Origin of the sequence: Streptomyces sp. NPDC057900, assembly GCF_042887885.1 — a bacterium.
Classification (GTDB): Bacteria; Actinomycetota; Actinomycetes; order Streptomycetales; family Streptomycetaceae; genus Streptomyces.
On the sequence record NZ_JBHVOI010000011.1, the window covers coordinates 1 to 211,706 of the forward strand.

General features: G+C 71.4%; 181 protein-coding genes, 5 tRNA genes and 1 pseudogene. 119 read left to right on the forward strand and 68 right to left on the reverse strand.

From position 1 onward, the window contains the following. Window positions 1-69 precede the first annotated feature (69 nt). Window positions 70-2,301, reverse strand: a complete 2,232-nt coding sequence (locus ACFVQ0_RS29630; protein ID WP_390092268.1) for a CDP-glycerol glycerophosphotransferase family protein — start codon at window positions 2,299-2,301, stop codon at window positions 70-72. Between the two features lie 206 nt (window positions 2,302-2,507). Between ACFVQ0_RS29630 and galE the strand changes: the two genes are divergently transcribed. Continuing rightward, window positions 2,508-3,479, forward strand: coding sequence for a UDP-glucose 4-epimerase GalE (gene galE / locus ACFVQ0_RS29635; protein WP_390092269.1), 972 nt, complete (start codon window positions 2,508-2,510; stop codon window positions 3,477-3,479). A gap of 19 nt (window positions 3,480-3,498) precedes the next feature. On the opposite strand, the gene ACFVQ0_RS29640 is transcribed toward galE, so the two are convergent. Next, window positions 3,499-5,676 (reverse strand): hypothetical protein, encoded by a 2,178-nt coding sequence (locus tag ACFVQ0_RS29640; RefSeq protein ID WP_390092270.1) that lies wholly within the window; start codon window positions 5,674-5,676, stop codon window positions 3,499-3,501. Window positions 5,677-6,093: 417 nt separating this feature from the next. Between ACFVQ0_RS29640 and ACFVQ0_RS29645 the strand changes: the two genes are divergently transcribed. From ACFVQ0_RS29645 to rfbD, 3 genes are read left to right on the forward strand one after another with little or no spacing between them, the layout of a single operon-like run. Beyond that, entirely contained in the window at window positions 6,094-7,164 is a 1,071-nt protein-coding gene (locus ACFVQ0_RS29645; RefSeq protein ID WP_390092423.1) for a glucose-1-phosphate thymidylyltransferase, read from the forward strand. After that, window positions 7,161-8,147: a dTDP-glucose 4,6-dehydratase gene (gene rfbB / locus ACFVQ0_RS29650; RefSeq protein ID WP_390092271.1), complete on the forward strand. Its 987-nt coding sequence runs from the start codon at window positions 7,161-7,163 to the stop codon at window positions 8,145-8,147. The genes ACFVQ0_RS29645 and rfbB overlap by 4 nt, the downstream gene beginning before the upstream one ends. Window positions 8,148-8,179: 32 nt before the next feature. Next, window positions 8,180-9,028, forward strand: a complete 849-nt coding sequence (gene rfbD / locus ACFVQ0_RS29655) for a dTDP-4-dehydrorhamnose reductase (protein ID WP_390092424.1) — start codon at window positions 8,180-8,182, stop codon at window positions 9,026-9,028. A 24-nt stretch (window positions 9,029-9,052) separates the two neighbouring features. Here rfbD and rfbC read toward each other — a convergent pair whose 3' ends face one another. Continuing rightward, window positions 9,053-9,709, reverse strand: coding sequence for a dTDP-4-dehydrorhamnose 3,5-epimerase (gene rfbC, locus ACFVQ0_RS29660; protein ID WP_390092272.1), 657 nt, complete (start codon window positions 9,707-9,709; stop codon window positions 9,053-9,055). 243 nt (window positions 9,710-9,952) lie between these two features. Here rfbC and proB point away from each other — a divergent pair, with 243 nt between their 5' ends. The 5 genes from proB to ACFVQ0_RS29685 all read left to right on the forward strand — a co-directional run bounded on the left by proB (window position 9,953) and on the right by ACFVQ0_RS29685 (window position 15,251). Beyond that, window positions 9,953-11,080 (forward strand): glutamate 5-kinase, encoded by a 1,128-nt coding sequence (gene proB, locus ACFVQ0_RS29665; protein WP_390092273.1) that lies wholly within the window; start codon window positions 9,953-9,955, stop codon window positions 11,078-11,080. Window positions 11,081-11,224: 144 nt separating this feature from the next. Further along, window positions 11,225-11,725, forward strand: coding sequence for a hypothetical protein (locus ACFVQ0_RS29670; protein WP_390092274.1), 501 nt, complete (start codon window positions 11,225-11,227; stop codon window positions 11,723-11,725). An 83-nt stretch (window positions 11,726-11,808) separates the two neighbouring features. Next, window positions 11,809-13,092, forward strand: a complete 1,284-nt coding sequence (locus ACFVQ0_RS29675; RefSeq protein WP_390092275.1) for a glutamate-5-semialdehyde dehydrogenase — start codon at window positions 11,809-11,811, stop codon at window positions 13,090-13,092. 65 nt (window positions 13,093-13,157) lie between these two features. Continuing rightward, window positions 13,158-13,769, forward strand: coding sequence for a hypothetical protein (locus tag ACFVQ0_RS29680; RefSeq protein ID WP_390092276.1), 612 nt, complete (start codon window positions 13,158-13,160; stop codon window positions 13,767-13,769). A 351-nt stretch (window positions 13,770-14,120) separates the two neighbouring features. Continuing rightward, window positions 14,121-15,251, forward strand: a complete 1,131-nt coding sequence (locus ACFVQ0_RS29685) for a hypothetical protein (protein ID WP_390092277.1) — start codon at window positions 14,121-14,123, stop codon at window positions 15,249-15,251. On the opposite strand, the gene ACFVQ0_RS29690 is transcribed toward ACFVQ0_RS29685, so the two are convergent. Then, the gene (locus tag ACFVQ0_RS29690; RefSeq protein ID WP_390092278.1) at window positions 15,172-16,314 is read right to left on the reverse strand and encodes a M48 family metallopeptidase; all 1,143 of its coding nucleotides are present in this window, start codon (window positions 16,312-16,314) and stop codon (window positions 15,172-15,174) included. The genes ACFVQ0_RS29685 and ACFVQ0_RS29690 overlap by 80 nt on opposite strands. Window positions 16,315-16,424: 110 nt before the next feature. Here ACFVQ0_RS29690 and ACFVQ0_RS29695 point away from each other — a divergent pair, with 110 nt between their 5' ends. The 7 genes from ACFVQ0_RS29695 to ACFVQ0_RS29725 all read left to right on the forward strand — a co-directional run bounded on the left by ACFVQ0_RS29695 (window position 16,425) and on the right by ACFVQ0_RS29725 (window position 20,734). Next, window positions 16,425-16,586 carry a hypothetical protein gene (locus ACFVQ0_RS29695; protein ID WP_037778850.1) on the forward strand — a complete coding sequence of 54 codons (162 nt, stop codon included), beginning with the start codon at window positions 16,425-16,427 and terminating at the stop codon, window positions 16,584-16,586. 84 nt (window positions 16,587-16,670) lie between these two features. Further along, a complete protein-coding gene (locus ACFVQ0_RS29700) occupies window positions 16,671-16,835 on the forward strand; it encodes a hypothetical protein (protein WP_024494263.1) in 165 nt (54 codons plus the stop codon). A gap of 38 nt (window positions 16,836-16,873) precedes the next feature. Then, complete coding sequence (gene nadD, locus ACFVQ0_RS29705; RefSeq protein WP_073739060.1) at window positions 16,874-17,491, forward strand: nicotinate-nucleotide adenylyltransferase; 618 nt, start codon at window positions 16,874-16,876, stop codon at window positions 17,489-17,491. Between the two features lie 19 nt (window positions 17,492-17,510). After that, a complete protein-coding gene (locus tag ACFVQ0_RS29710; protein WP_390092279.1) occupies window positions 17,511-19,253 on the forward strand; it encodes an LCP family protein in 1,743 nt (580 codons plus the stop codon). A 198-nt stretch (window positions 19,254-19,451) separates the two neighbouring features. Beyond that, entirely contained in the window at window positions 19,452-19,883 is a 432-nt protein-coding gene (gene rsfS, locus ACFVQ0_RS29715; RefSeq protein ID WP_311305738.1) for a ribosome silencing factor, read from the forward strand. Continuing rightward, entirely contained in the window at window positions 19,880-20,533 is a 654-nt protein-coding gene (locus tag ACFVQ0_RS29720) for a histidine phosphatase family protein (protein ID WP_390092425.1), read from the forward strand. Before rsfS ends, ACFVQ0_RS29720 begins: the two co-directional genes overlap by 4 nt. A 128-nt stretch (window positions 20,534-20,661) precedes the next feature. Next, window positions 20,662-20,734 (forward strand) — tRNA-Ala (locus ACFVQ0_RS29725). 33 nt (window positions 20,735-20,767) lie between these two features. Here ACFVQ0_RS29725 and ACFVQ0_RS29730 read toward each other — a convergent pair. Next, on the reverse strand, window positions 20,768-21,652 hold the full coding sequence (locus tag ACFVQ0_RS29730) for a helix-turn-helix transcriptional regulator (protein WP_390092280.1): 885 nt from the start codon (window positions 21,650-21,652) through the stop codon (window positions 20,768-20,770). A 102-nt stretch (window positions 21,653-21,754) separates the two neighbouring features. On the opposite strand from ACFVQ0_RS29730, the gene ACFVQ0_RS29735 reads away from it, so the two are divergent. The 8 genes from ACFVQ0_RS29735 to ACFVQ0_RS29770 all read left to right on the forward strand — a co-directional run bounded on the left by ACFVQ0_RS29735 (window position 21,755) and on the right by ACFVQ0_RS29770 (window position 33,046). Next, on the forward strand, window positions 21,755-23,248 hold the full coding sequence (locus tag ACFVQ0_RS29735) for an MFS transporter (RefSeq protein WP_390092281.1): 1,494 nt from the start codon (window positions 21,755-21,757) through the stop codon (window positions 23,246-23,248). A gap of 178 nt (window positions 23,249-23,426) precedes the next feature. Continuing rightward, the gene (locus tag ACFVQ0_RS29740; RefSeq protein WP_024494568.1) at window positions 23,427-23,660 is read left to right on the forward strand and encodes a hypothetical protein; all 234 of its coding nucleotides are present in this window, start codon (window positions 23,427-23,429) and stop codon (window positions 23,658-23,660) included. Between the two features lie 111 nt (window positions 23,661-23,771). Continuing rightward, window positions 23,772-23,844, forward strand: a tRNA-Ala gene (locus ACFVQ0_RS29745). Window positions 23,845-24,149: 305 nt separating this feature from the next. Continuing rightward, window positions 24,150-27,023, forward strand: coding sequence for a leucine--tRNA ligase (leuS, locus tag ACFVQ0_RS29750; protein ID WP_390092282.1), 2,874 nt, complete (start codon window positions 24,150-24,152; stop codon window positions 27,021-27,023). A gap of 334 nt (window positions 27,024-27,357) precedes the next feature. Further along, a complete protein-coding gene (locus ACFVQ0_RS29755; RefSeq protein WP_390092283.1) occupies window positions 27,358-28,110 on the forward strand; it encodes a collagen-like protein in 753 nt (250 codons plus the stop codon). Between the two features lie 173 nt (window positions 28,111-28,283). After that, a complete protein-coding gene (locus ACFVQ0_RS29760; RefSeq protein ID WP_390092284.1) occupies window positions 28,284-29,129 on the forward strand; it encodes a DegV family protein in 846 nt (281 codons plus the stop codon). Between the two features lie 510 nt (window positions 29,130-29,639). Continuing rightward, on the forward strand, window positions 29,640-30,482 hold the full coding sequence (locus ACFVQ0_RS29765; RefSeq protein WP_390092285.1) for a helix-hairpin-helix domain-containing protein: 843 nt from the start codon (window positions 29,640-29,642) through the stop codon (window positions 30,480-30,482). Further along, window positions 30,479-33,046, forward strand: a complete 2,568-nt coding sequence (locus ACFVQ0_RS29770; protein WP_390092286.1) for a ComEC/Rec2 family competence protein — start codon at window positions 30,479-30,481, stop codon at window positions 33,044-33,046. Before ACFVQ0_RS29765 ends, ACFVQ0_RS29770 begins: the two co-directional genes overlap by 4 nt. Window positions 33,047-33,054: 8 nt before the next feature. On the opposite strand, the gene ACFVQ0_RS29775 is transcribed toward ACFVQ0_RS29770, so the two are convergent. Then, window positions 33,055-33,510, reverse strand: a complete 456-nt coding sequence (locus ACFVQ0_RS29775) for a pyridoxamine 5'-phosphate oxidase family protein (RefSeq protein ID WP_390092287.1) — start codon at window positions 33,508-33,510, stop codon at window positions 33,055-33,057. A 101-nt stretch (window positions 33,511-33,611) separates the two neighbouring features. Here ACFVQ0_RS29775 and ACFVQ0_RS29780 point away from each other — a divergent pair, with 101 nt between their 5' ends. After that, window positions 33,612-34,460, forward strand: a complete 849-nt coding sequence (locus ACFVQ0_RS29780; RefSeq protein ID WP_390092288.1) for an arylamine N-acetyltransferase — start codon at window positions 33,612-33,614, stop codon at window positions 34,458-34,460. A 169-nt stretch (window positions 34,461-34,629) separates the two neighbouring features. Continuing rightward, a complete protein-coding gene (locus ACFVQ0_RS29785; RefSeq protein WP_390092426.1) occupies window positions 34,630-35,514 on the forward strand; it encodes a YceI family protein in 885 nt (294 codons plus the stop codon). Window positions 35,515-35,531: 17 nt separating this feature from the next. On the opposite strand, the gene ACFVQ0_RS29790 is transcribed toward ACFVQ0_RS29785, so the two are convergent. Further along, window positions 35,532-35,777: a hypothetical protein gene (locus ACFVQ0_RS29790; protein ID WP_024490121.1), complete on the reverse strand. Its 246-nt coding sequence runs from the start codon at window positions 35,775-35,777 to the stop codon at window positions 35,532-35,534. Window positions 35,778-35,875: 98 nt separating this feature from the next. On the opposite strand from ACFVQ0_RS29790, the gene holA reads away from it, so the two are divergent. Further along, window positions 35,876-36,862 carry a DNA polymerase III subunit delta gene (gene holA / locus ACFVQ0_RS29795; RefSeq protein WP_390092289.1) on the forward strand — a complete coding sequence of 329 codons (987 nt, stop codon included), beginning with the start codon at window positions 35,876-35,878 and terminating at the stop codon, window positions 36,860-36,862. Window positions 36,863-37,270: 408 nt separating this feature from the next. On the opposite strand, the gene rpsT is transcribed toward holA, so the two are convergent. Then, on the reverse strand, window positions 37,271-37,537 hold the full coding sequence (gene rpsT, locus ACFVQ0_RS29800) for a 30S ribosomal protein S20 (protein WP_266778644.1): 267 nt from the start codon (window positions 37,535-37,537) through the stop codon (window positions 37,271-37,273). Between the two features lie 225 nt (window positions 37,538-37,762). On the opposite strand from rpsT, the gene lepA reads away from it, so the two are divergent. From lepA to hemW, 4 genes are all read left to right on the forward strand, one after another. After that, window positions 37,763-39,637 (forward strand): translation elongation factor 4, encoded by a 1,875-nt coding sequence (gene lepA, locus ACFVQ0_RS29805; RefSeq protein ID WP_390092290.1) that lies wholly within the window; start codon window positions 37,763-37,765, stop codon window positions 39,635-39,637. A 319-nt stretch (window positions 39,638-39,956) separates the two neighbouring features. Then, complete coding sequence (locus ACFVQ0_RS29810; RefSeq protein ID WP_390092291.1) at window positions 39,957-41,846, forward strand: AMP-dependent synthetase/ligase; 1,890 nt, start codon at window positions 39,957-39,959, stop codon at window positions 41,844-41,846. Between the two features lie 342 nt (window positions 41,847-42,188). Continuing rightward, window positions 42,189-44,096 (forward strand): SpoIIE family protein phosphatase, encoded by a 1,908-nt coding sequence (locus ACFVQ0_RS29815; RefSeq protein ID WP_390092427.1) that lies wholly within the window; start codon window positions 42,189-42,191, stop codon window positions 44,094-44,096. A gap of 49 nt (window positions 44,097-44,145) precedes the next feature. After that, the gene (gene hemW, locus ACFVQ0_RS29820; RefSeq protein ID WP_390092292.1) at window positions 44,146-45,378 is read left to right on the forward strand and encodes a radical SAM family heme chaperone HemW; all 1,233 of its coding nucleotides are present in this window, start codon (window positions 44,146-44,148) and stop codon (window positions 45,376-45,378) included. Window positions 45,379-45,409: 31 nt separating this feature from the next. On the opposite strand, the gene ACFVQ0_RS29825 is transcribed toward hemW, so the two are convergent. The 3 genes from ACFVQ0_RS29825 to ACFVQ0_RS29835 form a co-directional block, all read right to left on the reverse strand. After that, window positions 45,410-48,274 carry a hypothetical protein gene (locus tag ACFVQ0_RS29825; protein ID WP_390092293.1) on the reverse strand — a complete coding sequence of 955 codons (2,865 nt, stop codon included), beginning with the start codon at window positions 48,272-48,274 and terminating at the stop codon, window positions 45,410-45,412. A gap of 117 nt (window positions 48,275-48,391) precedes the next feature. Then, complete coding sequence (locus tag ACFVQ0_RS29830) at window positions 48,392-49,210, reverse strand: DUF3097 domain-containing protein (protein ID WP_390092294.1); 819 nt, start codon at window positions 49,208-49,210, stop codon at window positions 48,392-48,394. Between the two features lie 25 nt (window positions 49,211-49,235). Continuing rightward, window positions 49,236-49,958, reverse strand: a complete 723-nt coding sequence (locus ACFVQ0_RS29835; RefSeq protein WP_390092295.1) for an MBL fold metallo-hydrolase — start codon at window positions 49,956-49,958, stop codon at window positions 49,236-49,238. A 186-nt stretch (window positions 49,959-50,144) separates the two neighbouring features. Between ACFVQ0_RS29835 and hrcA the strand changes: the two genes are divergently transcribed. The 9 genes from hrcA (at window position 50,145) to ACFVQ0_RS29880 (ending at window position 60,579) form a co-directional block, all read left to right on the forward strand. After that, entirely contained in the window at window positions 50,145-51,161 is a 1,017-nt protein-coding gene (hrcA, locus tag ACFVQ0_RS29840; protein ID WP_073735980.1) for a heat-inducible transcriptional repressor HrcA, read from the forward strand. After that, window positions 51,162-52,298, forward strand: a complete 1,137-nt coding sequence (gene dnaJ / locus ACFVQ0_RS29845) for a molecular chaperone DnaJ (RefSeq protein ID WP_311305754.1) — start codon at window positions 51,162-51,164, stop codon at window positions 52,296-52,298. Window positions 52,299-52,412: 114 nt separating this feature from the next. Then, window positions 52,413-53,486, forward strand: coding sequence for a nitronate monooxygenase (locus ACFVQ0_RS29850; protein WP_390092296.1), 1,074 nt, complete (start codon window positions 52,413-52,415; stop codon window positions 53,484-53,486). Beyond that, the gene (locus ACFVQ0_RS29855; protein ID WP_390092297.1) at window positions 53,483-54,229 is read left to right on the forward strand and encodes a 16S rRNA (uracil(1498)-N(3))-methyltransferase; all 747 of its coding nucleotides are present in this window, start codon (window positions 53,483-53,485) and stop codon (window positions 54,227-54,229) included. Before ACFVQ0_RS29850 ends, ACFVQ0_RS29855 begins: the two co-directional genes overlap by 4 nt. Before the next feature lie 133 nt (window positions 54,230-54,362). Continuing rightward, on the forward strand, window positions 54,363-54,869 hold the full coding sequence (locus tag ACFVQ0_RS29860; RefSeq protein WP_390092298.1) for a hypothetical protein: 507 nt from the start codon (window positions 54,363-54,365) through the stop codon (window positions 54,867-54,869). Between the two features lie 76 nt (window positions 54,870-54,945). Further along, window positions 54,946-58,158: a S41 family peptidase gene (locus ACFVQ0_RS29865; RefSeq protein WP_390092299.1), complete on the forward strand. Its 3,213-nt coding sequence runs from the start codon at window positions 54,946-54,948 to the stop codon at window positions 58,156-58,158. 108 nt (window positions 58,159-58,266) lie between these two features. Further along, complete coding sequence (locus ACFVQ0_RS29870) at window positions 58,267-58,626, forward strand: histidine triad nucleotide-binding protein (RefSeq protein ID WP_390092300.1); 360 nt, start codon at window positions 58,267-58,269, stop codon at window positions 58,624-58,626. Between the two features lie 18 nt (window positions 58,627-58,644). Continuing rightward, the gene (locus ACFVQ0_RS29875; RefSeq protein ID WP_390092301.1) at window positions 58,645-59,553 is read left to right on the forward strand and encodes a ribonuclease Z; all 909 of its coding nucleotides are present in this window, start codon (window positions 58,645-58,647) and stop codon (window positions 59,551-59,553) included. A 33-nt stretch (window positions 59,554-59,586) separates the two neighbouring features. Then, window positions 59,587-60,579 (forward strand): adenosine deaminase, encoded by a 993-nt coding sequence (locus ACFVQ0_RS29880; protein WP_390092302.1) that lies wholly within the window; start codon window positions 59,587-59,589, stop codon window positions 60,577-60,579. Here the strand turns inward: ACFVQ0_RS29880 and ACFVQ0_RS29885 are convergent. Further along, complete coding sequence (locus ACFVQ0_RS29885; RefSeq protein WP_390092303.1) at window positions 60,543-61,898, reverse strand: MFS transporter; 1,356 nt, start codon at window positions 61,896-61,898, stop codon at window positions 60,543-60,545. The genes ACFVQ0_RS29880 and ACFVQ0_RS29885 overlap by 37 nt on opposite strands. Window positions 61,899-62,232: 334 nt before the next feature. Here ACFVQ0_RS29885 and ACFVQ0_RS29890 point away from each other — a divergent pair, with 334 nt between their 5' ends. The 5 genes from ACFVQ0_RS29890 (at window position 62,233) to ACFVQ0_RS29910 (ending at window position 66,668) form a co-directional block, all read left to right on the forward strand. Then, the gene (locus tag ACFVQ0_RS29890; RefSeq protein WP_390092304.1) at window positions 62,233-63,336 is read left to right on the forward strand and encodes a PfkB family carbohydrate kinase; all 1,104 of its coding nucleotides are present in this window, start codon (window positions 62,233-62,235) and stop codon (window positions 63,334-63,336) included. A 133-nt stretch (window positions 63,337-63,469) separates the two neighbouring features. After that, window positions 63,470-64,519 carry a PhoH family protein gene (locus ACFVQ0_RS29895; RefSeq protein ID WP_390092305.1) on the forward strand — a complete coding sequence of 350 codons (1,050 nt, stop codon included), beginning with the start codon at window positions 63,470-63,472 and terminating at the stop codon, window positions 64,517-64,519. A gap of 9 nt (window positions 64,520-64,528) precedes the next feature. Continuing rightward, the gene (gene ybeY, locus ACFVQ0_RS29900; protein ID WP_390092306.1) at window positions 64,529-65,026 is read left to right on the forward strand and encodes an rRNA maturation RNase YbeY; all 498 of its coding nucleotides are present in this window, start codon (window positions 64,529-64,531) and stop codon (window positions 65,024-65,026) included. Then, window positions 65,023-66,318, forward strand: a complete 1,296-nt coding sequence (locus tag ACFVQ0_RS29905) for a hemolysin family protein (RefSeq protein ID WP_390092307.1) — start codon at window positions 65,023-65,025, stop codon at window positions 66,316-66,318. Before ybeY ends, ACFVQ0_RS29905 begins: the two co-directional genes overlap by 4 nt. Then, window positions 66,315-66,668 (forward strand): MmcQ/YjbR family DNA-binding protein, encoded by a 354-nt coding sequence (locus ACFVQ0_RS29910; RefSeq protein WP_389209084.1) that lies wholly within the window; start codon window positions 66,315-66,317, stop codon window positions 66,666-66,668. The genes ACFVQ0_RS29905 and ACFVQ0_RS29910 overlap by 4 nt, the downstream gene beginning before the upstream one ends. A 40-nt stretch (window positions 66,669-66,708) precedes the next feature. On the opposite strand, the gene ACFVQ0_RS29915 is transcribed toward ACFVQ0_RS29910, so the two are convergent. After that, a complete protein-coding gene (locus ACFVQ0_RS29915) occupies window positions 66,709-68,154 on the reverse strand; it encodes an MFS transporter (protein WP_390092308.1) in 1,446 nt (481 codons plus the stop codon). Window positions 68,155-68,255: 101 nt separating this feature from the next. Between ACFVQ0_RS29915 and ACFVQ0_RS29920 the strand changes: the two genes are divergently transcribed. From ACFVQ0_RS29920 to era, 5 genes are all read left to right on the forward strand, one after another. Then, window positions 68,256-69,146 carry a helix-turn-helix transcriptional regulator gene (locus ACFVQ0_RS29920; protein ID WP_390092309.1) on the forward strand — a complete coding sequence of 297 codons (891 nt, stop codon included), beginning with the start codon at window positions 68,256-68,258 and terminating at the stop codon, window positions 69,144-69,146. 58 nt (window positions 69,147-69,204) lie between these two features. Beyond that, complete coding sequence (locus ACFVQ0_RS29925) at window positions 69,205-69,558, forward strand: cytidine deaminase (RefSeq protein WP_390092310.1); 354 nt, start codon at window positions 69,205-69,207, stop codon at window positions 69,556-69,558. Between the two features lie 217 nt (window positions 69,559-69,775). Further along, complete coding sequence (locus ACFVQ0_RS29930; RefSeq protein ID WP_390092311.1) at window positions 69,776-71,143, forward strand: beta-xylosidase; 1,368 nt, start codon at window positions 69,776-69,778, stop codon at window positions 71,141-71,143. Between the two features lie 88 nt (window positions 71,144-71,231). Beyond that, window positions 71,232-72,185 carry a WxL protein peptidoglycan domain-containing protein gene (locus tag ACFVQ0_RS29935; protein ID WP_390092312.1) on the forward strand — a complete coding sequence of 318 codons (954 nt, stop codon included), beginning with the start codon at window positions 71,232-71,234 and terminating at the stop codon, window positions 72,183-72,185. Between the two features lie 63 nt (window positions 72,186-72,248). After that, a complete protein-coding gene (gene era / locus ACFVQ0_RS29940; RefSeq protein WP_199884410.1) occupies window positions 72,249-73,223 on the forward strand; it encodes a GTPase Era in 975 nt (324 codons plus the stop codon). Between the two features lie 201 nt (window positions 73,224-73,424). On the opposite strand, the gene ACFVQ0_RS29945 is transcribed toward era, so the two are convergent. Together ACFVQ0_RS29945 and ACFVQ0_RS29950 are read right to left on the reverse strand one after the other, a co-directional pair. Continuing rightward, window positions 73,425-73,691 (reverse strand): protealysin inhibitor emfourin, encoded by a 267-nt coding sequence (locus ACFVQ0_RS29945; RefSeq protein WP_390092313.1) that lies wholly within the window; start codon window positions 73,689-73,691, stop codon window positions 73,425-73,427. 38 nt (window positions 73,692-73,729) lie between these two features. After that, window positions 73,730-74,806 (reverse strand): M4 family metallopeptidase, encoded by a 1,077-nt coding sequence (locus ACFVQ0_RS29950; protein WP_390092314.1) that lies wholly within the window; start codon window positions 74,804-74,806, stop codon window positions 73,730-73,732. A gap of 321 nt (window positions 74,807-75,127) precedes the next feature. Between ACFVQ0_RS29950 and leuA the strand changes: the two genes are divergently transcribed. From leuA to ACFVQ0_RS29985, 7 genes are all read left to right on the forward strand, one after another. Beyond that, window positions 75,128-76,915, forward strand: coding sequence for a 2-isopropylmalate synthase (leuA, locus tag ACFVQ0_RS29955; RefSeq protein ID WP_390092315.1), 1,788 nt, complete (start codon window positions 75,128-75,130; stop codon window positions 76,913-76,915). A 241-nt stretch (window positions 76,916-77,156) separates the two neighbouring features. Continuing rightward, window positions 77,157-77,834 (forward strand): TerB family tellurite resistance protein, encoded by a 678-nt coding sequence (locus ACFVQ0_RS29960; protein ID WP_390092316.1) that lies wholly within the window; start codon window positions 77,157-77,159, stop codon window positions 77,832-77,834. A gap of 160 nt (window positions 77,835-77,994) precedes the next feature. After that, window positions 77,995-80,100, forward strand: coding sequence for an MMPL family transporter (locus tag ACFVQ0_RS29965; protein WP_390092317.1), 2,106 nt, complete (start codon window positions 77,995-77,997; stop codon window positions 80,098-80,100). 89 nt (window positions 80,101-80,189) lie between these two features. Then, window positions 80,190-81,365, forward strand: a complete 1,176-nt coding sequence (locus ACFVQ0_RS29970; RefSeq protein ID WP_390092428.1) for a sensor histidine kinase — start codon at window positions 80,190-80,192, stop codon at window positions 81,363-81,365. Then, entirely contained in the window at window positions 81,362-82,045 is a 684-nt protein-coding gene (locus tag ACFVQ0_RS29975; RefSeq protein WP_390092318.1) for a response regulator, read from the forward strand. Before ACFVQ0_RS29970 ends, ACFVQ0_RS29975 begins: the two co-directional genes overlap by 4 nt. 58 nt (window positions 82,046-82,103) lie before the next feature. Then, on the forward strand, window positions 82,104-82,850 hold the full coding sequence (gene recO / locus ACFVQ0_RS29980) for a DNA repair protein RecO (protein ID WP_390092319.1): 747 nt from the start codon (window positions 82,104-82,106) through the stop codon (window positions 82,848-82,850). 21 nt (window positions 82,851-82,871) lie between these two features. Next, the gene (locus ACFVQ0_RS29985; protein ID WP_390092320.1) at window positions 82,872-83,690 is read left to right on the forward strand and encodes an isoprenyl transferase; all 819 of its coding nucleotides are present in this window, start codon (window positions 82,872-82,874) and stop codon (window positions 83,688-83,690) included. A gap of 39 nt (window positions 83,691-83,729) precedes the next feature. Here the strand turns inward: ACFVQ0_RS29985 and ACFVQ0_RS29990 are convergent, their stop codons facing one another. The 4 genes from ACFVQ0_RS29990 to ACFVQ0_RS30005 all read right to left on the reverse strand — a co-directional run bounded on the left by ACFVQ0_RS29990 (window position 83,730) and on the right by ACFVQ0_RS30005 (window position 86,924). Then, window positions 83,730-84,164, reverse strand: coding sequence for a Fur family transcriptional regulator (locus tag ACFVQ0_RS29990; RefSeq protein ID WP_390092321.1), 435 nt, complete (start codon window positions 84,162-84,164; stop codon window positions 83,730-83,732). Window positions 84,165-84,229: 65 nt separating this feature from the next. Then, a complete protein-coding gene (locus ACFVQ0_RS29995) occupies window positions 84,230-85,123 on the reverse strand; it encodes a metal ABC transporter permease (RefSeq protein ID WP_390092322.1) in 894 nt (297 codons plus the stop codon). 2 nt (window positions 85,124-85,125) lie between these two features. Then, window positions 85,126-85,908, reverse strand: coding sequence for a metal ABC transporter ATP-binding protein (locus ACFVQ0_RS30000; protein WP_390092323.1), 783 nt, complete (start codon window positions 85,906-85,908; stop codon window positions 85,126-85,128). 56 nt (window positions 85,909-85,964) lie between these two features. Next, window positions 85,965-86,924 (reverse strand): metal ABC transporter substrate-binding protein, encoded by a 960-nt coding sequence (locus ACFVQ0_RS30005; RefSeq protein WP_390092324.1) that lies wholly within the window; start codon window positions 86,922-86,924, stop codon window positions 85,965-85,967. Between the two features lie 188 nt (window positions 86,925-87,112). Between ACFVQ0_RS30005 and ACFVQ0_RS30010 the strand changes: the two genes are divergently transcribed. The 3 genes from ACFVQ0_RS30010 to ACFVQ0_RS30020 all read left to right on the forward strand — a co-directional run bounded on the left by ACFVQ0_RS30010 (window position 87,113) and on the right by ACFVQ0_RS30020 (window position 89,204). Beyond that, window positions 87,113-88,495 carry a glycine--tRNA ligase gene (locus tag ACFVQ0_RS30010; RefSeq protein WP_390092325.1) on the forward strand — a complete coding sequence of 461 codons (1,383 nt, stop codon included), beginning with the start codon at window positions 87,113-87,115 and terminating at the stop codon, window positions 88,493-88,495. A 91-nt stretch (window positions 88,496-88,586) separates the two neighbouring features. After that, entirely contained in the window at window positions 88,587-88,793 is a 207-nt protein-coding gene (locus ACFVQ0_RS30015) for a hypothetical protein (protein WP_390092326.1), read from the forward strand. Window positions 88,794-88,958: 165 nt separating this feature from the next. Then, on the forward strand, window positions 88,959-89,204 hold the full coding sequence (locus tag ACFVQ0_RS30020) for a DUF6243 family protein (protein WP_390092327.1): 246 nt from the start codon (window positions 88,959-88,961) through the stop codon (window positions 89,202-89,204). A gap of 99 nt (window positions 89,205-89,303) precedes the next feature. Here the strand turns inward: ACFVQ0_RS30020 and ACFVQ0_RS30025 are convergent, their stop codons facing one another. Further along, window positions 89,304-90,725, reverse strand: coding sequence for an MFS transporter (locus ACFVQ0_RS30025; protein WP_390092429.1), 1,422 nt, complete (start codon window positions 90,723-90,725; stop codon window positions 89,304-89,306). Between the two features lie 164 nt (window positions 90,726-90,889). Between ACFVQ0_RS30025 and ACFVQ0_RS30030 the strand changes: the two genes are divergently transcribed. Then, window positions 90,890-91,768, forward strand: a complete 879-nt coding sequence (locus tag ACFVQ0_RS30030; protein WP_390092328.1) for a helix-turn-helix domain-containing protein — start codon at window positions 90,890-90,892, stop codon at window positions 91,766-91,768. Here ACFVQ0_RS30030 and ACFVQ0_RS30035 read toward each other — a convergent pair. After that, entirely contained in the window at window positions 91,738-93,285 is a 1,548-nt protein-coding gene (locus ACFVQ0_RS30035; RefSeq protein WP_390092329.1) for an MFS transporter, read from the reverse strand. The genes ACFVQ0_RS30030 and ACFVQ0_RS30035 overlap by 31 nt on opposite strands. A gap of 83 nt (window positions 93,286-93,368) precedes the next feature. On the opposite strand from ACFVQ0_RS30035, the gene dusB reads away from it, so the two are divergent. Further along, the gene (gene dusB / locus ACFVQ0_RS30040) at window positions 93,369-94,517 is read left to right on the forward strand and encodes a tRNA dihydrouridine synthase DusB (protein ID WP_390092330.1); all 1,149 of its coding nucleotides are present in this window, start codon (window positions 93,369-93,371) and stop codon (window positions 94,515-94,517) included. A gap of 35 nt (window positions 94,518-94,552) precedes the next feature. Here dusB and ACFVQ0_RS30045 read toward each other — a convergent pair whose 3' ends face one another. Then, complete coding sequence (locus tag ACFVQ0_RS30045; RefSeq protein ID WP_390092331.1) at window positions 94,553-95,308, reverse strand: GntR family transcriptional regulator; 756 nt, start codon at window positions 95,306-95,308, stop codon at window positions 94,553-94,555. Window positions 95,309-95,565: 257 nt separating this feature from the next. On the opposite strand from ACFVQ0_RS30045, the gene ACFVQ0_RS30050 reads away from it, so the two are divergent. From ACFVQ0_RS30050 to ACFVQ0_RS30085, 8 genes are all read left to right on the forward strand, one after another. Then, the gene (locus ACFVQ0_RS30050; RefSeq protein WP_390092332.1) at window positions 95,566-96,744 is read left to right on the forward strand and encodes an ABC transporter substrate-binding protein; all 1,179 of its coding nucleotides are present in this window, start codon (window positions 95,566-95,568) and stop codon (window positions 96,742-96,744) included. Continuing rightward, window positions 96,744-97,661 carry an ABC transporter permease gene (locus tag ACFVQ0_RS30055; protein WP_390092333.1) on the forward strand — a complete coding sequence of 306 codons (918 nt, stop codon included), beginning with the start codon at window positions 96,744-96,746 and terminating at the stop codon, window positions 97,659-97,661. The genes ACFVQ0_RS30050 and ACFVQ0_RS30055 overlap by 1 nt, the downstream gene beginning before the upstream one ends. Further along, on the forward strand, window positions 97,649-98,572 hold the full coding sequence (locus ACFVQ0_RS30060) for an ABC transporter permease (protein WP_390092334.1): 924 nt from the start codon (window positions 97,649-97,651) through the stop codon (window positions 98,570-98,572). Before ACFVQ0_RS30055 ends, ACFVQ0_RS30060 begins: the two co-directional genes overlap by 13 nt. A 6-nt stretch (window positions 98,573-98,578) precedes the next feature. Further along, the gene (locus tag ACFVQ0_RS30065; RefSeq protein WP_390092335.1) at window positions 98,579-99,745 is read left to right on the forward strand and encodes an ABC transporter ATP-binding protein; all 1,167 of its coding nucleotides are present in this window, start codon (window positions 98,579-98,581) and stop codon (window positions 99,743-99,745) included. Then, window positions 99,742-100,434, forward strand: a complete 693-nt coding sequence (locus tag ACFVQ0_RS30070) for an HAD family hydrolase (protein WP_390092336.1) — start codon at window positions 99,742-99,744, stop codon at window positions 100,432-100,434. The genes ACFVQ0_RS30065 and ACFVQ0_RS30070 overlap by 4 nt, the downstream gene beginning before the upstream one ends. A 341-nt stretch (window positions 100,435-100,775) precedes the next feature. Then, entirely contained in the window at window positions 100,776-103,487 is a 2,712-nt protein-coding gene (gene ppdK / locus ACFVQ0_RS30075) for a pyruvate, phosphate dikinase (RefSeq protein ID WP_390092337.1), read from the forward strand. A gap of 469 nt (window positions 103,488-103,956) precedes the next feature. Beyond that, window positions 103,957-104,976, forward strand: coding sequence for an ArsR/SmtB family transcription factor (locus ACFVQ0_RS30080; protein ID WP_390092338.1), 1,020 nt, complete (start codon window positions 103,957-103,959; stop codon window positions 104,974-104,976). 137 nt (window positions 104,977-105,113) lie between these two features. Continuing rightward, window positions 105,114-105,524, forward strand: a complete 411-nt coding sequence (locus ACFVQ0_RS30085) for a VOC family protein (protein WP_390092339.1) — start codon at window positions 105,114-105,116, stop codon at window positions 105,522-105,524. Window positions 105,525-105,551: 27 nt separating this feature from the next. On the opposite strand, the gene ACFVQ0_RS30090 is transcribed toward ACFVQ0_RS30085, so the two are convergent. The 3 genes from ACFVQ0_RS30090 to nirB all read right to left on the reverse strand — a co-directional run bounded on the left by ACFVQ0_RS30090 (window position 105,552) and on the right by nirB (window position 109,532). After that, a complete protein-coding gene (locus tag ACFVQ0_RS30090) occupies window positions 105,552-106,490 on the reverse strand; it encodes an oxidoreductase (RefSeq protein ID WP_390092340.1) in 939 nt (312 codons plus the stop codon). Between the two features lie 79 nt (window positions 106,491-106,569). Further along, entirely contained in the window at window positions 106,570-106,941 is a 372-nt protein-coding gene (nirD, locus tag ACFVQ0_RS30095) for a nitrite reductase small subunit NirD (RefSeq protein WP_390092341.1), read from the reverse strand. Continuing rightward, complete coding sequence (gene nirB, locus ACFVQ0_RS30100) at window positions 106,938-109,532, reverse strand: nitrite reductase large subunit NirB (protein ID WP_390092342.1); 2,595 nt, start codon at window positions 109,530-109,532, stop codon at window positions 106,938-106,940. The genes nirD and nirB overlap by 4 nt, the downstream gene beginning before the upstream one ends. A 225-nt stretch (window positions 109,533-109,757) precedes the next feature. On the opposite strand from nirB, the gene ACFVQ0_RS30105 reads away from it, so the two are divergent. Continuing rightward, window positions 109,758-110,546 (forward strand): sulfite exporter TauE/SafE family protein, encoded by a 789-nt coding sequence (locus tag ACFVQ0_RS30105; RefSeq protein ID WP_390092343.1) that lies wholly within the window; start codon window positions 109,758-109,760, stop codon window positions 110,544-110,546. A 22-nt stretch (window positions 110,547-110,568) separates the two neighbouring features. Here the strand turns inward: ACFVQ0_RS30105 and ACFVQ0_RS30110 are convergent, their stop codons facing one another. Beyond that, window positions 110,569-111,192 (reverse strand): class F sortase, encoded by a 624-nt coding sequence (locus tag ACFVQ0_RS30110; protein ID WP_390092344.1) that lies wholly within the window; start codon window positions 111,190-111,192, stop codon window positions 110,569-110,571. A 99-nt stretch (window positions 111,193-111,291) separates the two neighbouring features. After that, window positions 111,292-112,236, reverse strand: coding sequence for a hypothetical protein (locus ACFVQ0_RS30115; protein WP_390092345.1), 945 nt, complete (start codon window positions 112,234-112,236; stop codon window positions 111,292-111,294). 465 nt (window positions 112,237-112,701) lie between these two features. On the opposite strand from ACFVQ0_RS30115, the gene ACFVQ0_RS30120 reads away from it, so the two are divergent. After that, window positions 112,702-113,772 (forward strand): protein-glutamine glutaminase family protein, encoded by a 1,071-nt coding sequence (locus ACFVQ0_RS30120; RefSeq protein WP_390092346.1) that lies wholly within the window; start codon window positions 112,702-112,704, stop codon window positions 113,770-113,772. Window positions 113,773-113,788: 16 nt separating this feature from the next. Here ACFVQ0_RS30120 and ACFVQ0_RS30125 read toward each other — a convergent pair whose 3' ends face one another. Continuing rightward, on the reverse strand, window positions 113,789-114,283 hold the full coding sequence (locus ACFVQ0_RS30125; RefSeq protein WP_390092347.1) for a DUF5990 family protein: 495 nt from the start codon (window positions 114,281-114,283) through the stop codon (window positions 113,789-113,791). 58 nt (window positions 114,284-114,341) lie between these two features. Continuing rightward, window positions 114,342-115,142, reverse strand: coding sequence for an aminotransferase class IV family protein (locus ACFVQ0_RS30130; RefSeq protein WP_390092348.1), 801 nt, complete (start codon window positions 115,140-115,142; stop codon window positions 114,342-114,344). 88 nt (window positions 115,143-115,230) lie between these two features. On the opposite strand from ACFVQ0_RS30130, the gene ACFVQ0_RS30135 reads away from it, so the two are divergent. Next, window positions 115,231-115,887: an NADPH-dependent FMN reductase gene (locus ACFVQ0_RS30135; RefSeq protein ID WP_390092349.1), complete on the forward strand. Its 657-nt coding sequence runs from the start codon at window positions 115,231-115,233 to the stop codon at window positions 115,885-115,887. Window positions 115,888-115,955: 68 nt separating this feature from the next. Beyond that, window positions 115,956-116,318, forward strand: a complete 363-nt coding sequence (cutA, locus tag ACFVQ0_RS30140) for a divalent-cation tolerance protein CutA (protein WP_390092350.1) — start codon at window positions 115,956-115,958, stop codon at window positions 116,316-116,318. Between the two features lie 30 nt (window positions 116,319-116,348). Here the strand turns inward: cutA and ACFVQ0_RS30145 are convergent, their stop codons facing one another. Further along, entirely contained in the window at window positions 116,349-117,086 is a 738-nt protein-coding gene (locus tag ACFVQ0_RS30145) for a vancomycin high temperature exclusion protein (RefSeq protein ID WP_390092351.1), read from the reverse strand. Window positions 117,087-117,224: 138 nt separating this feature from the next. Here ACFVQ0_RS30145 and ACFVQ0_RS30150 point away from each other — a divergent pair, with 138 nt between their 5' ends. The 6 genes from ACFVQ0_RS30150 to ACFVQ0_RS30175 all read left to right on the forward strand — a co-directional run bounded on the left by ACFVQ0_RS30150 (window position 117,225) and on the right by ACFVQ0_RS30175 (window position 125,326). Continuing rightward, complete coding sequence (locus tag ACFVQ0_RS30150; protein ID WP_390092430.1) at window positions 117,225-118,061, forward strand: Cof-type HAD-IIB family hydrolase; 837 nt, start codon at window positions 117,225-117,227, stop codon at window positions 118,059-118,061. A 90-nt stretch (window positions 118,062-118,151) separates the two neighbouring features. Then, entirely contained in the window at window positions 118,152-119,132 is a 981-nt protein-coding gene (locus ACFVQ0_RS30155) for a sirohydrochlorin chelatase (protein ID WP_390092352.1), read from the forward strand. Between the two features lie 36 nt (window positions 119,133-119,168). Then, on the forward strand, window positions 119,169-120,506 hold the full coding sequence (locus ACFVQ0_RS30160; RefSeq protein WP_390092353.1) for a deoxyguanosinetriphosphate triphosphohydrolase: 1,338 nt from the start codon (window positions 119,169-119,171) through the stop codon (window positions 120,504-120,506). Between the two features lie 172 nt (window positions 120,507-120,678). Then, window positions 120,679-121,938 carry an NAD(P)/FAD-dependent oxidoreductase gene (locus ACFVQ0_RS30165; protein ID WP_390092354.1) on the forward strand — a complete coding sequence of 420 codons (1,260 nt, stop codon included), beginning with the start codon at window positions 120,679-120,681 and terminating at the stop codon, window positions 121,936-121,938. Between the two features lie 120 nt (window positions 121,939-122,058). Further along, the gene (dnaG, locus tag ACFVQ0_RS30170) at window positions 122,059-123,987 is read left to right on the forward strand and encodes a DNA primase (protein ID WP_390092355.1); all 1,929 of its coding nucleotides are present in this window, start codon (window positions 122,059-122,061) and stop codon (window positions 123,985-123,987) included. 193 nt (window positions 123,988-124,180) lie between these two features. Beyond that, window positions 124,181-125,326 (forward strand): RNA polymerase sigma factor, encoded by a 1,146-nt coding sequence (locus tag ACFVQ0_RS30175; protein ID WP_390092356.1) that lies wholly within the window; start codon window positions 124,181-124,183, stop codon window positions 125,324-125,326. A 48-nt stretch (window positions 125,327-125,374) separates the two neighbouring features. Here the strand turns inward: ACFVQ0_RS30175 and ACFVQ0_RS30180 are convergent, their stop codons facing one another. From ACFVQ0_RS30180 to ACFVQ0_RS30195, 4 genes are all read right to left on the reverse strand, one after another. After that, the gene (locus ACFVQ0_RS30180; RefSeq protein WP_390092357.1) at window positions 125,375-127,306 is read right to left on the reverse strand and encodes an ABC transporter ATP-binding protein; all 1,932 of its coding nucleotides are present in this window, start codon (window positions 127,304-127,306) and stop codon (window positions 125,375-125,377) included. Then, window positions 127,306-129,039, reverse strand: a complete 1,734-nt coding sequence (locus ACFVQ0_RS30185; RefSeq protein ID WP_390092358.1) for an ABC transporter ATP-binding protein — start codon at window positions 129,037-129,039, stop codon at window positions 127,306-127,308. The genes ACFVQ0_RS30180 and ACFVQ0_RS30185 overlap by 1 nt, the downstream gene beginning before the upstream one ends. Before the next feature lie 168 nt (window positions 129,040-129,207). Beyond that, complete coding sequence (locus tag ACFVQ0_RS30190; RefSeq protein ID WP_390092359.1) at window positions 129,208-130,653, reverse strand: FGGY family carbohydrate kinase; 1,446 nt, start codon at window positions 130,651-130,653, stop codon at window positions 129,208-129,210. Window positions 130,654-130,745: 92 nt separating this feature from the next. Continuing rightward, window positions 130,746-131,045 (reverse strand): YtxH domain-containing protein, encoded by a 300-nt coding sequence (locus ACFVQ0_RS30195; RefSeq protein WP_390092431.1) that lies wholly within the window; start codon window positions 131,043-131,045, stop codon window positions 130,746-130,748. 181 nt (window positions 131,046-131,226) lie between these two features. Between ACFVQ0_RS30195 and ACFVQ0_RS30200 the strand changes: the two genes are divergently transcribed. The 3 genes from ACFVQ0_RS30200 (at window position 131,227) to ACFVQ0_RS30210 (ending at window position 131,699) form a co-directional block, all read left to right on the forward strand. Continuing rightward, window positions 131,227-131,299 (forward strand) — tRNA-Asn (locus tag ACFVQ0_RS30200). Between the two features lie 5 nt (window positions 131,300-131,304). After that, window positions 131,305-131,377: transfer RNA gene (locus ACFVQ0_RS30205), tRNA-Asn, on the forward strand. A 245-nt stretch (window positions 131,378-131,622) separates the two neighbouring features. Beyond that, window positions 131,623-131,699: transfer RNA gene (locus tag ACFVQ0_RS30210), tRNA-Ile, on the forward strand. A gap of 102 nt (window positions 131,700-131,801) precedes the next feature. Here ACFVQ0_RS30210 and ACFVQ0_RS30215 read toward each other — a convergent pair. From ACFVQ0_RS30215 to ACFVQ0_RS30235, 5 genes are all read right to left on the reverse strand, one after another. Then, window positions 131,802-132,557 (reverse strand): FadR/GntR family transcriptional regulator, encoded by a 756-nt coding sequence (locus tag ACFVQ0_RS30215; RefSeq protein ID WP_390092360.1) that lies wholly within the window; start codon window positions 132,555-132,557, stop codon window positions 131,802-131,804. A gap of 61 nt (window positions 132,558-132,618) precedes the next feature. Next, window positions 132,619-133,239, reverse strand: a complete 621-nt coding sequence (locus tag ACFVQ0_RS30220; RefSeq protein WP_390092361.1) for a bifunctional 4-hydroxy-2-oxoglutarate aldolase/2-dehydro-3-deoxy-phosphogluconate aldolase — start codon at window positions 133,237-133,239, stop codon at window positions 132,619-132,621. Window positions 133,240-133,305: 66 nt separating this feature from the next. After that, on the reverse strand, window positions 133,306-134,265 hold the full coding sequence (locus ACFVQ0_RS30225) for a sugar kinase (protein WP_390092362.1): 960 nt from the start codon (window positions 134,263-134,265) through the stop codon (window positions 133,306-133,308). After that, the gene (locus ACFVQ0_RS30230) at window positions 134,262-135,206 is read right to left on the reverse strand and encodes a dihydrodipicolinate synthase family protein (RefSeq protein ID WP_390092363.1); all 945 of its coding nucleotides are present in this window, start codon (window positions 135,204-135,206) and stop codon (window positions 134,262-134,264) included. Before ACFVQ0_RS30230 ends, ACFVQ0_RS30225 begins: the two co-directional genes overlap by 4 nt. A 9-nt stretch (window positions 135,207-135,215) precedes the next feature. Further along, a complete protein-coding gene (locus ACFVQ0_RS30235) occupies window positions 135,216-136,976 on the reverse strand; it encodes an IlvD/Edd family dehydratase (RefSeq protein WP_390092364.1) in 1,761 nt (586 codons plus the stop codon). Between the two features lie 250 nt (window positions 136,977-137,226). On the opposite strand from ACFVQ0_RS30235, the gene ACFVQ0_RS30240 reads away from it, so the two are divergent. The 5 genes from ACFVQ0_RS30240 (at window position 137,227) to ACFVQ0_RS30260 (ending at window position 145,621) form a co-directional block, all read left to right on the forward strand. After that, complete coding sequence (locus ACFVQ0_RS30240) at window positions 137,227-138,267, forward strand: substrate-binding domain-containing protein (RefSeq protein WP_390092365.1); 1,041 nt, start codon at window positions 137,227-137,229, stop codon at window positions 138,265-138,267. Window positions 138,268-138,381: 114 nt separating this feature from the next. Further along, window positions 138,382-139,977, forward strand: coding sequence for a sugar ABC transporter ATP-binding protein (locus ACFVQ0_RS30245; RefSeq protein ID WP_390092366.1), 1,596 nt, complete (start codon window positions 138,382-138,384; stop codon window positions 139,975-139,977). Next, window positions 139,974-141,011, forward strand: coding sequence for an ABC transporter permease (locus ACFVQ0_RS30250; protein WP_390092367.1), 1,038 nt, complete (start codon window positions 139,974-139,976; stop codon window positions 141,009-141,011). Before ACFVQ0_RS30245 ends, ACFVQ0_RS30250 begins: the two co-directional genes overlap by 4 nt. Window positions 141,012-141,079: 68 nt before the next feature. After that, a complete protein-coding gene (locus ACFVQ0_RS30255) occupies window positions 141,080-144,805 on the forward strand; it encodes a glycoside hydrolase family 2 TIM barrel-domain containing protein (protein ID WP_390092368.1) in 3,726 nt (1,241 codons plus the stop codon). Between the two features lie 60 nt (window positions 144,806-144,865). Further along, window positions 144,866-145,621: an SDR family NAD(P)-dependent oxidoreductase gene (locus tag ACFVQ0_RS30260; protein ID WP_390092369.1), complete on the forward strand. Its 756-nt coding sequence runs from the start codon at window positions 144,866-144,868 to the stop codon at window positions 145,619-145,621. A gap of 15 nt (window positions 145,622-145,636) precedes the next feature. Here ACFVQ0_RS30260 and ACFVQ0_RS30265 read toward each other — a convergent pair whose 3' ends face one another. Beyond that, window positions 145,637-146,548, reverse strand: coding sequence for a LysR substrate-binding domain-containing protein (locus ACFVQ0_RS30265; RefSeq protein ID WP_390092370.1), 912 nt, complete (start codon window positions 146,546-146,548; stop codon window positions 145,637-145,639). A 79-nt stretch (window positions 146,549-146,627) separates the two neighbouring features. Between ACFVQ0_RS30265 and ACFVQ0_RS30270 the strand changes: the two genes are divergently transcribed. Together ACFVQ0_RS30270 and ACFVQ0_RS30275 are read left to right on the forward strand one after the other, a co-directional pair. Then, complete coding sequence (locus ACFVQ0_RS30270; protein ID WP_390092371.1) at window positions 146,628-147,596, forward strand: EamA family transporter; 969 nt, start codon at window positions 146,628-146,630, stop codon at window positions 147,594-147,596. Further along, on the forward strand, window positions 147,593-148,315 hold the full coding sequence (locus ACFVQ0_RS30275; protein WP_390092372.1) for an NAD(P)-dependent oxidoreductase: 723 nt from the start codon (window positions 147,593-147,595) through the stop codon (window positions 148,313-148,315). Before ACFVQ0_RS30270 ends, ACFVQ0_RS30275 begins: the two co-directional genes overlap by 4 nt. Here the strand turns inward: ACFVQ0_RS30275 and ACFVQ0_RS30280 are convergent. Then, window positions 148,306-149,307, reverse strand: a complete 1,002-nt coding sequence (locus tag ACFVQ0_RS30280) for a glycoside hydrolase family 16 protein (protein ID WP_390092373.1) — start codon at window positions 149,305-149,307, stop codon at window positions 148,306-148,308. The genes ACFVQ0_RS30275 and ACFVQ0_RS30280 overlap by 10 nt on opposite strands. A 317-nt stretch (window positions 149,308-149,624) precedes the next feature. Here ACFVQ0_RS30280 and ACFVQ0_RS30285 point away from each other — a divergent pair, with 317 nt between their 5' ends. Continuing rightward, window positions 149,625-150,896: an MFS transporter gene (locus ACFVQ0_RS30285; protein ID WP_390092374.1), complete on the forward strand. Its 1,272-nt coding sequence runs from the start codon at window positions 149,625-149,627 to the stop codon at window positions 150,894-150,896. A 24-nt stretch (window positions 150,897-150,920) separates the two neighbouring features. On the opposite strand, the gene ACFVQ0_RS30290 is transcribed toward ACFVQ0_RS30285, so the two are convergent. The 3 genes from ACFVQ0_RS30290 to ACFVQ0_RS30300 form a co-directional block, all read right to left on the reverse strand. Next, window positions 150,921-151,718, reverse strand: a complete 798-nt coding sequence (locus ACFVQ0_RS30290; protein WP_390092375.1) for a VOC family protein — start codon at window positions 151,716-151,718, stop codon at window positions 150,921-150,923. A 75-nt stretch (window positions 151,719-151,793) separates the two neighbouring features. Next, window positions 151,794-153,143: a carboxyl transferase domain-containing protein gene (locus tag ACFVQ0_RS30295; protein ID WP_390092376.1), complete on the reverse strand. Its 1,350-nt coding sequence runs from the start codon at window positions 153,141-153,143 to the stop codon at window positions 151,794-151,796. Further along, window positions 153,136-154,596, reverse strand: coding sequence for an acyl-CoA synthetase (locus ACFVQ0_RS30300; RefSeq protein WP_390092377.1), 1,461 nt, complete (start codon window positions 154,594-154,596; stop codon window positions 153,136-153,138). The genes ACFVQ0_RS30295 and ACFVQ0_RS30300 overlap by 8 nt, the downstream gene beginning before the upstream one ends. 286 nt (window positions 154,597-154,882) lie before the next feature. Between ACFVQ0_RS30300 and ACFVQ0_RS30305 the strand changes: the two genes are divergently transcribed. Together ACFVQ0_RS30305 and ACFVQ0_RS30310 are read left to right on the forward strand one after the other, a co-directional pair. After that, a complete protein-coding gene (locus ACFVQ0_RS30305; protein WP_390092378.1) occupies window positions 154,883-157,345 on the forward strand; it encodes a PQQ-dependent sugar dehydrogenase in 2,463 nt (820 codons plus the stop codon). Between the two features lie 6 nt (window positions 157,346-157,351). Beyond that, window positions 157,352-159,535: a ThuA domain-containing protein gene (locus tag ACFVQ0_RS30310; protein ID WP_390092379.1), complete on the forward strand. Its 2,184-nt coding sequence runs from the start codon at window positions 157,352-157,354 to the stop codon at window positions 159,533-159,535. Between the two features lie 63 nt (window positions 159,536-159,598). Here the strand turns inward: ACFVQ0_RS30310 and ACFVQ0_RS30315 are convergent, their stop codons facing one another. Beyond that, window positions 159,599-160,807 carry a nitrate/nitrite transporter gene (locus ACFVQ0_RS30315; RefSeq protein ID WP_390092380.1) on the reverse strand — a complete coding sequence of 403 codons (1,209 nt, stop codon included), beginning with the start codon at window positions 160,805-160,807 and terminating at the stop codon, window positions 159,599-159,601. A 111-nt stretch (window positions 160,808-160,918) separates the two neighbouring features. On the opposite strand from ACFVQ0_RS30315, the gene ACFVQ0_RS30320 reads away from it, so the two are divergent. Further along, complete coding sequence (locus ACFVQ0_RS30320; protein ID WP_390092381.1) at window positions 160,919-161,350, forward strand: Lrp/AsnC family transcriptional regulator; 432 nt, start codon at window positions 160,919-160,921, stop codon at window positions 161,348-161,350. Here the strand turns inward: ACFVQ0_RS30320 and ACFVQ0_RS30325 are convergent. The 4 genes from ACFVQ0_RS30325 to ACFVQ0_RS30340 form a co-directional block, all read right to left on the reverse strand. Then, entirely contained in the window at window positions 161,328-162,911 is a 1,584-nt protein-coding gene (locus ACFVQ0_RS30325) for a GAF domain-containing protein (RefSeq protein ID WP_390092382.1), read from the reverse strand. The two genes, ACFVQ0_RS30320 and ACFVQ0_RS30325, sit on opposite strands and share 23 nt — an antisense overlap. Before the next feature lie 21 nt (window positions 162,912-162,932). Continuing rightward, window positions 162,933-163,970 (reverse strand): rod shape-determining protein, encoded by a 1,038-nt coding sequence (locus ACFVQ0_RS30330; RefSeq protein ID WP_390092383.1) that lies wholly within the window; start codon window positions 163,968-163,970, stop codon window positions 162,933-162,935. Window positions 163,971-164,117: 147 nt separating this feature from the next. Further along, the gene (locus tag ACFVQ0_RS30335) at window positions 164,118-164,699 is read right to left on the reverse strand and encodes a hypothetical protein (protein ID WP_390092384.1); all 582 of its coding nucleotides are present in this window, start codon (window positions 164,697-164,699) and stop codon (window positions 164,118-164,120) included. Between the two features lie 37 nt (window positions 164,700-164,736). Further along, on the reverse strand, window positions 164,737-165,171 hold the full coding sequence (locus ACFVQ0_RS30340; protein WP_390092385.1) for a MarR family winged helix-turn-helix transcriptional regulator: 435 nt from the start codon (window positions 165,169-165,171) through the stop codon (window positions 164,737-164,739). 107 nt (window positions 165,172-165,278) lie between these two features. Here ACFVQ0_RS30340 and ACFVQ0_RS30345 point away from each other — a divergent pair, with 107 nt between their 5' ends. The 3 genes from ACFVQ0_RS30345 (at window position 165,279) to ACFVQ0_RS30355 (ending at window position 167,752) form a co-directional block, all read left to right on the forward strand. Then, window positions 165,279-166,298 carry an NADP-dependent oxidoreductase gene (locus tag ACFVQ0_RS30345; RefSeq protein ID WP_390092386.1) on the forward strand — a complete coding sequence of 340 codons (1,020 nt, stop codon included), beginning with the start codon at window positions 165,279-165,281 and terminating at the stop codon, window positions 166,296-166,298. Window positions 166,299-166,387: 89 nt separating this feature from the next. Further along, on the forward strand, window positions 166,388-166,816 hold the full coding sequence (locus ACFVQ0_RS30350; RefSeq protein WP_123526140.1) for an organic hydroperoxide resistance protein: 429 nt from the start codon (window positions 166,388-166,390) through the stop codon (window positions 166,814-166,816). Window positions 166,817-166,912: 96 nt separating this feature from the next. Beyond that, on the forward strand, window positions 166,913-167,752 hold the full coding sequence (locus ACFVQ0_RS30355; protein WP_390092387.1) for an EI24 domain-containing protein: 840 nt from the start codon (window positions 166,913-166,915) through the stop codon (window positions 167,750-167,752). Between the two features lie 8 nt (window positions 167,753-167,760). On the opposite strand, the gene ACFVQ0_RS30360 is transcribed toward ACFVQ0_RS30355, so the two are convergent. Both ACFVQ0_RS30360 and ACFVQ0_RS30365 read right to left on the reverse strand, forming a co-directional pair. Further along, a complete protein-coding gene (locus ACFVQ0_RS30360; protein WP_390092388.1) occupies window positions 167,761-168,759 on the reverse strand; it encodes an aldose epimerase family protein in 999 nt (332 codons plus the stop codon). 27 nt (window positions 168,760-168,786) lie between these two features. Continuing rightward, a complete protein-coding gene (locus ACFVQ0_RS30365; RefSeq protein ID WP_390092389.1) occupies window positions 168,787-169,698 on the reverse strand; it encodes an SGNH/GDSL hydrolase family protein in 912 nt (303 codons plus the stop codon). A gap of 351 nt (window positions 169,699-170,049) precedes the next feature. Here ACFVQ0_RS30365 and ACFVQ0_RS30370 point away from each other — a divergent pair, with 351 nt between their 5' ends. Continuing rightward, a complete protein-coding gene (locus ACFVQ0_RS30370; protein ID WP_311305840.1) occupies window positions 170,050-170,544 on the forward strand; it encodes a DUF3145 domain-containing protein in 495 nt (164 codons plus the stop codon). A 130-nt stretch (window positions 170,545-170,674) separates the two neighbouring features. On the opposite strand, the gene fabF is transcribed toward ACFVQ0_RS30370, so the two are convergent. The 5 genes from fabF to ACFVQ0_RS30395 all read right to left on the reverse strand — a co-directional run bounded on the left by fabF (window position 170,675) and on the right by ACFVQ0_RS30395 (window position 175,546). Next, window positions 170,675-171,937 (reverse strand): beta-ketoacyl-ACP synthase II, encoded by a 1,263-nt coding sequence (gene fabF, locus ACFVQ0_RS30375; RefSeq protein WP_390092390.1) that lies wholly within the window; start codon window positions 171,935-171,937, stop codon window positions 170,675-170,677. A gap of 77 nt (window positions 171,938-172,014) precedes the next feature. Beyond that, a complete protein-coding gene (locus ACFVQ0_RS30380; RefSeq protein WP_390092391.1) occupies window positions 172,015-172,263 on the reverse strand; it encodes an acyl carrier protein in 249 nt (82 codons plus the stop codon). Window positions 172,264-172,327: 64 nt separating this feature from the next. After that, window positions 172,328-173,329, reverse strand: coding sequence for a ketoacyl-ACP synthase III (locus tag ACFVQ0_RS30385; RefSeq protein ID WP_390092392.1), 1,002 nt, complete (start codon window positions 173,327-173,329; stop codon window positions 172,328-172,330). A 13-nt stretch (window positions 173,330-173,342) separates the two neighbouring features. Beyond that, entirely contained in the window at window positions 173,343-174,257 is a 915-nt protein-coding gene (locus ACFVQ0_RS30390) for an ACP S-malonyltransferase (RefSeq protein ID WP_390092393.1), read from the reverse strand. Window positions 174,258-174,346: 89 nt separating this feature from the next. Next, window positions 174,347-175,546 carry a PucR family transcriptional regulator gene (locus ACFVQ0_RS30395; RefSeq protein WP_390092394.1) on the reverse strand — a complete coding sequence of 400 codons (1,200 nt, stop codon included), beginning with the start codon at window positions 175,544-175,546 and terminating at the stop codon, window positions 174,347-174,349. 122 nt (window positions 175,547-175,668) lie between these two features. On the opposite strand from ACFVQ0_RS30395, the gene ACFVQ0_RS30400 reads away from it, so the two are divergent. Continuing rightward, window positions 175,669-176,325: a pirin family protein gene (locus tag ACFVQ0_RS30400; protein ID WP_390092395.1), complete on the forward strand. Its 657-nt coding sequence runs from the start codon at window positions 175,669-175,671 to the stop codon at window positions 176,323-176,325. Window positions 176,326-176,482: 157 nt separating this feature from the next. On the opposite strand, the gene ACFVQ0_RS30405 is transcribed toward ACFVQ0_RS30400, so the two are convergent. Beyond that, window positions 176,483-177,106: a GNAT family N-acetyltransferase gene (locus tag ACFVQ0_RS30405; RefSeq protein WP_390092396.1), complete on the reverse strand. Its 624-nt coding sequence runs from the start codon at window positions 177,104-177,106 to the stop codon at window positions 176,483-176,485. A 234-nt stretch (window positions 177,107-177,340) separates the two neighbouring features. Here ACFVQ0_RS30405 and ACFVQ0_RS30410 point away from each other — a divergent pair, with 234 nt between their 5' ends. Next, the gene (locus ACFVQ0_RS30410) at window positions 177,341-179,380 is read left to right on the forward strand and encodes an alkaline phosphatase family protein (protein WP_390092397.1); all 2,040 of its coding nucleotides are present in this window, start codon (window positions 177,341-177,343) and stop codon (window positions 179,378-179,380) included. Window positions 179,381-179,450: 70 nt separating this feature from the next. Here ACFVQ0_RS30410 and ACFVQ0_RS30415 read toward each other — a convergent pair whose 3' ends face one another. After that, the gene (locus ACFVQ0_RS30415) at window positions 179,451-180,266 is read right to left on the reverse strand and encodes a serine hydrolase domain-containing protein (protein ID WP_390092398.1); all 816 of its coding nucleotides are present in this window, start codon (window positions 180,264-180,266) and stop codon (window positions 179,451-179,453) included. 169 nt (window positions 180,267-180,435) lie between these two features. Here ACFVQ0_RS30415 and ACFVQ0_RS30420 point away from each other — a divergent pair, with 169 nt between their 5' ends. From ACFVQ0_RS30420 to ACFVQ0_RS30450, 7 genes are all read left to right on the forward strand, one after another. Beyond that, window positions 180,436-181,620, forward strand: a complete 1,185-nt coding sequence (locus ACFVQ0_RS30420; RefSeq protein WP_390092399.1) for a PP2C family protein-serine/threonine phosphatase — start codon at window positions 180,436-180,438, stop codon at window positions 181,618-181,620. A gap of 288 nt (window positions 181,621-181,908) precedes the next feature. Next, on the forward strand, window positions 181,909-183,462 hold the full coding sequence (locus ACFVQ0_RS30425) for a PP2C family protein-serine/threonine phosphatase (protein WP_390092432.1): 1,554 nt from the start codon (window positions 181,909-181,911) through the stop codon (window positions 183,460-183,462). Then, complete coding sequence (locus ACFVQ0_RS30430) at window positions 183,459-184,541, forward strand: B12-binding domain-containing protein (RefSeq protein ID WP_390092400.1); 1,083 nt, start codon at window positions 183,459-183,461, stop codon at window positions 184,539-184,541. The genes ACFVQ0_RS30425 and ACFVQ0_RS30430 overlap by 4 nt, the downstream gene beginning before the upstream one ends. Beyond that, window positions 184,538-184,948 (forward strand): STAS domain-containing protein, encoded by a 411-nt coding sequence (locus tag ACFVQ0_RS30435; protein WP_390092401.1) that lies wholly within the window; start codon window positions 184,538-184,540, stop codon window positions 184,946-184,948. Before ACFVQ0_RS30430 ends, ACFVQ0_RS30435 begins: the two co-directional genes overlap by 4 nt. Before the next feature lie 49 nt (window positions 184,949-184,997). Continuing rightward, window positions 184,998-185,516 carry a MarR family winged helix-turn-helix transcriptional regulator gene (locus tag ACFVQ0_RS30440; RefSeq protein ID WP_390092402.1) on the forward strand — a complete coding sequence of 173 codons (519 nt, stop codon included), beginning with the start codon at window positions 184,998-185,000 and terminating at the stop codon, window positions 185,514-185,516. 71 nt (window positions 185,517-185,587) lie between these two features. Beyond that, window positions 185,588-186,055, forward strand: a complete 468-nt coding sequence (locus ACFVQ0_RS30445; RefSeq protein ID WP_390092403.1) for a MerR family transcriptional regulator — start codon at window positions 185,588-185,590, stop codon at window positions 186,053-186,055. Continuing rightward, on the forward strand, window positions 186,055-187,071 hold the full coding sequence (locus ACFVQ0_RS30450) for an aldo/keto reductase (RefSeq protein ID WP_390092404.1): 1,017 nt from the start codon (window positions 186,055-186,057) through the stop codon (window positions 187,069-187,071). The genes ACFVQ0_RS30445 and ACFVQ0_RS30450 overlap by 1 nt, the downstream gene beginning before the upstream one ends. A 43-nt stretch (window positions 187,072-187,114) precedes the next feature. Here ACFVQ0_RS30450 and ACFVQ0_RS30455 read toward each other — a convergent pair whose 3' ends face one another. The 7 genes and pseudogenes from ACFVQ0_RS30455 to ACFVQ0_RS30485 all read right to left on the reverse strand — a co-directional run. Beyond that, entirely contained in the window at window positions 187,115-187,690 is a 576-nt protein-coding gene (locus tag ACFVQ0_RS30455; RefSeq protein WP_390092405.1) for an RDD family protein, read from the reverse strand. Window positions 187,691-187,793: 103 nt separating this feature from the next. Next, entirely contained in the window at window positions 187,794-188,873 is a 1,080-nt protein-coding gene (locus ACFVQ0_RS30460) for an alpha/beta hydrolase (RefSeq protein ID WP_390092406.1), read from the reverse strand. A gap of 156 nt (window positions 188,874-189,029) precedes the next feature. After that, window positions 189,030-189,716: a response regulator gene (locus tag ACFVQ0_RS30465; protein ID WP_390092407.1), complete on the reverse strand. Its 687-nt coding sequence runs from the start codon at window positions 189,714-189,716 to the stop codon at window positions 189,030-189,032. 55 nt (window positions 189,717-189,771) lie between these two features. Continuing rightward, window positions 189,772-191,118, reverse strand: coding sequence for a sensor histidine kinase (locus ACFVQ0_RS30470; RefSeq protein ID WP_390092408.1), 1,347 nt, complete (start codon window positions 191,116-191,118; stop codon window positions 189,772-189,774). Between the two features lie 159 nt (window positions 191,119-191,277). Further along, window positions 191,278-192,237: a DUF4429 domain-containing protein gene (locus ACFVQ0_RS30475; RefSeq protein WP_390092409.1), complete on the reverse strand. Its 960-nt coding sequence runs from the start codon at window positions 192,235-192,237 to the stop codon at window positions 191,278-191,280. Window positions 192,238-192,321: 84 nt separating this feature from the next. Continuing rightward, window positions 192,322-193,533, reverse strand: a complete 1,212-nt coding sequence (locus ACFVQ0_RS30480) for an alpha/beta hydrolase (RefSeq protein ID WP_390092410.1) — start codon at window positions 193,531-193,533, stop codon at window positions 192,322-192,324. 222 nt (window positions 193,534-193,755) lie between these two features. Continuing rightward, window positions 193,756-194,409: pseudogene (locus tag ACFVQ0_RS30485) on the reverse strand (TetR family transcriptional regulator); the annotation flags it as partial. A 239-nt stretch (window positions 194,410-194,648) separates the two neighbouring features. On the opposite strand from ACFVQ0_RS30485, the gene ACFVQ0_RS30490 reads away from it, so the two are divergent. Together ACFVQ0_RS30490 and ACFVQ0_RS30495 are read left to right on the forward strand one after the other, a co-directional pair. Beyond that, a complete protein-coding gene (locus ACFVQ0_RS30490) occupies window positions 194,649-196,136 on the forward strand; it encodes a DHA2 family efflux MFS transporter permease subunit (protein WP_390092433.1) in 1,488 nt (495 codons plus the stop codon). Window positions 196,137-196,330: 194 nt separating this feature from the next. Further along, window positions 196,331-196,714 (forward strand): peptidase inhibitor family I36 protein, encoded by a 384-nt coding sequence (locus tag ACFVQ0_RS30495; protein WP_390092411.1) that lies wholly within the window; start codon window positions 196,331-196,333, stop codon window positions 196,712-196,714. A gap of 67 nt (window positions 196,715-196,781) precedes the next feature. On the opposite strand, the gene aceE is transcribed toward ACFVQ0_RS30495, so the two are convergent. Next, complete coding sequence (aceE, locus tag ACFVQ0_RS30500; RefSeq protein WP_390092412.1) at window positions 196,782-199,523, reverse strand: pyruvate dehydrogenase (acetyl-transferring), homodimeric type; 2,742 nt, start codon at window positions 199,521-199,523, stop codon at window positions 196,782-196,784. 549 nt (window positions 199,524-200,072) lie between these two features. Here aceE and ACFVQ0_RS30505 point away from each other — a divergent pair. The 6 genes from ACFVQ0_RS30505 (at window position 200,073) to ACFVQ0_RS30530 (ending at window position 204,725) form a co-directional block, all read left to right on the forward strand. After that, a complete protein-coding gene (locus ACFVQ0_RS30505) occupies window positions 200,073-200,513 on the forward strand; it encodes a DUF3052 domain-containing protein (protein ID WP_073735865.1) in 441 nt (146 codons plus the stop codon). 189 nt (window positions 200,514-200,702) lie between these two features. Beyond that, window positions 200,703-201,161 carry a peroxiredoxin gene (locus ACFVQ0_RS30510; RefSeq protein ID WP_390092413.1) on the forward strand — a complete coding sequence of 153 codons (459 nt, stop codon included), beginning with the start codon at window positions 200,703-200,705 and terminating at the stop codon, window positions 201,159-201,161. 150 nt (window positions 201,162-201,311) lie between these two features. Further along, window positions 201,312-201,887 carry a TerD family protein gene (locus tag ACFVQ0_RS30515; RefSeq protein WP_024491201.1) on the forward strand — a complete coding sequence of 192 codons (576 nt, stop codon included), beginning with the start codon at window positions 201,312-201,314 and terminating at the stop codon, window positions 201,885-201,887. A 129-nt stretch (window positions 201,888-202,016) separates the two neighbouring features. After that, window positions 202,017-202,592, forward strand: a complete 576-nt coding sequence (locus ACFVQ0_RS30520; protein ID WP_390092414.1) for a TerD family protein — start codon at window positions 202,017-202,019, stop codon at window positions 202,590-202,592. Window positions 202,593-202,662: 70 nt separating this feature from the next. Continuing rightward, entirely contained in the window at window positions 202,663-203,817 is a 1,155-nt protein-coding gene (locus ACFVQ0_RS30525; RefSeq protein WP_390092415.1) for a DUF475 domain-containing protein, read from the forward strand. 173 nt (window positions 203,818-203,990) lie between these two features. Further along, window positions 203,991-204,725 (forward strand): Tellurium resistance, encoded by a 735-nt coding sequence (locus tag ACFVQ0_RS30530; RefSeq protein ID WP_390092416.1) that lies wholly within the window; start codon window positions 203,991-203,993, stop codon window positions 204,723-204,725. A gap of 16 nt (window positions 204,726-204,741) precedes the next feature. Here ACFVQ0_RS30530 and ACFVQ0_RS30535 read toward each other — a convergent pair whose 3' ends face one another. After that, window positions 204,742-205,635, reverse strand: a complete 894-nt coding sequence (locus ACFVQ0_RS30535) for a TerD family protein (protein ID WP_390092417.1) — start codon at window positions 205,633-205,635, stop codon at window positions 204,742-204,744. A 221-nt stretch (window positions 205,636-205,856) separates the two neighbouring features. Between ACFVQ0_RS30535 and ACFVQ0_RS30540 the strand changes: the two genes are divergently transcribed. From ACFVQ0_RS30540 to ACFVQ0_RS30555, 4 genes are all read left to right on the forward strand, one after another. Beyond that, the gene (locus tag ACFVQ0_RS30540; RefSeq protein WP_390092418.1) at window positions 205,857-207,020 is read left to right on the forward strand and encodes an HpcH/HpaI aldolase/citrate lyase family protein; all 1,164 of its coding nucleotides are present in this window, start codon (window positions 205,857-205,859) and stop codon (window positions 207,018-207,020) included. A gap of 137 nt (window positions 207,021-207,157) precedes the next feature. After that, on the forward strand, window positions 207,158-209,785 hold the full coding sequence (locus ACFVQ0_RS30545) for a phosphoribosyltransferase (protein ID WP_390092419.1): 2,628 nt from the start codon (window positions 207,158-207,160) through the stop codon (window positions 209,783-209,785). After that, entirely contained in the window at window positions 209,782-210,609 is an 828-nt protein-coding gene (locus ACFVQ0_RS30550; RefSeq protein WP_390092420.1) for an HAD family hydrolase, read from the forward strand. The genes ACFVQ0_RS30545 and ACFVQ0_RS30550 overlap by 4 nt, the downstream gene beginning before the upstream one ends. Then, complete coding sequence (locus tag ACFVQ0_RS30555) at window positions 210,606-211,265, forward strand: O-methyltransferase (protein ID WP_390092421.1); 660 nt, start codon at window positions 210,606-210,608, stop codon at window positions 211,263-211,265. Before ACFVQ0_RS30550 ends, ACFVQ0_RS30555 begins: the two co-directional genes overlap by 4 nt. A 36-nt stretch (window positions 211,266-211,301) precedes the next feature. On the opposite strand, the gene ACFVQ0_RS30560 is transcribed toward ACFVQ0_RS30555, so the two are convergent. Then, window positions 211,302-211,532, reverse strand: coding sequence for a zinc ribbon domain-containing protein (locus ACFVQ0_RS30560; RefSeq protein ID WP_390092422.1), 231 nt, complete (start codon window positions 211,530-211,532; stop codon window positions 211,302-211,304). Window positions 211,533-211,706 lie beyond the last annotated feature (174 nt).

Below are 211,706 nucleotides of genomic sequence, written 5' to 3' on the forward strand. Positions count from 1 at the left end.
GTAAGCCGGGGGGGCCGGGCCCCCCCGCGGGGGAGCCGGGACCGCGTGCTTTCCGGGGGACCGGGACCGTCAGGACCGGGCGGCCTGCTCCAGGGCCTCGGCGGGGGAGGGCGCCGGGGTGCGCTCGTCGAGCGGGAGATACGGGAGCATCGTCTCCTCGCCCAGGAACACCCGGCGCACGACGCGTTCGGCGGCGCGGCCGTCGTCGTAGTCGCAGAAGCGCTCCCGGAACGCCTTGCGCAGCCCGGCCGACCGCTCGCTCCGCCACTCCCCGGAGCCCAGCACGGAGGCGAGCTGCGCCTGGCTGGTCGCCACAGCGCCCGGGGGCTCGGCCATCAGATCGAAGTAGGTGCCGCGCACGGCCCGGTAGGTGTCCCAGTCGTCGGCGTAGATCACGATCGGCCGGTCCAGGTTGGCGTAGTCGAACATCGCGGAGGAGTAGTCCGTGATCAGGGCGTCCGCCGCGAGGTAGAGCTGCTCGACGTTCCCGTGTGCCGAGACGTCGACGATCCGGCCGCTGGCCTGGAGGTCGGCGAGCCGGCCGGTCGGCTTGTAGAAGTAGTGGCCGCGCACCAGCAGGGTGACGTCGGGGCCCAGCTCCTCCGCCAGCCCCGGCAGGTCGAGCCGCGGGGCGAAGGACTTCTCGTACTCGCGGTGGGTCGGCGCGTAGAGGAAGGCCGTCGAGCCGTCCGCCAGGCCGAGTTCGCTCCGGGCCCGTGAGACGTCCGCCGCGGTGGAGTTGAGGAGCACGTCGTTGCGCGGGTAGCCGGTCTCCAGGGAGGTGTACCGGCAGGGGTACACCCGCTCCCACACCGTGGTGGAGAAGCGGTTGGAGGACAGGCTGTAGTCCCAGCGGTCGCACCGGCGGAGCAGCTTCTCCATGTCCATGCTGGTGGACGCGGGGTACTGGGCCTGGTCGAGGCCCATCGTCTTCAGCGGGGTGCCGTGGTGGGTCTGCAGATGGATCTGGCCGTCGCGCTTGACGACGGTGTCGCCGAAGTTCACGTTGTTCGTGAGGTACTTCGCGCGGGCCATCACCGACCAGTACTCGCGGGAGCCGACCACGACCGCCTCGACGCCCTTGGGCACCCGGTCGCGGTGCTCGGACCTGACCGCCCAGACCCGGCGCATGTCCGGGGCCAGCCGGCCCAGCTCCGCCTCGATGGCCGCGGGGTTGCAGGCGTAGCCGCGGCCCCAGTACGCGGAGAACACCGCGAGTTTTTCGTCCAGCGGCATGCGCAGCTGGGACTTGTAGAACAGGCCGAGCGCGGCGCGCTTGGCCCGGCCGACGCGGGCCCGCCCGCCCAGCCTGGCCCGGTTGCGCACGTTGTTGACCCGGGTGACGCCGACCAGCGCCGGGTACGAGCCGAGGCCGAGCAGGGCGTACTTGTAGCCCTTGCCGCCCGGTGGCCGCTGGAAGCCCTCCGGGAGGCGGCGGCGGTAGTCCTTGGCCGCACGGTGGAAGAACTCGGCGCGGGCGTTCTGCGGCAGCCGGCCCGGCTTCTCCAGGACGGTCAGGAAGTGGTCGGTCATCTTCCTGAAGAGCGCCGGGCGCCAGGACTCCAGCTCCGGCCGTGCGTCCAGATAGGCGAAGACGCGGTCGTACTGGTCGAATACGTCGAAGTGCTTGCGGCTGACCGTGCGGAGGATGTTCCCGCCCTCGCGCCGCTGCCGGTACAGCACGCAGGACCGGTCCAGGACGGCGATGGTCTCCGCCGAGATCAGCGAGGAGAACGTCCACGGCGCGTCCTCGTAGTAGCCGGGCGGGAAGCGGAAACCGTGCTCGGTGACGAATGCGCGGCGGTAGGCCTTGTTCCACACGATCTGCAGCAGATCCAGCAGCTGCGGCCGGTCCGCCAGCGCGAAGACGGCGGGACCGCTCTCGTCCAGCAGCTCCGCGCGCTTGTTGCGCAGCAGCCGCCCGTCCCAGTAGGTGCGGGTGTAGTCGAAGACCAGGACGTCGGGGTCGTCCGTCGCGTCGAGGCGTGCCGCGATGGCCGCCAGCGAACCCGGGGCCAGGGTGTCGTCGCTGTCGAGGAAGAGCAGATAGTCACCGGTCGCCTCGTCCATCCCCGCGTTGCGGGCGTGTCCCAGCCCCACGTTCTCGGTGAGGTGGAGCACACGGACGCGGGCGTCGCGCTCCGCGTAGGTGTCGAGGATCGCGCCGGATCCGTCCGGCGAGCAGTCGTCGACGCCGATGATCTCGAAGTCGGTGAAGTCCTGCTGGAGCACGGAGTCGAGACACTCCCCGATGTACCCCTGCACGTTGTACGCAGGCACGATGAGTGTCAGTCGAGGCATCGTCCACCAGTCCAGAGAGCCGTCCGAGGGTGTGTGCGAGATGCGCGGTGCGCACCGCCGAACAGTGCGGCGGAGTCCAGCACCCGGACAGCGTAATTGATTGCCGTCATCCATTTCCGAGCGGCAAGGGCGGGCCCGGGGGTCCGACTTTCCGGGCACGTAGGGTGAACGGGACGGGTATGGCCTCGGACAGGGAGACGCACGACATGACCTGGATGGTTACGGGCGGAGCGGGATACATCGGGGCACACGTCGTGCGTGCGATGCTCGCGGGCGGCCAGCGGGTCGTCGTGTACGACGATCTGTCGACCGGGAGCGCCGACAAGGTGCCCGGCGGGGTGCCCCTGGTGACCGGCAGCGTCCTGGACCGTCCGGCCCTGGACGCGGCGATCCGCGACCACGGGGTGACCGGTGTGGTGCACATCGCGGGCAAGAAGCAGGTCGGCGAGTCCGTCGAGCGGCCCCTGTACTACTACCGGGAGAACGTGACGGGCCTGGAGGTGCTGCTGGAGAGCATGGTCGACGCGGGCGTCGACCGGCTGGTGTTCTCCTCCTCCGCCGCCGTCTACGGCATGCCCGACGTCACCCTCGTCACCGAGGAGACCCCGTGCGCGCCGATGAGCCCGTACGGCGAGACCAAGCTCGTCGGGGAGTGGCTGATCCACGCGGCCGCCCGCGCCCACGGGCTGCGCTGCGCCTCGCTCCGGTACTTCAACGTGGCCGGTGCGGCGTCGCCTGAGCTGGCCGACGCCGGGGTGTTCAACCTGATCCCGATGGTCTTCGAGCGCCTGGAGGCCGGTGCGGGCCCGCGGATCTTCGGCGACGACTACGCGACGCCGGACGGCACCTGCGTCCGCGACTACATCCACGTCGAGGACATCGCCTCCGCCCACCTCGCGGCCGCGCGCCGGCTCGAAGAGGCCGAGCGCGGTACGGACCTCACGCTCAACATCGGACGCGGTGAGGGCAGTTCCGTACGGGAGATGGTCGACCGGATCCTCAAGGTGACGGACAACGGTGACATCGCCCCCGAGGTGACCGCGCGCCGGCCCGGCGACCCGGCCCGGGTGGTCGCGGCCGCAGACCGGATCAGGGCGGAGCTGGGCTGGTCGGCCCGGTACGGGGTGGACGAGATGATCGACTCCGCCTGGCAGGGCTGGCGGCTGCGCCACCCGTAGGCTCCGGGGCGGACACGCCCTATCCCTCCGGTGCGGGCTCCAGCGCTTCCTCGCCCGCCGCGTCGGCCTCCTCCAGCGCGCCCCGCTGTGCCGGTATCCCCGGGAGCAGCCGGCGCGCCATCCGTACGCGGTGCTCGTCCGCGACCTCGCACAGCCCGAGGGCGGCGTCGTTGAAGCGTGCCTGCGAGGGCGGCTCGGAGGGGCCGAGGAGGTGGAGCTTCAGACCGGCGCGGGCAGCGGCCGGGCCGTCGTCGGCGGGGTGGCGCACCGATTCGAGGAGGGCGGCGACACCGGCCGCGTCCGGCGTCAGGATCGTCGCCGCCCGGACCGTCGGGAACGCCTCGCGGAACTGCTCCTGAGACAGCTCGCCGGTGTTCGCGACGGCGTACGGCTTCTCGGCCGCCAGGTAGTCCGTGACCACGCTCGACACGTCGCTGATCAGCAGGTCCGCCTCGTTGAAGCAGGAGTACAGGGCGGGCTGCGGGGCCGTGATGACCTGGTGCTCCGCGGGCGGGAACGACGCCCAGTGGGCCGCTTCCCAGGCCGCCGTCGCCGCGGCGACCGCCTCGGCCCGGCCGGGCTCCGGTGCGCTCTGCACCAGCATGCGTTCCGCGTCGTCCGCGCCGTCCCGGAACGAGGCGGTGGTCAGCGCGTCCAGCTCCGCGGTCCGGCGGGCCAGCTCGGCGGCGGCGCGGGGGCCGGGGCGCTGCTCACCTGGGAACGTTCCTACCTGGTCCCGACCGCCGGCGGCCCGCGGGCCGGTGCGGGCGCGGTTGGCCTCGTGGATCAGGGCCTGGACGCGGGCGTCGGCGGCGGCGGCCCGGGGATCGACGGAGCCGGTCATCGGGTGCGGCTTGTAGAGGAGCCGGACGGCCGGGTCGCGCAGCAGCGCCCGGACGATGTTCTCGCCGGCCAGCACGACCGAGGTGTTTCCCGGGTTGCCGTCCCAGCCCTCCCAGGTGGGGGCGTAGAGCACGGTCGTGTACGGACCGGTGGGCGGGCCCGCGTACGGGGCGATCGGGGCGAGCTGGGGGCGGCCGATCTCCACCACGTCGCGGTCCTCGATGCCGACGTCGGCCAGCGCGTAGCGTTCGCGCGCCGCGGGTCCGGCGACCCACACCTCGTCGTACGCCTTCGCGTACGGGTTGCAGCTGGAGAGCTTGTCGCTCTCGCCGTGGTTGACGAAGGCGTGTTTGATCGACGGGATCCGCAGGACCTGTGAGGTCTTGCCGGAGTTCGCGGGGTGGATCAGCAGCTTCAGGGCCGAGTGCTCCAGCCGGAGCAGGTGGGCGACCTTGGGGATGCAGACGATGGGGATGTCCGTGGCACCGATGCGCTGCATCATGAAGCGCTCGCGCAGCACGATCACCGGGCGGCCGTCGAGTCCGGCCAGCGCGTCGAGCCACATGTTGGCCTGGTAAGCGGACGAGACGCCGCCGGAGAAGTACATGCCGACGGTCGGCCGGTACTCCGCGAGCCAGCCGTCGAACCAGTCCAGCACCTCCTGGGGCGACGCGGGGCGGCGCCGGACGAGGCACCGCACCAGTTCGGCCAGCGAGAGGGCGGCGAGGACGGCCGAAAGCGCGATGCCCGCGGCGGCGAACCCCGGCTCGTCGCTCGCCGCCGTGACCAGCAGCCCCGCGGTCGCGGGCAGCCCGAACAGCAGCAGCCGCGGCCCGTGCCGGCGCATCAGCAGGGCCGGGGGCGCCGGGGTGATGCCCAGGGCGGAGGCGTCGATATTGCGGGTGAGCAGCGGCAGGGTCCGCGCACCGCGTACCCGGATCGCCGCCGCGTGACCGGCGAAGTGGAGCGCGTAGAAGAGGAGCAGGCCGAGGACGAGCGGGAGGTAGACCGTTTCGCGGTGGTCGCCGCCCAGTCGGAGCAGCCCCACGAGCAGCAGGAAATCGCAGGTCAGCCGCCGGACCAGGACATCGGCCCTGACCTTGGCGAGCAGCGAGACCAGGCCGGGCCGCCAGCGGTGCAGGGCGGCCTCTGCCAGCAGGTTGGCGGCCGTCGCGGTGACCAGCAGCGCGAGGTGCGGGACGGCGGCCGCGGCTGCCTGGGCGGCGAAGGACGCGGCCAGTACGGCGAGGGGGAGGGCGTGCGCGGCGTACCGCAGGAGCGGGGGGAGTGGTTGCACTGGGGGACTCCAAAGAGCGCGAGCGCTCGCGTGCCCGGAGGGCAGGGGGCGGGGCATGGGGGTTGGAGGGGCCCACGATATGGAGGGCGGCTCGTCCGTTCATGAGACGAGCGTGAAGGGTTGGTGAGAGTCGCGCGGGCGGATACAACCCTTTGCCGGGGTTGTGAATTGGTGCGATGTGTCCTCGGAAAGCGCGGATTGCGCCCCGTCGGCCGCCGGGGCGCCGCAGTCGATCCGGGGAACCGATGAATTCGCCATTCAGTTCGACGTGGTGAAACACGTTTCCGCGCCACGGGGTGGGGCGGACGTGGAAAAGTGACCCGCGGTTACGGGTTTCCACTGCTTTTCGTCCGGATGTGTCGGTAATGGGCCGCGAGGGATGTTTTGCCGTAGATAGGACAGCGAATCTAAGTAAGGTCGCCCGACAGGTCGCAGCCGCGACAGGACCGCCATCTCATCGTGGGGGCAGAAACAGTGAAGGCTCTCGTACTTTCCGGTGGGGCAGGCACCCGGCTCCGTCCCATCACCCACACCTCGGCCAAACAGCTGGTCCCGGTGGCGAACAAACCTGTGCTGTTCTACGGCCTGGAGGCCATCGCGGAAGCGGGCATCACCGAGGTCGGCATCATCGTGGGAGACACCGAGGAGGAGATCCGCGCGGCGGTCGGGGACGGCTCCCGGTTCGGTATCGACGTCACCTACATCCCGCAGTCGGAGCCGCTCGGCCTCGCCCACGCGGTCCTGATCGCGCAGCGTTTCCTCGGTGACGAGGACTTCGTCATGTACCTCGGGGACAACTTCATCATCGGCGGGATCACCGGCCTGGTCGAGGGGTTCCGGGCGGACCGGCCCGATGCCCAGATCCTGCTGACCCAGGTGCCCGACCCGACCTCGTTCGGCGTCGCGGAGCTGGACGGGGACGGCAGGGTGGTGGCCCTGGAGGAGAAGCCCAGGGAGCCCAAGAGCGATCTGGCGCTCGTCGGCGTCTACCTCTTCACCCGGGCCATCCACGAGGCGGTCCGCTCGATCCGCCCGTCCTGGCGCGGCGAACTGGAGATCACCCACGCCATCCAGTGGCTGATCGACCAGGAACGCGACGTCCGCTCCACCATGATCCGCGGGTACTGGAAGGACACCGGGAACGTCACCGACATGCTGGAGGTCAACCGGACCGTCCTGGAGCGCGTCGAGCCGTCCACGGAGGGCGCCCACGTGGACGACGAGAGCGAGATCATCGGCCGGGTGCGGATCGAGCCGGGCGCCCGGGTCACCCGCAGCCGGATCGTCGGGCCCGCCATCATCGGCGCCCGCTCGGTGATCAGCGACGCCTACGTCGGACCGTTCACCTCGGTCGCCCAGGAGTGCCGGATCGAGGACAGCGAGATCGAGTACTCCATCGTCCTGCGGGGCGCCTCGATCGACGGCGTCCGCCGCGTGGAGGCCTCCCTCATCGGCCACGAGGTCGAGGTGACCCCCGCCCCCCGGAGCCCCTCCGCCCACCGTCTCGTGCTCGGCGACCACAGCAAGGTGCAGATCTCCTCATGACGACCCACATCCTGGTGACCGGCGGCGCCGGCTTCATCGGCTCGCACTACGTCCGCACACTCCTGGGCCCGGACGGCCTCGGCGACGTGGCCGTCACGGTGCTCGACAAGCTCACCTACGCGGGCAACCCGGCCAATCTCGACGACGTCCGCGACCACCCCGGCTTCTCGTTCGTGCGGGGCGACATCTGCGACGCGGAGCTGGTCGGCGGCCTGATGGCCGGTCACGACCAGGTGGTGCACTTCGCCGCCGAATCGCATGTGGACCGCTCCATCGACGGCGGCGCCGCCTTCGTCCGCACCAACGTCGTGGGGACCCACACCCTCGTCCACGCCGCGCATCTGGCGGGCGTATCGACCTTCGTGCACATCTCCACCGACGAGGTCTACGGATCGATCGACGAGGGCTCCTGGACCGAGAGCCAGCCCCTCGCCCCCAACTCCCCGTACTCCGCCTCCAAGGCGTCGAGCGATCTGATCGCGCTCTCGTACCACCGCACCCACGGGCTCGACGTGCGGGTGACCCGCTGTTCCAACAACTACGGGCACCACCACTTCCCCGAGAAGGTCATCCCGCTCTTCGTCACCAACCTCCTGGAGGGCCGTCCGGTACCGCTGTACGGCGACGGCGCCCACGTCCGCGACTGGCTGCACATCGACGACCACGTCCAGGGCATCGAACTCGTCCGCACCCGGGGCCGGGCGGGCGAGGTCTACAACATCGGCGGCGGCACCGAGCTGTCCAACAAGGAGCTCACCGGGCTGCTGCTGGAGGCCTGCGGCGCCGACTGGGACACGGACGTCACCTACGTCGAGGACCGCAAGGGCCACGACCGGCGCTACTCGGTGGACTGCGCCAAGATCCGCGAGGAGCTGGGATACGAACCGGGCAAGGACTTCCGCAGAGGCCTCGCCGAGACCGTGCGCTGGTACCGCGAGAACAGCGCCTGGTGGGAGCCGCTCAAGGAGAGGGCGGCGCTGTGAGCCCGGTCTGGCTGGTCACCGGGGCGGCCGGAATGCTGGCGCGGGACCTGCTGGCGGCCCTCGCCGGCGAGGACGTCACCGTCGTCGCGACGGACCGCGAGGCCCTGGACATCGCGGACCCCGACCGCGTCCGCGAGACGTTCGCCGCCCACCGCCCCTCCGTCGTGGTGAACTGCGCCGCCTGGACCGCCGTCGACGACGCCGAGAGCCAGGAGGACGCCGCGCTGCGGGTCAACGGCACGGGGCCCGCGGTCCTCGCGCGGGCCTGTCTGGAGCACGGCGCCGTCCTGCTCCACGTCTCCACGGACTACGTGTTCGCCGGGGACGGCGCCCGGCCGTACGGGGAGGACGCCCCCACCGGCCCGCGCAGCGCCTACGGACGCACCAAACTCGCGGGCGAACGCGCCGTCCTGGAGACCCTCCCCGAGACCGGTTACGTGATCCGCACCGCCTGGCTCTACGGGGCCGGCGGCGGCAACTTCGTCCGGACGATGATCAGGCTGGAGGGTGCCAGGGAGACCCTCGACGTGGTGGACGACCAGCGCGGCCAGCCCACCTGGACCGTCGACCTGGCGGCCCGGCTGGTCCGGCTCGGCCGGGCCGCGCTGGCGGGCACCGCCCCGGCCGGCGTCTACCACGGCACCAGCGGCGGCGAGACGACCTGGTTCGGCTTCACCCAGGAGATCTTCCGGCTGCTCGGCGCCGACCCGGCCCGGGTCCGCCCGGCCACCAGCGAGGCCTTCGTCCGCCCCGCCCCCCGCCCCGCGTTCAGCGTCCTCGCGCAGAGCCGCTTCGAGGCGGCGGGCATCGAGCCGATCCGGGACTGGCGCACCGCCCTGGGCGAGGCGTTCCCGGCGCTGCTCGCCGCGGAACGCCCGTGACGCCGGTCAGCCCCCGGCCCTGCTTCAGCCCCCGGCCCTGCTGAGGACCGGTCCGGCCCCCGCCCGCAGTCCGGCGGGCGGCGGACCGGCCGTCCGCAGCCGCGCGTAGTACGCCTCGCACTCCGCGTACGAGGGAAGCAGGCCCCGCTCCTCGGCCTCCGCCAGCGAAGGGGCCGCCGCGTCCTTCCCGGACAGCAGCGGGGCGACGTCCAGCGGCCAGTCGATGGCCAGCTCCGGATCGAGCGGATCGATGCCGTGCTCACGCGCGGGCGCGTAACCCTCCGAGCAGAGGTACAGGACGCACGCGTCGTCCGTCAGCGCCATGAAGGCGTGGCCGAGCCCCTCCGCGAGGTAGACGGCCCGGTGACCGATGTCGTCGAGCCGCACCCCCTCCCACCGCTTGTACGTGGGTGAGCCGGCCCGGATGTCCACGATCACGTCGAGCACCGCGCCGCGCACGCACTTCACGTACTTCGCCTGGCCCGGCGGCACATCGGCGAAGTGGATCCCGCGCAGCGTGCCCCGGGCGGAACTGGAGAAGTTGGCCTGCGCGAGCCCCAGCGTGTGTCCCTGCGCCGCATCGAGATCCGAGGCCCTGAACCACTCGTGGAAGCTGCCTCGGCCGTCCGTGAGGACCTCGGGCTCGTGCACCCAGGCCCCTGGAATGGAGAGCTGGCGCATGCGATCACGTCCTTGTCCTGAAGTTGTGGGAGTCGCGGGAGCTACGGGAGTCGCCGGGGTTTCCCGAATCCGTCGGCAGCGCGGTACCGCCGCCAACCGCTCCAACGAGAAAAGGGGCATTACGGACACGGAGTGGCGCGGACCGGGATGAACCGGGGTCCACGGGGCGGAACTCCCGGGCACCGATTCCGGCGCTCGCGTAGATTGCGGATTCCGATCGAGGGCGAACCACGGGGGATACGCGTGTCAGGGGCAAGGCAGGGCGTCACGGAGGCCCGCAGGATCGTCGTCAAGGTCGGCTCCTCCTCCCTCACCACCGCCGCCGGCGGTCTCGACGCGGACCGCGTCGACGCGCTCGTCGATGTGCTCGCCAAGGTGCGTGACGGCGGGGAGCGGGAGGTCGTCCTGGTCTCCAGCGGCGCCATCGCGGCCGGACTCGCCCCGCTCGGCCTGCACCGCAGGCCCAAGGACCTGGCCAGGCAGCAGGCCGCCGCCAGCGTCGGCCAGGGACTGCTCGTCGCCCGCTACACCGCCTCCTTCGCCCGTTACGGCGTGCGCGTCGGCCAGGTCCTGCTCACCAGCAACGACACCAGCCGCCGCGCCCACTACCGCAATGCCTATCGCACCCTGGACCAGCTCCTGGACATGGGCGCGCTGCCGATCGTCAACGAGAACGACACCGTCGCCACCGACGAGATCCGGTTCGGCGACAACGACCGGCTCGCGGCGCTCGTCGCCCATCTGGTCCGCGCCGATCTGCTGATCCTCCTCTCGGACGTGGACGGCCTCTACGACGGCGACCCGAGCATCCCCGGCACCACCCGCATCGCGGAGATCACCGGCCCCGCCGACCTGGCCGGGGTCAGCATCGGCAGCGCGGGCCGGGCGGGCGTCGGTACCGGCGGCATGGTCACCAAGGTCGAAGCGGCCAGGATCGCCACCGCCGCGGGCATCCCGGTCGTGCTGACCTCGGCCAGCCACGCCGCGGACGCGCTGGCCGGCCGCGACACCGGTACGTACTTCCACCGCACCGGACGCCGCAGCGCGGACCGGCTGCTGTGGCTGGCCCACGCCTCCACCCCGCAGGGGGCGCTGACCCTGGACGACGGTGCCGTGCAGGCGGTCGTCGAGCGCCACAGCTCGCTGCTGCCCGCCGGGATCGCCTCGGTCGAGGGCGAGTTCGCCGCCGGCGACCCGGTGGAGCTGCGCGATCTGCGCGGCCGGCCGGTGGCCCGGGGACTCGTCAACTTCGACGCGAAGGAGATCCCGCAGCTCCTCGGCCGCTCCACCCGCGATCTGGCACGCGAACTGGGGCCCGCGTACGAGCGCGAGGTCGTACACAGGGACGATCTTGTAGTCCTGCACGGTTGACGAGCCCCTGAAACGGCTGAAAGTCCAGCCTTCGGGCAGAGACCTTCACGAAAACCGCCCCACGCCGGGCCGAGGACTGGTCCACTTTGTAGCAGGGACACTGCGGGGTACACCGCTCAGCAACACATTCACAGGAGGCCGCCGGTGAGACGAGCGCGCCCGGGGGCGCCGCCCCGAGGAACGGGTGGCCGCGCCCTGACCAGCGTCGGAACAGGTGCCGACTTCGACGGGAGAAGGTCTGCGGAGCGGAGGGAGGAGCGGCCGGCCGGGGCCGAGAAGACGGCGGTGGGCCAGGAGCTCATCCAGTCCAAGCTGTGGCACATCACGCTCTGCGTCTCAGGTACTGAGATTCCACTGAAGGAGGTCAGACGCGGCCTCGAACAACTCGCGCACGACCACCCCTTCCTGCTGACGAGCAGATACGCCAACGACCACGCGGAGATCCGGTACTGGGAAGAGGCGCGCGATCTGCACGACGCGGCGGCGGTCGCCCTGCGGCTGTGGGGTGAGCACCGCTCCAGCGCCGGACTGCCTCCGTGGGAGATCGTCGGCCTGGAGGTCATCGACCGCGAGACGTACCACCAGCGCATCGCCGAGGGATACGGGCCGCCCCCGGCGGCCCCGGTCGGTGTGCACCCCTACTGACCCGGCGGCCGCGGCGGGCGGCGGCCGTCTCGCATCACGGGATACGTGACAGATGCCCGCAGTGTGCGCACTACTCTGCGGGCATGACCACGCTTTCGCCGTACGACAACATGTCCCCGGTCGCCCAGGCCGCCTACCGCGCACGCGCCGCGGCCGCCGATATCGCGCCGCTTCCGCGCGCGGCGAAGGACGACGCGCTGCTGGCGATCGCGGACGCGCTTGAGGTACGGACGAGCGACATCATCGCGGCCAACGCCGAGGACGTGGCGCGCGCCCGTGAGGCGGGCACCAGTGAGTCGGTCGTCGACCGGCTCACCCTCACCCCCGAGCGGATCCGCGCCATCGCCGCCGACGTGCGGGACGTGGCGGCGCTGCCCGATCCGGTCGGTGAGGTGGTGCGCGGCTCGACGCTGCCCAACGGCATCGACCTGCGCCAGGTCCGGGTGCCGCTCGGCGTCGTCGGGATCATCTACGAGGCCCGGCCCAATGTGACGGTGGACGCGGCGGCGCTCTGCCTGAAGTCGGGCAACGCGGTCCTGCTGCGCGGCTCGTCCTCCGCCCAGGCGTCGAACAAGGCGCTGGTCCGGGTCCTGCGTGACGCGGTCGGCGGTTCCGGACTGCCGGCCGACGCCATCCAGCTGGTGCCGGGCGAGAACCGCGATTCGGTGCGCGAGCTGATGCGGGCGCGCGGCCTGGTCGACGTCCTCATCCCGCGCGGCGGCGCCTCCCTGATCCGCACCGTCGTCGAGGAGTCCACCGTCCCGGTCATCGAGACCGGAACCGGCAACTGCCATGTGTACGTGGACGCGCGGACCGACCTCGACATGGCCGTCGACATCCTGGTCAACTCCAAGGCGCAGCGCCCGAGTGTCTGCAACGCCGCCGAGACGCTCCTGGTCCACAAGGACATCGCGGAGGCCTTCCTGCCGAGGGCCCTGGACGCCCTGGCCGAGGCCGGTGTGACCGTGCACGGTGACGAGCGGGTCATGGAGTACGCCGAGGGGTCCAAGGCGACCGTGGTGGCGGCGACGCCGGAGGACTGGGAGACCGAATACCTCTCGTACGACATCGCGGCCGCCGTCGTGGAGTCGCTGGACGCGGCCGTGGCGCACATCCGGCTCTGGTCGTCCGGCCACACGGAGGCGATCGTGACCACCTCGCAGGCCGCGGCCCGCCGTTTCACCCAGTTGGTGGATTCGACGACGGTGACCGTGAACGCCTCGACGCGTTTCACCGACGGCGGCCAGTTCGGCTTCGGCGCCGAGATCGGAATCTCCACCCAGAAGCTGCACGCCAGGGGCCCGATGGGGCTCCCGGAGCTGACCTCCACCAAGTACATCGTGACCGGCGACGGCCATGTGAGGTGAGCTCGGGATGTGCCGGATGCGCCGTCTCCCTGCACAGAACGACCCTCCGGGGCTACGCTGAAGCTGTGCCGGACGACGTGGGGGGCAGGCCGTTCCCGAACGGCTGGGAGCCCGACGACGACCGCGGGGGCGCGGACGAGAACTTCGCCTCCGTGGTGTTCGACGAGGACTTCGTCCAGGCCGCGGCCTTCCACGAACCGACCGCTGTCGAGCGGCTCTCCGCGGCCGCGGAGGCACGCGCGGACGCGGAGGCCTTCCGGGCCCGCTCCGGCGGCGGACCGCTGGACGACGAGCTGTACGACGACGGCTACGGGCCGGGCGCCGGTTACGGCCGGGGCAGCGCCTACGACGACCGTCCCGGCGTGGACGGCGACGACTACTACGACAGCGGCCCCTACGGCCGCCACGGTGGTGCCCTGCGTCCCTACCGGGGCGCGGCCCGCTGGCACCGGCCGGTGGCCTGGCTGCTCGCCCTGGTGATGGGCATCGGCATGGTGGCGCTGGCCTTCAGCGCCGTCTACCGCAACACCTCGGGCGACCGGCAGGACCAGGTCCCGCCACCGGCCACCACCGGGGTGGACAGCGCCCCGGCGCCCTCGGCGGTCCCCTCGATGGTTCCGCCGGCCTCGGGCGGCTACCTCCGCCCGGTGGTCTCCCTGGCCCCGCGCACGCCCTGACCGCCCTCCTGGCGAAGCCCCTGGCGGAGCCGGTGGGGGAAGCTCCCGGGGAGAAGCCTCTGGCGGAGCTGTGCCCCGTCGGCCCCGCGACCCCGGTCCGTCCCGTCCTGTCCTGTCCCGAGTGCCCGCGTGCCCGGGTGTTCCCGCGGCGGTTCTCCGCCCGCCTCCGCGTTTACGTTCGCCGGAATCGACCTACTCTCAAGGTATGACCCCTCACCTGCTCGAAGAGGGGGCTCCTCACCTGCCCGCGCATGCTCCCGCATCACGGGCAGGACCCGCCCAGGCCGTCCGGCCGGGGCGGGGGCGCACCGCACCGGCCTCCGGTCGGTGACGTGGGAGTCGGGAGACGGCATGGCAGACCACGGAGATCCCCCCGAAGGCCCGGCGGAGAACAGCGCGAGCGGCGGCGAGGACGAGTACCGGTCGCTCGTCTTCGACGAGTCCTTCGTCCGGGCCGCCCGGCTCCAGGAGTTCTCCGCGCAGGAGCGGATGGGGGAGCACGCCCGCGCCGTACGGAGCCTGCCCGGCCGGGCCGTGCGCACCGGCTCCCGGGCGGCGCTCGCCCTGGTCATCCTGATCGCCCTGGCCTTCGGCACGGCCGTCTTCATGGGCTTCCGCCACCCCTACCAGGCCCCCCTCGGCAGACGGGCGGAGCCGCTACGGATGATCTTCGTCCCGCTGGCGCCGCGCGGTGTCGTGCCCTCGGATACACCGGCCGGCCTGTTCGAGAGCAGCCCCGCCGCCGACTACCCGAAGGGTGCCCAGGGCATCAGTCCGCCGGTGGCCCGGCGGACGGACAACTTCTCGGAGAGCCAGGTGGTCGCCGCCCTGGCCACCGTCAAGAACTACCTGGTCGCCTCCTCGCTCGACCCGGACGTCCTCGGCGGGAACACGGTCCGGCCGGTGGAATCACTGCTCGACCCGGACCAGATGGCCCAGTTCGAGCGGAGCATGACCGAGCCGTACGACGACGGGCAGCACGCCGCGACGGGCTGGCTGGTGCGGTTCGACCCGGCCGAGGTCACCCCCGCCCCCGAGGTCCGCGTCCGGGGCACGCTGCGGTACGCCGAGGTGGGGACCGACGCACTGGAGGTGGCGTCCGACCACACCTTCACGTACGCGCTCCGCCCGACCGTGTCGGGGCCCCAACAGGACGCCGGCGCGTCGCTGTTCACCGTGCGGCGGGAGCTGCGCTTCCGGCTCGACCGGGAGGACCTGCGGCTGGGCCGGCTGGAGGTGCGGACCAGCTACGTCCAGGCCGGACCGCAGTCCTGCACGGCCGACTCCAGCGGTGCGCTGCGGCCGCTGCTGGCCGGCCGGCGAGCGGCCCCCCGGGGCCCGGCGGGCACCGACCCGTACGACACGGGCCGGCCCACCGCGGGGCTGTGCGGGACGCTGGTGGTCAGCTCCCCGCAGAGCCGGGCTCCCGGGGCCCCTGCTCAGGGTCCTCGGGGCTCGTCGACCCCTGCGAGCCGTCCGTAGCGCCGCCCTTGCCGGTGCCGCCCGCACCGCCTCCCTGGCCGGTGAACTTGTCACGCAGCTTGCCGCCCAGATCGCCGGCACCGCCCGCTATGTCGCCGACCAGCTTCATCAGCGGATCCTTGCTGCCGCGCACCGAATCGGCGTAGTGCGAGGCGGATTCCTTGAAGGCGTCAGAGACCGAGGTGTCCTTGTCCTCGTCCCGGCGCGGGTAGTGCCCGTCCATGATCCGCTGGTAGTCGCGGGTCTCCGACCACTTCTTCAGCTCGGCCGCCCGGACCGTGGTGAACGGGTGCGAACGGGGCAGCACATTGAGGATCTTGAGCACGGAATCGCGCAGGTCGCCGCCCTTCTCGTACTCGTCGGCCTGGGCGAGGAACGCGTCCACGTTCATCTCGTGGAGGTGGTTGCCCCCGGCGATCTTCATGAGCCCGCGCATCGAGGCCCGCAGATCCTGGCCGACCAGCAGCCCGGCCCGGTCGGCGGAGAGCTCCGACTTGCGGAACCACTCGCGCAGCGCCGTCACGATCGCCATGATCGCGACGTTGCCGAGCGGGATCCAGGCGACCTTCAGGGCGAGATTGGTGAGGAAGAGCAGGATCGTGCGGTACACGGCGTGACCGGAGAGGGCGTGCCCCACCTCGTGGCCGACGACCGCCCGCATCTCCTCCTCGTCGAGGAGCTCCACCAGACCCGTCGTCACCACGATGATCGGCTCGTCGAGACCGATGCACATGGCGTTGGGCTGGGGGTCCTGGTTCACATACATCGGCGGGACCTTCTCCAGGTCCAGGATGTAACACGCGTCCCGAAGCATGCTGTTGAGATGGGTGAACTGGGCGTCGCTCACCCGGACGGAGTCCGACAGGAAGAGCAGTCGCAGACTGCGCTCCGGCAGCAGCCCGCTCAGGGCCTTGAAGACGGTGTCGAAACCGGTCAGCTTGCGCAGGGCGACCAGGGCCGAACGGTCCGCCGGGTGCTCGTACGCCCGGGACGAGATTCCCGGGAAACGCCTGCGCTGCCTGCTCGGCACGTTCTCGTGACTCTCGTGACTGCTTTCGGTCATGAATAGGCCCCCTGTTCGTACGAGACGTTGCTCGCCCCCTGACAAATCCCAGCCTAGGTGCTGGCGCTACGGTGTGCGGGGGGCTGTGGATAACTGAGGAGACGCCCGACATGCCGCAAACCGTTGCTCTGCTCGCCGCCGCATCCGAAGAGCAGGGACCGGGCAACACACTCCGCATCGTGCTGCTCGTCTCGCTGGTCGGAGCCGCGCTGCTGGCCTGGTTCCTGCTGCGCGGATACCGCAACGACGACAACAAAGACAACAACGACTGAGTCGGCGTGAGCGTGCCCAGGCCTGCCGCATACGATGTCCGCGACGTCTTCCCTCCGACTCCCGATCGATAGGTCCTGCCGAAGATGAGCCTCACGAGCACCGCACACCAGCTGGTCACCGTCGCCGCCGAGGGCGCCGAGCACGGCGGCAATCACGAAAGCCTCAGCCCGTACCTCACCGGTGGCGGCGCGTTTGTCGCGCTTCTCCTCCTTCTGTGGATCACCACGCGCTTCAACCGCGACCGCTGAGGCCGAGGCGTACAGCTGTGCCAGTAGGCTCTGCACGCATGGGAGAGCAGGAAGTGCCTACCGGCCCCGGAAAGCGCCGAATCGGCGTGATGGGCGGGACGTTTGACCCGATTCATCATGGACACCTGGTGGCGGCCAGTGAAGTGGCCGCCCAGTTCCACCTCGACGAGGTGGTCTTCGTCCCGACCGGGCAGCCGTGGCAGAAGAGCCACAAGCATGTGTCCGCGGCCGAGGACCGGTATCTGATGACGGTCATCGCGACGGCATCGAACCCGCAGTTCTCGGTCAGCCGCAGCGATATCGACCGCAAGGGCCCCACGTACACGATCGACACCCTGCGGGACCTGCGGGCGGTCCACGGGGACGCGGACCTCTTCTTCATCACCGGCGCCGACGCGCTGTCCCAGATCCTCACTTGGCGGGACGCCGACGAGCTGTTCTCGCTGTCCCACTTCATCGGTGTGACACGGCCGGGGCACGTCCTCACGGACGACGGTCTGCCGGAGGGCGGTGTCTCTCTCGTGGAGGTTCCAGCCCTGGCCATCTCCTCCACAGACTGCCGTGGGAGAGTCGCCGCGGGCGATCCGGTCTGGTACCTGGTGCCGGACGGCGTGGTCCGCTACATCGACAAGCGCCAGCTTTACCGCGGCGAGTGAGCCACGGAGAGGGGCACCGGTGAACGACCGACAGAACCCGTACGACCCGTACTACCAGCAGCCGCAGATCGTCGGCTACGACGAGTACGGGCAGCCGGTGTATCAGCAGCCCGTGCAGCAGCAGTACGACCCGTACGGCCAGCAACAGCAGCAACAGCAGGCTCAACAGCCCCAGCAGCAGGCGCCCCAGGCGGATCAGGGCTACGGCTACGACCCGTATGCCCAGCAACAGCAGCAACAGCAGCAGCCGGGTCCGCCGCAGCAGCAGTACGACCCGTACGCCGCCCAGCAGCCCCAGTCCCACCCGCAGCAGGGGTACGGCTACGACGGTTACGGCTACGACACCGGGCAGCAGCCCGCCGCGGTCGACACCACCCAGTGGAACGTCCCGCAGCAGAGCGCGCCGCCCGCTCCCGCCGCCACGCCTGTTCCACCGCCCCGGGAACCCGCCCCGGCACCGGACCCCGAGCCGGAAGCGGCCGTTCCGGGACAGCGCCGCGGCGACCGCGACTACCGCACCGAGCAGTTCTCCTTCATCGAGGAGCCCGACGAGGACTCCGAAGACGTCATCGACTGGCTCAAGTTCACCGAGAGCCGCAGCGAGCGCCGGGAGGAAGCGCGGCGGCGCGGCCACAACAGGATGGTCGCGCTGATAGTCGTGGTGGCCCTGGTCGTGGTCGGCGGCGTCGGCTACCTGTGGGCCGAGGGCAAGCTGCCCGGTCTCTCCGGTTCGGAGAAGGAGGACACGGCGGCGACCGGCCCGCAGCGGCGCGACGTCATCGTGGTCCATCTCCACAACACCAAGGGCGGTGGTACGTCCACGGCGCTGCTCGTCGACAACGTCACCACCAAGCAGGGAGCCACGGTCCTGCTCCCCAACTCCCTCGCCGTCTCCGACGAGGACGGCAACACGAGCACGCTCGGCAAGTCGGTCGAGGACGACGGCACCACCGGCACCCGTGAGTCCATCGACACGCTGCTCGGCACCGAGATCAGCGGCACCTGGCGGCTCGACACCCCGTATCTGGAGAACCTCGTCGACCTGGTCGGGAACATCGACATCGACACCGACACCGATGTGCCCGACGCCAAGAAGGGGGCCTCGCCCCTGGTGAAGAAGGGCACGGCGCAGACGCTCAGCGGCCCGATGGCCGTCGCGTACGCCACCTACCGCGGCCCCGACGAGGCAGAGGCCAAGCAGCTGATGCGGTTCGGGCAGGTCATGCGCGGAGTGCTGCGGAAGATCTCGGACGATCCGAAGGCCGCCACCGTCACCGTGCAGACCCTGGCCCAGATCCTCGACCCCTCGCTCCCCGAGAAGGACCTCGGAGCCTCCCTGGCCAAGCTCGCGGAGCACGCCAAGGTCGGGGACTACAAGACGGCGCTGCTGCCGGTCCAGGAAGACGGCAGCCTCACCGACTCGGCCACGAACAGCGTCGTCAAGGACATCCTGGGCGGCACGGTGAAGGCCCCGTCGGCGGACGCGGCGGTCCGGGTCGCGATCAAGAACGCCACCGGCAGCGACCGGGGCACGGAGTCCGCCCGGATCAAGCTGGTCAACGGCGGCTACGTCTTCGTCAACGGAGGCAAGTCCGGCGCAGAGGCCTCCTCCGAGGTCGTCTACAAGGACGCCGCGGCCAAGGAGAAGGCGGCCCAGGTCGCCAAGACCCTCGATCTGCCGGCGAGCGCGGTGAAGCAGGGCAAGCCGACCGGGAACGCGGACGTGTCCGTGGTCCTCGGACAGGACTACAAGGTCGACTAGAAGGCCGGCTGGAAGGCTGCCCGCCCGGCCTGGTCCCAGCCCGGCCGGGCGCCTTCGGCACCGGTCCCGGAACCGCCATGCGGTGGTTCCGGGACCGGCTCCGCGGGCCGGGGACGATCTTCGGAAAAATGGCTGCGTGGGCTGTCGGCGGTCCGTGAGACCCTAGAGGTTGATCTGCCCGCCGACGAAAGCCTGCTTGTGACCGCCACGGACCGCTCCATCGAGCTCATCAACGCTGCCGCTCAGGCGGCCGCCGACCGGCTCGCGCACGACATCATTGCGTACGACGTCAGCGATGTGCTGTCGATCACGGACGCATTCCTGCTGGCCTCGGCCCCCAACGACCGCCAGGTCAAGTCGATCGTCGACGAGATCGAGGAGCAGCTCCAGAAGAAGCTGGGCGCCAAGCCGGTCCGCCGCGAGGGTGACCGCGACGCCCGCTGGATCCTCCTCGACTACGTCGACATCGTCATCCACGTCCAGCACAGCGAGGAGCGCGTCTTCTACGCGCTGGAGCGCCTCTGGAAGGACTGCCCCGAGATCGCTCTGCCCGAGGACGCCGTCAAGACCCGCGGCAAGGCCGAGGAGCACGCACAGCTCACCGGCGGCACGGAAGGTGACCAGAGCTGAACGGCAGCGGAAGCGGCAGGGGCCGCAGGATCGTCCTCTGGCGACACGGTCAGACGGCGTGGAACCTGGAGCGCAGGTTCCAGGGCTCCACGGACATCGAGCTGACCGAGACGGGCGTCGGGCAGGCCCGTCGGGCCGCCCGGCTGCTCGCCTCGCTGAAGCCGGACGCGATCGTCGCCTCCGATCTGCGCAGGGCGGCGGCCACGGCCGCCGAACTGGCCGCGATCACCGGTCTCGGTATCGCGCACGACCCCGGTCTGCGCGAGACCTACGCGGGTGAGTGGCAGGGCCTCACCCACGAGGAGATCGTGGGGCGGTTCGGCGAGCAGTACGCGGCCTGGAAGCGCGGTGAGCCGGTGCGGCGCGGCGGCGGTGAGCTGGAGACCGAGGTCGCCGACCGGGCCGCTCCCGTGGTGCTCGCGCACGCCGACAAGCTGCCGGACGACGGCACGCTCGTCGTCGTCAGCCACGGTGGCACCATCCGGACCACCATCGGCCGGCTGCTGGGTCTGGAGTCGCACCACTGGGAAGGGCTCGGCGGGCTGACCAACTGCTGTTGGTCGGTGCTGGGCGAGGGCGCGCGCGGCTGGCGTCTGCTGGAGCACAACGCGGGCACGCTGCCCGAGCCGGTGCTCGGCGACGACGACTGACCGGGCGCCCACGCGGTGCCCGGACGGCGCCCTCGGGCGGCATCGGCCGGATTTCACTTTCCGGCTGGTCACAGGCTAAAGTTCTTCTTGTTCGCAGCGCGGAAACGCAGGGAAACACAGCGGACAGCGGGGCTATAGCTCAGTTGGTAGAGCGCCTGCATGGCATGCAGGAGGTCAGGAGTTCAATTCTCCTTAGCTCCACAATCAAGATCCACGATGAAGATCCCGTCCCCGTCAGGGGGCGGGATCTTCTTTTCGTCGGCCGCGCAGCACCGTCATCTGCTGTTCGCTCTCCCGGTCGGCCGGGGTGTAGGCGACGATCCGGCACTCCGGCAGCCCGTTGATGGAGAACGACACCGACGTCATCCGTATCTCGGCGGACGCCGCGTGGTGCCGGAAGGTCTTCACCCGAGGGCCGGGCGGGGCGACGTCCCCACTGCGCCACAGCTCGGCGAAGTACGGGCTCGCCGCCGAGAGGGCCGCGACGAGCGACTCCCAGGCGGGCTCGCCCGCATGGCGTCCGTAGCCGCTCCGCAGGGTCGCCACCATGAGCGGCAGCTCCTGGGTGCGGTGGACGATAGGGCAGTCCTTCGCGGGCACGGTGAACAGCGCCCACAGCACGTTGCGGATCCCGGTGTCCATCATTTCGGGTACGCCGAAGAGATCCCGGTAGGCGGGGTTGGTGGCCAGCACGTCGTACCGCGTGTTGTAGACGACCGCCGGGTGCGGGTCGAGCGCGTCGATGATGCCCTGGATCTCTTGGCCGACCTCAAGCGTGTCGCCCTGTCTGCCCGGTATGCACGCGACCTCTGCCAGCTGGTAGAGGTGCTCGCGCTCCGGCGCGTCCAGCCGGAGGGTGCGCGCCACCGCGTCCAGGACCTGCGCGGAGGCGTTGATCGGGCGGCCCTGCTCCAGCCAGGTGTACCAGGTGACGCCGACGCCGGAGAGCTGGGCGACCTCCTCGCGGCGCAGGCCCGGGGTGCGGCGCCGGAACCCCGGCGCCATCCCCACGTCGGCCGGGGTCACCCTGGCCCGGCGGCTGCGCAGGAACTCGGCGAGCTCGGGCCGCCGCCTCTGCCGTTCCCGTGCTGCCCGATATTGTGCCGTCACCGTCGTCACACCCCCATCGTCGGTGTTCCTGCCAGGTGTTGCCAGGTGCTGTCAGTACCAGCATCAGTGGGCTCTCGTTACCCGTATGCGACTGGGACCAGCCTTGAGGTCATGACCACGACCGCGACCACGGACACGACTTCCGAGGCAACTCCCCGTTCCCTGCCCAGTAAAGCCCCCACCACTGACAGCCACCCCGGACGGCTGCTCGCCCTGGTGCTGGCGGCCCAGTTCATGGCGCTGCTCGACGTCTTCATCGTCAACGTCGCCGCCCCGACGATCCGCACCGAACTCGGCTCGTCCGGGGCCGGGTTGCAGCTCGTGGTGGCCGGATACACCATCTCCTACGCCGTCCTGCTCATCACCGGTGCCCGGCTCGGCAGCGTCCTCGGGCACGGCCGCGCGCATCTGGCGGGGCTCGCCGTGTTCACCGCCGCCTCGCTGGCCTGCGGACTCGCCGCCGGGACAGGTCAGTTGATCGCCTTCAGGGTGCTCCAGGGGGTCGGTGCGGCGGTGATGATCCCGCAAGTACTCAGCCTGATCCAGCGGCACTTCAGCGGTGAGGCCCGGGTGCGCGCGCTGGGCGCCTACGCGGCGGTGCTGGCCGTCGGAGCCGCCGCCGGACAGGTGCTTGGCGGAGTGCTGGTCAGCGCCGATCTGTTCGGCCTGGGCTGGCGGCCGGTCTTCCTGGTCAATGTGCCGATCGGGCTGGTTCTGCTGGTGCTCGGCGTCCGGGTGCTGCCGGGCGAGCCGCGTGCCGGGCGGGCCCGGCGTGCCGCACGGGCCCGTGGACTCGACCTGGCGGGGCTGCTGATGCTCGCCTCCGCCGTCGTGCTGCTGACCGTCCCGCTGGTGCTCGGGCAGGAGCTCGGCTGGCCCGCCTGGACCTGGAGCTGCCTGCTCGCCTCCACGGTGTTCTTCGCCGGGTTCGCGGCGTACGAGACGCGGCTGGCCGCACGCGGCGGCGCCCCGCTCATCGCACCCGGGGTGCTCCGTATCCCCGGCATAGCGCGGGCGGCGCTGCGCGTCCTGTTGGTGATGGGCGTCAACGCGGGCTTCCTCTTCGTGATGACGCTCCACGTCCAGGGGGGTCTGGGGTATTCGGCGCTGCGCAGCGGACTGATGTTCGTGCCCACGGCCGTGACCTTCGGTGCGGTCGGACTGACCTGGAGGCGCTGGCCGGCCCGGCTCCAGGGGGCCCTGGCCCCGGCCGGATTCGTGCTCGTGGCCGTCGCTTCGGTGCTGCTCGGCTCCCTGCTGCGCGACGGCGGCGACGGTGGTGCGGGGCTGTATGCGGCCTTCGTCGTCTTCGGCGTGGGCCTGGCGCTGGGCTTCAGTCCCACTCTTACGGGTGCCCTGGCGAACGTACGGCCGGAGGATGCCGCCGATGCGAGCGGTGTACTCGTCACCGTCACCCAGCTCGGCCAGCTGATCGGTGTCGCCGGGTTCGGCACGCTCTACCTCAACCGCCTTGATACGCCGGGGGCGCAGGGTTCGGGAGAGGCACTGTGGGTATGCGCTCTCGGACTGTCGGCGGCCGCCGTCGCGGGTGTGCTCGCGGGCCTCGTACGACGTCGGCGGACGAGCGGATCCCGGCAGGGCTGACCCCCTTGCGGGGTCATGGCAGAATCGGACCGCCGGAGGGGGCGACGGACCGAACGGGAGGGAGTGCGCGATGTCTGCGAGTCGCCACGAGGTCCCGGACCTGCCCCCTGTTCCCGAGGCCCGCGTACGCGCCGTCCGTCCCGCCGGCGGTTCGCCCCCCACGGTCCGGAGCTGACCCATGGGTGCCCACAGGCGGAAGTGCGACTGGTGCGGCAGCGGTACGCCCATCGTCAGGGACATGGACCCGGTCAACCCGGACTACCAGTACTGGTGCGAGGAGTGCGCGCGGGCACTGGTCATAAAGGGCGACCCCATCGAGACCTACCGGGAGCTGGAGGGCGAGCCGATCTACGGCCGTCTGCTGGAGGAGCACTGCACGCTCAAGCGCTTCTACTCCTTCGCCACCGCCTGACCGGGCCCCGCGGACGGGCCGGAACCGGGCGGACCGGAAACGATTTGGTGGACGGCCGGGGTGACCGGTAATGTTCTCGATGTCGCCACGGGAGACCGGGCGGCGCAGCACGGGGCTATAGCTCAGTTGGTAGAGCGCCTGCATGGCATGCAGGAGGTCAGGAGTTCAATTCTCCTTAGCTCCACAGTGAAGATCGAGCAGCGGGCCATCCGAATCGGAAGATTCGGATGGCCCGCTGCTCGTATGTGCCGGGTCAGGGCGGGCAGGTGGGCCCGGGCCCACCACGGCCGGGTCATTGCGGTACCCTGACGCCATGCGTGCCGTACGCCTTCTGCTTAGCGAGCCGCGCTGATCACTCCCGACCGGTGAGAATGCCTGGTCGGCATCGGCGCGGCGTCCCCTCCTGTGCGAGGGGATTTTTCGTTTCCGTAGACGCGTGTCCGTAGACGTGGGCGCCGGCAGATGACGATCGATGGAGCTTTGAGGATCATGAGCGAGACGAATTCCGCAGCCGACGTTGCTGCGCCGCACCGCTACACGGCAGCGATGGCCGCCGACATCGAGGCACGCTGGCAGGACTTCTGGGACGCCGAGGGCACGTACGAGGCGCCCAACCCGTCCGGCGACCTGGCGGACAATCCGGAGCTGGCCGCCAAGCCGAAGAAATTCATCATGGACATGTTCCCGTACCCCTCGGGTGCGGGCCTGCACGTGGGCCACCCGCTGGGCTACATCGCCACCGATGTCTTCGCCCGCCACCAGCGGATGACCGGCCACAACGTCCTGCACACCCTGGGCTTCGACGCCTTCGGCCTGCCCGCGGAGCAGTACGCCGTACAGACCGGTACGCACCCGCGGCTGTCCACCGAATCCAATATCGAGAACATGACGGCGCAGCTGCGCCGGCTGGGCCTGGGCCACGACAAGCGCCGCTCGTTCGCCACGATCGAGTCCGAGTACTACAAGTGGACCCAGTGGATCTTCCTGCAGATCTTCAACTCCTGGTACGACGCCGAGGCCGACCGCGCCCGGCCGATCGCCGAGCTGGTCGCCCAGTTCGAGAGCGGTGAGCGCCCGACCCCGGACGGCCGCGACTGGAGCGCGCTGAGCGCGGCCGAGCGTGCCGACGTGCTGAGCGGCCACCGGCTGGCCTACGCCTCCGACGCTCCCGTCAACTGGTCCCCGGGCCTGGGCACCGTCCTGGCCAACGAGGAGGTCACCGCGGACGGCCGCTCCGAGCGCGGTAACTTCCCCGTCTTCAAGGCCAAGCTGCGCCAGTGGAACATGCGCATCACCGCCTACGCCGACCGGCTGCTGAACGACCTGGACGGGCTGGACTGGCCCGAGGCCATCAAGCTGCAGCAGCGCAACTGGATCGGCCGTTCAGAGGGTGCGCGCGTCGACTTCCCGGTCGACGGCGCAGGCAGCATCACCGTCTTCACCACCCGCCAGGACACCCTGTTCGGTGCCACCTACATGGTGCTGGCGCCCGAGCACGAGCTGGTCGAGCGGATCATCCCGGCCGCCTGGCCCGAGGGCACCCACCCGGTCTGGACCGGCGGGCACGCCTCCCCGGCCGAGGCCGTCACCGCGTACCGCAAGCAGGCCGCCGCCAAGTCCGACGTGGAGCGGCAGGCCGAGGCCAAGGACAAGACCGGCGTCTTCACCGGCGCGTACGCGACCAACCCGGTCAGCGGCGAGCAGGTCCCCGTCTTCATCGCCGACTACGTGCTGATGGGCTACGGCACCGGCGCGATCATGGCCGTACCGGCGCACGACGCACGCGACTTCGCCTTCGCGCGCGCCTTCGAGCTGCCGATGCGCTGTGTCGTCGAGCCCTCGGACGACCGCGGCACGGACGCCTCCACGTGGGAGGACGCCTTCGGCTCGTACGACGCGAAGCTGGTCAACTCCGCGAACGACGACATCTCGCTGGACGGCCTGGGCGTCGTCGACGCCAAGATCCGGATCACCGAGTGGCTGAAGGAGCACGGCGTCGGTGAGGGCACCGTCAACTTCCGGCTGCGCGACTGGCTGTTCAGCCGCCAGCGCTACTGGGGCGAGCCCTTCCCGATCGTGTACGACGAGGACGGCATCGCCCACCCGCTGCCCGAGTCGATGCTGCCGCTGGAGCTGCCGGAGGTCGACGACTACTCGCCGCGCACCTTCGACCCGGACGACGCCGACACCCAGCCCGAGACCCCGCTGTCCCGCAACGCCGACTGGGTCAACGTCACGCTGGACCTGGGCGACGGCGCCGGCCCGAAGAAGTACCGCCGCGAGACCAACACCATGCCCAACTGGGCCGGTTCCTGCTGGTACGAGCTGCGCTACCTGGACCCGAACAACAGCGACAAGCTGGTCGACCCGGCGATCGAGCAGTACTGGATGGGCCCGCGCGAGGGGCAGCCGACCGGTGGTGTCGACCTGTACGTGGGCGGCGCGGAGCACGCCGTACTGCACCTGCTGTACGCCCGCTTCTGGTCCAAGGTGCTGCACGACCTGGGACACATCTCCTCCGCCGAGCCGTTCCACAAGCTGTACAACCAGGGCATGATCCAGGCGTTCGTCTACCGGGACAGCCGCGGCATCGCCGTCCCGGCGGCCGAGGTCGAGGAGCGCGACGGGGCGTACTACTACGAGGGCGAGAAGGTCTCCCGCGTCCTGGGCAAGATGGGCAAGTCCCTGAAGAACGCCGTGACGCCCGACGAGATCTGCGGCGAGTACGGCGCGGACACCCTGCGCCTGTACGAGATGGCGATGGGCCCGCTGGACGTCTCGCGCCCCTGGGACACGCGCGCGGTCGTCGGCCAGTACCGGCTGCTGCAGCGCCTGTGGCGCAACATCGTGGACGAGGACAGCGGCGAGGTCACCGTCGTCGACAGCGAGCCCGGCGAGGACACGCTGCGCGCCCTGCACAAGGCGATCGACGGCGTCGGCGGTGACATGGCCGGGATGCGCTTCAACACGGCCATTGCCAAGGTCACCGAGCTGAACAATCACCTGACGAAGGCGGGCGGCCCGCTGCCGCGCTCCGTCGCGGAGCCGCTGGTGCTGCTGGTGGCGCCGCTGGCGCCGCACATCGCCGAGGAGCTGTGGCGCAGGCTGGGCCACACCGACTCGGTCGTGCACCAGGACTTCCCGGTGGCCGACCCGGCGTACGTCATCGACGAGACCGTCACCTGCGTGGTGCAGATCAAGGGCAAGGTCAAGGCGCGCCTGGAGATCTCGCCGTCGATCACGGACGCGGAGCTGGAGACCCTGGCGCTGGCCGACCCGGCCGTCGTCGCCGCGCTGGGCGGGGCGGGGATCCGCAAGGTGATCGTCCGGGCCCCGAAGCTGGTGAACATCGTCCCGGCCTAGGGCGTGTTTTGAAAGTAGCGTCGTCCGCCCGAAGGGCGGGCCCGGCGGCGCCTGGTGCGTGCGATCGCAAGGCGCGGAAATGGTCTCGTAGCGGAGCTACTAGGGCATTTTCGCAACGCCGCGAGCGTGCGTGCCAGGCGCCGCCGGGCAGACGGGACTTTCAAAACACGCCCTAGTTCCGCACCGGTCGTTCTGCCTCTCGCTCACGGTGTGAGGGCTTTCCCCTACGGGCAGGTTGGGGGTTCCGATGGAACCCTCCGCCTGCCCGTTCCGTTTACGGTGGAAGGGCCGGTAAACACGTGTCGGCAGCCGTCACACCATCCGAGGGGCGCTCATGGAAGCCGTGATCCTGATCCTGGGGCTGCTCGTCGTCGCGTTCGTGGCCCTGGGCATCTATGTGAGTGTCAAGATCATCCGGGCGGCCACTCGTGGGGTGGACCGCACGATCACGCAGGCACGCCGCGCCGTGGAGGACACCACGCTGCGGGCGAAGAGCTACGGGCAGGTGGGCGTCGTCGGCGAGCTGGCCCAACTGCGCCTCTCGCTGCGCACCTCTATGCGGGCCACCCAGGAGGCCCTGCAGACGGGCGTGACCGAGGACGCCTCGCTTTCCGAGTCGCTGGGTCTCTTCCAGCGGCTGAGCGTGCACGGCCGTGAGCTGGACGACGAGCTGAAGAGGCTGGAGCGGGAGCCCGACAAGAAGACGGTGGCCTCGTTGCTGCCCGGCCTCAAGAAGCGCACCGGTGAGATCACGCGCTCCGCGGATTCGCTGCGCTGGGCCGCGCGTGACCGGGCCCGCCAGTTCGCCGACGACGACCTGGCCACGCTGAACGAGCAGATCGGCGTGGAGGCCGGTGCGCTGCGGCACTGGACGACGGAGGAGCCGGTTACGGGCGAGCAGGGGCCGACGGGAGCGCCCGGAACCCCCGGAGCCCCCGGGAGTGCCCCTTGGCAGGGGCAGGGGCAGGGGCAGGGCAACGGGCTGCCGGGAGACGCCGGGACCGCGGAGGCCATCACGGCTGCGGACCCGAGGCGGCGGACCACGTATCCGTGGGAGAAGTCGGCGCGGCCCGAGACCACGAACTGAAGCACCGAACGTCACGTGCGGCGGCACACGGGCGCGGTGCCGGGGCCATGGTGTGCTGACCAGCGCACCGAACGGTACGGAGCATGGCAGGATGCGGCTCGAAGCGACCGGAACTGATCATTCGGGCAGGGTCGGACTGCCGAGCCACCACGCCGGAAGGTAACCTCCCGCTCATGTCCCGCCATGTCGCGATCGTCACCGATTCAACGGCCTACCTGCCGCCCGAGGCGATGGAACGGCATGGCATCACCGCGGTGCCGCTGACCGTCGTCCTCGGTGACCAGGCGCTGCAGGAGGGCACCGAGATCTCGGCCCGCTCCCTCGCGCTGGCGCTCCAGAAGCGCCGCCCCGTGACGACCTCCCGGCCCAGCCCCGAGGTGTTCGCGGCCACCTACCGCGCGGCCGCGGAGGCCGGTGCGAGCGGCGTCGTCTCGCTGCACCTGTCCGGGGAGTTCTCCGGGACGTACGACGCCGCCGTGCTCGCGGCGAAGGACGCGCCGGTTCCGGTGCGGGTGGTGGACACCGGGATGGTCGCCATGGCCCTCGGCTTCTGTGCCCTGGCGGCGGCGGAGGCCGTGGACGGGGGCGGCAGCCTGGACGATGCGGTGGCGGCGGCCGAGAAGCGTGCGGCGGGCACGTCCGCGTACTTCTACGTCGACACCCTGGACTACCTGCGCCGCGGCGGCAGGATCGGTGCCGCACAGGCGCTGCTCGGCTCGGCCCTGGCCGTGAAGCCGCTGCTCCAGCTGGACGGCGGACGCATCGAACTGCTGGAGAAGGTGCGAACCGCCTCGAAGGCCATCGCCCGGCTGGAGGAGATCGTCGCCGAGCGGGCGGGCAGCGGGCGGGTGGACATCGCGGTGCATCACCTGGCGGCGCCGGACCGGGCCGAGCGGCTGGCCGAGCGGCTGGCCGAGCGCGTTCCCGGGCTGGTCGACCTCCACGTCAGCGAGGTGGGCGCGGTGATCGGCGCGCACACCGGTCCGGGGCTGCTGGGAGCCGTGATCTCGCCGCGCTGATGTCACCGTCCGGAGTGGTGGAGTTATCCACAACGGGCGGGTTTTCCACCGTAATTGGGTGGGCTCGGCGGGTTCCGGCGGAAGTGCCTAACGTCGTGAGGCATGGCTTCCCGATCACATCGTGCAACCAGTGGACCCGGCGGCGGAATGCGCCGTGCGGGCTCCTTCGGCAGGACTGGCCCTCTCGGTAGGGCCGGCCCCTTCGCCAGGGTCGGCGGACCCGGCAGCGGGCCCGGCCGCGCTCCCGGCTCGGACGGGCGCGCAGCCCGGAGCGGGGCGGGCTACGGACCCGGCCGGCGGCGCACAACGGACCGCGCCGCCGCCGCTGCGGCCTCGCGCTCCCGTGCGGACGCGCTCATGGCGGGCGGGTACGAGCGGCGGGTGGCCCGGCCTGCGGTGGGCGCGGACCCGGGGCCGGTCCCGGTCCCGGCGGTGGATGAGGCGCACACGGCTTCTGCGGCTTCCGCGGGGAACGTGGCGGGCATGGTGGGCGTGGCTTCTGCGGCGAAAGTGGAAGTGGAGGAAGCGGCGGCCCCGGAGCCGCCGGTCGGGGCGGTGCCGCGGGCGGAACGGGAGGGGTGGTGGGCGCGGGCAGCTCCCGCGCTGCGGGACCGGCTGCCGATGTGGGTGCAGGTCAGATGCGGTCTGGAGCCAAGGGCCCTTGCCGCGCTCACCGTTGTCCTGGTGGCGGCGGCCGTCTTCGCCGGGATGCGCTTCTGGTCCGCGCGCCCCGAAGGCGTACGTGCCCCGGATTCCGTCAGCGAGGCCGGGCGCACCGCTGTGCCGCGCGCCGACGTGGACTCGGCGGCCGGCGAGGCGGGTGCGCCCGAGCCGTCCCCCGGTCCACCACCCGCCGTCGGCGGGACCGGCGGGACCGGCGGGACCGGGGGCACCGGCGGGCGGATCGTGGTGGACGTGAGCGGGAAGGTGCGGCGGCCCGGGATTCACCGGCTGCCGTCCGGCGCCCGGGTCACCGACGCGCTGGAGGCGGCGGGCGGCGTCCGGCCCGGCGTGGACCTCGACGGCCTCAACCGGGCTCGCGTGCTCGTGGACGGGGAACAGATCCTGGTGGGCGCGCCGCCCGGCACGGGTGCTGCGGGTGCTGCGGGTGGTGTGGGCGGTGGCGGCGGTACGGGTCCGGCGGCAACGGGGCCCGCGACCGGACCGGTGAGCCTCAGCGGCGCGACCGCCGAACAGCTCGAAACCCTGCCCGGAGTGGGGCCCGTCCTCGCCCAGCACATTGTCGACTACCGCACCCAGCACGGTGGTTTCCGGTCCGTCGACGAACTCCACGAGGTCACGGGGATCGGCGACCGCAGGTTCGCCGACCTCCAGCCACTGGTGCGACCGTGAGCTCCGGGGACGTCCACACGGCGTCGGGCCGGCGGCTGGGGGACGCCGATCCCCGGCAGGAGGGGCCGGCGGATCTGCGACTGGTCGCCCCGGCGCTGGCGGTCTGGGCCTCGGCAGCGCTGACGGTGGGAGCGCCGGGCCGGTGGGCGGCGGCGGGGGTGGTGCTCTGCCTGGGAGCGGCCATGGTCCTCCTGGCCGTGCCGGGGTTCCGGCGCATGAACGACAGGCGGTGGCGTCCGCACGCGACGACGGCCGCGGCCGTGCTCCTCTGTGCGGGCGCCGGGGCGGCGTCGGCCGGGCTGCACCGCGCAGACGTCCGGCAGGGGCCGGTGCCCGCGCTGGCCCGGCAATTCGCGAGGATCGAGGCGGAGATCACCCTCACCTCCGATGCCCGCCAGACCTTCCCCCGGGTACGCGGTGACCACAGCACCCCCGCCGCCCTGCTCCTGGACGCCGAGGTCACCCGGCTGCGGACGGGGCCCGGAGACGCGGTGACCCGGCTGCGCACGCCGGTGCTGGTCATCGTCACGCCCGGCGGTACGGCGGAGCAGTGGCAGCGGCTGCTGCCCTCCACCCGGTTACGGATCAGCGGCCGACTGGCGCCACCGCTGCACGGCGGGGAGCGGGCCGTCGCGGTTCTTCGCCCCGACGGCAAGGGCCCACCCCGCGTCACCGGCCCGCCCACGCCAATCCAGCGCACGGCGGGCAGCCTGCGCGCCGGGCTGCGCACCGCGACCGAGGGGCTCCGCCCCGATGCGCGGGCGCTCCTGCCCGGACTGGTCGTCGGTGACACCACCCGGATCACGCCAGAACTGCACGACGCGTTCAGGGCGACCGACCTCACCCATCTGATGGCGGTCTCGGGTGCCAACCTGGCGATCCTGCTGGTCCTGCTCATCGGGCCGCCCGGCGGCGCCCTGCGGGCCGAACGCCGGGGACTGGCGCCCGTGCTGGGGATCTCGTTGCGGATGACCGCCCTGCTCGGCGGTGGACTGACGCTCGCGTTCGTCCTCGTCTGCCGGCCCGAACCCAGTGTGCTGCGGGCCGCGGCCTGCGGTCTGATCACACTGCTCGCCATCGGTACCGGGCGGCGCAGGACCCTGATCCCCGCGCTGGCCGCCGCCGTTCTGCTGCTGGTGCTCTACGACCCCTGGCTGGCGCGCGGTTACGGATTCGTGCTGTCGGTCCTGGCCACCGGCGCGCTTCTGACGATCGCCCCACGGTGGAGCGGCGCGCTGCAACGGCGCCGGGTGCCGCCCCGGTTGGCCGAGGCGCTGGCTGCCGCGGCGGCGGCGCAGGCGGTGTGCTCGCCCGTTGTGGTGCTGCTCGCCTCCCGGGTGAGCCTGGTCGCGATCCCGTGCAACCTGCTGGCCGAGTTCGCGGTGGCGCCGGCCACGGTGCTCGGGTTCGCGGCGCTGGCCCTGGCCCCGGTGGCCATGCCGGTGGCCGAGCTCCTCGCCCGGGTGGCGGGGTGGCCGGCCGGGTGGATCGCCTCTGTGGCCCGGACCGGTGCGGCGCTGCCCGGTGCGGAGATCGACTGGCCCGACGGGCGGACGGGCGCGCTGTTGCTGGCCGCGCTGACCGGGCTGGTGGTGCTGTGCGCCCGGCGCGTCGGACGGCATCCCTGGGTGTGCTGCGCCGCGGCGCTGCTCCTGGTGCTCGCGGTGGTCCGCCCGGTGCCGCTGACCCGGGCGCTGACCGGGTGGCCGCCGCCCGGCTGGGCGTTCGCGATGTGCGACGTGGGCCAGGGCGATGCCCTGGTGCTCGCGGCGGGGCCCGGCTCGGGTGTGGTCGTCGACACCGGACCGGATCCCCGGCTCGCGGACCGGTGCCTGCGTGACCTGGGGATCACCCGCGTCCCGTTGTTGCTGCTGACCCACTTCCACGCGGACCACGTCCGGGGTCTGCCCGGTGTTCTGCGGGGCAGGGCGGTGGGCGCGATCCAGACGACGAGCCTGGACGAACCGCCGGAGCAGGCCGCCTTCGTGACGAGAACGGCAGCGGCGGCCCGGGTCTCCGTGGTGCGCGCCGTCCCCGGTGAGCGCCGCCGGATCGGTGCGCTCGACTGGCAGGTGCTGTGGCCGGTGGGCGGTGCGGCTGCGGGTCCGGCGGGGCCGGTGGGCCGGAAAGGGCCGGAGGGTCGGGCAGGTCGGGCAGGTCAGGCGGTGCCGGTGGGTCAGGCGGCGGGGCCCATGCCGGCGGGGCCGAACGATGCCAGTGTCACCCTGTTCGTCCGGGCCGGCGGGCTCACCCTGCTGCTCCCCGGTGACCTCGAACCACCTGCCCAGCAAAGGCTGTTGCGGAGCTACCCGGCTCTTCCCCGGGTGGATGTGCTCAAGGTCGCCCACCACGGCTCCGCATACCAGGACGCCGCCCTGCTCCGGGCCGTGCGTCCGAGGTTCGCCCTGGTCAGCGTGGGTCGGGACAATCCGTACGGGCATCCGGCCGCTGGCACGGTCGAGACGCTCAGGGCCGGGGGAGCGGTGGTGCTCCGCACCGACAGGGACGGTGCGATCGCGGTGACGGACGCCGGGCCGGGGCTGCGGGCGGTGGGCCGGTCATGACCCAACCCTCAGTCCAGCCACCGGCCGTCGGCCATCAGCACACGGCCGGCCTGCTCGTTCGCCTCGCGCCACGCCCTGATCGCGGTCGGAGTGAAGCGCAGGTACACCCAGGCGGGGCTGTTCCGCGGGTCCCAGTCGAACTTGGCGGCGAAGGCGTCGCCCGACTCCGGAGCGAGGTCCGCCCCTTCGATCACCTCGGCCGTCGCCTCGATGAGCACCACGTCGCGGGTGTGGCCCACCGCGATCCGGGCCTGCCCGGCCGGTGTCACGTTGACCGCGGTGGGGTTGGTGCGCCGGGTGGCCATCAGCAGCGTCCCCCGGTCCCACACGAACCACAGCGGCACCAGGGTCGGTACGCCGTCCGGCGAGGCGGTGGACACCCACGCGTCCTCGTCCTGCTCCAGGCGATCGAGCGCATCCCGCTTGCGCTGTTCCCGGCCGCGGGCCGGCTCGTGCTTCGTCATGTCCCGCACGCTAGCCAGCGCACCCCGCACCGCGCCTCCGCCGCCGGTCCTAGGACCACCGCCTCATGGCGGGCCACCGCGGACCCGGACAGACTGCCGGAATGGACCCGCATCTGCCGTACACCGTCGACTCCTACCTGGCACGCATCGGTGCCACCCGGCCCGCCCGCGCCGACGCGGCAGCCCTGCGCGAGCTGCAACTGCGCCACCTCACCGCCGTGCCCTTCGAGAACCTCTCGATCCATCTCGGCGAGGACATCGTGCTGGAGGAGCGGGCGCTCCTCGACAAGATCGTGGCCGGCCGCCGCGGCGGGTTCTGCTACGAACTCAACGGAGCCTTCGCCGCGCTGCTGCGGGAGCTGGGCTTCGACGTCACGCTGCTCCAGGCCCGGGTCCACGGCAAGGACGGGAAGCCCGGCATTCCGTACGACCACCTGGCGCTCCGCGTGGGGACGGACGACGGCACCGGCCCGTGGCTGGCGGACGTCGGCTTCGGTGACCACGCCGAGCAGCCGCTCGTACTCGACGACGGCACCGATCAGGAGGACCCGCGCGGCACCTTCCGGATCAGGCGGGCCGCCGGGGAGGGCGGCGAGCGCTACGGGGACGTCGAGGTGCTGCGTGACGGTGCGCCGCAGTTCCTGCTGGACCTGCGGCCCCGGGTGCTGGCGGACTTCCGTGCCGGTGCCTGGTACCACCGCACCTCGCCCGACTCCGGCTTCACCCGGTCCACGGTCTGCTCCCGTTTCACCGCCACCGGCCGGATCACGCTCACCGGCCGCAAGCTCGTCACGACGGTCGGCGGTGAGCGGCACGAGACCCCGCTGGCGGGCGATGAGGAGGTGCTCGCCGCGTACCGGGAGCACTTCGGACTCGATCTCGACCGGCTGCCCACCGTCAGTGGGGACGGTCCGTCTGCCCCGAATGGGCGACACACACAACCGGAGTGACAAATTCGGACCTTCGGTAACACCTCCGCCCAAGCGCCGTCGAGATGCTCTGTTTGCCTCGAACGCCACAAGAGTGATCGAATGCATGCTCGTCGGCGGGCCGCTGCTCCGACAACGACGTCCAGCCATCCGGCCCCATGGTGAAGATGCCCCCGGGGAGTACGTGAAGATGTTCGGCCGCTGGCTCGGAAACAAGGGAGCGACGGGTGCCGTGCGCGGCAGTGCCCTCGCGGGACTCGCCGTACCGGACTCGGCGGGAGTCCTCAGCTGCCGCGTGCTCGACCCGGTCAACGAGGCCGTCCGGCAGGCCGACTTCGTGGTCACGGACGCCACGGGACGCAAGGTCGTCGCCGGTGAGACGGACCCGTACGGCAATGTCCTCGCCACCGTTCCGGCGGGGGAGTACCGGCTGGCCGTCACGGCTGAGGGTTTCACCCCCTTCCACGGCTCGGCCTCGGTCACCGAGGGCGAGCACGCGGGGCTGGGCGATGTGACCCTTCAGATGTCCCAGCCCCCGCAGCTGCCCGACCCGGGTGAGTGGGAGATCGAGCCGATGCACTCGCAGATCGGCTTCACGGCCCGGCACATCGGGATGGCTCGCATCCACGGCCGGTTCAACACCTTCGCGGGGGCGGTCCGGATCGCCGACCGCATGGAGAACTCGGCCATGCACGTGATCATCGACGCCGCCTCGATCGACACGAACGTCCAGATGCGCGACGACCATCTGCGGTCCGGCGACTTCCTCGACGTCGGCCACTATCCGACGCTGGAGTTCTACAGCGACCGGTTCGTCCACCGCGGCGGCACCCGCTGGGGTGTGAGCGGTGCGCTCACCCTGCACGGCGTGAGCCGTACGGTCACGCTGGACACCCACTACCTCGGCCTCGGCAACGGGCTGGAGGGCGAGACGCGGGCCGCCTGCCGGGCCACCACCGAGCTGCACCGCGAGGACTTCACCCTCACCTGGCAGACGATGCTGGCCCGTGGGATCGCCGCTGTCGGCTCCAGCATCTCCATAGACATGGACATCCAGATCGTCCCGAAGGGCTGAACCCGCCCGGACGCTCCCTAAGGGGTCTCCAGCCAGCCCTCGTACTCAGCGGCGAACCCGTCGAGAGCGGCGGCGTCCAGCCGTCGGTCCGGGTCCTCCACGACCACCAGCCACTGGGCGTCCTCCGCGTCGTCCTCGCCGGCCAGGGCGTCACGTACGAGCTGCGGCTCCTCGGTGACCCCGAACCGGTCGGACAGCTCGTCCGCCACCTCCTGCGCGGTATCGCGGTCGGGCAGCACCAGTACATGTCTCACATCGCTCACCCGCCCATTCTCCGGTACGGGTGGGAGCGGCCCCGACCGGCGGTGGCCCCGGCAGTGGCCGGCCGGGCTGTCAGTGGCGCGTGGGATGCTGGACGGCGATGGCCACCAGAAGGAATTCCACCGACGACCCGCTCGCCCCGCTCACGCTCGCCGTGGGCCAGGAGGACCTGCTCCTGGACCGCGCCGTGCAGCAGGTGGTGGCGGCGGCCCGTGCGTCCGACGCCGATACGGACGTCCGGGACCTCACCTCCGACCAGCTCCAGCCGGGCACGCTCGCCGAGCTGACGAGCCCGTCGCTCTTCGCGGAGCGCAAGGTGGTGATCGTGCGCAACGCGCAGGATCTCGCCGCCGACACGGTCAAGGACGTCAAGAGGTACCTGGACGATCCGGTCGAGGAGATCACGCTCGTGCTGTTGCACGCGGGTGGTGCCAAGGGCAAGGGGCTGCTGGAGGCGGCACGCAAGGCGGGTGCGAGGGAGGTCGCCTGCCCGAAGACCACCAAGCCGGCCGAGCGGCTCTCCTTCGTACGGGGTGAGTTCCGGGCGCTGGGGCGCTCGGCTACGCCGGAGGCGTGCCAGTCGCTGGTCGATTCGATCGGCAGCGATCTGAGGGAGCTGGCGAGTGCGGTGTCGCAGCTCGTCGCGGACGTCGAGGGCACGATCGACGAGGAGGTCGTCGCGCGCTACTACACGGGGCGTGCGGAGGCGTCGAGCTTCACGGTCGCCGACCGGGCGGTCGAGGGGCGGGCGGCGGAGGCGCTGGAGGCGCTGCGCTGGTCGCTGTCCACGGGGGTGGCGGCCGTCCTGATCACCAGCGCGCTGGCTCAGGGTGTGCGGGCGATCGGCAAGCTGTCGTCGGCGCGCGGGGGGCGGCCGGCGGATCTCGCCCGTGAGCTGGGCATGCCGCCGTGGAAGATCGACCGGGTACGGCAGCAGATGCGCGGGTGGACGCCCGACGGGGTCGCGGTGGCGCTGCGGGCGGTCGCGGACGCGGATGCGGGGGTCAAGGGGGGCGGGGACGATCCGGCGTACGCGCTGGAGAAGGCGGTCGTGGCTGTGGCGCGGGCGGCTCGGGCGGGGCGGTAGCGGGGGCGGCGCCGTTCGGTGGGCCGGCTGCGGTGTCCTCAAGCGCCGGACGGGCTTGAACTTGCCGTTCGGGCGTCCTCAAACGCCGGACGGGCTGGGTTTGCCGGGGTGGGCTTTGGTCTGCGGGGCGGTGCGTGTCCTCAATCGCCGGACGGGCTGGGATTGCCGGCGTCGGCCTTGAGGTGCGGGTCGGTGCGTGTCCTCAAGCGCTGGGCCTGGTCGGACGGGCGCGCGCATGACGAAGGCCCCGGTTGTTTCCCTGGGGAGGGGAACGTACGGGGCCTTCGGTCTGTGCTTGGTGCGCCGCACCCGCGTGGCGAACGCAGGTTCGGTGTGCGGCGCGGGGTGCCGGTCAGGAGCGGGAGAGAGGGCCCGCTGGGTCCGTTCCGGCGATCACATCGGGAATGCTCAGCCCTGGAGGGTGGCAACCTTGGTGGCCAGCGCCGACTTCTTGTTGGCGGCGGCGTTCTTGTGGATGACACCCTTCGAGACAGCCTTGTCGAGCGCACGGGAGGCGTCGCGGACGGCCACAGTGGCCTTCTCGACGTCACCCGCGACGACGGCCTCGCGGGCCTTGCGGATCGCGGTCTTGAGCGACGACTTGACGGCCTTGTTGCGCAGGCGCGCCTTCTCGTTGGTCTTGTTCCGCTTGATCTGGGACTTGATGTTCGCCACGAAAGAGCCTTTTCAGGTTCGTTGGATCTTCGATGTGCGCCCTGCGGCAGGAATGCCACGAGGCACAGCTGTCCACGGTAGCAGCCGCGCTCCGACCGGCCCAAACCGGTCTCCGCTCCGCGGGCGTGGGACGATGGGAGCTACGTACAGATCCGAGTACAGATCCGACCGACCCGACATCGACCCGAGACACGGCGTTCGGCGTCTCAAGAATCAGGACCCTGCGTGCCCGCGACTCCTCTCCACGTGCCCGAGCCGAGCCGTACCGACCCGGCGCTGATCCGCAATTTCTGCATCATCGCGCACATCGACCACGGCAAGTCGACCCTTGCCGACCGGATGCTCCAGCTGACCGGTGTGGTCGACCAGCGGCAGATGCGCGCTCAGTACCTCGACCGGATGGACATCGAGCGCGAGCGTGGCATCACCATCAAGTCCCAGGCGGTACGGCTGCCCTGGGCGCCCACCGTCGGCGAGGACCAGGGCCGCACCCACGTCCTCAACATGATCGACACCCCGGGGCACGTCGACTTCACCTACGAGGTCTCCCGCTCGCTCGCGGCCTGTGAGGGCACGGTCCTGCTGGTCGACGCCGCGCAGGGGATCGAGGCCCAGACCCTCGCCAACCTCTACCTGGCGATGGAGAACGACCTCACCATCGTCCCGGTGCTCAACAAGATCGACCTTCCGGCCGCCCAGCCCGAGAAGTTCTCCGAGGAGCTGGCCAACCTCATCGGCTGCCAGCCGGAGGATGTGCTGAAGGTCTCCGCCAAGACCGGTATCGGGGTCGACGCGCTGCTGGACAGGGTGGTCAGGGACGTCCCGGCGCCGGTCGGCAAGGCCGACGCCCCGGCCCGCGCGATGATCTTCGACTCGGTCTACGACTCGTACCGCGGCGTCGTGACGTACGTCCGTGTCGTCGACGGCTCGCTCAACAAGCGCGAGCGCATCCGGATGATGTCCACCGGCGCCACCCACGAGCTGCTGGAGATCGGCGTCTCCTCCCCGGAGATGACGCCGTCCGACGGCATCGGCGTGGGTGAGGTCGGCTACATCATCACCGGCGTGAAGGACGTCCGGCAGTCCAAGGTCGGTGACACGATCACCTCCCTGAACAAGGGGGCGACCGAGGCGCTGGGCGGCTACAAGGACCCCAAGCCGATGGTGTTCTCCGGTCTGTACCCGCTGGACGGATCGGACTACCCGGATCTGCGCGAGGCCCTCGACAAGCTCCAGCTCAACGACGCCGCCCTGGTGTACGAGCCGGAGACCTCCGCGGCGCTCGGCTTCGGCTTCCGCGTCGGCTTCCTCGGTCTCCTCCACCTCGACGTGGTCCGCGAGCGGCTGGAGCGCGAGTTCGGCCTCGACCTCATCGCCACCGCCCCCAACGTGGTCTACCGGGTCGAGATGGAGGACGGCAGCGAGCACACCGTCACCAACCCGAGTGAATTCCCCGAGGGCAAGATCGACAAGGTGCACGAGCCGGTCGTCCGGGCCACGGTCCTGGCGCCCAGCGAGTTCATCGGCGCGATCATGGAGCTGTGCCAGCAGCGCCGCGGCACCCTCCTCGGCATGGACTACCTCTCCGAGGACCGGGTCGAGATCCGCTACACCCTGCCGCTCGCGGAGATCGTCTTCGACTTCTTCGACCAGCTGAAGTCCAAGACCCGCGGCTACGCCTCGCTCGACTACGAGCCCACCGGCGAGCAGTCCGCGGACCTCGTCAAGGTCGACATCCTGCTGCACGGCGACAAGGTCGACGCGTTCTCCGCGGTCACGCACAAGGACAAGGCGTACGCCTACGGGGTCCGGCTCGTCGCCAAGCTGCAGAAGCTCATCCCCCGGCAGAACTTCGAGGTGCCGATTCAGGCGGCCATCGGCTCCCGGGTCATCGCCCGTGAGACCGTCCGCGCCATCCGCAAGGACGTTCTCGCCAAGTGCTACGGCGGTGACATCTCCCGTAAGCGGAAGCTGCTGGAGAAGCAGAAGGAAGGCAAGAAGCGGATGAAGATGGTCGGCAACGTGGAGGTGCCGCAGGACGCGTTCATCTCCGTACTGTCGACCGACGAGTCCGCCGGGGACGGCAAGGCCAAGAAGTGACCCTTGTGCCCGCCCGCAGAACCTACTGATCGGTAGACCCATGGGCCCCCGCATCGCAGAACGCTGCGGCGCGGGGGCCCGTTCGTTATGAAGCGGGGTTCGATTGCCCCTTACGCGGCGGACGCGGGCGCTCTACCCTGATCACGACTTCGTAGTTACTCATGAGTTAAACAAGCGGATCAGCGAGCAGGATCAAGCACAAGCAAGACCAAGCACAGCAGGATCAAGCACCAGTAGGACCAAGCACCAGACACGCGCGGAGAGCAACCCGCGAACCAGCAGCCGGTCGTGAAGCACTGCCGTAGGCCCGGAGGATGTCGTGAGCGACGCACAGACCATGATCGAGAACCGTCCGCCGTCCGTGGCGACCCTCTTCATCGACCGGGTGGCCGCCACCCCGGACGCCGAGGCGTACCGCTACCCCGTCCCCCCGGCCGACGGCCGGGGCACCGACGAGTGGAAGTCACTCAGCTGGGCGCAGGCCGCCGAGCGGGTGTACGCCATCGGGGCCGGGCTGATCTCGCTGGGGGTGCTGCCCGAGGAGCGGGTCGCGCTCGCCGCGTCCACCCGGGTCGAGTGGATCCTCGTCGACCTCGGCGTCATGTGCGCGGGCGCCGCGACCACCACGATCTACCCCTCCACCAACACCGAGGAGTCGGCGTTCATCCTCTCCGACTCCCAGAGCCGGGTACTGATCGCGGAGGACGCCGTACAGCTGGCCAAGGCCCGGGAGCGCCGTGCCGAGCTGCCGGACCTCGCCCATGTCGTCGTCATCGACGCCGAGGGCGCCGGACCGGCCGAGGGCGACCCGGAGGGCTGGGTGCTCACGCTGGCCGATCTGGAGGCGCGGGGCGCCGAGCACCTGGCGAAGAACCCCGCCGCGATCACCGAGCGGGTCGACGCGATCACCCCCGAGCAGCTCGCGACCCTCATCTACACCTCCGGCACCACCGGCCGTCCCAAGGGCGTACGGCTCCCGCACGACAACTGGTCGTACATGGCCAAGGCCACCGTCTCCACCGGCCTGATCACCAAGGACGACGTCCAGTACCTCTGGCTGCCGCTCGCGCACGTCTTCGGCAAGGTCCTCACCTCCGGTCAGATCGAGGTGGGGCACGTCACCGCCGTCGACGGCCGGGTCGACAAGATCATCGAGAATCTGCCGGTCGTCCAGCCGACGTACATGGCCGCCGTCCCCCGGATCTTCGAGAAGGTCTACAACGGCGTCGCGGCCAAGGCCCGTGCCGGTGGCCCCGCCAAGTACAAGATCTTCCAGTGGGCGGCCGGGGTCGCCCGCGAGTACGCGAAGGTCTCCCAGGACAACTTCCGGCGCACCGGCACCGCCTCCGTGCCCTTCGCGCTCGGCGCCAAGCACAAGGTCGCGGACACCCTGGTCTTCGCGAAGATCCGCGAGGCCTTCGGCGGCCGGCTCCGCGCCTGCGTCTCCGGTTCCGCGGCCCTCGCACCCGACATCGGCTTCTTCTTCGCGGGCGCCGGGATCCACATCCTGGAGGGCTACGGCCTCACCGAGTCCAGCGCCGCCTCCTTCGTCAACCCGGGCGAGGCCTACCGCACCGGCACGGTCGGCAAGCCGCTCCCCGGCACCGAGGTGCGGATCGCGGACGACGGCGAGATCATGCTGCGCGGCCCCGGTCTGATGCAGGGCTACCAGGGGCTGCCGGACAAGACCGCGGAGGTGCTGGAGGCCGACGGCTGGTTCCACACCGGGGACATCGGCGAGCTGTCCGTGGACGGCTACCTCCGGATCACCGACCGCAAGAAGGACCTGATCAAGACGTCGGGCGGCAAGTACATCGCCCCGGCCGAGGTCGAGGGCCAGTTCAAGGCGGTGTGCCCGTTCGTCTCCAACATCCTGGTGCACGGCGCGGACCGTAACTTCTGCACCGCGCTGATCGCCCTCGACGAGCCGACCATCCTCGGCTGGGCCGCGGAGAACGGCATGGAGGGCAAGTCGTACGCGGACGTCGTGGCGGCCCCGCAGACCGTCGAGCTGATCGACGGCTATGTGAAGCGCCTCAACGAGGGTCTCCAGCGCTGGCAGACCATCAAGAAGTTCCGGCTGCTCCCGCGTGACCTGGACATCGAGCACGGTGAGGTGACGCCCAGCCTCAAGCTGAAGCGGCCCGTCGTGGAGCGCGCCTACAAGAATCTGATCGAGGACATGTACGCGGGCTCCCGCGAGGCGTGAGGGCGGCCCCACTCCTCGGGCCCACCCCTCGGGCCCGCCACCCGGGCCCGCCACCCGGTTCCGGCCGCCGACCGCCCGGTTCCGGCCGTCCCGGCACTCCTGTTTCGGCCGCCCCGCCACTCCCGTTCCGGCTGTCCGGCCCCCGCGCTCCGGCGTGGGGGCCGGATGCGCCCCCCACGCCCGCCCCGGCGTGCGCTCCGGCGCTCGCTTCTTCGCTCACTTCGGTAACTCGGCGCGTGCGGGGTGGGCCGATCTGTCACTCTGTCCCTGTCGTCAGCGGCGCAAGAGCGAGAACAGGCAGAGCCAGAACAGGTCAGGAGCCGCCCGGTGGGGTCCATTCCCTTGCAGCGGGACATCGTGCAACGTCCCGGAACCAGCGCCGAGTCCACGGGCACCCAGCCGGTCGCCCGTACGAGTCTGCCCGGGAACCTGCTCGCGCCCGCCGCGGCCCGGCGGTTCGTCGCGGCGGCGCTCGCAGAATGGAGCGGGCTCGGCCTGCCGGCGGCGGTGGGGTTCAGCGACCGGCTGTCCGACGACGCGGCGGTGATCGTCAGCGAACTGGTCACCAACGCCGTCGTGCACGCCGGGACCAACGTAGAACTGCTCTTCCGGCTGGAGGAGGCGACGGAGGAAGAGGCGTCCGCGCTGGTGCTGGAGGTCTCCGACCACCACCCGGCCCGCGCCGTGCGCAGCGACGGCAGCGCCGGTTTTGAGGGCGCGGCCGGACCGGGGGAGCCCGCCGAGTACGGGCGCGGGCTGGAACTCGTCGCCACCCTCTCCGAGCGCTGGGGCATCACCTACCGCACCGGCCTCAAGACCGTCTGGGCCCGGCTCCCCGTCGACGACTGGAACCCCTTCGCGGACGCCCGCGCCGAGCCGGGCTTCCAGCAGGGCCTGCGCGCCGCCGAACTCCTCGCCCCCACCGCCCGGCGCGCCCTGCGGGACGACGCGGACTGGGCCGGACGCGGCGCGCTCTCGTTCCTCGCGGAGGCCTCCGACCTGCTGGCCGGGCAGCTCGACGAGGACATCGTGGCCGCGCTCGCCGGACAGTTACTGGTTCCCAGGCTCGCCGACTGGTGCGCGATCTGGCTGGAGCCGGAGAGCGGCGGCCGGGCGGCCGTCCCCCGGCTCGCCAAGGTCTGGCACATCGACGAGAACCGCACCGACCCGTTGCGCGAGGTGCTGGAGGGCGACCCGCTGCGGCTCCCCGAGCGGGTCGGCACCGGCCCCGTCTCGATCCCGTGGCCCGGCAGCGCGGAGGACGCGGACCCGGCCGACGGGAGCGACGGCGTCGCCCTGGCCTACCGGATCACCTCCGGCGGCCGCACCCTGGGCGCCGTGCTCGTCGGCCGCGAGGGCATCGCCCGCGTCCCCGACGAGGTGACCGCCCTGATAGAGGACTTCGTCCGCCGGGTCGGCCTCGCCGTGGGCGCCGCCCGCGCGTACACCCGGCAGGCCACCATCAGCCGCATCCTCCAGCGCGGGCTGCTGCCCAGCAAGGTCGCCGACATACCGGGCGTGGCCAGTTCACTGGTGTACGAACCCAGCGACGACGGGGTGGTCGGCGGTGACTTCTACGACATCTTCCCGTGCCCCGGCGACCGCTGGTGCTTCGTCCTGGGCGACGTCCAGGGCAGTGGTCCCGAGGCCGCCGTCGTCACCGGCCTCGCCCGCCCCTGGCTGCGGCTGCTGGCCCGCGAGGGCTTCCAGGTCGGTGAGGTGCTGGTCCGGCTCAACCGGCTGCTCCTCGACGACGCCATGGAGGCCGCGGAGGCGGCCGCGCTGATGGTGGCCGCCGCGGGCGGCCAGCAGTCGGCGGAGAGCGGGCCCCGGTTCCTGTCCCTGCTGTACGGGGAGCTCGTTCCGCTGCCGGACGGGGGCGCGCGCTGCACCCTGGCGAGCGCCGGCCACCCGCTGCCGCTGCTGCTGCGCCCGGACGGCACGGTGCGGATCGCCGCGGAGCCCCAGCTGCTGCTCGGTGTCGTCGACGACGCGACGTACGAGAGCCAGAGCTTCGACCTGGCGCCCGGCGACAGCCTGCTGTGCGTCACCGACGGGGTGACGGAGCGGCGCTCCGGGCCGGTGATGTTCGACGACGGCGACGGGCTGGCGCAGGCGCTGGCGGACTGCGCCGGGCTCAGTGCCGAGGGGATCGCGGACCACATCAACCAGGCGGTGCACTCCTTCGCGGAGCGCCCGCCGGACGACGACCTGGCGCTCCTGGTCCTCCAGGCCCTCCGGACGGAGTGACGTGACGGCGTGGCGTCCGGTCGCCGGGCGGCGCGCGACAATGGACGGTATGCCTTCCGTACTGCCCGATGGTGAGCCCGTGCCCGACGACGGGGCGCTGCCCCGCCATGCCCTGGAAGGCGCCGCGGACCGGCCGCTCGGCTTCTACCTGCATGTGCCGTACTGCGCGACCCGCTGCGGCTACTGCGACTTCAACACCTACACCGCCACCGAGCTGCGCGGTTCCGGGGGCGCCCTGGCCTCCCGGGACAACTACGCCTCCCATCTGATCGGTGAGGTCCGCCAGGCCCGCAAGGTCCTCGGCGACGACCCCCGGCCGGTCCGTACGGTCTTCGTCGGCGGCGGTACGCCGACCCTGCTGGCCGCCGCAGATCTCGTCTCCATGCTGGGCGCGATCCGGGAGGAGTTCGGCCTCGCGGACGACGCCGAGATCACCACGGAGGCCAACCCGGAGTCGGTCGGCCCGGCCTACCTGGCGGAGCTGCGCGAGGGCGGCTTCAACCGGATCTCGTTCGGGATGCAGAGCGCCCGGCAGCACGTACTGAAGATCCTCGACCGCACGCACACCCCGGGCCGCCCTGAGGCCTGTGTCGCCGAGGCGCGGGCGGCCGGCTTCGAGCACGTCAACCTCGACCTGATCTACGGCACCCCCGGCGAGTCCGACGACGACTGGCGGGCCTCGCTGGACGCGGCGATCGGCGCCGGGCCCGACCACGTCTCCGCGTACGCCCTGATCGTCGAGGAGGGCACCCAGCTGGCCCGCCGGATCAAGCGGGGCGAGATCCCGATGACGGACGACGACGCGCACGCCGACCGCTATCTCATCGCGGACGAGGCGATGGCCGCGGCGGGCTTCTCCTGGTACGAGGTGTCGAACTGGTCCCGGACGCCTGAGGGCCGCTGCCTGCACAACGAGCTGTACTGGCGCGGCGCCGACTGGTGGGGCGCCGGACCCGGGGCGCACAGCCACGTCGGCGGCGTGCGCTGGTGGAACGTGAAGCACCCGGGGGCGTACGCGCAGGCGCTGGCCGAGGGCCGGTCGCCCGGGGCGGGCCGCGAGATCCTCTCCGCGGAGGACCGCCGCGTCGAGCGCATCCTGCTGGAGCTGCGGCTCTCCGACGGCTGCCCGCTGTCCCTGCTCGCCCCGGCCGGGCTCGCGGCCGCCCGGCGCGCGGTCGACGACGGTCTGCTGGAGCCCGGCCCGTTCGCGGCCGGCCTGGCCGTGCTGACCCTGCGCGGTCGGCTGCTGGCCGACGCGGTCGTGCGGGACCTGGTGGACTGAGCGGGACCGGCCAGGGGATACCTGGGCGGGCTCACCCCACCGGGCAGCCGGCCGGGGTGAGCCCGTTGGCCCCGGCGGCCCGGCCGCAGATCACCCTGCTGTGGATCCGGCCGTCCGGATAGGTGATCTCGACGACGTCGAGACCGTGGCCCGCCTGCGCCTCGTACGGGATGAAGCCGCGGAACGTGATGGTTCCGGTGGGCATCGACTGGAGGTTCACCGCGTACAGGTTCGCCCACGTCTCGGCGGCGCTGTTCATCGTGTCGCCGTGGCTGGCGGCGTCGTAGAGGGCGGCCGTCGCGCTGTACGAGATGACGGACTGCCCGCTGGCGAACAGGCCGTCCTGATAGGCCTTGGTGGCGGGCAGCCTGGGCAGGGTCCGGCCCTCCGGCAGCAGGCCCTCCAGGGTCCGGTGCGCGTCCGGGTAGAAACCGTCGGCCCGGCCGCGCCCCATCGGGGCCAGGGCCGTGTGGTAGAGCGTGACGTCCTCCGCGAGATCGGTGTTGTCCGCGAACCGGGCCTTGGTCAGGTCGTCGCCGGTGAAGACCGTGATCGGCTTCCCCGCACAGCCCTGGGCGAGCCGGCCCATCAGATTGTTGACGTCCTCGACCCGCCCGGCGAAGTACAGGGCGTCCGGTGCCGGGTCCGCCTCGCAGATCTTCTGGACCGGCTTGTCGAGATCGGCGCTGTTGCGGCGGCCGAGGCTGTACTCCGCCAGCTCCGACAGCTTGAACCCGGCCTTCTTCAGCATCGCGCCGCCCACCTTGCGCTGCTCGACCGTGTAGCGGTCCTTGTCGTTGTTGTCGAGCCGCCGGGAGAGCACGAGGGCGCGCGGGTGCGCGGACTTCCCGGCCACCTGCCGGGCCACCAGGGCCATCGCGTCCGCCTGCTCCTCGTCGGTCGCCGCGATGCCGAAGTAGTTCGAGTAGCCCTTGGCCAGGTAGCCCCCGGAGTTGGTCGTGTCCACCACCGGGAGACCGGCCTCCTGAAGCAGCTCGGTGGCCTCCGGGCTGTCGGTCGTGTCGCGCCCGAGCCCGACCACACCGACGACGCTGGGGTCCTCCGCCGCCACCTCGATGATCTTCTTCACCGCCGGTATCTGCTGGAGCATGTCCTGCCCGCCGTTGGCGGTCAGCACCTTGAGCTTGACGGAGAAGTCCAGCTTGTTGGTGTGGTGCTGGTACAGGTACACCCCCGTCAGCTCCTCCAGGGCCTTACGGGTGCCCTCCGGGGACGTGGCGGTGAACGGGCCCGCGTAGATGACGGTGACGTAGTCGTCGCCGGGCACGATGGCGGCGTTCTCCTCCTCCACCGCCCGCTCGATCCGGTCGAACGTGACGCCCTTGCCCGAGCCGTCCAGCGACAGATCGTTGCCCGCCGCGAAACGCACCCGCGTCGTCGTCGAGACGCCTATGCACTCCTTCGGCCCGCCGCCGGGCCCCACGAGCCTCACCGAGTCCGTGTTCACATCGGTGAGCGGACCGTGGCAGTACCGGTCCGCCAGCTCACCGCTCACCAGGAACGTGGCCAGCAGGGCGCCGACCAGGAGGCCCGCCAGGGTCGTACGCGACATCACCCACCAGATCCACGTCCGGCGCACCCGCTCCGTGACCAGCTGCGCGTGCGCGTGCTCATGGGTCAGCTGCTCGGTCGAGAGCGGCAGCCGCAGCACCCAGGCGAGGGTGGCGGCGGCCGTCGGGGACTGCCCGATGCTGAGGTGGCTGATCCAGTCGTCGTAACGGGCCCGCGCCGCGCCGGTGTGCGTGGGCAGCGGCTCCGCGGGCAGCGGCGGGGTGTGCCGCAGTATCTCGGCGGCCGGCAGCGAGGCCAGGAGCAGCAGCGGGTCCACCTCGCTGCGCCGGGAGCGGACGTTGTTGATGGCGTTGATCAGCTGGATGCCGCCGTTGCTCTGGCAGGCGGTGGGCAGGAACACCACGGGCGGTACGGTGCGCTTCCCGCGCCGCCAGTCCAGCGCGTGGGGTCGGTAGTTGTTCCGCAGGTCCTCCAGCAGTGCCTGGACCCGCAGCTCCAGGTGGAACTGGCGGGACTGCTCGTCGCCCGCCGCCGCGTCGGCCACCCGCCCCGCGACCACAGCGGCCCGGACCCGGATGACCCGCCACGACCCGCTGGGCGAGAACCGGGACCAGCCGTCGGACGGGTACCCGGTGCTCGCCGCGGCCAGTGAGGAGGTAGTGGCGAACCACCTGCTGGCCCGCCGCAGCCACAGCAGCGGCGGCGCCGACGTCGTCACCAGCCGTACGACGGCGAGCCCCAGCACCGCGCCCACGGCCACCAGGACGGTGGGCACCCAGCCGATCTCGCCGAGCAGCACACCGAGCACCGCGATGACGACGGCCCCGAGGAACGTCTCCGGCCGCACCGACTCCCGGAACGCCCCCAGCCAGTTGCGCGGACCGTGCCGGCCGACCCGCCAGCGCAGGGTGCTCAGCTGCTCCAGGATCCGTTCGTCGCGCTCATCGGGCGAGCCGCCGTGGTCCGGCTCCCGCACCACGGCGGCGGTGGCCTGCTCGATGGCGCCGAGCAGCCGCGAGCGGGGAAAGCCGAAGGGCTTGTACTGCGAGCTGCTCCGGGTCTCCCACGGCTTCTCGGTCAGTGTGCGGACCATGTCGAGAGCCGCCTCGTACGGCGTCTCGCCACGGCCGTCGAGCAGCTTCAGCGGCACCCGGCGCAGCTGGTTGGCGTGGTGGATCTGGCGCACGATCTGCTCGACCCTGGCATCCACGGCGGACGGGACGTCGGCGTCGGCGGCCTGGAGGACCACCAACGGCATCACCGGCCGGTTGTCCCGGTACCGGTCGATCAGCTGCTGCACGAAGTGGAAGACGGCCGAGGCCGCCTCGTTGTCCGCACTGTCCCGCCACACCTCGCGCGCCATCGCCCCCGTGCCTTCCCTCGCGAAAAGAGCCAGGAAACACTCAATAACCGATGATGCGTGCGAGGCGCGGGGAATTGTAGGGATCAGCCCGGGATTGGCGGGAAGACCCGTAGGACATCAGGCGGGAAGCGTGACGAAATCAATCAATTCCTCGACCCGGCCCAGGAGTTCGGGCTCCAGATCCCGGTAGGAGCGGACCGAGGACAGAATCCGCTGCCAGGCCGCACCGGTGTTTTCCGGCCACCCCAGCGAACGGCACACGCCGGTCTTCCAGTCCTGGCCGCGCGGCACCACCGGCCAGCCGCCGATCCCCACGGACGACGGCTTCACCGCCTCCCACACGTCGATGTACGGATGGCCGACCACCAGGACGTTCCCGTCCGTCACCCGCGCCGCGATGCGGGACTCCTTGGAACCCGGCACCAGATGGTCGACCAGCACGCCGAGCCGCGCGTCCGGTCCCGGGGAGAACTCGCGCACGATCGCCGGGAGGTCGTCGATGCCCTCCAGGTACTCGACGACCACACCCTCGATCCGGAGGTCGTCGCCCCAGACCCGCTCGACCAGCTCCGCGTCGTGCCGCCCCTCCACGTAGATCCGCCCCGCCCGCGCCACCCGCGCCCGCGCCCCGGGGACCGCCACCGAGCCGGACGCCGTACGGGCGGGGCGGACGGGTCCGCCGGCCGACGGCCGCACCAGCGTCACCACCCGGCCCTCCAGCAGGAAGCCGCGCGGCGTCATCGGGAAGACCCGGTGCTTGCCGAACCGGTCCTCCAGGGTCACCGTCGGCCCCTCGGCCGTCTTCTCGCAGCGGATCACCGCACCGCAGAAACCGGTGACGGCCTCCTCCACGACCAGATCCGGTTCCGCGGGCACTTCGGGGGCGGGGGCGGACTTCTTCCACGGCGGGGTCAGGTCCGGCTGATAGCTGCGCATCGCACGACGATAGGACGCGACGGCCTCACGACACGCCGAAGCGGTGCGCCAACGCGTCGCGCTGCGCCCGGACGAACGCGGCGTCCACCACCGCTCCGTGACCCGGCACGTACAGCGCGTCCTCGCCGCCCAGCGCCAGCAGCCGGTCCAGCGCGGCCGGCCAGCGGGAGGCGACCGCGTCCGGACCGGCCTGCGGCTCGCCGGACTCCTCGACCAGATCGCCGCAGAGGACGACCGGGGGCGAGCCGGGCACCAGCACCGCCAGATCGTGCCCGCTGTGCGCGGGGCCCACCTCCGCCAGCACCACCCGGCGGCCGCCGCCCAGGTCGAGCGTCAGCTCCCCGCGCACCTCGTGCCGAGGGACCACCAGCGCCGCCACCGCCTCCGCCGCCTCCCGCTCCGGCACCCCGTGCGTGACCGCCGAGCGGCGCAGCTCCTCCGCCTCCGTCCGCAGCAGCTCCGCCAGTCCGGCCGCCCCGTACACCCGCGCCCCGGCGAAGGCGGCCGTGCCCAGTACATGGTCGAAATGCGGATGACTCAGTGCGACATGTGTCACCCTCCGGCCGGTCAGCCGGTCGATCTGGTCACGCAGTTCGGCGCCCTCCCGGAGCGTCGAGCCGGTGTCGCAGAGCAGCACCCCGTCCGCTCCCGCCACCAGCGCGGCCGTCGCGTCCCAGCCCGGCAGCCGCCGCCGGCCCATTCCGTCACCCAACCGCTCCCAGCCGAACTCTTCCCAAGCGACGTCCATACGGCGACGCTATCGGCAACGACCTGCGCGGTCTCGCGGTAGCGTGGCCGGTCGCCCTTGCTAGGGGCCCACCCCGTCGCCGTACACTGACCGGGGAGATTGCTGGCACTCGAATGGACAGAGTGCCAGGAGGAGTCCCGGGAACGACCCGAGATCGACCGAGGTAGACAGCTGGAGGTGTGCGCGATGCTCAGCGAACGCAGACTCGAAGTGCTGCGCGCCATCGTCCAGGACTATGTCGGCACCGAGGAGCCCGTCGGCTCCAAGGCGCTCACGGAACGGCACAAGCTGGGAGTCTCCCCGGCCACCGTCCGCAATGACATGGCGGTGCTGGAGGACGAGGGCTTCATCGCCCAGCCCCACACCAGTGCGGGACGCATCCCGACGGACAAGGGCTACCGGCTCTTCGTCGACCGGCTCGCGGGCGTCAAGCCCCTGTCGTCGCCGGAACGCCGGGCCATTCAGAATTTCCTCGACGGCGCGGTCGACCTCGACGATGTCGTGGGACGGACCGTACGGCTGCTCGCGCAGCTGACCCGGCAGGTCGCCGTCGTGCAGTACCCCTCGCTGACCCGCTCGACGGTGCGGCACGTGGAACTGCTGCTCCTGGCCCCCGCCCGGCTGATGCTCGTGCTGATCACGGACACCGGCCGGGTCGAACAGCGGCTGGTCGACTGCCAGACGCCGTTCGGTGAGACCTCTCTCGCCGATCTGCGGGCCCGGCTCAACAGCCGGGTGGTGGGACGCCGCTTCGCGGACGTCCCGCAGCTGGTGCAGGACCTGCCGGAATCCTTCGAGAGCGAGGACCGGGCGACCGTGTCCACCGTGCTCTCGATCCTGCTCGAAACCCTCGTCGAGGAGACGGAGGAGCGGCTGATGATCGGCGGCACCTCCAACCTCACCCGCTTCGGGCACGACTTCCCCGTGATGATCCGGCCGGTGCTGGAGGCATTGGAGGAGCAGGTCGTGCTGCTGAAGCTGCTCGGCGAGGCCAAGGACTCGGGCATGACCGTACGAATCGGGCATGAGAACGCCCACGAGGGACTCAACTCCACGTCCGTCGTCGCGGTCGGCTACGGTTCGGGCGACGAGGCAGTCGCCAAACTCGGCGTGGTCGGACCGACCCGCATGGACTACCCCGGAACGATGGGAGCGGTACGCGCAGTGGCACGTTACGTCGGACAGATCCTGGCGGAGTCGTAAGTGGCCACGGACTACTACGCCGTACTCGGCGTGCGCCGCGACGCTTCGCAGGACGAGATCAAGAAGGCCTTCCGGCGGCTCGCACGCGAGCTGCACCCGGATGTGAACCCCGATCCGAAGACCCAGGAGCGGTTCAAGGAGATCAACGCCGCGTACGAGGTCCTCTCGGACGCGCAGAAGAAGCAGGTCTACGACCTCGGCGGCGACCCGCTGTCCGCCTCGGGCGGAGGTGGCGCGGGCGGATTCGGACAGGGCGGCTTCGGCAACTTCTCCGACATCATGGACGCGTTCTTCGGCACGGCGTCGCAGCGCGGGCCCCGTTCGCGTACCCGGCGCGGCCAGGACGCCATGATCCGGCTGGAGATCGACCTCGCGGAGGCGGCCTTCGGTACGACCAAGGACATCCAGGTCGACACGGCCGTCGTCTGCACGACGTGCAGCGGAGAGGGTGCCGCACCCGGCACCTCGGCCCAGACCTGTGACATGTGCCGCGGTCGCGGCGAGGTCTCCCAGGTCACCCGGTCGTTCCTCGGCCAGGTCATGACCTCGCGGCCCTGCCCGCAGTGCCAGGGCTTCGGCACGGTCGTGCCGACCCCCTGCCCGGAGTGCGCGGGCGACGGCCGCATCCGCTCGCGGCGCACCCTCACCGTGAAGATCCCCGCGGGTGTCGACAACGGCACCCGCATCCAGCTCGCGGGCGAGGGCGAGGTCGGCCCCGGCGGCGGCCCCGCCGGTGATCTCTACGTCGAGATCCACGAGCTGCCGCACGCGGTCTTCCAGCGGCGCGGCGACGATCTGCACTGCACGGTCACCATCCCCATGACGGCGGCGGCCATCGGCACCAAGGTGCCGCTGGAGACGCTCGACGGCCTGGAGGAGGTCGACATCAGGCCGGGCACCCAGTCCGGCCAGTCCGTCCCGCTGCACGGGCGCGGCATCACCCACCTGCGGGGCGGCGGTCGCGGCGACCTGATCGTGCACGTCGAGGTGATGACCCCGACGAAGATGGACCCCGAGCAGGAACGCCTCCTGCGGGAGCTGGCGAAACTGCGCGGCGAGGAGCGGCCCACCGGCCAGTTCCAGCCCGGCCAGCAGGGCCTGTTCTCCCGTCTGAAGGACGCCTTCAACGGGCGCTGATCCCACGCGTCACCACCGTACGGGCCCGGTTTTCCGGGCCCGTACGGCATTGCGGACATATCGCGGTCACGGGGTGCGCATCACGGGACAGGACGGGCATGACACGATGCCGTCATGCCATCCGCGTTGACCGATCTCTGCCGGTATCCGATCGTGCAGGCCCCGATGGCGGGCGGAGTCTCCTGCCCGCAGCTCGTCGGAGCCGTGGCCGAGGCCGGCGGGCTCGGCTTCCTGGCCGCCGGGTACAAGACCGCGGACGGCATGTACAACGACGTCAAACAGGTCCGCGGGCTCACCGGCCAGCCCTTCGGCGTCAACCTCTTCATGCCGCAGCCCAACCTCGGCGACCCGAGCGCCGTCGAGGTCTACCGGCACCAGCTCGCGGGCGAGGCCACCTGGTACGAGACCCCGCTCGGCGAGACCGAGTCCGACGGGGACGACGGCTACGAGGCCAAGCTCGCCATCCTGCTGGAGGACCCGGTCCCGGTCGTCTCCTTCACCTTCGGCTGCCCGACCCGCGACACCCTCGACGCGTTCGCCGCCGCGGGCACGTACACCGTCGTGACGGTCACCACGCCGGAGGAGGCCCAGGCCGCACAGTGGGCCGGTGCCGACGCGGTCTGCGCCCAGGGCATCGAGGCGGGCGGCCACCAGTCCACCCACCGCGACGACCCGCAGGCCGACGGGATCGGCACCGGGCTGCTCAGCCTGGTGGCCCAGGTCCGCGAGACCGTGCAGATCCCGGTGATCGCCGCCGGCGGGCTGATGCGCGGCTCCCAGATCGCCGCGGTCCTCGCGGCCGGGGCCGATGCCGCACAGCTCGGCACCGCCTTCCTGATCTGCCCGGAGTCCGGCGCCCACCTGCTGCACAAGCAGGCCCTGACCAACCCGCTGTTCGTCCGCACCACCCTGACCCGGGCCTTCTCCGGGCGCCCGGCCCGCGGCCTGGTCAACCGCTTCGTCCGCGAGCACGGGCCGTACGCCCCCGCCGCCTACCCGCAGATCCACCAGCTGACCGCACCGCTGCGCAAGGCGGCGGCCAAGGCCGGGGACGCGCAGGGCATGGCGCTGTGGGCGGGCCAGGGGCACCGGATGGCACGCGAGCTGACGGCCGGCCGGCTCGTCGCCCTGCTCGTCGAGGAACTGGACGCCGCACGGGCGGCAGTGAGCACAAGGAGCACGCAGTGACGGCACCCGTCTTCGTCGTCGAGGAGATGCCCACGGGGCCCGGGTTCGTCCTGGACGGCCCGGAGGGACGGCACGCCGTCTCGGTCCGCCGCCTGCACGCCGGGGAGGAGGTCGTCCTGACGGACGGCCGGGGCCGCTGGGCGCAGGGCGTGGTGTCCGCCGCCGAGGGCAAGGACCGGCTGGTGCTCGACGGCCTGGAACCGGTCCACGAGGAACCCCGCCCCAGCCCCCGCATCACCGTCGTCCAGGCCCTGCCCAAGGGCGACCGGGGCGAGCTGGCCGTCGAGACGATGACGGAGACCGGCGTCGACGCGATCGTCCCCTGGCAGGCCGGGCGCTGCATCACCCAGTGGAGGGGCGACCGGGGCCTCAAGGCGCTGGCGAAGTGGCGCGGCACCGCCCGCGAGGCCGGCAAGCAGTCGCGCCGGGTGCGGTTCCCCGAGGTGGCGGACGCGATGACGACCAAGCAGGTCGCCGCGTTTCTGGCCACCGCGGACTTCGCGGCCGTACTGCACGAGGACCGCGGCTATCCGGGCGAGCCGCTGGCCACCGTGGAGCTGCCGGAAGCGGGCGAGATCGTGCTGGTCGTCGGGCCGGAGGGCGGCGTCTCGCCCGAGGAGCTGACCGCGTTCGCCGCCGCCGGGGCCCGGACCTGCCGGCTCGGGCCGACCGTACTGCGTACGTCCACGGCCGGCACGGCGGCGACGGCCCTGCTGCTCGGCCGCACCGGCCGCTGGTCCTGAATCGGGCCGTTTCCCCGAACCTTGGCCGGTTCTGGCCGCAAGCGGTCTACCGCACCGTCAGGAGCGGTGGGAAGCTGCCCGTATGGGGACATCAAGGGCATGGCGCATTCGAAGGATCCGACGCTTTCCGGCCGTGATCTGCCTCACCGGCACGGTCGTCGCCGGACTCTCGGCCTGTGACCCGGTCGACGGCCTGAACTCCGCGTCCATCGCGGTGACGACCGATCAGACCGCCACCCGCGCGCTGGAGCACGAAGGGGTGCACGTGCAGTGGCTGAGCTGCACGGCACGCACCGGCGGGGGCGCGGGCACCGGCTCCCGGACGGGTTCGTCCACCCCCGCCACCAGCCGGATCGCGGACGTGGACTGCAACGGCCGCACCAAGGAGGGCAAGGACATCAGCCTCGACGGCAAGGTCGACCGGGAGGTCGAAGGCCGGTGCGTCAGCGGTGACATGACCGCGAAGGCGGACGGGAAGACCGTCTTCCGGGCCACGATGCTCGGCAACTGCGACGCCGCGCCCTCCTCGTCCGCGCCGCCCCGGCCCCCGGCGGGCGGCAGCGCGGGCGGCAGCGGGGGAGGCGCCCGGCCGACCGTGACGGTCACGGTGACGGTGACCGAATCGCCGCAGGGCAAGTGAGCGGCGGGGCACCGACGGAGTCGTACTCCGGCCAACTCCGTTTCCCCGGCCGCGACCTCGGCCTAGGGTGATCGCTGTGACGCAGCCTTCCTACCTCCGGTATCCCCATGTCCAGGGCGACCTGATCGCCTTCACCGCAGAGGACGACGTCTGGCTCGCGCCGCTCGACGGCGGCCGAGCCTGGCGTGTCAGCGCGGACAACCGACCCGTGGCCCAGCCGCGGATATCGCCCGACGGCACTCTCGTCGCCTGGACGTCCACCCGGGACGGGGCGCCCGAGGTGCACCTGGCCCCCGTCGACGGCGGCCCGTCCAAGCGGCTGACCTACTGGGGCGACGCGCAGACAGCCGTCCACGGCTGGACACCGGAGGGCGAGGTGCTGGTCCTCAGCACCCAGGGCCAGGTCTCGCTGCGCCGCACCTGGGCCCGCGCCGTACCGGTCGACGGCGGGCCCGCCCGGACCCTGCCGTACGGGCCGGTCGGCTCCCTCGCGTACGGGCCCGGCGGACGGATCCTGCTGCTTTCGGCCACCATGGGGCGCGAGGCCGCCAAGTGGAAGCGCTACCGGGGCGGCACGGCCGGAAAGCTCTGGATCGCGGCCGAGGGGGACCCGGCGGAGTTCGTCCGGGTCAACGAGGAGCTCGACGGCAACATCGAGTGCCCGATGTGGGTGGGCGGGCGCATCGCCTTCCTCTCCGACCACGAAGGCGTCGGCGCCCTCTACTCCTCCCTGCCCGACGGCACCGAGCTGCGCCGGCACACCGGCGTCGAGGGCTTCTACGCCCGGCACGCCGGCACCGACGGCACCCGGGTCGCCTACGCGTCCGCCGGTGAACTGTGGCTCCTGGACAGCCTGGAGAGCGACGGCCCCCGCCGCCTCGGCATCCGGCTGGGCGGCCAGCGCGCCGACCTCCAGCCGCACCCCGTGCACGCCGGCAGCCACCTGAGCGCCGCGTCCCCCGACCGCACGGGGCGGGGCAGTGCGGTCGGGTCCCGCGGAGCCGTCCACTGGGTCACCCACCGCGAGGGCCCGGCCCGCGCGCTCGCCGTCGAACCCGGCGTACGGGCCAGGCTGCCCCGCACCTTCCAGGCCGACGGGGACCAGCACGTCGTCTGGGTCACCGACGCCGAGGGCGACGACGCGCTGGAGTGCGCACCCGCCACCGGCACCTCGCCCGACGCCGTACCGCGCCGCCTCGCCGCGGGCCGGATCGGCCGGGTCCTCGACCTGGCGCCCGCCCCCGACGGCAGCCGGTTCGCCGTCGCCGCCCACGACGGCCGGGTGCTGATCGTCGAGCGGGAGAGCGGCGAGGTCCACGAGGTCGACCGCAGCGAGCACGGCGACGTCTCCGGGCTCGTCTTCTCGCCCGACTCCTCCTGGCTCGCCTGGTCGCACCCCGGCCCCGAGCCGCTCAGTCAGCTCAAGCTCGCCCAGCTGGCGGAGCTGACGGTCGCGGAGGCGACCCCGCTGCGGTTCCGGGACTTCGCACCCGCCTTCACCGCCGACGGAAAGCACCTGGCCTTCCTCTCCGAGCGGGCCTTCGACCCGGTCTACGACTCACACGTCTTCGACCTGGCCTTCATCGGCGGCTGCCGGCCGCACCTGCTGACGCTCGCCGCGACCACCCCCTCCCCGTTCGGGCCGCAGCTGCACGGCCGCCCGACCGAGCGGGAGAAGAGCGGCGAGGGCGACGACAACCCCACCGCGCTCCCGGTCACCCGCATCGACCTGGACGGCCTCGCGGACCGGATCGTCGCCCTGCCCGTGGAGGCGGCCAGCTACTCCTCGCTGCGGGCCGCCAAGGACGGACTCCTCTGGCTGCGCCACCCGGTCGTCGGGGTGCTCGGCACGAGCGCGGCCACGCCCGACGCCCGCCGCCCAGAGACCGTGCTGGAGCGGTACGACCTGGAGAAGCTGCGCTGCGAGGAACTCGCCTCCGACGTCGCCCGGTTCGCGGTCAGCGGCGACGGCAGGCGGCTGGTGCTGCACAGCCGGGGCACGCTGCGCGTTGTACCGTCCGACAGCCGGGTGGCGGCCGGCTCCGACGACGACGACGCCGACGGCAGCGTCACCGTCGACCTCTCCCGGATCCGCCGCACCCTGGACCCGGCCGCCGAATGGCGGCAGATGTTCGACGAGGCCGGGCGCATCATGCGGGACAACTTCTGGCGCCCCGACATGGGAGGCGTCGACTGGACCGGAGTCCTGGACCGCTACCGGCCGGTGCTGGAGCGCGTCGCCACCCACGACGACCTCATCGACCTGCTGTGGGAGGTACAGGGCGAACTCGGCACCTCCCACGCCTATGTGCACCCGGCCGGCGGCTGGCACGACGACTCGGCCCGCCAGGGCCTGCTCGGCGCCGACATCTCCCGCGCCGAGGACGGGAACTGGCGCATCGACCGGATCCTGCCGTCGGAGACCTCCGACCCGGCCGCCCGCGCACCGCTCGCCGCACCGGGCGTCGCCGTCCGCCCCGGAGACGCGATCCTCGCGGTCGACGGCCACCCCGTGGACCGGATCACCGGCCCCGGACCGCTGCTCACCGGCTCGGCCGGGCACCCGGTCGAGCTGACCGTCTCCCCGGCCGACGGCGGCGACCCGCGCCATGTCGTCGTCGTACCGATCGCGGACGAGGAACCGCTGCGCTACCACGCGTGGGTCGCCGACCGGCGCCGTTACGTCCACGAGCACTCCGGCGGGCGCCTCGGCTACGTCCACGTCCCCGACATGGCCGGACCCGGCTGGGCCCAGATCCACCGCGACCTGCGCACAGAGGTCGCCCGCGAAGGGCTGGTGGTGGACGTCCGGGAGAACCGGGGCGGCCACATCTCGCAGCTGATCGTGGAGAAGCTGGGCCGCCGCATCGTCGGCTGGGACCTGCCCCGTGGCAGGCAGCCCCACAGCTACCCGGGCGACGCGCCGCGCGGGCCGGTCGTCGCGGTGGCGGACGAGTTCTCCGGTTCCGACGGCGACATCGTGAACGCGGCGATCAAACTGATGGGCATCGGCCCGGTGGTCGGCACCCGCACCTGGGGCGGCGTGGTGGGCATCGACAGCCGGTACCGGCTGGTGGACGGCACGCTGGTCACCCAGCCCAAGTACGCCTTCTGGATGGAGGGGTACGGCTGGGGCGTCGAGAACCACGGGGTCGATCCGGACGTCGAGGTCGTCATGACGCCGCAGGACCGGGCGGCGGGACGGGACCCGCAGCTGGACGAGGCGATCCGGATCGCGCTGGAGTCGCTGGCCTCCACCCCGGCGAAGACGGCGCCGCCGCTGCCGTAACGACATGTGGGGGTGGGGCGGCTCCCGGACCGCCCCGCGCCTGCGGTCCGGGTACGCCCGCTAGGCTGCTCCGTAACGGATCACCCGAGACCCAAGGAGCCCCCCCCCATGGCAGGAGAACCGCAGCCCGACTGCCTGTTCTGCAAGATCGTCTCGGGTGAGATCCCGGCCACCATCATCCGGGAGACCGACACCACCGTCGCCTTCCGCGACATCAACCCCCAGGCCCCCACCCACGTACTCGTCATCCCGCGCCTCCACCACCCCGACGCCGCCTCCCTGGCCGCCGCCGAACCGCAGGTCCTCGCGGACGTGGTGCGCGAGGCCGGGCAGGTCGCCGCCGACGAGAAGATCGCGGACACCGGCTACCGGGTCGTGTTCAACACCGGAGCGGGCGCCGGGCAGACCGTCTTCCACGCGCACGCCCACGTCCTGGGCGGCCGCGGCCTCCAGTGGCCCCCTGGCTAGAACGGACCACCGCACACCGTGTCCGCACGTGAACTCGTCGTCCTGGGTACCGCCAGCCAGGTCCCGACCCGGCACCGCAACCACAACGGCTACCTGCTGCGCTGGGACGGCGAGGGGCTCCTCTTCGACCCGGGCGAGGGCACCCAGCGCCAGATGCTGCGGGCCGGTGTCGCCGCGCACGACATCAACCGGATCTGCGTCACGCACTTCCACGGCGACCACTCGCTCGGCCTGGCCGGGGTGATCCAGCGGATCAACCTCGACCAGGTCCCGCACCCCGTCGCCGCGCACTACCCGGCGAGCGGACAGCACTTCTTCGACCGGCTGCGGTACGCGACCGCCTACCGCGAGTCGGTCGAGCTGGACCAGGCCCCGGTCGCCGCCGACGGACCGCTGGCCACCACGGACGCGTACACGCTCAGCGCCCACAAGCTGTCCCACCCCGTCGAGTCGTACGGCTACCGCCTCGTCGAACCCGACCGGCGCCGCATGCTGCCCGCCCGGCTCGCGGAACACTCCATCGCCGGACCCGACATCGGCCGGATCCAGCGCGAGGGCGCCCTCGGCGGGGTCACCCTCGACGACGTCTCCGAGCACAGGCGCGGACAGCGGTTCGCGTTCATCATGGACACCAGGCTCTGCGACGGCGTGTACGCGCTCGCCGAGGGATGCGACATGCTGGTCATCGAGTCGACCTTCCTCGACGAGGACGAACGGCTGGCCACCGACCACGGCCACCTCACCGCCGGACAGGCGGCCCGGGTGGCGCGGGAAGCGGGCGTACGGCACCTCGTGCTCACCCACTTCTCGCAGCGCTACCCGGACCAGGAGGCGTTCGAGGCACAGGCCCGCGCCACCGGATTCGACGGCGAACTCACCGTCGCCCGGGACCTGATCACCGTCCCGGTCCCCACGCGTCACCAGTAACAACACCAGTAACACCTGCGTTAGCGAGAAACCGTGCACCTCCCCAAAGCAGAACTCCACCTCCACATCGAAGGAACCCTCGAACCCGAGCTGGCCTTCGCGCTCGCCGCCCGCAACGGCGTACGACTGCCCTACGCGGACACCGAGGAGCTGCGCACCGCCTACCTCTTCGACGACCTGCAGAGCTTCCTCGACCTGTACTACGCGCTGATGGCGGTGTTGCGGACCGAGGACGACTTCACCGAGCTCGCCGACGCCTACCTCGCCCGCGCCGCGGCGCAGGGCGTGCGGCACGCGGAGATCTTCTTCGACCCGCAGGCGCACACCGCCAGGGGCGTCCCGATCGGCACGGTCGTCGAAGGACTCGGCCGGGCGCTGGAGCACAGCGAGGAGAAGCACGGTGTCTCCACCCAGCTGATCATGTGCTTCCTGCGCGACCGCTCCGCCGAATCCGCGCTGGAGACCCTGGAGGCCGCGAAGCCCCATCTGCACCGCATCAGCGCGATCGGCCTGGACTCCGCGGAGGTCGGCCACCCGCCCGCCAAGTTCCGCGAGGTGTACGCCGCCGCGGACGCGCTCGGGCTGCGCAAGGTCGCGCACGCGGGCGAGGAGGGGCCGCCGGAGTACATCCGGGAGGCGCTCGACGTCCTCGGAGTGGAGCGCATCGATCACGGGCTGCGCTGCATGGAGGACCCGGAGCTGGTGGAGCGGCTGGTCGCAGAGCGGGTGCCGCTCACCCTCTGCCCGCTGTCCAACGTACGGCTGCGGGCCATCGACACCCTGGAGGAGCACCCGCTGCGGGCCATGATGGACGCCGGGCTGCTCTGCACGGTGAACTCCGACGACCCCGCCTACTTCGGCGGGTACGTCGGAGACACCTTCCACGCCGTCCACGAGGCGCTCGGCCTGGAGCGCGAACAGCTGCGCACCCTGGCCCGCAACTCCTTCGAGGCGGCCTTCCTCGACCACGACGAGGAGCGCAGGGCGCGCTACCTGTCCGAGGTCGAGGCGTACGCGTTCGACTGACCGTCCCCGGCCGGGCCGGCCGTCCGGAACGCACTCCTGACCAGGCGCCTGCGGCGCAGCTCGGGCAGGCTGAGCTCCGTGACGGCCTGCTCGGGCGCGCCGAGCCTGGGCACGGCACCGGGCACCGCACCGGTGGTGACGGCGAGCAGGGCCGCCGGAGCACCGCCCCTGCGGCGCACCGAACCCGGCACCAGCGGACGGCCACCGGTGTGCAGGGCGACCGCCGTCACCGGGACCGCGACCAGCAGGGTCACGGCGCCCAGGACCAGCCCCATCACCGGATAGCCGGACGCCTCGGACAGCACGCTGCCCAGCAGCGGCCCGCAGGCCACGCCCACCGAGGAGGCGGAGCCCGCGAGGACCGCCCAGCGGCCTCGTACGTCCAGTGACGCGGCCAGACCGATCAGGTAGGACAGGACCACCGGGTAGAAGGTGTTCCACACGATCTCGCCGGTCGCGAACGAGCGGAGGCCGCTCGCGGAGGAGCTCAGCACGATCATCGCCGCGATGATCACGGTGCCCAGCCCGATCGGGACCGCGCGTCCGAGCCGCGCGCCCAGCAGCCCGGCGCCCATCACGCCGAGCAGCCCGGCGCCGAGCGCGGCGGCGAAGACCGCTCCTATGGAGACCTCGGAGAGCCCGACCTGCACTATCCCGATGCGGCTGCTGACGCCCCACAGCGCGTTCTGCGCCATCGACCAGATCAGCATGCCGCCCGCCAGCACCAGTCCTGAGCGGCGGTGCGGCAGCCGGCCCGCGGCGGGGACGGCGGGACCCGCGGGCACCGCACCGCCCAGCCGGGACGTGGCGGGCCAGACGAGGAGCGCGACCAGGGCGATCGAGGCGAACGGCAGCCGGTGGCCGCCGCCCAGGTGAGGGATCGTCAGGTAGAGGATCCCGGCGGTCGCGGAGACGCTGAGCAGCCCCAGGGACGAGGTCCGGTGCGGATCGCGCTGGGCGGCGATGCCCGCCGCGGCGACCGCGGTCGCCGCGCCGGAGCCGAAGCCGCCGACGACCACGCCCACGACCACCAGCGGTACGGAACCGGCCAGCGCCGCGCAGCCGTAGCCGAGCGCGGCCAGCGTCAGTCCGATCCGCGCGGGTCTGCGCGGCCCGTACGTCTCGACCCGGCCCGCCAGGCAGAACCCGGCACAGGCCGAACTCAGCAGCAGGGCGCTGCCGACGAGACCACCCTGGGCCGGGCTGAGGCCCAGATAGACGGAGAGCCTCCCCACGATGGTGGGGAGCAGATATGAGGCGAGGTAGCCGGCGGTGAACACGGCGACCAGCGGCCACGCGGCGCGAGGGCGCGAGGACATGGGCGTTCCTGAAGACATGCCAGAAGAGGCGGGAGAAGACAGAGGGGGGGTAAGGCGAAAACGCAGAAAATGAAGGAAATGCGAAGAAGTCGACGCACTCGTCGGAAAACGCCTCCAACGGTGCTCGCGGGCCAATTTGTATCAAGCGCCCCCGCCCGACCGAAAGTCGCCTCGCTGTGATCTAAGCCACTTATGTGTTTGTCACGTTGATATGCGGGTAGCAACGCATGTTTATGCAGGTCAGGCTCCGTGTGAACGGACTCGGCGTGGACCCCCCGAACGGCGGAGTGAATCGGGCACACTGGCCGGAACTGCCACGACCGGGGAGTGCAAGGTGAGCACTGGGATGCCAGGAATCGACCCACTGGACGGGCTGCGCGCGCCGCAGGACCCGGACTGCGACGTCTTCCTCACCGGCACGGTCTTCCTCGACATCATCTTCACCGGCCTGGACAGCGCCCCCGTGCGCGGCACCGAGTCCTGGGCGCGCGGCATGGGCTCCAGCCCCGGCGGGGTCGCCAACATGGCCACCGCCCTCGCCCGGCTCGGCCTGCACACCTCCCTGGCCGCGGCCTTCGGTGACGACCACTACGGCGAGTACTGCTGGGACGCCCTGGAGCAGGGCGAGGGCATCGACCTCTCGATGTCGCACACCGTGCGCGGCTGGCACTCCCCGGTGACCGTCTCCATGGCGTACGAGGGCGAGCGGACGATGGTCTCGCACGGCCACGAGGCCCCGCCGCCGGCCGAACCCGGCCCGGCCGCCGCCGCCTTCCCCCAGTGCCCGCCAAGGGCCCGCGCCGCCATCGCCTCGCTCGTCCCGGGCCGCAGCGAGCCGTGGGTGGCCTCGGCCGCCCGCAGCGGCGCCATGGTCTTCGCGGACGTCGGCTGGGACGAGACGGGCCGCTGGGACCTGGCGGGGCTGACCGACCTGGCGCACTGCCGGGCGTTCCTCCCCAACGCGCAGGAGGCCATGCGCTACACCCGTACCGACTGCCCCCGCGCCGCCGCGCACGCGCTCGCCGAGCACGTACCGCTCGCCGTCGTCACCCTCGGTGCCGAGGGCGCCTACGCGGTCGACTCGTCCACCGGGACCGCCGCCGAGGTCCCCGCTATCGCGGTCGAGGCGCTCGACCCCACCGGCGCGGGCGATGTCTTCGTCGCCGGGTTCGTCACCGGCACCCTGGCCAACTGGCCGCTCGCGGACCGGCTCGCCTTAGCCGGACTCACCGCCGCCCTCTCCGTCCAGGAGTTCGGCGGCTCGCTCTCGGCCCCCGGCTGGGCGGAGATCGCCGCCTGGTGGCAGCAGGTCCGCACCTGCGCGGACCAGGACCCGGCGGCGCTCCGGCGGTACGCGTTCCTCCAGGACCTGCTCCCGGCCGCGGCCCGGCACTGGCCGCTGCGCAGGGCCGTCCCGACGATCGGCTTCCGGCCATGACCGGGCGGGCCGCCTGCCACCCGGGAAAACCTCTCGGTGTTGTCGTGACGGAGTCGTAGGCTTGGTACTCCAGAGGTTGTCGAGCAGCGAGAACCCTGCAACGGGAGGTATGCGCAGGCCCGAGGGCCGGCCCATGACTCAGACACCAACACAGCCGCAGGCGCGTGCCCACATCAGGATCCCGGCCGCACACCCCATGGTGATGCTCCTCGGATCGGGCGACTCGCTGCTGCGCGTGATCGAAGCGGCGTTCCCGGCAGCCGATATCCACGTCCGGGGCAATGAGATAAGCGCGACGGGGAACGCGGCGGAAATCGCCCTGATCCAGCGCCTGTTCGACGAGATGGTGCTGGTGCTCCGCACCGGTCAGCCGATGACGGAGGACGCTGTGGAACGTTCGATCGCGATGCTCAGGGCCAGCGACAACGGCCAGGCGGACGGCGCGGAGACCCCGGCCGAGGTGCTCACCCAGAACATCCTCTCCAGCCGCGGCCGCACGATCCGCCCGAAGACCCTCAACCAGAAGCGGTACGTCGACGCGATCGACAAGCACACGATCGTGTTCGGCATCGGCCCCGCCGGTACCGGCAAGACCTACCTCGCCATGGCCAAGGCGGTCCAGGCCCTGCAGTCCAAGCAGGTCAGCCGGATCATCCTGACCCGGCCCGCGGTCGAGGCGGGGGAGCGGCTCGGCTTCCTGCCCGGCACGCTCTTCGACAAGATCGACCCGTACCTGCGCCCGCTCTACGACGCGCTGCACGACATGCTCGACCCCGACTCGATCCCGCGGCTGATGGCCGCCGGGACGATCGAGGTCGCGCCGCTGGCGTACATGCGCGGCAGGACCCTGAACGACGCCTTCATCATCCTGGACGAGGCGCAGAACACCAGCGCCGAGCAGATGAAGATGTTCCTCACCCGGCTCGGCTTCGACTCGAAGATCGTCGTCACCGGCGACGTCACCCAGGTCGACCTGCCGAACGGGACCAAGAGCGGTCTGCGTCAGGTGCAGGACATCCTGGAGGGCATCGACGACGTGCACTTCTCCCGGCTCACGTCCCAGGATGTCGTCCGGCACAAGCTCGTCGGCCGTATCGTCGACGCGTACGAGAAGTACGACAGCCAAGGCGAGCAGCACGGCCCGGCCGGCAAGGGCCAGGGCCGTCACAACGGGAAGCAGTAGCAGCGCACCATGTCGATCGACGTCAACAACGAGTCCGGAACCGAGGTCGACGAGCAGGCGATCCTCGACATCGCCCGCTACGCACTGGCCCGGATGCGGATCCACCCGCTCTCCGAGCTCTCGGTGATCGTGGTGGACACCGACGCCATGGAACAGCTCCACATCCAGTGGATGGACCTGACGGGTCCGACCGATGTCATGTCCTTCCCGATGGACGAGCTGCGTCCGCCGGCCAAGGACGAGGAGGAGCCCCCGCAGGGGCTCCTCGGTGACATCGTGCTCTGCCCGGAGGTCGCCAAGAAGCAGGGCGAGGACGCCGAGACGCAGCACTCCATGGACGAGGAGCTCCAGCTCCTCACCGTCCACGGGGTGCTGCACCTGCTCGGTTACGACCACGAGGAGCCGGACGAGAAGGCCGAGATGTTCGGCCTCCAGGCGGCGATCGTGGACGGCTGGCGCGGTGAGCACGGTATGACCGGCCCGTCGCCCGCCCCCACCGTCTCGTGAGCCTGCCACTCGTCCTCGGCGTCGTCCTGCTGGTCGTCGTCGGCTGGCTCGCGGCGTGTGCCGAGGCCGGTATCGCGCGCACGTCCAGCTTCCGGGCGGCCGAGGCGGTCCGCTCGGGCCGGCGCGGCAGCGACAAGCTGGAACAGGTCGCGGCCGACCCCACCCGCTATCTCAACGTCGCCCTGCTGGTGCGGGTCGCCTGCGAGATGGCCGCCGGGGTACTGGTCACCTACGCCAGTCTCAAGGAACTCCCGGAGACCTGGGAGGCGCTGGCCGTCGCCATGGGGGTGATGGTCCTCGTCTCCTACGTGGCCATCGGGGTCTCGCCGCGCACCATCGGCCGCCAGCACCCGCTGAACACCGCCACGGCGGCCGCGTACGTACTGCTGCCGCTGGCCAGGATCATGGGCCCGATCCCGCAGCTGCTGATCCTCCTGGGCAACGCCCTGACGCCGGGCAAGGGGTTCCGCAAGGGCCCGTTCGCCAGCGAGGCGGAACTGCGGGCCATGGTCGACCTCGCGGAGCAGGAGTCGCTGATCGAGGACGAGGAGCGCCGCATGGTGCACTCCGTCTTCGAGCTCGGTGACACGCTCGTGCGCGAGGTGATGGTGCCGCGCACCGATCTGGTCTGCATCGAGCGCTACAAGACGATCCGGCAGGCGCTCACCCTCGCGCTGCGCTCCGGTTTCTCGCGGATCCCGGTCACCGGGGAGAACGAGGACGACATCGTCGGGATCGTCTACCTCAAGGACCTGGTCCGCAAGACGCACATCAACCGGGAGTCGGAGGCCGATCTCGTCTCCACCGCGATGCGCCCCGCAGCGTTCGTGCCCGACACGAAGAACGCCGGGGACCTGCTGCGCGAGATGCAGCAGGACCGCAGCCACGTCGCCGTCGTGATCGACGAGTACGGCGGCACGGCGGGCATCGTCACCATCGAGGACATCCTGGAGGAGATCGTCGGCGAGATCACCGACGAGTACGACCGCGAACTCCCGCCGGTCCAGGAGCTGGAGAACGGCTGCTACCGGGTCACCGCACGTCTCGACATCGGGGACCTCGGTGAGCTGTTCGGCCTCGACGAGTACGACGACGAGGACGTGGAGACGGTCGGCGGGCTGCTCGCGAAGGCGCTCGGCCGGGTCCCGATCGCCGGTGCGTCCTCAGAGGTCGAACTGCCCGACGGGCGACGGCTGCGGCTGACCGCGGAGTCCCCGGCGGGCCGCCGGAACAAGATCGTCACGGTGCTGGTGGAGCCGCTGGCCCCGCCGGAGGAGGAGGCGGCCGCATGACTCCCCAGGAGCTGAGGGCGTTCTGCCTGGAGTTCAACGCGAGCACCGAGGAGTTCCCGTTCGGCCCGGAGGCGTCCGTCTTCAAGGTGCTCGGCAAGATGTTCGCGCTGAGCGCGCTGGACGGGCGGCCGCTGACGGTGAACCTCAAGTGCGACCCCGACGACGCGGTGCGGCTCCGGGAGGAGTACGAGGCCGTGGCGCCGGGGTGGCACATGAACAAGCGGCACTGGAACACCGTGACGGTGTCGGGGCTGCCGGCGGCGAAGCTGCGTGAGCTGATCGAGGACAGCTACGACCTGGTGGTGGCGGGGCTGCCCCGGGCGGAGCGGTTGCGGCTGGACCGGGGGTAGGCGGGTGGTTTCGGGGGCTCCGCCCCCGGGCCCCCGCTCCTCAATCGCCGGAGGGGCTTGGATGTGCCGCGGCGGGGCTTGAGACAGTTCTCAGGCCCGTCGCCACCGCTCCCGCCCCGATGATCAGCAGGCCCGCAGCCACCGCCACCGCCGTCCGGACCCCGTCGAGCAGTGAGCTGTCGGCCGTCGCGATCACGCCGAGCAGCGGGATGCCGATGGTGAGGCCCACCTGCTGGGTGGTGGTGACGAGGCCCGTCGCCAGGCCCTGTTCCTCGTTGGGCACACCCGAGGTGACGGTCAGCCCGTACGCGATGATCGCGCCCAGGTGGCAGACGCTGGCCAGCGAGACCGCGGCGGTCGCCAGCCAGACGCCCGAGTCCGCGCCGAGGCCCAGCAGCGCCGCGATGAACAGTCCCTGGCCGAGCAGCGAGAAGGACAGGGTCCGCCGGGCGCCGATCCGGCCGATCACCTTCGGGGCGTACACCCCGGCCGCCACGGAGGCGAGGCCCTGCACCCCGAAGACCAGCCCGGTACCGAACGCGGAGAGGTCCAGCACCTCCTGGAGGTACAGGGTCAGGACGAAGACGACGGTGCTCATCATCGAGAAGGTGAGCAGCCCGCCCAGGTTGCCGAACGCCACCGTGCGGCGGCGCAGCATCGGCAGCGAGACCAGCGGGGCCGCCGCACGCGATTCGACGACCGCGAAAGCGACGAGCAGCGCGACCCCGAGGACGAGGGCGATCTGTACGTCCCCGCGCCCGAAGCCGTGCTCGGCCGCCGTGGAGAGCGCGTAGATCAGGGCGAGGAGCCCGCCGGTGACCGTCGCCGCACCGGGGATGTCGAGCCGCGGCCGGTCCGGTGTGCGGGACTCCGTGAGCAGTGCGGGGGCCGTCGCGAGCACCGCCACCGCGGCCACCGTCAGCAGCCCCATCGTGGAGCGCCAGCCCAGCGTGTCGGTCAGCGTGCCGCCGGCCACCATGCCGACGGTGAAGCCGAGGGAGAGCAGCGTGCCGCTGATGCCGAGCGCGCGGTCGCGCAGCGGACCCTCCGGGAAGGTGGTGGTGAGCAGGGACATGCCCGTAGGCACGATCACCGCGGCGCCGAGCCCCTGGAGCGCCCGCCCGGTGAGGAACGCGGCCGGGTTCCAGGCGAGGGTGGCCAGCAGTGACGCGGCCCCGAAGACGGCGAGGCCGGTGAGGAACATCCGGCGGCGGCCGTAGAGGTCCGCGATCCGGCCGAAGAGGAGCAGGAATCCGCCGGACGGCAGCGCGAACGCCGTGATCGCCCACTGCAGACCGGACCGGCTGAGGCCGAGGTCGTCACCGAGGACGGGCAGCGCCACGTTCAGTACGGAGAAGTCGAGCGACACCATGAACTGGGCGGCGCACAGGACGAGGAGCACCAGCCGGGCCCGGCCGGAGAGCCGGTCCGGGGCAGGGGGCGCGGGAGGGGTGAGAGCTTCTTGAGCCGGAGGATGGATCGCCATGCCCATGAGCCTGCGGCCGCCGGAATATCCGTGGGGAGCGGGAACTTATCCTGTTGGCCGCACCACCAGGCAGGCGCGGGCCCGGACACCAGGGGGAGTACGTGGGCACACCGGCCCGGATCACGGCGGACGCGGGCAAGGCGCACCGTCTCGGCGAGCTGCGGGAATTCCTGATGAGCAGGCGGGCGCGGGTCAGCCCGTCGGAGGCCGGTCTCCCCGACGGGGGCGCCCGGCGCCGTACCCCGGGGCTGCGCCGCGAGGAGGTCGCCGTCCTCGCCGGGGTGGGCGTCTCCTGGTACCAGTGGCTGGAGCAGGGCCGCGACATCACCGTGTCGCCGCAGGTGCTGGACGCGGTGGCCCGGGTGCTGCGGCTCAGCAGCGCAGAGCGTCGCCACCTCTACGTGCTCGCCGGGCTCAATCCGCCCGCCGCCGAGGTCGATCCGGCCCACGCGGACATGTGTGACGGCCTGCAGCGGCTGCTGGACCGCTGGATGCCGTTCCCGGCCCACATCATGGACGCGTACTGGAACGTCATCCTGTACAACGACGCGGCCGCGACGGTGATGGGGATGGGGCCGGGCCGGACACAGAACTGCGTGATCGACTTCTTCACGGACCCGGTCCACCGCGCCCGGCGCAAGGACTGGCAGGAGATCGCCGCCCAGGTCGTCGCCCAGTTCCGGGCCGCCTGCTCGGAATGCCCCGACGACGAGGGCTTCCGGGCGATCGTGGCCGAGGCGAAGGAGCGCAGCCCCGAGTTCGCCGAGCTCTGGGAGCGGCGGGACATCGCGCCGGGCGGCCAGATGCGCAAGGAGCTGAACCACCCGGTGGTGGGCACCCTGGTCGTGGAGGCCACCCAGCTGCGCATCCCGGCCCGCCCGGACCTGGTGATCGTGCTGCACAACCCGTGGCCGGGCACCGGCACGGAGGAGAAGTTCCGGCTGCTGGCCTCGCCCGAGGGCCGCCGGGGCATGATGCGCCAGGTCCGGTGATGAGCCGGGCCGGGCGCCCGGATGCCGCACGGGTCCGCACGGTTCGTATGCTCGGCACATGAGCGATAGCACCGACCTCGGCGCCGAGGACCGCAAGATCGTCACGCTGGCGCGCAGCGCCCGCGCCCGCAACGGCGTGCCGGAGGGCGCGGCCGTACGGGACGAGACCGGACGTACGTATGTGGCGGGCACGGTGGAGCTGGAGTCGCTGCGCCTGAGCGCGCTGCGGACGGCCGTCGCCATGGCCGTGGCGAGCGGCGCCACCTCGCTGGAGGCGGCCGCGGTCGTCTCGGAGGCCGAGACACCTTCGGAGGAGGACCGGGCCGCCGTACGGGACCTGGGAGGGGCGGACACCCCGGTGCTGCTCGCCGGGCCGGACGGGGTGCTGCGGATCACCGTGACGGCGGGCTGACCTTCGCGGGACCGGCACATCGTGTGCGAACGCCCGGCGCCCCATCGGTGCCGGGCGTTCGCACACGATGTGCGGGAAGCATGGATCTTGACAGTATCTGATGGTCCATCAGTCAGCGCATTTCGCTTCCATTGACTTCTTTTCGGCCGGAGTCATCAATGGCCCCCTGCCGGCGCGGAAGAGCCGCCGCGCCGCACATTCCGCAGGAGGGGGCTCCATGAGTCCAGCCATTCGAAGATCCGACAGCCCGGGAACGCGGCGTCGAAGCCGCCGCTGGGCCGCCGCGCTGGGGGTGGGCGCGCTCGTCGTCACCGGGGGAGGACTGCTCGCCGGACCCGCTCAGGCCATGGCGGCGGCGTCCGTGGCGGTGGACTTCCCGACCCACTGCATCCCGCCCGCGATCGCCGGGATCCCGCCGATCGACGGGACGACCTCCGCACAGATCAGCGTCGACAACGCGGCCCCGAAGGTCGGCGACACGGTCACGGTGACGTACACCGTCGTCAAACCGGCGGCGAGCAACCCGGTCGATCTGGCGCTGCCCGCCGACATCATGACGCCGACCGGCAAGGTCACCGTCGCCGGGGCGCAGTCCGCCGACATCACGGTGGAGGGGCCGAAGAAGAACGATCCGGTGCCCGGCAAGGGCGAATTCCCGTCGTTCTCCATGACCGGCACGTTCACGGTCACCGCCCCCGGTGAGATCACCCTCTCGCCCGGCGACTACAACATCCACACCAGCTACATCATGGAGCTGGACACCCCCTGCACGGTCACGGATCCGCCCGCGCCCGTCTCCCAGACGATCATCGCGACGGACGGCGGCGGCCAGGTCAACGAGCGCGCCATCCAGCTCGGTACGGCCTCCGGCGCGGCCGGTGACCAGGTCAGCGTGGTCGGTTCGAAGTTCACCGCGGGAGCCTCCGTCACCCTCGCCGGCCGGGCCGGAAACGCCCAGACCGGTGACACCGCGACGGCCACCGCGGACGGTTCGGGCGGCTTCACCGGGCAGCTCACCGTCAACGACCCGGCGACCACCGGAATCGTCGCCTACGAGGGCGCCGCCTGGGACGCCGCCAAGGGTGCGGGCCCCCAGGCCTACACCGTCACCGGCGGCGGCGGGGAGACACCGGACGGCAGCCAGAAGCTGACCTCGACCGTCAAGGCGGGCACGCTCTCCATGTCGCAGGCCGGGGACTCCGTCGAACTGTCCGCGGTCGACTTCGGCAAGGGCGGCGCATCCACCGGCGCCCTGCGGACCGTGACGGTCAAGGACTTCCGCGGCGGCCCCGCGGGCTGGTCGCTGACCGGCAAGGTCACCGACTTCAAGAGTCCGGCCGGTGCCACGATCGGCGCCTCCGCGCTCGGCTGGAGCCCGGCCTGCGCGACGAAGGCCGGCAGCCCGAGCACCTGCGCGGCGGGTTCGAAGGGTTCGGTCGGCAGCGCGGGAGCCACCCTGGCCTCCACGCCGAACGGCGCCTTCACCGGAGGCGAGTTCACCGTCGACGCCGGACTCTCGCTGGACGTTCCGGCGTACGCCGCCGCCGGTAGCTACTCCGGAGTGCTCACCCTCACCCTGACGTGAGCCGGGAGCGCTGATCCACCGGTGGGCCGGGCGCGCACCCGGCCGGTCCACCCACCCCGTCGACGCGTGCACCCTGGGGGCCCGCACCGTGCGCAAGTTGTCCGTACTCCTGTCGTCCGTGCTGTCCACGGCACTGCTCCTGCTGGGCGCCCCCGCGGCGGGCGCCGCCGACAACGGCAGCTGGTCGGTCTTCCCGGCCACCACCGCCACCGGCACCCGGCCGTACTTCTACCTCTCGGCCGACCCCGGAGCCACCCTCACCGACAAGGTGACCGTCAAGAACAAGACCGCCGCCCCGCTGACCTTCCGGCTCTACGCGGCCGACGCGTACAACACCGAACGCGACGGCGGATTCGCGGTCCGGGCGCTGAACGAGAAACAGCGCTCCGTCGGCGCCTGGGCCACCACCGACCGCGACCGGCTCACCGTGAAACCGCACGGCTCGGTCACCGTGCCCGTCACGATCAAGATCCCCGAGGACGCCGAACCGGGCGACCACCCCGGCGCCCTCGTCGCGCTGGACGAGCGCATCGACCCCGCCGACGCGGGCGCGGTCGCCGTCGGCGTCCAGAAGGCCGTCGGCGCCCGGATCTATCTGCGGGTCAACGGCCCGACCATGCCCGCGCTCTCCGTGGACGACGTCCGGATCGAGCACACCCAGCCGCTCGTCCCGGGCACCGGAAAGTCCCGCGCCGTCATCTCGTACACGCTCCACAACCGGGGCAACGTCACCCTCAGCCCCAAGGTCGCGCTCAAGGCGGAGGGGCTCTTCGGCCGCACCCTGCTCGCCCGCGACCTCAAACGGATCCCGTCCGAGCTGCTGCCCCGCCAGGAGGTCCGGCTCACCGAGGAGTGGAAGGGCGCGCCGCAGCTGGAGTGGGGCGAGGTCAAGCTGACCGCCAGCGCCCGTGACACCCGCGAGTCCGCCGCCGCCGGGTACTTCGCGCTGCCCTGGCTGGTCGCCGGGGTGCTCCTGGTGCTGCTCGCCGGGGGCGCGGGGCTGTGGATTCGGGCACGCCGGAGCCGTCGCCGTACGGCCTGAGACGAGCGACCCGGCGGCGCCGCCGGCCGCCTTGGTGCGGCAGTGCCGCCGGGATCGGGGACAATGGGCGCCATGAGCGCTCGACCTAACCCAGAAGCTGCTGCGCAGCAGGCTGAGAACACCGCCCCGCACCGGGCCGGCTTCGCCTGCTTCGTGGGCCGTCCCAACGCGGGCAAGTCCACCCTTACGAACGCTCTGGTCGGCCAGAAGGTGGCGATCACGTCCAACCGGCCACAGACCACCAGGCACACGGTCCGAGGCATCGTGCACCGGCCGGACGCGCAGCTGATCCTGGTCGACACCCCCGGCCTCCACAAGCCGCGCACCCTGCTGGGCGAGCGTCTCAACGACGTCGTACGCACCACCTGGGCCGAGGTCGACGTCATCGGCTTCTGCCTGCCCGCCGACCAGAAGCTCGGCCCCGGCGACAAGTACATCGTCAAGGAACTCGCGGGCATCAAGAAGACGCCCAAGATCGCCATCATCACCAAGTCCGACCTGGTCGAGTCCAAGCAGCTGGCCGAACAGCTGCTGGCCGTCTCCCGCCTCGGCGAGGAGCTCGGCTTCGAGTGGGCGGAGATCATCCCGGTCTCGGCCGTCAAGGACGACCAGGTCGGCCTGCTGGCCGACCTGATCGCCCCGCTGCTCCCCGAGAGCCCGCCGCTCTACCCGGAGGGCGACCTCACGGACGAGCCCGAGATGGTGATGGTCGCGGAGCTGATCCGGGAGGCCGCGCTCGAAGGCGTACGCGACGAGCTGCCGCACTCCATCGCGGTCGTCGTCGAGGAGATGCTGCCGCGCGAGGACCGGCCGGCGGACAAGCCGCTGCTCGACATCCACGCCAACGTCTACATCGAGCGGCCCAGCCAGAAGGGCATCATCATCGGCCCGAAGGGCCAGCGGCTCAAGGACGTCGGCACCAAGTCCCGCAAGCACATCGAGGCCCTGCTCGGCACGCCGGTCTTCCTGGACCTGCACGTGAAGGTCGCCAAGGACTGGCAGCGCGATCCGAAGCAGCTGCGGAAGCTTGGGTTCTGAGCGGGTCCCCGACCGACGGCCGGAGGCCGGCGCAGCCGCGCGAAGCCGCTGAGGCCCCCCGGGGCCGAAGGGTGCGAGGGCGGCCGTGGGAATGGGCTCCGAAGCAGCTGCGGAAGCTGGGGTTCTGAGCCCCGGAGCCCCAGCAGTCCCTTCAGCGGCACGCCGCCGGTCCTACGCGGCCTCAGCGGCACGCCGCCGGTCTCACGCGCCCTCCTTCAGGACGCGTGAGACCAGTGCGCGCTGGGCGTCGGTCAGCCGGGGGTCCGCGCAGTGCACCGTCCGGTCGCCGACCGTGATCCGGTAGCCGAAGCCGTCCGGTACGCCGGTCGGCGGGGTGTCCCGGCCGTCGGCGAGCGCCGATTCGGCCAGGGCCTCCCATTCACGGGCGTCGGCCCGGCCGGAGGTGTCGATCTCGCGGTGGCGTGCGATACCGGCGAAGCCGCCGGTCCTGCTCACCTGGATCCGCATACGGTGTCCTTCCCCTGCGGACGCGCCCTGGGTGCTGCCTACGCGGTCGGTACGCCCACCTCCGACCAGGCCTTGAGGACCGCCTCCACCTCGTCGCCCGCACCGAAGCGGCTGCGTGCCGCCGCGACGGTCAGCCGGGCGAAGGCCGCGAAGTCGGCGTCCACCGCCAGTTCACCACCGGTGAGCACATCGAACCAGAGCTGTCCGGCCTTCTCCCAGGAACTGCCGCCGAGCGCGGTCGCCAGGAGGTAGAACGCGCGGTTGGGGATGCCGGAGTTGAGGTGGACACCGCCGTTGTCGTCGCCGGTGCGGATGTAGTCGTCCATGGACGCGGGCTGCGGGTCCTTGCCGAGCACATCGTCGTCGTACGCGGTGCCGGGCGCCTTCATCGAGCGCAGCGCCACCCCCTGGACGCGCGGCGCCAGCAGGCCCGCGCCGATCAGCCAGTCGGCCTGCTCCGCGGTCTGGCCCAGCGAGTACTGCTTGACCAGGGAGCCGAACACGTCGGAGACGGACTCGTTCAGCGCGCCGGACTGGCCGTAGTAGCTCAGGTTGGCCGTGTACTGGGTCAGGCCGTGCGCCAGCTCGTGGGCGATGACGTCGATGGCGACGGTGAAGTCCAGGAAGATCTCCCCGTCCCCGTCGCCGAACACCATCTGCTCGCCGTCGAAGAAGGCGTTGTTGTACTTCTCGTCGTAGTGCACGGAGCCGATCAGCGGCAGCCCGTTGCCGTCGATCGAACGCCGCCCGTACGCCTTGAGCAGCAGTTCGAAGGTGGCGCCCAGGCCCGCGTACGCGCGGTTGACGCTGGCGTCGGACGTGGGGTCCTCGCCCTCGGCGCGGACCTTGGTGCCGGGCAGCTCGGTGCCGTGCCGGCAGTCGTAGAGGGTGCGGTCGGGTTTGCCGGAGCGCTCGTCCTCCGGGGCGGGGGCGACGCGGGCCGGGACGGGGGTCGTCACCTGGCGGCGGGTGCGCCGGGCGGCGTCGGCCTCCAGGGTGCGGCGGGCCGGGCCCGCCAGGACGGGATCGTCGGACTGGGACAGCTTGTCGAGGACGTGGGGCGGCACGATGGTGCAGAAGACGGGCCGGTGCGTGTGCTGGGTTCGAGGCTGCATGCACTCGACTGTGGCAGCGTGTGATCGCCGTGTCACTGGTTGCCACCAGGATTGACGAATTAGAGTGATCGATCACTGTTTAACCGTTACCGGCCTCCGGTCCCGCATACTGATACGGCACGGACGCCTCGGGCGTCGCTCGGCTAGTCTCTTCGCATCATGCGTTTCGGGCTGCTTCTTCTTAGCTGCCGCGGCGAGGGTCTGTAGTCGTAGGCCGACCCCCTCCCCGCGGAGTCTTGTGTTGCAGCGACACAGTCGGCCTTCCCCCAGCCCCGATGGGCAGGGGAACCCTTCTTGCCGGACTCCGAGGAGCCCCACGCCATGACCGCAGTGAATCCCGCTCAGAACCCCGTCGCGAACGCCGTCGGCCGCCCCACGCCGATCACCAACGCCACCGGGCTGCAGAAGCCCTCCGGGATGCCGATCGGCAAGTACGGGCAGTACGAGGCCGTCGAGATCCCCGACCGCACCTGGCCGGACAACCGGGTCACGGTCGCACCCCGCTGGCTCTCCACGGACCTGCGCGACGGCAACCAGGCACTGATCGACCCGATGTCACCGGCCCGCAAGCGCGAGATGTTCGACCTGCTCGTACGCATGGGCTACAAGGAGATCGAGGTCGGCTTCCCGTCCTCCGGTGAGACCGACTTCGCGTTCGTCCGCTCCATCATCGAAGAGGGCGCGATCCCCGAGGACGTGACGATCTCCGTCCTGACGCAGGCCCGCGAGGAACTGATCGAGCGCACCGTCGAATCGCTGCGCGGCGCCCACCGCGCCACCGTCCACCTGTACAACGCGACCGCCCCCACCTTCCGCCGCGTGGTCTTCCGCGGCTCCAAGGAGCAGGTCAAGCAGATCGCGGTGGACGGCACCCGGCTGGTCATGGAGTACGCGGAGAAGATCCTGGGCGAGGAGACGATCTTCGGCTACCAGTACAGCCCGGAGATCTTCACCGACACCGAGCTGGACTTCGCCCTGGAGGTCTGCGAGGCGGTGTGTGACGTCTGGCAGCCCGAGGCCGGCCGCGAGATCATCCTCAACCTGCCCGCCACCGTGGAGCGTTCGACGCCGTCCACGCACGCCGACCGGTTCGAGTGGATGTCGCGCAACCTGTCGCGCCGCGAGTTCGTCTGCCTGTCCGTCCACCCGCACAACGACCGGGGCACCGCCGTCGCCGCCGCCGAACTGGCGCTGATGGCCGGGGCCGACCGGATCGAGGGCTGCCTGTTCGGCCAGGGCGAGCGCACCGGCAACGTCGACCTGGTCACGCTGGGCATGAACCTCTTCTCGCAGGGCGTCGACCCGCAGATCGACTTCTCGCAGATCGACGAGATCCGCCGCACCAGCGAGTACTGCAACCAGATGGAGGTTCACCCGCGCCACCCCTACGCGGGCGACCTGGTCTACACCGCCTTCTCCGGCTCCCACCAGGACGCCATCAAGAAGGGCTTCGACGCCATGGAGGCCGACGCGGCCGCCCAGGGCAGGACGGTGGACGAGATCGAGTGGGCGGTGCCGTACCTGCCGATCGACCCGAAGGACGTCGGCCGCTCCTACGAGGCCGTCATCCGGGTCAACTCGCAGTCCGGCAAGGGCGGAATCGCCTACGTCCTGAAGAACGACCACAAGCTGGACCTGCCGCGCCGGATGCAGATCGAGTACTCCCGGATCATTCAGGCCAAGACCGACGCCGAGGGCGGCGAGGTCACTCCGACGCAGATCTGGACCACGTTCCAGGACGAGTACCTGCCCAACCCGGACAACGCCTGGGGGCGCGTACAGATCCGATCCGGCCAGAGCACCATCGGGTCCGACGGCCAGGACACGATCACCGTCGAGGCGACCGTGGACGGCGCGGACACCGTGCTCACCGGCACCGGGAACGGCCCGATCTCGGCGTTCTTCGAGGCGCTGCAGGCCATCGGCATCGACGCCCGGCTGCTGGACTACACCGAGCACACGATGAGCGAGGGCGCGAGCGCCCAGGCCGCCTCGTACATCGAGTGCGCGATCGACGGAAAGGTCCTGTGGGGCATCGGTATCGACGCCAACACCACCCGGGCCTCGCTGAAGGCGGTCGTCTCCGCGGTCAACCGCGCCACCCGCTGACCCGCCCGCCCGAAAGGGCATGAATCAGTACGGTCCGTGAACCCCGTCGCCCGCATCCGGGAGGCGGGGTTCGGCCATCTCGGGGTGGTTGTGACGGGCGAGGTGCTGACGCCGCTTCATGGATGTGGTTAACATCACGTCCAACACGGCAATGTTGCCGTGTTGGTACCTCCCGTGTCCGCAGGGCTACGGGGGAGTTACGGAGGTGTGCGACGTGCGGTCAGCCCTGGGACAACGCGCCATGAAGCTGCGTATCTGCGGCATCCGTACGATGTGGGACACCGTCGGTGACGGCGAGTTCTTCTGCGCCGGCTGCGGAGGCGACCGCAACTACCGCCGCCTCACCGGACGTCGCCGGTTCACCTTCCTCGGGGTACCGCTGCTGCGGCGCGGCACCGTGGGCCCGGTCGTCGAATGCGCCGCGTGCCACGGCCACTTCGGCACCGACACGCTCGACCACCCCACCACCACCCGGTTCTCCGCGATGCTCAAGGACGGCGTCCACACCGTCGCGCTCGGCGTCCTGGCGGCCGGCGGGACCACCTCCCGCACGGTCCTGGAGACCGCCGTCGCCACCGTGCGCGGCGCCGGCTTCGACGGCTGTACGCAGGAGCAGCTCGCCACCGTCGTCGAGGTCCTCTCCGTCGACATCGGCCACGGCTCGGCGTTCGACCCGGCCGCGGAGGCCTGCGGCGCGGCCCTCGCCATCGAGCTCCACGAGGCGCTGGAGCCGCTCGCCCCGCACCTGGCCCAGACCGGCCGCGAATCGATTCTGCTCCAGGGTGCCAGGATCGCGCTCGCCGACGGCCCGTACAGCCAGGCGGAGCGCGAGGTGCTGACCACCGTCGGCGGCGCGCTCCAGCTCTGCGCGCAGGACACGGCCCGGCTGCTCGCCGCGGCGGCGCGTACGCCCTCCTGAACCGCCCCCGCACCACCGGCCGTTACTCCCGAGGGAGTACGCCGGCGCACGGCACCCTCCCCGGAAGTAGCGGGGATGTCGGTCTCCGGCGCGACGAACCGGCCCTGGCCCGACGGGAGTCTGGACATGAATCCAGACACCCGGACGGAAGGGGGCCCGTATGCGGGCCGCAACGCAGGACAGGGGCGGACCGGCGCGGCCGCGGTCACGGAGCCGGTGGCGGAAGCTGCCCTGGGCGGTCGTCGCGCTCTGGGTCGCCGTCATCGCGGTCGCCGGGCCCCTCGCCGGGAAACTCTCGGACGTACAGGCCAACCACGCGGTCGACTACCTCCCGGCGAGCGCCGACTCGACGCAGGTGGCGAAGATCCAGGAAGCGCTGCCCGGCGGCGAGTCCACCGACCTCGTCCTCGTCTACCACCGCGACGCCGGACTGACCCCGGCCGACCGCGCCGGGGCGGCCCGCCAGGCCGCCCGGGTGGCCGCGGACCACACCCTCACCGCGCCCCCGCGCGCCGTCCCCTCCGAGGACGGCACGACCCTGATGTACCCCGTCTCCACCACGGAGCCGGGCCAGGACGACGACGCCAGGACCGCGTTCGTCGACGAGGTGCGCGAGACCGCGAAGGGCGGCGACGGGCTGAGCGTCCGGGTCGGCGGCCCGGGCGCGATGAACACCGACGCGCAGAAGGTATACGGCTCGCTGGGCGGCCCGCTGCTCTACACGACCGTCGCCGTCGTCGCGATCCTGCTGATCCTCATCTACCGCAGCCCGCTGCTGTGGCTGGTGCCCCTCGCTGTCGCGGGCGTCGCCGACGCCCTCTCGATGGCCGTCGTCTACGGACTCAACCGGGGCTTCGACATCACCGTCACCGGCCAGAGCTCCGCCGTGATGACCATCCTCGTCTTCGGCGCGGGCACCGACTACGCGCTGCTGCTGGTCTCCCGCTACCGGGAGGAGCTCACCCGCCACGCCGGGCCGCGAGAAGCGATGGCGGCGGCGCTGCGCGGCTGCGGCCCCGCCGTCGTGGCCTCCTCCGCCACCGTCGCGGCGGGCCTCCTGTGCCTTCTGGCGGCCGATCTCACCAGCAGCCGAGGAATGGGACCCATCGCCGCCGTCGGGGTGCTGTGCGCGCTCCTGGCCATGCTGACGCTGCTTCCCGCGCTCCTGGTACTCCTGGGCCGGCGCGTGTTCTGGCCGCTCGTACCGGCGTACGGCACCGAACCCGTGCGCCGGCGCTCGCTCTTCGCCGCCATGGGCGGCTCCGCCCGACGCCGTCCCGTCGCGGTGCTGGTGACCGGCGGGGTACTGCTGGGCGCGCTGTCGCTCGGGGTGCTCGGCGGGCCCGGCGACCTCAAGCAGGAGGACTCCTTCACCAGCAGGCCGGACTCCGTCGCCGCCATGGAGACACTCGCCGACGCCTACCCCGGCCGCTCCAGCCAGCCGATCACCGTCCTCGCCCCCACCGGCCGGGCCGACGAGACCCTGGACCGGGCCCGCGCCACCGAGGGGGTCGCCGCGGCGGAGCGCGGCCGCAGCGGCGGCGGCTGGACCGAACTGTCCGTCGTCGCCAGGGACGCCCCCGAATCCGCGGGGGAGCGGAACACCGTCGACGCCCTGCGCGCCGGCCTGCCGGGGGCCCACGTCGGCGGACCCGGCGCCCAGCAGATGGACCTGGAGAAATCCAGCTCCCGCGATCTGCGCACCGTCGTCCCACTCGTCCTGCTGTCGGTCCTGCTCATCCTGATCGTGCTGCTGCGCAGCCTCGTCGCCCCGCTGCTCCTCGCCGCCGCCGTCGTCGCCGTCTGGGGCGCCGCGCTCGGCATCGGCGGACTGCTCTTCGAACCGCTCCTCGGCCTCAAGGGCACCGACCCCGGACTGCCCCTGCTGTCCTTCGTCTTCCTGGTGGCGCTCGGCGTCGACTACGGCATCTTCCTGATGCACCGGGTACGCGAGGAGGCCCTGGCCGGCGCGGAACCGACCGCCGCAGCGCTCACCGCCCTGCGCACCACCGGCGGCGTGATCGCCTCGGCCGGCCTGGTGCTCGCGGCCACCTTCGCCGTCCTGACGAACATGCCGCTGACCGGCCTGGTGGAGATGGGCTTCGTCATCGCCGTCGGTGTGCTCCTGGACACCTTCCTCGTCCGCACCTACCTCGTCACCTCGGCCGCCGTCGCCCTGCAGCGGAGGATGTGGTGGCCCGGCGCGCTCAGCCGCACACCCGCCACCCCCTCCCCGCGGGAACCGGAACTCCTCCGGGCGCCCTGACCGTGCCGCGGCCCGTACCGGAGGATGGCCGGGTGTCCCGAACCACGCGCCGTCGCGAGCGCGTCCTGGCCGTCGTCAACCGCGACCCCATGCACGCGCCGCACAAGACGCGCACCGACGCCCTCGTAGCCGTGGGCGCCGGTGCGCTGTCCGCCGCCCTCGCCCTGCTCGGCGGCGGCGACCACGCCCCCGACGCGCTCGGCTGGCTGCTGCTGGGGGCGAGCGCGGCCGCCCTCGGGTGGCGGCGGCGCGCACCCGTGCTCGTGGTGGCCGCCATGGTCCCGATGCTGGCGCTCTACCACGGCCTCGACAACGACCACACGGCCACGATGCCGCAGACCTGGATCGCGCTCTACACCGTGGCCGTGACCGGCCGCCCGCTGCGCACCCTGCTCACCGGCATCGCCGTGATGGCCGCGATGATGACCGTGGTGCTCGGCATCAGCACCCACGACGGGCTCGAACTGCTGCGGATCTCCGGCTGGATCGTCGCGGTGCTGTTCTGCGGGGTGGACGTACGCATCTACCGCCAGTACGTCGCCTCCGTGCTGGAGCGCGCCGAACGGGCCGAGCGGACCCGCGAGGAGGAGGCCCGGCGGCGGGTCGCGGAGGAACGGCTGCGGATCGCCCGCGACCTGCACGACCTGCTGGCCCACAGCATCACCCTCATCGGCGTGCAGACCTCGGTCGCCTCGCACATCCTCACCGTCGACCCGGACCGGCTCGACCGGAAGGCCATCGCCGCCTCGCTGGACGACATCGCCGGCACCTGCCGCGAGGCCCGCGCCGAACTGCGCACCACCCTCCAGGTGCTGCGCGACACCGGGCACGCGGGCCGCGACGACGCCGACGGGCCGCTGCCCGACCTGGCCGCGCTGCCCGGCCTCGTCCGCGCCGCGGAGGCGGCCGGGGCCCACGTCGACCTCCGGGTGCGGCAGCCGGAGGCCCGGCTCGCCCCGGCGACCGGAGCGGCCGCCTACCGGATCGTCCAGGAGTCCCTCACGAACGCCGTACGGCACGCGGGCCCCGGCGTCCGGGTCGGCGTCGTCGTGGAGCCCGCCGCAGGCGCCCTGCGCGTCACCGTCACCGACGACGGCACCGGCCCGGTGGACGACGGCTCCGCGCCCGGGTTCGGCATCGTCGGCATGCGGGAACGGGCCCGCAGCACCGGTGGCACCCTGGACGCCGGTCCCCGCCCCGGTGGCGGCTTCGAGGTGTCCGCGCTGCTGCCCGTCCAGAAACACGAACCGGAGACCCTCACATGATCCGCGTACTGCTCGCCGACGACCAGACACTCGTGCGGGCCGCGTTCGCGATGCTCGTCGGCTCCGACCCCGACATGGAGGTCGTCGGCCAGGCCGCCAACGGCCTCGAAGCGGTCGCCCTCGCCCGCTCCGAGCGGGCCGACCTGGTCGTCATGGACATCCGGATGCCCGAACTCGACGGCATCGAGGCGACCCGCCGCATCGCCGCGGACGAGGACCTCGCCGGGGTCAAGGTACTGGTCCTGACCACCTACGACACCGACGAGCACGTCGTCGAGGCGCTGCGCGCGGGCGCCTCCGGCTTCCTGGTCAAGGACACCCGGCCCGCCGATCTGCTCGCCGCCATCAAGACCGTGGCCGCGGGCGAGGCCCTGCTCTCGCCCGGCCCGACCGCCCGGCTGATCGCCCGCGTCCTCAGCGCCCCCAGCGCCCCGCCCGCCCCCGGACCCGGCGGCCCGGAGGCGCTCACAGAGCGCGAACGCCAGGTCCTCGGCCTCGTAGCACGCGGTCTGAACAACACCGAGATCGCCGAGACCCTCGGCCTCAGCCCGCTCACCGCCAAGACCCACGTCAGCCGGATCATGGGCAGGCTGAGGGCCCGCGACCGCGCCCAGCTGGTGATCATCGCCTACGAATCCGGGCTGGTCGTGGCCGCCGGCGGCGGGGCGGACGCGAACTGAACGGACCGGGCCGAGGGGCCGGACCCGCCGGGCCGCCCGCGTACCGGACAATGGAGCCATGAGCTTGTTCCGGGACGACGGCGTGGTGCTGCGCACGCAGAAGCTGGGCGAGGCCGACCGGATCATCACGATCCTGACCCGCGGCCACGGCCGGGTACGGGCCGTCGCACGCGGCGTACGGCGCACGAAGTCGAAGTTCGGGGCCCGCCTGGAGCCCTTCTCCCACGTCGACGTGCAGTTCTTCGCCCGCGGCAGCGAGCTGATCGGACGCGGACTGCCGCTCTGCACCCAGAGCGAGACCATCGCGCCCTACGGCGGCGGGATCGTCACCGACTACGGGCGCTACACCGCCGGCACCGCGATGCTGGAGACCGCGGAGCGCTTCACCGACCACGAGGGCGAACCCGCCGTCCAGCAGTACCTGCTCCTGGTGGGCGGACTGCGCACACTGTCCCGCGGCGAGCACGACCCCCACCTCATCCTCGACGCCTTCCTGCTGCGCTCGCTGGCCGTCAACGGCTACGCCCCCAGCTTCGACGGCTGCGCCCGGTGCGGAATGCCCGGACCGAACCGGTTCTTCTCCGTCGCGGCGGGCGGCGTCATATGCGGCGACTGCCGGGTACCGGGCAGCGTCGTACCCTCGGCGGAGGCCGTCACCCTGCTGAGCGCACTGCTCACCGGCGACTGGGAGACGGCGGACGCGTGCGAGCCGCGTCACGTCAGGGAGGGGAGCGGGCTGGTGTCCGCCTATCTGCACTGGCATCTGGAGCGCGGGCTGCGCTCGCTGCGGTACGTGGAAAAGTGACACAGGGAGACTGAGAAGCTCATGGCAGTACGCGGAATCCTCGGCGGCCGTAACCGGCGCGACCACAAGACCCCGGAGCCGCACCCGTCCGGTGCCGTACCGCCGAAGATCCCAGGTGAGCTGGTGCCCAAGCACGTCGCCGTGGTGATGGACGGCAACGGCCGCTGGGCCAAGGAGCGGGGCCTGCCGCGCACCGAGGGCCACAAGGTCGGCGAGGGCGTCGTCATGGACGTGCTCAAGGGCTGCATCGAGATGGGCGTCAAGAACCTCTCGCTGTACGCCTTCTCCACCGAGAACTGGAAGCGGTCCCCGGAGGAGGTGAAGTTCCTGATGAACTTCAACCGGGACGTCATCCGCCGCCGCCGCGACGAGATGGACGAGCTCGGCATCCGGATCCGCTGGGTCGGCCGCATGCCGAAGCTGTGGAAGTCCGTCGTCCAGGAGCTCCAGGTCGCCCAGGAGCAGACCAAGGACAACGACAAGATGACGCTGTACTTCTGCGTCAACTACGGCGGCCGGGCCGAGATCGCCGACGCCGCGCAGCGGATCGCCCAAGACGTCGCGGCCGGGAAGCTCGACCCGTCGAAGGTCAACGAGAAGACGTTCGCGAAGTACACCTACTACCCGGATATGCCGGACGTCGACCTCTTCGTCCGCCCGAGCGGCGAGCAGCGCACGTCCAACTACCTGATCTGGCAGAGCGCTTACGCCGAGATGGTCTTCCAGGACGTGCTGTGGCCGGACTTCGACCGCCGCGACCTGTGGCGGGCCTGCCTCGAATTCGCCCAGCGCGACCGGCGCTTCGGCGGTGCGGTGGAGGCGGCGGAAACCGGCAGCTGAGCGGGCGGGTCCGCGGGGGTGGTGCCCCGCGGACCCGGATCACTCCTGAGCGCTCGCGCACTCCGCGCAGGTGCCGAAGACCTCCACCGTGTGCGCCACGTTGACGTAGCCGTGCTGCGCCGCGATCGTCTCCGCCCACTGCTCCACGGCCGGGCCCTCCACCTCGACGGCCTTGCCGCACACCCGGCAGACCAGATGGTGGTGGTGGTCGCCGGTCGAGCACCGCCGGTAGACGGACTCGCCGTCCGTGGTGCGCAGTACATCGACCTCGCCCGCGTCCGCGAGGGACTGCAGGGTGCGGTAGACCGTGGTCAGCCCGACCGAGTCGCCGCGGTGCTTGAGCACATCGTGCAGCTCCTGGGCGCTGCGGAACTCGTCCACCTCGTCGAGCGCCGCGGCCACCGCGGTCCGCTGCCGGGTCGAGCGGCCGCGTACCGGGGCCGCGTTCGTGTCCCTGCTCGGCGCCGTCGCCACAGGAGCCTCCTCGTGTCGCCCGTACGTTTGTCGGGCCATTGTGCCAGCCCGGCCCGGCCGCGGGGTCAGACGCGGACGTCGTCCGTGGCCCGGCGGGTGGCCGGTACCTCAAGGGTGCACCGTTCCGCCGCCGATTCGCCGAGGCGCGCGCGCCTTCTTCCCAGCGGGGTGGCGAGCAGCGTCAGCGCGATGAAGACGCCGATGGCCAGCAGCACGATCGTCGCCCCGGGCGGTACGTCCTGGTAGTACGAGGTGATGGTGCCGGTGAGTGTCACCGCCACCCCGATGACGACCGAGAGCACGAAGGTCACCTTGAAGGAGCGGCTGATCTGCTGCGCGGCGGCGACCGGGACCACCATCAGGGCGCTGACCAGTAGCAGCCCGACGACCCGCATCGCGACGGTGACGGTGACCGCGGCGGTGACCGCGATCAGCAGGTTCAGCACCCGCACCGGCAGCCCGGTGACCCGGGCGAACTCCTCGTCCTGGCTGACCGCGAACAGCTGCCTGCGCAGCCCCACCGTCACCAGCAGCACGAACGCCGCCAGCAGGCCGATCGCGGTGATGTCCTCCGAGGAGACCGTGGAGAGGGAGCCGAAGAGGTACGAGGTGAGGTTGGCGTTGGAGCCGGTGTCGGAGAGGTTGATCAGCAGGACACCGCCCGCCATGCCGCCGTAGAAGAGCATCGCCAGCGCGATGTCGCCCCGGGTGCGTCCGTACCAGCGGATCAGCTCCATGACGACCGCGCCGACGACGGCGACGGCGGTGGCCATCCAGACCGGGCTGGTGGAGAGCAGGAAGCCGAGGCCGACACCGGTCATCGCGATGTGGCCGATGCCGTCGCCCATCAGGGCCTGCCGCCGCTGCACCAGGTAGATGCCGACGGCGGGGGCGATGACGCCGACGAGCACGGCGGCGATCAGCGCCCGCTGCATGAAGGGAGGGGTGAGGAATTCCATGGTCAGCTCAGCAGTCCCGTCCGGACGGGCTCGGAAGCCGCGTGGGGGTGTACGTGGTCGTGGCCGGGCAGCGCGTGCTGCCCAAGGGCCTTCGGGGGCGGTCCGTCGTGCATCACGCAGCCGTCGCGCAGCACGACCGCGCGGTCGATCAGCGGCTCCAGCGGGCCCAGCTCGTGCAGGACGAGCAGCACGGTGGTGCCGGCCGCGACCTGGTCGCGCAGGGTCGCGGCGAGGATCTCCTGGCTGGCCAGGTCGACGCCGGCCATCGGCTCGTCCATGATCAGCAGTTCGGGTTCGGCGGCGAGCGCGCGGGCGATCAGGACGCGCTGGTGCTGGCCGCCGGAGAGGGCGTTCACCGAGTCCTTGGCGCGGTCGGTGAGGCCGACGAGCTCGATGGCCCGGTCGACGGCGGCCCGGTCGGCCTTGCGGGGCAGGCGCAGCTTGGTGCGGGAGAGCCGCCCGGAGGAGACGACCTCGCGGATGGTGGCCGGTACGCCGCCCGCCGCCGTGGTGCGCTGCGGTACGTAGCCGACCCGCGCCCAGTCGCGGAAGCGCCGCAGCGGGGTGCCGAAGAGTTCGACGGCGCCGCCGGTGAGCGGGACCTGGCCGATGGCGGAGCGCACGGCGGTCGACTTGCCGGAGCCGTTGGCGCCGAGCAGCGCGACGACCTCGCCGCGGTGCACGGTCAGGTCGACGCCGCGCAGTACGGGGCGCGCCCCGAGGGTGGCCGTGGCGTCGCGCAGGACGATCACGGGTTCTGGGGTGGAGCTCGCGGGCTCGGGCATGAGCGCCTCCGGTGCTGCTGCGGGTTTCGGGCCGGCCGGTTTCGTGGGGTCGTCGCTCACTTCGCGCCGAGCGCCTTCTGCAGCGCGGCGAGGTTGGACTTCATGACCTCGATGTAGTCAGCGCCCTTGGACTTGTCCGTGATTCCCTCCAGCGGGTCCAGGACGTCGGTCTTCAGGCCGGTGTCCCTGGCGACGGTCCTGGCCGTCTTGTCGCTGGCCAGCGTCTCGAAGAAGACCGTGGTGACCTTCTTCTTCTCCGCGATGGAGTGCAGGGCGCTGATCCGGGCGGGGCTGGGCTCGGCCTCCGGGTCGATGCCGGCGATGCCCTCCTGGGTGAGGCCGTAGCGCTCGGCCAGGTATCCGAAGGCGGAGTGGGTGGTGATGAAGGTCTTGGTGGCGGTGTTCGCCAGCCCCTTCTCGTACCCGGTGTCGAGCGCGCCGAGCTCCTTGACCAGGGCGTCCGTGTTCTTGCGGTAGTCCGCGGCGTGGTCCGGGTCGGTCTTCTCCAGGGACTTTCCGACGCCCTTGGCGACCTCGGCGTACTTCACCGGGTCGAGCCAGATGTGCGGGTCGGCGCCGGCTTCCTCGCCCTCGTGCTCGTGGCCGTGCTCGTGGCCCTCGCCGCCGACCTCCGCGCCGTGGTCCTCCAGCGTGGTCAGGCTCGCGGCGTCGACCGTGTGCGTGGACTCGGAGAGCTTGATCGCGTCGTCCACGGCGGGCTGGATGCCCTTGAGGTAGAGGATGTAGTCGGCGTCGCTGAGGCCGCCGATCTGCCGGGGGCTGAGCTCCAGGTCGTGCGGCTCCACGCCCGGCTTGGTGAGGGTGGAGACGGATACGTGGCCGCCGCCTATTCGCTCGGCCAGGAACTGCATCGGGTAGAACGACGCCACCACGTTGAGCTTGTCGCCGCTTCTGTGGTCGGCGGCATCGGATGACGAGCAGGCGGTGAGCGCGGTGAGGCCGAGGACGACTGCTCCGGCGACGGCGGCGGTGGGTATGAGGCGGCGTTCGTTCATGACAGTCATTTTCAACAAAAATGGAAACGATTGTCAACAAGGCTGTTGGGATGCCTTCGGAACGCCTCCGGAACGCCTCCGGAACGCCTCCTGAAGTGACTGTCCCGATACCGATTTGATCGAAGGGGCGTGCCCGCCGGTAATCTGAGGTCTTCTCCGTTCGTCGCCGTCGTAATGAAGAGAGCACCGTGGCCGCCGACAAGATCGACTCCATCGTCAGCCTGAGCAAGCGCCGTGGCTTCGTTTTCCCCTGCAGTGAGATCTACGGTGGTCAGCGCGCCGCCTGGGACTACGGGCCGCTGGGCGTTGAGCTCAAGGAGAACCTCAAGCGTCAGTGGTGGCGCTACATGGTCACTTCGCGCGAGGACGTGGTCGGGCTCGACTCGTCGGTCATCCTGGCCCCCGAGGTGTGGGTGGCCTCCGGCCACGTCGCCACGTTCTCCGACCCGCTGACCGAGTGCACCTCCTGCCACAAGCGCTACCGCGCGGACCACCTGGAGGAGGCGTACGAGGAGAAGCACGGCAAGCCGCCGGTCAACGGCCTCGCCGACCTCAACTGCCCCAACTGCGGCAACAAGGGCACGTTCACCGAGCCCAAGCAGTTCTCCGGCCTGCTGTCCACGCACCTCGGTCCGACCCAGGACTCCGGTTCGGTCGCCTACCTGCGTCCCGAGACCGCCCAGGGCATCTTCACCAACTTCGGCCAGGTGCAGCAGACCTCGCGCAAGAAGCCGCCGTTCGGCATCGCGCAGATGGGCAAGTCCTTCCGGAACGAGATCACTCCGGGCAACTTCATCTTCCGCACCCGCGAGTTCGAGCAGATGGAGATGGAGTTCTTCGTCAAGCCGGGCGAGGACGAGCAGTGGCAGGAGTACTGGATGGAGCAGCGCTGGAACTGGTACACCGGCCTGGGCCTGCGCGAGGAGAACATGCGGTGGTTCGAGCACCCGGTGGAGAAGCTCTCCCACTACTCCAAGCGCACCGCTGACATCGAGTACCGCTTCCGCTTCGGCGGCAGCGAGTGGGGCGAGCTGGAGGGCGTCGCCAACCGCACGGACTACGACCTGAAGGCGCACTCCAAGGCCTCTGGCACGGACCTGTCCTTCTTCGACCAGGAGGCCGGCGAGCGCTGGACCCCCTACGTCATCGAGCCGGCGGCCGGTGTGGGCCGCTCGGTCCTGGCCTTCCTGCTGGACGCCTACATCGAGGACGAGGCGCCCAACGCCAAGGGCGTCATGGAGAAGCGCACCGTGATGCGCCTCGACCCGCGCCTGGCGCCGGTCAAGGTCGCGGTCCTGCCGCTGTCCCGCAACCCGCAGCTCTCGCCGAAGGCCAAGGGCCTCGCCGCCGACCTGCGGCAGAACTGGAACATCGAGTTCGACGACGCGGGCGCCATCGGCCGCCGCTACCGCCGCCAGGACGAGATCGGCACGCCGTTCTGCGTCACCGTCGACTTCGACACCCTCGACGACAACGCGGTGACGGTGCGCGAGCGCGACACCATGAAGCAGGAGCGCGTCTCCCTGGACCAGATCCAGGCGTACCTGGGCGCGCGGCTGCTCGGCTGCTGACGCCTCGCCTCCGCTGGACGAAGCCCCCGGTTCCCCGAACGGAACCGGGGGCTTCGTGCACACTGGGCGCAATCGTCCACAGGAGGCTCGGATGCCGTCCATGACCACGAGCAAGGTCAGCAGATGGGACCAGCACGGCCGTGAACACATAGTCCACGTAAGGAAGTCGGGGATGCAGCGGGCGTTGAGCTGCGACACCTGCGACTGGCGCAAGGGTGTGCAGTTCCTGCCCTGGCTCAAGGCGGAGGAGCACCTCGCGCAGGCTCACCAGGCGACGGTCGACCCGACGGCGTCGTAGCCGAAAAACCCGGTGCCTGAACAGTTCGGCGCGGGGTACGGTTCCGGCATGTGTTCGTTCTTCCAGATCTACGAGTGAGTGCGCGGCGGGTAGGAGCACCCGCCGCGCACCGGATCGATCCAGGGTCGTTTCAGACCTCACTTTCACCACGAATGGGAGAACCCCGTGGCCAAGAGTCGTAATAACCTCCTCGGCGTCGGCGGACAGCGGAAGAAGTTGTCCCGCGCCGAGCAGCAGGGCGCAGGTCCCGAGCGCAACACCGACCGGAAGGCGGCGGTCGAGCAGAAGCAGGAGCTGCTGCGCAAGATGCGCGAGCGCGCCGGCCACCCCGCGCCGTCGGACGACGCGGCGGCCGGGCAGGACGCTCCGGAGCAGGACGCCCCCGGGCAGGACGCCCCGGCGCAGGGCTGACGCCCTCCCGCACAGCGCCGCCCGCACCACTGGTACGACCGTGGGCCCGGAACACCTCAGGTGTTCCGGGCCCACTGCTGTGGGGGAGCCGCCCCGCCCTCATGACACAGTGCGCGGCAGCCGCAGGCTCAGCAGTGTCGTCAGCGCCACCGCACCCAGCTGCACCAGCAGTGTCACGGCCAGCGCCGCCCGCATCCCCGAGCCCGGGGCCAGCGACAGGAACAGCGAACCCAGCGTCGCCACCCCCAGGGCCAGCGCCGCCTGCTGAGTGGTCGTCATGACCCCGCCGCCGACGCCGGCCCGTTCCGGCGGTACGTCGGAGAGCACGATGCGGAACAGGACGGGCAGCTGGAGCCCCTGGCCGAGACCGGCGATCGCCATCCCGGGCAGCAGCCCGAGCATCCCGAGACCGGACCAGTCGCGCCACACGGTGATCACCAGCACCACCACGCCGAGCGCCTGGATGATCCCGCCGGCCGTCACGACCCGGCTGCCGTACCGCCGGACGAGCCCCGGTCCCGCCAGTGAGGCGGCGAAGAAGGCCGCCGCCATCGGGGCCATCGAGAGGCCGGACGCGGCCGGGCCCAGCTTCAGGCCCTGCTGGAGGGCCACCGCGATGACGAACATGAAGCCGCCGAAGCCGACCGAGAACGGCAGCACCAGGGACAGCCCGCGCCGCAGCGAGTCCAGTCGCAGCAGGCTCGGCGGGACCAGCGGGATCCGGCCGTTCCGGTCGGCCCGCCGCTCCACCCGGTAGAAGGCGGCCGCGGCGAACGGGAACAACGCCAGCGAGACCCAGGTCCACAGCGGCCAGCCGGCCGCCCGCCCCTCGGTCAGCGGGGCCAGCAGCGTGACCAGTGACGCGGCCAGCAGCAGTGTGCCCGGCACGTCGACCGGCGCGGGCCGCTCCGCACGCGTCTCGGGCACCGAGCGGGCCGCCAGCACCAGCCCCACCGCCGCCACCGGCACGTTGACCAGGAACACGGACCGCCAGCCCGCGCTCTCGCCGAACACCGACGAGAGCGGCGCGGCGGCGACCAGCACGCCGCCCAGGATCTGGCCCGCGACCATCGAGAGCCCGGCCGTCGCCCCGTAGAGGCTCATCGCCCTGGCCCGGCGGTGCCCGGAGGTCGCCGCCTGGATGGTGGCGAGCACCTGCGGCAGCATCAGCGCCGCCGCGGCGCCCTGGGCCACCCGGGCGCCGACCAGCGTCCAGGCGTCCGGGGCGAGGCCGCAGGCCAGCGAGGTGATCCCGAAGGCCGCGATGCCGAGCAGGAAGAGCCTGCGCCGGCCGGCCATGTCACCGAGCCGGCCACCGAGCACGAGCAGCACGGCATAGGCGAGTCCGTAGCCCGCGACGACCAGTTCCAGCAGGGCGGGGCCCGCGTCCAGGTCGTGGTCGATGGTGGGCAGGGCGACGTTCACGATGAAGAAGTCGATCAGGGGGAGGGCGGCGCCCAGCAGCACGGTGAACAGCCCCAGCGCGCCGAGGACCGGCGTGGGGTGGTCGTGCCGCACCACGGGCGCGGCGGTGGTGTCGGATGTCTTCGGCCGGACGTCCGGCCGTACAGAGGAATCACTCACGGCATCGACGATCGCTGTTTCCGAAGCCTGGTACCAGAGTGTCTTTATCCTGGTACAAATAGCACCTGGTATGGCGTCGTGCCGTCCCGCAGGCTGGAGGAATGACGACGATGGCGATCACCGAAGCACCGGAGGTCCCCGATACCGAGATCCGGCGGCACGAGCTCGCGGACTTCCTGCGCAGCCGCCGGGAGCGGATCACCCCCGAGCAGGTGGGCCTGGTCCGGGGCCGCCGCAGGCGCACGCCGGGGCTGCGCCGCGAGGAGGTGGCCCAGCTCTCCGCGGTCGGCGTCACCTGGTACACCTGGCTCGAACAGGCCCGTGACATCCAGGTCTCGCCCCAGGTCCTGGACGCGCTGGCCCGCGCGCTGCTGCTCGACCGCAGCGAGCGCAGCCACCTCTTCTCCCTGGCCGGGGCCATCGATCCGGCTCCCGGCACGGAGTGCCCGAGCATCACCCCGTCGCTGCGCGCGCTCCTGCGGCAGCTGGAGCCGATCCCCGCCTGCGTGCAGAACAGCCGCTACGACGTGCTCGCCCACAACCGGACCTACGGACGGCTGCTCTGCGAGCTGGACGCGGTGGCGCCGGAGGACCGCAACATCATGCTGCTGGCCTATACGAACGAGCAGTGGCGCTCCACCGTCATGGACATCGCGGAGGTGACCCGCTTCCTGACGGCGAAGTTCCGTGCCGCGATGGCCGAGCACCTGGCGGAGCCCTCATGGAAGGCGCTGCTCAAGCGGCTGGAGGCGGCGTCGCCGGAATTCCGGGAGACGTGGGCGAGGCACGAGGTCGTCAGCTCCGGTGGCCGGTCCAAGATCTTCCGGAACGCGCACGTGGGGCTGTTGCGGGTGGAGACCTCGGACCTGTGGCTGGGCCCGTCGGCCGGTCCTCGCCTGGTCACCTACGTGCCGCGCGACGAGGAGACCCGGGAGCGGCTCCAGCGGCTTCAGGACCTGGTGCTCGCGGACGAGGACTGACCTCCGGACCCGTCCCCCGACGCGGCCCCGGCCCGGCCCCCGGGCCGCCCGCCGCCCGGACCGTCGTGGCCCGCCGTCGCCGCCCCCTCCAGCAGTTCCGCCGTCCGGCGTGCGGTGCCCCGCGCCCAGCGTCCGCTGGTCAGCGCCCCGACCAGCAGGACGCACAGTCCGCAGCCGGTGATGATCCACCAGGCGGGCTTGCTCGCCGCCACGAAGTCACCGGCGGGGCCGATGCCCCCGGAGGAGCCCGCGCCTGACACACCGGCCGCCAGCACCGCGCCGATCACGGCGACGCCCAGCGTCTGCCCGATCTGGCGGCTGGTCGAGGCGACCGCCGCGGCCACGCCCGCCTGGGAGCGGGGCATACCGGAGACGGCGGTGTTGGTGATGGGCGCGTTCACCGCGCCGAAGCCGAGCCCGAACAGCACATAGCCGGTGAACATCAGCGCGTTGTCGGTCTCCGCGTCGAACAGGGCGAACATCAGACCGCTCGCCGCCATCGCGACCCCCGCGACCAGGAGCGGCACGCGTGGCCCCCGGGTGGCGACGACGCGTCCCGAGATCGGCGGCAGAACACAGACGACCGCCGCCATCGGGAGCATGTACAGACCGGCGCCCAGCGCGCTCAGCCCCCGTACGTCCTGGAGGTAGAGCGTGTTGACGAAGAGGAAGCCGCCGAGCGCGGCGAAGGCGCTGACCGCGATGACGGTGGCTCCGCTGAACGGGGCGCTGTGGAAGAACCGCAGATCGATCAGGGGATCGGCGCGCCGGGGTTCGTACACCAGCAGGCCGATCAGCGCGGCCGCCGCGAGCGAGGCGAACAGCAGGATCTCGGTGGAGGTCCACCCCTTCTGCGGCGCCTCGATGATCGCGTACGTCAGCGAGCCCAGCAGCGCGATCACCAGCAGCTGGCCCACCGGGTCGGGGCGGCGGGCCTTCGCGGCGCGCGACTCGGGGACGTACTTCAGGGTCAGCAGCAGTGCGGCGATACCGACCGGCAGGTTGATCCAGAAGATCGACCGCCAGCCGACCGAATCGACCAGGGCGCCGCCGACCACCGGTCCGGCGGCCATCGAGATGCCGACGACACCGCCCCAGACGCCGATCGCCCGCGCGCGTTCGCGCGGCTCGGTGAAGGTGTTGGTGATGATCGACATCGCGACCGGGTTCAGCATGGAGCCGCCGACGGCCTGCACCATCCGGAACACGATCAGCGTCTCCAGGCTGGGCGCGACCGAGCAGAGCGCCGAACCCAGGGTGAAGAGGACGAGTCCGGCCATGAAGACCTTGCGCCGGCCGATCCGGTCGGCGGTGGAGCCCGCGAGCATGAGCAGGGAGGCGAGGACGAGTGTGTACGCGTCGATCGTCCACTGCATCCCCGCGACGCTCGCGTGCAGGTCCTGGCGCATGGACGGGAGGGCGACGTTCAGGACGGTGCTGTCCAGGCTGACGATCAGCAGACTCATGCAGCAGATCGCCAGCACCAGCATCCGTCTCCGGTGGCTGAGCTCGGGCATGCATGGATAGTACGACTAACTAACGACCCTCGCTGACAGGACGGCCGCCCCGAGCAGTTCCCGGCGTACGCGACAATGGGGGAATGACCACGCTCGCCCCCGCGCCCCAGCTGCTCCGCATCGGCCCGCACACCGTGCAGCCGCCGGTGGTCCTCGCCCCCATGGCGGGCATCACCAACGCGCCCTTCCGCACGCTGTGCCGGGAGTTCTCCGGCGGCAAGGGGCTGTTCGTCAGCGAGATGATCACGACCCGGGCACTGGTCGAGCGCAACGAGAAGACCATGCAGCTCATCCGGTTCGACGCGAGCGAGACCCCGCGCTCCATCCAGCTGTACGGAGTGGACCCGGTCACGGTCGGCAAGGCCGTCCGCATGATCGTCGACGAGAATCTCGCCGACCACATCGACCTGAACTTCGGCTGCCCGGTCCCCAAGGTCACCCGCAAGGGCGGCGGCTCCGCGCTCCCGTACAAGCGGCCGCTCCTGCGCGCGATCCTGCACCAGGCCGTCTCCAACGCGGGCGAGCTGCCGGTCACCATCAAGATGCGCAAGGGCATCGACGACGACCACCTCACCTACCTCGACGCCGGCCGGATCGCCGTGGAGGAGGGCGTCACGGCGATGGCCCTGCACGGCAGGACCGCCGCCCAGCACTACGGCGGCACCGCCGACTGGGACGCCATCGCCCGCCTCAAGGAGCACGTCCCCGAGATCCCCGTCCTCGGCAACGGCGACATCTGGTGCGCGGACGACGCCCTGCGGATGATGCGCGAGACCGGCTGCGACGGCGTGGTCGTGGGACGCGGCTGCCTGGGCCGCCCCTGGCTCTTCGGTGACCTGGTGAGCGCGTTCGAGGGTACGGAGACGAGGCAGACGCCCTCCCTGCGCACCGTCGCGGACGTCATGCTGCGGCACGCGACGCTGCTCGGGGAGTGGATCGGTGACGAGACCCGGGGCGTGATCGACTTCCGCAAGCACGTGGCCTGGTACCTCAAGGGCTTCGCGGTCGGCTCCGAGATGCGCAGGAACCTCGCGATCACCTCCTCGCTGGAGGAGCTGGGCTCGCAGCTGAACGAGCTGCGGCTGGACCAGCCGTGGCCGGACGGTGCCGACGGACCGCGCGGCCGCACCTCCGGCAACAACCGGGTGGTGCTCCCGGACGGCTGGCTGAAGGACCCCTACGACTGCGCGGGCGTCGGCGAGGACGCGGAACTGGACACGTCGGGCGGCTGAGGCGCGGCCGAGACGGGCGGGCGGCACGGGAAGCCTCAGCCGCCGACGCCCGGCCCCGCCCGCCGCTCCAGCGGGGCCGCCGCCGCGGAGTTCATCACGTTGAAGACCATGCTCCCCGCCCGGTAGCGGTCGTCCGTCCACTCGATGGCCCGGCCCGCCGCCGTGTACGTCAGGTGCCGCTGCCGCAGCAGCGGGCTCGCCCGGCGCACCCGCAGCAGCCGGGCGTCCTCGCTGCCCGCCGCGACCGCGTCGATCAGATGCTCGCCGTACTGCGCGACGATGTCCGCACGCTCCGCGATGCTGTTCATGATCGAGACACAGTCCTCCGGCAGCGCCAGGACGGCCGGTGCCACCCAGTGCGCGTACACGGTCCGCTCGACCATCACCGGCTCCCCGTCGAGCCACCGCAGCCGCACCACGTACAGCACCTCGCTGCCCTGCTCCGCGTCCAGCCGCTCGGCCTCCTCCGCGGTCGCGGGCCGCACCGCGCGGCTCAGGATGCGGCTGGAGACCTCGCACCCCATCGCCTGGGCCCACTGCGCGAAGCTGTTGAGCTGCTGGAAGCTCTGCCGGCGCTCGCTGCGCAGGACGACCCGCCGCGCCCCTTGCCGGGAGCCGATCAGCCCCTCTGAGGCGAGCAGCGCCACCGCCTGGCGGACCGTGCCGCGCGAGACCGACCAGCGGGTGGCGAGATCGCTCTCCGACGGCAGCCGGGAACCGAGCGGATAGGCGCCACTGCGGATGGAGTGCCGCAGCGACTCCGCGATCTCCCGATAGCGTGAATGGCTCACGCGTCCCCCTCGGCCGGATCATGGGCTGTGTACAGGTCCGCTCGTAGGTGACGGTCCTGCCGCTCACTCTATCGCCGTCGCGACGCGTGTCGATGCGTGGTCGTTACCTGCCACAACCCTTGATCGGTCGGCTTTCCTCTTCCGCGCTTCTTGCCGCACCGGACACTGGACGTTAAGACTCCGGACATCTGGACCGGGCGAACTGATGCCAGCTTGTATGAACAAGTGGCACTCACTTCGCTTCCAGGAGATTCACCGTGCGCAGATCCCGTCCCCGCCCCCCTGTCCGCGCCAACAGCCGTGCGGTCGCCGGCGTAGCCCTCGGCGCGGCGGCCCTGGCCGTACTCACCGCCTGTGGCGCCGCGCCCGAGGAGAAGACGGACACCGGGGCAAAGGGCGTGAAGCCCGCGGAGGCCACCTCGGTCAAGGACTTCGGCGGGCTCGACAAGCTGGTCGCCGCCGCCGAGAAGGAGGGCGAGCTCAACGTGATCGCCCTGCCGCCGGACTGGGCGAACTACGGAGAGCTGATCAAGGCCTTCCAGGCCAAGTACAAGGTCAGGATCAAGAGCGAGAACCCGGACGGCGCCAGCGCCGACGAGATAGCCGCCGTCAAGTCCCGCAAGGGGCAGAAGCGCGCCCCCGACGTCCTCGACCTCGGCATCGCCTTCGCCCGCAGCGGCGCGGCCGAGAACCTCTTCGCCCCGTACAAGGTCGCCGGCTGGGACAAGATCCCCGACAGCCAGAAGGACGCGGACGGCCGCTGGTTCAACGACTACGGCGGCTACGTCTCGATCGGCTGCGACGCCGCCCGGATCAAGAACTGCCCCGAGACCTTCGCCGACCTGCTGAAGCCCGAGTACAAGGGGAAGGTCGCCCTCAACGGCAACCCCACCAAGTCCGGATCCGCGTTCGGCGGCGTGTACGCGGCGTCCCTGGCCAACAAGGGATCGTTCGGCGACATCCAGCCCGGCATCGACTTCTTCGGCAAGCTCAAGAAGAGCGGCAACTTCATCCCCGTCGAGTCGACCCCGGCGACCGTCGAGAAGGGCGAGACGCCGATCAGTATCGACTGGGACTACCTGAACGCCGGGTACGCCGACCAGTTCAAGGGCAAGGGCGTCGACTGGAAGGTCTCCGTACCCTCCGACGGCGTGTACGCCCAGTACTACTCCCAGGCCGTCAACAAGGAGGCCCCGCACCCGGCGGCCGCCCGCCTCTGGATGGAGTACCTGTACAGCGCCGAGGGCCAGAACCTCTGGCTCAAGGGGTACGCCCGCCCCGTGCTGCTGCCCGCCATGACCGAGGACGGCACCGCCGACAAGACCTTCGTCACCAAGCTCCCCGAGGTCGCCGGCACGCCCTCCTTCCCGTCCTCCGACGAGCTGGACAAGGCCAACGCCACGCTCTCCGAGAACTGGGACAAGGCCGTCTCCTGATGACCTCCGCCCACCCGTCCGCCGCCCCGGCCCCCGGGGCGGCCGCCCCGAAGGCCACCGGCCGCGCCCGCGGGCGCCGGCCGGCCCGCGCCTGGCTCGGCGCGCTCCCGCTGCTCGTCTTCGCCGGGCTCTGCTTCGGCCTGCCCGCCGGCGCCCTGCTGTACGGGGCACTCACCCGCACCGACCCGGCCTCCGGCGCCACCGAGGCCACCGGGGAGAACCTGCGGCGCTCGCTCCAGGGGCCCTACCTCACCTCGCTCACCGGCAGCGTCGAGCTGTCCGCGCTGACCGCCGCCCTCGCCACCGTCCTCGGCGTGCTGATCGCCCAGGCCGTCGTGACCTCCCGGCGCGGCACGCTGCGCGGGGCCGTCCTCACGGCCTCCGGGGTGCTCGCCAACTTCGGCGGGATCCCGCTGGCCTTCGCCTTCGTCGCCACCCTCGGCATCTCCGGTGTGGTCACCCGGCTCGGGCACCTGGACACACTCGGCTGGAACCTCTACTCCTTCACCGGACTCACCGTCATCTACCTCTACTTCCTGATCCCGCTCATGGTGCTCGTCGTCGTGCCCGCGCTGGACGGGCTGCGCCCGCAGTGGCGCGAGGCCGCCCGCAACACCGGCGCCACCACCTGGCAGTTCTGGCGCCACGTCGGACTGCCGGTGCTCGCACCCTCGCTGCTCGGCGGGTTCGTCCTGCTCTTCGGCAGCGCCTTCGCCGCGCACGCCACCGCCGCCGCCCTGGTCGGCGGCTCCGTACCGCTGGTCACCCTGAAGATCGCCGACGCGCTCTCCGGGAACGTCCTGGTCGGCCAGGAGAACGTGGCACTGGCGCTGAGCCTCGACATGATCGTGATCGCCGCACTGGTGATGGCGGTCTATCTGCCCCTCCAGCGACGGAGCTCCCGATGGCTGCACTGACCACCGCCGCCCCGGCGACCGACGCCCCGGTGCCGGTGAGGGCCCGCCGCACCCGCCCCCGCTACTGGCGCGGGGCCGTACTGGCCCTCGCCGGGCTGTACTTCGTCACCCCGCTGCTCTCCTCCTTCGTCTTCACGGTCCATGTGCCGGGCCAGGGCCTCACCTTCGAGGCGTACCGGGGAATCCTGTCGGCCGACGGCTTCACCGACAGCCTGTTCCTCTCGCTCTCCCTCGCCGCCGCCACGATCGCCCTCGCCCTGCTGCTCGTCGTCCCCGCGCTCGTCGCGGTGCGGCTCGGGCCGCCCCGGCTGCGGGCCGTCGTCGAGGTCGTCTGCATGCTGCCGCTGGTGGTGCCGCCGATCGCCCTGGTCACCGGCATCACCACCGTGCTGCGCTGGGGACCGGACCACCTCTCGCGCACCCCGCTCTACCAGACGTTCCTCGCCGTGCAGAACGAGTCGTTCCCGGTGGTGCTGGTGCTCGCCTACACCGTGCTCGCGCTGCCGTTCGTGCACCGCTCGCTGGACGCCGGACTGCGCGCCGTGGACGTACCCACACTGGTGGAGGCGGCCCGCAGCTGCGGGGCGAGCCGGACGCAGGTGCTGCTGCGCGTCATCCTGCCCAACCTGCGCTCCTCGCTCGCCGGGGCCTCCTTCCTGACCCTGGCGCTGGTGCTCGGCGAGTACACCATCGCCTCGCTGCTGGGCTTCCGGCCGTTCGCGGTCTGGATCGTCACCGTCTCCGGTGCCGAGGCCCGGATGTCGGTCGCCGTCTCGCTGCTCTCCCTGCTCATCACCTGGGTCCTGCTGCTCGTCCTCTCGCGCGCCGGAACCGGGCCCTCCACCTCCGTCCCGGCCGCGGCCCCGGCCGCCGTCGGCACCGCCCCCGTCCCCCTGCCCGGCAAGGAGTAGCCACCCATGTCAGCCCTGCCCACCGCCACCGCCGGACGTCCCGAGCCGGCCAGGACCGCCGCGCCGGAAGGGCGGGCCGTCACCGGAGCCCGGGTGGAATTCCGCTCCCTGCGCCGGGCGTTCGGCCCCACCGTGGCCCTCGACGGACTCGACCTCACCGCCGAACCCGGCGAGCTGCTCGCCCTGCTCGGCCCCTCCGGCTGCGGCAAGACCACCGCGCTGCGGGTCCTCGCCGGGTTCGAGCAGCCGGACTCCGGCGAGGTCCTGGTCGACGGCCAGGACATCACCCCGGTCCCCGCCAATCGGCGCGACGCCGGCATGGTCTTCCAGTCCTACAGCCTCTTCCCGCACCTCAACGCCCGCGACAACGTGGCCTTCGGCCCCCGGATGCGGGGCGTCGCCATCGCCGAACGGCACGCCACCGCCCACGAACTCCTCGAACTCGTCGGCCTGCCCGACCACGCCGGCCGCTTCCCGCACCAGATGTCCGGCGGCCAGCAGCAGCGCGTCGCGCTCGCCCGCGCGCTCGCCCTGCGCCCCCGGGTCCTGCTGCTCGACGAACCGCTCTCGGCACTCGATGCCAAGGTCCGGCTCACCCTGCGCGAGGAGATCCGCCGCCTCCAGCTGTCGCTCGGCATCACCACCATCTTCGTCACCCACGACCAGGAGGAGGCCCTCTCCATGGCCGACCGGGTCGCCGTCCTCAACGCGGGCCGCCTGGAACAGTGCGCGCCCCCGGCCGAGCTGTACGAACGGCCCGCCACCGCGTTCGTCGCCGAGTTCGTCGGCACCATGAACCGGCTGCCCGGCCGGCTGACCGGCGACGGCGGCGTGGAGGTCGCGGGCACCACGCTCCCGGTCGACGGCGAGGTCCCGGCGGGCAGGGGAGTGGCCGACGTCCTCATCCGGCCCGAGAACATCGGCGCCACGGCCGACCCGGACGGCATGGCCACGGTCGTCTCCGCCTCCTTCCTCGGCTCGGTCACCCGGGTCCTGCTCGACCTCCCGGACGGCGTCGCGGTCAAGGCCGACCTCCCCTCACGGGACGCCACCGAGCTGACCCCAGGGGTGCGGGCACGGGTCACCCCGGTCCGGCGCCCGGTGCTCGTCGTGCCCGGAGGCGCGAGTGCCGCGCCCGGAGCGGTGGACGGCGACAGCCGGGCGGACGCGTGAAGGCGCCCGCAGCCGTCCTCTTCGACATGGACGGCACCCTGGTCGACACCGAGGTGCTGTGGTGGGAGACGGCCCGCGAGGTCGCGGCCGGGCTCGGCCACCGGCTGACCGACGCCGACGCCCCCGAGGTCGTCGGCCGGGCCGTCGCGGACACCGCTGCTCATCTGATCGGGGTCACCGGCGCGGGCGCCGCCGCGTTGGACCGTACCGCCGCCGAGCTGACCGGCTCGTTCTTCCGGAAGGTCGACGCGGGCGCGCCGCTGCGCCCCGGAGCTGCCGCGCTGCTGGCCTCGCTGGAGGCGGCGGGAGTGCCGTTCGCCCTGGTCAGCGCCTCACCCAGGAGTGTGGTGGACGCGGTGGTGGCCGGGTCGCTGGCCGGGGTGGACTTCGCGTTCACGCTGTCGGCCGACGACACCGTACGGACCAAGCCGCACCCGGACCCGTACCGGGCGGCGGCCGAGCGGTTCGCGGCCGCGCCCTCTGCGTGTGTGGCGGTGGAGGACTCTCCGGACGGCACCGCGTCGGCCGACGCGGCGGGGTGCGCGGTGCTGGTGGTCCCCTCGCTGCTGGCCGTGGCCCCCGGGCGGCGGCGGACGTTCGCCCGTAGCCTGGACGAAGTGGACCTCGGGGTGCTGAGTGACTGCCTGAGGCGTCCGAATCCTGAAATTCGGGGTCCGGAACCAGCGTGATTCACGCCACCTTTGATGAGGCATCCGCTCAAACGAGCGTATTGGTGGTGGCTGCACTTCTGGAAGGTCTGGCACTCAGTGCCATGTATTGGCCTTCAGGAAGTGTACTCAGGTGCGCGGGTGGTCGCTCAGATGAGTGCAAGTCCTCAAGAAATGACCATGTCGCCTTCAAGAGCTGAACGAAGAGCCCCGGCTTGATCGTCGGAGTGCTTCTTTGGATCTGCTGGCGGACAGGTGGTTGCGGTCGCATGACGGCCAAGTGGACGTACCCAGACACCTTTGATCTGGGTATGTTCCTCGCCGTCAGGGCAGTCCACCGCGTCGTCGAGGAGTCGAGACCCGTGTCGGAAAACGAAGACCCGCAGAAGTTCGTCTACGACTTCACCGAGGGCAACAAGGATCTGAAGGACCTGCTCGGCGGGAAGGGTGCCAACCTCGCCGAGATGACCAACCTCGGGCTTCCCGTCCCTCCGGGCTTCACGATCACCACCGAGGCCTGCAAGGTCTACCTCGGCAGCGGTGAGGAGCCGGCCGCGCTGCGCGACGAGGTGAGTGCGCACCTCGACGCCCTTGAGACGCGGATGGCCAAGAAGCTCGGGCAGTCGGACGACCCGCTGCTGGTCTCTGTCCGTTCCGGCGCCAAGTTCTCGATGCCCGGCATGATGGACACGGTCCTCAACATCGGCCTCTCCGACGCCTCCGTCCTCGGCCTCGTCGCCCAGTCCGGCGACGAGCGGTTCGCCTGGGACTCCTACCGCCGTCTCATCCAGATGTTCGGCAAGACCGTCCTCGGTGTCGACGGCGACCTCTTCGAGGAGGCGCTGGAGGCCGCCAAGGAGGCCAAGGGCGTCAGCGTCGACGTGGACCTCGACGCGGCCGACCTCAAGAAGCTGGTCAAGCAGTTCAAGAAGATCGTCACCCGGGACGCCGGGCGCGACTTCCCGCAGGACCCGCGCGAGCAGATGGACCTGGCCATAAAGGCCGTCTTCGACTCGTGGAACACCGACCGAGCCAAGCTCTACCGCCGCCAGGAGCGCATCCCCGGCGACCTCGGCACCGCCGTCAACGTCTGCTCCATGGTCTTCGGCAACCTCGGCCCCGACTCCGGTACGGGCGTCGCGTTCACCCGCGACCCGGCCAGCGGCCACCAGGGCGTCTACGGCGACTACCTCCAGAACGCGCAGGGCGAGGACGTCGTCGCCGGTATCCGCAACACCGTGGCGCTCGCCGATCTGGAGTCCATCGACAAGAAGTCGTACGACGAGCTGATCGCGATCATGGAGACGCTGGAGACCCACTACAAGGATCTCTGCGACATCGAGTTCACCATCGAGCGCGGCCGGCTGTGGATGCTCCAGACGCGGGTCGGCAAGCGCACCGCCGGTGCCGCCTTCCGGATCGCCACCCAGCTCGTCGACCAGGGCCTCATCGACGAGGCCGAGGCCCTCCAACGCGTCAACGGAGCGCAGCTGGCGCAGCTGATGTTCCCGCGCTTCGACGACGAGGCCGAGGTGCGGCTGCTCGGCCGGGGCATCGCCGCGTCGCCGGGCGCGGCGGTCGGCAAGGCCGTCTTCGACTCGTACACCGCGATCAAGTGGTCCCGTTCCGGCGAGAAGGTCATCCTGATCCGCCGCGAGACCAACCCCGACGACCTGGACGGCATGATCGCCGCCGAGGGCATCCTGACCTCGCGCGGCGGCAAGACCTCGCACGCCGCCGTCGTCGCCCGGGGCATGGGCAAGACCTGTGTCTGCGGCGCGGAGGAGATCGAGGTCGACACCAAGCGGCGCCGGCTGACCGCCGGGACCACGGTGGTGGAGGAGGGCGACCTCGTCTCCGTAGACGGTTCGACCGGCAAGGTCTACCTCGGCGAGGTACCCGTCGTACCGTCCCCGGTCGTCGAGTACTTCGAGGGCCGGATGCACGCGGGCGCCGACGACGCCGACGAGCTGGTCGCCGCCGTGCACCGGATCATGGCGTACGCGGACCGGGTGCGCCGGCTGCGGGTACGGGCCAACGCGGACAACGCCGAGGACGCCCTGCGGGCCCGCCGCTTCGGCGCCCAGGGCATCGGGCTGTGCCGCACCGAGCACATGTTCCTCGGCGAGCGTCGCGAGATGGTCGAGAAGCTGATCCTGGCCGACACGGACCAGGAGCGCGAGACGGCGCTCGAACAGCTGCTGCCGCTCCAGAAGGCCGACTTCATCGAGCTGTTCGAGGCGATGGACGGACTGCCCGTCACCGTACGGCTGCTCGACCCGCCGCTGCACGAGTTCCTGCCCGACATCACCGAACTGTCGGTCCGGGTGGCGCTCGCGGAGTCCCGCAAGGACGCCAACGAGAACGACCTCCGCCTCCTCCAGGCCGTGCACAAGCTGCACGAGCAGAACCCGATGCTCGGTCTGCGCGGGGTGCGGCTCGGCCTGGTCATCCCGGGCCTGTTCGCCATGCAGGTACGGGCGATCGCGGAGGCCGCCGCCGAGCGCAGGAACGCCAAGGGCGATCCGCGCGCCGAGATCATGATCCCGCTCGTCGGCACGGTCCAGGAGCTGGAGATCGTCCGCGACGAGGCGGACCGGGTCATCGCGGAGGTCCAGGCCGCCACCGGCACGAACCTCAAGCTGAAGATCGGCACGATGATCGAGCTGCCGCGCGCCGCGCTCACCGCCGGTCAGATCGCGGAGGCGGCGGAGTTCTTCTCCTTCGGGACCAACGACCTGACCCAGACGGTGTGGGGCTTCTCCCGCGACGACGTGGAGGCCTCGTTCTTCACCGCGTACCTGGAGAAGGGCATCTTCGGGGTGTCGCCGTTCGAGACGATCGACAAGGACGGCGTCGGCTCGCTGGTACGCAGCGCCGTCGCGGCCGGCCGGGCCACCCGGCCCGACCTGAAGCTCGGCATCTGCGGCGAGCACGGCGGCGACCCGGAATCGGTGCACTTCTTCCACGAGGTGGGCCTGGACTACGTCTCCTGCTCGCCCTTCCGTATTCCGGTGGCCCGTCTTGAGGCGGGCCGGGCGGCGGCGGAGTCGCGCGGCAGCGACAGCCGCTGAGCCGCCTGAGCCACCTGAACCACTGATTCCGCGGGGGCCGCCGGTCGGGGCGACCCTCACCGGACCGGCGTCCGGCGCGGAATTCCCCGGAGGCGGCGGCACCCTGTGCGGGGGTGCCGCCGCCTCGTCATGTCCGCCACCCATTGCTTCGTTCAATGCGCAAAGAGATAGTCCGGAACGGACCGGGGTGCGGTTCATGGATCCCCATCCATGAACCGCACCCCGCTTACCCCCGTCGGGTACGGAGCCGCACCATTGCCGACCGCCGCCGAACGAGCGAAACCCCCCACGGCCTTCACTCGCTCTTCCGGTGGCTCTGGAATCGCAACCCGACGTCGTACAGCTTTTCGGGTGACACCAGGTCGGGGCGAGACGTTTCACCTCTGGCCGAAACCCCGTGGTGACGTGGTGTGACTGTTCGCATACTCTTGCGTGGGGGTAATTGCGGGTGCAAGCGGGTGGGGGTTCGGTGCTGCGTATCCATATATCCGGGTGGGACCTTTCCAGGGTGCGGATGGCCACCGGGCCGGACGCATTGTGGGAGACCATTCTCAGTTTTCACCGACTGAGGGACCGGCGTGCTTCGACCGTGTTCGGGAAATGGCGCACGGAAACCCGCCCCCGGTTGAATGGTGAAGTACGTCTGCTGTCCGCCGTGGTTCCACCGCGCGGCTATTTCCCGGACTTCCTGACGCCTTCTCAGGAAGGTTCGGAACCACTGGATTTCGGCGCCGGAACGGAGGTGCTGCGCGACACCCCGGCCGAGCGCCTGCGGGCCGAACTGTCGATGCTGGGCGCCGAGGGACATCCCGACGGCCGGAGCGCCACGGCCCGGCGGGCGGTCCGGCCGGTGCGGCTGGACGCGCTGTGCGAAGGGCGCTCCGAGCCCCTGGGCCGCCTCATCGGGGCCCTGCGCGGCTACCACCGCGCCGCGGTCGAACCGTACTGGCCGCACATCCAGGCGAGCGTCGAGGCCGACCGCGCGGTCCGGGGACGCGCCCTGCTGGACGGCGGCCCGGAAGAGCTGCTCGCCTCCCTCCCGCCGGTGATCCGCTGGCGGGCACCGGTGCTGGAGGCCGACTACCCGGTCGACCGCGAACTGCGTCTGGACGGCCGGGGACTGCTCCTCCAGCCGTCGTTCTTCTGCCGGGGCGCACCCGTCGTCCTGCGCGATCCGCTGCTGCCGCCGGTGCTCGTCTACCCGGTCGGCCACGCCGACGCCCCGGTCTTCGCGGAACCCGGCCCCTGGCTCGGCCGCCTCCTCGGCCACACCCGCTCGACGGTCCTGCGGACCATCGGGGACGGCTGCACGACCAGTGAGCTCGCCCGCCGGGCCGGGGTCTCCCTGGCGTCGGCGAGCCAGCACGCCTGTGTGCTGCGCGAGGCGGGCCTGGTGCACACCCTGCGCCGCGGCAGCTCGGTCCTGCACACGGTGACCCCGCTGGGCGGCTCGCTGCTCCGGGGCGGCGCGCCGCTCGCCCTGCGGTGAGCGGGCGCGCGCCCGGTCCGGTGCGGAGGCGGTTCCTCCTTCGGCACCGATGAGTTTCCGGCGTCCCCGGCGTCTACCTGTCGTAACGCGTTCACACCGCGCGCACAGGATCGACCCACCGAGAGAGTGAGACGGCCATGCCTCAGATGATCTTCCTGAACCTGCCGGTCAAGGACCTGGAGACGACCAAGGGGTTCTTCGCGAAACTGGGCTACTCGTTCAATCCCCAGTTCAGCGACGACCGCACCGCCTGTCTCGTCATCAGCGACACGATCTTCGCCATGCTGCTGGAGGAGTCGCGCTTCAAGGAATTCACCAAGAAGGAGATCGCGGACGCCGCGACGACCACCGAGGTGATCCTCGCGCTCAGCGCGGAGAGCCGGGAGAAGGTGGACGAGCTGGTCGACACCGCCCTCGCCTCCGGTGGACACCCCGCCGGTGAGACGCAGGACCTCGGCTTCATGTACGGCCGGTCCTTCCAGGACCCCGACCACCACAACTGGGAGGTCGTGTGGATGGACCCGTCCGCCGTCGAGGGCCAGAGCTGAGCCCGCCGGGACGCGGCCTCGGGGGAGTCAGACCCCGAGGCCCCCGAGGCCGGCGAAGGTGACCCCGGTCAGCTGCTCCGACGCCACCCACAGCCGTTCGCTCGCCACGTCGTTGAGCGTCCAGCCCGCCCGCCAGGACGGAGCCGGTTCACCGCGCCACCCCAGCACCCTCGGGCCGGTGAACGAGTCGGGCCGGACGCCCGGCGCGGTGGCCGCGTACAGGGTGGGCAGGGCGCCCGCGGCGGCCGGCTGGGCGATGATCCGGTTGCCGAACTCGATGACCCGCTCCGCCGCCCTGCGGTTCTCCATCCGGACCCCGGCCGTCTGAAGGTTGGTCGACGCGTAGCCAGGGTGCGCGGCGGCGGCGACCAGCCCGCTGCCGATGGCGGCGGTCCGCCGGGCCAGCTCGTGGACGAACAGCAGGTTGGCCGTCTTCGAGCGGCCGTAGGCGATCCAGCGGCGGTAGTTCCGCTCGCTGTTGAGGTCGCCCATGTCGATGTTGGACAGCGCGTGCAGACCGCTGGACACGCTCACCACCCGTGCGCCCGGGGTGGCGAGCAGCTTCGGCAGCAGCAGCCCGGTGAGGGCGAAGTGCCCGAGGTGGTTGACGCCGAACTGGGTCTCGAAACCGTCGGCGGTCCTCCGGTACGGCAGGGCCATCACCCCGGCGTTGTTGATCAGCAGATCGAGCCGGTCCGGGGTGTAGGCCGCGGCGAACTCCCGTACCGACGACAGATCGGCCAGATCCAGCCCGGCGAACTCCACGTCCGCGTCGGGCACCGCGCCGCGAATGCGGGCCGCCGCCTCCTTGCCGCGCCGCTCGTCACGGCAGGCAAGCAGCACCCGCGCACCGTGCCGCGCCAGCTCCCGTGCGGTGATCAGCCCGATACCGCTGTTGGCTCCTGTCACCACGGCCGTGCGGCCGCTCTGGTCGGGAATGTCGTTCGCGTACCGGCGCTGGGTCATGGATCAAGCGTACGACCGGACGGTCCGATAGCCGGAAGGGGCCGTTCCGCCCGCCGCGCCCCCACCGCTCCCGGTCCGTTCAGTCCGCGCGGACCTCGAAGACCGCGACGGTGACCTCCTCGTCGTCCAGGCAGGCACCCGTCGCCAGGTCGAAGCGCTGCTTCAGGAGCGGGGAGGCGACGAACGGCTGCCCGCCGTCCGATCCGACCAGGCCCCGTGACAGGACGTAGGCCCCGGTGAACGGGTCGCGGTTGTCGATCGCGTACGTACGTCCCGCACGGTCCAGGAACAACGCGACCTGCCTGCCGTCCGGGAGCAGTGCCGCGACCCCCCGGCCGGGGGTGAGCAGCGAACGGTCGCAGACGGCGAGCCAGCCGTCCCCGGCGGCGAGCCGGACGACCCGGGTGTCCCGCGCGGCCTCCATCGTCTCGGTCATCGTCCGGGCGGTCATGAGGCGGTCCCTTCGAGCGTGCGGACGGCGAGGACCGGGCCGGCGAGGATCTCCAGGTCGGGCTTGACCTGGTCGCGTTCCGGGACGAACCTCACCGACGGGTCGGGTGCGTCGGGTGCGTTGACGAAGGTGACGAAGCGGCGCAGCCGCTCCGGGTCGTTGATGGTCTCGGCCCACTCGTCGCGGTAGCCGCGGACGTGGTCGGCCATCAGCCGCTCCAGCTCGTCGCAGAGCCCGAGAGAGTCGTGCACGACGACGTCGCGTACGTGGTCCAGGCCGCCCTCGATCCGGTCCAGCCAGGTGGAGGTGCGCTCAAGCCGGTCCGCGGTGCGGATGTAGAACATCAGGAACCGGTCGATGAGGCGGACCAGTTCGGCGTCGGACAGGTCCTGGGCGAGCAGGTCGGCGTGGCGCGGGGTGGCGCCGCCGTTGCCGCCCACGTACAGGTTCCAGCCGCCGGCGGTGGCGATGATCCCGAAGTCCTTGCCGCGGGCCTCTGCGCACTCCCTGGCGCAGCCGGAGACCGCCGACTTCAGCTTGTGCGGGGAGCGCAGGCCCCGGTAGCGCAGCTCCAGGTCGATCGCCATCTTCACCGAGTCCTGCACGCCGTAGCGGCACCAGGTCTGCCCCACACAGGACTTGACCGTCCGCAGCGACTTCCCGTACGCGTGCCCCGACTCGAAGCCCGCGTCGACCAGCCGGGTCCAGATCAGCGGCAGCTGTTCGACGCGGGCGCCGAACAGGTCGATGCGCTGGCCGCCGGTGATCTTGGTGTAGAGCCCGAAGTCCCTTGCCACCTCACCGATCACGATGAGTCTCTCCGGGGTGATCTCACCGCCGGGGATGCGCGGCACGATCGAGTACGAGCCGTTGCGCTGGAGGTTGGCGAGGAAGTGGTCGTTGGTGTCCTGGAGCGCGGCCTGCTCGCCGTCCAGCACATAGCCGCTCGCGCCGACCGTCGGTGCCAGCGAGGCGATGACGGAGCCGACCGTGGGCTTGCAGACCTCGCAGCCGTCGCCGCCCCGCGCCGCCTCCCGGCCGTGCGAGTCGAGCAGTTCGGCGTACGAGGTGATCGCCAGGGTGCGGACGATCTCGTACAGCTCGCCCCGGGTGTACGGGAAGCAGCCGCACAGGCCCTTGTCCCGGCTCTGCGGGAGCAGCTGCCCGATGACCTTGACGCAACTGCCGCAGCCGGTACCCGCCTTGGTGCACTTCTTCACCTCCGGCAGCGTGGTGTGCTCGCGGACCGAGCCCTTGGTGACGTTGTGGCAGGAGCAGATCACCGCGTCGTCGGGCAGTGCGGACGGGCCGAGGACGGCCGGACCGCCCGTACCGGCCGGGAGTACCAGCTGCTCGGGGGCGACCGGCAGGACGGTGCCCGTCATCGGCCGCAGCGTGCCGTACTGGTCCGCGTCCCCGATGAGCACCCCGCCGAGCAGCGTGCCGTCCCGCCCGATCACCAGCTTCTTGTAGACCCCGGAGCGGGCGTCCGCGTACACCACGTCGAGGCAGCCCTCCGAGGTGCCGTGCGCGTCACCGAAGGACGCGACGTCCACCCCGAGCAGCTTCAGCTTCGTCGACATATCGGCACCGGTGAACGACGCCTGCCCGCCCGCGATCACCTCGGCCGCCGTCTGCGCCATCTCGTAGCCCGGCGCCACCAGCCCGTACACCCGGCCGTCCGGGGCGAGCGCGCACTCACCGATCGCGAAGACCGCCGGGTCGGAGGTGCGGCACTCCTCGTCCACGACGATGCCGCCACGCGGCCCGACCGCCAGGCCGCACTCCCGGGCCAGCTGGTCCCGGGGCCGTACCCCGGCCGAGAAGACCACCAGATCCGTGGCCAGCGAGGAGCCGTCGGAGAGCGACATCCCGTTCACCGAGCCGTCCTCGCCCGCCGTCACCTCCTGGGTGCCGACCCCCGTGTGCACGGTGAGGCCCATGTTCTCGACGGTGCGCAGCAGCGCCGCGCCCCCGCCCTCGTCGACCTGCACCGGCATCAGCCGGGGCGCGAACTCCACCACGTGCGTATCGAGGCCGAGCCCCTTCAGCGCGCCCGCGGCCTCCAGGCCGAGCAGTCCGCCGCCGACGACCGCGCCGGTCGTCGCCGTCCTCGCGTACTCCTCGATCGCGAGCAGGTCCTCGATGGTGCGGTAGACGAAGCAGCCCTCGGTGTCCTTGCCGGGGACCGGCGGGACGAACGGGTAGGAGCCGGTGGCCAGGACCAGCGTGTCGTAGCCGAAGACCTCACCGGAGCGCGCGGTGACGGTACGCGCCGCCCGGTCGACGGACTGCGCCGGGTCACCGAGGCGCAGCTCGAAGCCGTGCCGCTCCATGAAGCCGGGCTCGGCCAGCGACAGCTCGTCCGGGGTGCGCCCGGAGAAGTACGAGGACAACTGGACCCGGTCGTAGGCGGCGCGCGGCTCCTCGCAGAGGACGACGACCCTGGCGGTGCCGGCCGCGCCGGTCAGCCCGCGCTCCGCCAGGGCCTCCAGGAACCGCTGGCCGACCATCCCGTGTCCGACGACCACGAGGGTCGGCACGGGCGCGGAGCGGGAGGCGCGGGCGGTCGGGGAAGTGGACACCGGCATCTCGGAAGCCTCCGTCGTTGGTGAGCGGGCGGAGCCGCCGGAGCGGGGGAGCCCCGGCCTGTCTGCTCATGAGGGAAGCGTGTCCGGTGGGTGTTACCCGTCCGGTTCCCCGCTGTTTCCCGGCGGGAACCTTGCGCTCAGCGCAGGTGGCGACGGCCTGTGAGGGGGCTTGTGAGGGGGGAACGGGTTGGACGCGACACGTGCCGTTTCCTTAAGGTCGCGATCATGCCTGACATAACCCTGACCACCCTCGTCGTGCTGTGCCTCGCCGCGGGTGCGGCAGGCTGGATCGACGCGGTGGTCGGCGGTGGCGGACTGCTTCTGCTGCCCGCACTGCTGCTGGGACTGCCGCACGTCCCCGCCGCGCACATCCTCGGCACCAACAAGGCGGTCGCCATCGTCGGCACGTCGGGCGCCGCCGTCGCCTACGCCCGCAAGGCCCCGGTGAAGGTCGGCACGGCGTTCCGGATCGGCCTCGCGGCCCTGGCGGGATCGATGACCGGTGCCTTCTTCGCCGCCGGGATCAGCAGCGAGGTGCTCCGTCCGGTGATCATGGTGGTGCTGCTGGCGGTCGCGGCGTTCGTGATGCTGCGGCCCCGGTTCGGCAGGGCGGCCGAGGACGGTACGGCTCCGAAGGTCACCCGGGCCCGTACCGTCACCGCGATCGTCCTGGTCGGCGGCGGCATCGGCCTGTACGACGGGTTGTTCGGGCCGGGCACCGGCACCTTCCTGGTGCTGGCGCTGACCGCGGTGCTCCACCTGGATCTGGTGACGGCCTCGGCCACCGCGAAGATCGTCAACGTCTGCACCAACGCCGGCGCGCTCGCGATGTTCGCCTACCAGGGCAACGTGATGTGGCAGCTGGCCGGTCTGATGGCGGTGTTCAACCTGGCGGGCGGCCTGATGGGCGCGCGGATGGCGCTGAGCAGGGGCAGCGAGTTCGTCCGGGGGGTGCTGCTGGTCGTGGTGTTCTCGCTGGTCGCGAAGCTCGCCTTCGACCAGTGGAACGCCTGAGCCGCAGGAGTGCGGCCGGGCGTCAGCGGACCGAGGTGAGGTGCGCGTACGCCACCACGTTGCCCTCGTAACCCGTCGACTCGGAGAATCCGCCGCCGCAGGTGATCAGCCGCAGCGAGGCGTGTTCCGAGGACCCGTACACCCGCTTGTCGGGGAAGTCCTTGCTGTCGTAGACCTCGATGGCGTCGAGTGCGAAGACGGCGGTGCGGCCGTCCTGCCGGTCGACCTCGACGGTGCTGCCCTTCTTGAGCGAGCCGAGGTTGTAGAAGACCGACGGGCCCTGCGCGTTGTCGACATGACCGGCCACGATCGCGCTGCCCTTGGCGCCCGGCGGGGTGCCGTCCTTGTACCAGCCGACGATGTCGGTGTTCCCGGCCGGAGGCACGTCGAGGCTGCCGTCCGTCCCGAGCCCGAGCCGCATCATCGGGGCGTCCACCCGGATGGCGGGAATCCGGATGCGGACGGGGGCCGAGGGGCGCAGGGGCTCGGCGACCGGCGATCCCGGCAGCAGTTCCGGTCCGGCGGCGAAGGCCTCCGCGGAGGCCGGGCCGGGCGGGGTCAGCCGGGTGTCGGCGCCGTTCCGGATCAGCCAGACACCGGCCAGCGCCGCGACGACGAGCAGCCAGCCCTTGGCCTTCTGCGACACGGTCGTCCTCCGGGTGACGGGATGGAAGTGCGGTCCCGTCCCGGTGGCGCTGGGCCACCGGGACGGGAACCAGGCGGTACGGAGAGGTGGAAGTCTCCGTCAGCTGTCGTCCTGCGTGCCGCTCGCCCGGCGACGCAGGAGCCAGGCTCCGCCGACGGCGGTCGCGGCGAGAACGCCGGCGCCCGCCGCGATCTGGGTGGTGTCCGGTCCGACGCTGCCGCCGATACCGGTCTTGACGTGCCCCGTGGGGGCGGTGGGGGCGGCCGAGGAGCGGTGGCCGGAGGGGGTCTCGTGGTCCGAGGAGCTGTCGCGTCCGGCGGAGCTCTCGTGGGACGCGGAGCTGTCGTCGCGTCCGGCGGGGCTGTCGTGCGTGCCGGAGCTCTCGTGCCCGGACGGGCTCGGCCGCTCGCTGGAGGTGCCCCGGCCCGGAGCCGCGGGGGAGTCCGGCACGAGGGCCGAACCGACGGCCTCGGCCTCGTCGAGCCCGGTCGAGTCGTAGCCCGAGGGGTCCTCTCCCGCATCGGCGGCCGCGGAATCGGCCGCGGAGTCGGCCGCGGAATCGTACGTGGAGGAGTTGTACGCCGAGGAGTCGCCGGTGTCCGTGGGGGAGCGGTCGTCGGAGCCGTCCGGGGCCGGGGCCGTCCGGGTGGCGGCGCCGTCCTCGCCCGTGGTGCCGGCGGCCTCCACCTCGATCTCGCCGGTGGCCTTCCTGCCGTTCTCGCAGGCCACGTCGATGCTGTACGGGCCGGGCTCGACATTGCCCGGTACCCGGAACGATCCGGCCAGGACCTCCTTGAGGGTGGCCGGTGCCAGCGCGAACCGCGAGGCCTCCAGGGAGCCGGCGTCGCCCGTCGCGCCGGTGTCGCTCCCGCAGGCCTTGGTGTTCACGGTGACCGTGGTCCCCGGGGCCGCGCTCGCCGGGGTGATCTCCAGCGGGGCCGGTTCGTCCGCGTGGGCCGACGGGGCGGCGGCGCAGAGTCCGAGCGCGGCGGCGGCGAGGGCCGAGGCGGCGGTGCCGGTCACGAGGCGAGCAGGACTGCGCATGGGGTTTCCTCCGAGCAAGGGGCGCTGGCGGGTGTGTCCTGGCTCCGAGCTAACGGCCGGGTGGCCGCCCACGCCTGCTGACACCGAGTCAGCTGTCACCCGTCCGGACCGGCGCAGCCTCCTTGCCACGCGGCATGCGTGCAGGTCAGAGCGGTGATGGCGAGGGGGGTGCGGCCTCCTCCCGCACTCGGTGCCGATCGGGTGACGCCCTCGACGGCGAGTGTGGCGTACATCACACGCATGACCCTGTGGTCAGGGGGCACACGAATCACACCCCCCACGGGACGGTGCCCCTGACCGCCCCCGGCCGTCGCCCTCGTCGGGCCCGCCCCCCCTGGGCCCGACGAGGGCGGCTCCTTGTCCGGCCCCTTTTCGCCACGGCTGCCGAGCAGGCGGGACAAGTGCTCCCCCGGGTTGAGATGATGCGGTGTCACTCCGCCGGGGGGCGGAGGAAGGGAGCGTTTGATGCGTCGGTCGGCTCGTGAGGAGATGCCCGCGCAGGGGACGGACCGCGCGCCGAGGCGTGCCCCGGACCGGGCGGAGGGCGTCGGCGCGCGAGCGGATTCCCCGCCGTCCGCCCATCCCTCGGCTCTGTGGGCGTTGCAGCGCAGCGCGGGCAACACGGTGGTCGCCGCGGTGGTCCAGCGCATGGAGGACGCGGGCGGGAAGCGGAAGAGGTCCACCTCGCCGGAGGACCAGGAGGCGCCGAAGCAGGCACGGGCGGCGACGTCCTCTGAGGAGGAGTACTCATCCTCTTCGGGGGAGTCCGAAGAGTCCGAAGAGGCGGAGACCTCCTCCGAGCAGGGGCGGGAGGAGCCGTTCTCGGCGCAGGCCGTGCAACAGATCGAGAACGAACAGCACCGGGTCATGGGGCTGCTGGAGCAGATGGACGCAACCGGCGCTTCCGATCGCGCCAAGAGCATCGGCCAGGAAAGGCTGGATATCCTCACGCTGCTGCGGAACCTGGCTCCCATGCGGTCGGTGGATACCGTGCACGAGGCCATCAGGCTCCTCGGAGCGCGTCCGGCCAGCAAGACGAAGGACGTCTACCTGGCGAGGCTTCAGGCGCAGCTCAACTACCTCGCGGAGGAGTTCCCCAGCGCCGGTCCGCCGACCGCGGAGACCCTGCAAGCCATGTGGCCCGAACTGGTGCCCGCCTTCGGCGGCGCCGGCGGTCAGGTGGGCGAGGACGGCTGCGAGGGCCGGGCCCACGCCATCTGTCAGGCGATCGCCGGGCAGTCCCCGGCGATCGCGGCCCACCACCTCTCGAAGCAGTGGGCCCTGCCCGACGGGGCGCGGCTGCACGCCGAACACCAGTGGAACCACCACGTCGCCGCCTCCGTGACGACCGCGAACGGCGTTCTGGTCATCGATCCCGTCTTCTCCGGTTCCGGTCCGATCGAGCTGAGCAGGTGGGCCGCCATGGTCCAGGTGAACCTGGCCACCAACGTCCACCAGGTCGCCTGGGGATTCCTCGGGAAGCCAGGGGCGGACAACCTGCCGGACGCCAACAGCGCGGTGGAGTACACGCCTTAGGGCCTTTCCGCCGCCGTTACTCCGGCGCGGTGGCGGACCACTCGATGACCGGGGGCCTGACCCGGCCGCAGAGCGGCTGGCCCTTGGCGTCGGAGAGCGGCAGCCGGGCGGTGAGGTGCCCGGAGCGCGCGGCCGCCCGCAGGATGTCCGTGTCGATGTCGGAGAACATCAGCTTGGCCCGCCGGAACATCGAGAAGAGGCCGCTCCCGTCGACCGTGCCCCACGACAGGTAGACGAACCGCCCGCCGAGCCTGTTCTGCACATACGGCCCGCTGATCTCGACCCCGTCCGGGGCGGCGGCGGCCGTGCAGTCCAAGGTCCAGGAGGCGGACGGGGCGTCGCCCGGAAGCAGCCCGAGGAGTTCGCCGGGCCGGTCCTTGCGCTGGACGCCCACGTGGATGTTCTCGTACCCGTCGAAGTCGCCGCCGGGTCCGCAGGCGCGGCCGGGCAGGCGTGAGCCCTCGATATGGATCTGCGTGCGCGACTGCGGGCCTTCGGTGGGGATCTCCATGTGCCCCATGGTCTCCTCTCGGCGGCCCTGCCCCCGCCCCCTGTCGGAGCCGCGGCGCTCAGACGGTGTCCCAGGGCGCCCTCTCGTAAGCCGCCGCCAGCCGGGTCATCAGCTGCTCGTCCACCGCGAACGCGGTGTCATCGATGCGCCGGACCGGCGCGATGCCCTGCGAGTTGGTGACGAACGCCGATCGGTAGGCCGCCAGCCCGTCCAGCATCACCGGGCTTCGCCGCGACCGGATTCCGGCGCCGGGAAACTCCTGCTCCAGCAGCGCCATGGTGGTGCCGAGCAGCGCGGGAGCATCTGGCCAGACGACCGAATCGCCGTCCCAGAAACCGATGTTGGTGAACGCCCCCTCGGTCACCGAGCCGTCCGGCAGGGTCAGCAGCGCATCGTCGAAGCCCGCGCGGGAGGCGAGATTCCCGTAGTACGTCTGGCCGAACTCGCCGGGCCGCTTGAGGTGCGGCACGGCACGGGCGTACGGCACCGACATCATGCTCTTCGGCTCCGCGGGCAGCCTCGCCGGTCCGCGCACCGTGACCATGACGGTCGTCGCGGTCGCCCCCGGCGGAAGGAACCCGTGCACCCGCACCGAGCCGTCCGCGACCCCGGCGCCCCGTAGCGCGTGCCGGACGAGTCCGCGTACCCGCCCGCCGTCCAGCGGGAGTTCGAACAGCGCCCGGTTCGCACTGTCCAGCCGGTCCAGGTGCAGCCCGAGTCCGCGTACCCGGCCCTCCCTGACCTGCATGGCGGTGAAGTGGCCGTAGGTGAAGAGGGCGGCTGTCCGCAGATCGTCCTCGGTGGCCGGATGTCCGTCGAACTCGGCGTACGGGACCGGTGCGGCTGCTGGCGTCGTCATGCCCGTCACCGTATGCCGACGCGCCGGGCGGCGGGAGTGGCTGCCCGGCGCTTGACCTCAACCATGATTGAGGTGTGAGTCTCGTCGTATGGACCTCACCACAGCCACCACCAAAGCCGCCACCACACTCGCCGGCGCGGGCGCCGCCACCGATGGAGCCCCGGCCGACGCCCCGCTGAAGGTCGCGATCATCCTCGCCAGCAACCGCGAGGGCCGCTTCGCCCCCGTCGTCGCCCGCTGGTTCCTCTCCCACACCGACGGACACCCGGACATCGTGACCGACCTGGTCGACGTCGCGGAGACCGACCTCCCGACCGTGCACTCGCACCGCCCGGAGCCCGGAGCGCGGGACCGACTGGCCGAGGTCGCGGGCCGGTTGGCGGACGCCGACGCCTTCGTCGTCGTCACCCCCGAGTACAACCACTCCTACCCGGCCCCGCTCAAGAACCTCATCGACTGGCACCACGCCGAATGGCAGGCCAAGCCCGTCGCCTTCGTCTCCTACGGCGGGGTCTCCGGCGGGCTGCGCGCGGTCGAGCACCTGCGGCAGGTCTTCGCCGAGCTGCACAGCGTCACGATCCGCGACACCGTCTCCTTCCACAACGCGGGTGCGCTGTTCGACGACGAGGGCAGGCACAAGGACCCGGCCGGCGCCGACGCCGCCGCGAAGTCGCTGCTCGACCAGCTGGTGTGGTGGGGCCGGGCACTGCGGGAGGCGAAGAAGGTACGGCCGTACGGCAGCTGACCGGGCGCCGCCCGGACCGGTACCCGACAATCGGGGCAGGACTGCTGCCGAACCCGAGGAGACCGAAGGTGACTTCGCCCGCATGGCTGACCGTTCTGACCACGACGGACAGTGAGGAGAAGGCCCGGCTGCTGGCGCAGGGCGTGGTGGAGGCGAGGCTCGCCGCCTGCGTACAGATCTCCGCGCCCGTCATCTCCGTCTACCGGTGGGAGAACGCCGTCGAGACCACGCGGGAGTGGCAGCTGCTCCTCAAGACGACGGCCGAGCGGTACGAGGAACTGGAGGCCCATCTCCAGGAGGCGCACGACTACGACACCCCGGAGATCATCGCGATCCCGGTGGTACGGGGCAGCGCCGGCTACCTCGGCTGGGTCTCGGCGGAGACCGCCCCGGTCACCTCGTCCTCCCCGGGCACCTCCGGAGGGAGCTGACGGCCCCGTGCCTCCCGCGACGGCCCGCGTTCACCGCGCATCCGCCGCGAGGGCCGTCTCCACTCCCGGCTCCCTGGGGCCCAGGAAGTGCGGGTCGGGCTTGAACAGCGCGTCCAGGGCCGCTTTCCCCGCCGCGGCGATCTCCCGCGTCCCGCCGTAGTACCAGGTCGCATCGTGTACGGCGTCGACCCCGACGCCGTACACGTCGATGCCCGCCGCCCGGCACAGCGCGATCGCCCGCCGGACATGGAAGCCCTGGGTGACCAGCAGGGCCCGGTCCACCCCGAAGATCTTCTTGGCCCGGACGCACGAGTCCCAGGTGTCGAAGCCCGCGAAGTCGCTGACGATCCTGCTGTCGGGCACCCCGTGCCGGACCAGGAACGTGCGCATCGCGTCCGGCTCGTCGTACTCCACCCGGCTGTTGTCACCGGTCACCAGCACGACCTTCACCTTCTTGTCCCGGTACAGCTGCGCCGCGGCCCGCAGCCGGTTCGCCAGGTACGGGGACGGCTTCCCGTCCCACAGCCCCGCCCCGAACACCACGGCGACCTGCCGCGCGGGCGCGTCCGCCACCGTCCTGACCCGGGCGTCCGCGACCGAGTGCATCCAGGTGGCGGGCGCCAGGCCCAGCACACAGGCGACCATCACCCCCTGTACGGCCCGACGCCGCCCTCGCCGGGTCCGTGGCAGCCGGACCCGCAGCCGGGCGGCCGCCCTCGCGAGCCCGCCCCGTCCGTCCGCCGCCGCTCCCCGTCGCTCCAGCCGCATGGAAGCGCCCCCGTTCCTGTCTCTCCGGTGCCGGGATGTCCGTGCCGTGGAGTCTCTCTCTGTGACTTGACGACAGAACGGCCCAAAGGGTTCTCCGCGCACGGCCGTCGGTAACATCGGCCGATGCTGCTCCCACGACTGATCGCCTCGGACCTCGACGGCACGCTGCTGCGCGACGACGGCACGCTCTCGCCCCGCACCCTGCGCGCCCTGCGCTCGGCCGAGGGCGCCGGGGCGGAGATCGTCATCGTCACCGCCCGCCCGCCCCGGTTCGTCGACCGGCTCGCGGAGGCCACCGGCCTCATCGGTACGGCGGTGTGCAGCAACGGCGCCATGGTGTACGACATAGCCACCCGCACCGTCGTCTCCTCCCGCCTCCTCTCCCTGGTCACCGCCCGGCGGGTGGTCACCGCGCTGGCCGCCGCGCTGCCCGAGGTGGGCTTCGCCCTGGAGACCGGCAACCAGGTGCTGTACGAACCGGCCTTCCGGATGCGGTTCGCCGAGGACGGCGCCGAGATCCCCGTACCCTCCCTCGCCGACCTGTGGCTCACCGAGGCCCCCGTCACCAAGCTGCTCGCCTGGTCGGACCGGCTCGACGCGGACACCCTGCTCGCGGCGGCGCGGCCGGGCGCGGGCAGCGACGTACAGCTGACCCACTCGGGCGGGCGCGGGCTGCTGGAGATCAGCGCGCGGGGCGTCACCAAGGCGGGCACCCTGGCGATGCTGTGCGCCGCGCGGGGTATCGAAGCGGCCGAGGTCGTCGCCTTCGGGGACATGCCCAACGACCTCACCGTCCTCGACTGGGCCGGCACCGGCTACGCGATGGCCAACGCCCACCCGGCCGTGCTGGCCGCCATCCCCACGCACACCGTCAGCAACGAGGAGGACGGCGTCGCCCACGTCATCGAACGGCTGCTGGCCGAGGCCTTCCACCGAGCGGACGGCACATCCGACGCCGCGGCCGACGCCGTCTGACATCGGCCCCGGCCACGCGGTGAGGCGCCGGAAAACACCCGTGACCGGCGCGCAACGACGCGGCAACCTGCGCCCGGCACCATCGGGCTCATGACGGAGCCGGCACCGGAACGCCCGCAGGAATCCCTCTCCCTCGACAGCACGGCGCAACTGCTGAGCCGTATCACCGCACAGCTCGACACCCAGCTCAGCCTCGTCTCCCTGAACGGAACCCGACGGCCCATGCACCGCACCCGGCACCAGCCCGCACCGGCCGCCGCGAACCCACGGATCTCCGCCGCCCCCGCCCCCGCCCTGGTCGCCGTCGCGCACGGCAGCCGGGACCCGCGGGCGCTGCACACCGTGACACGCCTGCTCGACCGGGTGCGGGAGCTGCGGCCGGGGCTCGACGTCCGGCTCGGGCACATCGAGCTGAACGCACCCCTCCTGCCGGAGACCCTGGAGACCCTGGCGGCCACGGGCGACGGCGAGGCGGTCCTGGTGCCGCTGCTGCTGGGGCGCGGCCACCACGTCAAGCGGGACATCCCGGAAGCCGTCGCCGGCGCCCCGGCCCTGCGCACCAGGACCGCCGCGCCGCTCGGGCCGCATCCGTTGCTGGCCGAGGCGCTGCACGCCCGGCTCGCGGAGGCGGGGTGGCGTCCGGAGGACAACGGGGACCGCGGCAGCGCGGTGGTCCTCGCCGCGGCCGGTTCGCGCGATCCCGAGTCGGCCGCCGACACCCGCCGCACCGCGCGCCTGCTCAGCGAACGGCTCGGCGGGGTGCCCGTCGTCCCGGCGTACGCCTCCGCCGCGACGCCCACCGTCCCGGCCGCCCTGCGCGCACTGGCCGCCCGGGGCCGCCGGCGGGTCGCCGTCGCCGCGTACTTCACCGCCCCCGGACGCTTCGCCTCCGCCGCGTCCGAGGACGCGCCGTGGATCGCCGCCGCCCCGCTCGGCGCGCACCCGGCGATGGCCCGGCTGCTGCTCCACCGCTACGACCAGGCACGGGCCGCCGGACACGACCGGCCACGGGCCGGTGGAGTCCCGGCACAGGAAACTCCGATGAACACACATTTCCTGGCATCCGCCTGAGCCCTCTTGTCGGCCCGGCCGATTAGTGTCATTGCCATGGACGGCACGCACGGCACGCAGGGCACGTACGGCAAGCACGGCAGCCAGGAACCGGAAACGGCACCCTACGGCGCCGCCGACGCCGAGCGCTGGGACACCGAGGAGGACAAGAGGCCCGGCCGCACCGCGTTCCAGCGCGACCGCGCCCGGGTGCTCCACTCCGCCGCGCTGCGCAGGCTCGCCGGGAAGACCCAGGTGGTCACCCCCGGCACCCGCAGCTTCGCCTGGGACGCCAGCCCCCGCACCCGGCTCACCCACTCCCTGGAGTGCGCCCAGGTCGGCCGCGAGCTCGGAGCCGCGCTCGGCTGCGACCCCGACCTGGTCGAGACGGCCTGCCTCTCCCACGACATGGGCCACCCGCCCTTCGGCCACAACGGCGAACAGGCGCTCAACGACTTCGCCTCCGACTGCGGCGGATTCGAGGGGAACGCCCAGTCGCTGCGGCTGCTGACCCGGCTCGAACCCAAGCGGTTCGTCCCCGACCCGCGTACCGGCGAGCTGGCCAGCGTCGGGCTCAACCTGACCCGCGCCGCCCTCGACGCCGCCACCAAATACCCCTGGCCCCGGGGCGCCCACCCCACGGACCCCGGCTCACCGAAGTTCGGCGTGTACGAGGACGACCTGCCGGTCTTCGACTGGTTCCGCAAGGGCGCCCCGCAGGACCGCAAGTGCTTCGAGGCCCAGGTGATGGACTGGTCCGACGACGTGGCGTACTCCGTCCACGACTTCGAGGACGGCCTGCACGCCGGGCACATCGACCCCAACTGCCTGGACGCCGAGCCGGAACGCCAGGAGATCTGGCAGGTCGCCATCGGACGGTACGTCCCGGCGGACACAGACCCGCAGGAGCTGTCCGACGCGCTGGACCGGCTCATCGGCCAGGACTGGTGGCCGCACGGCTACGACGGCTCCGCCGTCGCCCAGGCCCGGCTGAAGGACGCCACGAGCCAGCTGATCGGCCGGTTCTGCCTGGCCGCCGAGACCGGCACCCGCAAGGCGTACGGCACCGGCCGGCTCGGCAGATACGGCGCCGAGCTCGTCGTGCCCCGCGAGGCCCGCAACGAATGCGCGGTGCTCAAGGCGGTCGCCGACCGCTACGTCATGCAGCGCGCCGAACAGGAGGCGATCCGCGCCGAACAGCGGATCGTCATCGCGGAGCTGGCCGCGGCCCTGACCGCCCGCGCGCCCGAGGGCCTTGAGCCGCAGCTGCGGGCGCTGTACGAGGCCGCGCCCGACGACCGCGCCCGCAAGCGCGTCCTGGTCGACCAGATCGCCGCCCTGACCGACGCGTCGGCCCGTACCCTGCACCGTTCGCTCACCGAACGCGCCAGATGAACCGGCACCGGCTCCGTCCCTGTCACTCTTTTTCCCGTGGTGCGGCACCGGTCCGCGGACCGGCCCATGACCACTGGGTGTGACCTGATCGGGTCACACCCCCTTTCGCCATCACGCTGCGTGCGGGACGCTCGCAGTTGGCGCCGCGCAGCAAGCACCGAGGAGGCATCAAGTGGTCGACGCACATCGGACGTTCGTCATTGTGGGCGGAGGACTGGCCGGAGCGAAGGCGGCGGAGACGCTCCGCTCGGCGGGATTCAGCGGCCGGGTCATCCTGATCGGTGATGAGCGCGACCATCCCTACGAACGCCCGCCGCTCTCCAAGGGGTACCTGGCAGGCAAGGAGGAACGCGACAGCGTCTTCGTCCACGAGACGGCCTGGTACGCGGGGGCCGACATCGAGCTCCACCTCGGCCAGCCCGTCACCGTACTGAACCGCGACGCCCGGTCCGTGGAGCTCGGCGACGGCACCGTCATCCACTACGACAAGCTGCTCCTGGCCACCGGCGCGGAGCCGCGCCGCCTCGACATCCCCGGCACGGACCTGGCGGGCGTCCACCACCTGCGCCGCCTCGCCCACTCCGACCGGCTGCGCAACGTACTGGCCGCGCTCGGCCGCGACAACGGCCATCTGGTGATCGCCGGGGCCGGCTGGATCGGCCTGGAGGTCGCGGCGGCGGCCCGCGGATACGGCGCCGAGGTCACCGTCGTCGAACCGGAGGCCACCCCGCTGCTGAAGGTCATCGGCCCCGAGCTGGGCCAGCTCTTCACCGACCTGCACAGCGACCACGGCGTCCGCTTCCACTTCGGCGGCCGGCTCACCGAGATCGTCGGCCAGGACGGCATGGTGCTCGCGGTCCGCACCGACGACGGCGAGGAGCACCCCGCCCACGACGTCCTCGCCGCGATCGGGGCCGCCCCGCGCGCCGCCCTCGCGGAGGCCGCCGGACTCGACATCGCCCCGCGCGCCCAGGGCGGCGGCATCGCCGTGGACGCCTCGCTGCGCACCAGCGACCCGCACATCTACGCCGCCGGTGACGTCGCCAACGTCGCCCACCCGGGGCTCGGCGCCCGGCTGCGGGTGGAGCACTGGGCCAACGCGCTGAACAGCGGCCCGGCGGCGGCCCGCGCCATGCTCGGCCAGGAGGTCTCCTACGACCGGGTGCCGTACTTCTTCTCCGACCAGTACGACCTCGGCCTGGAGTACTCGGGCTGGGCCCCGCCCGGCAGCTACGACCAGGTGGTGATCCGGGGCGACGCCGGCAAGCGCGAGTTCATCGCGTTCTGGCTGAAGGACGGCAAGGTGCTCGCCGGGATGAACGTGAACGTGTGGGATGTCACCGACACCGTGCAGGAGCTGATCAAGGCCGGTCAGCCGGTCGACCCGGACGCGCTGGCCGATCCGTCGGTGCCGCTGGACTCCCTGATCTGACCGGGGCCCTCGGCCGGGGTGCGCCCGCACAATCGAGCCCGCTCCCGGAAGGGGGCCCGACAACCCCCCCGCGCGCCCGCCCGGCCGAGGGTTGTCGTATCCCACCCGTAGACTTCACTCGTGGCAGGCAGGATCAATGACGACGACGTGAAGGCGGTACGGGACGCGGTCCCGATCGACGCCGTCGTTTCCGAGTACCTCCAGCTGCGCAACGCGGGCGGTGGAAACCTCAAGGGCCTGTGCCCCTTCCACGACGAGAAGTCCCCGTCCTTCCAGGTCAGTCCGAGCAAGGGTCTCTTCCACTGCTTCGGCTGCCAGGAGGGCGGCGACACGATCGCCTTCGTGATGAAGATCGATCACCTCCAGTTCTCCGAGGTGGTCGAGCGGCTCGCCGCCAAGGCCGGCATCACCCTGCGGTACGAGGAGGGCGGGTACAACCCCTCCCACCAGCGCGGCGAGCGGATCAGGCTGGTCGAGGCCCACAAGGCGGCCGCCCAGTTCTACGTCGAGCAGCTCGACGGCCCCGAGGCGGAGATCGGCCGCAAGTTCCTCGCCGAGCGCGGCTTCGACCAGGCCGCCGCCGCCCACTTCGGCGTCGGCTACAGCCCGGCCGGCTGGGACCACCTCACCCGCTACCTGCGCGGCAAGGGCTTCAGCGACAAGGAGCTGATCGCCTCCGGCATCTCCCAGGACGGCAGGCGCGGCCCCATCGACCGCTTCCGCGGCCGGCTGATGTGGCCGATCAGCGACACCGCCGGGGACATCGTCGGATTCGGCGCCCGCAAACTGCGCGACGACGACAACGGCCCGAAGTACCTCAACACCCCAGAGACCGCGATCTACAAGAAGTCCCAGGTGCTGTACGGCATCGACCTGGCCAAGAAGGACATCGCGAAGGCCAGCCGGGCCGTCGTCGTCGAGGGCTACACCGACGTGATGGCCTGCCACCTCGCCGGGATCACCACCGCCATCGCCACCTGCGGCACCGCGTTCGGCGGCGACCACATCAAGATCCTCCGCCGCCTCCTGATGGACAACGGCAGCGCCCGGGTGATCTTCACCTTCGACGGGGACGCGGCGGGCCAGAAGGCCGCCCTGCGCGCCTTCGAGGACGACCAGAAATTCGCCGCGGAGACCTACATCGCGATCGCCCCGGACAACATGGACCCCTGCGATCTGCGCCTCGCCAAGGGCGACGAGGCCGTCCGCGACCTGGTGGAGCCCCGCACTCCGCTCTTCGAGTTCGCGCTCCGCCAGATCGTCGGCCGCTACGACCTGGAGACCCCGGCCGGCCGCGCCGCCGCGCTCGACGAGGCCGCCCCCGTCGTCGCCAAGATCAAGACGGGCAGCGTGCAGCGCGAGGTCGCCGTCCAGCTGGCCGGCTTCGTCGGCATCCTGGACCAGGAGTACGTCGTGCACCGGGTCAACCAGCTCGCCCAGTGGGCCCGGAGCCGGGGCGGCGACCAGCGCGGACCCGCGCGCCCCTCCTCCCGCGCCGGGGCGCGGCACCAGCAGACCCAGCCCCCCGCCGGACCCACCGGCCCCTCGGGTCCCTCCGGCCCCGCGCTCAACCTCCGCAGTCCGGCCCACCGCACCGAGCGCGAGCTGCTCAAGCTCGCCCTGCAGAAGCCCGCCCTGGTCTCCCCGGCCTTCGACGCCTACGGGGTGGACGAGTTCACCGCTCCGCCGTACGCCGCCGTCCGCCAGTGCATCGCGGAGGCGGGCGGCGCCGAGCTCGGCGTCCCCGAGACCCGCGAATACCTCGTCCAGGTGCTCGACGCGACGCCCAACGAATCGGTGCGCAAGCTGGTCACCGAGCTGGCGGTCGAGGTCTTCCACGGCAAGTCCATCGATGAGGCCTACGCGGGCGAACACCTGGTCAAGGTCCGGCTGCGGGCCGTCGACCGCCGGATCGGCGACGTCCAGGGCAGTCTGGCCCGGCTCGGCAGCAATGTCGCCCCGGACCATCTGGCCGCCGCGCAGAACGAGGTCTGGGTCCTCCAGCAGTACGCCCAGTCCCTGCGCAACAGCGGAGCCGACGCGCTCTGACCGCGCCGCGAGCGTTCGGGGTAACCCCTCGGTAACCGCCCGGTCTCAGAAAGTCCCCGCACGCCCCTCGTGGCAGCTGTGTGTCGTACCCCACACTGGGTGGCGGTGCCTGAGTCATCGGAGCGCGGCCGGCCCACCGACCGGTGGTCCTCCATCCCCGCGGTCCGGCAGCGATCACCTGGAGGTCGCCCCCGTGCAGACCCGGACCGTGAGCAAGACCGAGCATGTCGCGGCTGTCCCCGCGCAGCACCGGGCCGCGCGTCATCCGGAGGCCGCGGCGGACCCGCCGCCGCCCGAACGGCCCGAGCCGTCAGAGGTGTCAGAGCCGTCAGAGCCGTCCGAGGTGTCCGAGCCGTCAGAGGCCGTCATGGAGGAGCCGGCGGAGCTGCCCGAGCCCCCGGCGCCGCGCGGCCGGCCGGACACCGGCGGGCCGTCCTCCGACCTGTTCCGGCAGTACCTGCGGGAGATCGGCCGCATCCCGCTGCTCACCGCCGCCGACGAGGTGGAGCTCGCCCGCAGCGTCGAGGCCGGGCTGTTCGCGGAGGAGCGCCTCGCCCGCACCCCTGACCCCGACACCCGCCTCGCCGTCGACCTGGACCGTCTCGTCGTCATGGGCCGGATGGCCAAACGCCGCCTCATAGAGGCCAACCTGCGCCTGGTCGTCTCGGTGGCCAAGCGCTTCGTCGGGCGCGGACTGACCATGCTCGACCTGGTCCAGGAGGGAAACCTCGGACTGATCAGGGCCGTCGAGAAGTTCGACTACGCCCGCGGCTACAAGTTCTCGACGTACGCGACCTGGTGGATCCGGCAGGCCATGTCCCGAGCCCTGGCCGACCAGGCGCGGACCATAAGGGTCCCGGTCCATGTCGTCGAACTGATCAACCGCGTCGTCCGGGTCCAGCGCCGGATGCTCCAGGAACGGGGCTACGAACCGACCCCGGAGGAAGTCGCCGCCCACCTCGACCTGACCCCCGAGCGGGTCGGCGAGGTGCTGCGGCTGGCCCAGGAACCCGTCTCCCTGCATGCCCCGGTCGGGGAGGAGGACGATGTCTCGCTGGGCGATCTGATCGAGGACGGCGACGCCGCGTCCCCCGTCGAGTCCGCCGCCTTCCTGCTGCTGCGCCAACACCTGGAAGTGGTGCTCTCCACGCTCAACGAGCGCGAGCGGAAGGTGGTCCAGCTGCGGTACGGGCTGGCCGACGGGCGGCCCCGCACGCTTGAGGAGATAGGCCGGATCTTCGGCGTGACCCGCGAACGCATCCGCCAGATCGAGTCCAAGACCCTCAATAAGCTCCGGGACCACGCCTTCGCCGACCAGCTCCGCGGCTACCTCGACTGACGCACGTGCACGCCGCCGGGGCAGCCGCGAAGCGGCCGGGAACCGGGATCAGTCGACCTCGGCGACCGCCTGTGCGAACTGGGCCGCGTACAGCCGCGCGTACGCGCCGTCCGCCGCCAGCAGCTCGTCGTGCGTGCCCTGCTCGACGATGGAGCCGTTCTCCATCACCAGGATGACGTCGGCGTCCCGGATGGTGGAGAGCCGGTGCGCGATCACGAAGCTCGTACGGCCGTGCGCGAGCCGCGCCATCGCCTTCTGGATCAGCACCTCGGTACGGGTGTCGACGGAGCTGGTCGCCTCGTCCAGCACGAGTATCACCGGGTCGGACAGGAACGCCCGCGCGATGGTGATCAGCTGCTTCTCACCCGCGCTGACGCCGGTGCCCTCGTCGTCGATCACCGTGTCGTAGCCGTCCGGCAGGGTGCGGATGAAGCGGTCGGCGTGGGCCGCCCGCGCCGCCTCCTCGATCTGTTCCCGGCCGACCTCGCCCGAGGCGCCGTACGCGATGTTCTCCGCGATGGTCCCGCCGAACAGCCAGGTGTCCTGGAGGACCATGCCGATGCCGGACCTGAGGTCGTCGCGCGACATCGTCGCGATGTCCACCCCGTCCAGGGCGATCCGGCCGCCGGTCACCTCGTAGAACCGCATCAGCAGGTTGACCAGCGTCGTCTTGCCCGCACCGGTCGGTCCGACGATCGCGACCGTGTGGCCCGGCTCGACGCTCAGCGACAGGTCCTCGATGAGCGGCTTCTCCGGGTCGTAGCGGAACGAGACGTTCTCCAGCGAGACGCTGCCGCGCAGCTCCTCCGGGTGCGCGCCCTCGCCCTTCGCGGGGTCGGCGTCCTGCTCCTCCGCGTCCAGCAGCTCGAAGATCCGCTCGGCCGAGGCCACCCCGGACTGCAGCAGGTTCGCCATCGAGGCGACCTGGGTCAGCGGCATGGAGAACTGCCGGGAGTACTGGATGAAGGCCTGCACATCACCGATCGACAGCGCACCCGAGGCGACCCGCAGCCCACCGATGACGGCGATCAGCACGTAGTTCAGGTTCGACACGAACATCATCAGCGGCTGCATGATCCCGCTGTTGAACTGCGCCTTGAACCCGGCCTCGTACAGCGCGTCGTTCTGCTCGGCGAAGTCCCGCGCGGACTCCTCCTGCCGGCCGAAGACCTTCACCAGGTTGTGCCCGGTGTACATCTCCTCGATGTGGGCGTTGAGCTTGCCCGTGACCTTCCACTGCTGGACGAACTGCGGCTGCGAGCGCTTGCCCACCTTGGTCGCCACGAAGACCGACAGCGGCACCGTCACCAGCGCGACGAGCGCCAGCAGCGGCGAGATCCAGAACATCATGATCAGCACGCCGATGATGGTCAGCACCGAGTTGATGAGCTGGCCCATCGTCTGCTGCATCGTCTGCGAGATGTTGTCGATGTCGTTCGTCGCCCGGCTGAGCACCTCGCCGCGCTTCTGCTGGTCGAAGTAGGACAGCGGCAGCCGCGACAGCTTCGTCTGGATGTCCTCGCGCATCTGGAACACGACCCGGTTGATCACCCGGATCGACAGCCGCGTCGACACCAGCATCAGCAGCCCGGCGCCGACGTACACGGCCAGCGCCACCAGCAGCACCCGGCCGATCGCGTCGAAGTCCATGCCCCGGCCGGGCACGAAGTCCACCTTGGAGAGCATGTCGGCCAGGCCGCTGTTGGACTTGTGCAGGCCCTCGATGGCCTGCTCCTTGGTCGTCCCCGCCCGCATCTGCCGGCCGATGACCCCGGCGAACACCAGGTCGGTGGCCTTGCCGAGGATCTTCGGGCCGACCACGGAGAGCGCCACGCTCAGCGCACCGGCCGCCAGCATCACGTACAGCGTGGCCCGCTCCGGGGCGAAGCGCTTCAGCAACCGCTTCGTGGAGCCCTTGAAGTCCGTGGACCGCTGGGTCGGTGCCCCGCCGGCCATCATGCGTCCGCCAGGCCCAGCCATTACGCGGCCTCCGCTTCCGTCAGCTGGGAGAGAACGATCTCCCGGTATGTTTCATTGCCTTCCATCAGCTCGTGATGGCTGCCGGAGCCGACCACCCGGCCCTCGTCCATCACCAGGATCCGGTCGGCGTCACGGATGGTGGACACCCGCTGCGCGACGATCACCACGGTCGCGGCCGCGGTCTCCCGCAGCAGCGCCGTGCGCAGTGCGGCGTCCGTGGCGTAGTCCAGCGCGGAGAACGAGTCGTCGAAGAGGTAGATCTCCGGCTGCTGGACCAGCGTCCGGGCGATCGAGAGGCGCTGTCGCTGCCCGCCGGAGACATTGGTGCCGCCCTGCGCGATCGGTGCGTTCAGACCGTGCTCCAGGCTCTCGACGAACTCCTTGGCCTGGGCGACCTCCAGCGCGTGCCAGAGCTCCTCGTCGGTCGCGTCCGGGTTCCCGTACCGCAGGTTGGTCGCGACCGTTCCGGAGAACAGGTACGGCTTCTGCGGCACCAGGCTCACGGTCTTCGCCAGCAGTGCCGGGGCCAGCGTCCGTACGTCCGTCCCGTCGACCAGCACCTGGCCGTCCGTCACATCGAACAGCCGGGGTACGAGACCGAGCAGCGTCGACTTGCCGCTGCCGGTGGACCCGATGATCGCGGTCGTCTCGCCGGGCCGGGCCACCAGATCCACGGACCGCAGCACCGACGCCTCGGCACCGGGGTAGCGGAAGTCGGCGCCCCGTATCTCCAGGTGCCCGTGGGCGCGCAGTTCGGTCACCGGGTCGACCGGCGGCACCACGCTGGAGTCGGTCTCCAGGACCTCCTGGATCCGCTCGGCGCACACCTCGGCGCGCGGCACCATCATGAACATGAAGGTGGCCATCATCACCGACATGACGATCTGCATCAGGTACGAGAGGAACGCGGTCAGCGCGCCGATCTGCATCCCGCCGCTGTCGATCCGGTGCGCACCGAACCAGACGACGGCGATCGATGACACGTTCACGACCGTCATCACGGTCGGGAACATCAGTGCCATCAGCCGGCCCGTGGACAGCGCCACATCGGTTAGCTCGGTGTTGGCGCCCCGGAAACGCTTCTCCTCGTAGCTGTCGCGGACGAAGGCGCGGATGACCCGGTTGCCGGTGATCTGCTCGCGCAGCACCCGGTTCACCGTGTCGAGCCGCTCCTGCATCGTCCGGAACAGCGGACGCATCCGCTTCACGATCAGGCTCACCGCGATCCCGAGGACCGGCACCACCGCGAGGAGCACCGCGGACAGCGGGACGTCCTGGCCGAGCGCCATGATGATGCCGCCGACACACATGATCGGCGCCGAGACCATCAGCGTGAACGTCATCAGGATCAGCATCTGGATCTGCTGGACGTCATTGGTCGTACGGGTGATCAGCGAAGGCGCGCCGAACCGGCCGAGCTCACGCGCGGAGAACGACTGCACCCGGTCGAAGACCGACGCCCTGACATCGCGGCCGAGCGCGGACGCGGTACGGGCCCCGATGTAGACGGCCCCGATGTTGCAGACCACCTGGGCGACGCTGACGACGATCATGGCGCCGCCGTACTGAAGGATGTAGCCCGTGTCGCCCTTGACGACACCGTTGTCAATGATGTCGGCGTTCAGGGTGGGCAGATAGAGGGCGGCGGAGGTCTGGAGCAGCTGGAAGACGACCAGCAGCGCGATCGGCTTCTTGTACGGACCGAGATAGGTCCGCAGGAGTTTTATGAGCACGCGTGTCTCTCGGAGTCGGCATAGGTCGGGAGTCGACTCATTTTCCGGCACCGCGCACCGCGACCGCGAACGTTTTTATTCAAGTCCAGGTCAAAAAAGAGACCCGGTCCATAATTCTTCCGTCGAACGTCTTTCCGGAACCCGGCGGGGTCACCGAACGCAGCCCCCTCAGGGCGCTGTGTCGAACGCCCCGGGGTGGATCTGGTCCCGCGTGGCCGCGTACTGCTGGCGCACGGCCTTGCCGATCGGCAGCTCCTCGCCGGGATCCAGCACCTGCGCCGCCGCGTCCTGCCAGACCGGGGGAGTGCGCGGATCGAGTGCCCCCTGCGAGACCCCGAGCGCCCAGGCCGCCTGCCGGGCCGCGCCCAGCGCCGCGTACTGCGCCGGCTCAGGAACGACCACCTGCGTCCCCAGCAGCATCGGCGCGAGGGCCCGCACGGCAGGCAGCTCGGCCGCGGCGCCCAGCAGGAACACCCGCCGCACCTCGACCCCCCGGTCGCGCAGCACGTTCAGCGCGTCGGCCAGCGAGCAGAGCATCCCCTCGAACGCGGCCCGCGCGAGGTGTTCCGGCTTCATCGACTCGCGCCGCAGCCCGCTCAGCGTCCCCGCGGTGTGCGGCAGGTGCGGAGTCCGCTCCCCCTCCAGATACGGCAGGAGCACCAGCCCGGAGGCGCCCGGCGTCGACTTCAGCGCCAGCGCGGAGAGTTCCTCCAGCCCCTCCACGTCCAGCATCTCGGCGGTCCCGCGCAGCGCCCGTACCGCGTTCGACGTGTGCACCACCGGCAGGTGCATCCCGGTGGCGTCCGCGAACGAGGTGATCATCCCGGTCGGATCGGCCAGCGCCTCGTGGTGCACCGCCATCACGGAACCCGAGGCCCCCAGCGACACCACGGCGTCACCGACCCCGACCCCCAGCCCGAACGCCGCCGCCATCGTCTCGCCGGTACCCGCCGAGATCAGCAGCCCCTCCGGTGTCGTCCCGGCCGCTTCGCACGGCCCGAGCACCTCGGGCAGCGCCGCCTGCCGGCCGAGGGCCAGCTCGACCAGATCCGGCCGGTAGGACTCACTGCCCGCCGACCAGTAACCCGTCCCGGACGCCGCGCCCCGGTCGGTGGTCCGCCGCGCCGGGCGGCCCAGCAGCTGCCACACCAGCCAGTCGTGCGGCTGGAGCACGGCGGCGACCCGCTGCGCCATCTCCGGCTCGGTCCGCGCCAGCCAGCGCAGCTTCGACACCGGCTGCGCGGCCTGCGGCACCGCCCCGACCGCCTCGGCCCACGCCTGCCGCCCGCCCAGCCCGTCGACCAGATCGGCCGCGGCGACCTGCGCCCGCTTGTCGTTGCCGAGCAGGGCGGGACGCACGAGATTGCCCTGCCGGTCCAGCGGCACGAGCCCGTGCTGCTGCGCGGACACGCCGATGGCCTGCACGCCTTCGAGCAGCCCGCCGCCGGCCGCCTCACCGAGTGAGAGCAGCCACGCCTGCGGGTCGACCTCTGTGGCCTTCGCCTCCACGGGGTGTGCGGCGTACCCCTGGCGCAGTACGGCACCCGTGTCCGTATCGCAGACCACGATGTGCGTGAAGGCGGAAGAACTGTCCAAGCCGGCGACTATGCCCATACACAGATTCTGCCGCACCGCCGGAGCATTCCTGCACGGCGGTGCGGCAGCTGTGGGGACGAGGCCCCGGACACCGGCCTCAGTCACCTGCCTCAGGTGTTGGTCGTACCCCAGTCGTCCTCGCCGTTCGCCCCGCGCCCGCGCAGCGACCGCACCCGGTCCGCCACCGAGGCCGGCACCTTGTCCCCGACCTTCTCGCCCACCGCGTGGGCCGCCTTCCCGGCGAACTCACGGCCGCTCTGGGCCGCCGATTCACAGGTGTTCCGCACGGCCGGGTTCTCGGCGAACTGGCGTGCGGACTTCTTCAGCTGCTCGTAACGCTCCCGCCCGGCACGCGTGCCGAGCACGTAACCGAGGGCCACTCCGGCGATGAACGTGAGCCGGTACCGCATGGCTGCCACCCTTCCTTCACTCCGTGCGACGTGTGCTGCTCGCCTACCCGCGGGCGTCGGAGATCACCCCGGCCGATACCGATTGGCAAAGCACCCCCCTGCTTGCGCTAATGTATGTGTCGCAGCGAACGTCCGCCGCCCGGCATCCGCCAGGCAGGTGCCGTCCGAGGCAACGCAGCAATCCCCTGTAGCTCAATTGGCAGAGCAGCCGGCTGTTAACCGGCAGGTTACTGGTTCGAGTCCAGTCGGGGGAGCGCGATCCCCTGTAGCTCAATTGGCAGAGCATTCGGCTGTTAACCGGAGGGTTACTGGTTCGAGTCCAGTCGGGGGAGCGGAACGGAAGAGGGCCCTGCGGGGTCCTTTTTCGCGTGCCCGAATCCGGTCCCCGGCGGTCCGGACCCCGTGGTGCACGTGGGGCCGGCGTGACTCTTTCGCGTCAACTTCGCGTCACCCGGAACCGGGCAGCGAGCAGCGCGGTCTTCATGGTCACGAGTACCCGGGCACCCGGAGCGAGAGATCGTATGACCGGCTATGCTGCGGCAGACGGCGCGTACACATGTACGCGCCACGCCGAAAAGGGGCGGTAGCTCAGCCGGTTAGAGCAGCGGACTCATAATCCGTCGGCCGTGGGTTCGAGTCCCACCCGCCCCACCACAGCAGAAACGTCGCGACCTGCGGAATTGCCGTCGCGGCGGTAGCTGGGTCAGGGTATTTGCCGTTGGCGCCCGCGCCCGCGCCTCCCCGTCTCGCCCCCCGCTACGAACCGTCGTCCCGGCCCGCCGTCCCGTGGCCGCTGCTGAGTGCGCAGTGGGTGCCGCCCTCCAGCAGTTGTTCGACCTCGCGGTGGGCGGAGTCGACGATCGCGCGGACGCAGCGTGACGCGGCCTCCGGGTGGCCGGCTGCGATGGCCTCGGCCACTTCCATGTGGCGGCGTACCGCTCCCGCGTCCACGTGGTCGGGCATCAGGGGCAGGTCGCGGCGGGCGACGAGGAGTTCTTCCGTGACCTCGGAGAGCTGGGCGAACATGCCGTTGCCCGAGGCGTTCAGGAGGGCGCGGTGGAAGGCCAGGTCCGCAGCGATGAAGCCGGGGGTGTCGTCGGCGCGGGCGACCGTCTCCATCGCCTGTGCGAGTGCGACGAGCGCGTCGCGGGTTTCGGGTGAGGCGCTCACCGCCGCGAGGGCCGCGGCGGAGGGTTCCACCGCGGCCCTCAGCTCGGTGAGTTCGCGTAGTTGGGCGCTGCGGAACGGGGAGGCCAGCCGCCAGCGGATCACCTGGGGGTCGTAGAGGTTCCACTCGGTCATCGGCCGCACGGTGATGCCGATGCGGGGCCGGCTGGTGACGACGCGTTTCGACTCCAGGACCCGGACCGCCTCGCGGGCCACGGTGCGGGAGACTCCGTACTGGTCCTGTACGTCCTCCAGGCGGAGCACGTCGCCCGCGCGGATCTCCTCCGCCGCGAGGGACTCCCCGATCCGGTTGACCACCTGGCCGTGCAGTCCGTGAAGTTCCACGCCACTCCCTGTCGCTCGTTCTCAAACGCCCGGCACCCGCCGAGCCCGCCGTCCGGTGACGTCAACGGGCCCCGGCGAGTGTGCGCAGGAGTGTGCTCACCCGCTCGGCCGCGGCGCGGGCGCCGCCCGATGTCAGTGCCGATCCCATGCCGCAGGCCACCGCACCCGCGGCGATCCATTCCGGCGCGTTGTCGATTGTCACACCTCCGGTGGGCAGCACGGGGGCCTGGGGGAGTGCGGCACGTATGTCGCGCAGCCGGCCGGGCGAGAGAGCCGACGCGGGGAAGAGCTTCAGCGCGTCGGCGCCTTCCTCCAGGGCGTGCACCATCTCGGTCGGGGTGGTGACGCCGGGAAAGACCGGGACTCCGTAGCGGTGGCCGGTGCGGATCACCTCCGGGTGGAGGCTCGGTGACACGAGGAAGCGGGCGCCCGCCTCTACGGCGGCACGTGCCGAGGCCGCGTCGATCACGGTGCCCGCGCCGATCAGGGCGTCCTGCCGGGTCTCGGTGAGGTGGGTCAGGGCGGTGAGGGCGCGCGGTGTGGTGAGGGCGATCTCGACGGCCTTCAGCCCGGCGTTCAGTACGGCCTCCGCGGCGGCGACCGCCTCCTGCGGGCCGGTCGTGCGGATGATGCCGAACACGCGCTGTTCGGTGACGGCCTGAACGGTCTCCCAGCGGTACATGGCGTTCGTGTTCTCCTCTGTTCTGTGAGTTCTGTGTTGTGAGCCAGCTTCCGGGGGGCCGTGGCGTCAGCGGATGACGGTCTCCGTCCCGGCGCCCGTGCCCGTGAACGCGGCCAGTGCGTGGTCGAGGCCGGCCCGGTCCGGCAGCCCGTCCGTGTCCGTCGGGCACTGGACGACCAGCGCGGCGACCGCGGCGGCCCGGTCGAGGCAACGGGCGGGCTCGAAGCCGTGCAGCAGACCGGAGAGGAAGCCCGCGGCGAAGGCGTCCCCCGCGCCCACCGGGTCGGTGACCGGCACGGAGAAGGGGGGACGGTGGTGCGCGCCGCCCTCGCGGGTGAGGCAGGTGGCGGACTTGTCGCGGTGTTTCACGACGACCGTGCCGGGGCCCGACTCCAGCAGGGCCGCCGGGTCCGGCACGCCGAGCAGCTCCAGCTCGTCCTCGCCCGCCAGCACCACGTCCGCACGGGCCGGCAGCGGGCCGACGGTCTCGCGCCAGCGGTCCGGCGGGCCGAGCTTGTGGCGGATGTTCGGATCGAACGAGAGCACCGCACCGGCCGCCCGCGCCAGTTCGGCCAGGCGCCAGGTCGCCCGGTGCGCGGACTCCGACAGCATCGGGGTGATCCCGGTGACGTGGACGAGACGCGCCCCCTCGAACATGCCGGGCTCCAGCTGCTCCGGGGACAGCCGGGACGCGGCCGAACCCGCACGCAGATACTGCACGTCGATCGCGCGCGCCGGGTGGCTGTCCCGGATGAGGACCCCGGTCGGGGCATCCGGGTCCGTCACCGCGTACCCGGTGTCCACGCCCTGGGCGCGGAGCTGGGCCAGGACGGACCGCCCGGCCGGATCGTCGCCGACGCGGCCGAGCCAGCGGACGGAGTGGCCGAGCCGGGCGAGGCCCGCGGCCACATTGCTCTCGGCGCCCGCGACGGAGCGGCGGAACGAGAGCGCGTGTTCCAGCGGCACTCCGGGCTCGGCCAGCATGAGGAGCATGGCCTCGCCGCACACGACGACTTCGGCGCTCATCGGGCGAGTTCCGGTATCAGGGGCGCGAACTCCGCGCAGAACCGGTCGATCATGGCGAGCTCCTCCCCGTCCAGCCGGTAACCCGGCGCCCGGCAGTGCGCGGAGGCGAACCAGCCACGGCGTACGGAGATCTCCTTCTCCACGGCGATGATGAGCTCCACGTTCTGCATCCAGTACGAGAGGTAGGGCAGCATCCGGGTGTGCAGGGCGACGGCCCCGGCCTGGTCGCCGCGCTCCCAGAGGTCCCAGATTCCGGTGTACAGCTCGGTGAAGGAGCAGCCCGGCTGCACGCCGACCGCTCCTCGCCGCAGGGCGTCGGGGAGTTGCAGACCGGCGTAGCCGACCAGTGAGGGCAGCGGCCGCTCCCCGGCGGCCAGCGCCGCGATGAGCCGGCCCGGCGGGGCGGACTCCACCTTGACCCAGCGCAGGTTGGGATGGTCCGCGGCCAGCCGGTGCAGCGCGGGCGCGTCCAGTGCCGTTCCGGTCTGCGCGGGGGCGTACTGCACCACGACGGGCAGCGGGTCGACGGCGGCGAGCACCTCGCGCAGATGGGCGGAGACGGCGTCCCCGGAGGGCGCGAGGAAGTGCGGCGGGAGCAGGTTGACGGCGTCGGCCCCGAGCTCGGCGGCCCGGAGCGCCTGGCGGACGGCGGAGCGGGTGGCGTGGTCGGGTACGGAGACGATGGCCGCGACATCGTGACGGGGCCGGGTCCGGTCGAGGAGGAGCCCGGTGAGCAGCTCCCTCTCGTCGGGTTCGAGCTTGTGGAACTCGCTCGCGAAGCCGGGGAACATCAGCGAACCGACCCCGGTCGCGAGGACCCGGTCCACCACGGTGGTGAACCCCTCCGGGTCGAGTGCCCCGTCACTGTGGAAGGGCACCTCCAGTACGGGCGAGACCCCGCGGACCAGTCTGTCGACGGGCTTGTTCGGGCGTGCGGCCATGTCGGCTCCTCAGAAGGCCTGGCGGGGTGGGGTCGAGTCGGTCGAGCCGACCAGGAAGTCGAGGTCGGCGCCGGTGTCGGCCTGCGTGACGTGTTCGGTGTAGAGACGGGTCCAGCCTCGGGTGGCCGGCGGCCGCGGTGGCTGCCACGCGGAGCGGCGCCGCTCCATCTCGGGTCCGTCGATCAGTACGTCGAGCCGTCGGCCGGGTACGTCGAGCCTGACCCGGTCTCCGGTGCGGACGAACGCCAGCGGGCCGCCGGCCGCCGCCTCCGGTGCCACGTGCAGCACACATGTCCCGAAGGCGGTGCCGGACATGCGCGCGTCGGACACCCGCACCATGTCCCTGACTCCGGCGTCGAGCAGCTTCTTCGGGAGGGGCAGGTTGCCCACCTCCGGCATGCCCGGATAGCCGCGCGGCCCGGTGTTGCGGACGATCAGGACCGTTTCCGCGGTGACGTCGAGCGCGGGGTCCTCGACGACGGCGAGGTAGTCATCGAGGGCGTCGAAGACGAGGGCCGGGCCGGTGTGGTCCAGCAGGTGCGGTGCGGCGGCCGACTGCTTGATGACGGCGCCGTCCGGGGCGAGGCTGCCGCGCACCACGGCCGTGCCGCTCCCGGCGGGCAGCACCGGGTTGTCGAACGCCCTGATGACCTCCCGGTCGTACACCCGTGCTCCCGCGCAACCTGCCGTCAGGGAGCGGCCGGTGACCGTCACCGTGTCGTCGTGCAGGTGCTCCCGCAGGTCGTTGACGAGAGCCGGCAGCCCGCCCGCGTAGGCGAACTCCTCCATGAGGAAGCGCCCGGACGGCATCAGGTCGATGAGCAGGGGGAGTTCGGCCCCGAGCCGGTCGAAGTCGTCCAGCTCCAGCGGGACGCCCAGCCGGCCGGCGATGGCGAGCAGGTGGACGACCGCGTTGGTGGAGCCGCCGATCGCCGCGTTGACCCGGACGGCGTTCTCGAAGGCGTGCCGGGTCATGATCCGTCCCGGTGTGAGGTCGCTCCCCGCGAGCGCCACGGCGCGTGCGCCGGTCTCCTCCGCGAGCGTGCCGCGCCGGGCGTCCACGGCGGGCAGCCCGGAGCCGCCGGGGAGCATCATGCCCAGCGCCTCGGTCAGACAGGCCATGGTGGAGGCCGTGCCCATGGTCATGCAGTGGCCCGCGGAACGGTTCAGGGACGACTCGAACTCGGTGAACTCCTCCTGCGATACCGTCCCGGCGCGCAGCTCCTCCGTCATGCGCCAGATATCGGTGCCGGAGCCCACGTCCCGGCCCCTGAAGCGGCCGTTCAGCATGGGGCCGCCGGTCAGCACGATGGCGGGTACGCCCGCGCTGGCGGCGCCCATCAGCGCGGCGGGGGTGGTCTTGTCGCAGCCGGTCAGCAGCACGACGGCGTCGAGCGGGTTGGCCCGGATCTGCTCCTCGATCTCCATGGCCGCGAGATTGCGGTAGAGCATCGAGGTCGGCCGGAGGAACGGTTCACCGAGGGACATGGCCGGGAACTCCAGCGGGAAGCCGCCCGCCTGGAGCACTCCGCGCTTCACCGCGTCCGCCAGGATCTGCAAATGGCCGTTGCACGGGGTCAGTTCGGAGTACGTGTTGCAGATTCCGATGACGGGGCGGCCGTCGAAGTTGTGACCCCCGCGTCCCATGGCGCGCAGGTGGTGACGGGCGATGAAGCCGTTCTTGCCGCCGTCGCCGAACCAGGCGCGGCTTCTGAGCGGCCCGCCACCCGTGGCGGGAGCGGCGGCTGACGGTATCTCTGGCTCTGCCATGTGTGGCCCTCCGGTGGGTACGGCCAGGAGGCTCTGACGCCCGAGACCGCGCTGTGACCGTGCGAGGGGTTGCCCTGGCGACGGATTTAATGATGCTATCAAATGACGAAAGCGCGAGGGGTTGCGTGGACAGACCGCAAAAAGCCCTCGCCCCGGCCTGACCCGCCACCCACCAGATCAGTCCGCACCACATGACACGACCCCCGCGGCGCGAAGCGCGGCGGTCGCTGCCAGCGCAAAGGAGCTCCCCATGTTCTGTCCGTCCCGTCGGTCCGCCGCCATCGCCACCGGCTTGCTGCTCACCCTCTGCCTGAGCACCGCGTGCTCGTCGGGCAAGGAGAGCTCGGGGGAGGACACCGTCGCCAAGGTCGACGGCAAGATCTCCCTCACGTACCTGCAGAAGCAGGGCGACCAGGAGTACTTCATCGGTGAGGCGGCCGGCGCCAGGGCGAAGGCGAAGGAACTCGGCATCGGCCTCAAGGTGGTCAACCTGGGCAACGACGCCAACAAGACCGTCAGCGAGGTCCAGTCCGCCGTCGCCCAGAAGACCAAGGGCGTCATCATCGTCGTCCCGGACCCGGCGGTGGGCCCCCAGGTCGCGCAGACCGCGAAGGACGGCAAGGTCGCGCTGCTGACCTCCGACGACCAGATCTGCACCACCGGCCCCGACCCGGCCAAGTGCGGCAAGGACGACCTGGTGTCCCGCATCGGCTTCAGCGGCGCCCAGATGGGCACCGAGGTCGGCAAGCGCGCCGCCGCCGAGTACAGGAAGGCCGGCTGGAAGGCCGCGGACACCCGCGTCGTCTCGGCCTGGAAACAGGACGTCACCGTCTGCGGCGACCGCGTCAAGTCGGCGAAGAAGGCCTTCGACGCGGCGGTTCCGGGCGTCCGGACCATCAACGTGGCCACCGACAACACCCCCACCGGCGCCCAGGACAAGATCGCCGCTACGGTCACCGCGAACTCCGAGGTGAAGAACTGGGTCGTCTGGGGCTGCAACGACGAGAACGCCATGGGCGGGGTCACCGCGCTGCAGAACGCCGGGATCGGCCCCGACCACGTCATCGGCGTCGGCCTGGGCGCCTACCTCGCCTGCAAGGAATGGCAGACCGACAAGAAGAGCGGCATGAAGGCCGCCCTCTTCATCAACGGCAAGGACGTCGGCGCCCTGGCCGTCCAGACCATGTACGACAAGCTCAAGAACGGCAAGGAGTTCCCCAAGGAGGCCTTCGCCCCCACCACCATGGTCGACCACTCGACCTGGAAGAGCTCCGGCCTCACCTGTAGCTGACCCCTCCCGTCCAGCGGCGGCCGAGCCGTGGTGGCCGCAGGGCGGCGGCCCGCCCGGACACCGGCCCCACACCCCGACCACACCGCGCGCCACGCCTCCGAGGTGAACCGACACATGACCAAGCCCCCGCACCCGACAGCCGGCCCCGACCCCTCCGGCGGACCGCCCGAAGCCGCGGACCGCGCCGCCGCCGTCAGCATCTCGGGCGTCACCAAACGGTTCGGTGCCGTGCAGGCGCTCAGCGGGATCACGCTCGACTTCCCGCCCGGCCAGGTCACCGCGCTGATGGGCGAGAACGGCGCGGGCAAGTCGACCCTGCTCAAGATCCTCACCGGGGACCACCAGCCGACCGAGGGACACATCGTCCTCGGCGGCGAGCGCGTCACCCTCGACTCCCCGGCCCGTGCCCGCGCGGCCGGAATCCGGATCATCCCGCAGGAACCGGAGATCATCCCGCACATCTCCGTCGCCGAGAACGTCTACGCGGGCGCCCTGCCCCGTAAGCCCGGCAGACGGTTCGACCGGGCCGAGCTGCGCCGCCGGATCGACGCCGACCTGGCCCGGCTCGGCTTCGCCGGCGTCCTGGACCCCGGTCTCCTGGGCTCACAACTCACCCCGGCGCAACGCCAGCTGGTCGAGATCATGCGCGCCCTCACCGGAACGACGGCGGCCCGGCTGATCGCCTTCGACGAACCCACCTCCTCCCTGGCGGAACACGAGGTGGAGGCCCTGTTCGCGCTGATCCGGCGGCTGCGCGACCAGGGCATCGCGATCGTCTACGTCTCGCACCGCATGCAGGAGATCTTCCGGCTCGCGGACCGCATCGCCGTGCTGCGCGACGGCAGCCTGGTCGGCGTCCAGCAGGCGGACACCACGGACGAGGCGGAGCTGGTGCGCCTCATGGTGGGCCGCGACCTCTCCACCATGTTCGTACGGCAGCGGGTCGCCACCGACCGGCTCGTCCTCGACGTCCAGAACCTCACCACCGACGACGTCACCGACATCTCGCTCCAGGTCCACGCGGGCGAGGTCGTCGGACTGGCCGGTCTCATCGGAGCGGGCCGCTCCGAACTCGCCCTGGCCCTCGCCGGCGACCAGCCCGTCCGCAGCGGCGGCGCCACCCTCGACGGCACCCCGCTGCCCAGCGGCCGTCCGGGCGCGGTGATCCGGGCCGGACTCGGACTCGCGCCGGAGGAGCGCAAGGCCCAGGCCCTCTTCCTGCAGCAGTCCGTCCGGGCCAACATCTCGCTGGTCGTCCTGGGCCGGCTGCGCCGCTCCCGGTTCGTCCGGCGGAGCGCGGAGCGCGAGCTCGCCCAGCACTACACCGACCGCCTGCGGGTCCGCACACCGTCGATCGACCACGAGGTGCGCAAGCTGTCCGGCGGCAACCAGCAGAAGGTCGTCCTCGCCCGCTGGCTGGCCCGCAGACCGAAGGTCCTGATCCTGGACGAGCCGACCCGGGGCATCGACGTCGGGGCGAAGGCCGAGATCTACCAGATCATCGCCGACCTCGCCGCAGAGGGCGTCGCCCTGCTGGTCATCTCCTCCGAACTCACCGAACTCCTCGGCCTCGCCGACCGGGTCGTCGTCATGCAGGAAGGCCGCATCACCGGCGAGCTGAACCACGACGAGGCCACGGAGGAATCCATCCTCGCGCTCGCGATGGCCGACGACATCATCAGCACCAGCACCCCCGGAGCCACGTCATGACCACCACCAGTCTCCCCTCCCCAGCGGTCGAGGAGCCGTCGGAAGGCCCCGGCCGCCCCTCCCGGCCGAGGCCGCTCTCCCGGATCAGCGGGCAGAACATCAGCCTCGTCGGCGCGCTGATCCTCGTACTCGCCCTGTTCGGGATCCTCAACGACAACTACCTGAGCCTGTCCAACATGCAGGTCATCGCGGAGGCCGCGACCATCACCGGTCTCCTCGCGATCGTGCAGACCGTCGTGATCATCTGCGGCGGGCTCGACATCTCGGTCGGCTCGCAGGCCGGTGTGGCCTCCGTCGTCAGCGCCATGGTCTTCACCAGCACCGGCACCGACGCCGTCCTCGGCATGGCGGCCGCCATCGGCGTCGGCCTGCTCATCGGCGTACTCAACGGCCTGATCATCGTCTACGGCCGGGTCAACCCCACCATCGCGACCCTGGCCGGGCTCGCCGCCTACAAGGGCCTCGCCCAGCTCCTGTCCGACGGACGGGCCCAGGGCTACGTCCTCAACGACGACTTCTTCGTCTTCCTCGGCCGGGGCAAGATCGCCGGACTCCCGGTCATGGTCTGGATCCTGATCGTCGTCGCCGTACTGGTCCATCTCCTGCTGCGGTACACCGACATCGGCCGCAACATCTACGCGATCGGCGGCAACGACACCGCCGCCCGGCTCGCCGGTATCAACATCAACAAGTATCTGATCTGCGTCTACGCCCTCATCGGCACCGTCGCCGCCATCGCCGGCATCCTGCTGACCGCCCGCACCGGCTCCGGTCAGCCCACCTCCGGCAGCGAGGGCCTCGAACTCAAGGCCATCACCGCCGCCGCACTCGGCGGCGCGGCCCTCAAGGGCGGCAAGGGCGGTATCGGCGGCACCCTGCTCGCCGTCGCCCTGCTCGGCGCCCTGGAGAACGGCCTCACCGTCCAGGGCATCAACTCCTTCTGGCAGAACGTCGCCCAGGGCGCCCTCCTCGTCATCGCCGTCGTCATCCAGCAACGCCGCAGCGGCGAACGCGCGGTCGGGCTCCCCAGCTGAGGGGCCCGGCGAGATCCCGCACGAACAACACACCCCAGCAGCAGCCAAGTTACGAAGAAAGGCCTGACGTGACGCTCCCTCACCGCCGTAAGCCTTCCGACTGCCCGGACGCCGAGTCGCCGACCGGCGGGTTCAGCCGCCGCAGCGCCCTGAAGAGTCTGGCGGCCGCCGGATTCCTCGCCGTCGCGGGCAACGTCTTCCTCGCCGCGCCCGCCCGTGCCGCCACGGCCCCGCCTGTGATCCCGCCGCTGCCGGAGACCGTCTCCGGAGTGCGTACGCCGCTCGTTCCCGTCACCTCCGGATGGCGCTGGACAGCCAGCCCCCCGGCCTCGTTCTGGACCACCGGCACCGACACGTCCGCGTGGCACCCGCTCGACGTGCCCGGCGAACCCGCCCTCCAGGGCGAGACCGTGCCCTCGGACACCGAGTGCGCCTACGCGGTGAAGCTGACCGTCCCGGCGGACTTCGCCGGCAAGCGCGTCATGCTCCGCTTCGACGGCGTGTACAACTACGCCCGGCTGTGGGTCAACGGCACCGCCGTACGCACCCACGACGGCGGGTTCACCACCTGGTACGCCGATATCACCGCACTCGTCACACCCGGCCGCGAGGCCGTCGTCACGCTCGGCGTCACCGACCGGGCCACCAGCATCGCGGGCCAGTCCGACTACGCCCACCACATCATCGGCGGCGTCCTGCGCGATGTGACGCTGGTGGCCCTCCCCGCCTCGTACCTGACCAGGCTGCACGCCGACACGACCTTCGACAGCGCGTACAAGGACGCCACGCTCACCGTGACCGCGGCCGCCGCGTTCCAGTCCGGCCTGAGCGGAACGGTCGAGCTCACCCTCACCGACCCCGAGGGCAAGGCGGTGCCGCTGACGCCCTCGACGATCGACCTGACGGAGAAGGACCCGCAGAGCGCGGCCGCGATACCGGTCGCGGCCCCGCTCAAGTGGGACGCGGAACACCCCCACCTGTACACGCTGTCGGCCGAGTTCACCGCCGGGGGCGTGACACAGACGGTGACCCGGAAGATCGGCTTCCGCCAGGTCGAGGCCAAGGGCAACCAGCTGCTGGTCAACGGGAAGCCGGTACATCTGCTGGGCGTCTGCCACCACAGCATCACGGAGGAGCAGGGCCGGTCGACGAACCCGGCGATGGAGGAGCAGGCCGCCCGCCTCTACAAGGAGGCGAACTGCAACTTCATCCGCACCTCGCACTACCCGCCGACCCCGGCGCTGCTGGACTGGGCCGACCGCCTCGGGCTCTACGTGGAGGTCGAATCGCCGGTCTGCTTCCAGCAGAGCACCGTCGACGATCCCGCCTACACCGAGCAGTACACGACCCAGTTCGCCGAGATGATCGAGCGCGACCGCAGCCACGCCTGCGTGATCGAGTGGTCCGTCGGCAACGAGAGCGGCATGGGCCGCAACTTCGCCGCGGAGAACACCTACGCGCACGAGACCGACCCGTCACGCCCGACGCTCTTCGAGGACATGGGCCAGAGCAACGGCGGCGACCAGACCGACATCTACAGCGGCCACTACCCCAGCCTCCAGAACGCCAACGGCAACGCCAAACAGCCCATCCAGTACGGCGAGTTCGCGCACGTGCCCTGCTACAACGTGGGCACGCTTCGGGAGGACCCCGGGGTACGCGACTTCTGGGGACACAGCATCGCGAAGCTCGCGGAGAAGTTTCGCACCACGGACGGCGTCGTGGGCGGTGCCATCTGGGCGGCCATCGACGAGGTGTTCCACCTGGACAACGGGCCGGTCGGCTACGGCGAGTGGGGCGTCATCGACCTCTGGCGGCGCCGCAAGCCCGAATTCTGGCTCACCCAGAAGGCCTTCTCCCCGGTGCGGATCGACGACGGGGTGCTCACCGGCCTGACCCCGGGAGCCGCCATCGCGGTGCCCGTCAAGAACTGGCACGACCACAGCAACCTCGGTGAGCTGGACGTCGGCTGGCAGCTCGGCGCCAGGACGGGCACCCTCCAGGGCATCGACATCGCGCCCCGGAGCAGCGGCACGCTCACCGTCCCGGCCGGTGCCTGGTCGCCGGGTGATGTCCTGCGGCTCACCTTCCGGCGCGGCTCCGCCCTCGTGGACGAGTACCGCCTGTGGCTCAACACCAGGGCGGAGCCGTCCATCCCCTCGGACAGCGGCACGGCGCCCACCGTCAGCGAGACCGCGTCCACGATCACCGTCAAGGGCGTCGACGCCCCGTTCACCGTCGTGTTCGACAAGCACACCGCACGGCTCACCTCGGCACACGCGGACGGCACCAGGATCCTCGGCAACGGCCCGGACCTGGTGATCTCGCGCGCCGTTCCCGGCCGGTGGGCCGGCACGTCCGCGACCGTGAGCACGTCCGGCAGCCAGGTGACCGTCACCCTGAAGGGGCGGTTCGGCACCATCGACACCACCTTCGCGGTGACCGTGAGCCCGCGCGGCCTGCTGACGACGGCCTACACGCTCGCCAACCCGCCCTCCGGCCAGATCAGCGACGTCGGCGTCCGGTACGTCCTCGCCGACGGCACGGACACCCTGAGCTGGCAGCGGGACGGGCAGTGGACCGCATACCCCGACGACCACATCGGACGGACCTCCGGCACGGCGACCAGGAGCCGGGGCTCCGGGACCGACGGCTACCGCACCCGGCCGGACTGGTCCTGGGGGCAGGACACCCACAGCTACTTCCTGTTCGGCAAGGACAGCACCGCCCACTGGACCAACGACTTCCGCAGTACGAAGGCGGGGGTGCGGATCGCCAGGGCCACAGCAGGGGCGGAAGGGGCCGGTGCGCAGGTCGAGTCCGACGGCACCGACGCGGTCCGCCTCGCGCCCATGGAGCCGGACCTGATCGACGACGCCTCCTCCGAGATCGTCTACACGGGCGACTGGACCCACGCGGACGCGAGCTCCGGGTACACCGCCGGTGACCTGTTCGGCACCGAGTCCTTCACCAAGGCGGCGGGAGCGGCGGCGGAGCTGACGTTCACGGGCACCGGCGTCGGGCTCTACTCCGCCAGGGCGGACAACCTCGGCATCGTGAAGATCTCGGTGGACGGCAAGGACGCGAAGACGGTCGACCTCTACGGAACGGGCAAGACCCCGGCCCAACTCGTGTTCCGGAGCGAGCGGCTGACGTACGGTCGGCACACCGTCAGGGTGGAGTGCACCGGCACCAAGAACGCCGCCTCCAAGGACAGCCACGCCCTCGTCGACGCCTTCCAGGTCGTGAACCCGGTCATCGACGACGCCTCCGACCGGGTCCTCTACACCGGGTCGTGGACGCACGCGGACTCGGCCGAGGCGTGGACGAGCGGCGACCTCGGGCGCACCGAATCCTTCAGCAGCACCGCGGGCGACACCGCGACGGCCACGTTCTGGGGCACGGGCGTCCGCTTCATCTGCCCCAAGGGCCCGAACCAGGGGATCGCCGAGATCTCCGTGGACGGCGGCGCCGCCACCGAGGTGGACCTCTACGCCACGGGCAAGGTGTTCCAGCAGCGCGCGTTCGAACGGACCGGGCTGGCCGAGGGCGAGCACACCGTCACCGTGCGCGTGACCGGCCGCAAGAACGCGTCGGCGTCCGCCGCCCATGTGGTGCTCGACGCGTTCGAGGCGCTGACCGGCGACGCGTTCCCGCTCCGGGCGCCCGGCGTCGGCCTGATCGTCAGCGCCCGCCTCAACTACCCCGATCTGGCCTGGGGCAACTACATCGACCCCGCGATCACACTGCCGGCCGGCTGGAGCGGCACGGCACGGGTGCGACTGCTCCCCTGACCACCGGCCGCGCCGCCGGCAGGTCTGGTTTCGTTACCTGATTCGAACGAGAGGACCGACATGATCGACCTGACCGACGACGTGGTGCTGGTCACCGGCGCGGCCCGCGGCATCGGTGCCGCCGTCGCCACAGCGGCGGCGGCCGCCGGTGCCCGGGTGGGTCTGCTGGACATCGACGGTGACGGTGCGCGGCGGACCGCGCGCCTCATCGGTGAGGCCGCGAGCTGGGCCGAGTGCGACATCACCAGCGAGGACCAGGTCCAGGACGCCGTGACCGCCCTGAGCGCGGCACTCGGCCCGGCGACCGGCCTGGTCAACAACGCCGGACGCAATTCCTACGCCGACGTGGTCACCATGACCACCCAGCAGTGGGACGAGGTGTTCGGCGTCGACCTGAAAGGAGCCTGGCTCATGGCGCGGGCCGTCCTGCCCGGCATGACGGACCGGGGGCGCGGCGCGATCGTCAACATCGCCTCGATGCACGCCACGATGACCTGCCCCGGCATGTTCCCCTACGCCTCGGCCAAGGCCGGGCTGGTGGGGCTGACCCGCAGCATGGCCCTTGAGGTGGGGCCCCGGGGCGTCCGGGTCAACGCGGTCAGCCCCGGCTACATCGAGACCGACCTGCTGGCCGAGTACTTCGAGCAGGAGGAGCCCGACGTCCGCCGGGAAGCGGTGGCCAAACACATCCTCGGCCGCCTCGGCACCCCGGAGCAGGTCGCCTCCGTGGTCGCCTTCCTGCTGTCGGACGCCGCCGGATTCGTCACCGGCGCGGACTGGGCCGTGGACGGAGGTGTGTCCGCCAGGTTCGCCTGATCCGGCCGGGAGACCCTAAGCCCTGTCCCGGTCTCCGGCGGCACCGTCGGAGGCCGGGACGGGGCGCAGCACCTTCAGCAGCGCGGTCGCGGCGGGGGTGGGATTGAACGCGCTCCAGGTCAGGTACTCGATCCGCGTCGGCCCGTCCGTCACGGGGACGGCGGCCGTGGACGCGTCCGGGGTCACGATCGCGGGCGGCAGCAGGGCGACCGCGAGGTGCTGCCCGACGAGGTCCAGGATCAGGCCTGCGGACATCGACTCGAAGGTCACGTCGCGCCGGACGCCCGCCGCCTCGAACGCGAGGTCGCTCTGCGCCCGTCCGGGGGTGCCGGCCGGAAAGTCGACGAACGTCTCCGCCGCCAGATCCGCCAGGCGCAGACGGCGCCGCCCGGCCAGGCGGTGTCCGGCGGGGACGACCGCGACCAGCCGTTCCCTGGCCAGTTCGAGCGTCCGGATACCGGCGGGGGCGGCGCTCTCCGCCGGCAGGCCCAGCACGGCGAGGTCCACCGTGCCCGCTTCCACGGCGGAGATCAGCTCGTCGCTGCCCGCGGTGCGCAGGGTGACGCGGACGGCGGGGTGGGCGTGGTGGAAGGTCCGCAGCGCCCGTGGGATGTCGAGCGCGGTGACGGTCGGGATGACGCCGAGGGCGACCGGTCCGCGCAGCTCCCCGACGGCCGCCGTGGCATCGGCCGCCGCACGCCCGGCGGCCTCCACGCTGATCCGGGCGGCGGGCAGGAACGCCTCGCCCGCCGCCGTCAGCTCGACCCGTCTGCTGGTCCGCGCGAAAAGACGCACCCCCAGCTCGTCCTCCAGGGCCTTGATCTGGTGGCTCAGTGCCGACTGGACCACGAAGCACTGCTCGGCGGCGCGCGTGAAGTTCCGGGTCTCTGCCACGGCCAGTACGTATCGCAGTTGACGGAGTTCCATCCATCGATCTTTTCTCACGATCGATGCCATGAAAACCATGTGTTGGACTCATGGCTGATCCGGGGCCGAGAGTGGAGGCGTGACCACAACGACAGCTCTTCCGCGTACGGCGTCCGCGCCACCGGTCCACCGGGCCGGGCTCACGATCGTCACCGCGTTCGCCCCGGCGGTGTGGGGTACGACGTACATCGTCACGACCCGGCTGCTGCCGCCCGGCTCGCCGCTCTTCGCCGCGCTGATGCGCGCACTCCCTGCCGGTCTGCTCGGGCTCCTCATCGCGCGCACCCTGCCGCGCGGGGTGTGGTGGTGGAAGGCCGCGCTGCTGGGCACCCTGAACATCGGTGCCTTCTTTCCGCTGCTGTTCATCGCCGCGGAACGGCTCCCCGGCGGGGTGGCGGCGACCCTCGGGGCCAGTCAGCCGATCCTGGTGGCGCTCCTCGCCGTCCAGGTCCTCGCCGAACGGCCGTCCGCGTGGCGCCTGGTCTGGGGTGTCGTCGGCGTCGCGGGCGTCGGGCTCGTCGTGCTCGGCCCCGGCGCGGCCTTCGACCCCGTCGGGATTCTCGCCGGGCTCGCCGGAGCCGCGGCCATGGCGGGAGGCGTCGTGCTCACCAAACGCTGGGGCCGGCCAGAAGGCGTCAGCGCGGTCGGGTTCGCCGGCTGGCAGCTCACCGCGGGCGGACTGGTGCTGCTGGCCCCCGCGCTGATCGTCGAGGGCGTGCCCAGCGGGGTGGACGGCCAGGCCGTGGCCGGGTACCTGTGGCTCGGCACGTTCGGCGGGCTGATCGCCTACACCCTCTGGTTCAGGGGCCTGCGCGCCCTCCCGGTCACCGCGACGGCCCTCCTCGGGCTGCTCTCGCCGCTGGTCGCCGCCGCCCTCGGCGTGCTGCTCGCCGGCGAGAGCCTCGACGCGCTCCAGCTCCTCGGCTTCGCCCTCGCCCTCGCGGCACTGGCGGCGGGGCAGTTCACTCCCGCACCCGGCGGTCACGCACGTGGCACGTCCGCACTCGACACTCCCGCACCCGGCACCCGGAAAGGGCCCGCCTCATGAACATCACCGTCTTCGGCGCCACCGGAATGGTCGGATCGCGTCTCGTCGCCGAAGCCGTCTCGCGCGGCCACCGGGTGACCGCCGCGTCCAGACACCCGGAGGGGGCCCGGTCCGCCGCCGTCATACCCGTGGCCGTTGACGCGGGCGCCCCGGCGGACCGGCGCGACGCGGCTCTGGACGAGGCGCTCGGCACGTCCGGCGCCGCCCTCCTCGCCATCCGCCCCGCCCCGGGCCGGGAGGACTCGATCGCCCCGCTCACCTCGGCGGTGCTGGACGCGGCCGCACGGGCGGGCGTCCGGCTGCTGGTCATCGGCGGAGCGGGCCCCCTGCGGTCACCACGCGACCCCGGGGTGCTGGTGATCGACGACCCGGACCACGTCCCCGCCGCCTGGCGGGCCGTCGCGGCAGCCAGCACGGTCCAGCTGCGGACCTGCCACGAGCACGGATACGGCGACTGGACCTACCTCAGCCCGCCGTCCCTCCTCGAACCCGGCACCCGTACCGGCGGCTACCGCCGCGGCACGACCACGCTGCTCACCGACCCCGACGGCACCTCGCGCATCAGCGTGGAGGACCTCGCCGTGGCCGCCCTCGACGAGATCGAACACCCCGGCGGGGACAGGCACTTCACCGTGGCGCGGAGCCTCGCAAGCGGCACCGTTCTGCCGCACGACATCGATCACCGCCGTCGGCCGGGACACTCGGTGCGTCAGGACTGACTCACCTCGGCCGAGAACCAGTCCACGCTCATCCCCGCGCCGGAGCTGATGTCGGCCGCCGGGGAGGTGCAGCCGCAGACCTTGTCCGGATACGAGCCGCCGATCGCCACATCGAAGATGGCGAAGAACCCGTGGTCGACGGCGGCCTTCCAGGTCGCGTCGGACACCTCGTTCTGGTTCACCGCGAAGGTCTGGACCCCGTCCAGGTAGAAACGCAGCTGCTCGGCCGCCGTGTCGCGGCGGTCGACGGTCACCGAGTACGTGTGGTAGCCGGACTGGCAGCCGTCGCAGGCCTGCAAGCCGCTGCTGATCCCGTCGGGATCGTGGCACTCACCGGCCCACTCGCCGCAGTGGAAGGTGGTGGAGTGCTGGCTGAGCGCGTTGACGTCCTCCATGATGTCCAGCTCGCCGATGCCGGGCCAGTTGGTGGCCCCGGCGGGGCGGGCGTCGGCGCCCATCGCCCAGAAGGCCGGCCAGTAGCCGAGCCCGCTCGCCGGGTCGGGCTGCTTCAGGGAGGCGCTGAGCTGCATCTGTCCGCCCGCCGGTGCGGCGAAGTCGGTGCGGCGGGTCTCCACCCGGCCGGACGTCCAGTGCCCGGAGGCGTCCCGGATGGGCTTGATCACCAGATGACCCGAGCCGTCCTGGTAGACGTTCTCCGTCGAGTCCGTGGACGTCTCGATCTCGCCGGTGCCCCAGTTGGCGGCGCCACCGGGGTAGCTGGTGCCGATGTCGTAGAGCCAGTCGGCCGTGTTGAGGCCTGTTCCGCTCGCGCCGTCGAAGTCGTCCCTGAACATGGTGGTCCAGTCGGCGTCGGCCGTACGGGCGTGCGCGTCCGGTTCGGCGGCCGCGGCGGGGCCCGCCGGGCCCATGAGGCCGGCCAGTGGCAGGCAGAGCGCGAGGGCGGCGAGGGCGACCGGCAGCCGCCGTCGGGTGCGGTTTCCAGTGAGGGGGGAGACGCCTGGAGATCCGCCGAGCAGAGCGATCCTCTTCATTGCGGGCTGCTTTCGTGGGGTGGGGGGAGAGACGGGTGAGAGCGCTCTCAGCCGTCGTGCCAACGACTGTCGGGCACGGCGGCCGACCCCGTCAAGGCGCCTACAGTGTTCACTTCCTGAAGCCAACTAAAGCTAGAAGAAGCCCAGTTGAGGCAATCCCTTTCAGCTGCCGGTGCCGTGTGGGTCCTGTGCGGGCGAAGTGTGTTCAAGCCGCGAGGCGGTGCGCCGTTCCGGTGGCGGGCGCGAGAACATGCGCGGAGCGGGCCCGGGCTCGGGGGGACACTCCGCCCGTTTCGGGCCGGTCGCTACCATGCTCCGTGACCGAAACGACCGAACCCGATGTACCCCGCACCCGAATATTCGCCGACCTGACCCCGCTGCGGACCTCCCCCGACTACCGGCGGCTCTGGTTCGGGAACACGGTCTCCTGGGTCGGGCAGGGGATGACGGCGCTCGCCGTCTCGCTCCAGGTGTACGACCTCACCGGGTCCGCGTTCTCCGTCGGACTGATCGGGTTCTGCTCGTTCCTGCCGCTGGTCGTCTTCGGACTGTACGGCGGCGCCATCGCGGACACCGTGGACCGGCGCAAACTGGGACTGGTCAGCGCCTTCGGCTCGTTCGCGCTCTCCGTCACCCTGGTCGCGATCACCGTTGCCGGGGTGGAGCGGGTGGGGCTGCTGTACGGGGTCGTCGCGCTCCAGGCCGTCTGCTTCGCGCTCAACTCCCCGGCCCGCAGCTCGATGATCGCCCGGCTCCTGCCTGCCGAGCAGCTGCCCGCCGCCAACGCGCTGAACTCGATGACCAGCACCACCGGCGGGCTCGTCGGACCGATGCTCGGCGGGCTCATCGTCGGCTGGTGGGGCTACCGGGCCGCGTACGGCGTCGACGCCATCACCTTCACCGCCTCGCTGTACGCGATGTGGCGGCTGCCCTCGATGCTGCCGGACCGGGGCGAGGGCGCCGCCGGGGCCGCGAAGCGGGCGTCCGTCATGGACGGGCTGCGGTTCCTGGGGACCCGGCCCAATCTCCGGATGACCTTCTTCACCGACATGTGCGCCATGGTGCTGGCCAACCCCCGCGCCCTGTTCCCCGTCGTGGCCGTCCTCTGGTACGGGGGCGACGCCAAGACCACCGGACTGCTGGTCGCGGCCCCCGCCCTGGGCGCGCTGCTGGGCGGGGTGTTCTCCGGCTGGCTGGGGCGGATCCGGCGGCACGGGCTCGCCGTGCTCTTCGCGGTCGCCGGCTGGGGCACCGCCGTCGCGGTCTTCGGGCTGACCCGGCAGCTCTGGCTCGGGCTCGTCTTCCTGGCGCTCGCGGGGGCCGCCGACACCACCTCGATGGTCTTCCGCAACACGATGCTCCAGGCCGCCGTGCCGGACGAGATGCGGGGGCGGCTCCAGGGCGTGTTCATCGTCGTCGTCGCGGGCGGCCCCCGGCTCGGGGACTTCCTGGCCGGATCGGTCGCCGACCTCGCATCGCCCACCGCGGCGGTGACCGGGGGCGGGATCGTGTGCGTGGCCGCCGTGCTGCTGCTGGCCCTGCGGTGGCCCCGGTTCGCACGGTACGACGCACGCGATCCCGAGGCCTGAGATCCCCGAAGCGGGGGACAGGGCTCAGGCGACGTCCGCGAGCTTCGGCATCTCGCCGCCCGTCGTGGTCCCGTCGATCAGCGAGAACGGTGCGCCCTGCGGGTCGGTCAGCGCCGCGAACCGGCCGAACGGGATGGTGAGCGGGCCGAACCGGAGCTGCGCCCCGAGCGCCTTGGCCTTCTCCACGGCCGCGTCGCAGTCCGCGACGGTGAAGTACACGTTCATGTACGGCGGCACCTCCGGCGGGAAGTCCTCCGTCATCTTCATCCGGCCGAGCACCGGGTCCGCGCCCAGGTCGTACAGCGCGAAGTCGACCGAGTCGTCCTCCATGCGCTTGAGCCCGTACCCGAACACGGCACGGAAGAAGGGGTCCGCCTTCTCCGGATCCCGGGTGAAGACCTCGGCCCAGCTGTAGGCGCCGGGGACGTTGCGCGCGCCGAACCCCTCGTGGCTGCCGGACTGCCACACGCCGAACGCGGTTCCGCCCGGGTCGCGGGCCAGCACCATCGTGCCGAACTCCCCGACCCGCATGGGCTCCACCAGCAGCTCGCCGTCGTTCTCGCGGATCTTCGCGGCGGTGGCAGCCGCGTCCGGCGAGGCGAGGTACAGGGTCCAGGCGGCCGGTACCTCCTGGCCGGGAACGGGAGGCATCAGGGCGGCGACCGCCTGCCCGTCCACGTACGCCTGGGTGTAGTTGCCGTACTCGGACAGCGAGTCGCCGTAGGTCCAGCCCAGCAGCTCACCGTAGAAGCGCTTCGCGCCCTCGATGTCACCGAACGTCGCGTCGGCCCAGCACGGAGTGCCCTCTGATTCTGCGGCCATGACCTGGCCTCTCTCTTCACTCGAAGGTGCGTTCCTGTGGTTCTGCCCCCTTTATTACGCTATCGACCTGTTGCTTCACGTGCGCGCCGAGCCGGGCCCCACGACCGAGCGGGCGACGCCCAGGTCCACCAGGTCCTGCGGGCGCAGCCGCAGCTGGTCCGCCGTGGCGCGCGTCCGGTCCGGGGAGCGCTTCAGGATCGCCGCCGCGAGCTCGGGGGCGATGACGGAGAAGTAGCTGTCGGTGGTGACATGGGTGTTGCCGGGAGCGGCCAGGGCCAGCGCGCCGCCCGAACCGCCCTCACCGATCACCAGGGTCGTGACGGGGACCCGGGCGGCCGCGATCGCCGCGAAGGCGTCGGCGATGGCCGCGCCCGCACCGGCCCGTTCCGCCTCCGCGTCGTTGGCGGCGCCCGGGGTGTCGACCAGCGTGAGGACCGGGACGCCGAGCCGGTCGGCCAGCCTGATCACCCGGGCCGCCGTCCGGTAGCCCGCCGGGCGGGTCGGGGTGCCGCACTGGGCGACGTACGCGACGGGCCGCCCCTCGCGCAGCCCGAAGCCGCAGAGCAGCCCCGGGTCCGTGCCGCCGCAGCGGTCGCCGTGCAGCGGGAGCCGTATCCCGAAGTAGGCGTCCAGATACGCCTCGGCGCGCGGCCGCGAGGCGGACCTGGCCCGGAGCACCGCGTCCCAGCCGGTCCGGGGCAGCCCGGTCGCGGAGAGGGCGTCCGGAACCTCCGCCGCCGCCGGAACGGTGTCCCGGTACGCCAGCGCCCCCAGCCAGTGGCCCACGGTCCGGGCCAGCTCCTCCGGCGGGACGATCGCGTCCAGCTGGCCGGCCGCGAACTGGCCCTCGGCGGTGTAGGCGGCCGGGTCCGCGCCGGGCGGCCGTACCCGGGAGCCGGCGAAGCCGACCTGTGCCCCGGGCAGCGCGAGGACGACGTCGGCGCCCGCGCCCAGGGTCGCCCAGCCGCCGCCGGTCGTCGGGTCGCGCAGGACCGCGAGCTGCGCCGGACCGGCCGCGCGCAGCCGGGCGGAGGCGGCGGCCACCCGGTGCAGCTGGGTGAGCGCGATCATGCCCTCCTGCATCCGGCTGCCGCCCGTGGCGATCAGCGAGACGAGGGGCAGCCGCCGGGTGACGGCCTCCTCGTACGCAGCCTCCAGCCGGTCCCCGGTGCGCCGGCCGAGCGAGCCGCCGAGGAAGCCGAACTCGAACGAGACCAGTACGCAGCGGTGGCCCCCGACGGTGGCGAGGCCGTGCACGACGGACTCCCGCTCTCCGGTGCGGGCGGTGGCCCGCGCGCGGGAGTCCGCGTATCCCGACCAGTCGAGGGGGCCGTCGGCCGAGGTGTCCTCGCGCGGTGCGGTGGACTCGGTGAAGTCGGCGGTGACGGCGGCGATCGCCGCGCGGGCCGAGAGCCGGTCAGCCACGGAGCGACCGTTTCATGATCTTGCCCAGGTCGTTGCGCGGCAGCGCGTCCAGGTAGCGGACGGTGCGCGGCCGCTTGTGCGGGGAGAGCTGGGCCGCGACATGGCCGGCGAGCTCGTCCGCCGGGGGCGGGGAGGCGGGGTCCGCCGGCACCACCCAGGCCACGATCCGCTCGCCCAGGTCGGGGTCGGGTTCGCCGGTGACGGCGGCCTCGCGGACGCCGGGGTGGTCCAGCAGGGCGTTCTCGATCTCGCCCGCGCCGATCTTGTAGCCGCCGCTCTTGATCAGGTCGGTGGCCTTGCGGCCGACGATCCTCACGTACCCGTCGGGGTCGAGGGTGGCCATGTCCCCGGTGCGGAACCAGCCGTCGGGGGTGAGCGCGGCGGCCGTCGCCTCCGGGCGGTTGAGGTAGCCGGTGAACAGGTTCGGGCCGCGCACCTGGATCTCGCCGATGGACGCGGGGTCCGCGAGCGCGCTGCCGTCCTCCTCGACCAGGCGGAGTTCGACGCCGCGCAGCGGGGCGCCGACGGTGCCGGGGCGGGGTTCGCCGTCGGCCCGTACGCCCGTGTTCATGAGCGTCTCCGTCATGCCGTACCGCTCGATGACCCGGCGGCCGGTCGCCGCCGCGATCCGTTCGTGGTCGTGGACCGGCAGCGCCGCGGAGCCGGATACCAGCAGCCGGGCGCCCGCGAGGGCCTTCGCCAGCCCGCCGGACGCGGCCGGCCCGTCAAGCGCTTCCGCGATGCGGTGGTACATCGTCGGGACACCGAACAGCATGGTGCCGCCCGACTCCAGCTCCCTGGCCACGCCCTCGGTGGAGAACCGGCCGAGGTGGCGCACCGAGCCGCCCCGCCGCAACGGGCCCAGGATGCCGAGGATCAGGCCGTGCACGTGGAACAGCGGAAGCGCGTGGACGAGGACGTCGTCGCCGGTCCACTGCCAGGCGTCCTCCAGCGCGTCCAGGGTGGCGGCGACGGCCCGGCGCGGCAGGACCGCGCCCTTGGGCGGGCCTGTGGTGCCGGAGGTGTACACGATCAGGGCGGGGGATTCGGGGGAGGGTTCGGGGAAGCCGGTGGAGCGTGTTCGCGGTGCGGCGGTGGTGTCCACGTCCACCCGGACCAGCGCGGCCAGCGCGGGAGGCAGTACGTCACCGGCCGCCGCCAGCACCGTGGAGGGCGCGCTGTCGGCGACGATGTGGGCCAGCTCCCGCTCGCCCGTCTTCGGGTTGAGCGGTACGGCGGGCACGCCGGCCCGGAGCGCGGCGACCACCGCGACCACGGTCTCCGGGGTCGCGGTGGCCCAGACGGCTACCCGCCCGGCCTCCGCGATCCGGGTGGCGAGCGCGTCCGCCGCCCCGGCCAACCGCTCGTAACTGAGGGACTGTTCACCGAACCGGACGGCTTCGGCGGCGGCCGGCGCACCGGCGGGGTCCTGGAGTGCAGGCAAGAGTGGCATCACTCTGCGAACCCTAGATAAGTGAAGCGCTTCCGTCCTCGGAATGTGGCCCGGAACCCGCGCCGGATCGCTGTACGGGGCATCCGGCGGGGATTTGGATACGACCTTGACAAATTAATTTTGCGTTGCCAGCATGCAAAAAGTTCACTCCGGCAGGGCACCTCGGCGCGACAGGCAGCAAGAAGCAGGCCGCATCGCCGCCCCTCCGGCAGCACACACGCACGTCGCAAAGCGCGACACAGCGCCTTGCCTGACAACCCCACGCACCGTCAGGAAGGAAGCGTTCATGCCTCTGTCCCCACCCCTGTGGTCCAGGGTTCTCACGGCCCTCACCCTGGTGGCCGGCGGCGGTCTCGCCGCCGGCACCGCGGCGGCCGCGCCCGTGGCACCCACCGCGCACCACGTACAGGCCGAGATACCGGCCGCCGACTACCAGCAGGTCCAACTGGCCCTGGGCCCGGACGAGTTGGGCGAAGCGATGTCCCTCGCCGTCCTCCCGGACAAGTCCGTCGTCCACACCGCCCGCGACGGCACGGTCCGGCTGACCGACGCCGCCGGGACGACGAAGACGTCCGCCAAGCTGAATGTCTACACGCATGACGAGGAGGGGCTGCAGGGCGTCGCGGCCGACCCGGACTTCGCCACCAACCGCTACCTCTACCTCTATTACTCACCCGTACTGGACACCCCGGCCGGCGACGCCCCGGTCACCGGCACCGCCGCCGACTTCGAGGCCTGGAAGGGCCACCTCAACCTCTCCCGGTTCACGATGAAGGCCGACGGCACCCTCGACACCGCGAGCGAGAAGGTCGTCCTCGAAGTCCCCAACGACCGGGGCCAGTGCTGCCACGTCGGCGGTGACATCGACTTCGACGCCGCCGGGAACCTCTACCTGACCACCGGCGACGACACCAACCCGTTCGAGTCCGCCGGATACGCGCCGATCGACGAACGCACCGAACGCAACCCGCAGTTCGATGCCCAGCGCTCCGCCGGGAACACCAACGACCTGCGCGGCAAACTGCTCCGGATCAAGCCGACGGCCGACGGCGGCTACACCGTCCCGGCCGGCAACCTCTTCGCCCCCGGTACGGAGAAGACCCGGCCGGAGATCTACGCGATGGGCTTCCGCAACCCGTTCCGGATGTCCGTCGACAAGAAGAGCGGCGCCGTATACATCGGCGACTACGGTCCCGACGCCGGAACCACCGACGCCAACCGGGGCCCCAGCGGCCAGGTCGAGTTCGACCGGGTCACCGCCCCCGGCAACTTCGGCTGGCCCTACTGCACGGGCACCAACACCGCCTCGGAGACGTACAACGAGTACACCTTCCCGGACGGTCCCTCCGGCGCGAAGTACGACTGCGCGGGCGGCCCGGCCAACAACTCCTTCCGCAACACCGGCCAGTCGACGCTGCCCGCCGTGCAGCCCGCCTGGATCAAGTACGGCGGCGACGCGGGCTCCCCGCCCGAGTTCGGGGGCGGTTCCGAATCGCCGATGGGCGGCCCGGTCTACCACTACGACGCGGACCTCGACTCGGCCGTGAAGTTCCCCGAATCGCTCGACGGCCGCTTCTTCGCAGCCGAGTACGGCCGCAAGTGGATCAAGCCGATCGAGGTGAAGGCCGACGGCTCACCCGGAACCATCGACTCCTTCCCGTGGACCGGGACCCAGGTGATGGACTCCGCGTTCGGCCCGGACGGCGCGCTGTACGTCCTGGACTACGGCACCGGATCCGGCAACCAAACGCTGTACCGCGTCGAGTACCTGGCGGGCAGCAACCGCTCCCCGGTCGCCAAGGCCGCCGCGGACCGCACCTCCGGACCCACCCCGCTCGACGTCTCCTTCTCGTCGGACGGCAGCGCCGACCCCGAGGGCGGGGCGATCAGCTACGCCTGGGACTTCGGTGACGGCGCCACCTCCACGGAGGCGAATCCGCAGCACACCTACACCACCGCCGGAACCTTCAACCCGACCCTCACGGTCACCGACCCCGAGGGACTCACCGGCACCGCCAGCCTCGTCGTGACGGCCGGCAACACCGCCCCCACGGTCACCCTGACCACACCGGCCAACGGGGGACTCTTCTCCTTCGGTGACTCCGTGCCCTTCACCGTCACGGTCACCGACCCCGAGGACGGCACCGTCGACTGCTCCAAGGTCAAGGTGACCTATCTGCTGGGCCACGACAGCCACCGCCACCAGATCACCTCGAAGGACGGCTGCACCGGCACCATCAACGTCCCGGTCGACGGCGAGCACGACAGCGCCGCCAACATCTACGGGGTCTTCGACGCCGAGTACACCGACGCGGGCGGGCTCACCGGCCACGGTGTCAACATCCTCCAGCCCAGGCACCGGCAGGCGGAGCACTTCGCCGCCCAGTCCGGCGTCGAGCCCGCCCAGCACGGATCGGCGGAGGGCGGCGCCACCGTCGGCTTCACCGACAACGGCGACTGGATCTCCTTCGAGCCGTACTCCCTGGCCAACGCCACCGGCGTCTCGGCCCGGGTCTCCTCCGCCGGTCCCGGCGGCACGCTGGAGGTCCGCGCGGGTTCCCCCACCGGCACCCTGCTCTCCACGCTGACCGTAGCGCCCACCGGAGACTGGGAGACCTTCACCGACGTCTCGGCGGACGTGAGCAACGCGCCCGCGGGCACCACCGAACTCTTCCTCGTCTTCAAGGGGCCCACGGGCCAGGGGAACCTGTTCGACCTGGACGCCTTCACCTTCGAGACGGGGGAGTGACGGCATATGAGACGCCAACTGGTCCGGCGCGCACGCCATATCGCGTGCGCCGCCGCCCTGGCCCTCGGCGCCGCCGTCCTGGCCCCCGCCCCGGCGGGAGCAGCCGCGGCCGCTGACCCGTACGACGTGCTGGTCTTCTCCAAGACCGCCGGATTCCGGCACGACTCCATCCCGGCCGGCATCACCGCGATCCAGGAACTGGGCGCGGCGGACGGCTTCGACGTCACGGCCACGGAGGACGCCGCCGCCTTCACCCCGGAGAACCTCGCGGGGTACGAGGCGGTGGTCTTCCTCAGTACCACCGGCGACGTCCTGGACGACGCGCAGCAGGACGCGCTGTCCGCGTACGTGGACGGCGGCGGCGGATTCGTCGGCGTCCACGCGGCCGCCGACACCGAGTACGACTGGCCGTCCTACGAGCACCTCGTCGGCGCCTGGTTCAAGAGCCACCCGGCGATCCAGGAGGCCAAGGTCGTCACGGAGGACCACGCCCACCCGGCGACCTCGCACCTCGACGACGAGTGGGTCCGGACCGACGAGCTGTACAACTACCGCACCAACCCGCGCGCCGACGTCCACGTCCTCCAGACCCTGGACGAAAGCAGCTACACCGGCGGCGAGATGGGCGACGACCACCCGATCACCTGGTGCCACCCGCAGCAGGAGGGGCGGTCGTTCTACACCGGACTCGGCCACACCATCGAGTCGTACAGCGATCCGGACTTCCGCCAACTGCTGCTCGGCGGCATCCAGTACGCGGCCGGCACGGTGTCCGCCGACTGCGGCTCCGGAACCACGGACCCCGGTGACGAGTCCGTGGAGGCGGAGTCGTACACCTCCTCCTCCGGTGTGCAGAGCGCCGCGCACACCGGGGCGGGCGGCGGGGCCACGCTCGGCTACATCGACAACGGCGACTGGACGGGGTACGCCTCCGTCGACACCGCCGGGGCCACCTCCTTCACCGCGAGGGTCTCGTCCGCCGGGGCGGGCGGCACCATCGAGGTGCACTCCGGCTCGGCCACCGGGCCGCTGCTCGGCTCCGTGGACGTCGCCCCGACCGGCGGCTGGGAGACCTTCACGGAGGTGACCGGCGCCCTCACAGGCGCCGGTTCGGGCCCGCTGTTCCTCCGGTTCACCGGGGGAGCGGGCTCCCTCTTCGACATCGACAGCTTCACCCTGGCCAGGCAGCAGGACACCAAGGCCGCCGGCTCCTCCAACGTGCACCTCTTCTACTACCCCTGGTACGGCACCCCGGAGACCAACGGCAGCTGGCGCCACTGGGAGCAGGGCGGCCACACCCCGCCCGACGACATCGGCGCCGACCTCTACCCGAAGCTCGGCCCGTACGACTCCGGTGACGCCGCCGGGGCCGTGGAGCAGCACATGAAGTGGATCGAGCAGTCGGGCGCCGGAGTCATCGTCTACAGCTGGTGGGGACAGGGCGGCTACGAGGACAAGCTCGCCCCGGTCGTCCTGGAGGCGGCCGCCCGGCACGGCATCAAGGTCGCCTGGCACATCGAACCGTACGGCGACCGGACGGCGGCCTCCGTGGTCGACGACATCGCCTATCTGAACGCCACGTACGGCGACAGCCCCGCCTACTACCGGGACGCGGAGCACGGCAACCGCCCGGCGTTCTACATCTTCGAGAGCCTGAAGATCCAGGACTGGTCGGCCCTGGACGCGGTGAGCGACAGCGCCATCGTCCTCGCCCAGACCACCGACACCACCAAGGTCGCGCACTTCGGCGGGATCTACACCTACGACGGCATCGCCGGTGCCACCGCCCCCGGCTGGAAGCAGGCGGGGGAGTACGCGAAGGCCAACAACCTGGTCTGGGCGCCCTCGGTCGCCCCCGGCTACATCGACGACCGGGCCGTCCCCGGCAACACCACCCCCACCCTGGGACGCGAGGACGGCGCCTCCTACGACCTGGAGTGGAGCAACGCCCTCGACCCGGCCATCGGCGGATCACCCTCCTGGGTCTCCGTCACCTCCTTCAACGAATGGCACGAGGGCAGCCCGATCGAACCCGCGTCGAGCAACCCGCCCGCCGGACACGGCTACCAGAGTTACGAAGGGGCGTACGGGAAGACCGGGGCCGCCGCGGAGACGGCCTACCTGGACCGGACGGCGTACTGGGCCGACCGGTTCGAGCAGCAGCGTGAAGAGGCCCGGTCCGCGGACTGAGCCGCCCCACGACGAACGGCAGCGTCCCGGCGGGGACGCTGCCGTTCTTTTCTGTGCGGACCCTCAGCCTTCGTCCCGCCCGATGGTCCGCATCCGCCCGTACGCGTACACACAGCCGGCCAGCGCCAGATCGGACAGCAGCATGAAGCCGATCGAGTAGGAGCCCTTCGAGCTGTAGATCGCGCCCATCACCAGCGGCGGCACGAAGCCGCCGAGCCCGCCCATCGCACCGACGATCCCGGTCACACTGCCCACCTTCGTCTGCGGGGTCACCTGGGAGACCAGGGCGAAGACGCTGCCGCTCGCGGTGCCGAGACCGGCCGCCATGATCAGCAGCGCGATCGTGCCACCGGGCATCAGCTTCGGGTCGAAGGCCTGGACGATCGCCATCAGGGCGGCCACCCCGAGTGCCGCCGAGGAGACCAGGGCCGGGTGCATCCGGTCCGAGAGCCAGCCGCCGATCGGCCGGAAGACCACCGTCACCAGGGCGAACCCGGCCGCCTTCGTACCGGCGTCGGTCGGTGAGAGGTCGTACCAGGTCTTCAGGTACGTCGGCAGGTAGACGCCGAACGCCACGATGCCGCCGAAGCCGATCGCGTACAGCGCCGACAGCTCCCAGGTGACCCGCAGCCGCCCCGCCGCACCCAGCCGGTGGGCCAGCGTGTCCGTCGGCACCTGCCGGCCCGGCCGGTCGTTGACCAGCACCGCCGCCAGCGCCGCGTACACCACGAGCGCCCCGGCGACCACCAGGAACGGCAGGTTGTCACCGTGCTTGGCGATCCTCGGGGTGAAGTACCCGGACAGCGCCACACCGCCCATGCCCATGCCGAACACACCGAGGGCCAGGCCCCGTTCCGCGGGCGGGAACCACGAGTTGACCAGCGGGATACCGATCGCGAACGTCGTACCGCCCAGCCCCAGCAGGAAGCCCACCGCCAGCATCGCCCCGTAGGAGTCCTTCGCCGGGATCAGCAGCAGCACCGGCACGATGGTGAGCGCAGAGACCATCGGGAACATCAGCCGCGCCCCGAACTTGTCGGTGAGCGCGCCCACCGGGATCCGGCCCAGCGAACCGACCAGCACCGGCACGGCGACCAGCAGCGACTGCTGGAACGAACTCAGCCCGAGCCGCTCCTTGTACGCGTCGGACATGGGCGCGATCAGATTCCAGGCCCAGAAGGTGAGCGCGAAGCCGATCGTGGCCATCACGAGGTTGCGGTACGCGGCGCCGGAGGCGGCCGGTGCGGGTGACTGCTTGACGGCTGTTTCCACACAGTCAGTCAAGGCCGGAAGGAGTCCCCGGGCCCGTCGGCGTGCTCCATCCGGGGGCCGGGAAGCAGCCGCCCGAAGTCGCAAATGTCCGAAAGCTGGGACAATCGCGGTATGGACCGTCTGGACAGGGAAATCCTCGGCGTCCTCCAGGAGGACGCGCGGATCTCGTACCGCGACCTGGGGGAACGGGTCGGGCTCAGCGCCAACGCGGCGGCCGACCGGGTGCGGCGGCTGCGCCGGGACGGTGTCATCCGCGGCTTCACCGTGATCATCGACCCCGCCGCCGACACCAGGACCGGCCTCGTCGTCTTCATCGACGTGACCCTGCGGGTGGACACCACCAACGAGGTCTTCGAACGGGCCGTGCTGACCCTGCCCGGCATCACCGAGGTGGTGCACGTGACGGGCGGGCACGACTACCTGGTACGCGCCATCGCCGCCGACACCGCGGCGCTCGACGCCCTGCTGCGCAGGCTCAGGCGGGAGGCGGGTGTCGCCCACTCCAACACCAGGGTCGCGCTCAGAGGGGCGCCTGCCAGCTGACGGCCGGCGGCCGCGTGCCGTCCTCCTCCAGCCCGTCGTCCCGTACCGTCAGCCGGACGGCGGCCCGGCCGTCCGGCAGCACCGCCGTCGCGTCGACCACCACCTCGATCTCCGAGACCCCGGCCCGCCGGTGCGCGGCCGCCAGCGCCCCGCGCAGCGCGGCCAGCAGCTGCCCGCCCACCGGCTCCCGCACAAGCGCGTCCACCGCCCCGGTGAAGTGCACCGACGGCGGGAAACCGAGCACGGCGGCCGCGCCACGGGTCTCCCGCAGCACCTGGCCCCTGAAGGTGGTGGGGGCCGCCGCGGGCGGCTGCTGGAGGGCGAAGATGGTCGTCCTGACCTCCTGGATCGTGGAGTCCAGCTCGTCCACGGCCCGGCCGAGCAGCTCGTCGGTCTGCCCGGTGGCGGCCCGGCGGCGGGTCGACTCCAGCATCATCTCGGTGGCGAACAGCCGCTGGACGACGAGATCGTGCAGATCGCGGGCGATCCGGTCCCGGTCCTCGTACACCGCCAGCTGCTCCCGGTCGTGCTGGGCGTCCGCCAGCACCAGCGCGAGGGCGGCCTGCGAGGCGAACTGCGAGGCCAGCAGCCGGTCCACGGCCGTGTACGGGCGGCCGCCGCGCCGCCGGGGCAGGGCGAGGGTGCCGATGAGCCGCCCGCCGCTCTGCAACGGCAGCATCATGCTGGGGCCGAACCGGGACCGTACGTGGGTGGTCATCCGGGGATCGGTCGCGGAGTCCTCCAGGAAGACCGGCTCACCGCCCAGCAGCTGCGTCAGGACGGGGGAGCCGGGTTCGATGGCGGTGCCGACCAGCCCGGCCGGGTCGTCGAGCGTGGACGCGACGACGATCTCCATCCCACCCTCCTCGGTCGGCTGGAGGATCACCCCGGCCGCCGCGTCGCTGAGGATCCTGGCGCGCTCGGCCACGGTCATCAGGGCGTCGGCCGCGTTCTCCCCGGTCAGCAGGGTGTTGGTGACCGCGGCCGCGCCCTCGATCCAGCGTTCCCGCTGCCGGACCGTCTCGTAGAGCCGGGCGTTCCCGATCGCGATCCCGGCCTGCGAGGCGAGGACCCGCAGCAGCGCCGCGTCGGTGTCCGTGAAGTGCGCGGTGCTCTTCTCGGTGAGGTAGATGTTCCCGAAGACCTCGTTGTGGACCAGGATCGGGGCGCCGAGGAACGAGTGCATCGGGGGGTGGCCGGGGGGCAGTCCGATGGAGCGCGGGTCGGCGGCGAGGTCGTCGGAGCGCAGCGGCCCCGGCTCCTCCATGAGCGCCCCGAGCATCCCCGTGTGGCCGTCGGGGAAGTCCCCGATGGCCTCCCGTTCCTCGTCGGTCAGTCCGCGGACGAACAGTTCGCGGATGGTGCCGCGTTCGGGGTCCAGCACGCCCAGCGCGCCGTAGCGGGCCCCGGTGAGGGCGGTGGCGGCGTCGATGATCTGCTGGAGGGTGGCCCGCAGCCCGAGATCGGTGCCGACGCTCAGCACCGCCTCCAGGAGCATCGGCAGCCGGGGCGCCTGCGGGACTTCGCCGCGGGGCGCGGCGTCACGTGGTTCGTCGGTCATCCGCCGTACGACCCGGGGTGCTCAGCAGGAGAGCGGGTCGAGGACCATCGGGCGGATCTTGCCGTCCAGCATGGCGCCGAGCCCGAGGACCGAGCAGACGTCGGGCCGTTCGGCGATCTGTACCGGCATGCCGGTCGCGTCGCGCAGCATCTGGTCGAGGCCGGGGAGCAGCGCGCTGCCGCCGACCATCATGATCCCGCGGTCCGCGAGGTCGGCCACCAGATCGGGCGGGCAGTCCCGCAGCACCTTGCCCAGCCCGTCCAGGACCGACGTCAGCGGGCGGTTGATCGCCTGCCGCACGGCGGCGGTGTCGACGTGTACGGAGCGGGCCAGGCCGGTGGCCACGTCCCGGCCGTGGATCTCGGTCACGGCGGGCCCGTGCGGGGTCAGGCCGTTGCCGCTGAGCGCCAGTTGCAGGGGGCGTACGGACTGGCTCGGCAGCATCAGCTCGTGGTACTGGCGCAGGTGCTGGATGATCGCGTGGTCGATTGCGTCGCCGCCGATCGGGATGCGTACGGCGGTCACGATCGAGCCGAGCGAGAGCACCGCGATCTGGGTCGTCGCGGCCCCGCACACCATGATCATGGTGGCGGTCGGCTGCTCGACCGGCAGCCCGCAGCCCACGGCCGCCGCGATCAGCGTGTCCACCAGCTCCACCCGGCGGGCGCCGAGGCCGACCATGGTCTCGACGGCGGCCCGCTGGGCGAGCGGATCGCTGTCGTGCGGGGTGCAGGCGGCGGCGCGCAGCCGGGGCTTGCGGCGCAGCTGACGGCGGAGCTTGTCGCCCAGCAACTGGCGCAGCATGCGCTGGGCCATCTCGATGTCCACCACGGTGCCGCCGGAGACCGGTCGGACCACCCGGATGTACGCGGGGGTGCGGCCCGTCATCTGCTCGGCGAGCGCGCCGACGGCGATGAGCGACCCGGTACGGGTGTTCACGGCGGCGGCGCTCGGCTCGTCGACGACGAGTCCGAGCCCCTTGACGTACACCCGGGTCCGGGCGGCCCCGAGGTCGACGGCGACATGGCAACGGCGCAACTGATCGAGGCTGACGGTCACGGCGGGTCTCCCGAGAGCGCTGATGGGGGTACCGACGGGCAGCCGGCTGTCCTCGTATCGTGCGCCGGTGGGAGGCGTTGTGCGCGCTGGGATGCGCCGTAGGGGGTACGGAGCTGACGGCTCGTCGGCCGGGGCCCGCCCGTTCCGTCAGCGCGGCAGCAGCCGCTGGAGCAGCCCCCAGGTGAACTCGGCGACATACGGTTCGCCGGCGGGGCCCTGAGCCGTGGCCGGGGCGGTGATCGCGAGCGCCCAGCGGGTCGGCGCGCTGCCCTCCATCGGGCGGGCCGGTGCGAAGGCCCGCGCCACCTCGTCCACGGTGCACGACCAGGGGCGCAGATCCCCGACGGTGCGCAGGGCGGGGGCCGCCGCGCCGGGGGCCCGCACCAGCCACTCGTTCCACACCGCCCCGCCGGGCCCCGCCATCACCTCGAACCGCAGCTCGGGCCAGAGCGGCACCGGCCACAGCAGCGCGTCGCACTCCAGGTCACCGACCGTGCGGCGCAGCGAGGTCTCGGGCTCACCGAGCACGGAACGGTAGCGCCGCAGCGCACCCCGCCCCCTCGGCGCCCGCACCATGGCCTGCCAGCGCCGGTTGGCCTCGCGCATCTCCGCGAGCGTGGCGCTCAGCTCGTGCCGGGCGTCCTCGACCAGATCCGGCTGGTGGTCGGCCATCCGGCGCAACAGGACGAGCTGGAACTCTCGGGGGCCGAAGGGCGTGGCGGCGGTCATGGGGGCAACGCTTCCACACCGGGGCCCGGGGCAGGGCTCAGGCCGGTGGTTCCATGCCCAGCATCCGGCGCAGCAGGTCCCGCAGCACCGCGCGGTCCGTGTCGGAGAGGCCGGCCAGCGGCTCGCGGGCGAAGTCGAGCGATTCGCGCAGCTGCCGGGCCGTCCGGGTGCCCTTCTCGGTGGGCGCGGCCAGTTTCACCCGCCGGTCGGCCGGATCGGGGCGGCGCTCCACCAGGCCGCGCGCCTCCAGCCGGTCCACGATGCCGGTGACGTTGGACGGCTCGCACTTCAGCTTCTGCGCGATCCTGCGCATCGGCATCGGCTCCAGGGAGAGCAGTCCCAGGACCCGGGCCTGCGCGCCGGTGAGGCTGTACGTGGCCGCGGCCTGCTCGTACTCCTCGTAGTAGCGCGCCACGACGGTGCCGATGAGCTCGACGACTTCGAGGGTCAGTGGGTCTGTACGAGTGGCCATGAGGCTCAGGATAGCCGGTTACTTGACAACATGAAATATCCAGGAGCATGGTGTTTCACATAGTGAAGCTTTCTGATCCCCCGAGAAACTGAGGAGACACCGAGCCCATGTCTGCAGCTCTTCCCACGTCCAGCCGTGAATGGCACCTCGTAGCCCGTCCGCACGGCTGGCCGAAGGCCGAGGATTTCGCGCTGCGTGAGGCACCGGTCACCGCTCCCGCCGAGGGTCGGATCCTCGTCCGCAACCTGCACTTCTCGGTCGACCCGTACATGCGCGGCCGGATGAACGACGTGAAGTCCTACACCCCGCCGTTCAAGCTGGACCACCCCATGGACGGCGGCGCGGTCGGCGAGGTCGTCGCGTCCAACGCCGACGGGTTCGCGGTCGGCGACCACGTCCTGCACGGCCTCGGCTGGCGCGAGTACGCCGACGTCCCGGCCAAGCACGCCGTGAAGGTCGACGCCTCCCTCGCCCCGCTCTCCGCCTACCTCGGCGTGCTCGGTATGACCGGGCTCACCGCGTACGCGGGCCTCTTCGAGGTCGCCTCCTTCAAGGAGGGCGACGCGGTCTTCGTCTCCGGCGCGGCCGGCGCGGTCGGCAGCCAGGTCGGCCAGCTGGCGAAGATCAAGGGCGCCTCGCGCGTCATCGGCTCCGCCGGCTCGGACGAGAAGGTCAAGCTGCTGGTCGAGGAGTACGGCTTCGACGCGGCGTTCAACTACAAGGACGGGCCCGTCGCGGAGCAGCTGCGCAAGGCCGCCCCCGACGGCATCGACGTCTACTTCGACAACGTCGGCGGCGAGCACCTCGAAGCCGCGATCTCCTCCTTCAACGTGCACGGCCGCGCGACCATCTGCGGCATGATCGCGCAGTACAACGCGACCGAGCCCACCCCGGCCCCGCGCAACCTCGCGCTCGTCATCGGCAAGCGGCTGCGCCTCCAGGGCATGCTCGTCGGTGACCACGCAGGCCTCCAGGGGCAGTTCGTCCAGGAGGTGGCCGGCTGGCTGGCCTCCGGCGAGCTGAAGTACCGCGAGACCGTCGTCGAGGGAATCGAGAACGGCTTCGAGGCCTTCCTCGGTCTGCTCCGCGGCGAGAACACCGGAAAGATGATCGTTTCCCTCGGCTGACACCGCCGCAGGGGCACCCGTTAGGCTCATCCCAGGCCGTCGCGATCGTGGGCGCGAGTCGCGGCGCATCAGCAGGAGGATTCACAGCTATGACCATTCAGGACATCGCCGTCGCGTACACCGCCGTCGCCACCGCAGAGAACGGCCGTGACGGCCGGGTCTCCTCGGACGACGGCAAGCTCGACGTAGTCGTCAACCCGCCGAAGGAGATGGGCGGAAGCGGCGCGGGCACCAACCCGGAGCAACTCTTCGCGGCCGGCTACAGCGCCTGCTTCCAGGGCGCGCTGGGCGTCGTGGCCCGCCAGGAGAAGGCCGACATCTCCGGCTCCACGGTGACCGCCTCGGTCTCCATCGGCAAGACGGAGGCCGGTGGCTTCGGCCTGGAGGTCGCGATCTCCGCGACCATCCCGAACGTCGACACCGCGACCGCCCAGGCGCTCATCGAGAAGGCGCACCAGGTGTGCCCGTACTCGAACGCGACGCGCGGCAACATCAAGGTCGAGCTGTCGGTCGCCTGACCCAGCCGTACAGCCGTACCGCTTGCCGAGGGCCGCATCCCACCCGGGGTGCGGCCCTCGGCCGTTCGCCCCGCGGCACCCCGCTACGCTGACGCCATGCGTGATCCAGGGGCGGGTTTCAGTCATTTGATCAACGGGCAACGCTGGGTCGTCCGGCACGGCAGGTGGCTGGGCATAGGCCTGATCCCCGGCCTCATCACCCTGGTGGTGTACGCGGGCGCGCTCATCGCCCTCGCCTACGGGGCCGACGACCTGGCGGACTGGGCCACCCCGTTCGCCGACGACTGGTCCTCGCCCTGGCTGGGGCTGCTGCGCAACACCCTGACCGTGCTGGTCTTCGCGTTCGGCCTGTTCCTGGCGGTGATCACCTTCACCGCCGTGACGCTGCTGGTCGGACAGCCCTTCTACGAGGCGCTGTCGGAGGAGGTCGACCGGGTCGAGGGCGGCGAGGCGCCCGAGTCGGGGCTGCCGCTCTGGCGGGAACTGTGGATCTCCGCCCGCGACAGCGTCCGCATCCTGGTGCGGGTCGCGCTGTACGGGGTGCTGCTCTTCGCTCTCGGATTCGTCCCGGTCGCCGGACAGACCGTCGTGCCGGTGATCGGTTTCTGCGTCACCGGCTACTTCCTGGCCGAGGAACTCACCGCCGTCGCGCTCCAGCGGCGCGGCATGGTGCTCAAGGACCGGCTGGTCCTGCTGCGCGGCCGCAAGCTGCTGATCCTCGGCTTCGGCGTACCGCTGGGCCTCGCCTTCCTGGTCCCGTTCGTCGCCGTCTTCCTGATGCCGGGGGCCGTCGCCGGCGCGACCCTGCTGGCGCGCGAACTCGTGGGGGACGACGAGGAGTCCGACGACGGCCCGGACTCCGGCGGCTCGGACTCCGGCGGCTCGGACGGCGAGGGGGCCCCGGCGCTCTCCCCGCCGCGAACCGCCGGTGACTGAGCGCTGCCTCAGCGCACCGAGAACCCGTACACCGTCCGCGACACGTACTCCTCGCCCGGCCGCAGCACCGTGCTCGGGAACTCCGGCCGGTTCGGGGAGTCGGGGAAGTGCTGGGTCTCCAGCGCGATTCCGGCGCACGGCCCGAACGGCTCCCCGTCGAAGTGGTCCGCCGTGTAGAGCTGGAGACCGGGTTCCGTGGTCGCGACGGTCAGCACACGCCCGGACACCTCGTCGTACAGCTCGGCCGCCGGGCCGGGCGTGTCCGCGTCCAGTACGTAGTTGTGGTCGAACCCCCCGGACACCGGACGGGGCTCCCGGAAGTCGAACCGGGTCCCCTCCACCGGCCGGAACTCGCCCGTCGGCAGCGACTCCGCGTCCGCCGGAGTGATCAGCCCGGCCGCGATCCGCAGCCGCTGGCCGAGCGCGCTGCCGCTGCCGGCGCCCGCCAGGTTCCAGTACGTGTGGTTCGTCAGGTTCAGCACGGTCGGCGCGTCCGTCGTCGCCCGGTAGACGATCCGCAGCGCCCCGCCCGCGTCCAGCGTGTACGCCGCCGAGAGCTCCAGCCGCCCCGGGAAGCCCTCCTCGCCGTCCGCCGAGACCAGGGACAGCTCCACCCCGTCCGCGATCTCCCGCGCGTGCCACACGCGCTTGTCGAAGCCCCGGGCCCCGCCGTGCACCTGGTTGCGCCCCTCGTTGCGCGTGAGGCGATGGGTCCGCCCGTCCAGCTCGAAGGCCGCGCCGCCGATCCGGTTCGCGTACCGCCCGACCAGCGCGCCGAAGTAGGGCCCGGTGTACTTCAGGTACGCGGCGAGATCCGGCAGCCCGAGCGCCACCCCGGTCCGCACCCCGTCCCGGTCCGGCACCTCGACCGACTGCACGATGCCGCCGTACGTCAGCACCCGCACCCGCGTGCCGTCCCGCTCCAGCGTCCAGCGGTGCACGGCCGTGCCGTCCCCGAGGGTGCCGAAGTCTTCCGTGCGCGTCACCGTGTTCGAACCCGTGTCCATGATCACGGACTCTAGACCGGGCCGTCCCTACGCGGGCGGCCGGGCGGCCGTGACATTGCGGTACGCGATCTCCGCCAGCCGGGCCTGCCCGTTGCGCCCCGGGTGGAACCAGTCCCACTGGCTGAGCTGCTTGCCGGTGAACCGGTAGTCGAAGACCGCCCCGCCGTCGTAACGGCAGCGCACGTCCTTCGCGCACACCTCGCGCAGCACCCCGTTGTACGCCACCACGCGGTCCTGCACCTCGGCGCGGCGGGTCACCGCGGAGGAGCTCATGTCGTCCGCGTCGGCCAGCATCGACTTGCAGATGCCGAGCTTCCAGATCTGCTTGCCCAGCTGATTGCCGCGCCCCGTCGACCAGAGCCGCTTCAGGTCCGGCACGCTCGACACGTACACCTGGGCCTTCGGCGCGGTGTCGCGCAGCTGACGCATCGACGCCTCGAACGATCTACGGAAATCAGCCACCGGTGTCATGGCCCGCACCGAGTCCCGGCAGGCGTCGTTGGCGCCGATCATCACCGTCACCAGAGCGGGGTCCTCCTTCGCGGCCAGCGCCATCTGTTCCGGCAGCTGGGCGATCCGGGCCCCCGTCGCCGCGTGGTTCCAGCTGTGGTCCGCCGCGCCGGACGCGCCGAGCAGCCGTACGGCGAGGCTGTTCACCGCGGTGTCCGTGCCGGTGGACCACGAGACCTCCGGGCAGTCCGCCAGCACCGAGCAGGCGTCGAACCCGCGGGTGATGGAGTCCCCGACCGCCGCGACGGACCCCGGGCTGCGGTCCCAGACCGGTGCGGCCGCCGCCGAGGGGTGCCCGGCGGAGGCGCCCTTCGTCGTGCTGTCCGAGCCGGAGTCGCAGCCGGCCAGTACCGCCGTGCCGAGACACGACAACGCGGCCAGCGCGGCCAGCGCGCCGCGCGATCGGCGCCCTACGGAGCGATCCGGCATCCCTGGTCCCCTCCTGTCCATGCCCCCGGCAAACCCTCTTGGCACCGGTCGGCGGGCCCGCGCGCTCCGCCGGGTGAATGCTGAGCGAATCGTGGGCCCAGGACCGACGGTACGTCACACCTCGGACGCCGCCGCACGGTAGCTTTTCCCCGTCGAACCAGTGGTTCCTTCGGCTGTCCGGCTCCACTCGGGTGGCTTCCGAACATCACATCACGTCACATACTGTCCCTTTTCCGGAGATTATCTCCCGATGCTGTTTACTGATGACAACCTCGGGAAGCGGCTGGAAAGAGGCGGTACGGGCGCGAGGCCGCTGGGGAAGGCGAACCTCGTCCCACACTGGAGGTCCCGGTGACGACACGTGGAGTCCTGTACGTTCACTCCGCACCGCGCGCGCTCTGCCCACATGTCGAATGGGCGGTGGCGGGTGTCCTTGGTGTGCGGGTGCAGCTCGACTGGATCAGACAGCCGGCCGCGCCCGGCACCTGGCGGTCCGAGTTCTCCTGGCAGGCCCGCCCCGGCACGGCGTCGAAGCTCGCCTCCGCCCTTCGTGGCTGGGACCTGCTGCGCTTCGAGGTGACGGCGGAGCCGTCGCCCACCGCCGAGGGCGAGCGCTACAGCTCCACGCCCGAGCTGGGCATCTTCCACGCGGTCACCGGCATGCACGGCGACATCCTGGTCCCGGAGGACCGGCTGCGGGCCGCGCTGGCGCGCTCCGTCCAGGGGGAGACGGATCTGGAGGCGGAGATCGCCAAGCTCCTCGGCAAGCCGTGGGACGACGAACTGGAGTCCTTCCGCCACGCGGGCGAGGGCGCGCCGGTCCGCTGGCTGCACCAGGTGGTGTGACCGGCGGCCGTTTCAAGCCCCTCCGGCGATTGAGGAGCGGGGGTTTGGGGGCAGCGCCCCCAAGAAGGGCCGCGCGCAGCAGGAAGCCCGCTTCCCCCGGCGCGGGGGAAGCGGGCTTCACGGCGTGAGATCACACGCTGCGGAAAGCGAGCACCACGTTGTGTCCGCCGAAACCGAACGAGTTGTTGATCGCCGCGATCGGCCCCTCCGGCAGCGGCCGGGGCGTGTCGCGGACGATGTCCGCCTCGACCGCGTCGTCGAGGTTCTCGACGTTGATGGTCGGGGGAGCCATCCGGTGGTGCAGCGCCAGGATCGTCGCCACGGTCTCGATGCCGCCCGCGCCACCGAGCAGGTGACCCGTCATCGACTTCGTCGCGGAGATCGCGACATGGTCCAGGTCGTCGCCCAGGATCTTGCGCAGCGCCTTCAGCTCCGCCACATCGCCCTGCGGCGTGGACGTCGCGTGAGCGTTGAGGTGCACGACCTCGGACGGCTTGAGGTCCGTCTGGTCCAGCAGGTTCTGCATCGCCGCGGCGATACCGCGCCCGGTCGGCTCGGGCTGCGCGATGTGGTGGGCGTCCGCGGACAGCCCCTGGCCCAGCACCTCGGCGTAGACCCGGGCGCCACGCGCGGCGGCGTGCTCCGCGGACTCCAGGACGACGACACCGGCGCCCTCGCCGAGGACGAAGCCGTCACGGGCCGTGTCGTACGGACGCGAGGCCTTCTCGGGCTCGTCGTTGCTCTTGGACATCGCCATCATGTTGGCGAACGCGGCGATCGGCAGCGGGTGGATCGCCGCCTCCGTGCCACCGGCGAGGACCACATCGGCGCGGCCGGTGCGGATCATCTCGACGGCGTACCCGATCGCCTCCGCGCCCGACGCACAGGCGGAGACCGGGGTGTGGACGCCCGCCTGGGCGTTCACCTCGATACCGACGTTGGCGGCCGGGCCGTTGGGCATGAGCATGGGAACGGTGTGCGGGGAGACGCGGCGTACGCCCTTCTCCTTCAGCACGTCGTACTGGTCGAGCAGGGTGATCACGCCGCCGATACCGGAGGCGATGACCGAGCCCAGCCGCTCGGGCTGGATCTTGGCGTCCTCACCGGCCTTGCCGGTGAAGCCCGCGTCCGCCCACGCCTCGCGGGCCGCGATCAGCGCGAACTGCGCCGAGCGGTCCAGCTTGCGGGCGAGCGGACGGGGCAGGACGTCGCCCGGGTCGACGGCAGCGAGGGCCGCGATCCGGACGGGCAGTTCGGCGAAACGTTCGCCCTCAAGAGGCTTGACGCCGGACCGGCCGGCCATCAGACCTTCCCAGGTCGATGCGGAATCGCCACCCAGCGGAGTGGTTGCGCCGATACCGGTGACGACCACGGTGCGATTGGTCGAGTTCACTGGAAAATCTTCTCCACGTGTAGAGGGTCGTGAATCAGCGGCGCCACCGCCGGGTGGCGACACACGAACCGGCTGGATCAGGCCTGGTGCTTGAGGATGTAGTCGGCGGCGTCGCCGACCGTCTTGAGGTTCTTGACGTCCTCGTCCGGGATCTTGACCTCGAAGCGCTCCTCGGCGGCGACGACGACCTCGACCATGGACAGCGAGTCGACGTCCAGGTCGTCGGTGAAGGACTTGTCCAGCTGGACGTCCTCGGCCGGGATACCGGCGATCTCGTTGACGATCTCGGCGAGACCGTCGAGGATCTCCTTCTGCGTGGCGGCCATGTTGGCGCTCCTTCGGTGTGTATCTGCTGGGTTCGGGTGTGCGGGTCGAAAAGACCCGGTGTGCCTAGGGGAGGGTAACGACCGTCGCGGCGTAGACGAGACCCGCCCCGAAGCCGATGACGAGCGCGGTGTCGCCGCTCTTCGCCTGACCGGTCGCCAGGAGCCGCTCCATTGCGAGCGGAATCGAGGCGGCGGAGGTGTTGCCGGTGGTCTCCACGTCACGGGCGACCGTGACGTTGTCCGGCAGCTTCAGTGTCTTCACCATCGAGTCGATGATCCGCATGTTCGCCTGGTGCGGAATGAAGACGTCCAGGTCTTCCGGAGCGATCCCGGCCGCGTCCAGCGCCTGCTGGGCGACCTTCGCCATCTCGAAGACGGCCCAGCGGAAGACCGCCTGGCCCTCCTGCGTGATGGCCGGGAACTTCTCCGGACGGTCGGCGTGGAAGGTGTCCCACGCCACGGTCTGCTTGATCGTGTCCGACTTGTCGCCCTCGGAGCCCCACACCGTGGGGCCGATGGCGGGCACGTCGGACGGGCCGACGATCACGGCACCGGCGCCGTCACCGAACAGGAACGCCGTCGCGCGGTCGTTCAGGTCGGTGAGGTCGCTCAGCCGCTCCACGCCGATCACGAGGACGTACTGGGCCGAGCCCTCGACGATCATGCCCTTGGCGAGCGTCAGGCCGTAGCCGAAGCCCGCGCAGCCGGCCGAGATGTCGAAGGCGGCGGGCTTGCCCGCGCCGACCTTGTGGGCGATCTCGGTGGCGATGGCCGGGGTCTGCTTGAAGTGCGAGACGGTCGAGACGATGACCGCGCCGATCTGCGACGGGTCGATCCCGGCGTCGGCGATGGCCTTGCCGGACGCCTCGACGGACATCGCGGCCACGGTCTCCTCGTCGGAGGCCCAGTGGCGGGTGGCGATGCCGGACCGGGAGCGGATCCACTCGTCCGACGAGTCGATCGTTTCGAGGATCACCTCGTTCGGCACGACACGGGTCGGGCGGTAGCCGCCGACACCCATGATCCGTGCGTACGGGGCGCCCTTGCTGGGCTTGATCTTCGACATGCTCTCGGGCTCCTTAGGCACCCGCGTGCTCAGCGATGAGCGCGCGGGCGGCGTCGAGGTCGTCGGGGGTCTTGAGCGCGAGCGTCTTCACGCCGGGCAGCGCGCGCTTGGCGAGACCGGTGAGCGTGCCGCCGGGGCAGGCCTCGATCAGCGCGGTGACGCCCAGTTCCTTGAAGGTCTCCATGCACAGGTCCCAGCGCACCGGGTTGGCGACCTGGCCGACCAGGCGCGAGATGACCTCCGCGCCGGTGGCGACCGCCTTCCCGTCGGCGTTCGAGACATATGTCACGGCCGGGTCGGAGACCTCAAGGGCCTCCGCGGCCTCGCGGAGCCGCTCGACGGCGGGAGCCATGTGGTGCGTGTGGAACGCGCCGGCGACCTTCAGGGGCACCACGCGGCGCACTCCCTCCGGCATGTCCTCGGCCAGCGCGGCGATCTGCTCCGCGGTGCCGGCGGCGACGATCTGACCGGCCCCGTTGACGTTCGCCGGGGTCAGTCCGAGCTTCTCCAGGTGCGCGATGGTGACCTCGGGGTCCCCGCCGAGCAGCGCCGCCATCCCCGTCTCCGTCACTGCGGCGGCCTCGGCCATGCCGAGTCCACGGGTGCGTACGAGACGGAGTGCGGCGTCCTCGCCGATGACTCCGGCGAAAGCGGCTGCGGTGATTTCACCAACGCTGTGACCTGCGACGACACTCGGCGACGCGTCGAGTGCGGCAGCGGACAGCAGACCGGCGGCGACCAGCAGCGGCTGGGCCACCGCGGTGTCGCGGATCTCCTCCGCGTCAGCCTTGGTGCCGTAGTGGGCAAGGTCGAGCCCGATGGCGTCGGACCAGGCCGCGATGCGGTCGGCGGCACCGGGGAGGTCGAGCCAGGGAGTCAGGAAGCCGGGCGTCTGAGCGCCTTGGCCGGGAGCGACGAGTACGAGCACCCTCACACTCTCTCTTGTGAACGGTCCGGAACACCCGTGGGGACAGGGACGAAGAACCGTATGGGGAATTGTTGATGTCCGACAAAAGTCTAGGACTGGAGATCCCTGGCGGCCAGACGCCCCAGGATGAGGGCGATCCGGAGTGTGAACGCCGAGCGGACATCCGACGGCGACCAACCGGTGACGTCTGTCACACGTCGCAGCCGGTAGCGCACGGTGTTGGGGTGGACGAAGAGCATCCTGGCGGCCCCTTCGAGGCTGCTCGCCTGTTCCAGATACACACTCAGCGTCTCCAGGAGGGCGGAACCCGCTTCTTCGAGCGGTCTGTAGATCTCCTCTACCAACTGGTCCCGCGCGGCCGGGTCGCCCGCCATCGCGCGCTCCGGCAGCAGATCGTCGGCCAGTACCGGCCGTGGGGCGTCCTGCCAGGCGCCGCACGCCTTGAGCCCGGCGGCCGCCGCCTGCGCGGACCGGGTGGCGGCCAGCAGGTCGGGCACCACGGGCCCGGCCACGACGGGGCCCGCCGCGTACGGCCCGATCAGCGCCTTCGCGACCTGGAGCGGGTTGTCGCTGCCGCCCGCGATGACGACGAGACGGCTGCCGAGCACCCCGGTCAGCACCTGGAGCTTGGCGTGCCGGGCGGCCCGCCTGATGGCCTCCACGGTCAGCTCGCTGTCGCCGTCCGGTGCCGTTCCGAGCAGTACGCAGACGTGCTCGGGGGAGTTCCAGCCGAGCGCGGCGGCCCGGGAGACGGCGCCCTCGTCGGCCTCCCCGGACAGAACCGCGTTCACCACGAGCGATTCGAGCCGGGCATCCCAGGCCCCCCGGGCCTCCGCGGCCTGGGCGTACACCTGGGCGGTCGCGAAGGCGATCTCGCGGGCGTACACGAGCAGCGCCTCACGCAGCACCGACTCGTCGCCGGGCGCGGCGACTTCGTCGATCGCGGCCTCCATGACCTCGATCGTCGTACGCACCATCTCGACGGTCTGGCGCAGCGTGATGGCCCGGGTCAGCTCGCGCGGAGCAGTACCGAAGACATCGGTGGAGATGGCCTGCGGGGTCTCCGGATGCCGGAACCACTCGGTGAACGCGGCGATTCCGGCCTGGGCGACCAGGCCGATCCAGGACCGGTTCTCCGGTGGCATGGCCCGGTACCAGGGCAGTGACTCGTCCATGCGGGCGATCGCGTTCGCGGCCAGCCGGCCGGAGGACTGCTCCAGACGCTTCAGCGTCGCGGCATGGAGATGGGCGTCGTTCGCAGCGGGCTGCTCAGGATCGGGTCGGGGCACGGACACAAGACTGCCTTATCCGGACAGCTGCCCGGAGGGGCGGGGCCGATCGGACGGGATCACGTCACTTCGGATGAAATCCGTAGGACCGCCCGTCCGCCGCGCGGGCTACCGTGGGGCGGGTGATTTCCGTACGTCGCTCGGGCGACCGCTTCAGGGGCGGGGACGATGCGGCCGGCATCGAGTCCCGGCACTCCTTCTCCTTCGGCACCTTCTACGACCCGGACAACCTCCGCTTCGGCCCGGTCCTCGCCTGCAACGAGGAACGCCTCGCCCCCGGCGCGGGCTTCGACGAGCACCCGCACAGCCACACGGAGATCGTGACCTGGGTGGTGGAGGGGGAGCTGACCCACCGCGACTCCGCCGGGCACGCCACGGTCGTACGGGCCGGGGACGTCCAGCACCTCAGCGCGGCGGGCGGGGTCCGGCACGTCGAACGCAACGACGGGGACACCCCGCTGACCTTCCTCCAGATGTGGCTGGCACCACTGGAGCCGGGCGGTGAGCCCTCGTACACGACCGTCCCCGGTATCGCGGACTCCACCCCGTACGCGCTCCCCGAGGCGGGTGCGATGCTCCATGTCCGGCGGCTGGGGGAGGGCGAGCGCACGGCGCTGCCGGACTCGCCACGGGTGTACGTGCACGTGGTCGCCGGAGAGGTGCGGATCGGCGAAGAGGCGCTGTCGCCGGGTGATTCGGCGCGGATCGCCGGGGAGACTGGGCTTGAGCTGGTCGCGGGCGGGCCGGCGGAGGTGCTGGTCTGGGAGCTGCCGGACTGATCCGGGGGCGGTGCCCGCAGATGGCCGCAGGTGTCCGCCGGCCGGCCCGTCACCAGGTCCGCCCGCGAACCGCACTGCGGGCAGGGCGAGGCGCGGGGCACGAACAGCCGGTCGTACACACCCATGCGGGCCCCCTGCACCTCTCGCCCGGGCGACGTCACCGGCCGGTGCCGGAAGGGGCGCCAGGCCCTGTCCGGCCGGTCTCCCGGCGCCACATCGACCACATCGGCGGCCCGGCCCGGAACACCATCTCCTCGTGCACGGTGAATCCGTGCCGTTCGTAGAATGTCAGGTTGCGCCGGTTGCTCGACTCCAGGAACACCGGCCGCCCGTCCGCGTCCGCCCGTTCCAGCAGCCCGCCCAGCACGCGTGATCCGCGCCCGGTGCCGCGTGCCTCCGCGTGGGTGCCGATGTACTCGACGTACCAGTGCGCGGGCGCTGCCGGATGGCGGTGCTCCAGCGCGAGCAACCGCAGCCCGGTCCTGGGCAGTTGCGCCCGTCCGGCGCGCAGCAGGGTGCCCGCGTTCCGCAGCAGGTAGCTCGCCGGGAGCTTCCACCGGCCGGGCTCCGCCCACACCGCCGCCACCGTGCGGTCCCGGTCGGTCCAGACCCGGCCCGCCGGGACCTGCTGGGCGAGGTGCGCGGTGAACAGCAGCCGCAGCCGCCGGTCCCGGTCGTGCGGCATCAGCCAGGACCAGACGGGGTCCTGTGCGTAGGCACTGGCCAGTACGGCGGCGAGTGCCGGGACGTCGGAGGCGGCGGCACGCACGATGTCGGTCATGGCGGGGGAGGGTATCGGCCATTCGTCATCTCGTACTACCGGTTGGGCGTGGCCTGTTGGAATCTTGGCCCCGGAAAGTCCCGGCCGGTGGAGTGACGACAGATCACCTGCCGGTCTCTCAGGAGTGAGAAGTACGGCCCGGGTTCGCCTCTCGTTCGCCACGGCGGCCTAGATTTCGCAGGCACGCGCCACCCCGTCCGCCCCCTGAACCACTCTCCCCCCAGAGGTCCGCTGATGACTCTCACCACAGAAGACACCGTGAGCCCCGCCCAGGAATCCCGCATCACCCGGCGCCGGATGCTCCAGACCGCCGCCGTCGCCCTCGGTGCGGTGGCCGCCGGTCCGGTCGCGGAAGCGGTCGCCGGGACACAGGCCAGTGCCGCCGAATACCACCTGCCCAAGGGCTTCAACGGAGACATCTCCGACCTGAGGCACGTGGTGATCCTGATGCAGGAGAACCGATCCTTCGACCACTACCTCGGCCAGCTGCCGGGTGTACGCGGACACCACGACAGACAGGTCCTGAGATTCCAGGACGGCACCGACGTCTTCCAGCAGCGCGACGCGACCGGCACCATCGTGCCGCCCGCCCCTTCGACCGCCACCTGGAGCGACAACCACAGCTTCTACGGCGCCAACGAAGGGCGCTGGAACACCTGGGTGAAGGACAAGGGCGACCACTGCATGTGGTACTACACGCCCGACTACATGCCGTGGATGTACTCGCTCGCCTCCCAGTACACCGTCTGCGACATGAACTTCTGCTCGCTGCACGGCCCCACCATCCCGAACCGCTACTACCTGATGACCGGTTCCGCGGGCGGCGAGACCTCCAACGCCAGGCAGAACGACTACAGCCGCGGCTGGACCACGGTCCCCGAGCAGCTCCAGCGGGCCGGCATCGACTGGCGGGTCTACTCCGACAACAGCGGCAACGGCGTCGCGGGCAGCCTGCAGAGCGGTTTCGTCGGTGAGTACGGCTGCAACGTCACCAACAGTTTCAAGTCGTTCGACCCCCGCACGGCGCAGCCGGCCGACCTCGAACCGGGCACTGGCAAGATCTGGAAGGCCAACTCCTTCGTCTACGAAGGCGCCACCACGCCCAACGACGACTCGGAGGCCAACCTCGACGCGGTGCTCCGCGATCTGATCGCCGCTTGCGAGCCGGGCGCCGAGCACCCGCTTCCCGAGGTCTCCTGGGTGGTGATGCCCGCCGCGTGGAGCGAGCACCCCGGCTTCGACACGGTGCACGGCGAGCGCTACATGAACAAGGTCCTCAAGACGCTCCAGAGCAACGAGGACATCTGGAACCACACCCTGGTGATCATCACCTACGACGAGAACGACGGAAAGTTCGACCACGTGCTGCCCCCGCGCCCGGAGCCCGGCACGGCAGGCGAGTTCTCCGGCACCACTCCGTACGGCTTCGGCCCCCGGGTGCCGATGGTGCTGGTCTCGCCGTGGACACGGGGCGGATATGTCGCCTCCGAGGTGTTCGACCACACCTCGACCGTGAAGTTCCTGGAGACCTGGGCCGCCTCCCTGGGCAAGCCGTTCACCTGCCCGAACATCACCGACTGGCGCCGCTCCGTCGCGGGCGACCTCACCAGCGCGATCGACTTCGCGCACCCGCACCCCGGTCCGGTCGTCATCGCGGACCCGGTCACCGGCACCCCGCCGAAGCCCTCGCGGAACAGGATGAAGCCGAGGGCCCTCTCCTTCCACCCGCACACCACGCTCACCGAGGACCGCTCCGCGGGCACGGTGACCGCGTCCATGACGCTGGCAGGGGGCCCGGCGGGCAAGGCGGTGAGCCTCCAGGTCTTCCCCGACCAGTACCTCGCCTTCGCCAACACGCCGTACACGGTGACGTCGGCGGCCCCCCGCTCGTACACCTGGGACGCGACGGCGACCGACGGCAAGTACGCCTTCTCCGTCTACGGCCCCGACGGCTTCCTGCGCTCCTTCGCCGGACAGCTGGTCCCCGAGCACGAGAGCACGAAGCGCATCGGCGTTCCGCGCGTCGAAGCGGAGCTGGTGACGGGCAGGCACCCCGTGGTCGGGCTCAGGCTGCACAACGACGGCAGGCACCCCGTCCGTTACACCCTCAAGGCCAACGACTACCTCGGCGGCACCCGGAAGTACACCGTCCCCGGCGGCCACTCCACCGCCGTGCACTGGCCCACGGAGGACGGCTACTACGACGTGGTGCTCACCGCCGACACCGGGACCGGCTGGACCCAGCGGTACGCGGGCCGCGTCGCGACGGCCTGAGCAGACGGGAAGGGGCCCGGGACGGAGGCGGCGCAGCCCGGTCGCCACCCCGACGCGGTCGCCGCCTCTGTCACGCCGCCAGCTCGGCCAGCACCGCGTCCGTGAACGGCGTCCACACCTCGGCCGCCCACGGCCCGAAGGCCCGGTCGGTGAGCGCCACGCAGGCCGCGCCCGCGACCGGGTCGATCCACAGGAAGGTGCCGGACTGGCCGAAGTGCCCGAAGGTCGCGGGGGAGGAGTGCGCGCCCGTCCAGTGCGGGGACTTGGAGTCCCGGATCTCGAAGCCGAGGCCCCAGTCGTTGGGGTTCTGGTGTCCGTAGCCGGGCAGGACGCCCTTGAGCCCGGGGTGTACGACGCTCTGCGCCTCCAGGACCGTGCGCGGGTCCAGGAGGCGGGGGGCCTGCACCTCGGCCGCGAACCGGGCCAGGTCCTCGACGGTGGAGACGCCGTCGCGGGCGGGGGAGCCGTCCAGGGTGGTCGCGGTCATCCGCAGGGGCTCCAGGACGGCCTGGCGGGCGTACTCGGCGAACGGGATGCCGGTGGCCTTGGTGATGTGGTCACCGAGCACCTCGAAGCCCGCGTTGGAGTACAGCCGCCGGGTGCCGGGCGGGGCCGTCACCCGGTGCTCGTCGAAGGCGAGGCCGCTGGTGTGGGCGAGCAGGTGGCGGACCGTGGACCCCTCGGGGCCCGCCGGCTCGTCGAGCTCGACCGCACCCTCCTCGTACGCCACCAGCGCCGCGTAGGCGGCCAGCGGTTTGGTGACGGAGGCGAGCGGGAAACGGTGCGCGGTGGGACCGTGCGTCCCGAGGACGGTGCCGTCCGCTCGTACGACGGCCGCCGCCGCGGTGGGGACGGGCCAGTTCTCGATCATCGCCAGGCTCTGCATGAGTACGAGAGTAGACAGTGTCCCGGCGCGGGTGGCGGGACGGGCCGGTGGCGGGGAAGGGCCCGCGGCGTGTGACACTCCCGAGTGGGCTTTTGGTGCCCATTCCGGCTGGTCGATGCCGACAGTCGCCTTTGACGGGGATATCCGAAGGGAAGTACGACCGGTGCCGGTGGACAGACCCAGTGCGGTCGAGCGCTCTCTGCGCGAGGCCGCACCCCACAGGATCTTCGACGTGATGCGCTCCGTGATCGAGCGCCGCCATCACGCCCGGACGGTCGAGCTGCTGCTGGCCGACTACGCGATGACGAGGCTCCAGCCCGTCGGCGTACTGCCGCATACGCGCCCTCCGGTGTCGGTGCACGACAGCGCCCCGGGCCGCGCGTTCGGCGCCCAGGAACCGCACTGTGTGTACGACCGCTCGGCATCCGAGGTGACGGTGTACCTGCCGGTCAGTGTCCGGGGTGACCGGCTCGGCGTTCTCGGCGTCGCCCTTCGGGTGGAGGAGGACGCGGAGCTTGACGCGGACGTGCTGGAGGACCTCCAGCAATGCGCCGACGCCCTGGCACACGAGGTGGTGGTCGCGGAGCGGGATACCGACCTCTTCCTTCAGGCGCGGCGGGCGGAACGGCTGACCCTGGCGGCCGAGATGCAGTGGCAGCTGCTGCCCGGACGCTCGTGCGCCCGGCCGGAGTACAGCCTCGGTGCCCAGCTGGAGCCCGCCTACGCCATCTTCGGTGACTGCTTCGACTGGTCGGCCTCGGCCGATGACCTGTACGTGACCGTCAGCAACGGTATGGGTGAGGGGATCGATGCCGCGCTGCTGACGAACCTCGCGGTCAACGCGCTCCGCAACGCCCGCCGCGCCGGCCTGAGCCTGGGCGATCAGGCGTATCTGGCCGATCAGGCGGTATACGGGCAGCACGGCGGGAGGCAGTACCTGTCCACGCTGCTCTTCCGCTTCCACCTCCCGACGGGGAACGTGGAGATCATCGACGCCGGTTCACCACGGGTCTGGCGGGTGCGCAGGGGGGTCGTCGAACAGGTCGAGCTGGAGGCGCAGATGCCCCTGGGGATGTTCGAGGACACCGCCTACGTCCCACAGCACTTCCGGGTCGAACCCGGCGACCGGTTGCTCTTCATCAGCGACGGTGTGTACGACGCCTTGTCCCCCGGCGGCGAGAAGTACAGCCTCCGCGCCCTGGCCGCGTCGATCAACAGCACCCGGCTGCTGCCCGCCCCTCAGGTGCCCAGAGTGATGCTTCAGGAGCTGCTGGGCCACCGGGGTTCCGGCCCGGCGGCCGACGACTCCCTGGTGATGTGTCTCGACTGGCACGGCCGTACGAGCGCGCCGTAGAGCGCGTTCCCGGTCCCGCAGGTGCGGGTTGTGTGTCTTTCGTGTGCGGGATGTGCAAGCTTCCGCGCGAAAAGTCCGCGCGGGAAGGGGGGCCGGTTGTCAGGCGGTGACCTCGTGCGAGATTGTTGCCTCCAGGCAATCGTCTAGTTGATGAGGTGAGGGATTCGCTCAGCGGGTCCTCAAGTTGTGGTTTCCACTCAAGCGCAGACCGTCGCGGACAAGGCGCCCGGCCGTCGATGGGGCCGGGCCCCGTACCCGGTCCTGATCGCTGACGTCGAGGGCGCGGTCGTGCGGTGCAATGACGCCGCACGGCTTCTCCTGCCCGCGGCGGTCCCGGGCACACCACTGGTGGACGCGGTCCCGCAGTGGCTCTGGACGGCGCACGCCGCGCTGACCCGCCCCGGCCCGCACGCGGTCCCGGGCGCGGAGGGGCCCCTGCGCGGTGTGATCGGGGAGCGCCGTTTCGAGGCGCACCCGACCGTACGGAAGGGCGGTTCGGTGGCGTGGTGGCTGGTGGACGACACCGACCACCAGCTCGTCCGGGAAGCCCTGCACATGGAGCGGGAGCGGACCGCGTTCCTGGGGAAGGCGTCCAGCGTCCTGCTCTCGTCCCTGAACCTGGGGCGCTGCATGGATATGACCGCGCAGATGGCCGCTGAGAACCTCGCCGACGCGGCACTGGCGATCGCACCGGCTCGCGGGCAGCGGCTGCCGGTGGTGACCTGCCTGCGCGACGGCGCCCCCGAGGCGTCGACCGTCGCGGTGGACCCCGACGACGTGCCGGGGCTGGGGGAGGCGCTGCGCGGGTTCCCGCCGGTGCCCTCGCGGTGGATCGACCCGCTCACGGCGCCCGACTGGATGGTGCCCGAGGGGTTCGGTCCGGTCGGGTCGATCGTGATCACCCCACTGCCGGGGCACGGTGTCGCCGCCGGAGCGCTCGTCCTCCTGCGAAGGTCGCAGAACACCGCCTTCAGCGACGACGAGGAGGTGTTCGCCCGGCTGTTCGCCGCCCGCGCGGGCGCGGCAATGTCGGCCGCACGGCTGTACGCGGAGCAGGCGGCGATCACCGACGTCCTCATGCGTGAGCTCCTGCCCCCCACCCTGCACCACATCTCCGGAGTGGACTTCGCCGGCGCCTACCGGCCCTCCGCGGACCACGAGCGCATCGGCGGCGACTTCTACGACGTCCACCCCGCCCCGACCGAGGGCGAAGCCTCCCTGGTCTCGCTCGGGGACGTCTGCGGCAAGGGCCTGGAAGCCGCCGTACTGACGGGCAAGATCCGCAACACCCTGCACGCCCTGCTGCCCCTCGCCGACGACCACCAGCGGATGCTGAGCCTGCTGAACACCGCGCTCCTCAGTTCGCACCACACCCGCTTCGCGACCCTGGTCCTGGCCTCCGTCATCCGTAGCGGCAACTCGGTGGACCTCAAACTCACCAGCGGCGGCCACCCCAGCCCGCTCATCATCCGCGCGGACGGCACCGTCGAGGAGACCGACACCACCGGCACCCTGATCGGTGCCCTCCCGGACATCTCCTCCAGCACCGTCGCCGTATCCCTCGCGCCCGGGGAGTCCTGCGTCCTGTACACCGACGGCATCACCGAAGCCAAGGGCGGACCGATGGGCGATGCCCTGTTCGGTGAGGAGCGCCTCAAGCGCGCCCTCTCCGAGTGCGCGGGCACACCGGCCGAGGGAATCGCGGAACACGTGCAGATGCTGGCCGCCCAGTGGCTGGGGGGCCGCCCTCACGACGACATGGCTGTCGTCGTGATCTCCGCCCCTCGCACGCACCACCTCAGCGCGGTGGACGGGCACACCCGGGGCAGGTTCACCGCATGACTACGAGCACACCGCTTCTCGAACACACGGCGCAGTCGGCGGAGCTGCTGTGGAACGCGGTCTCGATCGCCGACGAACACGCGGCCACCGAGCTCGTGCTGCGCCTGCTCGACGAAGGGGCCGACCCGGAGAGCGTCCTGCTGGACGTGATCGCCGTTGTCCAGGGCCGCGTCGGTGAGGAATGGGCGGCCGCCCGGCTCAGCGTCGCCCAGGAGCACGCGGCGACCGCCATCAACGACCGTGCCGTCGCCGCGCTGAGTGTGCACCCCGCCGCCCGCACCACGGCGACCCGGGGCCGGATCACCGTGGCCTGTGTGGACGGCGAGTGGCACGGGCTGCCGGCCCGCCTCCTGGCGGAGGTCCTGAAACTGCGCGGCTGGCGGGTCGACTACCTCGGTGCCCAGGTCCCCACCCCGCATCTCATCGCCCACCTCCACAGCACCCGGGCCGACGCGGTCGCGCTCTCCAGCTCGATCGCCACCAGACTGCCCGCCGCGCACGCGGCGATCACCGCGTGCCAGGCCGTCGGTGTCCCCGTTCTCGTCGGCGGCGCCGCCTTCGGGCCCGAAGGCCGGTACGCGACACTGCTGGGCGCCGACGCGTGGGCCCCCGACGCCCGCGCCGCCGCCGAGCTGCTCGCCGAGCGGAGGCTGCCGCTGCCGGAGACCGATCACCAGCAGTTCGATGACCTGCCGCACCTGAGTGACCAGGAATACACCGTGGTCAGCCGAAGCAGCGCCTCGCTCGTACAGAGCGTCTGCACGGCACTTGAGGACGCGTTTCCCGCGATGCGCTCCTACAGCGCTGCCCAGCGCGAGCGCACCGCGGAGGACATCGCCCACATCGTGGAGTTCCTGGCCACCTCGCTCTACCTCGACGACGACGAACTCTTCACCTGGTTCATCACGTGGACCGCGCAGATCCTTGTGGCCCGGGGCGTCCCCGCCCACAGTCTGCCGCCGGCCCTTGAGCTCCTGGCCCGCGAGCTCAAGGACTTCCCCCGAGCCGTTCGCGTCCTCCGGGCAGGGACGCACGTCCTGACCACCGCCCCCCTCACCGCAGCCGGGAACCCCGCATGACCACAAACCCCCACCACCTGCGCCTGACCGCGATCGACACGGAGGACAGCGTCCGTATAGAGGCCGACGGGGACCTCGACTACGACAGCGCCGGCCTGCTCCTGGACGAGGTCACCGCCCAGCTCGCGGCCCGGCCCGCTCTGACAGACCTGCATCTGCACTGCGCGGATCTCGGCACCGTCGATTCCATGGGCCTGTCCGCTCTGCTGATGATCGCCCGCCGCACGGCCCAAGCGGGGGTTCGACTGCACCTGGACGACCGGCCCCCGAGACTCGACCGGCTCCTGCGCCTCACCGGTACTCTTGACCACCTCACGGCCCAACCCCTCCGCGAAGCCGCAAAGGCTCCATCGGCAGAGGAAAGCGTCACTGCGGTCCGCCCCATCGGGCCGGACGGCGCCATCTGAGCCACTGCCCGGACATCCGCCAGGCAGAAGCACACACCGACGGGCAATCATGACCGCACCAGATGCCGCCCCCAGCAGGATCTGGCAGGAGGCGACCGACTCGGCGAGCTCCATCGTCGAACTCCTCGACGTGATGTGGGACCACGCCAGAAACGCCACCGTCGGTATGACAGCGCCCGGCTCCACGTCGCAGCTCCGCCTGATGTACGTCGTGGACCGCGAAGACGGCATACGGATGCGCACCGTGTGCCAACGCCTCGCCTCCGCGCCACCCACCGTCACCCGCATGTGCGACCGCCTCCAGGCCATCGGCTTCCTCGAACGGCTGCCCAGCCCCGACAACGGCCGCGAAATCGTCCTGTGCCTTACCGCCGCGGGCAAGGAACACCTGCAACGCATCCGCGAACAGCGTGACTCCATGCTCCACCAGGCCATCAACAACATGTCCACCATCGACCGCCGGGCCCTGGCCGCCGGGCTCGGAGGGCTCAGGACCCAGCTCGACGCTGCCCAGGGCGAGGCACCCCGCGCATCCGGCCGCGCATCCGGCGGTCACTCCGCGGCCTGAACGGTTGCCGGCGGAAAGTCGGCTCCGGTTGCGCTTGCTTCGAGTGCACTCCAAGGTTCTAGCGTGGAGGCATGACGGTGATGGAGACCACGACCGCTTCGACGAGGACCGATATCTGCGCATCGCCCCCCAAGGCGCACCCGCGTCCCGAGGGGCAGGACCAGTACACGATCAGCGAGGTGGTCGCCTTCACCGGGCTCACCGCACACACGCTGCGCTGGTACGAGCGGATCGGGCTGATGCCGCACGTCGACCGGTCACACACCGGGCAGCGCCGTTTCACCAACCGTGACCTGGACTGGCTGACCTTCGTCGGCAAGCTGCGGCTGACCGGGATGCCGGTCGCCCACATGGTCCGTTACGCGGAGCTGCTGCGCGAGGGCGACCACACCTTCGAGGAACGGCAGGAACTGCTGGAGGCGACCCGCCGCGACGTGAGGACGCGGATCGCGGAGCTCCAGGACACCCTCGCCGTACTCGACCACAAGATCGACTTTTACGCGGGCGCCCGACGGGCGCCGGAGAGGTCAAGTACCTGATGACTGACGACAAGATCGCCACAGCGGAGCTCGGCAGGGGCGGCCCCCGGGTCGGCGTCCAGGGGCTCGGCTGCATGGGCATGAGCGAGTTCTACGGGGACACCGACGAGGCCTCCGCACGCGAGACGCTGGAGACCGCCCTGGCGGCCGGTGTCACGCTCTTCGACACCGCGGACATCTACGGGAGCGGCGCCAACGAGACGTTCATCGCGCCGTTCGTCGGGGCGCACCGGGACGAGATCACCCTCGCCACCAAGTTCGCCATCGAGCGCCGGGACGACGACCCGCACTACCGGGGCATCCGCAACGACCCCGCGTACATCCGGCAGGCCGTCGAGAACAGCCTGCGGCGGCTGGGCACCGACGTGATCGACCTCTACTACATGCACCGCCGCGATCCGGCCGTGCCGCTGGCCGAGTCGGTGGGCGCCATGGCCGAGCTGGTCCAGCAGGGCAAGGTCAAGCAGCTCGGGCTCAGCGAGGTGACGGGCGCGGAGTTGCGCGAGGCGCACGCCGTGCACCCGATCGCCGCCCTCCAGTCCGAGTGGTCGCTGTTCAGCCGGGACAGCGAGCGCAGCGCGGTGCCCGCGGCCGCGGAGCTCGGCGTGACCGTCGTGCCGTACTCGCCGCTCGGCCGAGGTTTTCTGACCGGGGCCTTCGCGGACGCGGGCAAGGACCTGGGGAAGAACGACTTCCGGCAGTTCCAGCCGCGCTTCAACGGCGACAACGCGAAGGCGAACGCCGCGCTGCTGGAGCCCGTCCGCGAGATCGCCGCCGCGCACGGGGCGACCGCCGCCCAGGTGGCGCTGGCCTGGGTGCAGCAGCGCGCCCAGGTGCACGGGCTGGCCGTGGTGCCGATCCCGGGCACCCGGAAGAGCAGCCGCCTGCTGGAGAACGTCGGCGCCACCCGGATCACGCTGACGTCCGAGGAGCTGGCGCGGCTGGAGCCGATCGCCGGCCAGGTCGCGGGGGACCGCTACCCGGACATGAGCTCGACCGCGACCGCCCGCGAATAGCGGCGACGGCTGATCGCGCCCGGCCGACAGGCCCTGGGCGCGATCAGCCCTTGGCCACCTTGATGACCACGGTGGAGCACATCTTGTCGGCGAAGGTCTGCCTCCGGACGTCCCACAGCGGCCAGAGCCAGCCGAGGTAGCAGGCCAGACTGTCCACTATGTGCGCGAGCTTGCGCACGAACGCCATGCCGAAACCGAGCGTCGCGCCGTCGGCCTCTCGGCGCACGCTGATCCGGAGGACCTTCTTGCCGGTCGTCTGCCCGTACCTGCCCTCCCGGTAGAGCTGGTAGAAGCCCATGGCGAAGAAGTAGGCCACGCCCACCGCGAAGAAGAGCCCGGGGTCCGCGTTCGCCGGGTCGTCGCTCCTCACGATGTCGACGAACCCCAGCGCGTACATCGGCGCCACGATGATCATCAGATCGAGCAGCCACGCCCCCACCCGCTCTCCCCAGTGGGCCGGCGGCGGCATCCCCATCCCCGGCATGCCCGGCATCCCCGCCGCCGGGTACATCCCGTACGGCGGGTACATCCCGTACGGCTGCTGCTGCTGGTAGCCGTACCGCGGGGGAGCGTCGTACGGCTGCTGACTGTAGGGGTTGTTCGGATCGCCGTAGCTCATGGCGAGGTTTCTCCCGTGCCGGTAAGAGGTGCGGAGCGCCCGCGTGGTGGGGCGGATCCGCCGTAACGGCCTTCTGCCCCCGCGCAGTTGCAATAGTGAACGCTCATCGTGCGGGGAGCACCGGTCGCTTGTCCAGTCCGGCGTGCGATCCTTCGGCGATCGCCGCGAACGCGCGCAGCGATTCCGTTCCGGGAGCGAAGTACCCGGTGTGTCCGTGGGCGTCCTCCGCGGGCACCCGGCGGGCGCCGAACGCGGCGGAGGCCGGGTCGGCGCCGTGGCCCAGACCGGCGAACTCGACGTGGGGCACCTTGCCGATCCAGTCGCTGGGGTCCTTGGCGGCCCACACCCGGGCGTCGGTGTGCAGATCGCGGACGTTGTCGGCGCGCATCCCGGGCGATCCGAGGACGACCAGGTCCGTGGCGCGCAGCCGGGACGCGGCGAGGCCGCAGACGACGGAGCCGTAGCTGTGGCAGAACACGGCGGGCGTGGGCACACCGTCGGCGGCCAGCCCGTCGTCGAACCGGGTCAGCCGGTCGGCCCCGGCCTCCGCGAGCGACCCTGTCGCCGCGTCCACGCCGAGGCCGACGGGGGTGGTGTACCCGGCCCAGGCGATCACCGCGCTGCCCCGGCCGGTCCGCGCGTACAGGGACTTGGCCATGCCCGCCGGGGTGCCGTACACATCGGTACCGCGGTCGAAGGTCCCGGCGTCGATGTCGGAGCCCGGCACGACCACGGACACCCGCCGCGCGGCCCTCAAGTCACCGAAGACCTCGGCCACCTGACCCCGGCCGCGCGGGTCGAACGCGAGGATCTGCCGGTGCGGGTCCGCGGCGAGACGCGCGTACCGGGGATCGTGACCGCTCCTCAGCGCACGGGCGTTGGCGCGGTAACGCAGCTCGGCCGGTACGCCGTCGAGGTTCCCGACGACGAGCGGGTGCCGGGCGATCAGCGTCTGCCGGTCCCGGTCGCTCAGCCCCCGGAAGAACGCGCTCACTTCGGAGGGCGTGTCCCGCTCCGGGTCGGGCAGCTCCCGGCCCAGCACCCGGTCCGCCCGCCAGGCGGCGGTACCGGGCGGCGGCCCGGTCAGCGCCTGCTGGGCGTTGCCGGAAGCCCAGCCGGCCGTCCCGGCCACCACCGTGGTCGCCAGGGCGACCGCCACCAAGGTCCTCGCGTAACGGCGCATCGGGCCCTCCCCCTCCGGCCGAGCCGGATCCCGTCACACCGTGCGGCGCGACGGGAGGAAGGTAGGAAGAGGACGGGTGCCGGGGCGTCACACCGAGGGGCCAACCGGGGAGTGATACCGGGGTAGGGGGTGTGCCGGCCCCGGCACACGCGGGCGTCAGGGAGTCTCGCCCCGTACCACCACGCCCGCCTCGTACGCGAAGATCACCGCCTGGGCCCGGTCGCGCAGATCCAGCTTCGCGAGTATCCGCCCGATGTGCGTCTTCACCGTCTGCTCCGCCAGCACCAGCTGCCCCGCGATCTCCTGGTTCGACAGCCCCCGGGCTATCAGCCCCAGCACCTCCGTCTCCCGCGGAGTCAGCCCGTTCAGCCGCAGCGCCGCCGCGCCGCGCCCCGCCCCGGACGGCCGTTGGCGGGCGAAGTCCGCGATCAGGCGCCGGGTCACGGACGGGGCGAGCAGCGCGTCACCCGCCGCCACCACCCGTACCGCCGAGATCAGGTCCGCCGGGGGCGCGTCCTTCAGCAGGAAGCCGGACGCGCCGGCGCGCAGCGCCTCGTACACGTAGTCGTCCACGTCGAACGTGGTCAGCATCAGCACCCTCGGCACATGCGCCACGCCCACCGGCGGGTTCAGCAGCTCGCGAGCCGCCGCCAGTCCGTCCATCTCGGGCATCCGGACGTCCATCAGCACCACGTCCGGATGGACCCGGCGGCTGACGTCGATGCCCTGGCGCCCGTCCGGCGCCTCACCGACCACATCGATATCGGCCTGCGCCGCGAGCAGCGCCGCGAACCCCGCCCGCACCATGGCCTGGTCGTCGACGATGATCACACGGATGGTCAAGGGTCCTCCGGGGGCGGGACGGTGCGGGACGGGAGCGGGCGGTGACGCGGAACGGTCACCCGGCGGCGCCGTCGGGGGCCAGCGGCAGCCGCGCGGCCACCCGGAAACCCCCGTCCGGCAGCGGCCCGGTGTCCAGCGTGCCGCCGGTCAACCGTACGCGCTCGCGCATCCCGACCAGCCCGTGTCCCGTCCCCGTCGTCTCCAGCGGCTCGCGCGGCGAACCAGTGTGTTCCGGCGGCCCGTTGACGACCAGCACCGTCAGATGCGCGCCGTCGGAGCTGACCGACACCCGGGTCCGGGCTCCCGGCGCGTGCCGGACCACGTTGGCCAGGGCCTCCTGCACGATCCGGTACGCGGACAGGTCGACGGCCTGCGGCAGGCCCGTCAGCCCGGCGGGCAGCGACAGTTCGGCCGGGAGCCCCGCCCGTACCGTGGCCTCCACCAGCTGTTGCAGCCGGTCGAGGCCCGGCTGCGGCGCCCGCTCGCCCTCCGTGCCCTCGCTGCGCAGCACCTGTAGCAGCCGCCGCATCTCCCCGAGCGACTCCCGCGCGCTCGCGGCGATCGACTCGAACTCCTCGCGGACACCGTCCGGAAGTCCGCCCAGCCGGTACGGGGCGGAGTCCGCCTGGACCGTGATCACGGACATGTGGTGCGCGACCACGTCATGCAGTTCACGGGCGATCCTGGTGCGCTCCTCCAGCAGCGTGCGCCGCGCCCGCTCGGCCTCGCTGATGGTCTCCTGCTCGGCCAGCCGGCGCTGTGCGACGCCGCGTTCCCGTACCGCCGCGCCGATCGTCAGCACCACGGCACTGAGGATGAACAGCAGGAGCGAGTTGTCGGTGCGGTGGTCGGAGGAGACCAGATACAGGACGAGCCCCGCGGCGCCGGTCGCCAGCCAGACGCCCGCCAGCGTCTGCCGCCGCTCGCGCAGGCCCAGCGCCAGGAGCACGAAGAGGTAGCCGATCTGGGCGGGTGCTGTCCACGGCCAGGCGTCGCGCTGTCCGGCGTCCTGCCCGAGGAGCAGGACCGCGCCCAGGACGTCGGCCGTGAAGATGATCCACCAGGCCTGCAACGGCCGGTGCGCCAGCATCAGCAGCGGCGCGGCCTGGGCGACGCCGAGGAGGCCGGCCAGACCGCCGTTCAGGCCGTACTGGTCGGACAGGACCGTGATCGTGACCGGGATGAAGATCGTGGCGAGCGCGCCGACGACGACGTACGGCAGGACCCGCTGCCAGCGCCTCCGGGCGTCGGCCAGCAGCGGGGTCGGCGGATGGGACGGGTGGGTCAGTCCGTACGCCAGCTCGCCCAGATGGCGGCGGGTGGCGTTCAGCAGACCGTCCGCCGCGGCCGGGGAGGAGCGGGGCGGGGACGACGGGGGCGGGGGCGCGGAGGTAGTGGGCATGGGCTGATCAGCGTAGGCAGCGCGCCCACCGGCCGGCGTCATACCGGAGTGCTGGTTCCGGGGGCGTCCGGCTCGTACGGGAGTATGACCGGGGTCCGCACCGGTGCGGTGCGCGCGGGATGCCGGTGGACGCGCGCGGGACGGCCGTGGTGCGGCGGTCTACAGCTCCGCGAGCAGTTGGGCCTTCTTCGCGCTGAACTCGTCGTCCGTCACCAGTCCCGCCCGGTGCAGTTCGCCGAGGTGGTGGATCCGCTCCGCGATGTCCGCCGGATCGCGCCGCCCGGCGGCTGACAGGGCCGTCGTGGCGGCGGGCGCGGACTGCTTCCTGCGGACGGATTCCAGCACGGCCGCGGCGAACGGCAGCGACTCGTGCACCGGGCCGTAGCCGAGGCCGAAGATCACCGCGGCGGGGTCCTCGTCGGCCCGGGTGGGCCGTGCCGCCACCGGCTGCACGCTCTGCGCGGTGCCCGTGCACAGCGCCGCGCCGGGACCGCCGCCGAGCCCCGAGCCCTCCGCCATGGCCGGTCCGGCGCCCTCCAGCCCTTTCGGCACCAGCCGCAGATAGCCCTCGAAGACCTCGGGGGAGCGCCACTCGACCCCGCTCAGCTCGGTGACCGGGAACGTCTGGTCGCCCGCCTTCCACTTCTCCGAGGAGGCGCCCGTCCAGAACCACCGGAAGGAGATCCGGTCCCCGTCGAAGCTGGCCCGGCCGTCGTACGCCTTGAAGCGCATCGGCGCCTCGGGCGCCGCGACCAGGAAGCGCTCGGCGGGTTCACCGGCGTCGGGGCCCAGCCGGGCCCGCAGCTCGTCCGCGTAGTACTCGGCGAGCGTCTCGCGCTCGGCCGGAAGCACCAGGCGGTACGGGTCGCAGCCGTCCTTCAGCTGCCCGGCCGCGGCCTCCAGCAGCGGATCGGCGCCGGGTCTCGGCACGGCACGCAGCACCACCGTGCCCCGCTTGCCCGGAGTCAGCGTCACCGACGACAGCGCGGCGTGCGGGACGCGGCGCTCACGGAGGCTCTGGAAGAGTCTCGGCGTGCGGATACCCCGTTCGAAGCGGATGAGCACGGAGTCGGTGTCGAACTCCCAGGTGGCTTGAATTCCGGCCAGCACATCACCCATGTGCCTCATCGTATGCGGCACTTGCCCGCACGTCCCCCCTCCGAGTCGACGGCAATCCGGGACCGGCGCGGCTCTCTACGCGCGTCAGACCGTCTCGTTGCCGGAAATTCGTTCGTGGCAGGCGCTGTCTGCCTGGGCACAGGTCACCGAACCGTAGGTGCCGACACCGATCGCGGCGAAGTTGCCGAGGCTCTCGGTTCCCGGCTCGAAATAGCCGCTGTGGCCGATCGCGTCGCCCGCCGCCGCGATCCGCGCACCGAAGCTCGGATCGACCGGATCCGCCCCGTGGCCGAGCCCGGCGACCTCAAGGTTCGGTACGTCCGCGATCCAGTCGTCGTGGTCCCGCATCGCCCACACATTGGCCCGGGTGTGCAGCGCCCCGGCGTTGTCGGCGCGCATGCCGGGACTGCCCGCGACCGCGATATCGGTCACCCGGGCGGGCAGCCCGCTCGCCGCCACGCCGCACAGGACCGAGCCGTAGCTGTGGCAGAACAGCGAGACGGGGGCCCGGCCGGGGAGCGCGCCGACGAGCGCGTCGAGCCGGACCGCCCCGCGCTGGGCGAGGTTCCCCAGGGCGGCGTCCATGCCGATGCCCACGGGCGCGGTGTAGTCGGCCCAGGCGATCACGGCGGTGCGTACGCCGGGGCCCGCGGTCCGCTCCGCGGCGTACAGGGACTTGGCCATGCCGACGGGCGCGGCGTTGGTCTTGGCCCCGGTCCGCTCCAGCGTCAGCAGATTGGTGTCGACGCCCGGCACGACCACCGAGACCCGCTCGGCCCGGCCGAGATCACCGAAGACCTCGGCGGCGCGGCCCCGGCCCGACGGGTCGAACGCGAGGAAGTGCCGGCCCCGGTCGAGCATGGAGCGGAAGCGGTCCAGCCGGCGGACCGCCTCGGCGCGGCCCTCGGGGGAGAGTCGGCTGTCGTGCGCCCGCTTCTGTTCGACCGTGCCCGCCTGGACGAGCGCGAGCCGGTTGGCCCGGTAGCGCAGGGTGACCGGCGCGCCGTTCAGATTCCCCACCACCAGCGGGTACTTGTCCGCCAGCTGGACCCGCTGCGCGGCCGTGAGCGTGGCGAAGAAGTGCGCCAGTCTGTGCGGCTGGGCGTCGGCGGGGGGAAGCGCGCGGCCCCCTATCGATCCCTTGGCCCAGGAGGCGAGTGCGACAGTGCGTGGCTCGTCGGAGCGTTGATGACGCACGGCGGTCCAGCCAGTGGTCGCCAGCATCACGAACACAACCGCGATGGCGAGCAGGGTGCGCCATGCGGTGAGCGTCGGGGAGGAATCGAAGGAAGTCACTGCGGCCCACATTAGGAGACGCGCGCCGCACGCCGTTAAGCGGGTGACACACATCACCCGACTGTCGGGAATGGAACGCCTCTTCCCTCACCCTCCGTACGGGCCACCCGTACGCTCCGCCGAGCTCGGCACCCCGCAGATGTCGCATCCGCCCGGCGTGGTCCGCGTGTTGTGACCTTGGCCATACGCCGGGTCCGAGACATGCGGCACACGGCCCCGGGCGGGCGTGCGCCAGTCCCCGGCAAGGGCGGGCCCCAACTGGTCGAGATACACCTCGGTCAGCGTCCGCAGCGAGTCCATGCTGGTCTCCCGGCCGTGCCCCCAGAGCTGGCCGGTCACCCTCATGACCCCGCAGAACGCGGCGACGGCGACGCGCGGACGCGGGTCCCGCTCCACGTCCAGGCCCTCGCGCCGCGCGATCAGCAGGGCTATCTGGTTCTCCAGCTCACTGCTGCGCCGCAGATGGGCGGCGAGCAGCGAGGGCGTCGATTCGATCATCTGGTAGGTACGCATGTGGAGTTCGACCGGGACGATGGCCTCGATCGCTTCCCCGATACTGTTCCAGGCGCAGAGGACCGCGCGGCGCATCGCCTCGAAGGGGGCTTCCGACGCGGGCCGTTGGCGCAGTTCGGCGATGAAGCGCGACTCCACCATCTCCTGGACGGCGAAGGCGGCCGACTCCTTGCCGGCGAAGTAGCGGAAGAAGGTGCGCTGGGAGACCTCCACCGCGTCGACGATCTCGTCGACAGTGGTCTCCTCGTACCCCTGGGTGGTGAAAAGATCGAGGGCGGCATGGAGCAGCGCGTCCCGGGTGCGGCGCTTCTTGCGCTCGCGCAGCCCGGTCGGATACTCGGCGGCTTGTTGCCCGTCGGTCACTGAGCTGGTCCTCTTTTCCCTGCTTTGTCCAGCTCAGCTTACCTGTGAGCTACGTGACAGTTACCGACTTGTGAAATGGTTTGTCAACTGTCAGCGACTGACACTAATCTCCGGGTATGACTAGTCAGACCACCGTCGAAAAGGCACCGCGGGAGCCCCGGGATGCCCCTGTTCCCGCACCTGCCAAGGGGCTGCGCGGCCACCCCTGGCTGACGCTGTTCTCCGTGGCCATCGGCGTGATGATGGTCGCGCTCGACGGCACGATCGTCGCGATCGCCAACCCCGCGATCCAGAAGGACCTCGGCGCCTCGCTCGCCGACGTCCAGTGGATCACCAACGGCTACATGCTCGCCCTCGCGGTGTCCCTGATCACCGCGGGCAAGCTCGGTGACCGGTTCGGACACCGCCAGACCTTCCTGATAGGCGTCGTGGGCTTCGCCGCGGCGTCCGGGGCCATCGGCCTCTCCAGCAGCGTCGTCCTGGTCATCACCTTCCGGGTGCTCCAGGGCCTCTTCGGCGCCCTGCTGATGCCGGCCGCGCTCGGCCTGCTCCGCGCCACCTTCCCGGCCGAGAAGCTGAACATGGCGATCGGTATCTGGGGCATGGTGATCGGCGCCTCGACCGCCGGTGGCCCGATCCTGGGCGGCGTGCTCGTCGAGCACGTCAGCTGGCAGTCCGTCTTCTTCATCAACGTGCCGGTCGGCGTGATCGCGCTCGTGCTCGGCGTGCTGATCCTCAAGGACCACCGCGCGGCGAACGCCCCGCGCTCCTTCGACTTCGCGGGCATCGTGCTGCTGTCCGGTGCGATGTTCTGCCTGATCTGGGCCCTCATCAAGGGTGCGGAGTGGGGCTGGGGCGACCCCAAGACGATCGGCTTCCTGATCGCCGCCGTCGCCCTGTTCGTCGGTTTCGCCCTTGTCCAGCAGCGCGTCAGGGAACCGCTGATCCCGCTGGCGATGTTCCGCTCGGTGCCGCTCTCCGCCGGCACGGTCCTGATGGTGCTGATGGCCTTCGCCTTCATGGGCGGCCTGTTCTTCGTCACCTTCTACCTGCAGAACGTGCACGGCATGAAGGCCGTCGACGCCGGTCTGCACCTGCTGCCGCTGACCGCGATGATGATCGTCGCCTCGCCGCTGGCTGGCTTCCTGATCACCAAGTTCGGCCCGCGGGTCCCGCTGGTCGGCGGCATGGTGTGCACCGCGATCGCGTGCTTCGGCATGTCCCAGCTGACCGTCGGCACCGGCACCGTCACCATGTCGATCTGGTTCGCCCTGCTCGGCCTCGGCCTCGCGCCGGTCATGGTCGGCGCCACCGAGGTCATCGTGGGCAACGCCCCGATGGAGCTCTCGGGTGTCGCGGGAGGCCTCCAGCAGGCCGCCATGCAGGTCGGCGGCAGCCTCGGTACGGCCGTCCTCGGCGCCATCATGGCCGCCCGGGTCGACGCCGAACTCGCCGACAACTGGAAGGACGCGCAGCTGCCCCCGCTGTCGGGCGAGCAGCTGGACCAGGCGTCCCAGGCCGTCAAGGTCGGCATCCCGCCGGTCGCCCCGGGCACCCCGCCCGAGGTCACCGGCAAGATCGTGAACGTCGCCCATGACACGTTCGTGTCCGGCATGAGCACGGCGTTCATGGTCGCGGGCATCGTCGCGGTGATCGCGGCCCTGGTCGCCACGCTCACCAAGCGCGGCGAGAACGCGGAGGCGGGCGCGGGAGCCGGTCACATCTGATCCGACCCGCCCGTCCGGGCCACGTCCAGACGCCGTCCAGGCGTCAACGCAGTGCACACGACAGCCCCGCCGGAACGTTCCGGCGGGGCTGTCGTGTATCAGGGTGGTAGGACCTCGGGCCCCTTCCCGGATGCCCGCACCGCAGCTCAGGCTGGGTGTGGAAGATCCACATCAGTACGGGGGGGTTCACTCATATGCGTACAACCGTTGTCGGCGCCGTCCTGGCCGCCACCGCCCTGGCCGTCACCGTTCTGCCCGCCGGCCCGGCGCCGCGGGCCGAGGCCGCGCCCGTCCGGCTCGGCGCCTGCGGGAGCGGTCAGCTCTGCCTCTGGGCGAAGCCGGAATTCGCCGGCGGCCGCCAGGTCCACGAGCTGTCCACCATCGACATCGACAGCTGTGTGCCGCTGCCGGCGGGCTCCACCGGCCAGGCGCTCGCCAACCGCACCGGCCGCCCGGTCACCACCTACCAGTCGGCCGAGTGCGGCGAGACCGGGGAGTTCGAGACCTATCCGGGCGGCGGTACCTGGGTGCCGCGGTCCCCGTACCAGGTCCGCGCCTTCAAGGTCTGGGAGAACTGAGACCGGCCGCAGAACGCCGTGTGGCGGTGGGAACCTCCAGGCCCCACCGCCACACGGTCCCGCGAAACTACGCGTCGCCGCCCGCGGCCCCCGGATCGGCCGAGGCCACATCCAGCAGCTCGTAGCGGTCGACCGCGGTCTTCAGCGCGGAACGGTCGACCTTCCCGTCCTTCGCCAGCTCGGTGAGGACCGCCAGGACGATCGACTGCGCGTCGATGTGGAAGAACCGGCGCGCCGCGCCCCGCGTGTCCGCGAAGCCGAAGCCGTCGGCACCCAGCGACTGGTACGCGCCGGGCACCCAGCGCGCGATCTGGTCCGGTACCGACCGCATCCAGTCGGAGACCGCGACGAACGGGCCCTGCGCGCCGGACAGCTTGCGCGTCACGTACGGGACGCGCTGCTCCTCCTCCGGGTGCAGCAGGTTGTACCGCTCCACGTCCACGGCCTCGCGCCGCAGCTCGTTCCAGGAGGTCGCCGACCAGACGTCCGCCTTCACGTTCCACTCGTCCGCGAGGATGCGCTGCGCCTCGACCGCCCACGGGACCGCCACACCGGACGCCATGATCTGGGCGGGGATCTCGCCCTTCTCGCCGCTGCTGTAGCGGTAGACGCCCTTCAGGATGCCCTCGACGTCCACATCGGCGGGCTCGGCCGGGTGCTGGATCGGCTCGTTGTACACGGTGAGGTAGTAGAAGACGTCCTCGTTCTCCTCCGGCGTCCCCCCGTACATCCGGCGCAGACCGTCCTTGACGATGTGCCCGATCTCGTACCCGAACGCCGGGTCGTAGGCGACACAGCCCGGGTTGGTCGAGGCGAGCAGCTGCGAGTGGCCGTCCGCGTGCTGGAGGCCCTCACCGGTCAGCGTCGTACGGCCGGCGGTGGCGCCCAGCACGAAGCCGCGCGCGAGCTGGTCGGCCATCTGCCAGAACTGGTCGCCGGTCCGCTGGAAACCGAACATCGAGTAGAAGACGTACACCGGGATCAGCGGCTCGCCGTGCGTGGCGTAGGCCGATCCGGCGGCGATCAGCGAGGCGGTGCAGCCCGCCTCCGAGATCCCGTCGTGCAGCAGCTGACCGGTCGGGGACTCCTTGTACGCGAGCAGCAGATCGCGGTCCACCGACTCGTACTGCTGACCGAGCGGGTTGTAGATCTTCGCACTCGGGAAGAACGCGTCCATGCCGAAGGTCCGGTACTCATCGGGTGCGATCAGCACGAAACGCTTGCCGATCTCCTTGTCCCGCATGAGGTCCTTGAGGATGCGGACGAACGCCATGGTGGTGGCGATCGACTGCTGACCCGATCCCTTCTTCGCTGTCGCGTACGCCTTGTCGTCGGGCAGCGCCAGCGGCTTCGCCCGCACCACCCGGGTCGGGACGTAACCGCCCAGACCCTTGCGGCGGTCGTGCATGTACTGGATCTCCTCCGAGTCGCGGCCCGGGTGGTAGTACGGCGGGTTGCCGTCCTCCAGCTGGGAGTCCGCGATCGGGATGTGCAGCCGGTCCCGGAAGCGCTTGAGGTCCTCCGCGGTGAGCTTCTTCATCTGGTGGGTCGCGTTGCGGCCCTCGAAGTTCGGCCCCAGCGTCCAGCCCTTGACCGTCTGCGCCAGGATCACCGTCGGCTGGCCCTTGTGGGCCTTGGCCGCCGCGTACGCCGCGTAGACCTTGCGGTGGTCGTGACCGCCGCGGCCCAGGTGCAGGATCTGCTGGTCGGACATGTCCTTGACCATGTCCCGCAGCCGGGCGTCGTCCCCGAAGAAGTGATCACGGATGTACGCGCCCGTCTCGGTGGCGTACGTCTGGAACTGGCCGTCCGGCGTGGTGTTCAGCTTGTTGACCAGGATGCCCGTGCGGTCCTGCGCGAGCAGCGGGTCCCAGGAGCGGTCCCAGACGAGCTTGATGACGTTCCAGCCGGCCCCGCGGAACTGCGACTCCAGCTCCTGGATGATCTTGCCGTTGCCGCGCACCGGGCCGTCGAGCCGCTGGAGGTTGCAGTTGACGACGAAGGTCAGGTTGTCCAGGCCCTCACGGGCGGCGATGGAGAGCTGGCCGAGCGACTCCGGCTCGTCCATCTCGCCGTCCCCGAGATACGCCCAGACGTGCGAATCGGAGGTGTCCGCGATACCGCGCGCCTCCATGTACCGGTTCATCCGCGCCTGGTAGATCGCGCCCAGCGGGCCCAGGCCCATCGAGACGGTCGGGAACTCCCAGAAGTCCGGCATCAGCCGCGGGTGCGGGTAGCTGGACAGACCGTTCGGCGCCTTCGACTTCTCCTGGCGGAAGGCGTCGAGCTGCGCCTCGCTCAGCCGGTCCAGCAGGAAGGCGCGGGCGTAGATCCCGGGGGAGGCGTGCCCCTGGAAGAAGATCTGGTCGCCGCCCCGGCCGTCGTCCTTGCCGCGGAAGAAGTGGTTGAAACCCACGTCGTACAGCGAGGCGGAGGAGGCGAAGGTGGCGATGTGGCCCCCCACGCCGATCCCCGGACGCTGTGCCCGTGACACCATCACGGCCGCGTTCCAGCGGGTCGCGTTGAGGACCTTGCGCTCGACGTCCTCGTCGCCGGGGAAGAACGGCTCGTCCTTCGTGGCGATGGTGTTCACGTAGTCCGTGCTGCGCATCTCCGGCACCGCGACACGCTTCTCGCGTGCCCGCTCGATGAGCCGGAGCATGAGGTAGCGGGCCCGCTCGCGGCCCCGCTCGTCGACGGCGGCGTCGAGTGAGTCGAGCCATTCCTGGGTCTCTTCTGGATCGAAATCCGGGACCTGACTCGGAAGGCCGCCAATGATGATCGGGTTGCGATCGGATCCGGAAGCCACGCTGTTCCTTCGCTGTTCGGTGCTGCGCTACGGGGCCTGGTTGAGGGATTCACGCCCCCGGGATGTGTACACGTACGCCATCCCATCGTGTACCGCGAGGGCGCAAACGTCACCTCTACCGAGTGGTAACCAGGGGCTTTCCGGGACACCATGTCACCGGACGGCCCAGCCCCGGATGGGCCGCGCCGGAGCGGGTATCCGGGAGGCAGGAGGGGAGGCGGGAGGCGCGTGGAGAGCAAGTCGGGCAGGATGGGTCGGGCGAAACCGCAACCATACGCCCAAGACGTGCAAGTGTTCCCAAATACTGCTCGACTCCGATTGCCGGACCGAAACGGCATAAGCTGTTCAAGGACGTAAAGGGAGTGGACGGCGGCGCAGGCTCCGGCAAGGGCCGCCAACAGTGCGGCGACGTGGCACGAAACGTCACCGTTTAGGCGGTCTCGTGCGCTGGGTACTTGCGCGATCCGCCGCTCCCGTGTGGACTACGGCCAACGCCCCGCGTACGCGCGTGGCTGCAGCATTTTCCGAAACATGATCAGGAGGCAACCCGTGAGCGCGACCGCGGACCACGCGGAGGAGCGGACCAACCCGGCAGCACGCCTGGGGTTCGAGCCCGGACAGGTGGTCCAGGAGATCGGCTACGACGACGACGTCGAGCTGGAGCTCCGTGAGGGCATTGAGGCCACTATCGGCCAGGATCTCGTCGACGAGGACTACGACGACGTCGCAGACGTCGTCCTGCTCTGGTTCCGCGACGAGGACGGCGACCTTACGGACGCGCTGGTGGATGCCATTGGTCTGCTTGAGGAAGGCGGCACCGTCTGGCTGATGACGCCCAAGACCGGCCGTGACGGATACGTCGAGCCGAGCGACATCAACGAGGCCGCCCAGACAGCCGGACTCGCCCAGACCAAGAGCATCAGTGCGGGCAAGGACTGGACGGGAAGCCGTCTGGCCACACCGAAGGTGGCGGCCAAGCCCAGGCGCTGAACCGCATATCGCCACTGAAGGCCCCCGACGGCAGCAAGCCGCCCGGGGGCCTTCGTATACCCGTCGCGCTCCGTGCGGCGCCCGCGGAGTGACCTTCTGCGGGTGCTGCACGGCCGCGGGGCGCCTCTGCGTAGGGTGGGGAGTCACCCGGACAGCCCAGCCCGGCGACGTAGCGAAGGGACGCGTTTCATGGCGATCGAGGTCGGCACCAAGGCCCCGGATTTCGAGCTGAAGGACAATCACGGCCGGACCGTGAAGCTCTCCGACTTCCGCGGCGAGAAGAACGTGGTGGTGCTCTTCTACCCGTTCGCCTTCACCGGCGTCTGCACGGGCGAGCTCTGCGCCCTCCGTGACGAGCTGCCCACGTTCGAGAACGACGACACGCAGCTGCTCGCCGTCTCCAACGACTCCATCCACACCCTGCGCGTCTTCGCCGAGCAGGAGGGCCTGGAGTACCCGCTGCTGTCGGACTTCTGGCCGCACGGCGAGACCTCCCGGGCGTACGGCGTCTTCGACGAGGAGAAGGGCTGCGCGGTGCGCGGCACCTTCATCATCGACAAGGAGGGCGTGGTGCGCTGGACGGTCGTCAACGGCCTGCCCGACGCGCGCGACCTGAACGACTACGTCAAGGCGCTCGGCACGCTCTGATCCGTGATCCGGGGGATCTCGGGGCGACCCCCGGCCAAAAGCCTGTTTTGGCCGGGAACCGGTCACTAGGATCCACTCGTTGATCCGATGCCAACGCAACGTGGAGGCGCCGGCACCGGCCGGCCCCCAATGAAACCAATGGGAGGACTCGTGGGAGTCAGCCTCAGCAAGGGCGGCAACGTCTCGCTGACCAAGGCCGCGCCCAACCTGACCGCGGTCATCGTGGGTCTGGGCTGGGACGCTCGTACCACCACCGGTGGAGACTTCGACCTCGACGCCAGCGCTCTGCTGACGAACGCCGAGGGCAAGGTCGGCAACGACGGCAATTTCGTCTTCTTCAACAACCTCAAGAGCCCCGACGGTTCCGTCGAGCACACCGGTGACAACCTCACCGGTGAGGGCGAGGGCGACGACGAGGTCATCAAGGTCAACCTGGCCGGTGTCCCGGCCGATGTCGACAAGATCGTCTTCCCGGTCTCGATCTACGAGGCCGAGTCGCGCCAGCAGAGCTTCGGCCAGGTGCGCAACGCGTACATCCGCGTGGTCAACCAGGCCGACAACAGCGAGCTCGCCCGCTACGACCTGAGCGAGGACGCCTCGACGGAGACCGCCATGGTCTTCGGCGAGCTGTACCGCAACGGCGCGGAGTGGAAGTTCCGTGCCATCGGTCAGGGCTACGCCTCGGGTCTGCGCGGCATCGCGCAGGACTTCGGCGTCAACGTCTAGACAGCCGATCCGGGGCCCGCGCACGCGCGACCCCGGGCAGGCACCAGCACGTCCCCGTCCGGCGCCGCACCCTGTGCGGCGCCGGACGCGCTCGACAGACGGTTCATCCACTCGGGGAGGACACACACCATGGGCGTCACGCTCGCCAAGGGAGGCAATGTCTCCCTCTCCAAGGCCGCACCCGATCTCACCCAGGTACTGGTCGGGCTCGGCTGGGACGCACGATCCACCACCGGGGCCGACTTCGACCTCGACGCCAGCGCGCTGCTGTGCCAGTCGGGCCGGGTGCTCGGCGACGAGTGGTTCGTGTTCTACAACAACCTCACGAGCCCCGACGGCTCCGTGGAGCACACCGGTGACAACCTCACGGGTGAGGGCGAGGGCGACGACGAATCCGTCATCGTCAACCTCACCCAGGTTCCGGCCCACTGCGACAAGATCGTCTTTCCGGTCTCGATCCATGAGGCCGATGTTCGCGGGCAGACCTTCGGGCAGATCAGCAATGCGTTCATCCGGGTGGTGAACCAGGCCGACGGCCAGGAACTCGCGCGTTACGACCTGAGCGAGGACGCCTCGACGGAGACCGCGATGATCTTCGGTGAGCTCTACCGCTATGGCGGCGAGTGGAAGTTCCGTGCGGTGGGGCAGGGGTACGCGTCGGGGCTGCGGGGCATCGCTCTAGACTTCGGGGTCAACGTTTCGTAAAGCCGCGCTCGGCGCGGGGGAGCCCCGTACTCACCGGGGGAGACCCGTTACATAAATGATGGGGTAGCCAGTGCTTCTGAAAACCTTCGGCTGGTCGTTCGCGATTACCGCGATCGGCCTGGTCGCAGCGTGGTTCTACGGGGGGTGGGAGGCCTTCGGGGTAGTGGCGATCCTCACCGTCCTGGAGATCTCGCTGTCCTTCGACAACGCGGTGATCAACGCCGGAATCCTGAAGAAGATGAATGCCTTCTGGCAGAAGATCTTCCTCACGGTCGGTGTGCTCATCGCGGTCTTCGGTATGCGGCTGGTGTTCCCCGTCGTGATCGTGGCCATCACTGCCAAACTGGGTCCGATCGAGGCAGTTGATCTCTCCTTCAACGACCCGGACCGCTACAAGGAACTGGTCACGGACGCCCACCCGGCGATCGCCGCCTTCGGTGGGATGTTCCTTTTGATGATCTTCCTCGACTTCATTTTCGAGGACCGTGACATCCAGTGGCTGCGCTGGATCGAGCGCCCGCTCGCCAAGCTCGGCAAGGTCGACATGCTGTCGGTCTGCATCGCGCTGATCGTCCTGCTGATCTCGTCGATGACGTTCGCGGTCCACGCGCACCAGCACGGCGGCGGCCACGCGGACAAGGCGGAGACGGTCCTGCTCGCGGGTATCGCGGGTCTGATCACCTACCTCATCGTCGGCGGGCTCTCCGGTTACTTCGAGGACAAGCTCGAAGAGGCGGAGGAACGCGAGCACGAGGAGGAGGAACAGGCCAAGCGGAGCGGCAAGAAGGTCTCCGCGGTCGCACTCTCCGGCAAGGCCGCGTTCTTCATGTTCCTCTACCTGGAAGTGCTCGACGCGTCCTTCTCGTTCGACGGCGTGATCGGCGCGTTCGCCATCACCAACGAGATCGTGCTGATGGCGCTGGGCCTCGGTATCGGTGCGATGTACGTCCGTTCGCTCACGGTCTACCTGGTCCGCCAGGGCACCCTGGACGACTACGTCTACCTGGAGCACGGCGCGCACTACGCGATCGGCGCGCTGGCCGTCATTCTGCTCGTCACGATCCAGTACGAGATCAACGAACTCATCACCGGTCTCGTCGGCGTCGTGCTGATCGGCTGGTCGTTCTGGTCCTCGGTCCGGCGCAACAAGGCGGAGGAGGCCGAAGGCGGCGGAGACGGTGGCGGGGGCGGCGGTTCCACGTCCGAAGTGCCCGCCGGGGTGTGACCCGGTAGGGAATGAGGAACGCTCTCTGCGGGGCGGCTCGTACGGTGAAGGTCCTCGGGAAGATCCCGGACCCGGCCCGGAGCCGCCCCGCAGCGGTGCGTGCGTCGTGTGGTGCGCATGCGGCGGGTGCGGGGCCGGGTATCCGGCGTGGCCGATATGTGTGGGGGTTGGGGATGGCGTTCTGGGACAACTTGTGGCCGGGGCGGGAAGCGCAGTTCGAGTCGGGCAACGCGGCCACCAACTCCATCGTGCTCTCGCGGCGGCATGCCACGGTCTCGCTGACCAAACAAGGCGCGCTGACCGGCAACCTCCGGGTCAACCTCTCCTGGCGGATGCGTACCTCCGACATCGAGGGGCGGTCGCGGCAGAGCGGCCGGCTGCTGAGACCGCTCAAGCTCTTCAAGCCGGACGTGGTCCAGGCGCACACCCAGGGCGTGGTCAACGTCGACCTGGACCTGGGCTGCATGTACGAGCTGGCGGACGGCACCAAGGGCGTGGTGCAGCCGCTCGGCAACCTGATCGGTGACCTGAACGCGCCGCCCTACATCCGGCTCAGCGGCGACGACCGCTTCGGCGCACCGTCCGGCGAGACGGTCTACGTCAACCTCGACCAGCGCGACCAGATCAAGCGGCTGCTGTTCTTCGTCTACATCTACGACCAGACACCGGCCTTCGACCGTACGCACGCCAAGGTGACGCTCTACCCGGGCAACGGGCCGCGCATCGAGATCGAGCTGGACGAGCGGGCCCCGCAGGCACGCTCGTGCGCCGTGTTCACGGTGGAGAACGTCAAGGACGAACTGATCGTGCGGCGCGAGGTGAAGTTCGTCTACGGCTTCCAGTCGGAGCTGGACCGGATGTACGGCTACGGGATGCAGTGGGGGCGCGGCTACAAGTCCCGGACGTAGCCCGCCCATGCCGGGCTCAGGGGCGTATGAACTGCGGTCCCTGGGGCGGCAGGACGAAATTCGGGTCCGGGGCGTGCGCTGCCGCCGCGGCGGGCTGCGGATAGCCGTACGAGGGCTGCGCGGAGGCCGGCTGCGGGTAGCCGTACGCGGGCTGCGGCGCAGCGGGTACGGGCGGGGCCGCGGCGGGCTGCGGGTAGCCGTACGCGGGCTGCTGGTGCTGCACGGTGAGCTGCGAGTCGGGATCCGGCGCCGGTGCGGGCGGGAAGGCCGGTACGGGTGGGACGGGCGGTGCGGGGGTCGCGGGTGTTGCGGGCGGCAGTGGTGCCGATGCCGGTGCCGGAGTGGATTCGGAGTCGGCCGAGGGCGCCGTCTCGTCGACCGAGATGCCGAACGCGGTCGCGAGACCGACGAGGCCGGTCGGGTAGCCCTGCCCCACGGCCCGGAACTTCCAGCCATCTCCGCGCCGGTACAGCTCGCCGCAGATGATCGCGGTCTCCGCGCCGGTCTCGGGCCGGATCTCGAACACCGCGAGCGGCTCACCGTTCGCCGCCGCCGCGTCGAAGAGCATGATCGACAGATCGCGCACCTGCTCGAAGGAGGCGCCGTCCGAGGACGCGGCGATGACGACCTGGTCGACCGAGGGGTCGAGTCCGTTCAGGTCGGCCTCGATGGTGTCCGTCAGCCCGGTGGCGAGACTCCGCTTCGGCAGCCGTCGTACCAGGCCGGAAGGGTGACGGGGCTGGTTGTAGAAGACGAAGTCCTCGTCCGAGCGCACGCGGCCGTCGGGACCGAGCAGCAGGGCCGAGGCGTCCACGTCGGGGACCCCGTTGCCCGGGGTCCAGCGCAGCACGGCCCGTACGGCCATGGCGTCGAGTGGGACGTTCGAGCCTTTCACCATCGCGTGCGTCATGGCGGTCATCCTGCCTGCTGGCAGCCCCCGCGGACAACGCGGGGGTCGCGAGTCGTGTCCCGGCGGGGCGCCGGAAGCGCCGCGTCCGCACCCTGTCGAACCGTCGTCAAATGGACGAGTTACCCGGAATTCATGTGGTCAGGGAACTGCCGACACCCGTCCGTACGTACTATTACCGGCCACACGTTGTCCGATCGGTCAGGTAGCACGGGGGGAATCAGATGCGTCATTTCGGGCATATCGCGCCGACTGTCAGGGACGGCCTGTTCTTCCAGGAGCCGTGCTCCTTCGACGCCGACGCGCCGCCCCGGATACTCGCGGCCGCGCTGGGCGCCACCCTCTACAGCCCCGCCACCCGGCCGACGCTCGCCGGCGACGTGCTCAAGCAGGCCGCCCGGGGCGTCGTCTCCATGGTGCTGTGCCTGGAGGATTCGATCGACGACTCCGAGGTCGCCGGAGCCGAGGAGAACCTGGTCGGCCAGTTCGCGGAACTCGACGCGCGCGGCGGTGAGCTGCCGCTCCTCTTCATCCGGGTCCGTGAGCCGCACCAGATCACGGACCTGGTGCGCAGGCTCGGTGATTCCGCCCGACTACTGTCCGGATTTGTACTTCCGAAGTTCACGCAGGAGCGTGGCGTTCCCTTCATGGAGGCGCTCGCCAAGGCCGAGAGCGCAGGCGGCCGGCGGCTCTTCGCCATGCCCGTGCTCGAATCGCCCGAGCTGCTCCATCTGGAGACCCGGCGGGAAGTCCTCCAGAAGATCGCCGTCACCGTCGGCTCGTACCGGGACCGGGTGCTCGCGCTGCGGCTCGGCGTCACCGACTTCTGCTCCGCGTACGGGCTGCGCAGGGCGCCCGACATGACCGCCTACGACGTCCGGATCGTCGGTGACGTCATCGCCGACGTGGTCAACGTGCTGGGCCGGGCGGACGGCACCGGCTTCACGATCACCGGACCCGTCTGGGAGTACTTCCGGCTCCAGGAGCGCATGTTCAAGCCGCAGCTGCGCCGCAGCCCCTTCCTGGAGGGCAGGGCGGAAGAGCTGCGCACCGCGCTGATCGAGCACGACCTGGACGGCCTGCTGCGGGAGATCGAGCTGGACCGGGCCAACGGCCTGCTCGGCAAGACCTGCATCCACCCCTCGCACGTGGCCCCCGTGCACGCGCTGTCGGTGGTCAGTCACGAGGAGTTCAGCGACGCCCAGGACATCCTGCGGCCGGAGAGCGGAGGCGGCGGAGTGCTGCGGTCCGCCTACACGAACAAGATGAACGAAGTGAAGCCGCACCGGGCCTGGGCGGAGCGCACCCTGCAGCGGGCCGAGGTCTTCGGGGTGGCCAGGGAGGACGTCGGCTTCGTGGAGCTGCTGGCCGCGAGCCTCGCGGAATGAGCCCGTTCGGGTGAGGCTGGTCCGGTGAGGTGTTTCCACGACGGTCCCGGATGCGGTGGCGGTTGCGGTTGCGGATGGGCGTGGCTCCGAGTGCGGTCCGATGAGCGGGCGCACGGCTGAGGAAAGAGACGACGAACGTGGTGTGGTCGGGTAGCTGGGTCGCGGAGCGGCTGGGCGTCGAACTGGTGGGCGACGCCGAACTGCGGGAACTGCTGGGCCTCGCCCTGCGGCGCAACCCCAAGCGGGCGCATCTGCTCGTGTCCCATGTGCTCGGCAAGCACGTACCGCAGTACCCCTCGGTGGTCTACGGAGCCGGATTCCAGCTCGGCCGCCGGGTGCGGGAACTGCTGGGGGAGGCCGGGGCGCGGCACGCGGTCGTGCTCGGCTACGCGGAGACGGCCACCGGCCTCGGCCACGCGGTCGCCGACGGGCTCGGCACCGCACCGTATCTCCACTCGACGCGCCGCCCCGTGGCGGGCGTGGCGCGGGCGGGCGGATTCGAGGAGTCGCACTCGCACGCCACCTCGCACCTGCTGCTGCCGGAGGACCCGGACCTGCTGACGGGCGACGCGGCGGCTGCGCGTCCGGCCGCCCCGGCGGGTGAGGCCGGTGCGGACGACCCGGCCGGTGCGGACGCGGCCGACGCGGTGCTCGTGCTGGTCGACGACGAGTTCTCCACCGGCAACACCGTCCTCAACACCATCCGCGCCCTGCACGAGCGCTACCCCCGCAACCGCTACGTGATCGTGGCCCTGGCCGACATGCGCTCACCGGCCGACCGGGGCCGGCTGGCCGAGTTCGCGGCGGAGATCGGCGCCCGCGTCGACCTGGTGGCGAGGAACGCGGGGACGGTCCGCCTCCCGGACGGCGTCCTGGAGAAGGGCCAGGCACTGGTCGCGGCGGAGGAGGCGGCCCAGGACCATGCCCGTGCCCAGGACCAGGATCTGTCGCAGGGCGCCGGTGCTCCCCGCCCCTGTACCCGGGTGGACCTGCGCTGGCCCGCCGGTGTGCCCGACGGCGGCAGGCACGGCTTCACCCCCGAGCACCGCGCCCGGCTGGAGGCGGCCCTGCCCGCCATGGCGGACCGCATCGCCGCCGCACTGGACGACACGGCGCGCCGCGTACTGGTCCTCGGCTTCGAGGAGCTGATGTACGCCCCCCTGCGCCTGGGCACCGCGCTGGAGGACCGCCTCGACGCCGAGATCCGCTACTCCACCACGACCCGCTCCCCGGTCCTGGCGGTGGACGACCCGGGCTACGCGATACGCACCCGGCTGGTCTTCCCGGCCCACGACGACCCGGCCGACGGCCCCGGTGCCCGGTACGCGTACAACGTCGCGGGCGCCGGTTTCGACGCGGTCGTGGCCGTCGTCGACTCCACCGCCGACACGGCCGGACTGCACGCCCCCGACGGACTGCTGGCGCGGCTCGCCCCGCACACGGCCCAGGTCCTCCTCGCGGTGGTGCCCTCGTACGTACCGGCCGACGCGATACCCGCAGTGTCGGCACCACCCGCCGTCCCCGCCCCCGTCTCCGTCTCCGTCTCCGTCCCAGCCAAGGCCTCCGCCGCGCCGTCCGCCTCCGACCGCCAGGAAGAACCCCGCATGCTGCCCGAGCCCCTCCGTGGCCCCGCCTTCTCCTCCTACGCGCCCGACGAGGTCGGCTGGCTGCTCCAGGACCTCTCGGACACCGAGCTGGAGGCGCCCACGGAGGAGCGCGAGGAGGCGATACAGAGCGGCGGCGCGCACTACGCCGAGTCGCTGCCCGTCGAGTACCAGCCGTCGGACCAGTACCAGGACCTGTTCAAGGCGGCCCTTGACCTGTCGGCGGCCCGCATCGCCCGCGCCGTCGGCACCGTCACAGAGACGGTCCTGGCCGAGCGCGGCCCCCGTCCCGTACTGGTCTCGCTGGCCAGGGCCGGCACGCCCGTCGGCGTACTGATGCGCCGCTGGGCCCGCCACCGCCACGGCGTCGACCTGCCGCACTACGCCGTCTCCATCGTGCGCGGCCGGGGCATCGACGCCAACGCCCTGCGCTGGCTGGCCGCCCACCACAACCCGGCCGATGTCGTCTTCGTCGACGGCTGGACGGGCAAGGGCGCCATCACCCGCGAACTGGCCTCGGCCATCGCGGAGTTCGAGGACGCCGACGGAACCGAGGGCTTCAACCCGGAGATCGCGGTCCTGGCCGACCCCGGCGGCTGCGTCCGCACGTACGGCACCCGCGAGGACTTCCTGATCCCCTCGGCCTGCCTCAACTCCACGGTGTCGGGGCTCATCTCCCGTACGGTCCTGCGCTCCGACCTGGTCGGGCCGGACGACTTCCACGGCGCGAAGTTCTACCGCGAGCTCGCCGGATCGGACGTCTCCGGCCACTTCCTCGACACCGTCGCGGACCGGTTCGGTGAGGTCGCGGACGCCGTCGACGCCGACGCCAAGGAGCTGCTCACCGCGGACCGGGCACCCACCTGGGAGGGCTGGGCCGCCGTGGAGCGGATCAGCGAGGAGTACGGCATCCACGACGTGAACCTGGTCAAGCCGGGTGTCGGGGAGACGACCCGGGTCCTGCTGCGCCGGGTCCCCTGGAAGATCCTCGCCAAGCGCGGCGCCGGTGCCGACCTGGAGCACATCAGGCTGCTGGCCGAGCAGCGCGGCGTCCCGGTCGAGGAGGTCGACGCACTCCCGTACACCTGCGTCGGGCTGATCCACCCCAAGTACACGCGCGGGGCGACCGGCGCGGACGGCAAGGCGGTGGAGTCCAAGTGACGGTCCACGCGCCCTCCCCGGTGACGCTGGTCGCCAGCGACCTCGACCGCACCCTCATCTACTCGGCGGCCGCACTCCAGCTCCCGATGCCGGACGCGGAGGCCCCCAGGCTGCTCTGCGTCGAGGTGTACGACCACAAGCCGCTCTCGTACGTCACGGAGACGGCGGCGGAACTCCTCGTCGAACTGGCCGGATCCACGGTCTTCGTGCCGACCACCACCCGTACCCGCGAGCAGTACCACCGCATCCATCTCCCGGGACCCGCACCCCGGTTCGCGATCTGCGCCAACGGCGGACACATCCTGGTGGACGGTGAGTCCGACCCGGACTGGCAGCGGACGGTAACCCGTCGGCTGGCCGACGACTGCGCCCCGCTCGCCGAGATCCGCGCCCACCTCATATCCGCCGCCGATCCCGCCTGGCTGCTCAAGGAGCGTGTCGCGGAGGACCTCTTCGCCTACCTCGTCGTCGACCGGGCCCAACTGCCCCCGGACTGGAGGCAGGAGCTGGCCGAGTGGGCGGAGCCGCGCGGCTGGTCCGTCTCGCTCCAGGGCCGCAAGATCTACGTCGTGCCGAGGCCGCTCACCAAGAGCGCGGCGATGCGCGAGGTGGCCCGCCGCACGGGCGCCACGCTCACCCTCGCCGCCGGCGACTCCCTCCTGGACGCCGACCTGCTGCTCGCCGCCGACCGCGGCTGGCGCCCCGGCCACGGCGAACTGGCCGACGCGCACTGGAGTGCCCCGCACGTGGAGGCGACCGCGGAGCGGGGCGTCGCCGCGGGCGAGGAGATCCTGCGACGCTTCCTCAAAGGAGTTGAGCGATGACCAAGGGAAACGAAACCAAGATCACGGACGAGCTGTACGGGTACATGCTGGCGCACAACCCACCGCTGGACGCGGTGCAGCGCGAGCTCGTCGAGACCACGTACGCCCGTCTCCCCGACCACGCGGGCATGCAGTCGGCCGAGGAACAGGGCCCGCTGCTGGCCTTCCTCGTCCGGCTGACCGGGGCCCGTCACATCGTGGAGGTCGGCACCTTCACCGGCTTCTCCGCCCTGTCGATGGCCCAGGCCATGCCCGCCGACGGACTGCTGATCGCCTGCGACGTCTCGGAGGAGTGGACGGCGTACGGCCGTGAGGCATGGGCGAAGGCAGGCGTGGCCGACAGGATCGACCTGCGGATCGCCCCCGCCCTGGACACCCTGCGGGCGATGCCCGCCGAGCCGCACATCGACTTCGCCTACCTCGACGCGGACAAGGGCAGCTACATCCCGTACTGGGAGGAGCTGGTGCCCCGGATGCGCGGGGGCGGCGTCATCGCCACGGACAACGTGCTCTTCCACGGCCGTGTGACCGACCCGGACGCGACCGGCGGAGCGGCGGCCATCAAGGAGTTCAACGACCACGTGTCCGCCGACGCGCGGATGGACAGCGTGCTGCTCACGGTGGCGGACGGCCTGACCCTGTCGCGCAAGCGGTAGCCGTAGCGGCTGCGGCGGTTGCTGCGCCGGGGGCAGTCAGCCGCAGCAGCCCCCGCCGCAGCAACCGCCGCCACCGCCACCGCCGTCGCCCGAGGGCGCGGGCGCGGAACCGGCCGATCCGCCCACGGCGACGGCGACGGTGGAGAGAAGCTTCACGGTGTCCTCGTGCCCGGCGGGGCAGGGGGCGGGGGCCGAGGACTGGGCCATCGGACGACGAAGTTCGAACGTGTGTCCGCAGGAGCGGCAGCGGTACTCGTAACGAGGCATGGGCTCAGGCTATCCGCACGGACCGGATTCCGGGCAGAGGCAGCCCCCCCCCCCCCCCCCCCCCCCGGGGGGGGGGGGGGGGGGGGGGGGGGCGCGGGGGGGGGGGGGGGGGGGGGGGGGGCCGGCGGCGGGCGCGCCGGCGGCGGGGTGGGCGCGGGCGGGCGGCGGGGCGGG

What these genes read in the sequence shown, in the direction of transcription:
- ACFVQ0_RS30240 (WP_390092365.1), top strand. Translation starts at nt 137,227, where the DNA reads ATGTTCTGTCCGTCCCGTCGGTCCGCCGCCATCGCCACCGGCTTGCTG.
- ACFVQ0_RS29830 (WP_390092294.1), bottom strand. Translation starts at nt 49,210, where the DNA reads ATGCGCAGCTATCAGCCGGACCTGACCCCGCCGTGGAAGAAGTCCGCC.
- ACFVQ0_RS29685 (WP_390092277.1), top strand. Translation starts at nt 14,121, where the DNA reads ATGGCAGACCACGGAGATCCCCCCGAAGGCCCGGCGGAGAACAGCGCG.
- ACFVQ0_RS29760 (WP_390092284.1), top strand. Translation starts at nt 28,284, where the DNA reads ATGTCCCGCCATGTCGCGATCGTCACCGATTCAACGGCCTACCTGCCG.
- ACFVQ0_RS30230 (WP_390092363.1), bottom strand. Translation starts at nt 135,206, where the DNA reads ATGGCCGCACGCCCGAACAAGCCCGTCGACAGACTGGTCCGCGGGGTC.
- ACFVQ0_RS30540 (WP_390092418.1), top strand. Translation starts at nt 205,857, where the DNA reads ATGCGTCATTTCGGGCATATCGCGCCGACTGTCAGGGACGGCCTGTTC.
- ACFVQ0_RS30300 (WP_390092377.1), bottom strand. Translation starts at nt 154,596, where the DNA reads ATGCCACTCTTGCCTGCACTCCAGGACCCCGCCGGTGCGCCGGCCGCC.
- ACFVQ0_RS29850 (WP_390092296.1), top strand. Translation starts at nt 52,413, where the DNA reads ATGCCATCCGCGTTGACCGATCTCTGCCGGTATCCGATCGTGCAGGCC.
- ACFVQ0_RS30105 (WP_390092343.1), top strand. Translation starts at nt 109,758, where the DNA reads ATGCCTGACATAACCCTGACCACCCTCGTCGTGCTGTGCCTCGCCGCG.
- ACFVQ0_RS30155 (WP_390092352.1), top strand. Translation starts at nt 118,152, where the DNA reads ATGACGGAGCCGGCACCGGAACGCCCGCAGGAATCCCTCTCCCTCGAC.
- ACFVQ0_RS30130 (WP_390092348.1), bottom strand. Translation starts at nt 115,142, where the DNA reads ATGACGACGCCAGCAGCCGCACCGGTCCCGTACGCCGAGTTCGACGGA.
- ACFVQ0_RS30355 (WP_390092387.1), top strand. Translation starts at nt 166,913, where the DNA reads ATGCGTGATCCAGGGGCGGGTTTCAGTCATTTGATCAACGGGCAACGC.
- galE (WP_390092269.1), top strand. Translation starts at nt 2,508, where the DNA reads ATGACCTGGATGGTTACGGGCGGAGCGGGATACATCGGGGCACACGTC.
- ACFVQ0_RS30280 (WP_390092373.1), bottom strand. Translation starts at nt 149,307, where the DNA reads ATGAAGAGGATCGCTCTGCTCGGCGGATCTCCAGGCGTCTCCCCCCTC.
- ACFVQ0_RS30005 (WP_390092324.1), bottom strand. Translation starts at nt 86,924, where the DNA reads ATGAACGAACGCCGCCTCATACCCACCGCCGCCGTCGCCGGAGCAGTC.
- leuA (WP_390092315.1), top strand. Translation starts at nt 75,128, where the DNA reads ATGACCGCAGTGAATCCCGCTCAGAACCCCGTCGCGAACGCCGTCGGC.
- rfbB (WP_390092271.1), top strand. Translation starts at nt 7,161, where the DNA reads ATGACGACCCACATCCTGGTGACCGGCGGCGCCGGCTTCATCGGCTCG.
- ACFVQ0_RS29825 (WP_390092293.1), bottom strand. Translation starts at nt 48,274, where the DNA reads ATGGCGCGCGAGGTGTGGCGGGACAGTGCGGACAACGAGGCGGCCTCG.
- ACFVQ0_RS30160 (WP_390092353.1), top strand. Translation starts at nt 119,169, where the DNA reads ATGGACGGCACGCACGGCACGCAGGGCACGTACGGCAAGCACGGCAGC.
- recO (WP_390092319.1), top strand. Translation starts at nt 82,104, where the DNA reads ATGAGCTTGTTCCGGGACGACGGCGTGGTGCTGCGCACGCAGAAGCTG.
- ACFVQ0_RS29695 (WP_037778850.1), top strand. Translation starts at nt 16,425, where the DNA reads ATGCCGCAAACCGTTGCTCTGCTCGCCGCCGCATCCGAAGAGCAGGGA.
- ACFVQ0_RS30145 (WP_390092351.1), bottom strand. Translation starts at nt 117,086, where the DNA reads ATGCGGCTGGAGCGACGGGGAGCGGCGGCGGACGGACGGGGCGGGCTC.
- ACFVQ0_RS29915 (WP_390092308.1), bottom strand. Translation starts at nt 68,154, where the DNA reads ATGGCGATCCATCCTCCGGCTCAAGAAGCTCTCACCCCTCCCGCGCCC.
- ACFVQ0_RS30335 (WP_390092384.1), bottom strand. Translation starts at nt 164,699, where the DNA reads ATGACCGCCGCCACGCCCTTCGGCCCCCGAGAGTTCCAGCTCGTCCTG.
- ACFVQ0_RS30125 (WP_390092347.1), bottom strand. Translation starts at nt 114,283, where the DNA reads ATGGAGATCCCCACCGAAGGCCCGCAGTCGCGCACGCAGATCCATATC.
- ACFVQ0_RS30535 (WP_390092417.1), bottom strand. Translation starts at nt 205,635, where the DNA reads ATGACGCACGCGATGGTGAAAGGCTCGAACGTCCCACTCGACGCCATG.
- ACFVQ0_RS29895 (WP_390092305.1), top strand. Translation starts at nt 63,470, where the DNA reads ATGACTCAGACACCAACACAGCCGCAGGCGCGTGCCCACATCAGGATC.
- rfbC (WP_390092272.1), bottom strand. Translation starts at nt 9,709, where the DNA reads ATGCGCCAGCTCTCCATTCCAGGGGCCTGGGTGCACGAGCCCGAGGTC.
- ACFVQ0_RS30120 (WP_390092346.1), top strand. Translation starts at nt 112,702, where the DNA reads ATGCGTCGGTCGGCTCGTGAGGAGATGCCCGCGCAGGGGACGGACCGC.
- ACFVQ0_RS30265 (WP_390092370.1), bottom strand. Translation starts at nt 146,548, where the DNA reads ATGGAACTCCGTCAACTGCGATACGTACTGGCCGTGGCAGAGACCCGG.
- ACFVQ0_RS30320 (WP_390092381.1), top strand. Translation starts at nt 160,919, where the DNA reads ATGGACCGTCTGGACAGGGAAATCCTCGGCGTCCTCCAGGAGGACGCG.
- rfbD (WP_390092424.1), top strand. Translation starts at nt 8,180, where the DNA reads ATGCTGGCGCGGGACCTGCTGGCGGCCCTCGCCGGCGAGGACGTCACC.
- ACFVQ0_RS29945 (WP_390092313.1), bottom strand. Translation starts at nt 73,691, where the DNA reads ATGCGGATCCAGGTGAGCAGGACCGGCGGCTTCGCCGGTATCGCACGC.
- ACFVQ0_RS29780 (WP_390092288.1), top strand. Translation starts at nt 33,612, where the DNA reads ATGGACCCGCATCTGCCGTACACCGTCGACTCCTACCTGGCACGCATC.
- ACFVQ0_RS30340 (WP_390092385.1), bottom strand. Translation starts at nt 165,171, where the DNA reads ATGGCCACTCGTACAGACCCACTGACCCTCGAAGTCGTCGAGCTCATC.
- ACFVQ0_RS30455 (WP_390092405.1), bottom strand. Translation starts at nt 187,690, where the DNA reads ATGAGCTACGGCGATCCGAACAACCCCTACAGTCAGCAGCCGTACGAC.
- nadD (WP_073739060.1), top strand. Translation starts at nt 16,874, where the DNA reads ATGGGAGAGCAGGAAGTGCCTACCGGCCCCGGAAAGCGCCGAATCGGC.
- ACFVQ0_RS30225 (WP_390092362.1), bottom strand. Translation starts at nt 134,265, where the DNA reads ATGAGCGCCGAAGTCGTCGTGTGCGGCGAGGCCATGCTCCTCATGCTG.
- ACFVQ0_RS29950 (WP_390092314.1), bottom strand. Translation starts at nt 74,806, where the DNA reads ATGCAGCCTCGAACCCAGCACACGCACCGGCCCGTCTTCTGCACCATC.
- ACFVQ0_RS29740 (WP_024494568.1), top strand. Translation starts at nt 23,427, where the DNA reads ATGGGTGCCCACAGGCGGAAGTGCGACTGGTGCGGCAGCGGTACGCCC.
- ACFVQ0_RS30260 (WP_390092369.1), top strand. Translation starts at nt 144,866, where the DNA reads ATGATCGACCTGACCGACGACGTGGTGCTGGTCACCGGCGCGGCCCGC.
- ACFVQ0_RS29735 (WP_390092281.1), top strand. Translation starts at nt 21,755, where the DNA reads ATGACCACGACCGCGACCACGGACACGACTTCCGAGGCAACTCCCCGT.
- ACFVQ0_RS30560 (WP_390092422.1), bottom strand. Translation starts at nt 211,532, where the DNA reads ATGCCTCGTTACGAGTACCGCTGCCGCTCCTGCGGACACACGTTCGAA.
- ACFVQ0_RS30290 (WP_390092375.1), bottom strand. Translation starts at nt 151,718, where the DNA reads ATGGCCGCAGAATCAGAGGGCACTCCGTGCTGGGCCGACGCGACGTTC.
- ACFVQ0_RS29630 (WP_390092268.1), bottom strand. Translation starts at nt 2,301, where the DNA reads ATGCCTCGACTGACACTCATCGTGCCTGCGTACAACGTGCAGGGGTAC.
- ACFVQ0_RS29910 (WP_389209084.1), top strand. Translation starts at nt 66,315, where the DNA reads ATGACTCCCCAGGAGCTGAGGGCGTTCTGCCTGGAGTTCAACGCGAGC.
- ACFVQ0_RS29690 (WP_390092278.1), bottom strand. Translation starts at nt 16,314, where the DNA reads ATGACCGAAAGCAGTCACGAGAGTCACGAGAACGTGCCGAGCAGGCAG.
- ACFVQ0_RS30055 (WP_390092333.1), top strand. Translation starts at nt 96,744, where the DNA reads ATGACCTCCGCCCACCCGTCCGCCGCCCCGGCCCCCGGGGCGGCCGCC.
- ACFVQ0_RS30495 (WP_390092411.1), top strand. Translation starts at nt 196,331, where the DNA reads ATGCGTACAACCGTTGTCGGCGCCGTCCTGGCCGCCACCGCCCTGGCC.
- ACFVQ0_RS30385 (WP_390092392.1), bottom strand. Translation starts at nt 173,329, where the DNA reads ATGTCGAAGATCAAGCCCAGCAAGGGCGCCCCGTACGCACGGATCATG.
- ACFVQ0_RS30405 (WP_390092396.1), bottom strand. Translation starts at nt 177,106, where the DNA reads ATGACCGACATCGTGCGTGCCGCCGCCTCCGACGTCCCGGCACTCGCC.
- ACFVQ0_RS30445 (WP_390092403.1), top strand. Translation starts at nt 185,588, where the DNA reads ATGACGGTGATGGAGACCACGACCGCTTCGACGAGGACCGATATCTGC.
- hrcA (WP_073735980.1), top strand. Translation starts at nt 50,145, where the DNA reads ATGCTCAGCGAACGCAGACTCGAAGTGCTGCGCGCCATCGTCCAGGAC.
- ACFVQ0_RS29925 (WP_390092310.1), top strand. Translation starts at nt 69,205, where the DNA reads ATGAGCGATAGCACCGACCTCGGCGCCGAGGACCGCAAGATCGTCACG.
- holA (WP_390092289.1), top strand. Translation starts at nt 35,876, where the DNA reads ATGGCCACCAGAAGGAATTCCACCGACGACCCGCTCGCCCCGCTCACG.
- ACFVQ0_RS30345 (WP_390092386.1), top strand. Translation starts at nt 165,279, where the DNA reads ATGTCTGCAGCTCTTCCCACGTCCAGCCGTGAATGGCACCTCGTAGCC.
- ACFVQ0_RS29755 (WP_390092283.1), top strand. Translation starts at nt 27,358, where the DNA reads ATGGAAGCCGTGATCCTGATCCTGGGGCTGCTCGTCGTCGCGTTCGTG.
- ACFVQ0_RS30190 (WP_390092359.1), bottom strand. Translation starts at nt 130,653, where the DNA reads ATGGGCATAGTCGCCGGCTTGGACAGTTCTTCCGCCTTCACGCACATC.
- ACFVQ0_RS29785 (WP_390092426.1), top strand. Translation starts at nt 34,630, where the DNA reads ATGTTCGGCCGCTGGCTCGGAAACAAGGGAGCGACGGGTGCCGTGCGC.
- ACFVQ0_RS30555 (WP_390092421.1), top strand. Translation starts at nt 210,606, where the DNA reads ATGACCAAGGGAAACGAAACCAAGATCACGGACGAGCTGTACGGGTAC.
- ACFVQ0_RS29985 (WP_390092320.1), top strand. Translation starts at nt 82,872, where the DNA reads ATGGCAGTACGCGGAATCCTCGGCGGCCGTAACCGGCGCGACCACAAG.
- ACFVQ0_RS30245 (WP_390092366.1), top strand. Translation starts at nt 138,382, where the DNA reads ATGACCAAGCCCCCGCACCCGACAGCCGGCCCCGACCCCTCCGGCGGA.
- ACFVQ0_RS30415 (WP_390092398.1), bottom strand. Translation starts at nt 180,266, where the DNA reads ATGCAGAGCCTGGCGATGATCGAGAACTGGCCCGTCCCCACCGCGGCG.
- ACFVQ0_RS29885 (WP_390092303.1), bottom strand. Translation starts at nt 61,898, where the DNA reads ATGTCCTCGCGCCCTCGCGCCGCGTGGCCGCTGGTCGCCGTGTTCACC.
- ACFVQ0_RS30360 (WP_390092388.1), bottom strand. Translation starts at nt 168,759, where the DNA reads ATGGACACGGGTTCGAACACGGTGACGCGCACGGAAGACTTCGGCACC.
- ACFVQ0_RS30460 (WP_390092406.1), bottom strand. Translation starts at nt 188,873, where the DNA reads ATGCGCCGTTACGCGAGGACCTTGGTGGCGGTCGCCCTGGCGACCACG.
- ACFVQ0_RS30435 (WP_390092401.1), top strand. Translation starts at nt 184,538, where the DNA reads ATGACCACAAACCCCCACCACCTGCGCCTGACCGCGATCGACACGGAG.
- ACFVQ0_RS30325 (WP_390092382.1), bottom strand. Translation starts at nt 162,911, where the DNA reads ATGACCGACGAACCACGTGACGCCGCGCCCCGCGGCGAAGTCCCGCAG.
- ACFVQ0_RS30060 (WP_390092334.1), top strand. Translation starts at nt 97,649, where the DNA reads ATGGCTGCACTGACCACCGCCGCCCCGGCGACCGACGCCCCGGTGCCG.
- nirD (WP_390092341.1), bottom strand. Translation starts at nt 106,941, where the DNA reads ATGACCGCCCGGACGATGACCGAGACGATGGAGGCCGCGCGGGACACC.
- ACFVQ0_RS29965 (WP_390092317.1), top strand. Translation starts at nt 77,995, where the DNA reads ATGCGGGCCGCAACGCAGGACAGGGGCGGACCGGCGCGGCCGCGGTCA.
- ACFVQ0_RS30000 (WP_390092323.1), bottom strand. Translation starts at nt 85,908, where the DNA reads ATGCCCGAGCCCGCGAGCTCCACCCCAGAACCCGTGATCGTCCTGCGC.
- ACFVQ0_RS30530 (WP_390092416.1), top strand. Translation starts at nt 203,991, where the DNA reads ATGGCGTTCTGGGACAACTTGTGGCCGGGGCGGGAAGCGCAGTTCGAG.
- ACFVQ0_RS30275 (WP_390092372.1), top strand. Translation starts at nt 147,593, where the DNA reads ATGAACATCACCGTCTTCGGCGCCACCGGAATGGTCGGATCGCGTCTC.
- ACFVQ0_RS30440 (WP_390092402.1), top strand. Translation starts at nt 184,998, where the DNA reads ATGACCGCACCAGATGCCGCCCCCAGCAGGATCTGGCAGGAGGCGACC.
- ACFVQ0_RS30135 (WP_390092349.1), top strand. Translation starts at nt 115,231, where the DNA reads ATGGACCTCACCACAGCCACCACCAAAGCCGCCACCACACTCGCCGGC.
- ACFVQ0_RS29930 (WP_390092311.1), top strand. Translation starts at nt 69,776, where the DNA reads ATGAGTCCAGCCATTCGAAGATCCGACAGCCCGGGAACGCGGCGTCGA.
- dusB (WP_390092330.1), top strand. Translation starts at nt 93,369, where the DNA reads ATGACCACGCTCGCCCCCGCGCCCCAGCTGCTCCGCATCGGCCCGCAC.
- ACFVQ0_RS30305 (WP_390092378.1), top strand. Translation starts at nt 154,883, where the DNA reads ATGCCTCTGTCCCCACCCCTGTGGTCCAGGGTTCTCACGGCCCTCACC.
- ACFVQ0_RS29675 (WP_390092275.1), top strand. Translation starts at nt 11,809, where the DNA reads ATGACCACGCTTTCGCCGTACGACAACATGTCCCCGGTCGCCCAGGCC.
- ACFVQ0_RS29960 (WP_390092316.1), top strand. Translation starts at nt 77,157, where the DNA reads ATGAAGCTGCGTATCTGCGGCATCCGTACGATGTGGGACACCGTCGGT.
- ACFVQ0_RS30430 (WP_390092400.1), top strand. Translation starts at nt 183,459, where the DNA reads ATGACTACGAGCACACCGCTTCTCGAACACACGGCGCAGTCGGCGGAG.
- nirB (WP_390092342.1), bottom strand. Translation starts at nt 109,532, where the DNA reads ATGCCGGTGTCCACTTCCCCGACCGCCCGCGCCTCCCGCTCCGCGCCC.
- ACFVQ0_RS29775 (WP_390092287.1), bottom strand. Translation starts at nt 33,510, where the DNA reads ATGACGAAGCACGAGCCGGCCCGCGGCCGGGAACAGCGCAAGCGGGAT.
- ACFVQ0_RS30180 (WP_390092357.1), bottom strand. Translation starts at nt 127,306, where the DNA reads ATGGCTGGGCCTGGCGGACGCATGATGGCCGGCGGGGCACCGACCCAG.
- hemW (WP_390092292.1), top strand. Translation starts at nt 44,146, where the DNA reads ATGCCTTCCGTACTGCCCGATGGTGAGCCCGTGCCCGACGACGGGGCG.
- ybeY (WP_390092306.1), top strand. Translation starts at nt 64,529, where the DNA reads ATGTCGATCGACGTCAACAACGAGTCCGGAACCGAGGTCGACGAGCAG.
- ACFVQ0_RS30035 (WP_390092329.1), bottom strand. Translation starts at nt 93,285, where the DNA reads ATGCCCGAGCTCAGCCACCGGAGACGGATGCTGGTGCTGGCGATCTGC.
- ACFVQ0_RS29870 (WP_390092300.1), top strand. Translation starts at nt 58,267, where the DNA reads ATGGCAGGAGAACCGCAGCCCGACTGCCTGTTCTGCAAGATCGTCTCG.
- ACFVQ0_RS29975 (WP_390092318.1), top strand. Translation starts at nt 81,362, where the DNA reads ATGATCCGCGTACTGCTCGCCGACGACCAGACACTCGTGCGGGCCGCG.
- ACFVQ0_RS30220 (WP_390092361.1), bottom strand. Translation starts at nt 133,239, where the DNA reads ATGTACCGCTGGGAGACCGTTCAGGCCGTCACCGAACAGCGCGTGTTC.
- ACFVQ0_RS29640 (WP_390092270.1), bottom strand. Translation starts at nt 5,676, where the DNA reads ATGCCCCGCCCCCTGCCCTCCGGGCACGCGAGCGCTCGCGCTCTTTGG.
- ACFVQ0_RS30410 (WP_390092397.1), top strand. Translation starts at nt 177,341, where the DNA reads ATGACTCTCACCACAGAAGACACCGTGAGCCCCGCCCAGGAATCCCGC.
- ACFVQ0_RS29700 (WP_024494263.1), top strand. Translation starts at nt 16,671, where the DNA reads ATGAGCCTCACGAGCACCGCACACCAGCTGGTCACCGTCGCCGCCGAG.
- ACFVQ0_RS30475 (WP_390092409.1), bottom strand. Translation starts at nt 192,237, where the DNA reads ATGGGTGATGTGCTGGCCGGAATTCAAGCCACCTGGGAGTTCGACACC.
- ACFVQ0_RS29835 (WP_390092295.1), bottom strand. Translation starts at nt 49,958, where the DNA reads ATGGACGTCGCTTGGGAAGAGTTCGGCTGGGAGCGGTTGGGTGACGGA.
- ACFVQ0_RS30520 (WP_390092414.1), top strand. Translation starts at nt 202,017, where the DNA reads ATGGGCGTCACGCTCGCCAAGGGAGGCAATGTCTCCCTCTCCAAGGCC.
- ACFVQ0_RS30235 (WP_390092364.1), bottom strand. Translation starts at nt 136,976, where the DNA reads ATGGCAGAGCCAGAGATACCGTCAGCCGCCGCTCCCGCCACGGGTGGC.
- ACFVQ0_RS30015 (WP_390092326.1), top strand. Translation starts at nt 88,587, where the DNA reads ATGCCGTCCATGACCACGAGCAAGGTCAGCAGATGGGACCAGCACGGC.
- ACFVQ0_RS30350 (WP_123526140.1), top strand. Translation starts at nt 166,388, where the DNA reads ATGACCATTCAGGACATCGCCGTCGCGTACACCGCCGTCGCCACCGCA.
- ACFVQ0_RS30365 (WP_390092389.1), bottom strand. Translation starts at nt 169,698, where the DNA reads ATGCCGGATCGCTCCGTAGGGCGCCGATCGCGCGGCGCGCTGGCCGCG.
- era (WP_199884410.1), top strand. Translation starts at nt 72,249, where the DNA reads ATGGGCGCCATGAGCGCTCGACCTAACCCAGAAGCTGCTGCGCAGCAG.
- ACFVQ0_RS30510 (WP_390092413.1), top strand. Translation starts at nt 200,703, where the DNA reads ATGGCGATCGAGGTCGGCACCAAGGCCCCGGATTTCGAGCTGAAGGAC.
- ACFVQ0_RS30310 (WP_390092379.1), top strand. Translation starts at nt 157,352, where the DNA reads ATGAGACGCCAACTGGTCCGGCGCGCACGCCATATCGCGTGCGCCGCC.
- ACFVQ0_RS30085 (WP_390092339.1), top strand. Translation starts at nt 105,114, where the DNA reads ATGCCTCAGATGATCTTCCTGAACCTGCCGGTCAAGGACCTGGAGACG.
- ACFVQ0_RS30450 (WP_390092404.1), top strand. Translation starts at nt 186,055, where the DNA reads ATGACTGACGACAAGATCGCCACAGCGGAGCTCGGCAGGGGCGGCCCC.
- ACFVQ0_RS30250 (WP_390092367.1), top strand. Translation starts at nt 139,974, where the DNA reads ATGACCACCACCAGTCTCCCCTCCCCAGCGGTCGAGGAGCCGTCGGAA.
- ACFVQ0_RS30380 (WP_390092391.1), bottom strand. Translation starts at nt 172,263, where the DNA reads ATGGCCGCCACGCAGAAGGAGATCCTCGACGGTCTCGCCGAGATCGTC.
- ACFVQ0_RS30065 (WP_390092335.1), top strand. Translation starts at nt 98,579, where the DNA reads ATGTCAGCCCTGCCCACCGCCACCGCCGGACGTCCCGAGCCGGCCAGG.
- ACFVQ0_RS30490 (WP_390092433.1), top strand. Translation starts at nt 194,649, where the DNA reads ATGATGGTCGCGCTCGACGGCACGATCGTCGCGATCGCCAACCCCGCG.
- ACFVQ0_RS29970 (WP_390092428.1), top strand. Translation starts at nt 80,190, where the DNA reads ATGCACGCGCCGCACAAGACGCGCACCGACGCCCTCGTAGCCGTGGGC.
- ACFVQ0_RS30115 (WP_390092345.1), bottom strand. Translation starts at nt 112,236, where the DNA reads ATGCGCAGTCCTGCTCGCCTCGTGACCGGCACCGCCGCCTCGGCCCTC.
- ACFVQ0_RS30470 (WP_390092408.1), bottom strand. Translation starts at nt 191,118, where the DNA reads ATGCCCACTACCTCCGCGCCCCCGCCCCCGTCGTCCCCGCCCCGCTCC.
- ACFVQ0_RS30030 (WP_390092328.1), top strand. Translation starts at nt 90,890, where the DNA reads ATGACGACGATGGCGATCACCGAAGCACCGGAGGTCCCCGATACCGAG.
- leuS (WP_390092282.1), top strand. Translation starts at nt 24,150, where the DNA reads ATGAGCGAGACGAATTCCGCAGCCGACGTTGCTGCGCCGCACCGCTAC.
- ACFVQ0_RS30195 (WP_390092431.1), bottom strand. Translation starts at nt 131,045, where the DNA reads ATGCGGTACCGGCTCACGTTCATCGCCGGAGTGGCCCTCGGTTACGTG.
- ACFVQ0_RS29995 (WP_390092322.1), bottom strand. Translation starts at nt 85,123, where the DNA reads ATGGAATTCCTCACCCCTCCCTTCATGCAGCGGGCGCTGATCGCCGCC.
- ACFVQ0_RS30090 (WP_390092340.1), bottom strand. Translation starts at nt 106,490, where the DNA reads ATGACCCAGCGCCGGTACGCGAACGACATTCCCGACCAGAGCGGCCGC.